Source organism: Mesorhizobium japonicum MAFF 303099, assembly GCF_000009625.1.
GTDB classification, from domain to species: domain Bacteria; phylum Pseudomonadota; class Alphaproteobacteria; order Rhizobiales; family Rhizobiaceae; genus Mesorhizobium; species Mesorhizobium japonicum.
Map to the genome: position 1 here is coordinate 5,875,935 of NC_002678.2, position 230,686 is coordinate 6,106,620.

Genomic DNA, 230,686 nt, shown 5'->3' on the forward strand with positions numbered 1-230,686 from the left:
TGGAAGGAGAAGCTCAGGCGCTGGATCTTCTCGTAGAAGGCGAGACGCAATTCATAGCCGGTTTGATGGCCGACGGCCTCGCCATAATAGTTCTGCGCCATGGTGAAGAGACCGCGCAGGATGCTGACGAAGAGCAGTGTCAGCGCCGTGTGCCACAGCGCCTGTTCCGCCACGGCACCGCCACTGGCGGCGATCACGCCTTGCGCCTGATCGATGGCGCGTCCCAGCAGGCGTGGGATGAAAAGCTGCAGCGTCGCGGCGATGAAGGTCGAGACGAGGGTGATGGCGACCTGCCAGGGATGGCGCAGCGTCATGCGCACGATGCGCAGCAAGGTGCTGAGGCCCTTGCCCCAGGAGGCTTCCGCCACATGGGCAAACGATTTGCCGCGCTTCGCCGCGCCGCTGGCTGCATCCGTAGGCAAGGAAAATATCCAATCCAATCCGGACATTAGCCCGGACGAATGAAGCAGACTCAGTTCTGATGGCGTGATGTTACGCGTGTCCGACTTGACCCTTCAAGAGGCCAATAGCGGCATCGCACTGTGCCTGACGACAGTGCCGACATCGGTCGTCGACAGGCGCTTGCGGCCTTGTCGCCCAAAGTTCCTGAAATGGGTGTCGAGGCGACTTTCGCTGGCATAAACAATTCATAGCATTGACGCGCAGATTCTCCAGCTCGACCTAGTCTTGACGGACTATCAGTTCTGCGTCGCCGACACGGACCAGCCAGGTCCGGCAGCGAGGGCCGACGCCGCCGTCAATAGCAAGAAGGGCAGTCTTCCTTGACAAGTTTTCCCTTTACCGAAGCCATGCCGATCCAGTTTCAAGCACCGTTGCCGAAGGCTTCGGAGGTTGTGGTCATCGGCGGCGGCGTCATCGGCGTGACCACGGCTTTGTTCCTGGCGCGGCGCAACATTTCGGTGACATTGCTGGAAAAGGGCCGCATCGCCGGTGAGCAATCGTCGCGGAACTGGGGCTGGATCCGCCAGCAGGGCCGTGATGCCGACGAACTCCCTGTTGTCATCGAAGCGCAGCGCCTCTGGCGTCAACTGGCCGAGGAATGCGGCGAGGACATCGGGCTGAGGCAGACAGGCGTCACCTATCTTGCGCGAACCGACAAAGAGATGGCCGGCTTCGCGAAGTTCCTGAAGATCGCCCAGATACACGGCGTCGACACGCGTCTCCTCGACCAGGGCGAGACGGCCAAGCTGATCCCGGCCATGTCGCGCTCTTTCAAGGGTGCGATGACCACCCCATCGGACATGCGCGCCGAGCCATGGGTCGCGGTTCCCGCGCTTGCCCGCCTGGCCGCCCGGGAGGGCGTCACCGTCATCGAGAATTGTGCAGCGCGCAAGCTCGACATATCGGCTGGACGCGTTAGCGGGGTCTGGACCGAACTGGGCCGTATCGCCACCTCGAGCGCGGTCGTCGCGAGCGGTGCGTGGACGTCGCTCTTCCTGCGCACCCACGGCGTCTCCATTCCGCAGCTCAGCGTCAGGGCGACCGTCGCCGCGACCGGACCCATGCCCGAAATCCATTCTGGTGCCGTGGCCGACGACCATATCGCATTCCGGCGTAGGCAGGATGGCGGCTACACGCTGGCATCGGGAGGCACCAGCCAGTTGTATGTCGGGCCTGACGCCTTTCGTCACGCGACCAAATTTGTTCCTGCCCTGGTGGCGAATCCTTTTGGCACCTCCTACCTGCCGGCGGCGCCGCGCGGCTATCCGGACGGCTGGTCAACCCCACGCCGATGGAACGCGGACGAGGAAAGCCCCTTCGAACGGATGCGCATCCTCAACCCCGCCCCCAAAGCCTCGGCGTTGCGCGATATCGAGCGCGAATTCACGGCACTTTTCCCACAGTTCAAGACGGTGCCGATCAAGGCGAGCTGGGCGGGCATGATCGATGCGATGCCGGATGTGGTGCCGGTCGTTGATCGCGCCGCCGAAATTCCGGGTCTCGTTGTTGCCACCGGGATGAGCGGTCACGGCTTCGGCATCGGACCCGGAATGGGCCGCGTCGTGTCCGACCTCGTCCAGGGAAACGAGATCGGGCATGATCTTCACAGGTTCCGTCAATCCCGCTTCAGCGACGGCAGCCCGATCAAGCTGGGACCCAGCCTTTAGATCGGGCGTCGGACGTCACGGGCCTCATCGGCGGCGCCGTCATCGGCAAGATCGTGTCGCAACTCGCCGCCGGTTTGCCGCCAGTGATCGATCTGACGCCTTTCCGGCTGAGTAGGTTCTGAGAGCGTGCTGCTGTATCGGCAGGCCTTTCCGTTCTTGCATGGGGGAAACGACGTGACCGCAAACACCAACACACAGGCCGTTGAGCCGATCGATCCGCAGGGGATGTACACCGTGCTGATCTGCGATTTGGTCGGCCTGCGCTTCGGACCTGACGGCAAGCCTGATCCCAGCGAAGTGCGCGCCTATATCGAAGCCAAGGGCGGCCGCTTCCACCTGTCCGCGCTTGGCGACAAAGCGGGCCTCGAGCGGGGCCGGGTGCATTTCTTCTACCAGCCGGATCTCAGCACCCGCGAGGAGCTGATCGAAGCCGCCGGCGACGGACGCTATGACGCCGTCATTGCCGCGGCGACCTTCCTGCCCCCCGAAACCGTCTTTGCGCTCGCCGGCGTGCGGATCGGCGCCGGCACCGGCAATATGGGCTCGCGCTCCTGGGGCGGCGGCAGCGGCGAGGGCGGCAGCGCGGTGCTGATGAACACGCCCGGCATCAACAGCCGCGCCACCGCACAGATGGTGATGAAGGCGATCCTGAAAGTCCTGCCGGATCTGCCGGTCGGCTTGCTTCACGACCGGGTGGCGCGCGCCGATTTCGACACCGGCAGGGAGCTGCGCGATTTCCCGACCGAAAAGCTCGAAGGCAAGACCATCGCGATCATCGGCTACGGCAATATCGGCCGTGAGGTCGCTAAGCTCGCTCGCGCCTTCGGCATGCGCGTGGTGATCCATGCACGGCCACGGCACCGCGACTGGATCGAAGCCGAGGGCTTTGCCTTCGCGGCGGATCTCGCCGATGCGGCTGAAGGCGCCGATGTGCTCAGCGTCCATGTCGGCCTCGGCAAGCAGGACGCGCAGACCGGCCGCTACGCCAATGCCGGGCTCATCGGCGCCGAGGTCTTGTCCCGCATGAACAAGGGCGCCGTGCTGGTCAATTACGATCGCGGCGAGCTTGTCGACGTCGCAGCGCTTGGCGACGCCCTCGATACAGGGCAGATGCGCCATGCCGCCATCGATGCGGACCTGTTCAGAGATGCCTCGACCGGGCGCCTTTCCGGCCCGATGCTGCCCTATCTCGACCTCGTCGAGAGGCATGGCGAAAAACTTGAACTTCTGCCGCATGCTGCAGCCGATACGGACCATCCGTCGCGCGTCGCCGGCGCCAAACAGGCCGTCGACCAGCTGTTTGATGTCATCTGTCGCAAATCGGTGACCAATGCCAAAGGCACCGTGCCGCCGGGTTATCTCTCGCTTGGGGCGACAACGCCCCCAGGCATTGGACCGGTGACGGCGGATCATTTTTTGAAATTGACTGCCAGCGACTGCTCAGAACTGGCGGATGTCTGTGATCGGCAAAGCCGGTTGTGGAAGGCTTTGTCGGATGCGCCGCTCACCAAGCGTGGGGCGATTGTCGGCGAACGAGGCGAAGAACTTGTCCGGCTGATCGACCGCTTCTGCCATCTGGCTGAGAAACTCAACCTCAGAGGTCCTTATCAATAACATCACGCTGTCGCCGCGGGTTGTCACGGCAGCAGGTCTGAGCGAGACACTCCGCCGCAATCTTCAATATTTAACCCACCGCAGGCTCGATCCGATATCGGTGTGGAACGCCTGTCGCTGCCCGGTTGCGGATTTTATCGGGCGCTTGACCTGCCAGCACCGCGACTTCATCGTCGCGCACCGGCGTGTAGAGCCGATAATATTGATGGCTATTCATGTTGAGTTCGGCTGGAACAACGGCGCTCACGTCCACCGCACTCACCTTGTCGCTGATGGTTGCCATGTTGTCGGGGCCTCCGGCGCCAAGCCGGGGGCCGTTGAATTCAATTGCAGCGCTCAAGAAGGTCAGCACCCAATCCTCATGGGTGTAGTAGACGGTAACCCCACGCCCGAGGTCGGGCAGCGCCTTCAGTTTGTCCTGCCGGTCGAACGCATCGGAATCCTCGTCGGCGGCGGCGAGAATGATTTGGTTGAAGATGGTCGGAAGATGCGTCGCCGGTACGGCCGGTTGGGCCTCGCCGGGTTTTGTATCTTGCGGTTGCGCCAGCAATGCCTGAACGCCAAAACGCAGCGCAAAGTTTCCCATGCTGTGACAGAGCAGGTGAACGGTCGGACGCGGCGCCGTCGGGGCAAGGCCGGCAAGCTCCGTCGCCAACCTGCGGATCACTCGGGCAAACGCGGGGCCACTCTGTCGTGATGTTGCCCGGTCATGCTGGTAGCCGATCAATGTGCCGGCAGAGGGCCAACTGAAGACGATGATCTCGGCATCTATTCCGTAGAAGCTCAGGATCGTCGCCGCACGTTCGACGCTGTCGGAAAAGGTGTTGAAGAAGCCATGCGCGAACAGGATGATCGTCTTTGCCGCACTGAATGCCGGATGAAGCGCGGCAAACATCTGGTCGCTTCCGCGAATTTGAGCCTTGCCCTTCTCGACAAGTATCTTCTCGTCATACACAAGCAGGGTGCCGGGCACGATCTTGCCCTGCTTGGGAGCTCCGGTGACCGTCACCTGGACCTCTCCATATCGAAGATCGACGCCTTGGGCCTGGCTGGGATTGGGGCCGAAACCGATGATCCGCCCCTGACTGTTCACGATCGGGTTTCGATTGCTGACGAAATGGACCTTGTAGGTGTTGGCCACAGGTTCCTCCGGACAGGATCAGGGGTGTCAGATCAGGCAAACGTTCGGCAATTCACTCCAGGGCGGCACAATCTTGTCTGCGAACCGCATACCCGGGCCCTGGCTCTCTCCGGATACTTTAGCAGTGCTTGCGGTGGCCAAGCGTAGTTCCGTTATTTCACGTCATGAAAGAACGTATTTGTTATTTCTAATATGTTCATGCCGTATCGGCAAGCAATTTTGCGACATCTCTTCTTTCACGTCTTGATGCTTTGCATGCGCCACACATGGCGCCGAACCTGAGTTTTTGCGGCGACCGATCACACCGATGGCCCTGGTAGCGGGCCGCGCGCGTTGGTGCTTGACGCCTAGGTTCGCGCCGGAAAATCCGGATACCGATCCTGGCGGATCGGCCCTCGGCTCAGCAGCGCGGACCCGCCACCATCCGCGCCACCCGCGTCATGTCGGTGCTCATCTCGCGGTCGTCGTCGAGCGGGCTGACGAGCGCGCGCACGGCGGCGAAGGTGCGCTGCGGCCCTTCACCCATGGTGTCGACGACACCGCGCAACTCCACACCCGTCGCCGCGAAGATCAGCTCCATCGCCACGAGATAGCGCATGCGCTCGACGATCTCAGCGGTTTTGGCCACCACCCTGGGCGCCATCGACGACTGATCCTCGATGCCGTCCGACACCGCGAGCGGGCTGAGTGACATCGGGTTGGCCAGATGCCGAATTTCGGCCTCCAGCGCGGACAAGGGTTTTTGCAGTTCCGCATAGCCCTGGCGGCTGCCGCCCCTGGCCGACAGGAAGCGCGGCAGTTCGGCTGTTGTCGGCGACATCAGCTTCATGCAGCGATTGGCGGTGCCGACGGCGCAATGCGCGAGCGCCTGGCCCAGTTGCTCCCAGGCCAGCGTCATCGCCGTCAGGTCGAAATTGCCGTTGGAAATCACCCGTTCGCCCTCGGCCAGGATCACGGGATTATCGCCGGAATGGGTCAGTTCGATCTCGGTCGCTAGCCTTGCCTGTTCGAACGCATTGAGCAGGCCACCCCAGACCTGCGGCACGCAGCGATAGCTGAGCGGATCCTGCAAGCGCCGTGCCGCCTTGTCCTGCCAAAGGCCGCTTCCGGCTAGTTCCGCGCGCAACCGCGCGCCGATCTCGCGCTGGCCGAAGGCCGGCCGCGCGGCAAGCGCCTGTTCGTCGATCGCGGTGAGGGACGAGCGGAACGCCTCGTAGTTGAGCGCCACGGCGGCCAGCGCCCAGTCGATGAGATGGGCGACGTCTTCAAGGTACAGGCACGCCGTTCCGGTCGACAGGCTGTTGGCGACGATGATGGCGTGGCCGTCCTTTTCGCGCAGGTCGAGCGGCTCGAGCCGGGCCAAGGCAAGCGCCTCGGCGGAGGGCATGATCCGGCCCTGGAACTCCGCCTCGCCATCGCCGCGCAGCGACCTCGCCATATGGCCGAGATGAGCAAGATCGGCCGCGCCGATCGAGCCCCAGGTCGGGATCACCGGATGCACGCCGGCATTGAGCGCGGCGACAAGGCCCATCACCACGCGTTCGGAGGTGCCGGTGCCACCGGCGGCCATACCTGAAATGCGCGCGGTCATCAGCGCCCGCACCGCCTCTGTCGGGAGCGCCGGTCCGATGCCCATGCTGTGGCTGAGCGGCACGCTGTGCTGGAAGGCGATCAGGTCGGCCTGCGCGAGCGGCGTGTCGACACAGGCGCCGAGGCCTGTGGTGACGCCGTACATCGGTTTGCCAAGCCCGGTCAGATGTTCGATGAGGGCGCGGCTCGCCCGGATTCGGCGCATCGCTTCTTCGCCCAGCATCAACCGGGCGTTGCGGCGTGCGATCTCGGCGACGTCAGCCACGCCGAGCGGCTTGGCGTCGAGCAGTACTATCCGGGCTGTCATGTCTTGCCTGTATCCTGTGACCAGATGCCCGGACCAGCATTACAACGGGCGTAGCCGTTTGTGACGGCTCGCAGACGCGACTGCAAGCCATTCCCATTGGGGCAGCGGCGAGAAGGTGGCCAGAGCGAGGATCAGGAAACTATGCCTGCCGCTCCGCGATGGCATCGGGGACGACCACCAGCTTGCCGACAAAATCCTTGGCGACGAAATCCGCCTGTGCGCGGTGGAAATCGGAGAGCCTGTAGACACCTCCGACCAGCGGCCGGATCTTTTTCGCCTCGATATAGCCGACGATACGGCGGAAATCCGCGCGCGTGCCCTGGCTCGAGCCATGCAGCTGCAATTGCTTGAGATACATGGTCCTGAGATCGAGCTGCACCACCGGCCCGGCGATTGCACCGGCGGTGGTGTAGCGGCCTTCGGGCCTGAGAATACGCAGCAGGTCGTTGAAGATCGCGCCGCCGACGAGATCGGCGACCACGTCGATCGGCTGGCCGCCGGTCACTTCAGCCACGGCCCGCGGCAGGTCAGCGACGCCGCGGGTGATGACGGCCTCGGCGCCGATGTCGAGCACCGCCTGTTCCTTGCCCTTGCCGACGACGGCATAGGGAATGGCGCCGCGCGCCCGCGCCAGCTGGACGATGCCGGAGCCGACGCCGCCCGAAGCGCCGGTGACCAGCACACGCTCACCGGCCTTCAAGCCGGCGCGTTCCAGCATCTGTTCGCCGGTCAGGTAGGCGCAGCAGAAGGTGGCGAGCTCGACATCGCTCATATCAGTATCGACGACATGGGCGTTCTCGGCAGGCACGGTCTGGTATTCGGCATAACCACCGTCGCGGCCATGACCCATATAGTCGATGTCGGCGAGTGAATCGTCATCGCGGTTGTAGATGGAGAAATCGACCATCACCCGCTCACCGATCCGCTCCGGCGAAACGCCTTCGCCAACGGAAACGATGGTGCCAACCGTGTCGGTGCCCTGGATGCGCGGGAAAACAAGCGTGTTGCCCTGACGCCGCCAGGTCGACACGGCGGCCGCGTCCTCTTCCGTGCCATAGGCGCCCTGGCGCACCCAGACGTCGGTGTTGTTCATCCCGCAGGCGCTGACCTCGACCAGCACTTCACCAGGGTCAGGCGAGGGCACTTTCACGTCGGTGCGGTAGACGAGTTTTTCCGGTCCGCCGTGCCCGGTGAGCAGCACGGCGGCCATGGTGGCAGGGACGGTTGTGGTCATGGCAGTCATCGTCGATCTCAGAGATTGGCAAACACACTCTTCACCGCATCCGCAGTCTTCGAGACGACGATGTCGGCTTGCTCGCGGGTCAGGCAGAGCGGCGGTGCGAAGCCCAGAATGTCGCCCTGCGGCATGGCGCGGCCGATGACGCCGCTGGCGGCCAGCGCTGTCGCCACTTGCGGCCCGATCTTCTGCGAAGCGTCGAAGAATACCCGGTCGTCCTTGTCGGCGACGAACTCGACCGCTGCCAGCATGCCGTCGCCGCGCACCTCGCCGACATTTTTATGGCCACCGACGGCCTTGGCGAGTTCGGCACGGAAATAGGCGCCGGTTTCGCCGGCATTCGTCACCAGATCCATCTCGTCGATCAGTTCGAGATTGGCGACTCCGGCGGCAACGCAGATCGGATGCGCCGAATAGGTCCAGCCATGGCCGAGCGAGCCGAGTTTGTCGGAACCCTGCACCAGCACCTGCCACACCCTGTCGGCGACGATGACGCCCGACAGCGGCGCATAGGCCGAGGTCAGGCCCTTGGCGATGGTGATCAGATCCGGCTTGATGCCGTAATGATCGGAGCCGAACATGGTGCCCAGCCGGCCGAAGCCGGTAACCACTTCGTCGGCGACCAGAAGCACGTCATATTTCTTCAGCACCGCCTGGATCTTTTCCCAGTAACCGGCAGGCGGCGGCACGATGCCACCGGTGCCGAGAATCGGCTCGCCAATGAAGGCGGCGATGGTTTCGGGACCTTCGGCCAAGATCATCTCCTCGAGCTTGTCGGCGCAGTGCTGCGAGAACTGTTCCTCGCTCATCGAGCGGTCGGTGCGGCGGAAATAGTACGGCGCCTCGGTGTGCAGCACCGGCGCGCGCGGGAGGTCGAAGGCGTTATGGAACAGGTCGAGCCCGGTCAGCGATCCGGTCATCACGCCCGAGCCGTGATAGCCGCGCCAACGCGAGATGATCTTCTTCTTCTCCGGCCGGCCCAGCACATTGTTGTAGTACCAGATCAGCTTGATGTTGGTTTCGTTGGCGTCCGAGCCGGAGAGGCCGAAATAGACCCTCGACATCCCCTTCGGCGCGCGGTCGATGATCATCTTGGCCAACGTGATCGAGGCCTCGGTGCCGTGTCCGACATAGGCATGATAGTAGGCGAGGTTCTTCGCCTGTGTGGCGATGGCATCAGCGATCTTCTGGCGGCCATAGCCGACATTGACGCAATAGAGGCCAGCGAAGGCGTCGATGCTCTTCCTGCCATTGTTATCCCAGACGGTGACGCCTTCACCACCGGCCATGATGCGGGTCGGGCTCTCACCGCGTGCGTGCGTGCCCATATGCGTCGAGGGATGGAAGAAGTGGTCGCGATCCCAGGCGTTGAGTTCGTTGGACTGGTTGAGCATTTTTGGTCTCCTTGAGATGTGGCCGGGCGGACTTATGCGACGTCCAGGCAGAGATACTTGAGATCGGTGAACGCTTCGAGCCCGTGGCGCGAGCCCTCGCGGCCGATGCCGGACTGCTTGACACCGCCGAACGGGATCGGAGCGCCGGTGATCTTCACCCGGTTGATGGCGACCATGCCGTAGTCGAGCGCGCGGCCCATGCGCTGCTGGCGGGCACCGTTATCCGTCACGACATAGGCAACCAGGCCATATTCCGTGGCATTGGCGCGCGCGATCACCTCGTCCTCGCTGTCGAAAGGCGTCACCGCGGCGACCGGCCCAAAAGTCTCTTCGCGCATGATCAGCGCCGCGTCGGAAACGTCGGCCAGCAGCGTCGGCTGGTAGAACAGCGGCCCGGCCTGGTGTCGCTTGCCGCCGGCAAGGCAGCGCGCGCCATGGGCGAGCGCATCGGCGACCTGCTCCTCGACTTTCTGGACGGCGCGCTCATGCAGCAGCGGCCCGATGTCGGTCATGTCGTCAAGGCCATTGCCGGTCCGCAGCGCCTCGATCCGCTTGGCGAAGGCAGCGCAGAAGCGATCGTGGATCGGCCGCTGGACGTAGATGCGGTTGGCGGCGAGGCAATCCTGGCCCGATGTGGCGAATTTGGCGTCGATGGCGATGCTCACCGCCTTGTCGAGATCCGCATCGGCAAACACGATGAGCGGAGCGTGGCCGCCAAGCTCCATCACCAGCCGCTTCATCGTCGGCGCGCTCTGCGCGGCAATCAGCCTGCCGATCTCGGTCGAGCCCGTAAAACTCATGGCGCGCACGCGTGTGTCTTCGCACATCCGCCCGACGATCGTCGCGGCCTTGCCGGTGACGATGTTGAAGACACCGGCCGGCAGTCCGGCGCGCTCGCCAAGCTCGGCCAATGCCAGCGCCGACAGCGGCGTTTCCGAGGACGGATGCGCGACAATGGTGCAGCCGGCGGCAAGGGCGGCGGCCGCCTTGCGGGTCAGCATGGCCGAGGGGAAATTCCACGGCGTGACGATGCCGACGACGCCGAGCGGCTCGCGCCGCACCATCATTTCTGCGTTCGCCAGATGGCTGGTGACGCTCTCGGCGTTGAGGCGCTTGGCTTCCTCCGCATACCACTCGACGAAAGAGGCGGCATAGTCGATTTCGCCGAGCGATTCCTGCAAGGGCTTGCCCTGTTCCAGGGTCATCAGCAACGCGAGGTCGTCTTTCGCGGTGATGATCAGCTCGAACCATTTTCGCAGGATTCTTGACCGCTCCTGCGGCAGCAGCGACCGCCAAGCCGGAAAAGCGAGCGCGGCGGCGTCGATTGCTTGTGTCGTTTGCCGTGCATCCAGCGCCGCGACGAAGGCGACCGTGCTTCCCGTCGCCGGATCCGTGACCTCAAAGCTTTCGGCGGCCTCGCTCGCCGTCCAGTGGCCGTCGACATAGGCGAGTTCGCGCAGCAGACGGCGGTCGGCGAGGCGGTCGAGCGCCTCATGGCGATGCGAGCGGGCGAAATGCGCGGACATGGTCGAAGCCTCCCGGTTCGGTCTGATCCTGGGAGACTATCCGTCGTGGGCGGACAGAGAGGCTGTTTGGGTGTCCTGAAGTAGAGAGATTCTCTCTATTGTGCCGCCTCTGCAGACGATTTCTCCAGCACTACGGCGACACCGGCAGCAACTCGGCGATGGGAAGTGCGATCTCTTCTTTCACCGTCTTGGTGACGATGTAGGTGAAGTAGCGGTCGATACCGATCTCGCGGTCGAGCAGGCCGTCGACCAGCCGCTGGTAGGCGTCGATGTCGCGCGCCATCACCTTCAGCACATAGTCGACGCCGCCGCCCACCGACCAGCAGGCGACGATCTCGGGGATATCGCGGATGACGCGCTCGAAGCGGTCGAAATCGGCCTGGCGGTGGCTGGCCAGCGTCACTTCCATCAGCACGGTGGCCACCGGCGCCACGACGCGCATGGCGATCCTCGCGTGATAGCCCGAGACGATGCCGGCCTTCTCCAGCTTACGCAGCCGCATCCAGCATGGGGTCGGAGACAGCCCCACCTGCTCGGCCAGTGCCAGCTTGGTGATGCGCCCGTCGCGCTGGATGGCGTCGAGGATTTTGAGGTCGATGGCGTCGAGTTTCGCGGCAGTCATCAGGGCTCACTTTTTCGTCCACAGTACCATGATGGCGCATTATTTCGATTGTCAATTGCACTGATTTCGATCTCTAATAAGTCATGACATTGTGGCAACCCGACCCCGCGCTCATAAGGCGGCCAGCCTATCAATCGCTTGCCGACCAGTTCGCGCGCGCCATCCATGACGGGCGCCTTGCCAATGGCGCACGCCTGCCGACGCATCGCCGGCTGGCCGACGATCTCAATTTGTCGGTGCAGACCGTCAGCCGCGCCTATGAGGAATTGATCCGGCGCGGCCTGATCTCGGGCGAGATCGGCCGCGGCAGCTTTGTCCAGACGCAGCGTCGCGAGCCGGAGCCGCCCTATCTGCCCGAGCGCCTGGGCGAGGTCATCGATCTCTCCATCCTGAAGCCGGTCTGCGAGCCCATGCATCTGGAGAGGTTGAAGCAGGCACTGGGCTGGCTTGCCGAAAACCTGCCGTCGAGTTCAGCGTTGTCCTTCCGGCCCAACATGGTGTTTCCGCGCCACCGTGCCGTGGCGGTCGAATGGCTGAAATTGTGCGGGCTCGACATTTCAGCCCAGAACATCAGCCTGACCAATGGCGCCACCGCCGGCATGACGGTGGCGCTGATGAGCGTGGCGCCGCCTGGCTCGACCGTTGCCACCGAGGCGATCGGCCACCACACGCTGGTGCCGCTGGCACGCTATCTCGGCTTCAACCTCCAAGGACTGCCGATCGATGATAACGGCCTGATCCCGGAGGCGCTGGACGAGGCCTGCCGTCTTTCCGACATCCGCGCGGTGTTCGTGCAGCCCTCGGTGATCAACCCGACGGCAACGCTCATGGATGCCCAGCGGCGCGAACAAATCGCCGCGGTTGCGCGCAAGCATGACATCGCCATCATCGAGAACGACGTGCTGGGCCCGCTGGTCGAGGATCGGCCGCCGCCGGTCGCCGCCTTTGCCCCGGAGCGCACGCTCTACGTCACCTCTTTCACCAAGATCACCGTGCCCGGCCTGCGCATCGGCTATCTTGCCGCGCCCGACCGCTATGTCGCCGCCGTCGCCAACCGGCATCTGGTGTCGAACTGGATGGCGACGCCGCTGGTTGCCGAGATCGCCACCAAATGGGTGACTGACGGCACGGCGATGGAGCTCGTCCTCTGGCAGCGCGCCGCATTGCGGCGGCGGCAGGATATCGCCGCCGAAGTGTTGGCCCGCATCGACTACCGCGCCCGCCGCGACGGGCTGCATATCTGGCTGCAACTGCCCGACGACCGCGCCGAGGAGGGCTTTGTCGCCCAGGCCCGGCTGCAGGGCGTGGCAATCGCGCCCGGCACATCCTTCCGCATTTCCGACGCGCCCTGGCATCCGGCGGTGCGCATCTCGCTGGGCTCGACCACCGAAGGGGAACTGCGCGCCGGCCTCGGCGTTGTCACCAAGCTGCTGCTTGGCGATCCGGAGCATTTGCTGCTCGCGATCTGAGCATGTCGCCCAAAGTGCGAAGCGGTTTCGGGACGATGGCATGCCCAAAAAACCAGCCACGATTGATCGGAAAATGTGCGCAATCAGAATAATTGTCATGATATTATTTTCCCAATTGACATGATTTGGCGCGTTCCGCATCGTTAAGGGCACAGGCTTCTCCAGCACGGGGAAATTCATTTGTCCGCACCCATCATCAAGGTCGATGCCATTTCGAAGAGCTTCGGTGCCTTCAAGGTGCTGGACGGCTTGTCGATGCAGGTCATGCCGCGCGAAAAGCTGGCGCTGATCGGCCCCTCGGCTCGGGCAAGACGACGATCCTGCGCATCCTGATGACGCTCGAGCGCATCGACGGCGGCCACATTCAGATCGAGGGCGAGCAGCTCTACCACATGGAGCGCAACGGCCAGCTGCTGCCCGCGGACGAGCGGCATCTGGCGCGGATGCGTCAGAAGATCGGCATGGTGTTCCAGCTGTTCAACCTGTTTCCACACAAGAGCGTCATCGACAATGTGACGCTGGCGCCGATGCTGACCAAGGGTATGCCGCGCGCCGCCGCCGAGAAGCGGGCGATGGAACTGCTCGACATGGTCGGCATGGCCGACAAGGCCAAGGCGATGCCGGCGCAACTGTCGGGTGGTCAGAAGCAGCGCGTGGCGATCGCCAGGGCGCTCGCTCTGCAGCCCAAGATCATGCTGTTCGACGAGGTGACGTCGGCGCTTGATCCGGAACTGGTCGAAGAGGTGCTCAACGTTCTGTGGCGGCTTTGCGCCGAGACCGACATGACCATGCTGCTGGTCACCCATGAAATGGGGTTTGCCCACGACTTTGCCGACCGGGTGCTGTTCTTCGATCGCGGCAAGATCGTCGAGGAGGGCAAACCCGACGAGATTTTCCGCAATCCCAAACAGGAGCGCACGCAAGGCTTCCTGAAGAAGATCATCGCGGCCGGACATCGCGTCTGACCGTCATGCCCGAGGCGACAACGCCGTCCTCCAGGGACGGAAAGCCGCCTCGAACAAACCAAGACAAGAAACAGGAGTTGGGAACAATGAAGAAACTTGGCATTCTGGCCGGCGTCGCCGGCTTGGCACTGGCGGCGGTTCTGGCCGCCTCGATCCCGGGCTCGGCCGACGACAGCAAGCTCGAGCAGCTGAAGGCACAGGGCTTCGCCCGTGTCGCCATCGCCAATGAGCCGCCCTACACGGCGGTGGCGGCCGACGGCAAGGTGTCGGGCGCGGCACCCGACGTGGCGCGTGAAATCTTCAAGCGGCTCGGCGTTGGCGACATCGTCGCCTCGATCTCCGAATATGGCGCCATGATCCCCGGCTTGAAGGCCGGCCGCTTCGATGTCGTAACCGCCGGCCTGTTCATGAAGCCGGAGCGTTGCGCCGCGGTCGCCTATTCCGAACCGGTGCTGTGCGACGCCGAGGCGATGCTGGTGAAGAAGGGCAATCCGAAAGGCTTCAAGAGCTACGAGGACGTCGCCAAGGACACATCCGCCACGATCGGCGCGCCCGGTGGCGGCACCGAGGAGAAGCTGGCACTCAACGCAGGCGTGCCGCGCGAACGCGTCATCGTCGTGCCGGATGGCCAGAGCGGCCTGAAAATGGTGCAGGACGGCCGCATCGACGCCTATTCGCTGCCGGTTCTGTCGATCAACGATCTGATGAAGAAGGCCAACGACCCGAACCTCGAAGTCATCGCCCCGGTGCAGGGCGCCCCGGTCTATTGCGACGGCGCCGCCTTCAAGAAGGGCGACGAGGCGCTGCGCGATGCCTATGACGTCGAGCTCGCCAAGATGAAGAAGTCGGGCGAGTTCGCCAAGATCATCGAGCCTTACGGTTTCTCGGCCGCCGCCGCGATGTCGACGACGCGCGACAAGCTCTGCTCGGCGAAGTAGGTGCCTCTTCTTCCTTCTCCCCGTTTACGGGGAGAAGGTGTCACGAAGTGACGGATGAGGGGCGGCGCCATACCTTTATAAGTTCGCGATGCCCCTCATCTGCCTGCCGGCTTTCGTAGCTCGAAAAGCCAAGCAATTGGGTTTTCGCCCGCTACGCGGACCGCTCCTCAACTCCCCGTGAACGGGGAGAAGGGGCTAAAATGAAATGTTGGAACCTAGATGACCCAGTGGTCCGGCTATCTCGGCCTGATATTGCAGGGGGCGCTTGTCACCATCGAGCTGACGCTGATGGGGTCGGTGCTTTCCCTGATCATGGCCTTTCTGGCCGGCATGGGGCGGCTGTCGCGGTTCTTCGCGCTGAGGGCGCTCGCCACCGCCTATATCGAATTCTTCCGCGGCACCTCGATCTTCGTGCAGCTGTTCTTCGCCTATTTCGTGCTGCCGCTGATTGGCCTCGAACTGACTCCACTGCAGGCCGGCGTGCTGGCCTTGGGCCTGAATGTCGGCGCCTATGCCGCCGAGGTGGTGCGCGGCGCCGTGCAGTCGATCGGCCGTGAACAGCATGAGGCCTGCATCGCGCTCAATCTCGGCCGCTGGCAAGGCCTGCGCCATGTCATCCTGCCGCAGGCCTTTCTGGTAATGCTGCCGACCTTCGGCAACAACGCCATCGAACTGCTCAAGGCCACCTCCGTGGTCTCGCTGATCTCGCTCGCCGACCTGACCTTCCAGGCGCAGGTGGTGCGCGCGCAGACCGGCAACACGATGGTGCCGTTCGCCACCATCCTGGTCATCTATTTCGTCCTGGCGCTGCTCATTTCTTGGGGTGTGCGCTCGCTGGAGCGCCGCATGGCGCGCGGCCTTGATGGGGTGCGCGTCTGATGGAGTGGGATTGGGATTTCGTATGGCAGATCATGCCGACGCTGATCCAGGGGGTGAAGATCACCATCCTGGCGACGCTGCTGGGCTCGGTGCTGGCGGCGATCGTCGGGCTGGGCATCGCGCTGGCGCGCCGCTCGCCCAACAAGGCGCTGTCGCGCACCGTCGGCTGGTCGGCCGAATTCATCCGAGGCACGCCGCTTCTGGTGCAGCTCTATTTCATCTTCTACGTGCTGCCCGACATCGGCATCCTGCTGCCGCCACTGGTTGCCGGTGTCATAGGGCTCGGGCTGCATTACGGCACCTACACGGCGGAGGTCTACCGCGCCGGCATCGACAATGTACCGCGTGGCCAATGGGAAGCCGCCAAGGCCTGCAATCTCAGCGCCAGGCAGACCTGGACGCACATCATCATCCCGCAGGCCATTCCGCCGATGATCCCGGCGCTGGCCAATTATTTCATCGCCATGTTCAAGGAGACGCCGTTGCTGTCGGCGATCACCGTGCTGGAACTGATGAACCAGGCCAGAAGCGTCGCCAACACCTACTATCGTTACATCGAGCCGATCACACTGGTCGGCGCCTTCTTCCTCGCCATCAGTCTTTGTTCGGTCGTGCTGCTGCGCTGGCTGGAACGCCGTTACGGCAAGATCGAGAGATAGCCGATGAAACCTTTGCCCGAGATCAAGGTCTATCCAAAACGGCCATCACTCGATGACCGCCCGCTCGACAAGCGCGTCGGCCTGATCATCCTGGCCACGGATCACACCAGTGAGCCGGACTTTCGCCGCATGGTGGCGAGCGAGCGCATCGGTGTCCATGTCGCGCGTATCCCCTATGCCAATCCGACGACGCCGGAAAATCTGCGCAAGATGCAGCCGGCGTTGACGGCGGGGGCTGCGCTGATCCTGCCCGATGAGAAGCTCGACGCCATCTGCTACTCCTGTACGTCGGCCTCGGTGGTGATCGGTGATGCCGAGATCGAGACGGCGATCCAGGCGGCCAAGCCCGGCGTTCCTGTGGTCACTCCGCCAATGGCTGGTGTGCGCGGGCTGAATGCCTTCGGCGTGCGCCGGATCAGCATTCTTACCCCCTACACGGTCGAAACCTCCAGGCCGATGGCGGCCTATTTCGCGGCGCGTGGTTTCGAGATAGCCAGCTTCACCTGTCTCGGTTTCGAGGACGACCGAGAGATGGCGCGCATCCCGCCGGCAGCCCTTGTCGATCTCGCGCGGCAAGTGACCGACCCGCAGGCCGACGCGCTGTTTGTGTCCTGCACGGCGCTGCGCGGCGCGCTTGCGGTCACCGGCATGGAACAGGCAATCGGCCGTCCTGTAGTGACCAGCAACCAAGCGACAGCCTGGAACTGCTTGCGGCTGTGTGGCGACGAGACGCCGCGCCCCGAATTTGGGCAGCTGATGACGCTTCCTCTGCCGCGCGATTGATGATCATGACGACCGTCTCCCTTAACGATATCCGCGCCGCGCGTGAGCGTATTGCCAGCAAGGTCGAGTACACGCCGACTGTTTTATCCTCGAGCCTTTCGGAACGTCTCGGTGTCCCCGTCCATCTCAAGCTCGAGCATCGCCAGACTACCGGCAGCTTCAAGCTCCGCGGCGCCACGAATGCCGTCTCTTCGCTGAGCGCGGAAGAAAAGGCAGGCGGTGTGGTCGCGGCCTCGACCGGCAACCATGGCCGGGCGCTGGCACATGCTGCGAAGCTCGAAGGCATGCGCGCGGTGATCTGCATGTCGCGGCTGGTGCCCCAGAACAAGCTCGACGAAATCCGCCGGCTCGGCGCCGAGGTCCACATCGTCGGCAACAGCCAGGACGATGCCCAGCAGGAGGTTGAGCGGCTGGTGGCGCAGCAGGGGCTGGTGATGCTGCCGCCTTTCGACAATCCCGCCATCATCGCCGGGCAAGGCACGCTCGGGCTGGAGATGATCGAGCAGGTCCCGGATGCCGCTCTGGTGCTTGTGCAACTCTCCGGCGGTGGCCTGGCTTCCGGCGTCGCCACAGCCGTCAAGGGCATCAGGCCCGGGACAGAAGTCATCGGCGTTTCGATGGCGCGGGGTGCTGCGATGAAGGCGAGCCTCGATGCCGGCCGGCCTGTCCTGGTGGAGGAACTGCCGACGTTGGCGGACTCGCTGGGTGGCGGCATCGGCCTCGACAACAGGCTGACCTTCGCCATGTGCCGCGACCTGCTCGACGAAATCATCTTGCTCAGCGAGGACGAGATCGCCGCAGGTATCTGCCATGCCTATGCGCAGGAGCGCGAGATCGTCGAGGGCGCCGGCGCGGTCGGCATCGCAGCGCTTCTCGCCGGCAAGGTCAAGGCGAAAGGGCCGATGGTCGTACTTCTCTCCGGCCGCAACATCGACATGAATGCGCACCGCCGGATCATCTGCGGCGAGGCAATCGGGGAGCGCGCCGCATGAGCCGTATGACGATTCTGACCGAAGCAGAACTGCGCAAGATCGTAACGCTCGATCTCGACGCCGTCGCCTGCGTCGAGAACGCTTTTCGCGCGCTCGCCACTCTGCCCGTGGCGATGCCGCCGATCCTGCGGCTCGACATTCCCGAGCATCGCGGCGAGGTCGACGTGAAGTCCGCTTATGTGCCCGGTATCGATGGCTTCGCCGTGAAGATCAGCTCCGGCTTCTTCGACAATCCAAAGCTCGGCCTGCCGAGCGGTGGCGGCATGATGGTGCTGCTTTCGGCAAGGACCGGTGTGGTAGAGGCGCTGCTGCTCGACAATGGCTACCTCACCGATGTCCGCACCGCTGCGGCTGGTGCGGTTGCGGCGAAGCATCTGTCGCGCGAAGACGCCACCGTGGCAGCAATCTTCGGCGCCGGTTTGCAGGCAGGTCTGCAACTGGAAGCGCTGCGCCTTGTCAGGCCGATCGCCGAAGCCCGCATCTGGGCGCGCGACGCCGCCAAGGCTGAAGCCACCGCTGCCCGCTTGCGCGAAAGACTGGGCATTACCGTGCACGCCGAGCCCGATGCAGCGGAGGCGGTTGCCGGCGCCGATATCATCGTCACCACCACACCGTCGACCGAGCCGCTGATCAAGGCAGGCTTCATTTCGGCCGGCCAGCACATCACCGCCATGGGCTCGGACGCCGAACACAAGAACGAGATCGCGCCGGCCATCCTGCGCATGGCCGATCTCTATGTCGCCGACAGTGCGCGCCAGACGCGGCGTCTGGGCGAACTGCATCATGCCATCGCGGCAGGGGTGATGGCCGCCGATGAAGACGTGACCGAACTCGGCCAGATCATCGCCGGCACCAAACATGGCCGGCGCGCGGCCAGCGATATCACCATCGCCGACCTGACCGGCACCGGCGTGCAGGACACGGCGATCGCCACGCTCGCCCGCAACCGCGCGCGGGCGGCCAATGCCGGAACCATTTTTGAAAGCTGATGCTGGCCGCAAAGCATGATCCGGAAAAGTGGGAACCGGTTTTCCGATCAGATCATGCTCAAGCAAAATTCCTGGAGCCGGGTTCACCGAAGTTGAAACGGACTCCAGGGCCCAACAAACGAGGAAGCAAAAGAATGCAACCAAATCTGAAATTCTCGCGCGGCGAATTTGCGGATCGCCTCGCCAAGACGCGGCGAGCCATGGAGGCCAGGGGCGTCGATCTCCTCATCGTCAGCGACCCCTCCAACATGGCCTGGCTGACCGGTTATGACGGCTGGTCCTTCTACGTGCACCAGGCGGTCATCGTGCCGCCCTCGGGCGAGCCGGTCTGGTACGGCCGCGGCCAGGACGCCAACGGCGCCAAGCGCACCGCCTATCTCGCGCAGAACAACATCGTCGGCTATGCCGATCACTATGTGCAGTCGACGGAACGCCACCCGATGGATTTCTTGTCCAGCGTGCTTTCCGATCGCGGTTGGGGCAAGCTCACCATCGGCGTCGAGATGGACAACTACTGGTTCTCGGCCGCCGCCTTCGCCTCGCTGCAGAAGCATCTGCCCAATGCCCGCTTCGTCGATGCCACCGCGCTGGTCAACTGGCAGCGCGCGGTGAAGAGCCCGACCGAGATCGACTATATGCGCAAGGCCGCCCGCATCGTCGAAGCCATGCACCAGCGCATTTTCGACAGAATAGAGATCGGCATGCGCAAATGCGATCTCGTCGCCGAGATCTACGATGCCGGTACGCGCGGCGTCGACGGTATTGGCGGCGACTATCCGGCGATCGTGCCGCTGCTGCCGTCTGGCGTGGACGCCTCGGCGCCGCATCTGACCTGGGACGACCAGCCGATGAAGCGGGGCGAGGGCACCTTTTTCGAGATCGCCGGCTGCTACAACAGGTACCACTGTCCGCTGTCGCGCACCGTGTTCCTCGGCAAGCCGACGCAGGAATTCCTCGATGCCGAGAAGGCGACACTGGAAGGCATGGAGGCGGGGCTTGCCGCCGCAAAGCCCGGCAACGCCTGCGAGGACATCGCCAATGCCTTCTTCGCCGTCTTGAAGAAATACGGCATCGTCAAGGACAACCGGACCGGCTACTCGATCGGTCTCTCCTATCCGCCGGATTGGGGCGAACGCACGATGAGCCTGCGTCCCGGCGACCACACCGAACTCAAGCCCGGCATGACCTTCCATTTCATGACCGGGCTCTGGCTGGAAACGATGGGGCTGGAGATCACCGAGTCCATCCTGATCACCGAAACCGGTGTAGAGTGCCTGGCCAATGTTCCGCGCAAACTGGTGGTGAAGAATTGAGCCCGATATCCAGCCTCCGCCCGTCGCCGATCGCGCCGACTGTCGATTTCGATCGTGATGGCGTCCAGCACGGTTTCCTGCGCCTGCCCTACAGCCGCGACGACTCGGCCTGGGGCTCGGTGATGATTCCGATCTGCGTCATCCGCAACGGCAAGGGACCGACGGCACTGCTGTCCGGCGGCAACCATGGCGACGAGTATGAAGGGCCGCTGGCGCTCTACGATCTCGCCCGCGCGCTCGATCCCAAGCAAGTCAGCGGCACGGTGATTATCGTGCCGGCGATGAACTATCCGGCCTTCCGCGCCGGCACGCGGACCTCGCCGATCGATAAGGGCAACATGAACCGCAGCTTCCCCGGCCGGCCGGATGGCACGGTGACCGAGAAGATCGCCGACTACTTCCAGCGCGAATTGCTGCCCCGCGCCGACATCGTCTTCGACTTCCACTCCGGGGGAAAGACGCTGGATTTCGTGCCGTTCTGTGCGGCCCATACTCTGCCCGACAAGGTGCTGGAGAAGAAAGCCTTCGATGCGGTGGCGGCATTCTCGGCGCCCTTCTCGATGCGCATGATCGAAATCGACTCGGTCGGCATGTACGACACGGCGGCCGAGGAGATGGGCAAGGTCTTCGTCAGCACCGAGCTTGGCGGCGGCGGCACCTCGCGCGCTCAAACGGTGCGGATTGCACGGCGTGGCATTCTCAATGTGCTGCGTCATGCGGGCATTGTTGCTGGGGCGGTCGAGAAGGGCAGAACGCAATGGTTGGACATGCCGTCGGGCGATTGCTTCTCCTTCGCCGAGGAGGACGGCATGATCGAAACCATGGTCGATCTCGGCGAGCCCGTCGAGAAGGACGCGGTGCTGGCACGAATCCATTCGGTTGGCCGCACCGGCATTGCCCCGCAGGAGATCCGGGCAAAAATGTCGGGCATGCTGGCGGCGCGGCATTTTCCCGGACTGGTCAAGGCTGGCGACTGCGCGGCGGTCGTAGCTGTGGAGGTCGATTGATCGGAGCGGCTGCGTCCCGGCACATGCCGCGCGGTTCCCGGCGGTTGCGGCTGGCCGCGCCGGCCATCAATTTTCTCCATCGAATGGAAGTGTAAATTAACGAGAGGCAGACAAACTAGGCATTGGCAAGCGGACCCTCGCTCTGCTGCCATCGTTGCGGGCATTGGACCGCGCGACATGGCGATGATCGTTGAACGCCCGGACGCCTGGTCTGAATCATGAGATCTTCGACTGGAGAACACTATCCGGCGCTGGACCATGTTCGTGGCCTTGCGGCTTTCCTGGTCTTCACCTGGCATTTCCTTCATCAGTCTCCCGAGGGGCCGGTGCCCTATGATTTCGTGCCCGCCGTGCCCATTTTCAGCCTGCTGGATGAGGGGTTCACCGGCGTTTCATTGTTCATGACGCTCTCCGGCTACCTGTTCGCCAAGCTTCTTGACGGGAAACAGGTCAGCTATCTGCCCTTCTTCGCCAACCGGGCGCTGCGGCTGCTTCCGCTCTTGCTGGCCGTGATAGCCATCGAGGCTTGCCGCGTATCTATGGCGGGCCAGCCCCTGGGCGGCTATTTCACCGACGTCGGTAAGGGGGTGATCTTTCCCACCCTCCCGAACGGCGGTTGGTCGATAACCGTGGAAGCCCACTTCTACATCCTGCTGCCGTTCCTGCTGATGGCGTCCAGACGCTTCCCGTTCGCGCCGTTGCTGTTCATCGCTGCAGCCATTCTGCTGAGGTGGGCGCTTTACGTGCAGCTCGGCGAGGTACAATCGGCGGCGGCCTGGACCATCATTGGCCATGCCGATCAGTTTCTGGCCGGCATCCTTGCCTTCCATCTCCGCGCCCATGTGAAGGACCGGCACTGGCTCGCGCTAGCCGTTCTGCTGGCCTTTTCGGGGTTCTTCTGGTGGTTCGATGCCGCCGGGGGATTTTACCAGCTAGGGCACTATCCCTCGCCGCATTGGATATGGATCATCCTGCCAACGGTGGAGGCGGCGGCCTATTCGTTTGGGATCGCCTACTATGACACCAGCTTTCCAAGGAAGCGAACAGGGCTGCCGTTCAGGATCCTGGAGAAGGCTGGCGCCTACAGCTATTCGATCTATCTCCTGCACCTGTTCTTCGTCATGCAGTTGGCGGCGTTCATAAACACGAACATCATGGGCATAAGCAATTTCTACGTTGCCTGCCTCTGGTCCTTGCTGTGCTTTCTGGCGACGATCCCGATCGGCTATCTCAGCTACACCTGCATCGAAGCGCCATTTCTGCGCCTGCGTAGACGATATGCGGGGCCGGCTGTTGCTGATCCGGTCCTGTTCAAGGATCGGCCGGCCACGGCAGCTTAGGCGCCGCGCCTTCGCTGGGCAGCGCCCTGCAGAAATATCTGACAGAGACCATCGGCTCGGGGCATCTCGCCGTCAACGCTGGCTAGCCTGCAGCGGGCCCGGTGCAGTTCGTACACGAGGATACTCATGTCCAGTTCGGCGGTTTTCCGCTACGCTGGAGTCCGCGTGACTGGGAGCATCGATTGCGTGAATTTGCGGAAGGCCTGATCGAGAGGCCGCAGACGGTTGCCGAGCAGGTCGCCAACGTGCTGCGCGAGGCCATTGCTAGCGGAACGCTGAAGGCCGGCACGGCGCTACGCCAGGACGACCTTGCCGAGCAGTTCGGCTTCAGCCGCATGCCTATTCGTGACGCGCTTCGCCAATTGGAGGCGGAGGGCATTGTCTCCATTCACCCCACCAAGGGCGCGCATGTCGCACGGATGGACGGCGCCGAGATCAGCGAAATCTACGCGGTGCGCGAATTGCTCGAATGCGAAGCGCTTCGCCTCTCCATTCCGGCTTTGTTGGACGGCAAGCTCGATGAGGCCGAACAGGTGCTCGACCAGATCGACGCGGAGCGCAATGTCGGCCGCTGGGGGGCGCTGAACCGGACCTTTCACCTGTCGCTCTACGCTGCCTGCGGCAACCAGCGTCTGCTCGGTCTGATCGAGGCGCACCACAACGCCGCCGATCGCTATGTCCGCATCCTCTTGTCGAACCTCGACTATCGCACCCGCTCACAGGCGGAACATCGCGACCTGCTGGCTGCCTGCCGCCAGCGCGACGGCAAGAAGGCCGTGAGCGTTCTGCGCCAGCACCTTCGCGAAGGCAGCGGCACGCTCGTCAATGCGATAGAGGGCGGCGGCCTGTCGCGAAAATCCTAGTCGCGATGGTCCTGCTGCTCGGGCTGGAGCGCATCACCGCGTGCGCCACCGGTTCGTAAGAACCGCACCGATTTTCAGCTCAGGCCGGCTTGCGTTCGACGATGTAGATGTGGTCGGCGGCGAGCACCACTTCGCCGCGCTGGTTGATCACCTCGCAGCGTTCGATTACCCGTCCTGAGCCCGGCCGCTTGGTATCGTCCTCCTTGGCCGTAATGGTGGTGCGCGTGCGGATCGTGTCGCCGATGAACACCGGCTTGATGAAGCGCAGCCTGTCATAGCCATAGGAGAAGGCGACGGGGTTGATAATGCTCGCCGTCAGCCCGATGCCGACCGAGAACACCAGCGTGCCGTGCGCGATGCGCTGGCCGAACGGCGTCGCCTTCATGTACTCGGCGTCCATGTGGTGCGGGAAGAAATCGCCGGTGTGGCCGGCATGGACGACGAAGTCGGTCTCGGTGATGGTGCGGCCGCTGGTCAGCCGCGAAGAGCCGATTTCATAGTCTTCGAAATAGGTGATCTGTTCCATCAGGGTCTTTCCGCGATCAGCGTCGCCGGCGCCGCGCTCGATTTATAGGCGGCTTCCACCAGCGCCATGGTGCTCCAGGCGTCCTCGACCGAGCTGACCAGTTCGTCGTCTTCTCCTGATGCAAAGCGCTGCACATTGGCCATGCGCCCGACGAATGCGTCGGGGAACCATTCGCCGGCAAGCGGCACCGCGATCCAGTCCGTCCCGCCCTTCGGATGGATTTCCAGAATGTCCGGCTCGCCCCGGGGATAGTCGAGGTTGAGGCCGAGCTTGAGATAGGCGGCGCCCTCGGTGCCGCAGATGCGAAATTCGCAGGCTTGGTGCCGGCGGCCGAATTTGTGGTCATGGTTGATCGACAGCGCGCAGCGCACGGTGTCGCCATAGTCGAGAATGGCGCTGGTGCGCGTCTGCGCCACCTTGTGGTTGGGATGGCCGAGCGTCTTGGCGTGGACGCCCTTGGGATCGCCGAGCAATTGCCGGATGAGGTCGAGATAATGGATCGAGTGCATGGCGATCTCGACGCGCGGCGCCTTGAGCAGGAACTCCCACAACTCCCACGGTGTCGCCAGCGCCAGCCAGGCATCGAAGTCGACGATCTCGCCGAGCCAGCCCTTGGCGATGGCGTCCTTGAGCGCCAGCATCATCGGCGCGAAGCGCAGCTGGAAGTTCACGGCCGCCTTGAGGTTCTTGGCGCGGCAGATTTCGAGGATTTCGGTTGCCTCGCCAAGATAATTGCCCATCGGCTTCTGGATCAACGCGACCGCACCGTCGGGCAGGTCTTTCAGGATCTCGGCATGCCGTCCCGGCGGGGTCGCCAGATCGAAGATCGCATCCTGGACGGCTGCGGCTTCGCCGACCGAACGGAACGCCGTCACGCCCCATTTGTCGGCCAGGGTTGTCGCCTTGGCCTGGTCCGGATCATAGAGGCCGGCAATCGGAAAGCCCGCTTTGCGATAGGCGGGAAAATGCGCGTCGCCGACGATCGATCCGGAACCGAAAGTGACGATCGGGCGAGGCTTCGAGGGTTTTGGCCAGGACTGGACGAGTAGGGCAGGGTCGAAACCACCCTCAGTCATAGTGGAAGGCCTCGTCCATACTGGCCCACCATTCGCCCTCCTTGCGGGTCGCGAGCGGCTCCTGGCATGGTATGCAGACCGCCCACCATTCCTGCGTCTTCGGGTCGGCTGCCATCTTGGCCATGTCGGCCGCATAGTCGGTGCCGTGATATTCGAAATAGGAAAACAGCAGGTTCTCCGGCCGCCTCAGATAGATCGAGTAATTCTTGATGTTGCAGGCCGAGATCATGGTCAGCACGTCGGGCCAGACGGCGGCATGCAGGCGGACATACTCCTCGACCTTTTCCGGCTTCAACCCCAGCACCATGCCCATTCGCTGCATATCCGACTCCTATTTCGTGATCGCCGTGGTGAATTCGGCGATGCTCATGGCCTTGACCGCGTCCCAATCCCAGTCGATGCCGATGCCGGGTTCGTCGGGCGCCAGCGCATGCCCATCCTCGATGCGCATATGCTTGCCGGTCAACTGGTCGAGTTGCGGAATGTACTCGACATACCTGCCGTTCTGAACCGCGCAGGTCAAGCTGACATGCAGCTCCATCAGGAAATGCGGGCAGACCGGAATGTCGAAGGCCTCCGCCGCATGGGCGATCTTGAGCCATGGCGTGATGCCGCCGATGCGGCCGACATCGACCTGCACGATCGAGCAGGCGCCTTTCTGCATGTATTCGCGAAAATGGCGGATCGAATAGAGCGATTCGCCAATGGCAATTGGCGTCGGCGTCGAGTTGGACAACCTGATATGGCCGTCAATGTCGTCGGCCGGCAGCGGCTCCTCGATCCAGGCGAGGTCGAGTTCGCGCAGCCGCGCCGCGCGCCGGATCGCCTCGTCGACCGAAAACCCCTGATTGGCGTCGGTCATGATCTCGTAGCCGTCGCCCACAGCCTTGCGCACCGCCGACAGGCGGGCGAGATCCTCCGACCCGTGCGGCCTGCCGATCTTCACTTTCGAGCCACGAAATCCCTTCGCCTTGGCAGCCAGTGCGTCGTCGACAAGTGCTGCGGTCTCGATGTGCAGCCAGCCGCCCTCGGTGGTGTATAGCGGGCAGCGGTCCTTGGCGCCGCCGGCGAGTTTCCACAGCGGCAGGTTCTGCTTCTTCGCCCTCAGATCCCAGAGCGCCGTATCGATCGCCGCAATGGCGATGGAGGTGATCGCACCGATGGTCGTCGCATGGGTGGCGAATTCGAGATCGTGCCAGATCGCCTCGATCATGTCGGGGTCGCGGCCGATCAGGCGTGGCGCCAGATGGTCGGACAAGAGCCGCATCACCGACGAACCGCCGGTGCCGATCGTGTAGCTGTAACCGGTGCCGATCGCGCCGTCGGAATCGGTGATCGTGACGATGGGTGTTTCCTGGCTGACGAAACTCTGGATGGCATCCGTGCGCCTGACCTTGGGCACAAGGTCCACCATCCGCAGTTCGACTTTCTCGATTCTAGCCATCGGTCAGCTCCGCAATGTCTTTCCGGTCTCGGCGGCAAACAGATGCGCCTGCGACAGGTCGAGGCTCATCGCCACCCGCTCGCCGGAGCGCAACGGGCGCGGGTTCAGCATGCGCGAAACCCAGTCCGTGCCGTTGAACTCGACGAACACAAGCGTCTCGTTGCCGAGCGGCTCGGTGACGGTGATCGGCAGGTCGATCTGATGGACATCGGCCGCCCCGCCGGAGCTGATGCCATGGCCGGTCGGATAGATGTCATCCGGCCGCAACCCGAACACAACCTTGTCGCCGGTCGCGACATTGGCCTTGAACTGGGCGGGCAGCGGCAGCTTTTCGCCGCTGGCGAAAACCAGCTGGCCGTCATCGACCGTCGCCTCGTGCAAATTCATCGGCGGCGAACCGATGAAGCCGGCGACGAAGCGTGTCGCCGGGCGGCGGAACACCTCGTCTGGCGTGCCGACCTGTTCGATATGGCCGTCGCGCATGATGACGATGCGATCGGCCAGCGTCATCGCCTCGACCTGGTCGTGGGTGACGTAGATCACTGTCGACTGCACCTTGGCATGCAGCTTCTTGATCTCGGTGCGCATCTGCGTGCGCAGCTTGGCGTCGAGATTGGAAAGCGGCTCGTCGAACAGGAACACGTCGGGGTCGCGCACGATGGCGCGGCCCATGGCGACGCGCTGGCGCTGGCCGCCGGAGAGCTGCGACGGGCGGCGGTCGAGCAGCGTATCGAGGCCGAGGATGGCCGAGGCCTCGGCGACGCGGCGATCCATGTCCTCTTTGGCCGCACCGGCGATCTTCAGGGAGAAGCCGAGATTCTCGCGCACCGTCATGTGCGGGTAGAGCGCGTAGGACTGGAACACCATCGAGATGTTGCGCGAGCGCGGCGGCAGATCGTTGACGATACGCCCGCCGATCTCGATCGTACCGGCGCTGATTTCTTCGAGCCCGGCAATCATACGTAAAGTCGTTGACTTGCCGCAGCCTGACGGGCCGACCAGCGCGATGAATTCGCGGTCGGCAATATCGAGATCGATGCCATGCACGATCCCGATATTGCCGTAGCGCTTGGTCAGTTTTTTGAGGGAAACCGTTGCCATGGGATCAGCCTTTCACCGCGCCGGAGGTCAGGCCGCCGACAAGGTGTTTCTGGACGATATAGGTGAGGGTGAGTGCGGGAATGATCATCACCACGGCCAGCGCGCACATGCCGCGCCAGTCGATGGTGAACTCGGCCGTGTAGTCGAGCAGGCCGACCGGCAACGTTTTGGCGCTGACCGAGCGGGTCAGTTGCGAAGCCAGCGCGAATTCGTTCCAGCAGGTCAAGAAGGCAAAGATGGCGGCAGACGCAATGCCCGGTCCGGCGAGCGGGAACTCCACCTGCCAGAAAGCCTGCCAGCGCGTGCAGCCATCGATCTGTGCGGCCTCGGCGAGGTCTTTCGGCACCTGGCGGAAGAAGCCGTCGATCAGCCAGATGGTGAACGGCACGTTAAGCGCGACATAGGCCAGGATCAGCCCGAAATGCGTGTCGATGATGCCGAGCCGCACGTAGAGGAAGAACAGCGGCAGCGACAGCGCGATGCCCGGCACGGTGCGCGTCAGCATCAGGCCGAGGAAGACGCTGGATTTGCCGCGGAAGCGGTAGCGCGCGAAGGCATAGCCGCCGGCCATGCCGATGGCGACCGCAATGATCGTCGAGGTCACCGAGATGATCAGCGAATTGCGGAAATATTCGATGACCGGGATGCCGCCTTTGCCGATGCCCGAGAACATTGCGATGTAAGCGTCGAACGAGATCTCCTGCGGGATCCACACCGGCGGCTTGGCCATGATCTCGACGGTTGGCCGCAGCGATGACAGCACGATCCAGAGGCCGGGCAGGCAGATGGTCAGCATCGCCAGGAACAGGCCGATGCGATAGACGATGCCCAGCAGCCGGCGCTTCAGGCGGGCGGAAGAATTCTCGTCCATCACCACTCCGCGCCGATCTGCGTGCGCGCCGCGGCGAGCTTGTTGAAGAAATAGACGGTGAAGGCGATCGACAGCAGGATCGAGAAATAAGCCATGGCGTTGGCCATCCCCATGCGCCCGTCGCTATAAGCGGTGCGCGCCACTAGCGTCCACAACAGCTCGGTGCGGCCCGCCGGTCCGCCATCGGTCATGATCTTGACGATGTCATAGGCGCGCGCCACGTCGAGCGAACGGATGGTCATGGCGATATAGGCGAATGGCATGACGAACGGCCATGTCACATAGCGGAAGGTCTGCCAGGGCGTGCAGCCGTCGACGCGCGCAGCCTCGATCGGCTCCTTGGGCATGGCGAGCAGGCCGGCAAGGATCAGGATGGCGAAGATCGCGGTCGACGACCAGATCTCGGCGATCGAGATCGCGATGAAGGCGAGATGGCCCTCGATCAGCCACGGAATGGCGTCCTGCGTAATGCCGAGCGACTGCAGGGCGTTGTTCACCAGGCCGATATTGTCGTTGAACATGAACTTGAACTGGAAGCCGACGAGGATCGGCGAGAACATCATCGGAAACATCATCAGCGTGCGCAGGATGCGCTGACCGCGCGTCGCCTTCTCGACCAGCATAGCGAGCCCGAGGCCCAGCAGCATTTCGAGATTGAGCGCGATGGTCAGCAGCAGCACTGTGCGCCCGAACGCCCACCAGAAATCGGTGTTGGCCAGGATCGAGAGATAGTTCCGGAAGCCGACGAAGACGAAGAATGTTTCGGGCTTGGTCAGGCGGAACGGTGTGAAGCTGGAATAGAGCGACAGAAGCAGCGGCACGACGACGACCGCGGCCAGCACGATGAAGGCTGGAAGCAGCAGCAGGAATGGCGCCGATGGCTTGAAGCCCTTCATCAGAATCCTGTTGGGTTTTGCATTGCGTGGGCGGGGCGCCGAAAGGTGGTGTGCATCGCGGAGCTTCCGGCGAGACGCGATCGCCTCCCCCATTCCTGATGGGGGAGGCGGCCTTGGAGACGGTTCTAGAGCTTGCCGGCATCCTGCAGGATTTGCGTCGCCTTGGCGGCGGCTTCGTCCAATGCCTGCTTGGCGGTCTTGTCGCCCAGGATCGCCGCCTGAAGTTCGGGATAGACGGCGTTCGAGATTTCGATCCACTCAGGCGTCTGCGGCACGGCGAAGGCGTGCTTGGCTTCTTCCTGGAAGGCGGAGAGAACCTCCTTCTTGTAGGGATCGTTTTCGGCCTGCTTCAGGTCCCAATCCCACACGGCCGTGCGTGTCGGCAGCGGGCCTGCTGCGGCCTCGAGCTTCTGGCTGTCCTCATTGGTCAGCCACCAGACGAGCGATGCGGCGGCGGCCTTGTTCGGGCAGTTCTCGGTCACCGAAAAACCGTGGAACCCGGACCATCCGGTGCGCTTGCCGGAAGACCCCTTCGGCGCGACCTTCACGCCGACATTGCCCGCCACCTTCGACGACTTCGGGTCGTTGAAGAAGCCGGCCCAGCCCGGCCAGTCCAGATTGATGGCGACGGTGCCGGAGGCAAAGCCCTGGCCTAGATCGTCCCAGAGATAGTTGGTGGTTCCGGCTGGCACGGCCTTGGCCTTGTAGAGATGGACGAACCAGTCGAGCGCCCGGATGCCGGCCTCCGAGTTGAAGACCGGCTTGCCGTCCTTGTCGAGATACTCGCCGCCTTCGGCGACCACCATCTCGTAGAAGCGGCCGTTGATAGCCTCTTCCTTGCCGGCAAATTGCGTGCCGTAGAAATTGGGCGGGTTGGCGAAGAATTCGGCCTGATCGGTGACTTCCTTCCAGCTGTCCGGCGGCACCAGGTCATAGCCGTATTTAGCCTTGAACTTAGTCTTGTTGTCGGCGTTCTCGTAGAGGCTCTTCTGGTAGTAGAGCGCCGAGACGTCGAATTGCGCGCGCGGCAGCATCTCCAGCTTGCCGTCGATGGTAGCCGCCTTGATCGTCGACGGCACGAAGGCGTCGATCTCTTCCTTGGGCAGCAATTTGCTGAGGTCAGTGTAGAGGCCGGTATATTGCGGCGCGAAGGACGAATGGTTCCAGCCGACGCACCAGTTGGTGCTGCCAGAGGCGATGTCGGACTTCAACTCCTTGTCGATGTCGAAGCCATTCTTCTTGGTCAGGATGTTGACCTTGGCGCCGGTGGCCTTCTCCCATTCGGGAATGCGCTCATAGAGCTTTTCATATTGCTGGCCGCCGATCAGTTTCACGTCGACGGTGACGCCTTCGAACTTGCCGGGCAGGTCGCCGGCAAGGGCCGTGCCTGCACCGAATGCAAGCACCAATGCGCCGGCGGAGACGCCGGAAAGCAGTCTGTTCATTGGTTTCCTCCCTGGGTGCGCCTTAGCGGCGACCGCAACTTGTCCGCGTGACAAGAAATGCTACATTCATATACAAACAAAACATTCATACATACGTCAAGGCGAAATTTTGTTTCCGCCGGCCGCATTCCTGCGTATATGAAGGGCAGAATTCACTGGAGAAATGCCTCATGGATGACAGCGAAGACGAGCGCTACCGCGCGCCGGCGCTCGACAAGGGGCTCGACATTCTTGAGCTGCTGGCCGGCGTCGACGGCGGCCTGACCCAGGCCGAAATCGCCAAGAAACTCGACCGCAGCCCGAACGAATTCTACCGCATGCTCGACCGGCTGGTGCGGCGCGGCTATGTCACAAGGCTGGATGGCGACCGCTATTCACTGACGTTGAAACTGTTCGGCTTGGCGCAATTGCACGCTCCGGTGCGGCGGCTGGTCTCCTACGCCACGCCGCTGATGCGCGAGCTAGCCGAGACTTCGCAGCAGGCCAACCAACTCGTTGTTTTTGATCGTGGTTCCGCCGTCGTTATTGCCCAACAGGAGGCGCCGAACTACTGGGGCATCTCGATCCGGGTGGGCTCCCACATCAGCCTGTTCGACACGGGTTCTGGCCATGTGCTGCTCGCATTCCGCTCGCAGGAAGAGCGGCAGATGATGATCTCCGAACATGTCCGCAGCACCGACAAGACGGCGCAGTCGGTCGAGTTCTTCACCCGGCTCGACCAGATCCGCGACCGTGGCTACGAGATGATGGCCTCGATGCAGACCGCCGGCGTCTTCAACCTGTCGGCGCCGGTGCGCAGTTCCGACGGCAAGGCCATCGCCGCCCTGTCGATCCCCTACATCACCGTCATCAACACGCCTTCCGCGCCCGACATCACCCGGACCATCGAGTTGTTGCTGGTCACGACCGAGAAGCTGTCGCATCTGGCCGGATCGGCTGTAGGGTCGGCAGCATAAATTCTTATTTGAATGAAGAATTCCTCCGTGAGATTATCTGACCAAAGCCAATTGGGAGGAGCTCCAGTGATCATCGACACCCATCTGCATCTCATCGATCGCTCGGCCTTGCGCTATCCCTGGCTTGCCGGCGTGCCGCAGCTCAACCGCGATTTCTCCTACGAGGACTATGCCACCGAGGCGCAGCGGGTCGGCGTCGAGCGCGTGCTGCACATGGAGGTCGATGTCGATCCCGCTGACATCGAAGTCGAGACTGCACGGGTGGAAGGTCTGTCGCGACAGGCCGGCAGCATGCTGGTCGGGGCGATCGCGTCCTGCCGGCCGGAAGACGCGGATTTTCCGGCCTATCTCGAAAGGCAGCGGACAAATCCTTTCGTCAAGGGTTTCCGCCGTGTGCTCCATGTCGTGCCCGACGATCTGTCGGAAGGCGCGGTGTTTCGCGACAACATCAAGCGGCTTGGCGGCATCGGCCTGACTTTCGATCTCGTCGTGCTGCCGCACCAGATTCCGAAGGCGATAGCGCTGGCCGACCTCGCACCCGACGTCCAGTTCGTTCTCGACCATTGCGGCGTCCCTGACATCAAGGGCGGAGCCGAGCATCCCTGGCGCGCGCATATGAGCGAGATCGCGCGGCGTCCGAACGTCATGGCCAAGATCTCCGGCGTGGTCGCCTATGCCGATCCCGTCAACTGGACGGTCGGGACGCTGCGGCCCTATGTCGAGCACACCATCGCTGCGTTCGGCTGGGACCGTATCGTCTGGGGCAGCGACTGGCCGGTCTGCACGCTTGGTGGCGGCCTGTCGACCTGGGTGGCAGCGACCCACGCGCTGCTTTCCGGTTGCAGCATCGCGGAGCGCGACAGGTTGCTGTCGGGCAATGCCCGCAAGCTCTGGCGGCTGGAATAGTTGGATTTGCCTCTCGCTGAGACGTGGCCCAGACGTTCTCCTCCGTTCGGCTTCGTTCAGGCTCCTCCGCCGGCAGCGCCGGACACCTGCGCCGGGGGACTCTCGCGAAACAGGCTGATGAGATCGGCAACCACCTGGGAGGCTTTGTGGCCGGAAGTCATGCCGGACAGGAGGCGGTCAGACGCTGCCTGCTGGAACGCCATGTAGCCGTCATGGCGCGGCCGCACCCATGCGCCCTCCAGCGTCGCGCGCGTGTCGTGATAGAAATTGCCGGTCGCGGCGTTGACCGTCTGGTCCTCCCAGGCGGCAGCATGGCCTGGTTGGCCACCGGCAGCGGCATAGGCGCTGCGTTGCACGTCGCCGCTGGCAACCCAATAGGCGAAGTCCGTCGCCGCATCCTTCGCCTTGGAAAAGCCTGACACCGCTATGCCCGTGCCGCCGAGCGCCGAACCGACAGGGCCGTTGGCGCCAACGACCGGGATGTCGGTGAAGGCCAGCCGGCGCGCGCGAAACCCTGCTATCGCATAGGAGACATAGCCATAGATCAGCGGAGCGCAGACGATCTTGGAATCCGCCTCCGCCATGCGTTCTGAAACCGCGATCGGATCCATCTCGAAACAGGCCGGTTCGACCAGTGCGGCGATCTCGCGCATCTTCTCGAAGACTTCGCTGCCGGTCTCGCTATCGATGAGATCGAGGGACGGATCAGTCGCGCAAGCGTGCCCGAGATTGCCGGCCAGTGTGTAGAACACCATCAGCACATGCGGCGGGCGCAGCGGCAAAAGCACGCGGCCTTGCCGGGCGAAATCGAGCACCTCGCTCCAGCGCGCCGGCGGCGCGTCGAGCGCATCCGGCCGCCAGGCCTGGACCTGGCTGGCGGCATCGATCGGGAAGGCCCATTGCCGCCCTCGCCAGTTGTAGCTCGGATAGGACTGGCCGACACTCCCCGATGCAAGGGCTGCGCGCTCGGCCTCGCGGCCGGCGACATCCAGCGGTGCGAGGCAGCATTCCGCGGTGATCTGGCCGACATGCGGGTGGTCGATGACGATCAGATCATAGGCGCGCGCCAGTTCCTCGACCGGGAAGGATTCGAAATCCTGCAGCGAGCGCTTGTCCCAGTGGATAGCGACGCCGGTCTTCTGCTGCCAAAGCGAAGAGCAGGCGACCATCGGATCGTAGCCGCGCGGATGGCTCCAGGTCATGCCCTTGAGCGTGGTCACAGGCCGAACTCCTCGCGGATCGCGGCACTGTGCTCGCCGATGCGTGGTGCCGCGCGATCGACCTTGGCCCTGATGCCGTCGACCCTGAGCGGCGAACTGGTGGTGAGGATCGAGACATCGTCCTCGCGCGTCACCGTCTGCAGCATGTCGAGCGACTGAAAACCTTCGCTGGCCAGCATCTCCGGCCAGGTCAGCACCTTGGCGCACCAGATGTCGGCCGGCTCGAGAATGGCGAGCCATTCGTCGATGGTTTTGCTGGCGACCCGCTGTGCGATGATCGCCTTGATGTCGTCGCGCGCGGTGAACCACGACGCCGGTTCGTCGCGATAGGGCGCCAGCTCGTCGAGCGACAGCAGGTCGGCGAGTTTCGGGATCGGCGTCATGGCAATAGCGAGATAGCCGTCCTTGGCCGGGTAGACGCCGTAGGGCGCCGAGAGATAGGCATGCGCGCTGCGGAAGCTGGAGCGCCTGGGCAAGCGGCGGCCGTCATTGAGGTGCGTGGTCAGCACCTCGAACTGGAAATCGACCAGCGCTTCCAGCAGGCTGGTTTCGATATGGCTGCCCTGGCCGGTAATGCCGCGCCGCACCAGCGCCGCCAGAATGCCTTGCGCGCAGGCCGCACCCGCCAGCATGTCACCGATGGCCAGCCCGAACGGCACCGGCCCCTGGTCCTCGTCGCCGTTCAGCCACATCACGCCGGAGCGCGATTGCGCCAGCAGATCCTGGCCCGGCCGCTTGACCCATGGGCCGTGCTCGCCATAGCCGCTGATCGAGGCGTAGACTAAACGCGGATTGATCTTGCGAACGGCCTCATAGTCGAAGCCGAGCCGCTCGATGACGCCGGGCCGGAAATTCTGGATCAGCACATCGGCCTTGGCCAGAAGCCCGCGCAGCGCCTTGAGATCGGCCTCGTTCTTGAGGTCGATGGCAAAGCTTTCCTTGGCGCGGTTGATGGCGTGGAAGATGGTGGAATCGCCGCCGATCTCGGTGTCGCTGAGATAGAGCCGGCGCGACAGGTCGCCGCCATCCGGGCGCTCGATCTTGATGACACGGGCACCGAGATCGAGCAGGCGCAGCGAGCAATAGGGGCCGGACAGGAACTGGCTCATGTCGACGACGGTGAGACCGGCAAGCGGCAATTCGGCGGTTGCCGGCATTCTCATTTCTCCGTCTTGCCGACGAAATCGGCCGGGTTGCGGTACTTCACCGTCTGCAAATGCTCGCAATAGAGGACGAGTTCGCCTTCGCCCTTGAACACTTCATAACTGGCACGGATCAGCCCCATCTCCTTGTAGCGCGGCGTCTTGTCGAGGTTGGAGCGGATCGAATAGATCGTGTCGCCAATGAAGACAGGCTTTATGAAGCGTAGTCTGTCATAGCCGTAGGAAAAGGCGTTGACGCAGTTGGTCGCGACCAGCCCCAGCCCCGCCGAAAAGACGAAGGCGCCGGCGATCAGCCGCTTGCCGAAAATGCCTTCGCTCTCGGCGAACATCTGGTCCTGCACATAGGGATGGATGTCGAGCACCAGCGTGTTGAAGAGGTGGCTGTCGCCTTCCGCCATCGTGCGCCGCAGCGACCGGATTTTCTGGCCGACCGGCCAGTCCTCGTAGAACCAGTTCTCGGCGTTCCATACAGGCAGCGCGGCGTGCTCCTGGGGCATGTTTTTGGGGTAGGTCGAGGCCACGCCGACGGTGGGAGCAAAGTTGTTCATACCTGGCTCCACAGGGCGCGGAGGAGGTCCCACGCAACCATTTCAACTCGCGTCAAGGCGCCAGATCGCATGACGTTTCCTCCCGTCAATCTTCTTTTGTAAATAGTATTTTCACATATGGGGTTACGTTGCAAGCGAGGATAGCGAAATTTTGCCCAATCCCGCGCGCTCAGGCGCAGGCAGGCAGCGGAGGAAATCACGAACAAGGATTGTCTGGTCTTTGTCGGCAGCCTGAACCGGGAGGCGCCTTATTTCAGCGCGCAGGCCTGCTGACGGACATCGGCGCGCCGTCAAGATCGGCGCCGCGCCGATGTGCCTAAGGATCGTGCGCTGAGGCGCCACCGACGCCCCCATACAATGGTCGGACTCAGGCCTGTTGAATTGCCGAGAGCTTCCAGTTCGAGCCATTCTGACGCGTGAATGTCCACAGCTCGGTCGTCTCTGTCGGATGGTCTTCGTCGCCCTCGACGACCTTGCCGCTGCCCCGTTCGCGCATCACGTCGCGGGACTCGTAGCGCAACGCGGCCGTGGCGTAGTCGCGGTCATTCTCGCGCCAGCTTTCGGCGATGTCGGCCTGCAGCAAGGTGATGTCGGAGACCTCGTTCCTGAGACCTTTCTGGGCATTGTCCGCCAGCTCTTCTGAGAGATAGGACACCATCTCAGGCGTTGTCGCCCGGCGCAGGGCGGCATGGTCTTCGCGCCCGAATGCTTCCTGGATGTCAGTCAGCAACTGCTGGAATGCATCGAGGTCAGTTTGTGCGAGCCGGATCTCTTCCGAATCGGCAGCCAGAGAGGCTCCGCCCGAACCATCACCAAAGCCGGGAATTGTGAATGAGCTTGCCGTCTGCTGCTGTGCCGCAGCGCGGTTTTCAAATCGCGACGCCTGGGCATTGCCGGCACCGGCGAGCGCCGGGGCAGGGCCCTGCGCCGACTGCGTGCGGAAGAAGCGGATGGCCAGCATGATGGCGCCGCCGATGAGCAGGGCCTGCAACAGGAAGCCGAACATGCCGGCCAGGCCGCCGAAGCCTTGGCCCAGGAGCAGGCCGATCAGGCCGCCGATCAGCAGGCCGCGCATCATCGTTCCACCGAAGCCGCTCATGAAGCCGGGCCTCTGCGGGCCGGCCTGCGGCTGCCGGGCGGCAGAGTTCACGCCGGTGTTGGGTGTCATCGAACGCTCGACCGGAGCGATCGGCGCTGGCGCGGTCCTGGTCGGCGGCGCCGACTGGAACGTGCGGGTGCCGCGACTGCCGAAACTGCCGCCGCGCCGAGCCTCGGCATGATCGATCGCGACCATGGAGAATGCGAGGAACAGTCCGGCAAACAGGGTTGCAAATCGGCTGGTGCGAGACATCATCGGAGGTGAACCTTTATCGATGTGGTTTTTGGAAGTTTCAGCAGGCGCCGGGCGTCAATCGAACAATTCCTCGAAGAAGGATTTCTTCCGCTTGGGATAGCGGTGGCCCTGCGAGCGCAAATAATCGTCATCGCGGCCGTGTTGCGGCTGGGAGAAGGCTGCCGGCTGCGGCGCGGGCGACGCCTCCCTGCCGGAACGCTCGATGATCTTGTCGAGTTCGCCTCGATCAAGCCAGACGCCACGGCACTGCGGACAATAGTCGATCTCGATACCCTGGCGTTCGCTCATCACGAGCGCGACGCGGCAGGAGGGGCAAACCAAACCAAGGAGGGAAGATGTCATACGGGGCTCCAAACCGAAAGGATTGAGCCCGCTTGACCGAAAAAGGTGGAAACGGGCCCGTTAAAGCGGTCCGACATCACAATCACCAGAAGCGATCGTCAGAGGGGCCCGGCCCGCACCAGACAGTTAGGAATGCGGAGCCGGGCCTTCAAGGGCGATATTGCCGGCAGGAATGATTTGTTCAGCCTTGCCCTTGCTCAGACCGTCACAACGATCTTGCCGAACTGCTCGTTCGATTCGAGGTACCGGTGCGCCTCGACGATCTGGTCGAGCGCAAAGGTCCTGTCGATGATCGGCCTCAGCGTTCCGGTTTCCAGGCCTTCGAGGATAAACGCCTTGGCGGCCTCCAGCTTCTCTGGGTTGCCGGTGATCTCGTGCACGAGATAACCACGCAGCGTCAGCGTCTTTCCCAAGACGGCAGCCAGAGGGAACGGCGTCGGCTCGACGCTCAACCCGCCATATTCGATGAGAATGCCGCCCTTTGACATTGCCGCCGTCAGCGGCTCGAAGATTGGGCCGCCGATTGCATCGAGCACGACGCGCACGGCTTGCGGTCCCGCGATCTCGCTCAGCCGTGCAGCGAGATCCTCCTCGGCCAGGACCACAACATGCGCCGCGCCGGCGTCGAGCAAGGCCTGTTTCTTTACCGACGTTCGCGTCACCGCGATCGCTGTCGCGCCAATTTTGTTGGCGATCTGGATCGCGGCAAGCCCGACGCTGCTTGAGGCCGCGGTGATGACGACAGCGTCTCCGCTGCTCAGTCTGGCGATGTCGATCAGGGCGCCATAGGCGGTGAGATATTGCATCCAGACAGCCGCCGCTGTCTGCCAGTCGAGCGACGATGGGTGCTTGACGATGAGCCCGGCGGGATAGGCGACCACCTCGCCGTAAGCCGGCCAGCACACCATCGATTGCGGCGGGATGACGCTGACAGCGTCGCCCGGGACGAAATCCTTCACGCCTTCGCCGACTGTTTCGACAACCCCCGCCGCCTCGAGACCAAGTCCGGAGGGCAGGGGCGGAGTCTCGATATAGCTGCCCGCGCGCAGCAGCGCCTCGGCGCGATTGAGGCCGAGCGCCTTGACGCGGATTTGAACCTCGCCTGGAGCCGGTGGAGGAAGGTCGATATCCTCGATGCCCAGGACTTCGGGACCGCCATGCTGGTGGAAGCGGACAATACGAGCCATTCGGGTTACTCCAAATTATCTGAACCGAATGAGCTATGCAGCCAAAGGCTTCATGGATAAATGGGCGTAGGGATAAAGCAGTAGAAACCAGAGGTTTCGAATATGGATAGGCTCGAGAGCATGGCCGTGTTCGTCAAGGCGGTCGACCTTGGCTCGTTCGCGGCTGCTGCGGTCGCGCTCGACCTGTCCGGGCCGATGGTTGGCAAGCATGTCCGCTTTCTCGAAGATCGGCTGGGGGTGCGCCTCATCAACCGCACCACGCGCCGCCAGAGCCTGACCGATTTCGGCCGCGCCTATTACGAACGCTGCCGGGTCGTGCTGGCCGAGGCGGAAGCGGCCGAGGCGCTCGCCGCCGACCAGTTCTCGGAACCGAGAGGCAGACTGCGCGTGACCATGCCGGCGCATTTCGGCCGCCACTGCGTCACCCCCGTGCTGCTGAAACTGGCGCGGCACTATCCGATGCTGGAACTCGACCTGTCACTCAGCGACCGCTTCGCCGATCTCGCCGAAGACGGCTTTGACCTCGCCATCCGCACCGGCGACCTGGAGGACAAGGCCGGCGTGATCGCGCGCCGCGTTGCGCGCCAGGGTATGGTCGTCTGCGCCGCGCCCGCCTATCTCAGACGTCACGGTGAGCCACGGCGGATCGAAGACCTCGCCGACCATCAGGCAATCGTCTACCGCCGGCTCGGCCAGGTCGTTCAACCCTGGCTGTTTGCGCGCGAAGGGCAGCCAGCGCAGGAGATCGTCCCCAGCGGTCGCCTGCGGCTCGACGATCTCGATGCCATCGCCGACGCAGCGGTCGACGGCATGGGGTTGGCGTGGCTACCTTATTGGCTGGTTCGCGAACGCATCCAGGCCGGCGCGCTGGTCGCACTGGTGCCGGGCCAGCCGCGCTATCCCTACGACTGCCACGCCCTTTGGCTGCAGACGCCACATTTGCCGCTCAAGGTGCGGCTCGCCGTCGATGCGCTGGCGGCCGCTTTGCCGAAACTGATGGGCTGATCGCAAACAGAGCAGGCTTGCGCTCTTTGCGGCGTCGCCTTCCCTGCCATATTAAGGTGGCTGACTGAATGTGCGCATTGCAGGAGAGGCGGTTCATGACCAAAGGTTCGGATCTGTTCGTCGCGGCCCTCGAGAATGAAGGGGTCGACCGGATCTTCGGCATTCCGGGCGAGGAGAATCTCGACATCGTCGAATCCATCCGTCGCTCGTCGATCCAGTTGATCTTGACCCGCCACGAGCAGGCGGCCGCCTTCATGGCCGCCACCTATGGCAGGCTCACCGGCAAGGCAGGCGTGTGCATCACCACGCTTGGCCCCGGCGCGCTCAATCTGACGACCGGCGCGGCCTATGCGCTGCTCGGCGCGATGCCGATGATCATGATCACCGGTCAGAAGGGCATATTGTCATCGCGGCAGGCGCGTTTCCAGATCGTCGACATCGTCGCGGCGATGAAGCCGCTGACCAAGCTGTCGCGCCAGATCGTCTCGCCGAAGATGATCCCCTCGCTGGTGCGCGAAGCCTTCCGCGTTGCCCAGGAAGAGCGGCCCGGCCCCGTCCATCTGGAACTGCCGGAGGACATTGCGGCGGCCGAATGCGAGCCGGTGGCGCTGGTGCCGACACACCCGGTCGAACTGCCGTTGGCCAGCCCGGGCGCGCTCGATCGCGCCGCCCGCATGATCATGGAGGCCAAACATCCGCTGCTGATGTTCGGCGCGGCGGCGTCGCGGCCGCGCGTGACCCCCGATGTCGCCCAGTTCGTGCTGCGCACGCAAATACCCTATTTCACCACGCAGATGGGCAAGGGCACGGTGCCTGGCGGCACCGAACTCTACATGGGAACAGCGGCGCTGTCGGAGCGCGACTATGTGCACGAGGCCATCGAACAGGCCGATCTGATCATAACGATCGGCCACGACACGGTGGAGAAACCGCCCTTCATCATGGGCGCCAATGGGCCGAAGGTCATCCATGTCGGCTACCACTCGGCCGATGTCGAGCAGGTCTATTTCCCGCAGGCCGAGATCGTCGGCGATCTCGGCCCGTCGCTGGCGCTGCTGGCGGACCGTATCGAAGGCAAGATCCCCAACGCGCAGGCCTTGCTGCCGCTCAGGGAAAACATTCTGAGCCGGATCGCCGCGCGCGCCACCGAAGACCGCTTTACGCCGCAGCGCATCGTGCATGACGTGCGCGCTGTGATGCCGGCGGACGGGATCCTTGCCCTCGACAACGGCATGTACAAGATCTGGTTCGCGCGCAACTACCGCACGCGCATGGCAAACACGCTGCTACTCGACAATGCGCTGGCCACGATGGGCGCCGGCCTGCCGTCGGCGATGATGGCGTCGCTGCTCTTTCCCACGCGCCGCGTGATGGCCATTTGCGGCGACGGTGGGTTCATGATGAACAGCCAGGAACTGGAGACCGCCGTCAGGCTGAAGCTCAACCTCGTCATCCTGCTGCTGGAAGACCATGCCTATGGCATGATCCGCTGGAAGCAGGCGGTCGACGAATTCCCGGATTTCGGCATGACCTTCGGCAATCCGGATTTCGTCAAATACGCCGAGGCTTATGGCGCCAAGGGAACCAGGGTTACGGAGATCGCCGATTTGCGGCCGGCGCTGGAACGGGCCTTCACCGGCGGCGGCGTACATCTCGTCGTCGTGCCCATCGACTATTCCGAAAACACCAGGGTGCTTGTCGACGAATTACGCGAGCGGCTGCCGGCGCCGCGTACGCCCTGACGGCAGCGGCAAAGCCACTGTCAGGACCTCTTGGTTTCATCTGGCGCCGGGCACCCATTCCGTTTGGATCAACGGGATTTGCGGGGCGGCGTTGCGCGGCAGGGTTCCCTTGATCCGGGGATCGTCGGTGATTTCGAAGCCCGCCGCATAGGGCTCAAACCCGCAAGCCCGGTAGAAACCGATGACGCTGTGATGGTCAATGCTGCTGGTGTGCAGCCAGATGCGGCGGGGGCCGAGGCGCCATGCCTTGTCCAGCGCACCGGCCATCAGCCGCCTGCCAAGGCCGCGGCCGGTCAAGGAAGGAAACAGGCCGAAATAGGTGATCTCGATCTCGTTGTCGTCGGCCATGCGGAATTCGACCATGCCGACATGGCCGCCGCCTTCATCATGGCCGTAATAGAGATGCTGGCGCGGGTCGGCGAAATGCGCTGATATTTCAGCATCCGACATTTCGGCGGCGCGGTCCCACAGCCAGGGAGCGCCGATCTTGAGGAAGATCGCGCGGTAGGCGGCGCTGTCGGGCCTGGAGATCCGGGTCATTGCCAGGGGCTGGGCGAGACCTGGTACCGGCGCCCGCGCTTCCATCCATGTCACCGCGTTGACGATCTTGCCGGCCGGCACGCGCCGGTAGCCGGCCGAGAGGTCGGTGACTTCGTCCGGCAATGCGCCTTCGGTGACCAGCATCTGTCCTCTATCTCTGCCAAGCATTTTCGCCGGCATGCAGTAAGCTGATGCCAACTCTGCGCTCGCCTGCCAAGAGCTTCCCGGGTTGGGCCATCGTTTTGGCCCGACCTGTCTCCTTGCCTTTCCACGAAATGGCATATGAGATATGATACACCATTAACGAGAAAGCGGAATATGATGCCTGAGCGAATTGCCGACGAAGCCATTTTGCGCGCAGTCGATGACGGGTTCGCGCGGCAAGTCGCGTTCCTGGCGGACCTCGTGCGCTTTCCTTCCCAGCGCGGCGAGGAACACGCCGCGCAATCCTTCATGGCGGCCGCTTATGAGGCCGATGGCTACGCGGTCGACATGTGGCGCGTCGATGTCGACGCGATCCGTAACCTGCCTGGGTTTTCACCGGTTGCGGTCTCCTATGACGATGCCTTCAATGTCGTTGCCACCCACACGCCGAGAAACGCCACCGGCCGTTCTCTGATCCTCAACGGCCATATCGATGTGGTGCCGACGGGGCCGCTCGACCGCTGGGTGCGCGACCCCTACGATCCGGCCATCGAAGACGGCTGGATGCATGGCCGCGGCGCCGGCGACATGAAGGCCGGCCTGTCGGCCTGTCTCTACGCGCTCGCCGCCTTGCGCCGCCTCGGCTATCAGCCGGCCGCGAATGTTTACCTCCAGTCGGTGGTCGAAGAGGAGTGCACCGGCAATGGCGCGCTGGCCTGCCTGCAACGCGGCTATCGCGCCGACGCCGCCTTCATTCCCGAGCCCTTGGAACCGCGCTTGATGCGGGCGCAGGTCGGGCCGATCTGGTTCAGGGTCGAGGTCGACGGCGATCCGCAGCACGCCTCCGGCGCTTTCTCGGCCGGGGCCAATGCCATCGAAAAGGCCTTTCTCATCATCCAGGCGCTGAAACAGCTCGAAATCGTCTGGAATGCACGCAAGGTCGACGACAAGCATTTCTGCGATCACCCGCACCCGATCCGCTTCAACCTCGGCAAGATCGAAGGCGGTGAATGGACATCGAGCGTTCCGGCGCGCTGTGTCTTCGAGATGCGGGTCGCCACCTATCCCGGGCAGAAGCTCGAGGATGCCAGGGCCGAGCTCGAAACCTGCATCGCCGATGCGGCCCGCGCCGACCCGTTCCTTGCCAATCGCCCGCCCAAGATGAGCTATATCGATTTCATGGCCGAGGGCTATGTTTTGGAGGGTGCCGACGAGATGGAAGCCGTGCTGCGCCGCGGCCATACCGCCGTGTGGGGCGAGCCGCTGACGGAGCATGTCACCTCGGCGACCACGGATGCGCGCTTCTTCGGCCTCTATGCCGACACACCGGCGATCGTCTATGGCCCGATCTGCCGCATGCCGCATGGCTATGACGAGGCCGTCGATCTGGACTCGGTGCGCAAGGTCACCCAGACCATAGCGCTGTTCATCGCCGACTGGTGTGGTCTCGAGCCGATCGATCCGGAGATGAGCTCATGAATGCGGCTGTGCCTGACGCTTTTGGCGAAACGCTGGCCCAGGATGCGCCTGACGTTTCGATCGCCGATGCGCTTGCCATCTTGCGCCGGCACTACGGCCTCACCGGCAGCGCGCGTCCGTTGCCGGGCGAACGCGACCACAATTTCCACATCCATACCGACGGCGAGGGCGAGTTCGTCCTCAAGGTTTCCCATCCGGCGGAGGAGGCCGGCTTCACCGATTTCCAGAACAAGGCGCTCGACCACATCCTTGCTGTCGACCCGACCTTGCCGGTTCCTTCGGTGCGCAAGAGCCTTGAGGGCGACGCGCAGTTCACGGTCAGCGTCGGCGGATCGGCGCCGCGCATCATCCGGCTGGTCACCTATCTGCCCGGCCAGTTGCTGTCGCGCTGCCCCACGTCGGCGGCGCAGGATCGCAATCTCGGCATTTTCCTTGCCCGGCTTGGCCGGGCGCTGCGCGGCTTCTTCCATCCGGCCGCCGGCAGCGACCTGCTCTGGGACATCCGCAAGGTCGCCAAGACGCGGCCGATGCTGGCTTATATCGCCGATTCCCGTCATCGGGCCATGGTCGAACGCGTCATCGAAGCCTTCGAGGCGCGTGCGGCGCCGGTCATTCCCAGCCTGCGCGCCCAGATCGTCCACAACGACATGAACTCCTACAATGTGGTGATGGACGCCGAGCGGCCGGAGGTGGTCAGCGGCATTCTCGATTTCGGCGACATGATCCATTCGCCGCTGATCTGCGACCTCGCCATCGGCGCCGTCTACCGCTGGCCGGCTGAAGGTCATCCGCTGGCGCCGGCCGCGCGCTTCGTCGCCGGCTATCAATCCGTGCAGCCGCTCGAGGCCGAAGAGATCGGCATCCTTTTCGATCTGATCCGTGCTCGTCTCGCGCTCATCGCCAACATCGCCAGCTGGCAGGCGGAACGGTTTCCAGCCAAGCGCGACTATGTGCTGCGCCTCATCGCCGAGGTCTGGACCTCGCTCGAACGGCTCAACGGGCTGTCATCCGATGAGGCCCGCCGTTATTTTCTCGATCATTCCAATCCGGAGTAGATGCACGTGTCCCAGTCTTCGCCATATCAAGCAAATGCCGACTCGACGGCATCCGAGCAGGCCCTGCTCGAACGCCGCGCAAGGCTGCTTGGGCCGACCTATCGCGCCTTCTACCGCAACCCGATCCATCTGGTGCGCGGCAGCGGCGTCTGGCTCTACGATGCGACAGGCCGCAAATTTCTCGACGCCTACAACAACGTCGCCTCGGTCGGGCACTGCCATCCGCGCGTCGTCGAGGCGCTGTCGGGACAGGCCGCTACTCTCAACACCCATACCCGCTATTTGAGCGAGATCATCCTCGATTATGCGGAAAAACTGCTCGGCACGGTTCCCTCCCATCTCGGCCATGCCATGTTCACCTGCACCGGCAGCGAGGCCAACGACCTCGCCATCCGCATCGCCCAGCACTCGAGCGGCGGTACCGGCGTCATCATCACCGATTTCGCCTATCACGGCGCCACGATCGCGACCGCGCAGCTGTCGCCAGCGGCGGTCGGCGCGAAGGGCGTGCCCGTGCACCACCGGACCGTGGCCGCGCCGGACACGTTCCGCGACCACGGTCGCGCCGCGAAGGACTTCGCCAAGAATGTCGCCGCCGCCATCGAGGACATGCGAGCGCAGAATATCCGCCCGGCGGCGCTGCTGCTCGACTCGGCCTTTTCCAGCGACGGCATTTTCTTCCCCGACGCGGCTGTCATGCGCGAGGCGGGGGATCACGTTAGGAAGGCCGGCGGCATCGTCATCGCCGATGAGGTCCAGTCCGGCTTCGGCCGCCTTGGCCAGGGCATGTGGGGTTTTGCCAACTATGGCCTCGAGCCCGACATCGTCACCATGGGCAAGCCGATCGGCGACGGCCATCCGATGGGTGCGGTACTGGTGCGGCCGCGGCTTGTCTCGTCCTTCGGCTCCAACACCGGTTATTTCAACACCTTCGGCGGCAATCCGGTCGCGGCCGCCGTCGGCATCGCGGTGCTGGACGTGATCGAAGGCGAGGGGCTGATCGAGAACGCGCGCAATGTAGGCGCCTATACGGCTGACCTGCTGCGCGCGCTGCAGGGCCGTCATGGCATGGTCGGTGACGTCAGGCACAACGGTCTCTATTTCGGCGTCGAACTGACAGCGGACGGCGGCGAAGCGCTGGCGGCCAGCAAGACGTCTTCCGTCGTCGAAGCGATGCGCGAGGACGGCGTGCTGATCTCGTCCTGCGGTCCGCGCGGCAATGTGTTGAAGATCAGGCCGCCTCTGCCCTTTGCCAGGGACAATGCCGAGCAACTGGCCGAGACGCTCGATCGTGCTTTGTCGAACTGGTGATCGGGACGCATGCTGAAGCTCGAACATCAAACCCTCAACGATCGCGCCTATGGCGCGCTCAAGCAGGAATTGATTTCAGGCGGTTTCAACCCAGGCCAGACCCTGGTCATCCGCAAGCTTGCCGAAACCTTCGGCATCTCGACGACGCCGATCCGTGAGGCGCTGCAAAGGCTGGTGGCAGAGCGGCTGCTCGAGATGCAGAACAATCGCTCGATCATTGTGCCGCTGCTGTCGGCGCCGGCCTTCGAGGAACTGACCCACATCCGCATCGCCGTCGAGGGGTTGGCGGGTGAGATGGCCGCCACGCGGATAAACGAAAGCGGGCTGGTCGAGATACAGGCGACGCTCGCCGGCATGCAGCGCGCCATCGAGGCCGGCGACGCCAGGGCCTATCATGCGCTGAACGAGGCCTTCCACTTCGCAATCTACCAGCACGCCGGTGCGCCGATCCTGCTCAACATGATCCGCGATCTCTGGGGCCGGGTCGGGCCCTATCTCAAGCTGCTGATGCAGGCCGACCGCTATATTCCGCAGTCGAACGACGCGCATCGCAGGATTGTCGCTGCGTTGGAGCAGCGCGATGGCTCTGCTGTCCGGGTCTCCCTCGAGCAGGACATCGCCGTGGCGGCCGCGGTTCTTTCAGAAAATCTTCGCACGACGACCTGATCGACGGCAGGCTGGGTCGGGGCCTATGCCGTCTCGTCCAACCGGTCGCGCAGCATGCTCCAGCCAAGCAGCATGTTGGGCGCGTGCCGCAACAAGGCATGGAACGGGACCGGAGCCGGCGGCGCGAACGGCAGCGGCAAATCTCGGGCTTCGGTTCCGGTGGCCCAGTCGGCCAGCACCTTGCCCATCGCGGTCGTCATGGCGATGCCGCGCCCGTTGCAGGCGCGGCCGGCGATCAGCCCCGGTCCAAGATCCAGGAGGTGCGGCAGGAAATCCGGTTCGACCGCGGCCATTCCTGACCAGCCATAGGCAGGCGGCGGCAGGTCCGGCAGGTCGAGATGCCTGGCCAGCCGCCGCCAGATCGTGTGCGGCACGCGTGTGTCGGCGCCGGCGCTCAGAATATGCATGCCGCCGCTGATCAGCCGATTGTCGGCATCGAAGCGGAAGGTGAAGAGATTGCGCCTGGTGTCGCCCACGCCTTGCCCGCCGGGAAGCAAACGCGTCCGCACGTCGCGCGGCAAAGGCTCTGTCGCGATCTGGAAAATCTTCAGCGGAAAATAGCTTCGTTGCAGCAGCGGATTGAGCGATCCGCCATAGGCGTTGGTGGCGATCAGCACCTTGCCGGCACGCACCGAGCCCGATGGCGTTTTCAGCGACCAGCCATCGACCACGCGATCGACCGAAGTGACCGGCGTGCGCTCGAAGATTTTGGCGCCAGCCTTCTGCGCCGCATCGGCCAGTCCGTTCGCGTAGGCGACCGGATTGAGTACGCCACCCGAGCGGTCCATCCACCCGCCGACATAGCCGCGTGCACCGGTCAGCGCCTCAACGCCTTGCCGATCCAATGTGACCGCAGGCCGGCCACGCCGTGCCCATTGCGCGGCGCGCGATTTGACCTTTTCGAGGGCGGCAGGCGAATGTGCCGGTTGGATCCATCCGTTCTGCACGGCGTCGCAGTCGATGCCGTGCCGTTTGATCAGGCCGAAGACCAGGTCTGCACTGCCGGCGGCAAAGTCGATCAGGCGTTCGCCGCGCTCGGGGCCGAGATGCGCAAGGATGCTGTCCGGGTCCATCTTGGCGAAGTTCGGCACGACGAAACCGGCATTCCGGCCGGTCGCGCCCCAGGCGATGATTTCGGCTTCGAGAACAGCCACGGAGATGCCTTTTTCAGCGGCGTGCAGCGCGGTCGACAGGCCGGCAAACCCGCCGCCGACGATGGCCAGATCGACATCCAGCCCGCCTTGCAGCGCAGGCCGTTCCCGGCGGTTGCGGCTGACGGCGTGCCAGAGCGAAGCGCCATGCGCTTCCTGCCCGATCGCAGCGGTCATGAGCCGGAACTGCTCTTGATCGCTGCCGCTTTTGCTCGTTTGCCGAAGCGTGGGCGACGCGGCCTGTCGCCGAACAGCCCGTTCGGCCGGATCAGCAGGATGACGCAGAGCATCACGCCGATGGCGACGATCTGCAGCGAGGCCGCACGCGCCTGCTGCTCGGGCGCGAAGAGCACGCTGGTCAATGTGCCCGACCCCGCCCAGATTCCCCAGACCAGGATGCTGCCGATGACGGCTCCGAAATTGCTGCCGGAGCCGCCGACGATCAGCATCACCCAGACCTGGAAGGTCAGGATCGGCAAATAATTATCCGGCGCGATGAAGCCGGTGAAATGCGCCTGCAGTGCGCCGGCGAGTGCCATGATCGCGCCGCCGACGGCAAAGGCCTGGACGCGGTAGAAGCGCGCGCTCTTGCCCAGCGAGATCGCCGCCCGCTCATCCTCGCGCAAGGCCTTCAGCACGCGTCCCCAGGGGCTGCGCGACAGATGCTCCAGAGCGAGATAGGCGATCAGCGTGACCGCGCAGACAACGGCGAGGTTGGACAGGTTGAACAGCAGGGGCGTCTCCGCAAGGCTGCCGAAGGGACGCGGAATGAAGCCGATGCCGAACGGCCCGCCGGTCAGCTTCTGCGCATTGAGCGCGACCAGTTGCACGACGACGGCGACGCCGAATGTGGTGATCGCCAGATAGTCGGATCTCAGCCGCAGTGTCGCCATGCCGGTCAGGGCAGCGGCAATACCGCCGACGACCATGGCGCCCAGCCAGCCGACAAGGATCGGCAGGCCGAAGCCGCCCAGCCGCGCGGCATCGTCCGGTGTCGTCAGCAAAGCCGATGTATAGGCGCCGATAGCGACGAAGCCGGCGAGGCCGACATTGAACAGGCCGGTCAGCCCCCACTGCAGATTGAGCCCCAGCGTGACCAGCGAAAAGATCAGCGCGGTGGTCAGGAAGAAGGCGCCGTAGCCGATGAGATCGATCATCTTTCCCGAACTCCGAAAAGGCCGATCGGCCGCACGAACAGCACCGCCATCAGGATGATGAAGGAGACGGCGGCGCGCCATTCGGCGCCGATCAGCTGCACCGCGCCGGCCTCGGCGAGCCCGATGATCAGCCCGCCGAGCACCGCACCCGGAATGCTGCCGATGCCGCCGAGGATGGCGGCGGCGAACATCGGCAGCAGCATGTCGAAGCCCATGAACGGACGGATCTGCACCAGGATGCCGATCATCACGCCGGCGACGCAGGCGAGCGCGCCGCCGATGATCCAGGTGACGCGCACGACGCTGGCGACGTCGATGCCGACGATGCGGGCCAGCGCCGCGTTCTGGCTGAGCGCCTGCATGGCGCGGCCGGTCTGCGTGCGCGTCATCAACAGATGCACGCCGAGCACCAGCACCGTGGTCAGCAGCAGAAGCGCGATCTGGTCGGGGGTGACGCGGATGCCGAAGCCGACCGGCATGGCAATCTGGATCGCCCGGCTGAAATAGGTCGGCCGCGAGCTGAAGGTGAATTCGAGCAGGCTCCTCAACGCCATCGAGGCACCGAAGCTCGCCATCACCACGATAATCGCCTGGCCCTGGGAGCGCAGCCGCGAGAACAGCACTCTGTCGAGCAGCAGGGCCAGCAAGGCGGTGAAGGCCATGCCGACGACCAGCGCAACCAGGAGCGGCCAGCCGAAGGACAGCGGCGCGATGGGTGCTACCTTGCCGAAGGTGGCACCAATGGCGCTGACGACGGCGAGCGTCGCATAGGTGCCCCAGGCCATGAAGTCGCCATGGGCAAAATTCGAGAAGCGCAGGATCGAATAGGTCAGCGTCACGCCAATGGCGCCAAGGCCGATCATCGAACCCGTCAGCAATCCATCGACGACAAATTGCAGGCTCATGCCGCGCCTCCCTTGCTGGCGCGGGAAGGGCGTTGGCCGAGATAGAGTTCGGCGACCACAGGATCGTTCCACAGTTCGGAAGCGACGCCCTCGTGCCGGTCCTTGCCCTCGACCAGCACATAGGCGCGGTCACCGATGGCCAGTGCTGCCTTGGCGTTCTGTTCGACCAGGAGGATGGTGACGCCGGACTTGCGGATGCCGGCCAGCATTTCGAACACCATCGACACGAATTTCGGCGACAGGCCGGCCGACGGTTCGTCGAGCACCAGCACCTTGGGATGCACGATCAGGGCGCGGGCGACCGCAAGCATTTGTCGCTGTCCGCCCGACAGATTGCCGGCGGCGGTGCGGCGCTGGCGCACGAGATCCGGGAATGCCGCATACATCTCGTCGATACGCGCAGGGATTTCACGCCGCTCGAGGATGCCGCAGGCGACTCTCAGATTGTCCTCGACCGACATCAGCGGAAAGATATTTTCGGTCTGCGGCACGAAGGCCAAGCCAAGCCGCACCATGGTGTGGGCCGGTGCTGCGGTTATGTCCTTGCCGTCCAGAAACACCGTGCCGCCGGTGATCGGGACGAGGCCGGCGATCGCTTTGATGAAGCTCGATTTGCCGGCGCCGTTGGGGCCGAGGACGACGACGATCTCGCCTTTGCCGACGGTGATCGAGGCGCCGCGCACGATCGGCACGCCAGGCTCGTAGCCGGCCTCGAGATCGCGCACATCGAGGACGGTCTCGCTCATGCCGTGCCTCCGAGATAGGCTTCGATGACACGCGGGTCGCGGGCGACCTCTTCCGCCGTGCCTTCGCTGAGCAATTGGCCGCTCGCCATGACCAGGACGCGGTGACAGAGCCGCGTCACCATGTCGATATTGTGCTCGATCAGCAGGAAGGTGATGCCGCGCGCATTGATGTCGCGGATGCGATCGATAATGACTTCGAGCAGCGTCGCGTTGACGCCGGCCGCCGGCTCGTCGAGCAGGATGATTGCCGGGTCGGCCATCATAACACGGGCGAGTTCGAGCAATTTGCGCTGGCCGCCGGATAGCACGCGCGCCGGCTCATGCGCGAGATGGGTGAGGGTCACCAGTTCCAGAAGGTCGAGCGCCTTTGCCCTGGCCGCTTTTTCCTGTGCCGCCACCCGCCAAGGCGTGACGAAGTTGGCGAGTAATGTCTCGCCGGCCTGACCCTGTGCCGCCAGCATGATGTTCTCGATCAGCGTCAGATTGGGCAGCGGGCGCGGGATCTGGAAGGTGCGGCCAAGGCCACGGCCGATGCGCAGATGCGCGGCTTCGCCAGAGACGGGCGCGCCGTTGATAAGGATGTCGCCGCTGGAAGGCAGAATACTGCCGGCCAGCAGGTCGAACATGGTCGTCTTGCCGGCGCCGTTCGGCCCGATCAGGCCGAGGATTTCGCCTGCTTTGACGTCAAACGAGACATCGTTGACGGCGACAAGGCCGCCGAACCGCCTGACGACATGTCTCGCCGTCAGAACCGGCGCACGGGTCTCCTTCCCCTGCCGTTCGGTTGCCTCGCTCATCAAACCCTCTGGCCGAAGACGATCATCGCCGTCTCCTGATTTTTGATTTGTGATCACACTTGCTTTGATCACGCTATTCGGCTTTAATTTCATCCGCAAGCCGAAAACGGGGCAAAAGCCGGGAATGCAGAAGGCTGCCATCGAGCGAACCAACGAAACAATCGCAGCCCAGCTTACGCCGGTCGGCCGCGAGACCGTGCAGGATCGCGTCTATTCCGAATTGCGCCGCGCCTTGATCGGCGGCCTGTTCGAGCCGAACCAGGTGCTGACCATCCGCGGCCTTGCCGATGCGCTGGTCACCTCGACCATGCCCGTGCGTGAAGCGCTCGGCCGGCTGATCACGGAAAAGGCGCTGGAGGCGCTGCCCAACCGCTCGGTGCGCGTGCCGCCGATCACGCTGGAACGTATCGACGATCTCTTGCGTGCCCGCTCACTCATCGAAGGCGAAGCGATCGCGCTTGCCGCCACGCGCATGAACCCGCGCCAGATCGCTTCGATTGAAGCTATGCTTGGCGAGTGGGATGAGATGCGGGCGCTGAAGCACAAGAAGGATATCGACCGCGAAGCGACGCTCAACCAGAGCTTCCATTTCGAGATCTACCGCTGCTGCGGTTCGGCCGTGCTGATCCCGATGATCGAAAGCCTGTGGCTGCAATCGGGTCCCTGCATCCGCGTCGCCATCTATGCCTTTTCCGATGCCGGCGAGGTCGACACCGCGCACTATCACCGTCGCATCGTCGCGGCGCTGGCCAAGCAGGATGCGCAAGCGGCGCGCGAGGCGCTGGTGGCCGATATCAGCCGGCCTTTTGCCTTCCTGCGCGACAAGCTTCAATCCGCCGCCGCGAAAGACCACACATGAACAAGCCGGCTATCAGGATCACCGAACCGAGCTCGAAGCTTTCCGTGACGGCGCTGCTGCTGCCCGAAAAGGCGCCGGAAAACGTGGCTTTCCTTTTGGCGTATCTCACCGCCCCACGCGTGGTCCCCGGCATCCATGCCATGTGGACGGGACCTGAGATTTCCTGCCCGGTTCCATCAGCTGATCTCGATGGCCAGTCCTATGCCAGGCCATTGCCGGCGGAGAACGCGACGCTGACGCCGCAGCCCGGCGACATTGTGCTGTCCTACGTGCCGCCGCGCATGTGGGGTGGCAACCCCAATGCCATTTTCGACATCGGCCTCTATTACGGGCAGGGCGCGCGGCTTCTGTTCCCGATCGGCTGGCTGGCCGGCAGCGTGGTGGCGCAGGTGCTGCCGCAGGAGCGTGAGCAGTTCGCTGCCGCCTGTGGCGTCATCCGCCGCAACGGCGCCTGCGACATCACCTTCAGCCTGGTGGAGGCCTGACATGGCCGACGACAGTTTCGAGCTCTTCGACCTTCGCGTCGAGGCGGTCATCCCCGAGGGCAAGCCGATCTATTGCGGCGCCAAGGCGGGTGATTATTTCGAGCTCAAGGGCGAGATGCTGTCGCTGCCGGCAGGGCAGGGCTTTTCGATCTATTCGCTCGCCGCCGTGCTGCCGTTGTTGGCGGCAAAGCAGCGCCCGACCGACGCCAATGACTGGATGACCTCTGACGCCGAGATCGCCTGTCCCGATCCCAATTGCGCCAGCCGGCTCAGGATCGTCAGGACCGGCAAACGGCGGTTCAGCCATGCGCAGACCACGGCCGTGCCGCTGCCGAAGGAGAATGACAAGGGATGACTGCCAAGACTTTCGAACTCGGCCCCGGCTACACCATTTCGCGCGTCATTCGCGGCGGCTGGCAGCTTGCCGGCGGCCATGGCGCCATCGACCGCAGCCAAGCGGTGACCGATCTGATCGCCACTTTCGATGCCGGCATCTGGACCTATGATTGCGCCGACATCTACACCGGCGTCGAGGAACTGATCGGCGCCGCGCGCCTGCGCCTGGCCAGCGAACGTGGCCTCGACGTTGCCGCGAAAATGAAAGTGCACACCAAGCTGGTACCCGACCTCGAACGGCTGGCCACGATCAGCCGCGACTATATCAGGGGCATCGTCGAGCAGTCGCTGCGCAGGCTGAAGACCGAGCGGCTCGATCTCGTGCAGTTCCACTGGTGGGACTATGACCAGCCTCGCTATGTCGAGGCGATGGGCTGGCTCGACGAGCTTCGGCGCGAGGGCAAGGTGCGCAATCTCGGCACCACCAATTTCGACACGCCGCGGCTGGCCGAAATCCTCGCCGCCGGCATTCCGCTGGTCAGCCAGCAACTGCAGTATTCAGTGCTCGATCAGCGGCCGGCACACAGCCTCGCCGAGCTTGCCGCGAAAAATGGCGTCAGCTTCCTCTGCTATGGTTCGGTGGCCGGCGGCTTCCTCAGCGACAAATGGCTTGGGGTCGCCGAACCCGCCACGCCGCTCGAAAACCGCTCGCTGGTCAAATACAAGCTGATCATCGATGATTTCGGCGGCTGGGACCTGTTCCAGCAGCTGCTCCAGGCATTGAAGGCCGTCGGCGACCGCCACGGCGTCGACATCGCCACCATCGCCAGCGCCTGGGTGCTGAAGCAGCCGCGTGTCGCTGCCGTCATCGTCGGCGCCCGCAACCAGGCGCATGCGCTCGCAAATGCTCGCATCATGGACGTCGCGCTCGACGCCGATGACCGGGCGAAGATAGCGGCTGTGATCGCGCAAAGCCAAGGTCCCCTTGGCGACGTCTACACGCTGGAGCGCGACCGTCACGGCCGCCACGGCTCGATCATGCATTACAATTTGAACGCAGGCCGCACATGAACGCCAGCAACCCGGCGCTGTTTTCGCAGGCCAGCGCCGAGGTTATCGGCCTGCATCGCTTCTTCGTCGACTGGTTCGTCGCCGCGCGAGCCGACACGGTGGACTTCACGCGCTTCGAAGGCGTCATGGGCGAAGGCTTGACCATGATCGCACCGAGCGGCCAGATCCTCGACCGTGACGCTGTGATCGATCATGTCCGCTCAAGCCGCGCCACATGCGACGACGGGTTTGCCATTTCGATCGAGGATATCAGGCCCGGTTGGCAAACCGAGGACACCATCGTCGTCCTTTACGTCGAGGCGCAGTTGCGCGCGGGCAAGCACAGCCGCCGTCAGTCGAGCGCCGTCTTCACCACCAGTTCATCGGCGCCCAACGGCGTCGAATGGCGACACCTGCATGAAACCTGGCTGCAGGTGCCGGAACGCTGAACAGGCTCCAGAGATCAATTTAGTGCGAGTAACGAAAGGGGAACAACAATGAGAAAGACGATACTCCAACTCACCACCGCGCTTGCTCTCGTCACGATGGCGGGCGCCGCGCAGGCCGCCGACTGCAAGATCACCGTCGGCCTCGTCATGGAACTGACCGGTCCGGCCGGCGAATATGGCCAGGCCGGCGCCAAGTCGGTCGAAATGGCTTTTCGCGACATCAACGAGGCCGGCGGCGTGCGCGGCTGCGATCTGGTGACCGATACGCGCGACAGCCAGAGCCAGGGCAACATCGCCGTCGACGCCGCGACCCAGCTGGTGCAGGTCAAGAAGGTGCCGGTCATCATCGGCGGCATCATCTCGTCGGTGTCGATCCCGATCCTGACCTCTGTCACAGCACCTGCCAAGATCGTCCAGGTCTCGCCGGCATCCTCTTCGCCGACGCTGACCGCGCTCGGCCGCGACGGCAAGACCAACGGCATCTTCTTCCGCACCATCACGTCCGATGCGCTGCAAGGTGTGGCCGCCGCCAAATACGCCATCGACAAGGGCTTCAAGAGGCTGTCGATCATCCACGTCAATAACGATTTCGGCGTCAACATGGTGGCCGAATTCTCGCGCGCCTACAAAGCGCTCGGCGGCACCATCGTCTCCGACACGCCTTACAACGAGAAGCAGTCGAGCTATGCCTCGGAAGTCACGGCGGCGATGGCCGGCGAGCCGGACGGCCTCTATCTCGTCAGCACCCCGGTCGACGGCGCGACCGTTGCCCGCACCTGGATTTCGCAAGGCGGCGTGCAGAAATTCCTGCTCAATGACGGCATGAACAGCCCTGACTTCATCGAGTCCGTCGGCGCCGACTATCTGAAGGACGCCTATGGCACGTCGTCGGGAACCAGCCCGACCGCATCGACCGAGTATTTCACCAAGAACTACAAGGCATTCTCCGGCATCGAACCCTCCAATCCGGCGGCCGACCGTTCCTATGATGCCGGCGCCATCGTCGGGCTGGCCATCGCCATCGCCGGCTCCGAGGATCCGGCCAAGATCAAGGACGCCATGTACAAGGCAGTCGACCCGGCCGGCACACCGATCTTCGCCGGCAAGGAGGAGTTCGCCAAGGCGCTTGGCCTGATCAAGGACGGCAAGCCGATCCGCTACGAAGGCGTCATCGGCCCGGTCGCCTTCGACAAATTCGGCGACATCACCGGTCCGTTCAGGCTGTGGAAGATCATCGACGGCAAGGTGACCACCGATGGCGAAATGACCACCGACGACGTCAACGCGCTGCAGGCCAAGCTTCAGTAAGCAGACACAGTGGCGCCGGCATCAATCGCGTCTTGCCGTGATTGACGCCGGTGTCGCTCACGGCAGGCGATATCGCTTGCGCGGCAGGCGATCCCGAATAGGATCGGCCGGCTGCAATTGAAGGATGGCGAGCGTGTCGGACGGAAATACTCATCGGCCCATCCGGTCGCGGGACGCGGACGACGCGCTTCGCCACGCAGGCGCCTGAGCCCGATGTCGCCTGAAACGCAACGGCTTCTCTCCGCCCTTGGCGATCGGCTGGGCGCGGGCGGCGTGCTTGCCGGTTCCGATGTCGACCAGCGCTATCGCGACGATCCCGACGGCAAGCTTGGCGTACTGCCCGAAGTGGTGCTGCGTCCGCGCGATGCCGTTGGTGTCGCGGCAGCGCTCGCCGGCTGCCACGCTGTCGGCCAGCCGGTCGTCGTCCAGGGCGGACGCACCGGGCTGGCCGGCGGCACGCGGGTCCAGCCCGGCGAGATCGTGCTGTCGCTGGAGCGTATGAGCGGCCTCGCCGCTCCGGACACCCAAGCCGCCAGTATTGTCGCCGAAGCGGGTGCGACGCTGCAGGCGGTGCAGGAGGCGGCCGACGACGCCGGGCTGATGTTCGGTGTCGATATCGGCGCGCGCGGCTCGGCTACGGTCGGGGGCAACATCGCCACCAATGCCGGCGGCATCCGCGTGCTGCGTTATGGCATGTACCGCGCACAGGTGCTTGGGCTGGAGGCCGTGCTGGCCGACGGCAGCGTGCTGTCCTCGCTGAAGGGCCTGCCCAAGGACAATTCCGGCTACGACCTCGGCCAACTCTTCATCGGCGCGGAAGGGACGCTCGGCGTCGTCACCCGCGCCGCGCTCCGGCTGCATCCGAAGCCGGCCTCCGAGGTGAACGCCTTCTGCGCGCTCGCTTCGCTCGACGCGGCGATCGCCTTGCTCGGACTGCTGCGGCAAAGGCTCGGTCCGTTATTGTCGGCCTATGAGGTGAATTTCGCACCGCTCTATGACGTGATGGCTGCCAGCATGGCCATGCCCGCGCCGTTGCCTGTGGGCTCACCCGTCTATGTGCTGGCCGAAATCCAGGGCAACGAGCCCGAGCGCGACGGCGAGCGCTTCGCCGAGGTTCTCATGCAGGCGGTCGAGGATGGCGTGGTCGACGATGTCGTCGTCTCGCAGTCGCCGCGTGAATTCCGGGCGCTCTGGGACGTGCGGGAGGACGCCAATCGCGTTCTGTTTTCGATCAAAGGCCTGATCGGCGTCGACATCAGCATCCCGCTGGCGCGCATGGGCGCGTTCCTGCAAGAAGCCGACGCCGCCATCCATGCCGTCGATCCCAGCGCCGACATCTATGTCTTCGGCCATCTCGGCGACGGCAATCTGCACTATCAGGTGCTGACGGCGGATCCGGCGGCCGCCTACGGCATCGTCTATCGCGGCGTGGCGGCGGCCGGAGGCGGCGTTTCGGCCGAGCATGGCATCGGCCTCGATAAGAAACAGTGGCTGCATCTGGTGCGCAGCGACGCCGAGATCGCCACGATGCGGCGGCTGAAGACGGCGCTCGACCCGAAGAACATCCTTAATCCGGGACGTGTCTTCGACCTCGATCCAGCTGCCGTCCCCCGATGACAAATGTCGTCCTGTAGGCCGGCAGTCAGCTCCGCTCCGTCGCCATCTGCCTGGGGATCAGAAAACGGGCGGCAAGCACGCAGAGCAGCACGGTGAACATAAGGATCAAGGCGACCAGCGCATTGATGTCGGGCGAGAAGCCAAGCCGCATCATCGCCCACAGCCGGACCGGCAGCGTGCTTTGCGTGCCGGTGACCAGGATGGTGATCATCGTCTCGTCGAACGACAGCGCGAAGGCCAGGACGGCGCCGCCGACCATGGCGCTCGACAGGTTCGGCAGGATGATGCGCCAGAAGGTCTGCCAGCCGGTCGCGCCGAGATCGTAGGACGCTTCGACCAGCGTGCGGCTCATCGACTGCAGCCGCATCAGCACGGTGCGATAGACGATCGCCAGCACGAAGACCGTATGGCCGATGACGACCGTTAGCAGCGAACGCTCGAGGCCGATCTCGCGGAAGAAGATCAGCAGAGCCAGGCCGCTGATGATCGGCGGCATCAGGAACGGTAGGAAGATGATGAACTGCAAGATCGAGCGTCCCGAGCGGCGGCCGTGATAGTAGAGCGCCAGCAGCGTGCCGCTGACCACCGAGAGCACGACGGTGCACAGGCCGACGATCAGCGTGGTGCGCAGGGCAGTCAGGATGTCGTGGTTTTCGGCCAGAGCCCAATAGGTCGAGAGGGTCGGTGACGACCAGTCGACATCGCCGTGCGAGATGGTGAAGAACGACGACACGATCGGCACGAAGAGCGGGCTGTAGAGCAGCACCGCGACCAGCGTTGTGATCGCGGCCAGGAAGATGGTGGAGGGGCGGGGCAGGTCGTTCATACCGACGTCCCCCGGCTGCGCCCGAACCGTTCGCCGATGAGGATGGCGCAGATCACCACGATCGCCAGCGCTACCGACAGTGCGGCGCCGAACGGCCAGTTGTAGGCCGTGCCGAACTGGCTATAGAGGATGCGGCCGAAGGTGAAGCCGCTGATTCCGCCGACCATCTGCGGCGTCAGGAAATCGCCGATCGCCAGCACGAAGACGAAGCTTGCCGCCGACGCGACGCCGGGCAGGCTGAGCGGCAAGGTGATGCGCAGGAACGTCTGCAAGCCGCTCGCGCCAAGATCGTCGGAGGCACGCAGCAAGGTCTGCGGTATCCGCTCCAGCGACAGGAAGATCGGCAGGATCGCGAAGGGGATCAAAAGCAGGCTAAGCGTCAACAGGATGGCGTTCATGTTGAACACGAAAAGCGTCGACGGCTGCTGCAGGATGCCGATTGCCACCAGCGCCTTGTTGAGGAAGCCGTTGAGGCCGAGGATGCTGCGGATCGCGTAGATCTTGATGACGTAGCTCATCAGCAGCGGCACCAGAAGCAGCATCAGCAAGGCGTAGCGCCACCGCCCTATCAGCGTCGTCAGGAAATAGGCAGCGGGATAGGCGAGCAGGATGCAGATGACGGCGACCGACACGCACAGCACGATGGTGTTCCAGAACACCGGCAGGAAGATCGGATCGGTGAAGAACCGGACATAGTTGCCGAGCGTCGGCGTGTAGACGATCGTGCCCTGGTCGACGCTGAAGAAACTGTAGACCAGGAAGATCGCCAGCGGCACCAGGACGAAGATCACCGGCAGGGCGAAAGCCAGCACGGTCACCAGCAGCGACAAACGCCTTTCCGCGGGCTGTGTCGTGACGCCCGCGCTCATGCCATCACCAGATGGCCTTCATGCGGCGCAAACGAAAGCGAAACCGTCTCGCCGGATCTCAGCGCGCCGCCGTCGATCCGGCTTGGGGTTCGCAGCCGCAGCCGCTGCGCGGCATTGTCCGCACCCGCCGTGATCGTGGCGACGGTCGACGAGCCGGCAAAGGCCAGATCGGCGATGGTGCCGGAAAAGCGGTTGTCGCCGTCCGTGGAGTCCGCGAGATGCAAGGCCTCGGGCCGGAACGCCGCGAAGGCGCTCGCGCCGTCTGGCGCGGCCTTCAAATGCGGCTGGTCGCTGATCGAACAGATCAGTCGCCCAAGTGCGGTCTCGATCGGCCGCTGCTCGCCCTGGACGGGGCCGAGCTTTCCGGCCACCAGATTGTTCTCGCCGAAGAAGCGCGCCACGAACTCGCAATTCGGCTTGTAGTAAAGCTCGTGCGGCGTGCCGAGCTGGCGGATATGACCGGCCTGCATGACGCAGATCCGGTCGGCCATGGCGATCGCTTCTTCCTGGTCATGGGTGACGAAAAGGAAGGTGGTCTTGATCTCGCGCTGGATGGATTTCAGGAACTCCTGCATCTGCCGGCGCAGTTCGAGGTCGAGCGCGGCGAGCGGCTCGTCGAGCAGGATCAGGCGCGGCTGGCAGATCAGCGCTCGGGCGAGCGCGACGCGCTGGCGCTGGCCGCCGGAAAGCTGTGCCGGAAAGCGGTCGGCGAAGGGCCCGAGTTGCACCAGCTCCAGCGCTTCCGAGACACGGCGCGCAATCTCCTTGCGCTGGACATGGCGCACCGACAGACCGTAGCCGACATTGCCGGAAACGGTCATATGCGGGAACAACGCATAGTCCTGGAACACGGTGTTGAACGGCCGCTTGTTGATCGGCATGCGGCTGATGTCCTGGCCGTCGAGGCGGATCTCGCCCGCGGTCAGCGGCTCCAGCCCGCCGATCAGCCGCAAGACCGTGGTCTTGCCCGAGCCCGACGGTCCAAGAACGGTCAGGAACTCACCGTCCCGGATAGACAGGTCGATGTCGTGCAGCACGGGAACCGTGCCGTAGGATTTCGAGACGGACCGCAGCGTCAGCAGGTCGGTGTTCTGGCTCATTAGCTATTCTCGCATACGCTGCGGCGGTCCGGAACGTCCGGACCGCCGGGTCCTTTTAGGTCGGGCTGCGGAAAGGATCAGGGCGTCGCCTTGATCTCGTTCCACATGTCGGACCGCTTCAGCGGGTCCTCGACATTGTTGAGCCAGACCAGCTTGTCGTTGCTGCCGGCGCTGCTTGACTCGACCACGGTGTTGCCGAAACCGGTACGCTCGGAAAGCTCGCCGCTGACCTTCTTCGTCAGCATGAAGTCGATCCATTTCTCGGCCGCCGCATTGTCGCGCACGCCCTTGGAGATCACCCAATTGTCGAGCCAGGCCAGAGCGCCTTCACTCGGATTGACGTAGGCGACATGGGCGCCGATCTTCTGCAGCGCCTTGACCTGCTGCTGGCCATAATTGGCCCAGATCAGGGCAACGTCATTGTTCTGGTAGATCTGCTGCGCCTCGTCGGCGGTGGTGTAGAAGCTCAGCACATTGCGCTTGAGTTCGACCAGCTTGGCCTTGACCGCCGCCATCTGCTCCGCGTCGAGATTGAACGGATCCTTGTAGCCAAGCGTCAGAGCGGTGAACGAGAAATTGTGCTCGCCATTGTCGTAGGCCAGGACCTTGCCTTTGTAGGCCGGATCCCACAGCACCGACATCGAGGTCGGCGCCGGCTTGACCTTGTCCGTGTCGTAGATCAGCCCGATGGAATCGAAGCAGAACGGAATGCCGTAGACCTTGCCGTCCTTGGTGTCGCCGCTGACCTGCGATAGATCGCGGAAGCGCGGCAGCACCTCCTTCTGGTTCGACAGCTTGGTGATGTCGATCGGCGACACCAGATCGGCCTTGATGTAGCGCTGCAGCTGGGCGGTGTTGACGGCGAAGACATCGAAATCCTGGCCTTCGCTGCCCTTGATCTTGGCCCAGATCTCGTCATCGCTGCCGATGAAGACGACATCGACGCCGATGCCGGTTGCCGCGGTGAAATCCTTCACCCAGTCCGGATCGGCATAGCCGTCCCACGCAAGCACCCGAAGGTTCGCGGCCAGCGCCGCCGATGTCATCAGGCCGATGCCGAGGCCGATTGTCGCTAGTCTTAGAAAGGCTTTCTTCAGTCCCATTTTTAATCTCCCATTGTCGTTCTGGTGGACCGTGATTTCGGACCTCTGCCGTCACAGCGGGGTGACGGTGACCAGTCCCTCGTCCGGCACCGACACCATCCGGTTGCGCAGTGGCTTGCCGAATGCCTGTGCCTGGATTTCATACTCGTCGCCGGAAGCCGTCTTGATGCCGGAGGCGTAACTCATCACCGCCGCGCCGAAGAAATAGGCGTGCAGGTCGCCCGCCCGGCGGTGCATCGGGTAGCGGAAATGGAAGTGCTCGAGATTGGCGATCGAGTGCGACATGTGCGCTTCGCCCGACAGGAACTCCTGTTCCCAGATAACGGTGCCGTCGCGCAGGATGCGGGAATGGCCCCGAACTTCTTCGGGCAGGTCGCCGATCAGCAGCTCGGGCCCGATCGAACAGGAGCGAAGCTTCGAATGCGCGAGGTAGAGGTAGTTCTCGCCCTCCGTCACATGGTCGGAATATTCGTTTCCGAGCGCATAGCCGATGCGATAGGGATGGCCGTCCGGCCCATTGAGATAAAGCCCGACGATCTCGGCTTCCTCGGCCCCGGCTTTCGCGAATGCCGGCATCGGCAGCGGCGCTCCGGGCGGCACAACGCAGGTGCCGACGCCCTTGAAGAACCACTCAGGCTGGATGCCGATCTTGCCGGCGCCAGGCTTGCCGCCCTCCAGCCCCATGCGGAAGATTTTTAGCGAATCCGATTCCTCGGCACCGTCGCCATGGGTCAGAACATGCATCTGGTTGCGCGCGGCGGCACTTCCGGTATGGGTCAGGCCGGTTCCGGTGACCAGGAAGCGCGCAGGCTCCGGATGGTCGACGGGGGCCAGAACGCGGCCATTGCGCAGCAACGCGTCATAGTCGATCGTTGCAGCGGCCGTGCGCTTCTCGACCAGCGACGCGATGGACATGTCCTCGGCGATCGCGGCTTCGGCGAGCTCCAGCACGCTGCCGGTCTTGTCGAGCGGGTGCAGATGATTGTCGTCGTCGGAGACGCGGCCGACCCGCCTGCTGCCATCCGGCATTCTGTACTGAACGAGACGCATGAAATACCCTTCTTCCCTTGGAGCCGTATGGGTCACACCCAGCCCGCATCGACGATGAACTGCTGGCTCGTGCACATGCGGCTGTCGTCGGCGGCGAGGAACAGCGCCATGCGCGCGATGTCGGCGGGCTGCAGCCGGTCGGGCAGGCACTGCCTTTCCGCGATCTGGCGTTCACCAGCCGGATTGAGCCACAGCCGCATCTGGCGCTCGGTCATCACCCAGCCCGGCACCATGCAGTTGACTCGGATGCGCTCGGGGCCAAGTTCGCGGGCCAGCGCCCGCGTCATGCCGTAGACAGCGGCCTTCGCGGTGACATAGGCCGGACAATCGGGATCGCCGACCATCCAGGTGATGGAGCCGAAATTGATGATCGAGCCACCACCCTGCGCGCTCATCTGCGGTCGCACCGCCTGCGCGGCGAAGAACTGGTGGCGCAGATTGACCGCCATGCGGTCGTCCCAGTAGGCGACCGTCACGTCCTTGGTTTGATGGCGGTCATCGTTGCCGGCATTGTTGCACAGCACCTGGATCGGGCCATTGTGCTGCATCGCTTGCGCGGTTGCCGCCTGCAACTGCTCGACATCGCGCAGATCGCACGGAATAAACAGCGGCGCTGGGTGTCCTTCGGCCGCGATCGCCTCGACCAGATGCCTGGAAGGCTCTTCCGACAGATCGACGAAGGCGACGCGGCTGCCTTGCGCGCAAAAATGGCGCACCAGGCTTTCGCCGATGCCGCTGCCGCCGCCGGTTATGAAGACGCTGCGGCCCTTGAGGCTTGGGTAGATGGCGTAGCCGATTTCATCCGTCATCGCGCGCCTCTCTAATGGGAATGCCGGGGGATGCCGGCATCGCGCCGGCCGACGAGAAAGTCGAAATCGCAGCCCTTGTCGGCCTGCAGCACGCGCTCGACATAGAGGCTCTGATATCCGCCTTCGGGCGGCGCCGGCGGCTTCCAGTCGCGGCGACGGATCGCCAGTTCCTCGTCCGACACCAAAAGCTCCAAGCGGCGGCCGGCGACGTCGAGCTCGATCAGATCCCCGTCGCGCACCAGGGCGAGCACGCCACCGGCCGCGGCCTCTGGCGCGATATGCAGCACCACCGTGCCGTAGGCCGTGCCGCTCATGCGTGCATCCGAGATGCGCACCATGTCGGAGACGCCCTGCTTGAGCAGCTTCGCCGGCAGCGGCATGTTGCCGACCTCGGCCATGCCGGGATAGCCGCGCGGCCCGCAATTTTTCAGCACCATCACCGAGGAGGCGTCGATATCCAGCTCTGGATCGTCGATGCGGGCGTAGTAGTGCTCGATGTCCTCGAACACGACGGCCTTGCCGCGATGCTGCATCAGTTCGGGCGTTGCCGCCGACGGCTTGATGACCGCGCCGTTGGGCGCCAGATTGCCGCGCAGGATCGAGATGCCGCCTTGGTCGGTCAAAGGTTCGCTCAGCGGCCGGATGACCTCGCGGTTGTAGTTGGGCGCTCCGTCGATCAACGCGCCGATCGTCTTGTCGCTGACGGTCATGACGTCGCGATGAAGAAGCCCCACTTCATCAAGCGACGCCATGACCGCAGCCAGCCCCCCGGCATAGTAGAAATCTTCCATCAGGAACCGGCCCGACGGCATCAGGTCGACAATGGTTGGAACGTCGCGGCCAAGGCGGTCCCAGTCTTCAAGGCTGAGGTCGACACCGACCCGGTTGGCGATGGCGATCAGATGCAGCACCGCATTGGTCGAGCCGCCGATCGCGCCATTGACGCGAATGGCGTTCTCGAAGGCTTGCCTTGTGAGGATGTCCGAAATTTTCACGTCCCGGCGGACCAGCTCGACGATCTGGCGTCCAGCCATCTGGGCGAGCACGCCACGGCGCGAATCCACGGCCGGGATCGCGGCGTTGTCCGGCATGCCGATGCCGAGCGCTTCCACCATGCTGGCCATGGTCGAGGCCGTGCCCATGGTCATGCAACTGCCGGCCGACCGGCTCTGGCCCTGTTCCGCGGCGAGGAAGTCGGCGACCGGCATGCGACCGGCCTTCACTTCCTCGGCGAATTTCCAGACATGGGTGCCCGAGCCGATATCATGCCCGCGGAACTTGCCGTTGAGCATCGGCCCGCCGGAAACGGTGATGGTCGGCAAATTGCACGAGGCGGCCCCCATCAAGAGCGCCGGCGTGGTCTTGTCGCAGCCCACCAGCAGGATGACGCCGTCGATGGGGTTACCGCGGATGGATTCCTCTACATCCATGCTGACCAGATTGCGAAACAGCATGGCTGTGGGGCGCATGTTGCTCTCACCGAGCGACATCACCGGAAATTCGAGCGGCAGGCCCCCGGCCTCGTAGACGCCGCGCTTGACGTGATCGGCCAGCGCCCGCAGATGCGCGTTGCACGGCGTCAGCTCCGACCATGTGTTGCAGATGCCGATCACCGGGCGGCCGTCGAAAGCATCGGCCGGGATGCCCTGGTTCTTCATCCAGCTGCGGTGCATGAAGGCGTTCTTGCCTTCACCGCCGAACCAGGCTTCGGACCGCAGTTTGCGTTTGGTGTCGGTCACGATTGCTGGCCCCGATCGGTGCGGCGTTTGTTGCGGTTCTCGACGCTGCGGCGCACGTCGTCCTCGGCATTGTCGATGAGCACCAAAAGTGCCTTTTGCGCGCCGGCGGCGTCGCCTGCGGCAATCTTCTCGGCCACCTCGCGATGCAGCGGCAAGGAATGGCGCTGGCCTTCCGGATTGTCGTTGGAGAGGCGAAAGCTCATTACCAGTGCGGTTTCGACCAGTGCCGCCAACGAGCCGATCAGCTCATTGCCGGTCATGCGCAGGATCGTCTGGTGGAACACCAGATCGGGCTTGGCGAAGCGGTCGCCATCGTCGCTCACCGCTTCCATTTCGGCCAGTGCCGCATGGATCTCGGCAATCTGTGCCGGCGTGGCGCGCTGGGCGGCAAGTGCTGCCGACATTGGCTCGATGGCGCGGCGCAGTTCGAACAGTGCCCGCACATCGTCGGCGCTGACACCGCCGGCGTAGCGCCACGACAGCACGTCCGGATCGAGGAAGTTCCAGTCGGAGCGTGGGCGCACGCGCGTGCCGGTCTTCGGCCGCGATTCGACCAGCCCCTTGCCGGCCAGCACCTTGATCGCCTCGCGCAGCACCGTGCGGCTGACCCCCAGCATTTCGCTGGAATCGTCGGCATTGGGCAGCGCTTCGCCGGGCAGGAAGTCGCCCTGCACGATGCGCAGGCCGATCTGCTCGACGACGGTTGCGTGCAGTGCGGTGGAGCCGCTGGAAACCGCCACGGCAACCCGCGACGTCCGTGCCGCGCTAAAGGATTTCTTATTCTTCATACTATTCATATGATATGTCTTATCGCCATGGCGATTGGAGTCAAGGGACGGGGGAGCACCGATGACAAAGAATTTCGCTGCGGTTGCCCCGCAGCACACGGAACTGGTCTCGATCAGCGACGGCATCGCGACGGTCGACATTGCTCCGGCCGCTGGCGGTGCGCTGGCGTCGTATCGATGGTGGCGCAATGGCGCCGCTCTGGATTGGTTACGCCCGGCCGATCCGGGGGCGATCCGCGGCCGCGATGCCGGCGCCATGGCCTGCTTCCCGCTCGTTCCCTATTCCAACCGCATAAGGGGCGGCCGGTTCGAGTTCGCGGGACGCACCATCCAGCTTCCGACGACTGCCGACGATCCACACCATGAGCATGGTCATGGCTGGCGTCGGCCTTGGGTGGTCGTCAGACACGAAGCCAGCACGATCGTCCTGCGCTATCGCCACGCCGCCGATTCCTGGCCATGGAGCTATGAAGCCGAGCAAGAGATAACACTGGCTGACGGCAGGCTTTGCGTGACCATCAAGGTACGCAACCTGTCGGACGCACCGATGCCGGTTGGCTTCGGCCTTCATCCCTATTTCCCGTCGACGCCGTGGGCGCATGTTCAGGCGCCGGTGTCGGGCATGTGGGAGACGGACACGGAGGTCCTGCCCGTCCGGCATGTCCTGCCGCCGGTAGGAGCCGACCCGTCCATCGGTTTCGACGTATCGGAAGTGGACTTCGACACGGTTTTCACCGGATGGGCGCGCCGCGCCCGGATATCCTGGCCCGAACACGGACGGCGACTGGACATCGAGGCCGAGGCGCCGCTCGATTTCCTTGTCCTCTACACGCCGCCCGGCGAGCCATTCTTTTGCGCCGAGCCGGTCAGCAACATCACCGATGCCTTCAACCGCACGGGCGGCCGCATCGACACTGGCTGCATCGTACTGGCGCCCGGTCTGACGCGATCCGCCAGCATTCGCTTCACGCCGTCCCTGGCCGTTTGATCTTCATTGCCAACCGCGAGACGAGGCCGGCTAGAACGGATAGTGCTGGCCGGGATCCTCGATCGTCACCCAGCGCAAATCGGTGAATTCGGCGATCGAGGCCTTGCCGCCGAAGCGGCCATAGCCCGAGCCCTTGACGCCGCCGAACGGCATCTGCGCCTCGTCGCCGACGGTCGGGCCGTTAATGTGGCAGATGCCGGCCTCGATGCGCGCGGCGACCGCCATGGCGCGTTTGATGTCGCGGCTGAACACCGCTGACGACAGGCCGTATTCCGTATCGTTGGCGACGCGCACGGCTTCGTCCTCATCCTTCACCCGGATCACCGGCTTGACCGGGCCGAAGGATTCTTCGGCATAGACGCGCATGGCCGGCGTCACATGGTCGAGCAGCGTTGCTTCCACCACGGTCCCCGTCCGCTTACCGCCAGCGACAAGCTTGGCGCCCTTGGCGACAGCGTCGGCGATGAGTTCCTCCATCTTGTCGGCCGCCTGGCTGCTGATCAGCGAGCCCAGCACGACATGGCCGCGCGGATCCCCGGCCGGCAGCTGCGAGGCACGGGCGGCCAGCTTGGAAACGAATTCGTCGGCAATCCTCTCGTCGACGATCAGCCGCTCGGTCGACATGCAGATCTGGCCCTGATGCATGAAGGCGCCGAAGGTCGCCGCATTGACCGCCGCGTCGATGGCGGCGTCGTCCAGAACCAGCAGCGGCGCCTTGCCGCCGAGTTCGAGGAGCGCTGGCTTCAGATGCCGGCCGGCGAGCTCGGCGATGATCCGGCCGACCTTGGTCGAGCCGGTGAAGTTGACGCGCTTGACCGAGGGATGCGCGACCAGCGCCTCGACGATTGCAGCGGCATCCTTGGGGTCGTTGGTGACGACATTGATGACGCCCTTGGGCAGGCCGGCTTCGACCAGCACCTGGCCGATCAGCCGATGCGTGCCCGGGCACATTTCCGAGGCCTTCAGCACCACCGTGTTGCCGCTGGCGATCGGCATGGCGATGGCACGGGTGCCGAGAATGACCGGCGCGTTCCACGGCGCGATGCCGAGACACACGCCGGCCGGCTGGCGGATCGCCATGGCGAGCGTGCCCGGCTTGTCGGAAGGAATGATCTCGCCCGAAATCTGCGTCGTCATTGCCGCTGCCTCGCGCAGCATGTTGGCCGCCAGCATGACGTTGAAGCCGGCCCAGGGAGCGGTGGCGCCGGTCTCTTCCATCATCAATTTGGTGAATTCGCCGACCTTGGAGGCCATCACGTCGGCCGCCCTGGAAAGCAAGGCGCGGCGCTCGCCAGGCCCGGTCTTCGACCAGGTCGCAAAGGCGGCGGCGGCGGCTTCCACGGCAGCGTTGGCGTCGGCAACGCTGGCGGCTGCGGCGCGCGTTGCCAGCTTGCCGGTGAACGGGTCCAGACGCTCGTAGGCGGCCGCGCCGGACGCATCCCTTTTGTCGCCGTCGATCAGAAGTCCGATATCCATGATTGTCTCCCTCGCTCCGGTGGAGCTTCGCAATTAGAAGCCGAGCCCTTCGGCGTTGATCGATGCTTCGAGGCCGCCGTCGACCGGCACGTTGGCGCCGTTGACCCAGCGCGCGCCGTCCGAGCATAGGAACAGCACGACAGGCGCTATATCGCCCGATGTGCCGGCTCGTCCGACCCTGGCAATGTCGCTGTCGACGCGCGCATCGCCAAGCACTGTGCGGAATTGTTTCAGGATAGGCGTCTCGACCGGTCCGGGACTCACCGCATTGACGCGGATGCCACGGCTCTTGAACAGATCCTGATGCGCCGCGCGGAAGGTCCACAGCAGGAGCAGTTCCTTCGAGACGGGATAGCCTTCCTCGTTCTTGACCGCGTGGTCGGCGACCACCTTGGCGACATCCGGGAAACCCTCGATGCCGACCATCGAGGCCGCACGGTTGAGATTGGCGCGCCAGCCATAGCCGGCGATCGACGCGACATTGACGATGGCACCGCCTTCGCGAAGTCTGGGAGCGAGGCTTTCCGAAAGCGCCCGCAGCCCGAAGAAGTTGACGGCCAGCGTCGCTGCCGCGCCGGTGTTGCCGGACAGGCCGGCGACATTGCACAGCGCATCGATGCGCTGCGGCAGGCGCGCGACCAACTCGTCGACGCCGGCCTTCGACGAAATATCGGCCTTGACGAAACTGCCCGCCGCTGCCGCCGGCTCACGGACATCCACGCCGATCACATCCGCGCCAAGCTGGCCGGCGAGTTCCGCCGTGCGCGCGCCGATGCCGGAAGCGACGCCGGTGATGAGGATCGTCTTGCCAAGAAGCATGGTCATGCCTTCTCCTGATCAAGAGTGGTTCGCTCCGGCGAAGGGTCGGTGCCTTTGTCGGCCCGAGCATTCCCCGGAAGCCTGACGCGGTAGCCGACCGGCAGCAGGCGCAGGCCAAAGCGCTCCTCGATCGTTCCCCACAGGCCGCGCGGCAGGAAAAGCGAGAACAGCACGGCGGTGGCGCCGAGGCCGACGAGGTACCAGACACCGGTGCCGCCGAACCAGGTTTCGATAAGGAAGAACACCAGCGCGCCGAGAATGGCGCCCTCGAACGTGCCGATGCCGCCGACCAGCAAAATGAAGATCATGTAGGCGGTCCACTGCACGTTGAAGTAGGTTTTCGGCTGGAAGGTGACGGAGGTCGCCAGCCACAAAGCGCCGGCAACTCCAATGCCGAAGGCGGCAAGCACGAACAAAAGCCGCTTGGTGCCGGTGACGCGCACGCCGACCGAGGCTGCGGCATCCTCATTGTCGCGGATGGCGCGGATAGCGGCCCCCGTGCTGCCGCGCAGCAGGCCGAACAGGATCGCCAGCAGGGCGGTCATTGAGCCCAGCGCCAACCAGTAGATCGCCACCCGCCTGGTGCCGGCATCATAGACGTTGAGCGAGATCAGCGACGTGCCGGTTTCTCCTTGCACCAGCCGGTCGAGATTGACCAGGAGATGCGTCAGCGCCGCGATCACCCACATGCCGATGGCGAACTCGCCGTTCCTCAGCCGCAGCATGAACAGCGACAGCGGCCAGGAGACAAGGCCGACAATGATCGCCGAAACGAAAAGCGAGGCGAAAGGGTTGAGGCCGGCATCGGCCAGTCGGATGGCGAAATAGGCGCCGAGCCCGAAGAACACCTGCTGGCCGACGGAAACCAGGCCGCCGAAGCCGGCCAGAGCGTTCCACATCGCCGCCAGGATCACATAGATGAACAATGCCGTCATGCGATCGACCGCGCCCGCCGACAGGAACTGCGGCGCGGCGGCCAGCAGCGCGATGATGATCGCAACCGCAATCGCCGCGATCCGCGACGCCGCCGTGCCGCGCTCGATGACCGGCGAGGACGAAACCGCACTCATGACGCGCTCCGGGAAGGAAGGCGCAACAGGCCGCGCAGGCCAAGGCCCGACGTGGACAGCCGCACGAAGAGCACGACGAGGAACACCGTGTGGCCGCCGATCAGAAAGCCTTGCGGATGCACTTGCGCGCCAAGTGTCTGCGCAAGCGCCAGCACGATGCCGCCGACCAGCGTGCCCCACAGCGAACCGGCGCCGCCGATCACTGCGGCTTCGAAAGCGAACAGCAGTTGCGGCGCGCCGGCATAGGGATCGAAGGTGGCGCGCATGCCCAGGAACGCGCCGGCAAGGCCGACCGTGACCATGGCGATGGAAGCGGCTATGGCATTGGCGCGACGCGCATCGACGCCGACCAGGCCGGCCGTGTCGGAATCTTCCGACGTTGCGCGGATCGAGCGGCCAAGCCGGGTGCGGGTGAGGAACAGCTGCAGCCCTCCCAGCAGGATCACGGCGGTGGCGAACATGATCACGGCCAGCTTGCCGACATAGATGCTGCCCGGCCACTCCCAGGAATCATAGGACAGGCTGCCGATATAGGGTGCCAGTGAGCGGGTGTCGGCGCCGAACTGCTCGAACAGCATGTTGTCGATGACGATGGCCAGCCCAAACGTGGTCAGGATCGGCAGCAGCGCACCGCCGCGCGCGCTGCGCTCGAGCAAGAAGCGCTGCAGCGCCCAGCCGATCGCCGCCATCAGCGGCAGCACGATGAGCAGGCCGACAAACGGCGAGACATGGAACCGCGAGGCCAGCCACCACAGCGCAAAGGCCGCGAACACGGCGAGGCTGCCATGGGCGAGGTTGATGATGCGCATCACCGAGAACATGAAGGACAGGCCGCAGGCGATCAGCGCATAGTAGCCGCCAAGCAGGATGCCCTGGATGATCTGGTTGCTCATGCCGGAACGCTCCCGGGGTTTTTCCGGTGCAGGCCGAAATAGGCTTTCGTCACATCATCGCGCGAAACCGCCTTGCTCGGCCCTTCAAGCGCCACGCGCCCTTCGAGCATGCAGATCACCCTGTCGGAGACAGCGAGTGCGCGGTTGAGATCCTGCTCGACCAGAATGATGGTCGTGCCGGAAGCGATCAGTCCTTGAAGGGCCGCGTAGACACGGTCGACAATCAGCGGCGACAGGCCGAGCGAAACCTCGTCGAGCAAAAGCACGTCCGGGTTGCTCATCAGCGCCCGGCCGATCGCCGTCGCCTGCTGCTCGCCGCCTGAGAGATGGCCCGTCTTGGCATGGCGGCGCGGCTTCAGGTTCGGAAACATCTCGAGCACATTGTCGACGCTCCAGTCGCCCGGCCGGCCGGCGGTCCTGCCGAGCAGAAGGTTCTCTTCGACCGTCATCTGTACGAACAGTCTTCGCCCTTCCGGCACCAGCGCGATGCCCATGCCGACGCGCCTGTGCGACGGCACGTTGGTGAGATCGGCGCTGTCCAGCAGCACGCGGCCGGCGGCCGGTTGATGCGCGCCGGCGATCGCCCTGAGCAGCGTCGTCTTGCCGGCGCCGTTGGCGCCGACCAGCGCCAGCGTTTCGCCGCGCTGGACAGTGAAGCTCACGCCGCGCACCGCCTGTAAGAGGCCGTGGCGGACAACCAGGTTCTCGACCGACAGCAGGTTCATTTCGGGCCTCCGCCGAGATAGGCGCGCACGACCTCCGGGTCGGCCATCACCGCCTGCGGCTCGCCATCGGCGATGATTTTTCCCGCATCCATGCAGATCAGCCTTTCGGCCACCTGCAGCAGGATGTGGACGATGTGCTCGATCCAGACGATGCCGATCTTGCGGCGGCGCAATTCCTTGATCGTGGCGACAAGCTCGCCGGCTTCGCCGTCGGTCAGGCCGCCGCCGATCTCGTCGAGCAGCAGCAGCGTCGGCCTTGCCGCCAGCGCGCGCGCCAGCTCCAGCCGCTTGCGGTCGAGCAGTCCGAGCGTCTCGGCGCGGCGGTTGGCAACACCCAGCATGCCGCACAGTTTCAGCGAACCGAGGGCTTCCTCATAGGCCTCGTCGCGGCCGAGGCCGGCGCCGTACGAGGCCGCGACGAAGACATTCTCGAAAGTGGTCATGCCGCTGAATGGTTTGGGCACCTGATGCGTGCGCACCAGACCGAGCCGGCAACGCTGCGTCGCCGGCAACGACGTCACGTCATCGCCCTTGAACCTGACCGTGCCCGCACTCGGCGGAAAGGCGCCGGAAAGCACGCTGAGCAGTGTCGTCTTGCCGGCGCCGTTCGGGCCGACAATGCCGACCGCCTCGTCGGCCGCCATGGCGAAATCGACCGCATCCAGCACCACAAGCGCGCCGAAGCGCTTGTGGATGCCGGCGGCAGCGAGAACAGCCTGTTGTTGCGGATGGGTCACCACCTCGTCAGCGGTCCATCAGCCGTTGTAAGGCTGGAGCTTGGCTTCGACCGGCACTTTCGGATCGGTGGCGTTCTCGGTCACGACATAGTCGAGCGGGAATTTGCTGCCTTCCTTGGCGGCCACCCATTGCGTGCCGATGATCGGGCCGGGCGAGACATTGGCAACAGGGCCGCTGGTGAAATCGACCTTACCGATCATCGTCTCGGTCTTGAGCGTGCTCAGCGCCTTGGCCACCGCCGCCTTGTCCTTGGCGTCGGTGCTGGCCTTCAGCGCTTCGAAGCCGGCGTCGAGCAGCGACATCGAGGCGCCGAGTTGCTGCGTCCACTGCTTGCCGCTCGCCGCCTCATAGCCGTCGGCGAGCTCGGTGCCCGAAACGCCAGTGAGCGGCGACTTATAGGGGAACGCCTTGTGCCAGTAGGCGGCGCTCGAAATCTTCACGCCGAGGTCGCCGAGCGCCTCGATGTCGGACGGGAACAGACCGGTCTTGGCGACCTGGGCGATCTTGATCTGCTTGATCAGCCCCTGCTGTGCCGCCTGGCGCCAGAAGGCGGCAAAGTCAGGCGGGATCGGGAAGGAGTTGAAGATCTCGACACCTTCCTGCTTGAACAGCGCGATCTGCGAGGAATAGTCGGTGGTGCCGGTCTCGTAGGCGCCGGGATCGACGATCGTAAAACCTTGCTTGGCCAGCAGCGGCGCCAGATTGGCGCGGATGGCGTTGCCGTCGGCGTCGTTGGGATACATGACGCCGACCTTCTTGTTGGTCTCGATCAGGTTCCATTGCGAGATGTAGGTTTTGAAGAACTCGCCGACGCCGAAGCCGAAATGATAGGTCCATTTGAACGGCGAGGGCGCGCCAGGCTTGGCGCCGCGGCCGAAATACCAGGCTTCCCATGGCATGACAGTCGACAGGCACGGCACCCCGGCTGCCTCGCAGGCATCGGCAACCGGGTTGATCACCTCGGGCGTCGACACCGCCAGCATCAGGTCGATCGCTTGGTTGTTGATCAGGTCCTTGGCGAGCTGGCCCGCGCGTGACGGGTCCGACTGCGTGTCCTGGTCGAGGATTTCGACGCTGTATTTCTTGCCGCCGATATCGATGCCGCCGGCCAGTGCCTTGCGGGCAAGGTCGAGCACATAGCCGTCGGTCTGGCCGAAGCCGGCCAGAGGCCCGGTGCGCGGGCTGACGAAGCCGACCTTGAGCGTTTCGCCTGCCTGGGCGAAAGCCTTGCTGCTGCCGAGCGCGAGCGCCGCGCCGCCGGCAATCGAGGTGGCAATGAACTGGCGTCGCGACACGCCACGAATACTGGATTTGCTACCGTTAGCGTAGGTCATGCATTCCTCCCTCTGTGCTCCTCCATAGGCACAGTGCACCAGCGTTTTGGTTCGGTAAAATGATATTTTGCGGTGTTTCATTAACCCTGGGGTTAGGGGACTCGAAGGAGACGGAGCCCGGTCCGAACAGTCTGACGCCTCACTTGCCCGGCCTTGCCGCCTCGCGAATGGTCTGCAGCAGGATGGTGAAGGCCGGCGATGGCGCCGTGTCGGTGCGCATCGTCAGGCCGACCGGACCCTTGGTTTCCTCGGTGTCGACCGGCAGCGCTACGAAGGCGCCGCTGGCGATCTCGTTGGCGACCACGCCGGCCGAAATGATCCACACCGCATTGCTTTGCCGCATGAAGGAGCGACCGAAGGAGTCCGAGACGGTTTCGATCTCGGTCGCCGGCGCCGTCATGCCGTTGGTGATGAACAGGCGATCGACAAAGGGGCGGATGACGGATTCCCGGGTCGGCATCAGCACCGGGAATTCATCGAGCCGCGCGAAGATATCCGCTCCCGGCTCGAGCAGCGGATGTCCAGCCCGCACCACGAATAGCACCTGTTCGGAATAGAGATGCTCGAAGAAGAAGCCGGTCATGTTTTCGGGCGCCGCAAGCCGACCGACGACAAGATCGAGCGCGCCGGTGCGCAATTGCTCGAGCAGCACGGCGTTCTCGCCGGTGACGATCTTGATCGCCGCGCCGGTATTTTCTCCGAGGAACAGGCTCATGGCCTTGGGCATGACCTTCGCCGACACGGTCGGCAGCGCGCCGATGCGGATCGGATGGCGGTTGATGGCGCCGTCCTGGCGAACGGAATCGACGCCGCGCTTCAACGCCGTGATCGCCGAACCAGCATGGCTGAGGAAGATCTCGCCAAGCCTTGTGACCCGGATACCGCGCCCGTCACGTTCGACAACGGCGACACCGAGCGCCTCTTCCAGCTCACGCAACGTCTTGGTCACTGCCGGTGCGCTGACATGCAGGAAGTCGGCGGCGCGGGCCACGCTGCCCTGCCGCGCGACTTCCAGGAATGCCTGCAGATGACGAAAGCGGATGCGGCTCTCGGCCATGGATTTGATAACCCCCGAGTTAATGAAATGGCGCAAAATATCATTTTACCGAACCAAATGCCTTGTGCAATGTGGAGATGGAGGATCGAAATCGTGTCATTCGTCACCATCGGCGGCATCACGCTGCACCATCGCCACCTCAAGGCGACCGGCAACGCGCGCGCGATCATATTCATCAATTCGCTGGGCACCGACTTCCGCATCTGGGACGATGTTGTCGCCGCACTTGATGGCGAAATGTCCTTGCTGGTCTATGACAAGCGCGGCCACGGGCTGTCCGACATCGGCGACATCAGCTCGATCGACGATCATGTCGACGATCTCTCGGGGCTCATCGATCATTTCGGCTGGGAGAAGATCGTGCTGTGCGGCCTGTCGGTCGGCGGCATGATCGCGCAAGGGCTCTATGCCAGGCGGCCGGAGATCGTCGAGGCCATGATCCTGTGCGACACGGCCCACAAGATCGGTACCAATGAGAGCTGGAACACCCGCATCGCGGTCGTCGAGCGCAAGGGCATCCAGGCCATTGCCGATGGCGTGCTCAAAGTGTGGTTCACTCCCGCCTTCCACACCGCGCGGGTGGCCGAACTGGACGGCTATTGGAACATGATGACCCGGCAGGCTGTCGCCGGTTACGTTGGGACTTGCACTGCCATCCGCAACGCCGATTTTACTGACGCAGCACGCCGCATCGCGGTGCCGACGCTCTGCATTGTCGGTGACCAGGACGGCTCGACGCCTCCCGCTCTCGTCCGCTCGCTGGCCGCTCTGATCGCCGGCTCGCGTTTCGAGATCATCCGCGACGCTGGACATATTCCTTGCGTTGAACAGCCTGAAGCGCTCACCGCGCTGATCCGCGATTTTGTCGCATCGCTTGCCCCTGGAGCAGAAAACCATGGATGAAGTCCCCGGCAACGCAGCCAGATATCGCACTGGCCTCGCCGTGCGGCGCGCGGTGCTCGGCGACCGGCATGTCGATCGGGCCGAGGTCGCCGCCACCGATTTCGACCAGCCGTTTCAAGCGCTGATCACCGAGGCCGCCTGGGGGACCGTGTGGGCCCGGCCGGGCCTCAGCAAGCGGGAGCGTTCGATCGTCACGCTGGCGCTGCTGGCCGCACTCGGCCATGATGAGGAGGTCGCCCTGCATGTGCGCGCCACCGCCAACACCGGTGCGACGCGCGACGATATCTGCGAGGCGTTCTTGCATGTCGCCATCTATGCCGGCGTGCCGGCCGCCAACCGTGCCTTCAGAATAGCCAAGGACGTGTTTTCGGAAATGGACGGAGCCGACAATGCCCTCTGAGTCCGGCTCGAACCGGAGACCCGAGACCGGCGCCTTCTTCCAGCGCGACCGGACATGGCATCCTCCGGCGCTGACGCCGGGCTATAAGAGTTCGGTGCTGCGCTCGCCGCAAAAGGCGCTTTTGTCCTTCGACAACTCGCTGTCGGAAATAGCCGGACCGGTCTTCGGCCACGCCATGCTCGGTGAACTTGATGCCGACCTGATCCACAATTTCGCCAGGCCTGGCGAGAGCGCCATCGGCGAGCGCATTATCGTCCATGGCCGCGTGCTCGACGAGCGTGGCGTTGGCGTTCCCGGCGTGCTCATCGAATTCTGGCAGGCCAATGCCGGGGGCCGCTACCGCCACAAAAAGGACGGCTATCTGGCGCCGCTCGACCCGAATTTCGGTGGCTGCGGCCGCACCATCACAGGCGAGGATGGCGGCTATGCCTTCCGCACCGTCAAGCCCGGTCCCTATCCCTGGCCGAATGGTCCCAATGACTGGCGCCCGGCGCACATCCATTTCTCGGTTTTCGGCCATGGCTTCGCGCAGCGGCTGATCACGCAGATGTATTTCGAAGGCGATCCGCTGATCTGGAAATGCCCGATCGTGCGCGGCATCGCCGACAAAGCGGCAATCGAGGCACTCACGGCCATCCTCGACACGCAGGCGACCATTCCGATGGATGCGCTCGCCTACAAGTTCGATATCGTGCTGCGCGGCCGCCGCTCGTCGCTGTTCGAAAACCGGCTGGAGGGCAATTGATGGCCCAGTTGCTCGACCGGCTGAAGGAGAGCCCCTCGCAGACCGCGGGACCATACGTCCATATCGGGCTGACGCCGAATTTCTGCGGCACCGGCGGCGTCTATGCGACCGACCTCGGCTCAACCATGGTCAACGACAAGACCAAAGGCGAGCGCATCGGTCTCAAAATCCGGGTGCTCGACGGCACCGGCACGCCGCTCACGGACGCGCTGATCGAGATCTGGCAGGCGGACGCCGACGGGCTCTACAATTCGCCGGCCGAATTACGCGGTGCCGCCGATCCGAACTTCTTCGGCTGGGGCCGTTGCCCGACCGACATGGAAACCGGCGTCTGTGCATTCGAGACGATCAAGCCCGGCCGTGTGCCGTTCCGGGATGGAAGGCTGATGGCGCCGCACATCACGCTGTGGATCGTCGCGCGCGGCATCAATGTCGGCCTCCACACGCGGCTCTATTTTTCCGATGAGGAAAAGGCCAATGCCGAAGATCCCATCCTGGCGCGCATCGAGCACCGCGTTCGCGTGCCGACGCTGATCGCCGAGCGCCAGGGCGACATTTACGCGTTCGACGTCCATCTCCAGGGGGAGAAGGAAACGGTCTTCTTCGACAGCTGATGGTCAGGACGAACAGGACATGACCGTATCGCCCTTCGACCATCCGCTGCTCTCCGCGCTCCTCGGTGACGAGGAAGCATCGCGGCATTTTTCCGTCGAGGCGGAAATCGAGGCGGCGTTGGCGTTCGAGGGCGCGCTGGCGGAAGCGGAGGCTGAGAACGGCATTATCACCAGAGACGCGGCAGCAGCGATCGTCGCGGCGCTCAACCCGTTCCGGCCGGACACCGCCCTGCTGCGAACCGCCGTCGCCAAGGACGGCGTCATGGTGCCGGAACTGGTGCGCCAGATCAGGGCGATGGTCGGCGAACCGCATGGCGACAAGGTGCATTTCGGAGCGACCAGCCAGGATGTCATCGACACGAGCCTGGTGCTACGGCTGAAAGCGATCGTCGAGCACCTCGGCCTGCTGCTGACCGAAACCGTTTTGCGCCTCACCTCGCTTGAGGAGCGCTTTGGCGGCAGGGCACTGGCCGGCATGACCCGCATGCAGCCGGCGATCCCTATCCAGGTGACGGATCGCATCACGGCATGGCGTGCGCCGTTGCAGCGGCAACAGAAAAGTCTGTCGGACCAGTCCGGACGTCTGCTGGTGGTGCAATTCGGCGGCGCTGCCGGTACGTTGGAAAAGCTCGGCGACAAGGGGCCGGCGGTGCGCGCCGCGCTTGCCGCAAAACTTGGTCTTGCCGATGCGCCGCAATGGCAGAGCCAGCGCGACGCGCTCGCCGACTTCGCCGGCTGGCTGGCGCTGCTGACCGGCAGCCTCGGCAAATTCGGTCAGGACATCGCGCTGATGGCGCAGGGCGGAACCGACATCATGCTTTCCGGAGGTGGCGGCTCGTCGGCCATGCCGCACAAGCAGAACCCGGTGAAGGCCGAGGCGCTGGTGGCGCTGGCCCGTTTCAACGCCACGCAGCTTTCCGGCATGCATCAGGCGCTGCTGCATGAACAGGAGCGCTCGGGCGCAGCCTGGACGCTGGAATGGCTGCTGCTGCCGCAGATGGCCGTCGCCACTGCCGCGTCGCTGCGCCTTGCCGCCGAACTGGCCGGACAGATCGAAGGCCTCGGTCACTGATGCGCACCCAGGTCGCCATTATCGGCTCCGGACCCTCCGGCCTGCTGCTTGGCCAGCTTCTGGCCGGCATCGGCGTCGAGACCATCATTCTGGAACGATCGAGCCGCGAGCATGTGCTTGGCCGCGTGCGGGCAGGGGTGCTCGAACAGGGCACGGTCGAGTTGCTGGAAGAGGCTGGTGTTGCCGCAAGGCTGCATGCGGAAGGCATGTCGCATACCGGCATTTCGCTGGCTTTCGACGGGCGCCTGCACCGCATCGATCTCGCGGCGCTCACCGGCGGCAAGCATGTCACCGTCTATGGCCAGACCGAGGTGACGCATGATCTGATGGACAAGCGCGAGGCGGCAGGCCTCGTCACTATCTATGAGGCCGCTGATGTCGCATTGCATGATTTCGACGGCGCCGCGCCTTTCGTCACCTACGCCAAGGACGGCATCAGCCATCGCGTCGATTGCGACTTCATCGCCGGCTGCGATGGCTATCACGGCGTCAGCCGCAAATCGGTGCCGAGTGCTGCGCTGAAAACCTTCGAGCGGCAGTATCCGTTCGGCTGGCTCGGCGTGCTGGCCGAAGTGCCGCCAGCCGATCACGAACTGGTCTATGCCAATCACGAGCGGGGCTTTGCATTGTGCTCGATGCGCTCGACGCATCGCAGCCGCTACTATGTGCAGTGTCCGCAGGACGACCATGTCGAAGCCTGGTCCGACGACCGCTTCTGGGACGAGTTGCGCCGCCGCTTGCCGGAACGGACGGCGGCGAGCGTCACCACTGGGCCGTCCTTCGAAAAGTCGATCGCGCCGTTGCGCTCCTTCGTTGCCGAGCCGATGCGTTTCGGCCGGCTGTTCCTGGTCGGCGATGCCGCCCATATCGTGCCGCCGACCGGCGCCAAGGGCCTAAACCTCGCCGCCAGCGATGTACGCTATCTCTTTACCGGTTTGCGCGAGTTCTACGTTGGAAAGTCCCAAGCTGGCATTGAAGCCTATTCGCAGAAGGCGCTGGCGCGGGTGTGGAAAGCGGTGCGCTTTTCCTGGTGGATGACGACCATGCTGCATCGCTTTCCCGACACAGGCGACTTCGGCCAGCGCATCCAGGAAGCCGAACTCGACTATCTCGTGCACTCGCAGGCGGCATCGACCGCGCTCGCCGAGAACTATGTCGGCCTGCCGTACTGAAGCAGCTATCCTTTGACGGCCGAGCCGACGATGGAATCGACGAAGAAGCGCTGCAGCAGGACGAACAGAATGAGCGGCGGCAGTACGGCCAGCGTCGCGCCGGCCATCACCAGCCCGGTGTTGACCGCGCCCCTGTTGTAGCTGAGCAGGCGGCTGAGGCTGATGACGATCGGATAGGCCTCGGCATTGCCTTGCAGCACGGTCAGCGGCCAGAGATAGCTGTTCCAATGGTAGACGAAAGCGAACAGCGCCAGCGCCGCGATGGCCGGTGCGACGCTTGGCGCCACGATCTTGAACAGGATCAAGAGTTCGGAGGCGCCGTCCATGCGCGCGGCGTCGATCAAATCGTCGGGCACGCCTGCAATGAACTGGCGCATCAGGAAGATGCCGAAGGCATTGGCGAGATTGGGCACGATGATGCCGGCCAGGCTGGCATTGAGGCCGGTCGAACCGACGAGGCGATAAAGCGGGATCAGCGTCACGATCGGCGGCAGGAACATGGTGGCGATCAGCAGCGAAAACAGCAGCGATTTGGCGGGGAAGTGGTATTTGGCGAAGGCATAGCCGGCCATCATGCTGGTGATCAGGATGCCGGCGGTGGTGATTGAGGCGATGACCAGGGAATTCCACATCGAGCGGCCGACATTGACCACGCCGGAAACTTTTTCATAGGCGTCGAGGCTCGGTGTGTGCGGTATCCACACCGGCGGCACCTGCATGCTCTCGGCCGGGGTTTTCAGGCTCGACAGCACCATCCACACCAGCGGGAAGGCCGAGGCGACGGCGACTGGGCGCCGGTCTGATAATGAAGCCCGGCCGATCAGCCGGTTGCGCTGGCGAAGATGTCGAGAACCTCTGTCACGCTGGCGATCAACAACTCCCCGGCTTTTGGCGCAACCGAACCGTTCGCCACCGCACCGTTCAGGCGGCCGAGATACTGGCTGATGAGGGGCAGGGGGATGTCGCGGTCGCCGAGCGCCTGCATCAGCGCGTCGGTGGCCTGCCGGGCTGCAGGCGCCGGCCAGTAGTAGCGGATGCGGTCGCTGTAGGAGAAATGGCGTTCGATGCGCTGTTCGGTCTCCGAGCCGTGATAGTAGTTCTTCCAATTGCCCGGTGCTGCCAGCATCACGCGCTCCATCGCCGCCGGCAGGCTTTCGCGCGCCGGATCGGGAGCCAGAATGTCGGCGATGTGGCTCAGGCCATAGAGCGCTTCACGCAGCGCGAAGGTCAGCCACGGCCCGACCTTGAGTATGGCGAAGCCGTCATCGACCAGCGCACTCAAAGCCGAGGCCGGCTGGTAATCGGTCGAATGCGCCTCGAAGACGAATTGCGGCAGATCCCGCAACGTGCCGGCCAATGCACGGGCGCGTTCCGGTTTATAGGTGATCACCTCGGCATTGCCAAATTCGACACCCGGCTGCACGACGACACCGAGCGCCCGCGAAAAGGCCTGGTCGAGGCCTCGCTGGCTGAAGGCATCGCGGTGGATGCGAACCGTCTCTCGTGGCGCCTCGGGCGTCGTCACCGCCAGATGGTCCATCGCTTCCAGGGCGCCGCCCGGCACCGGCACTTCGGTGCCGATGACATAGACAGGCTTTGTGCCGCCCATTCGTTCGGCGGCGGCCTCCGCCACCTCGGCCAGTTCGGCGGCGCGCGCGGCGATCGTCGCATCGGGCGGCGCGGCGCCTTCGCCGGCGCAACCCATGCTGGCGTCGAGATGAATCTTGGTGAAGCCGGCCTCGGCATAGGCGTCGACCATGCGCGAAGCCTTGGCCATGGCCTCGGGCGCCGGCAGATGCTTCCACGGATTGGGGCCGAGATGGTCGCCGCCGAGCATCAGCCTGTCGAGGGAAAAGCCGATCTTGCCGGCGATCGTCTCGACGAAGCCGCGGAAATCCCCTGGTGTCATGCCGGTGTAGCCGCCTTCATGGTTCACCTGGTTGCAGGTGGCCTCGATCAGCACGTCGGCATCGCGCGCCTTGCCATGGCGCAGCGCCGCTTCGATGACCAGCGGATGGGCCGAGCAGATCGAGGCGATGCCGCAGCGTTCGCCGGCCGCACGACGCGTCGCGATGGCCGCCAGCCTGTCCGTCGCCTGGCTCATGCCGGCGCTCCGGTTCTGGCGGTCGCGACGTAGGCCTCGACCGCGGCAAGCGAGGCGATGCCCTCCATCGGTCCCTTCCTGGTCACCGCCAGCGCGCCGCAGCCATTGGCGATGCGCAGCGCCTTTTCGGGTGCTGCCCCGCGCAGCCAGAAGGAGACGAAGGCCGCCGCAAAGCAGTCGCCGGCGCCGGTCGGATCGATTTCCTCGACGACGAAGCCAGGTGACGCGGTGCGTCCGGTCTTGTCGTAATGAACAGCGCCCTGCGCGCCTTTCTTGATGACCACGGCGGAGATGCCGCGGTCCAGCATTTCGCGCACCGCGCTCTCCTCGTCGGTCGCCCTGGCGAAGATGAACAGTTCCGGCCCGCTCGGCAGGAAAACGTCGGTCTTCGACAGCACGAAATGCAGTGCGTCGCGCAGGCCTGGAAGATCGAGCATCTCCTTGCGGATGTTGGGATCAAAGGACACCGTGCCGCCGCGCGCCTTGACCGTCTCGATCCCTTTGCGCGCGACCTCGATCACCTCTGGCGAGAACAGCGAAGTGCCCATGACGTGAAAATGGTCGGCCCCGGCGAGCAGCGCGCGCGCTTCGGCGCCGATCTCGATCAGGCCGGCGGCACTGTGTTTGATGTTGTAGACGAAATGCCGGCTGCCATCGGTCTCATAGGTCACGAAAGCTGTGCCCGTGGCGGCACCCCGGTGAACCTTGATGGCCGAGATGTCGGCCCCGTCGGCGCGCAGGCGCTCGATGTTCAAATGGCCGAAATCATCGTCACCGACGGCCGCGATCAGGCCAGCCGGCTGGCCGAGCCGTGCCGCCTGGTCGATGAAGATCGCCGGCGCGCCTGATGGAAAAGGGCCGACCAGCGGGCCGGGGGCAAGGAAACTCTGGCCGATCCGCTCGGCCATGATCTCGACCAGGATCTCGCCGGCACAAACCAGTTTCTTCATGTCCTCACCATTGCCGGATGATTGGCGGTCGGTTGCCGAGCGCCTTTCGTCATGTCCGTGCGGGTTCAAAACCTAAGTCGCAGCTTTTGGAGCGTCAATAAATAATTTGACGCGCGCAACTCTTTTGCGTTGTACTGGAAACGCAAAAATTTGACTGAACAAATTCGGTCAAGCAATGCTGCCTCGCGGCAACGGCCGCAAGACTGATTCTGGCCCGACCCGGAAGGTTGACGGGCGCGAGCAAGGGGCTGGACATATCGATGGCGGAGAAGACCCACCGCACGATGGATGATTTCGCCAGGGCGTCAGGCGTATCGCGACCGACCCTGTCGAAGTATTTCGATGATCCGGCCAGTGTTAAGCCGGCGACGCGGGCGCGCATCGAGGCGGCGCTGCGATCCTCGGACTATCAGCCGAACGTTTTCGCGCGCAATCTCAACCGCAAGCGCACCCGCAATGTCGGCATCGTCGTGCCGGCGCTCACCGATCCGTTCTATGCCGAAATGGTCAGCCGCATCGAACTGCGCTGCCGCGACGAAGGTTTCTGGCCGATCGTCATCTCCTCGCACGGGTCGCCGAAACTGGAGGCGGAATCGGTCAGGACGTTGATGTCGCTGAAGGTCGCCGGCGCCATCGTCGCTCCGCTGGGGTTGGTCTCCGAACCCGGCGTCTTCGAGCGAATGAGCGAGGACATTCCGATCGTCTATTTCGACACCTATATCGAAGGCGACACGCCTTTCGTCGGCAACGACAATCACCAGAGCACGTCGACCATCGTCGACTATCTCTGCCGGTCCGGCGAGCCGCCGGTCTACGTCGACATTCCGCACGTCAACCACAATTCCGGCGAGCGCCTGCAGAGCTATATCGACACGATGCGGGCTACCGGTCTGGAACCCGTCGTGCTCAAGGCGGCGGGCGACTACAGCTGGGATTTCGAGCGCATCGGCCATGAATGGATGGACAGGACGCTCGAGACGGGCGGCCTGCCGGCGCGCACGCTGCTGTGTGCCAATGACCGTCTCGCCTTCGGCGTTATGGCGGCGGCCTTTTCGCGTGGGCTGAAGATCGGCCGCCGGGCCGATTGCGATTTCCGGGTCGCTGCCCACGATGATCATCCGCTGAGCCGCTACACCTGTCCGGCGCTGACCACCATGGCGCAGGATTTCGCCGCCATGGCCGGCCGCAGCGTCGAGATCCTGCTGGCCTTGCTGGATGAGGCCGATCCACCCGGCCAGGGTCTGGTGCGCAACGTCAAGCTCGGCGCGACGCTGGTGATGCGTCAGTCTGCCTGAACACGCGTCTGCAATTGCAGCCAGGCCGCTGCCTCGCTCACCGCTTGCCGCGCCGCCAGTATATGGCGGCCCATCGAGACGAAGCCGTGGATTTGACCCGGCCAGGGCCGCAGGACCAGCGGCACGCCTGCGACCCGCAGACGCTCGGCATAGGCCGTGCCTTCGTCGGCAAGAATATCATGGCCGGCGATCACGACGAATGCAGGTGCCGCGCCAGCAAGACTTGATGCCAGCAGCGGCGAGACGCGCCAGTCCGTGATGTCGTTCGGCGTCCGCACATAGTGGTCGCGGAACCAGGCCATGGTGGCGGCGGTGAGCCCGAAGCCGTCGCCGAAACGCCGATAGCTGTCCGCCGTCTGGCGGGCATCGGTGTTGGGATAGATCAGGACCTGCGCGGCAAGCCGGGGTACCAGCCTGTCACGGGCGAGCAATGCGAGGACGGCGGCAAGGTTGCCGCCGGCGCTGTCGCCGGCGACGCTGATGCGGGCGGGGTCGATGCCCAGTTCGCCGGCATTCTCAGCCATGAAGCGGAGCGCTGCCGTGCAATCCTCGAGCCCGGCGGGAAATTTATGCTCCGGCGCCAGTCGATAATCGGGGTAGACCACGACGGCGTTGCTCAGATTGGCCAGCCATCGGCAGATCTCGTCATGCGAGGAGAGATTGCCGATGACCCAGCCGCCGCCATGCAGATAGAGCACGGCGCGCGCCCCGGCCCGCGGCGCGCCGATGCCGCGATGGACGCGGATTTTGACCGGGCCGTTCGGCCCATCGGTCTGGCGTTCTTGGCTCGCGGCGACGGGTTCATGTTCGCCCTGTTGTGTCGGGAAAGAGGCGTTGTAGGCGGCTCTCGCCGCCGCAACGCTCCCCTTTTCGAACGGCTCACCGCCGGCCACCCGGCCGATTACAAGGGCGCGCAAGGCATCAGGGTCGAGCGTCATCGCCATCTCCATCATGGCCGCACTTAGGCGAGTAAACTGTTTGCCTCGTCCTCGGTCAACAGCGCCGGCTGGACGACATCGCCGGCAATGGCGACGGCACTTTTGGTTTCGCCGGAATGCAGAATCGCCTCCATGATTTCCAGCACATGCAGCGCCAGATTGCCGGAGGCGCGGGGCACGGCACCTGTCTTCAGCGAGCGCACCAGATCGGCGACGCCGAGCATGCGGTAGTTGGCGCGGTCAGGTGCGGCGTAGGGCCAGTTGCGGGCGCCGTAGAGCTCGCCTTCGCCGGCGAAATCCTTCCAGTCCGCGCCGCGTTCGGACAGCGAGACAGTGCCGCCGAACGTGTCGGGATCGGGCAGGCGCAGCGAGCCCTCCGTGCCATGCAATTCGATCGGATGGTTGGAATGCTTGAAGACGTCCCATGAGGCGCCGAAAGTAACGGTGGCGCCAGAGCGGAATTCGAGCAGGGACAGCACATTGGTCGGCGTGCCGACCTTGAATGTCGTGTTCTTGAACGGCCCTTCGGCAGTGATCAGACGTTCCTCCTGGCCGCGTGTCGCCATCGCCATGACGCGCGCGACCGGGCCGAGCAGATTGACCAGCATAGTCAGGTAATAGGGACCCATGTCGAACACCGGGCCGCCGCCTGGCTGGTAGTAGAATTGCGGGTTGGGGTGCCAGTGCTCCATGCCACGGCCCATCATGAAGGCCGTGCCGGTGACCGGGCGGCCGATGGCGCCCTCATCCATCAGGCGGCGCGCCCGGCGCCCGGCGGCGCCGAGGAACGTGTCGGGCGCCGAGCCGAGCAGCACGCCGCGCTTGGCCGCCTCCGCCACCAGCCGTCGCCCGTCGCCGGCCGACGTTGCCAGCGGCTTTTCGGTGAAGACGTGTTTTCCGGCCGAAAGGGCTGACAACGAAATATCGAAATGCGCCGCCGGAATGGTCAGGTTGAGGACGAGATCGATCTCGGGGTCGGAAAGCAGCGCATCGACGCCAAGCGCCTGGATGCCATATTCCTTCGCCCGCAACGCCGCCATGTCGGCGGAGATATCGGCGCAGGCGCGCAGTTCGATACCACCGAAGAGGGCTGCATTGCGCAGGTAGGTCATTGAGATGTTGCCACACCCGATGACGCCAATTGCGAGCTTCGCCTCTGATTTTGCCTGCATTTCTGATCGGTCCTCCCAATAGGGTCATGCTCTGCTTGATCCGCCGCGCCGGCAACGGATCGTGGTGGAAGAGCGCTATACAACATTTTAAATCTTGACGCGCGTAAAATTTTTATAGACCATGCGACAATGCTGGCGCAATATCGGGAGGCTACCAGCCCTGGGAGGAGAAAATGACAGACATCAACGGCCGACCGCCGATGCGAATCCCGTGGGTCATGCGCGCATTGGATATTTCCGTCGCGGCCAGGAACCGCGACAGGGTCAGGCATAGATCACCTTGGCCCCGGTCCTATCGAGTTGGCTGCGTATCGGGCCGGATAGGCCATCGTCGGTGATCACAACATCGACGCTCGACAGCGAAAATGCCTTGGAGGTCCCGCTGACGCCCCATTTGCTCGAATCCGCAAGAAGGACAACGCGGCGGGCCATGCGCACGAGGTTTCGTTTCGTTCGCGCCATGTCTTCGTTCACGTCGACCACATCCAGTGACGAGTCAATCGCATGCGCTCCAACAAAGACCTGATGCGCTACCAAGCCGCCGAGAGCCGTGTCGGCATCGGTGATCAGCGTGCTCACCGTGTCCGGATAGACCCGGCCGCCGATCATGTGAACGTCGAGCCCGGGCCGATGCATCAGATGCTGAACGATATTCATCGCCGTGGCCGCTACCACGACATTGCTGAGCGGCGGTAACAGCATGGCAACCTGCATCAATGTCGAGCCGCCGTCGAAGATGACCGATTGGTTGTCCTCGAACAGTTCCACCGCTGCCCGGGCGATGCGTTTCTTTGCATCGAGGTTCGTTTGCATCCGCCGGGCGAAAGCGGCCGTGGTCGAATCCGTGGTCCGGGTCACCGCCCCTCCACGCGTCTTGGTCAGCAGTCCCTTGCGGTCCAGTATCTCGAGGTCGGATCGCACCGTGACTTCCGACACGCCAAAATTGTCTGACAGGTCCTTGATGCGAACCTGTCCGCTTCGTTGCACTTCACCCAGGATCGATTGGCGTCTCTGCTCTGACAACATTGCCCTGTCCTTGCCTCCATGCGCCAGGCGATCGCCCTGGCCTCGGGTCACTCTACCAAAAATATGCGAATTCGAAAGGTTTCGAAAGATTGCATTTAACCTTTCTTTCGAAAACACTATGTCCAGGATTTTGAAGTCAATCGATTGGAGAGTTTTGGACTCATGAGCCTCGGAACCAAGGTGCGCCTGGCGCGCCTCTTCTCACATCCATCGGGAAATCTGTTTGGCGGCGCGGTCGACCACTTTGTCGGCTATGGCGACGTGCGCAAAGGCGGTCTTGCCGACCTGCCGGGCGCGCTTGCACGCGTCATGGCCGGCAAACCCGACTATGTCAGCATCCAGCCTGGCACCGCGCGCCATCTGTGGCCGCAATATGCGGGCAAGGCTTCCCTGGTGATCCAGGCCGGCTGCTTCACCCCGGACGATCGCATCAGCGAACTGATTGCAACGCCCGAGGATGCGGTGCGCGCTGGCGCCGATGCGTTGGCGGTGGCCATTCCGGTGCGCGGCGCGACCGAGGGCAAATACATTCGCTGGCTGACCGATTCGGTGAATGCCGCGGCCCGCTACGGCATGCCGGTGGTGGCGCATATCTACCCTCGCGATTTTACCGACGGAGCAAAAATCGTCTTCACCCCCGACGAGATCGCCTATGCGGCGCGCATCGGCTACGAGTCCGGCGTCGATGTGATCAAGATCGGTTACACGGGCGATTTCGAGTCGTTCCGAGAGACCGTTCGGACCTGCCCGGTGCCGGTTGTGATCGCCGGTGGTCCGAAGACCGACACGCTGCTTGGCGCCCTTCAGCAGACGGCGGACGCCATCCGTGCCGGCGCGCGCGGCGCCGTGGTGGGCCGTAATCTCTGGGGGCATGGCGATCCTCAGAAGGCAGCGCTTGCCTTTCGGGGCGTCATCCACGACGGCCTTTCGGCGCAAGACGCCCTGGCGAAAGCGGGGGCCTGAGCGATGCCCGCCGTCCCCTCGATCCTCGGCTTCGGCGCTATTGCGATCGACGACATCGTCTATGTCGATCAGCCGTTGTCGGCAGGCAAGGGGAGGGTTCGGCAAAGTGCCCGGGCTTTCGGGGGAAATGTCGCGACGGCCCTTGCCGCCGTCGCGCGGCTCGGCGGAAGCGCCGGGTTCGTCGGATGGCTGGGCACTGCCGCGGACGACCCGGTGCTGTGCGATCTCATTGAGAGCGGTGTTGAAACCGCATTCGCGCCGCGCCACGCCGACGCGCGCCCGGTGCGCTCACGTATCACGGTCGGCTCGGACGGGGAGCGGTTCATCGCATATGACGACGACGCGATGCTGGGCACCACGCCGGATTTCTCAGACGACATCCTCAACAGAGCGGCCGTCCTGATCGTCGACAGTTACGCGATCCGGTCGATGGATGTCGTGACTCGGGCTCGCGATCTCGGCCTTGCGATCCTCGGCGATATCGAATGGAGCGGTGGCCCAGCCACGGAGAGGCTGATCGGGCTCTGCGACCACCTCATTCTTCCACTTGGTTTTGCGCGGACCGCTACGGGCTGCCGATTGCCCGCCGAGATGCTCGAAGCTTTGTGGTCGCCGTCGCGGTCCGCCGTGGTTCTGACCGATGGCGGCAGGGGCGTATATTATCGCGGGCGTGAAGAGACACGGCTCTGGCAACTTCCGCCGCACCGGGTTGCCGTCGTCGACTCGACCGGCGCCGGTGACTGCTTTCACGGCGCCTACGCACATGCATTGACGCGCGGCGCCGACACCGCAGGCCGGGTGGCATTCGCTGCCGCGGCGGCGGCCCTTTCGATAACGGGGCGTGGCGGGCGCGAGGCGCTTCCGACCGAAGACCAGGTAACGGAACTGCTGGCATCGGCGAACGCGCCGTCGGCGGTCGAACTGAAATATGCGCAACTCGATACCGGAACATAGCCTGCAACCATCCGAGGAAACATTTCACAGGCGAAAGGGCCAAGAAGAATAACAAAAAACCAGTGGCTTAGACTTGTGGAGGGAGGAATATGGCAGAAGTCGTTCTTGAGAATATATGCAAGACATACGGGAACAATTTTCGCGCAATCGACCAATTGAACCTGTCGGTCGAGGACGGCGAGTTTTTGATTCTCGTCGGGCCGTCGGGCTGTGGAAAATCCACCGCGTTGCGGATGATCGCGGGATTGGAGGACATCACCAGCGGTAGTCTTCGGATCGGCGGTACCGACGTCGTCGACATGCCGCCCAAGGACCGCGACATCGCGATGGTCTTCCAGAGCTACGCGCTTTACCCGCATATGACCGTGTCCGAAAACATCGCCTTTTCGATGCGGCTGGCAGGTAAGCCGAAGGCCGAACGCAAGAAGCGCGTCGACGAGATCGCCAAGACCCTTCAACTGACGTCCTTGCTGGACAGCAAACCCGCCAACCTTTCCGGCGGACAGCGTCAAAGGGTTGCCATGGGCCGCGCCATGGTGCGCGAGCCGGCCGCCTTTCTCATGGACGAACCCCTTTCGAATCTGGACGCGAAACTGCGCGTGCAAATGCGCGCCGAAATCACCCGCCTGCAAAAGCAGCTCGGTGTAACGACCATATACGTGACCCACGACCAGACCGAAGCGATGACGATGGGGGACCGGGTCGCCGTGCTGAAGGGCGGTGTGCTGCAGCAGGTCGACACGCCCAAGAGGCTCTACGAATCACCGGTGAACGCCTTCGTTGCCGGCTTTATCGGCTCTCCCTCGATGAACCTTTTCGAAGCGACCCTGACAGGCGGCGAACTGATGTCCGGGGCCTTTGCCATTCGGCTGCAGGATGCGGCCTTCGTGCGCAGGCCGGGTTTGAAGTCGTATGCGGGGCGCAAGGTCGTGTTCGGGATACGACCGGAGGATCTCTATGACAGCAGCCTCGAATCCGGCCGCAAGTATCAGACGATACCGGCAAGGGTGACCTCGATCGAAGAACTCGGGTCGGAACATATCGTCCATCTCAACATCGATGCGGTCCGGGTGGACTCCGGCGACCCCGACGCGGTGCAGGATTTCGGCCTGACGTCGAATGCGGTGGCGAGATTCGAACCGGACAGCACAGTCCGTTCCGGTTCGGACATCCGGTTGGCCCTGGATGATACCAAGCTCCATTTCTTCGATCCCGAGACGCATCTGGCGATCTGAAGAATTGTGGCAGAGCCCGCGGGCGAGGGCGAGGCGCCCGCGAAGTACGCGTAAGAAGACTTCTGAATGAAGCAGACGATCGGCTGCATTGTGCGGTCGATCCCAAAGAAGGAGGAGAAAAAATGACATTTCGGATAAAGCCCGCGATGCTGAAAATAGCCGCGGCAGCATGGTTGCTTGGCGCAACAGCGGCAATGGCGGACACCACGCTGGAATTCACCCAGTGGTGGGAGCCGGAACTGCCCGCAGGCTCTTTGCGGAAAATCATGGACGATTTCGAGGCCGCAAATCCCGGCATCAAGGTGACGCTGGTCAGCGGTCCCTACGCGACCACCCGAGACCAGATCTCGGTTGGCGCTGCAACCGGAACGCTCAGCGACGTCGTCGGTCTCGACGGCGCCTGGGTGAACAATCTGAACGCGCAGGGTGCGCTTGCTGACATGAACCCGATGATGGATGCGAGCAAGTTCGATAAAGCCCAAGTCGCGGACATCATCAAGGTGGACGGCAAGGCGGTGATGTTTCCCGTCGCTTCCTTCGTCTATCCGGTCTTCGTCAATCTGGACCTCGCCGCCCAGGCGGGCGTGACCAAGCTGCCGTCGACCCGTGCGGAGTTTCTCGAAGCCGCCAAGAAGATGACCCATGCCGACAAGAACCAGTATGGCTGGGTGCTGCCCCTGTCACTGCAGACGCCATCCGGCGTCCAGAACGACATGATGTCATGGGTTTGGGCTTCGGGTCAGTCGATGATGGCGAACGGCAAGCCAGCCCTTGAGGGCAAACCGGTGGTGGACATGCTCACCTTCGTCAAATCACTCAACGACGCCGGCACCATCTCGCCCGGCATCGCCACCAAGACCGAGCAGGAAAAGGTCGAGGAATTCGTCAACGACCGCGTCGGGATGATGATCGACTCGCTCGCCCATGTGAACCTCATCCGCAAGCGCAATCCCAAGCTGAACTTCGACCTCATCCCGGTCCCGGTCGTGGAAAACTATACCGGCAAGCGCGGCCTTCCCTATGCCTCCTGGGGCATCGGCATCTCTGCCGCCTCGAAACATCAAGAAGAGGCCTGGAAACTCGTCCAGTATCTGATGAGTGAAAAGGTGAACGCCAAGCTCGTGTCGCTTGCGAACGCCTTCCCGGGCAACGTCAACGCCAAGCCCGATTTCGTGACCTCGGACAAGGCTTTCGCCAAGGCTTTTGAGATATTCAAGACCGGTTATCTCGCCAATGAGTTCACGGGCCTGCCGGTGGCTGAAGACCTGATGACCCAGTTCGACGTGCAGGCCCAGAAGATGCTCGCCGGGGAGCAGTCTCCGGAGCAAGCCGCAACCGCCGCTCAGAAGGGCTGGATGGCGAAATTCTGATCGACCCGTTCCGGTTTGCTATCTTCTGCCGGGTGGCCTGACTTCGGGCCACCCGGCAACAACGGATCGGCAATTTGAGATGGCTCAGTTTCCGAAGTTTACCTTCTCTTGAAGGCGTATCCCAAGGTTGGCACATGACCCGGCAAAAGCGCTCCCACCACAAGCTGAAACGAGCGGTCGCACCCTACCTCTATCTGTCGCCCTCGCTGCTCATAATCGGGCTTCTGATGCTGCTGCCGATGGTGACGGTGATTGCCTACTCGTTCCAGAACAGCGCGGTGCTGCGTCGTGACCCAACCTTTGCCGGACTGAAACACTACCAGGCGATCTTCGACGATCCGGTGTTCTGGGCATCGCTGTGGCACACGCTCTACTTCACTTGCATGAGTGTCATTTTCCACATGACCATCGGCATGGTCTTCGCGCTCATGCTGAACAGCGACCGCATCAATCCGACGCTGCGCAATATTCTGCGCGTGCTCTACATACTGCCCTGGCTGTTCACCGCGGTGATCATCGCGGTGATCTGGCGCCTGCTGCTCGAGCCGAACGGCGTCGTGAACAGCATTCTCATGCAAATCGGCATTATCGGTTCCAAGATCGAATGGTTTTCCTCGCCTGAGACCGCGCTGCACGCCGTCACCTTCGCCAACATCTGGGCGGGTTATCCGCTCTTCATGGTCAGCCTGCTCGCGGGTTTGCAGGGCATTCCCAAGGATTTCTACGAGGCCGCCGACATCGACGGGGCGAAGGCCTACCAGAAGCTGATCTTCATCACCATCCCGCAGCTGATGCCGATCATCATCAGTATCTCGCTGCTCGACTTCATCTGGACCATGCAGGTCTTCCCGTTAATCTGGATAACGACGGGCGGTGGCCCGATTTACTCGACCGAGGTCCTCAGCACCTACACCTACAAGCTGGCGTTTTCGAGCTACAACCTGTCACAGGCCTCGGCGAGCGCTGTGGTCATCTTGTTGATCTCTCTCGGCCTGACGCTGTTCTATATTCGCTATCAAAAGGCTCGGTAGTAACCATGAGGAAAAGGCATACGTCGAAAGACAGGCTGATCACCGTCGCGCTCCATGTAGCGCTAGCAGCGGGACTCTTCTTCGCGGCATTCCCGATCTACTGGATGCTGAGCAGTTCGTTCAAATCGAATACCGAAATCTTTGCCCTGCCGCCAACCATCCTGCCAAAGGCCTTCACGCTGGAAGCGTATGCAGCCATCCTCGGCGACCCGGTAAAGCTGCGCTTCTTCTTCAACAGCTATTTCGTGGCGGGAACGGTAACCGTGCTGACGGTGCTGATCGCCTTGCTGGCGGCCTACGGGTTCAGCCGCTTCAACTTCCGCGGCAAGGGCAGCCTGAACACACTCATTATCAGCACGCAGACGATTCCGCCGATCACACTTTTGATCCCGTTCTTCGGGCTTGTCGTCTCATACGGTATCTTCGATACCTATGTCGCACTGATCCTGACTTACCTGGTGTTCACGTTGCCGTACGCGATCCTGCTGATGACGGGATATCTGAACACCTTGCCCCGCGATCTCGATGAAGCCGTGGCTGTCGATGGCGGCACCAGCTGGACAGCGCTTTGGCGGGTGATCGTCCCGATTTCGCTGCCTGGTATAGTGGCGACGTCGGTCTACACCTTCCTGTTGTGCTGGAACGAATTTCTCTTTGCGCTGACGCTGACGAAGTCAACGTCCATGCGCACCGTCCCGATCGGCATCCAGCTGTTGATGGGGCAGCACGCCTTCGAATGGAACCAGATGATGGCGATGAGCGTGCTCGGCTCGCTCCCGCTCTTGCTGATCTACCTCGTTGCCCAGCGGTACTTCCTCGCCGGGATGACCGCAGGCTCGGTCAAGTAGGATGTCATTCCCACGGCGACGCAGCGTGGCATCAAGTAATAAGCGGTATCAAGGATTGAAAGCATGAACGTGAAGGACCTTAAAGTCGGCTGCCAGACCTTTACCTGGGAAATGCTCGGCGACCGTTTTGCCGGCGGCCCCGACGATCTGTTGAAGGCGATTGCCGACGGCGGCTATTCCGGCATCGAGATCACCGACACCATGATCGGCCGCTACGCCGACCGGCCGTCGGAATTCGCCGCCGCGCTGAAGTCGTCCGGCCTGACGCTGGTCTCCTTTGCCTTCGGCTCGAACAGCGGCTTTACGCTGAAAGAGGAGATCGGCGCCGACCTCGAGGCGGCACAGCGCTGGATCGATTTCGCCGCCGCCTTTCCCGGCGCGCTGGTGTCCATGGGTTCGGCAACCGTGGTGTCCGACGGGCCGCGCGAAGGCAAGTTCGCCATCGCCGCCGAGGTCTACAACAGGGCCGGCGAACTCGGCCGCAAGGCCGGTGTCCAGGTGGCGGTGCATCCGAGTTCGCACCACAACACGCTGCTGTTCGACCGCGCCGACTACGACAGGATCTTCGCCTTGCTCGACCGCGATCTGATCGGCTGGGTGCCGGATACTGGCCATATTTTGCGCGGCCACAAGGACATGGCCGACACACTGCGCACCTATCGCGACCGAATCCGCTACATCCATCTGAAGGACGTCGACGCCAACGGCACCTGGGCGATGCTGGGCAAGGGGGTCTGCGATACCCATGCAGTTATCGAGATTGCCGGCACCGCGCCCCGCTTCAATGGCTGGCTGGTGCTGGAAGAGGAATCCGAAACGGCTGCCGCCGATCCCGCCGGCGCGGTCAAGACCAACCGCCAGACGATGCGCAGCTACGGCGCCTGAAGAAACGAGACGATGATCAAGAAACAAGACAGACGCCTCAGGGTGGGTGTGCTCGGCTGCGGCCCGATCGCGCAGTTCGCGCATCTGGAATCCTGCGTGAAGGCCGGCAATGCCGATCTCTACGCCATCTGCGATGCGGCTCCCGACCTGCTCGCCCGCATGGGCGCCACCTACGAGCCGCGAAAAATGTATGCCGACTATGACGCCATGCTCGCCGATCCTGAGTTGGAGGCGGTGATCGTCGCCACCTCGGACGCCTATCACGTGCCGATGTCGATCAAGGCGCTCGACGCCGGAAAGCACGTGCTGTGTGAAAAGCCGATCGGCACTTCGGTTGAGGAAGGCGAGGCGCTGGCGGCGGCGGTGAGGCGTTCGGGCAAGGTGCTGCAGGTCGGCCACATGAAGCGCTTCGACCCGGCGCTGGAGGCCGCGCGCGACTTCGTCCGTGACGAGATGGGCGAGGTGCTGGCGCTGAAGGCCTGGTATTGCGATTCCACCCATCGCTACACCAACACCGATGCCGTGCAGCCGCTGCCGGTCACCAGCAAGCTGGCGAGGAAACCTTCGGGCAATCCGAAGGCGGACCTCAGGCAATATTTCATGCTGGCGCATGGCTCGCATCTGGTCGACACCGCCCGCTTCCTGTGCGGCGAAATCACTGCCGTGCGCGCCCGTCTCAATGAACGCTTCGGCGCCTATTGCTGGTTCGTCGAAACCGAATTCGCCAGCGGTGCGCTCGGCCATCTCGACCTCACCGTCGCCGTGCGCATGGATTGGCACGAAGGCTTCCAGCTCTATGGCGAGAATGGTTCCGTCATCGCCAAAACCTTCAACCCCTGGTACTTCCGCGCCAGTGAAGTAGATATCTTCCATGAAAAGGATGCGACCTCGCGCAAGCCGCTCGGCGCCGATGGCCATTTCTTCCGCCGCCAGCTTGAGGGTCTTGCCGACACCGTGCTGAACGGCGCGCCGATGCGCGGCGCCAATGTCGAGGACGGCATCGCCTCGATCCGTGCCATGGTCGCCATTGCCCGCTCCGTCGAGACAGGCGAGCGGGTTGAACTCGCCTCGGTTTCGGGTGCGGTCTGATGCGTCTCGGCATCTTCGCCAAGACTTTTCCCGGCACCGACCCGGCCGCCGTGCTGGCTGCGGTGAAGCAGGCGGGATACGAGACGACGCAGTTCAATCTCGCCTGCGCCGGCCTGCCGTCAATGCCGGATGCGTTCCCGGCGGATGCCATCGCATCCATCCGTGCTGCCGCGCAATCATCAGGCGTCTCGCTTGCAGCCCTCTCGGGCACCTACAACATGGCGCATCCCGACAGGGCGGTGCGCGACGATGGTCTTCGCCGCCTTGGCGTCGTCATCAAGACGGCGGCCTCCCTCGGCATCCCGCTGGTCACGCTCTGCACCGGATCGCGCAATATCGCGGATCAATGGGCCTATCATCCCGAAAATGCCACGCCTTCCGCCTGGTGTGACATGGCTACTGAAATGGGCAAGGCCCTGGCGCTGGCCGAGGATGCTGGCATCGATCTCGGCATCGAGCCCGAGCAAGCCAACATCGTCACCTCAGCCGGGGACGCGACACGCCTGATCGCCGACATGCGTTCGAAGCGACTGAAGATCGTGCTCGATCCGGCCAATCTGTTCGAGTACGCCACGCCGGGCGAAGCGCGCGCCATCGTCGCCGCCGCGGTCGGCGAGGCTGCCGGCCACATCGCCATGGCGCATGCCAAGGACCGGCATGGTGATGCCCGCTTCGCCACGGCTGGACAAGGCATCGTCGACTTCCCGGATTTCGTCGCGCGGCTGAAGGCCGTGGGTTTTGGCGGCGCGCTCGTCACGCACGGGCTGTCCGCTGATGAGGCCCCTGAAGTCGCCGCCTTCCTGCGGGGGTTGCTCTGATGAGCGCCGCGCCGACGATCATGCTACGCGACGATGCCGCGCTCCGTGTCTTCGACACGGGGAAGGGCAGGCTATCCGTCGTCTTTCAGCATGGTCTCGGCGGCGACGCCGCCCAGGTGGCGCAGAACTTTCCTGACCAACCATCATACCGCCGTCTCACCGTCGAATGCCGCGCGCAGGGCGGCTCCAGCGCCGGCAGCAAGCGTCCGTTCTCGATCGCCATGTTGGCCGACGATGTGCTGGCCGCCGCTGATGCGGCCGGCCTCGACCGTTTCGTTGCCGGCGGCATTTCGATGGGCGCGGCCATCGCGCTGCGGCTTGCCGCCCGCCATCCGGACCGCGTGCTTGGCCTGGTGCTGGTGCGTCCTGCCTGGGCCTTCGATGCGGCACCGCAGAACATGCGCCCCTACACGGAGGTGGCGGAACTCATTCGCCGGCTTCCGCTGGCGGAGGCCCGCAATGCCTTCGAGTCCTCCGCGACATCGGCCCGCTTTTGCGCGGAAGCGCCGGACAATCTCGCCTCGCTACTCGGCTTCTTCCAGCGCGAAAACGCTGATGTCTTTGCCGAAGTAATGCAGGCGATCGCCAATGATGGTCCTGGCGTGACGCAGGCGGCGGCCGCTCGCCTCGCAATTCCCTCGCTGGTCATCGGCAGTGGCATCGATCTCGTCCATCCCCTGGCGACCGCCCGCGAACTCGCCGAGACCATCCCCAATGCCGCCTTCGTCGAGGTGACGCCGAAAGCGGCCGACAAGGATCGCCACTTCGCCGAAATCCGCGCCGCTATCGGCGGCTTTCTCGACAGACACTTCAACAATCAGGACCAATCATGACTTCAAAGCCCCTGTCAGGCCCGGCGGCAATAGCCGCATTGCCGCGCGATCGCTTGATCGCCGAATTCTCGCTTTGGTCGGCCAATCTCGCCAATTTCGAGAGCGACCTCAGGCGCATCGAACCCCATGTCGATCTGCATCACATCGATGTGGCGGACGGCCACTTCGCCCCGTCCTTCCTGTTCTTCCCCGATCTCGTCGCCCGCATCGCCGGACTGACGGCCAAACCCATCCATGTCCATTTGATGGTCGATGCCGCAATTGTCGAGGCGCAGACGCGCCAGTTCATCGAGGCCGGCGCCGACATGATCAGCGTCCATGCCGAGAACGGCGAGGCTGGATTGCGCGCCGTGCGGCTGGCGCGCGAACTCGGCGCCGAAGCGGGCGTCGTGTTGAGGCTTGAGACGCCGGTCGAGGCAGTGAAGCCTTTCGTCTCCGAGGTCGCCTTCGTCACCCTGCTGGGAACCGCGATCGGCGTGAAGGGCCAGAGCCTGTCGGACAAGGCATGCGACAGGCTGGGCGCTGCCCGTGCCATCTTGCGAGGAGCCGGCCGTGAGGCAGAAGTGGCGCTTGCCGCCGACGGCGGCATCCGCCACGAGACCGTGCCCTTGCTGCGTGCCGCCGGTGCGGAGACCGTCGTTCTCGGTTCGCTCGCCTTCGGCGACAAGGATCTCGCCGGCCGCATCGGCTGGCTGCATGGGCTGAAGGTCGCGGCATGAGCATCGAAGCCGCCCTCGCGATCGATCTTGGCGGCACCGAGCTTCGTGCCGCGCTGGTCGACCGTGACGGCAAGATCCTGGCCTTCGCCGCCGTGCCGACGCAGGCACAGGCCGGGCCCGACGTGGTGATCGGCCAGATCGAGGCGCTGGCCGCGACCGTGCATGCCGAGGCGCCGGGCCTCGCCATTGTCGGCGTCGGCGTCGGCGCGCCGGGGCCGCTCGACCCGCTGGCCGGCATCGCCGTCGGACCGCCGACACTCGCCGGCTGGCAGGATGTACCGCTGGCCGACATCCTCGAGCGCCGCCTCGGCCTGCCGGTGCGGCTGGAGAACGATGCCAATGCGGCCGCCCTCGGCGAATGGCGCTTCGGTGCCGGCCACGGCGCCCGCTCGCTGGTCTTCGTCACGGTTTCCACCGGCATCGGCGGCGGTGTCGTTGCCGACGGGCGCATCCTGCATGGCCGCCGTGGGCTGGCCGCCGAGATCGGCCATATGACCATCACCAACGAGGGCGAGCGCTGCGTGTGCGGCGTCGTCGGCTGCTTCGAGGCCATCGCCTCGGGCACCGCACTTGGCCGTCGCGCCAACGCCGCGACATCGGCCTTTGACGGCTCGACGTTGCGCCGCCTCTCGGCAAATGCCGAGGTCACCGGCCGCCACGTGGTCGAGGCGGCGCGGCTGCAGGACGACCTCGCTTTGGCCCTGCTCGAGGAAGAAGCACGATGGCTTGGCGTCGGTTTCACCAATTTGCTGCACCTCTATTCGCCCGACGTGCTGGTCGTCGGCGGCGGCATCGCCAATGGGCTCGACCTGATGCATCCGGTCATCGAGGCGACCATCCGGCAACGCGCCATGCGCGCCTATCGCGACGTGCCGGTGGTTCAGGCCCAGCTCGGCCGCCACGCCGGGCTGGTCGGCGCCGCCAGCCTTGTCCTGTTCGACGATGGCAGCCTGGCAGCCCGTATGCCTGTCGGTCCAAGCACGTTTCCTGAAGCGAGGAGGGACTTCAACGGCTGAGCTCATGCTCGACGGCCCGCGCATCAACCAGGTCGATCCGTCCGAGCGCGGCCTTGCCTTGGTGTTCCAGTCCTATGCGCTCTATCCGCATATGACGGTGGCGGAAAACATGGGCTTTGCGCCTGCTGGTGGCCGAGCGCGACGCCCGACACCACCCCACAGCTCCATCGCCATGCAGGTCGACCCGTGCCACTGCCATCTCTTCGCTGCCGATGGCAGAGCGCTGGCGCCGCTCGGCAAGATCCGCGCCGCCTGACATCGTCACCCACATGAAAATGGCCGGAGGCATCGCTGCCTCCGGCCATTCGTATCGCTAAACGACCGTGCGAATTACTCGGCGGGAACGATATCCGCCGGCAGGCTGTCGTCGGCCGTGCCGGCCAAAGCCCTGGCGAGCTTGGCCTCATCGAGCTCGCCTTCCCAGCGCGCGACGACCAGCGTGGCGACGGCATTGCCGATGAAGTTGGTCAGCGCCCGGCATTCCGACATGAAGCGGTCGACGCCGAGGATCAGCGCCATGCCGGCGACCGGCACCGAAGGCACCACCGAAAGCGTCGCGGCAAGGGTGATGAAGCCGGCTCCAGTGATGCCGGCGGCACCCTTGGACGAGAGCATCGCCACCAGCAGCAACAGGATCTGGTCGCCCATCGACAGATGGATGTTCGTCGCCTGCGCGATGAACAGCGCGGCAAGCGTCATGTAGATGTTGGTGCCGTCGAGGTTGAAGGAATAGCCGGTCGGGATGACCAGGCCGACCACCGAGCGCTTGGCGCCGGCCTTCTCCATCTTTTCCATCAGCGAGGGCAGGGCGGCTTCCGACGAGGAGGTGCCCAGCACCAAGAGCAGCTCTTCCTTGATGTAGCGCAGCAGCGACAGGATGGAAAAGCCGTTGTAGCGGCAGACTGCGCCCAGGACGACGAACACGAACAGCAGCGACGTCGCGTAGAAGGTGCCGACCAGCATGGCGAGGTTGATGACCGAGCCGATGCCGTATTTGCCGATGGTGAAGGCCATGGCGCCGAACGCACCGATGGGGGCGGCCTTCATCAAGACGCTGACCAGCTTGAACATCGGCGCCATCAGCGCCTGCAGGAAGTTGAGCACTGGTGCACCCTTGTCGCCGACCAGCGCCAGCGCGATGCCGAACAGCACCGAGAAGAACAGCACCTGCAAGATGTCGCCATCGGCGAAGGCGCCGACGATCGTGCCGGGGATGATGTTCATCAGGAATCCGGTGACCGATTGGTCATGCGCCTTGGCAGCATAGGTGTTGACGGTCGAGGCGTCGAGTGTTGCCGGGTCGATGTTGAAGCCGGCGCCGGGTTGTACGACATTGGCGACGACGAGGCCGATGATCAGCGCCAGCGTCGAGAAGGTGAGGAAGTAGAGCATCGCCTTGCCGGCGACGCGGCCGACCTTCTGCAGGTCGCTCATGCCGGCGATGCCGGTCGCCACCGTCAGGAAGATGACGGGGGCGATGATCATTTTGACCAGCTTGATGAAGGCGTCGCCGAGCGGCTTCATGCTCTCGCCGATCGATGGATAGTAGTGGCCGAGCAGGATGCCGACGGTGATCGCCACCAGCACCTGCACGTAGAGTTGGGCATAAAGGGGCTTGCGCTGCGCGGCAGCCGCGCCTGATTGGTCTGCGATGTGCATCGAACTCTCCCTGGCCGGATGGACGGAACCCGCCCTGCGTGACTTCTCCCATCGCGGCGTTCCGGTCGCCCGCCGCTGGCAAGGAGTTTGCAAGCGCTGTGCCAGATCGGGGAAAGCCCGGAATCCAGGGGTTCCAGGCGTCCTTCGGTGGAGGCGTGTGCGGATTTCCGCACAGGAGGCGTTTGCCTGGGCGGAATTTCGCATTAGAGTGACGGCAAGGCCGCGAGAAAAGAAGGAGAGGGCAGACGTCGCAAGCAAGCACCGATAGGCGCGCCGCGGCCGGTGGCGACTTGCTCCGCGAGGCTGTGGCCCGGCTGCGCGATGGCCGCTGGCTTGTTATCGTCATTGCTCTTGCGATCCTGGCGGGCGCGATCGCCATCGCTGGGCGCATCGCCACCGGCCAGGCGACCAATGACCTGCGCGATAGCGCCCTTGCCGCCCTGCCGCTGGCGGCGGGAACCCTGACCGGCGAAATCGAAAAGCAGCGCCTGGTTCCCTTGGTACTGGCCCGCGACGATGCGGTGCGCGGTGCGCTGCGCCGGGCCGGAAAGATGCAGGAAGCCGCCCTCAACGACAAGCTTAAGGCGATCGCCGGCGATGCCTCGGCATCCGCCATCTATGTCATCGATACTGCGGGCATCGCCATATCGGCCAGCAATGCCGGCGAGCCGACCAGCTTTGTCGGCATAGACTATAATTTCCGCCACTATTTCAACGAGGCGATGTCAAAAGGTTCGGCCAGCCAGTATGGCCTCGGCACGATCAGTGGCCGGCCGGGTCTCTACCTTGCCAGCCGCGTCGACGACAATGGCAAGCCGCTGGGCGTAGCGGTGCTGAAGGTCGAGCTTGACGGCGTCGAGGCTAATTGGCGCTCCAGCGGTTTTCTTGTTTTCGTCACCGACGAACGCGGCGTCGTGCTGGCAACCAGCCAGCCCGAATGGCGGTTTCATGCGCTGGCGCCGCTCTCCGCGGAAGACGCCGCAACTGCCCATGAGCAGCTGCAACTGCCGGACGCCGCCTTCGAACCTCTGCCGATACGACGCGGTGCCGGTGATGGCCTGGCGACCATCGACGGCCCCGGCAAGCCGCGCCAGTTTGTCGAGGTGGTGCAGGATCTGTCCGGTGCGGTTCCCGGCTGGCGCCTTTGGCTGCTGACGCCGGCGGATCCCGCTCTCTCGTCCGCCGCCAACACGGCGCGGCTGACGACGCTGCTCGGGCTGCTGCTGACCGGCCTGCTTGCCTACGTATTCACAAGGCGCCGCCGCACACGCCGTCTGCGGCAGGAGGCGCTGGCGCGCATGAATGCCGAGCTGGAAAGCCGGGTTAGCACACGGACAGCCGAACTGACCCGCTCCAACATCGCGCTCGCCGGCGAGATCGCCGAGCGTGAAAATGCCGAAGCCAAGGTCCGCCGGCTGCGCGACGATCTTGCCCAGGCCAACAGGCTCTCCATCCTCGGCCAGATCGCTGCCGGCGTGGCGCATGAGATCAACCAGCCGGTCGCTGCGATCCGCACCTATGCCGAGAATGCCGGCCGCTTCCTCGAAACCGGCAAGACCGAACCGGCGAGCGGCAATCTGACCTCGATCGTCTCGATGACCGAACGCATCGGCGCCATCACCAACACGCTGCGCACCTTCGCGCGCCGGCCCGGTGTCGCCGCGTCGCCACTGCCGGTGCGCGAGGCGATCGACGGCGCGCTATCGCTACTCTCCGGCCGCATTCGCGATTCCGGTGTCACCATCGTCAAGCCGCTCGGTACCGCCTCGCCGATGGTGATGGCAAGCCGCATCCGGCTGGAGCAGATCCTCGTCAACCTGTTGCAGAACGCGCTCGACGCCATGAAGGACCAGCCCGATCCCCGCATCGAGATCGACCTCGCCCAGCGCGACGACCGGGTGTTGATTTCGGTGCGCGACAACGGTCCCGGTCTTGGGCCGGAAGCGGCTGGCAATCTGTTCATGCCGTTCCAGACCACCAAGGAGAAGGGGCTCGGCCTCGGGCTGGTGATCTCGCAGGAGATCGCCCAGGAATTGGGCGGCACGCTCCGGCTCGATCCCGACAGCACCAGAGGCGCGTCCTTCACCATCGATTTGAGGCGAATCGAATGAACGAGGGATCACGGAGGGTGGCGCTCGTCGAGGACGATGCCGACCTGCTGCACGCCACCACGCAATTGCTCGAGCTCGCCGGTTTCACCGTGGTTGCGCGCGAGGCCGCCGAGGCCGCATTTGCCGTCGTCGACAGAGACTTCGACGGCGTGGTTGTCACCGACATCCGCATGCCGGGCATGAACGGCTTGCAGCTGTTCGATCGCATTAAGGCGATCGACCCGGACATACCGGTGATCCTGGTCACCGGGCATGGCGATGTCGATCTGGCTGTCGCCGCGCTCAAGGACGGTGTCTACGACTTCATCCCAAAACCCTATGCCGGAGACCGCCTTGTCGAGGCGCTGAAACGGGCATCGGAGAAGCGGCGGCTGGTGATGGAGAACCGGCGGCTGCGCGAAGCCGCCGCACTAGCTGCCGACGGCCTGCCGCTGATCGGCGAGGCGCCGGCCATCCGGCGGCTGCGCGAAACCTTGCGCCAGATCGCCGACATGGATGTCGACGTGCTGGTGGAAGGCGAGACGGGAACCGGCAAGGAAGTGGTGGCCGACCTCCTGCACCGTTGGGGCCGGCGGCATTCCAAACCCTTCGTGGCGCTGAATTGCGGTGCCTTGCCGGAAACCGTCATTGAAAGCGAGCTGTTCGGCCACGAGGCCGGCGCGTTTACCGGCGCGCAGCGGCGGCGGATCGGCCGCGTCGAACATTCCAGCGGCGGCACGCTGTTCCTCGACGAGATCGAATCCATGCCGCCGGCCCTGCAGGTCAAGCTGCTGCGGGTGCTGGAGACGCGCAGCCTCACGCCGCTTGGCTCGAACGAGATCCGGCGCCTCGATCTGAGGGTCGTGGCGGCGACTAAGGTCGATCTCGGCCGGCCCGATCAGCGCGGCGATTTCCGTGAGGACCTCTATTTCCGCCTCAACGTGGTGACGCTACGGATTCCGCCCCTGCGCGAGCGGCGCGGCGACATTCCGATGCTGTTCGGCCATTTCCTCGGTAAGGCCGCCGAGCGGTTCGGCCGGCCTGTCGCCAAGGTGAATGCCGCGGTGAGCGATCATCTCCAGTCGCATGCCTGGCCGGGCAATGTCCGCGAGCTCGCCCATTTCGCCGATCGCGTCACGCTCGGTCTTGGGCCTGACGACGAGACGAAAGCGGTTCCCCCGCAATCGGAGCCTCCCGCCTCGCTGCCGGAACGCGTGGGCCATTACGAGGCGCAGCTCATTCGTGAGGCGCTGCGCGACCATGGCGGCGATGTGCGCAGCGCCATCGACGCGCTCGGCGTGCCGCGCAAGACTTTTTACGACAAGCTCAAGCGCTACGGCATTGCCGCATCCGAATTCCGCAACGGCGGCGATCCGCACCCTGTTCGAGAGCAGACATAGAAATTGCGCCAAAGGTGTTGCGCTTCGCAACGCTTCAATCCTACCCAGCCAAGCATTCCAGAAAGAGCCATGAACACGACACTCGAAACGACGGCAAACCCCTTGCCGGAAGACCTTGCCTTTCTCGCCGAACGACTGACGGCGTTCAACGACGGCGATGTCGGCGCGTCCGAAAGAAAAGCACTCGCTGTGTTCGTGCGCGACGGGAATGGCGCGGTCGTCGCCGGCATTTCGGGATACACCGCCTGGGGTTGGCTTTACGTGCAATGGCTGTGGGTCGATGAAAGGCTGCGCGGCCAGCAAATGGCCGGCAGAATGCTGGACGCGGCCGAGCAGGAAGCCGTGGCGCGCGGCTGCAACAACGCCTGGATCGACACCTTCAATCCCAACGCCGCCAAGGTCTACCAGCGCCAGGGCTATCAGCCCTTCGGCACGCTGGCCGATTTCCCCGTCGGCCGCAGCCGCATCTTCCTGCAGAAGAAACTGGTTTAACCTGCCAGCTTTCCGCCGCGCATCGGCTGCGGCGCGCCGGTGGTGCTTGGAAAACTGATCGGCATGCCGCGCAGCACGCGCACCGCGAGGAAGGCAAAGCACTCTGCCTCCACCGCGTCGCCGCTCCAGCCGAGGCTTTCCGCCTGCACCACTTCGACTCCGGCACGGCTGGCGAGCATCGCCATCATCGTCGGGTTGTGGCGGCCGCCGCCGCTGACCACCAATTTCTTCGGCCGAGTGGGCAAGAGGTCGAGCGCCTTGCCAACGGCGCCGGCCGTGAAGGCGGTGAGCAGGGCCGCGCCATCCTCGGCATTGAGGCCATCCGCCATGGCGGCGCCGAAATCGAAACGGTCCAGCGATTTGGGATAGGGCTTGGTCAGATAAGGGTGCTGCAGCAGCTTGGCGAGCCGGGCCTCGTCGACTGTTCCCGCACGGCCAAGCGCGCCGTCACGATCCATGTCGCCGAGGCCCTTCGATTTGATGAAATCGTTGAGCGGCGCGTTGGCGGGGCCGGTGTCGAAGGCGACGACATTGTCGGCGCCGTCCCACCAGGTGATGTTGGCGACGCCGCCGAGATTGAGCACGGCCACCTCGCCACTGGCGCCGGCGCTGCGCATCAACGCGGTGTGATAGGCTGCGGCCAGAGGCGCGCCTTGCCCGCCGGCGCGCATGTCGGCCGAGCGGAAATCATAGGCGACCTTCGTGCTCAACAGGGAATGCATCAGCTCGCCGTCACCCAGCTGTCTGGTCTGGCCGAGCCGCCCCACCTGCGGCGCGCGATGCAGCACCGTCTGGCCGTGAAAGCCGACGACGCCGATATCGGCCATCGTCATGCCATAGCCCTCGACCAATTCCTTCACCGCCGCCGACTGGGCACGCGTCAGCGCCTCCTCGGCCTTGCGGAAGATCGCCGGCTCCGGCCCGACAAAATTCCAGGCCCGCGCCGCCGTCAGCGTCTCTTCCAGCAGCGAGCGGATCGATTGGGGATAGGGCATCAGCCGGTAGGTGCCGAAATCGTCGATGCGCTCGCCATCGGTCTTGATCAGCGCGACGTCGATATTGCCGTCAAGCACGGTGCCGGTCATCAGGCCGACGGCCCAGATTGGTTCCATTATTGAACTCCATTCATCAGATCGCCGACCGTCTGCCGCAGCGAGATGATTCCGCTGTCGAAATGACGTGTCGGATGGATCCGGTTGGTGAGCAAGGTCCACACCTTGCCGCTGTCGAAATCGATCCACAGTCCGGTGCCGGTGAAGCCGGTATGGCCGATGGTTCCCGGGCTGCACAAGGCCCCGCCGGACCAGCCGTCGTAAGGGCACTCCCAGCCATGAGTGCGGGTGGCGGACAAGGGCGCGCGCATCAGCGCGATCGAACGTTCGCTCGCACCTGTGCCGGTCAGCAGATTCTGCGCGAAATCCAGCACCGAAGCCGCAGTGCCGAACAGGCCGGCATGACCGGCGCCTTGCAGCGCCGAGCAATTGTCGTCGTGTACCTCGCCGGACAGCACGCGATGACGCCACGTGCAGTCCTCGGTCGCCGCGGCGATATCCGGCGCGGTGGACCAGGCAAAGCCGGCGCCGGGATCCATGTCGCGGATGGTCTTGCCCGACAGCCGCTCGAGGGCAAAGCCGAGCAGGATGAAATTGATGTCGGAATAGACGGGTTCACGGGCCCGCCATTCGCGCTGCAGGATGAAGGCACGCAACAATTCGGGATCGCGTCCGTAAGTGTAGATCGGCTCGACGGCCGGAAACGGCGTCTGATGGGCGAGGCACTGGCGAAACGTCACCTTCCGCTCCCACGCCCATTGATCATACTGGCGAAGGTCGGGCAGAACCGAGATCAGTGGCGCGTCGAGATCGATGACGCCGTCTTCCGCCAGCGCCAGGATGCGCGGCGTGGTGAAGATGACTTTGGTCAGGGACGCCAGGTCGAACCAGGTTTCGACGGTCATTGGCCGCTGCTTCGGCACGAGTTGCGCCGAGCCGATTGCCCTGACGATGCGGTGGCCGTTCTTGTCGGCAATGCCGAGCACGCCGCCGGGAATGCGCTTGTTGGAAACGGCTGTTGCGAGTGGTTGGAAAGCGCTGTCGAAGAGCTGGGCAAGGTCGCTCAATGCCGACCTCCATTGGAGAGGCCGAGATCCTTAGCGCCCCCCTCTGTCCTACCGGACATCTCGCCCACGAGGGGGGAGATCAGCAGCGTTGATGTTCCGCCAACTTTCCAACGTTGGAGATTGGCGAAAGCCGCGACGACATCCGATCTCCCCCTATGTGAGGGAGATGCCCGGCAGGGCAGAGGGGGGCGCTGTCCCGCCAACCTCAGATATCCCAGGGCCATCATGCCTCAACCCTCGCCATATGATCGCTGCCGAACTGCTCCCATTGCGCCGGCGCTGGCTCGAAACCCTGCGGGCGCACAAGCGACGGCACCTGGCGTGTGTCCAGTTCGAAATGCTCGCGCCGTCGCTCGATGGTCGGAACCGCTGCGATCAGTTTCTTCGTATAGGAATGCTTCGGCTCCGACAGCACCGAGGCCGCATCGCCGATCTCGACGATCTGGCCGGCAAAGATGACGGCGATGCGGTGCGCGATCCGCTCGACCACCGCCATGTCGTGCGAGATGAAGAGATAGGCCAGTCCGAACTCGCGTTGCAGCTCGACCAGCAGCTCCAGCACCTTGGCCTGCACCGAGACATCGAGCGCCGACACTGCTTCATCGAGAACTACCACGGACGGGTTGAGCATCAGCGCGCGGGCAATGCACAGCCTCTGCCGTTGGCCGCCGGAGAATTCATGCGGATAGCGCTCCAGGCTATTCCTGGGCAGGCCGACGCGCTCCAGCAGGCCCGCCATCCTGGCGCGTGTTTCTGCATTCACCCGGCCGCCGTTGGCGATCACCGGCTCGGCCAGGATGCTTTCGATGGTCAGCCTTGGATTGAGCGAGGCATAGGGATTCTGGAACACCATCTGCACGGGCTTGGCGCTGCGCTCCGCGGAAGCCGCTCGTGCGCCGACCGAGAAGCTGCCGCGCGTCGAGCGCACCAGCCCGAGGACCGCCTTAGCGGTGGTCGATTTGCCCGAACCGCTTTCGCCGACGATGGCCAGCGTCTCACCCGGCATCAGGTCGAAGTCGACGCCATCGACGGCATGCACGGCGCCGGTGGCGCGGCTGAAGAAATTGCTCTTGAGAGGGAACCGCACCACCAGGCCCTCAACCTTCAAGGCGGGTTCCATGCGCTCGTCCTTGTCGCGTTGTCCGTCCGCGCGCGTCGCGCTTCCCCTGGCGAAATGCGGCACGTCCTGCAGCAGGTGCTGCGTGTAGGGGTGCCGCGGTCTGTCGAGGATATGGTTCAGCTCGCCCTGTTCGACAGCTTGCCCATTCTGCATCACCAGCACCTTGTCGGCGATGCCGGCAACCAGGCCGATATCGTGGGTGATGAAGATGACAGACATGCCTGTTTCGCGCTTCAACTCGGCCAGCAGCGCCATGATCTGTGCCTGCACGGTGACGTCGAGCGCGGTGGTCGGCTCGTCGGCGATCAGCAGGCGCGGATTGCAGGCGAGCGCAATGGCGATCATCACCCTTTGCAGCATGCCGCCCGACAGCTGGTTTGGCGTGTATTTCAGCCGCCGCGCGGCATCGGGAATGCGCACGCGATCGAGCGCATCCTTAGCTGCGGCCGTGGCTTGCCGGCCGGTCAGTCCGCGATGCAGCCGAAACGATTCCTCGATCTGCGTGCCGATGGTCAGCACCGGGTTCAGCGAGGTCATCGGCTCCTGGAAGATCATGCCGATCTCGGCGCCGCGAATACCGGTCAGCTGCGGTTCGGTCGCACTTATCAGGTCGAAGAGGCTGCCGTCGGCCCGCTTCAGCTTCATCGCTCCGCCAGTGATGCGGCCGCCACCGAAATCGATGAGCCGGTTGATCGACAGCGCGGTGACGGATTTGCCTGAACCACTCTCACCAACAATGGCCAGCGTTTCGCCATCGGCAAGGTCGAAACTGACGCCGCGCACCACCTCATTGGCGTGCGGATCGCGGCCGAAGCCGACGCACAGATCGCGAACGGACAGCAACGTCATGCCGGCGCCCTCCGCATCCTGGGGTCGAGAATATCGCGCAAGGCATCACCCAGCAGGTTGAAGCCGAGGATACTGATCATGATGGTCAGGCCCGGAAAAATCATCAGCCAGGGCGCGGTCTCCATCAGATTGCGGCTGTCGCTCAGCATCAGGCCGAGCGAGGCGGCGGGCGGCTGCGTGCCCAGCCCGAGGAAGCTCAAGCCGGCTTCCGTCAGCAGCGCCCAGGCCAGCGCCAGCGTCACCTGCACGGTCAGCGGCGCCACCAGATTGAGCAGCAGATGGCGGGTGACGATATAGCTCGAGCTGCTGCCGAAGGTGCGCGCGGCGTCGACAAATTCGCGGGCCTTCAGCGACAGGGCAGGGCCGCGCACCACGCGCGTGAAGATCGGCGTGTAGACGATGCCGATGGCGACGACACTGGTCCATGTGCCCGGCCCGGCGACGGTGACGATGAGCAATGCCAGAAGGATCGCCGGAAAAGCCAGCAGCACGTCCATGATGCGCATCACCAAGCCGTCCCAGCGGCGTCCGAGCCAGGCGGCCGCCAGCCCGAGCACGGTGCCGGCGAGGGTCGCGAAGGCCACCGAGAAGAAGGCGACCGTGAAGGATTGGCCGATGCCGGCCATCAGCCGGCTGGCCACGTCGCGCCCGAACAGGTCAGTGCCCATCCAGTAGGCGCCATTGGGTGCGTGCAGCCGGTCGACGCGGAACTGCATGATCGGATTGTGCGGCGTCAGCCCGAACAGGCCGAGGATGGCGACCAGCAAATAGACGCCGACGATGACGCCGCCGACGCGGCCGCTGCCATGGCCGAAGATGGCGCGCAGGATGCGCATCACTGCTCTCCCAGCCGGATACGCGGATCGAGCGCGACATAGGCGAGGTCGACCAAGAGATTGACGATCATGAAATTGAAGGCGACGAACAGCACGGCTCCCTGCACCAGCGCGTAGTCGCGCTGCAGGATGGCGTCCAGCACCATGCGACCAAGGCCGGGCAAGGCATAGATCTGCTCGACGATGACGGCGCCGCCCAGGAGATAGCCGAATTCGATGCCGCTCAGTGTTACGACCGGGATCAGCGCATTGGGGAGTGCATGCCGCCAGATGACGCTGCGCGCCGACGCGCCCTTGCTGCGCGCGGTGCGTACGTAATCGTCGCTCAAAACGTCGAGCATCGCCGAACGCGATATGCGCGTGACCGACGCGGCGAAGGCAAAGCCCAGCGTGATGGCGGGCAGGATCAACTGGCTGAGATTGCGCAAGGGATCCTGCCAGAGCGGCGCGAATTCGCCCATCGCCGGCAGCACGCCGAAGCCGGCCGACAGCGTGTAGATGATCAGCAGGCCAAGCACGAAGCTTGGCGTCGACTGGCCGATCATGGCGGCGATGCGCACGCCGAGATCCGATAGTTTCTCATTGTGCGTGGCGGCAAAAATCCCCGCCGGCATGCCGACGGCAAGCGCAATGATCATCGACAGCAGAGCCAATTCCAGCGTCAGCGGGAAGCGTTCGAGGATGACGTCGAGCACCGGCCGGCCATAGGTGACGGAAACGCCGAAATTGCCGTGCAGGATGCCGCCGATCCAGCGCCAGTACTGGACGAACCAGGGCTGGTCGATGCCGAAGTAGGCGGCGAGCGAATCCCGTTGTGCCGGCGTCAGCAGGCCGGCTTCGGTGCCCAGCATCGCCGTGATCGAATCGCCCGGCACCATCCGGATCGCCACGAAGACCAGGATGGACACGCCAAGCAGGACGAGAGGAAACGTCGCCAGTCGTCGCATCAGATAGTTCACGCGAAGAAGTCCTCTTGTCCAATACCTGTGGCGGCTACTGCTGGATGGTAACCTTGCTCAGGCTGAACAGCGTGCCGGTCGGCGTCGGCACGAAGCCGGCGATGTTTTTCTGCTGCGCCGTGTAGCTATAGGAGGTGTAGAGCCAGATCCACGGCGACATCTCGGCGAGGTGCTTCTCGAATTCGGCGAAGATCGCCTTGCGTTTGGCCGGATCGGTCTCGGCGCGGCCCTGCTGCATCTGGCTGTCCAGCGTGTCGTCGATGTAGTTGGCCACCTTCTGCAGATTGCCCGCCTTGGTCCAGTAGCGGTTGTACATGGTGTAGGGGTCGGCGCGGCCGCCATTGAGCGCGATCGCCATGTCGAAATCGCCTTTCAGCCAGGCGTCGACATAGACATTGAGCTCCATCATCTTGATGTCGAGCTTGACGCCGATTTCAGCCAGCTGCGACTGGATGACCTGCGCCTCCGCCGCCGCGGTCGGCGGCTCGCCGGTGGCACCGATCACGGTTGCCGAAAAGCCGTCGGCAAAGCCAGCTTCGGCCATCAGCTTCTTGGCCTTTTCGACATCGCGCTTGTAGCAGAAGAGCTGGGTCGGATCGGTGGCGAGCGCCGGGATGGTCAGCGGTCCGGTGACCTTGCCTTCGCCGAGCGAAGCGGTGTCCAGCACCTCCTGTCGGTCGATGGCGCAAGAGATCGCCTGGCGCACCTTGAGCTCGGTCATCGGCTTGCGCGATGGGTTGAGCTGCAGCACGTGATAGGCAAGCACCGGCACGCGGTTCAATTGCAGGCTAGCCTCCTTCGGCACCAGCGTGGCGACCAGCGGGTCGTTGAGTAGCGCGAAATCGATCTGCTTGGTGCGCATGGCGGCCAGGATCGCCGCCTCGTCGGGCAGCACGCTGATCTCGATGCCGTCGACGCCGGTCGCGCCGCTGGCCCAATCCTTGTTGGCGCTGAGCACCTCCTTGGCGTTAGGGTCCCATTTGTCGAGCTTGAAGGGGCCGGAGCCGACCGCCTTGGTGCCGATCGAGCCGGCCTTGATTTCACTGGCTGGGACGATCGCCGCGTTGACGTCGCTCATCGCCGTCAGGATCGGCACGTCGGGCTGCGACAGGTGGAACACGACGGTTGCCGCATCAGGCGTGTCGATGCTGGCGATCGAGAGGAAGTTGGCGCGGGCGGCGGCACCCGTTTTCTCGTCGAGGATCCGTTCGAACGAGGCCTTGACGTCGGCGGAAGTGACGGCCGTGCCGTCCTGGAATTTCGCCTTGGGATCGAGCTTGAAAGTCAGCTCCTTGCCGTCTTTCGAAAACGCCCACGAGGTGGCGATGGCGGGGATGATCTGCAGGCTGGCATCGACCCGCACCAGCGGCTCGTAGATCAGTTCCAGGAGCCGCAGCGACGAAAAAGCTGTCTGCTTGTGCGGGTCAAGACCGGTGGCGTCCTGTGACCAGGCCATGTGCAGCGTTGCCGCCTGAGCCGAAACCACAGCCACGCCGAGCATCGCGGCAACCGTGATGCCCGACAGGAGTGTTCTTGTGAGATGCCTTGCCATTTTCGTCTCCCATTATGATTTGAACTTGATGCCTTGCAGTTTCTGCGGACCGCTTCCAAGACACACATGCTTTGGAGTATCGGCCCAGTCTATGCGGCTTCGCGCCGTCTTGTCTAAAGCGGCTTCTTGCCGTCTTGTCCCAGGCGGTTTCATGCCGTCGGGTCACTGATCGCCTTTCGCAGGAAGCCTCCGGCCTTGCCGAGGGCAGCCCGCGCCGCCTCGACATCGAGGCCGGTGATCGTCACCAGGATCGCCAGCTTCACATCGTTGCTTGTTTGGTGGAGCGCCTGTTTGGCCTGCTGCGCCGTGCAGCCCGTCGTCTGCATGACCATCCTGGTTGCCCTCGCCACCAGTTTCTTGTTGGACGGGTTGAGGTCGACCATCAGATTCTGAAAACTCTTGCCGATGCGGATCATCGAGGCCGTGGTCAGCATGTTGAGCACCAGCTTCTGCGCGGTTCCCGACTTCAGCCGGGTCGAGCCGGTCAGCACTTCGGGGCCGACGACCGGCGAGATGGCAATGTCGGCGATGCCGGCAATGGTCGATGCCGGATTGCAGGACAAGGCAACCGTGGTCGCGCCGACCTGCTTGGCGTAGTTCAGCCCGCCGATGACGTAAGGCGTGCGCCCGCTGACCGCGATGCCCATCACGACGTCGTCCGGTGTGAGCCCGATCTCCTGCAACGCCTGCGCGCCCATTTTCGGGTCATCCTCAGCACCTTCCGTCGACCGCACCAGAGCGTCCGGACCGCCGGCGATCAGGCCGATCACCATGTCTTCGGGCACGCCGAAAGTGGGCGGGCATTCCGAAGCGTCGAGAACGCCGAGCCGGCCGCTGGTGCCGGCGCCGACATAGATCAGCCGCGCGCCCTTCTGGAAGGCAAGCACGATCCGGTCGACCGCGGCGGCGATTTCCGGCAGCACCTTTTCGACAGCCACAGGCACAAGCCTGTCTTCGTCATTGATCTTGCGCAGCACATCGATGGTCGGCAGCAGGTCGATATCCATCGTCCGCGGGTTGCGGCCTTCGGAAACCAACAGGTCCAGCTCAGACATCAACCCGTGCTCGGTCATTCCAGTGCCTTCAAAAATTCTGCTGCCGGCGTCCGGTATGGCTCAACGAACGCCAGGGCACACGGACCTCGGGTCCGTCATCGCAGTTTTTCTTTGTTAACTTTTTAGAATTCTATATTCACATCGTCAACAGCAATATGGAATATTTTATTCCTACCTTCGCTAAGCCTGCAATACGCAGAGCGACCGTTTGGCAAGGATGATCGCGCCGGACACGGCGTCGCCGTCGGCGGGCTTGAGGCGGCGCCGGACATCGGGCGAAAGCCAGGGTTCGAGCGGGCTGGCAAGGCCGCCCAGCAAGGTCACGCGCGGCGCGCCTTTTTCGAACAGCACCCGCACCAGCGTGTCGATCTGCCCGGCGGCACTTTGCACGATGCGCCGCCCGGCTGGATCGCCCTGGTCGGCATGGCGCATGACCATCGGCGCCAGGGCGGCGTAATCCGTGGCGCTGGCGCGGTCCATCCAGGCGACCGCTGCCATCGGGTCACCCTCGAAGCGCTGCATCACCTCCGCCAGCAGCGCCGTCCGCTCGTGCCGCCCGTCATGGGCGCGCAGCGCCAGTTGCACGACCTTCAGGCCAAGATCGGCGCCGCTGCCTTCGTCGGAGATCGGAAAGCCGTAGCCGCCGACGCGCAGGTCGCGCCCCTCGACAAAGCCGAGGCCGATCGAACCGGTGCCGGCAATGACGATGGCGCCGTCCTCACCGGAGTGCGCACCCAGGCAAGCGCCGACGCCGTCACTGACGAAATCGATGCTGGCAAAGGGGTGCGCGATCGCCCGCAACGCCTCCAGCGCGCCCTTGCGGCCGATACCGGCAAGGCCGATGCCGGCACGAATCCGGGCGATTTCGGTCGGTCCAAAGCCAGCCTCCTCGATCGCGGCGCCAAAGGCTTTGGCGATGGAAGCCCAGGCCGCGTCGATGCCGAGCCGCGTCGACGCCGGGCCGGACAGGCCTTGTCCCATCAAGTTGCCTTGCGCATCCTCGATGCGGGCTCGGCAGCCGGTACCGCCGCCATCGACGCCGAGAAAATAGTCCGGGCCGCTCATGCGCTCAGCCGCTCGATGTCGGCGCCGCAAAGGCGCAGCTTGCGGTCCAACTGCTCATAGCCTCGATCGAGATGATAGACGCGGTTAATGATCGTCTCGCCTTCGCTGACCAATGCCGCCAGCACCAGTGACACCGAAGCGCGCAGGTCGGTGGCCATCACCTGCGCGCCATGCAGCTTCTCGCCCCCGCGCACCAGCGCCATGGTGCCCTGCAGCTTGATGTTGGCGCCGAGCCGCATCAGCTCCGGCACATGCATGAAGCGGTTCTCGAAGATGGTCTCGCGCAACAGCGATGCACCCTCGGCGCAGCACATCAGCGCCATGAACTGCGCCTGCAGGTCGGTCGGAAACCCCGGATAGGGTTCCGTCGTGAGATCGGCGGCCTTGAGCGGCCGCTCGCGCGAGACGATCAGCCCACGGTCGCCGGGCCAGACGCTGACGCCGGTGGCCTCCAGCAATTGCACCACCGAGGCCATATGCTCGAGCCGAGCGTGGGTGAGCTCAAGCTGGCCGCCGGTGATCGCCGCGGCGATGGCATAGGTGCCGGCCTCGATGCGGTCCGGAATGATGTCGTGCCTGGCCGCGTGCCAGCCGGTGTCGCCGGCGATCAAGATCCGGTGCGTGCCGGCGCCTTCGATGCGCGCCCCCATGGCGTTGAGGCAAGCGGCGAGATCGGCCACTTCCGGCTCGCGCGCTGCGTTGAGGATTTCGGTTTCGCCCTTGGCCGTGGTCGCCGCCATCATGGCGGTTTCCGTTGCCCCGACGGACGGCGAGCTGAGCACGATGCGCGTCCCGGTCAGCCCGTTCGGCGCCGAGGCGACGATCAAACCATTCTCGATGGCGATCTTGGCGCCGAGTGCGGCGAGGGCGGCGACATGCATGTCCACCGGCCGCGCGCCGATCGCGCAGCCGCCGGGCAGCGAAACGCGGGCGTGGCCGAACCGGGCGAGCAGAGGCGCGAGCACGAGAACCGTCGCGCGCATTTTGCGCACCGTGTCATAAGACGTTTCTTTCGAAACGGCGGCACTGGTGTCGATCGTCGCGGCATGGGCCGACCGCGTCACCTCGGCGCCATGAAGCCGCACGACGCCGAGCATATTCTCGACATCGGTGACATCTGGCAGGTTGGTCAGTTCGAGCGGGTAGGGGCTGAGTAGGGCGGCCGCGATCTGCGGCAAGGCGGCGTTCTTGGCGCCGGAAATGGTGACCGCGCCTTCCAGTCTTCGTCCGCCAACGATCCGCAATCTGTCCATGGCTGAACCCTTTCGTGGCGATAGCCCGGGCGGCGGTCGGCCTCTCCGGGAGAGCCATTCGATTCTCGAACCCGGCCGATCCGAGAATTAATTCTGCGTTCTTGGCTGTCAATCGAAATTGGAATATTTTATTCCTCCGAGCATCGAAGCGTTCCAGAGGGTTCATGTCCGTTCTAAAAAAGATCAATGCGAAGCTCGACGGCATGGCGCCCGGCGATCGCGAGATCGGCCAGTACATCGTCGACAATCCCGACGAGATGCTGCGCCTGTCGACGGCAGCGCTTGCCGCCCAGATCGGGCGCAGTCAGTCAAGTGTCGTCAAGTTTAGCCAGAAGCTCGGCTATGCAAGCTATCAGGAACTCAAGCTCGCCGTCAGCGAGGCCAAGGCGCAGGACTGGCAGGTGCCGGCCGGCGTCATCCATGGTTCGATCGAGGTGGGCGACACCTATCCGGTCATCCTCAAGAAGCTAATCGGCAGCAAGCTGCTGTCGATGCAGCAGACCGTCGCCGCCAACAGCGAGCGCATCATTTCCCGGACGCTGGAACTGCTCGATGGCGCGCGCCGCATCCATCTGGTCGGCGTCGGCGCCTCCTCGCTGGTGGCGCGCGATTTCTCCTACAAGCTGATGAAGCTCGGCCGCAACGTGTTGCACGACAGCGACAGCCACATCCAGATGGCCAATGCCGCGACGCTGGGGCCAGGCGACGTGCTGTTCGCGCTGTCCTATTCCGGCGCCAGCATCGAAACCTTGCGCATCGCCGAGCTCGCCGCCAAGCGCGGCACGACGGTGATCGCCGTCACCGGCCTGCACGACAATCCGCTGAGCCGTGTCGCCGACATCCGCCTCTACACCATCGCCGATGAGGAGCGCGCGCGCTCGTCATCCATCACTGCGCGTGACGCGCAGCTGACGCTGACCGATCTGTTGTTCATCCTTTTGCTGCAGAAGCAGCCGGACGCCAACGACTATGTCCACAACAGCGAGGCGGCGGTCTCGGTGCTGAAGGCCGAGCGGTCCTCGTAAGGTCTCAGACGCTTTCGAGATAGGTCTCGATCTCGAAATCGCTGACATTGAGCGCGAAGGTGTTCAACTCCTGGCGTTTGCAGGCGACGAAGGAGTCGCGCAGGATCGCTGGGAAAATCTCCGCCACATGCGTGCCGCTTTCGAAGGTGGCGATCGCGGATGCCCAGTCCGGCGGCAGCTTGGCTGGTACTGCACCTTGCCCGTCGCTCCCGGTCGGCTCGCCCGGCGACATCTGCCTTTCGATGCCGATCAGCGCGGCGCCCAAAATGGCGGCAAGCACCAGATAGGGATTGGCGTCAGCGCCCGACACGCGATGCTCGATCCGGCGCGCCCCGGCCGGACCGCCGGGAATGCGGATCGCCACCATGCGGTTCTCGTAGCCCCAGGCGACCGCGGTCGGCGCATAGGAGCGCGGGCGAAGCCTGCGGTAGGAATTGAAGTGCGGCGCAAACACCAGCGTGCTCTCGGCCATCGCCGCCAGCAGCCCGCCGACCGCGTGGCGCATGGTTTGCGAGCCCTGATCGGTACCATCGTCGAACACGTTGCGGCCTTCGGCGTCGACCAGACTGAAATGGACGTGAAAACCGTTGCCGGCCCGGTCGCCATAGGGTTTGGCCATGAAGCAGGCGGCAAAGCCGTGCTTGCGGGCAATGCCCTTCACCGTGCGCTTGAACAGCACCGCGTCGTCGGCCGCCCGCAGGGCGTCGGCGACATGGTTCAGATTGATCTCGAACTGGCCGACGCCGTTTTCGGCAATCGCCGTGTCGACGGGAATGCCTTGCGCCCGACAGGCTTCATAGACGTCGTGGATGAAGGCCTCGAAATCGTCGATCTCGTCGATCGACAGCGCCGCGTCGGAATCGAGACGCCGCCCGGTGACCGGTGACACCGGCCCGACCGGCCGCTGCGATTGCGGATCGACCAGATAGAATTCGAGTTCCGTCGCCGCGACCGGGGTCAGGCCGAGCGCCTTGTAGCGGTCGAGGATGCGGGCCAGCGCCCGCCGGGGGTCGCCGAGATAGGGCGCGCCGCTTTCGTCGGCGAGCCAGAGCGGAACGAGTGCCGTCGGATGCGCCGTCCAGTCCACCGGCAGGATGCCGCGTCCCGTCCATTGGCAGAGCCCATCGGCATCGCCGGTCGAGAAAACCAGGCTGTTGCCTTCGATGTCCTCGCCCCAGATGTCGAGCCCGATCAGCGAATAGGGCATGCGCAGCTTGCCTTCCAGCGCCTTGCGGGCCTGCTCCACGGGTATGCGTTTTCCCCGCATGACGCCGTTGAGGTCGCACACCGCCGCCCTCAGACTCTGTATGTCGCTTCTGCTTTCAAGCCAGCTCAGAACGTCCGCAATTGCATCGCTCAATTTTAAAACCTCTGGTTTTCGAAGGTGCCAAAGCCCTGCCGGCTGCGCTATCCCTGATAAAAATTCTTGTGAGTTTTCGGAAAGCCTATCCGGCTGCTGCCGGACATTTTTCCTTATTTTTTCAAGTCACTAGCTGGGATATCGGGAGGCATTTCAAAACCAATTGCGCGATCTGCGATCGCAACATAGAGGCAAGAAGGCGGAAAGCCAAGGGGCATTCGGCATGCACGATCGGCCTTGGGTCGAGCGGCTATCACCCTCCAACCCTAGCCTCTGGCTCCCGGAAATCTGGCCTGCCGCAGGATGTGCGCCGCGCCTTCGTCTATGTCGCGAACGATGGCTGCACGAGCACGCGCCGCGTCCTGCGCCTCGATCGCGGCGACGACTTCCTCGTGATAGTCGATGTCGAGGATGGAGGCGAGATCGTCCTCGAACCCCATGGCGAGGTTCCTGAGGAAGGGGCCGACCTGCATCCACACGGTCTCGATCAGGAAGATCATCTGCTCGTTGCCGCAATGGCGATAGATCGAGAATTTGAAGGCGTAGTTCTTCCTGAGATAGTCGTCGATATCGCCCTCGCGCGCCGCCAGGGTCAATTCGCTGCTGTGGCGTCGGATCGTCCGCAGATTGTTGCCGTTGACGAGTTTTGTGGCGAGCTCGGTCGCCGAGCCTTCCAGGATCGTGCGCACGGCGGTCAATTGCGAAAACCGTTCGGCTGAAATGACAGGCACCTCGACACTGCCGTTCGGCATCGGGCTCAGCGCCCGCAATGCCTGCAGCCGCATGAATGCGCTGCGCACCGGCATGTCGCTGGTGCCGAGTTCCTTGGCGAGCTTGCGCGACGTCAGCTTCTGGCCCGGCGTGAACTGGCCCGACATCAGCGCCCGCACAAGCTCCAGATAGACCTTCTCATGCAGGGGCACGCTGTCGATGGCGCTCAACCCGAATTGTGTCCTGTCGGCCATTGGCGGGGGCGCTACTTCGTTCTGAAATCTGGCCTGACGACGGCAGCCGCAGATGATCCTGATTGGGCCGAGCACGGCGGACGCCGAAGTCAGCGATATATCGGCGCATGATAGACACCTCAATCGTTACGCCGCAAGCCGTCAGCGATGCCGCCAGGGGCAGGTCGCGCGGCACGAAGGTGGCGCACGCGGTAGTCGCGTAGCAGTTTGCAATATCGCGATCACAAATCTTGACCTTGCGCGCACTTGCACGTCCGGCCGCTCTCTGGCTTTTTGGGGCACCCATCCGAACGGACTGATTCGCGTCATGCCGCTCGATTGCAATGTCCTAGAGGCAGTCTGCGGATGGGTCGTGAAGCGCGCGCAATTGGCGAAGGAGAAGCAGGCATGGCCGAGTTCAAGAAGCCGGAAATCTCCGAGATGAGGCCCAAGATCACTGTTATCGGTGTCGGCGGCGGTGGCGGCAACGCCATCAACAATATGATCGCGGAGCAGCTTCAGGGAACCGAATTCATTGCCGCCAACACCGATGCCCAGGCGCTGACCATGTCGAAGGCGACGCGGCTGATCCAGCTCGGCGCGCATGTCACGGAAGGGCTGGGCGCCGGCTCGCTGCCCGAGATTGGCCGCGCGGCGGCCGAGGAATCGCTCGACGAGATCATGGATCATCTGGCGGGCACGCATATGTGTTTCGTCACCGCCGGCATGGGCGGGGGCACCGGCACCGGCGCTGCCCCGGTCATCGCGCAGGCGGCGCGCAAGGCCGGCATCCTGACGGTGGGCGTCGTCACCAAGCCCTTCACCTTCGAGGGCCGGCGCCGGATGCAGATGGCCGAGGAGGGCATCGAGCGGCTGCGCGAAGCCGCTGACACGGTGATCGTCATCCCGAACCAGAACCTGTTTAGGATCGCCGATGCCAAGACCACCTTCGCCGATGCGTTCGTGATCGCCGACCGGGTGCTTTATTCCGGCGTCAGCTGCATCACCGATCTCATCGTCAAGGAAGGCCTGATCAATCTCGACTTCGCCGACGTTAAATCGGTCATGCGCGGCATGGGCCGCGCCATGATGGGAACCGGCGAGGCGTCGGGCGAAAGCCGGGCGATGAAGGCGGCCGAAGCCGCGATCGCCAACCCGCTGCTCGACGAAGTGTCAATGAAAGGCGCCAAGGGCGTGCTGGTGTCGATATCGGGCGGCCGCGACATGACCCTGTTCGAGGTCGACGAGGCCGCTACGCGCATCCGCGAGGAGGTCTACGAGGATGCCGATATCATCGTCGGCGCTATCTTCGACAAGAGCATGGAAGGCCGTTTCAGGGTCTCGGTGGTGGCGACCGGTCTCGATAGGGCGATCGGCGATGCAGATGCCGGCATCGCGCATGACCATTCCATGCCGTCCGCCGCGCGGATCTTGCAGTAGGCTTTTTCTCTTCGGATTGACGGAGCCTCGGACATCTCTCGACGCGCTGGCGGCACTGGTTCAGGGCGCCATCACGGCAAACCTGTCGGAGGCGTCGACCGCCGGTCTCGTGGCGCTGGAGGAACGCGCGGCGCGCAGCAGCGAATGCCTGGAAATCCTGGCATCGGTGCCGCCGCTCGCCGTCATCATCCGCTACGGCGAGGCCCGCAAGACGGAAACCGCTCGCCTGTCAGGCCTGCTGGAGCGGCTGATTATCGAGGGCGGCATCGCGCTCGCCTACGCCGCGCGCGACCTCGACGCTCAGGCTTCGGCGGCGCTGGTTGGCGCCATGCGCAAGGCCGATGAGGCGATCAAGCTCGTCGAACCGGAACAGGACGTCCTAGACGCCTGGCGCAACGGACTGGCAGCGGTGCTCGACGGATCGCGGTCGACGGCGCTGGTGGCCGGCTGCGCCGCGCACCTGCTCTACGAAGCTGGCCATCTGTCCGCCGAAGCCGCAGCTGGCCTGATCGAGCGGCGCCTCTCTCCGGGCACGCCGGTCACCGAGGCCGCGGGCTTCTTCGAGGGCTTCTTCAGCACTGCCGGTCAAAGGCTGATCTATGATGAAAGCCTGCGTGGCGCGGTTGATGCCTGGCTCAAATCCCTCGACGAAGACGCCTTCATCGCGCACCTGCCGCTGCTGCGCCGGGTGTTTTCGCATCTGGATTCGATGGAGCGGCGGCGATTGATCGAAGCGGTGCTTGGCCGTGTCCGGCGCTTGCCGGTAGGGCTGACGTCGACACCAAACGGCGATGAGGCCTGGCGCCGGCATCTCGAACGGCTTGGACCTTTGCTGATGAGTGGGAACGGCAATGGATGACCAAGTCGACATCGGCGAAACGGAGCCCGCCGGCGACAGCCGGGAGCGTCGCTGGCGGCTGGCGATCGGTGCCGACGACCAGTCCTCCCCAGCGCTGTCAGACACCGACAAGCGGCTGTCGGCGGCGCTCGATGCGCTCTATGGCGATGGTGCCGGCGATACGACCGCCGATCCGCGCAAGCGGCGCGGCGGGCTCGGCCGCTCGGCGCCCCGGGTGGCGCAATGGATGGGCGATATCAGGTCGTTCTTTCCTGCGCAGGTCGTGCAGATCGTCCAGAAGGATGCGTTCGAGCGGCTCAATCTGAAGCAGATGCTGATGGAGCCGGAATTCCTCAAGGCGATCGAGGCTGACGTCAATCTCGTCGCCGACCTGATCTCGCTGCGTTCGGTCATGCCGGCCAAGACCAAGGATATAGCGCGCACCATCATCGCCGATATCGTCGCCAAGCTGATGCAGCGGTTGGAACAGAAGACCGCCGAGGCGATCCGCGGCGCGCTCGACCGGTCGCAACGCACCAACCGTCCACGCCAGCGCGACATCGACTGGCCGCGCACCATCTCGGCCAACCTTCGCCATTACCAGGCCGAGCACAAGACCATCGTGCCGGAGAGGCTGGTCGGCTTCATGCGCAAGCAGCGTAGACTGGTCGACCTGGACGAGGTGGTGCTGTGCGTCGACCAGTCCGGCTCGATGGCAAGTTCGGTGATCTACGCCTCGATATTCGCCGCCGTGATGGCTTCCTTGCCTGTGGTGCGGACCAAGCTCGTCTGCTTCGATACGGCGATCGTCGACCTGACCGAGGAACTCAGCGATCCCGTCGAGGTCCTGTTCGGCGTGCAGCTTGGCGGCGGCACCGACATCAACCAGGCCGTCGCCTATTGCGCCGACCGTATCGAGCGGCCGACCAAGTCGCATATGGTGCTGATCACCGACCTTTATGAGGGCGGCAACGGCCAGGAATTGCTGCAGCGGCTGGCGTCACTCGTTCGCTCCGGCGTCAATGTCGTGGTGCTTCTGGCGCTAACCGATCAGGGCAGGCCGGGCTATGACCCGAAGATGGCAGGCTCCGTGGCAGCGCTCGGCATCCCGGTCTTCACCTGCACGCCGGATCTGTTTCCCGACATGATGGCAGCGGCCTTGCGACGGGAAGATGTCAGCGCATGGGCGGCAGGCGCCGACATCAAGCTGGTTCGCGCCGAGGACGACAGTCCGGCGGCCAACCCGTAACCACGCGCTCAACCTGGCGCAATCAAAAAACGGCAATCCAGAACCTGGCTTGAACAGCCGGCCGTACAGACCTGCACGTCGGCTGGGGCTCCCTCGTATCGCCACTCACGGACATCCGCCAGACGGACGGCCGAAGCCCGCTTCGGTCGCCATGTCGCGATTTGCACAAGGGGTCGCTTGACACCGATCGTCCATTGTGAAAAATTTTGCAGCAACTGATAAAAATATCATAGGGCGGAAATGGTAGGGTTCGGCAACGGCCTCCTGCGCGACGATGAAACCAGCATGGCGACGCGTGCCGCGTGGCTTCACTATGCCGGCGGCCTGACCCAGTCCGAGGTCGCCAAGCGGCTGGGGCTGACCAGCCTCAAGGCCCATCGCCTCATCACCAAGGCCAACCAGGAAGGGCTGGTGAAGGTCTATATCGACGGTGAAGTGTCGGAATGCGTCGAGCTCGAGGACGAACTCTCCCGCCGCTACGGCCTCGATTATTGCGAGGTGGTTCCTGACTTCGATTCCGAGGATCTGCCGCTCAAGGCGCTCGGCATTGCCGGCGCGCAGTTCCTCAAGCGCGAGATCGAGCGCGGCGAGGAAGCGCTGATCGGCGTCGGCCATGGCCGCACGCTTGCCGCTTGCGTGGAATATCTGCCGCGCACCTCGACCGACAAGATCCGCTTCGTCTCGCTGCTGGGCGGCCTGACGCGCAAATTCTCGGCCAACCCGCATGACGTTATTCACCGCCTGGCCGAACGGACGGGCGCCGAAGCCTATGTCATGCCAGTGCCGATGTTCGCCAACACCGCCGAGGACCGCACCGTCCTGCTCGGCCAGAAGGGCATCAGCGAGGTCTTCGATCTCGCGCGATCCGCTGACCTTCTGTTCGCCGGCATCGGCACCGCCGAGCGCGAGGCGTCGCTGGTCGCCACCGGCATGATCGAAAAGGGCGAGATGGAGGAGATCCGCCGCAATGGCGGCGTCGGCGAATTGCTCGGCCATTTCTTCGACGAGGCCGGCAAGGCGGTGGCGACGACCGTTTCCGACCGGGCGCTGGCGCTGACGCGTGAGGATATCAGCAGCCGCCGGATCGTCGCCGTCGCCGGCGGCAAGATCAAGGTTCGCGCCATCAAGTCGGTGCTCGAAGGCCGCTATCTCAAGGGCCTGATAACAGACGAGCGGACGGCGCGATCGCTCGTGGAAGAGACGCCGGTCGGGTAGCCGGTATCGGTTTCAATTGAAACTACCCTGTGGAGGAGAAGACAAAATGCATGAGAAAGAGAAAGACCTCATTGATGCCTTCCTGCGCGGACAAGTCGACCGTCGCGGGCTGATCAAGGGCCTCGGTGCCATGGGCCTTGCCGCCGGCACCGCCGGCACGCTGCTCAATCTGGGGCAGACCCGAGCGCTTGCCGCCGACTTCGACTGGCAGGCGCATAAGGGCAAGACCATCAAGCTCCTGCTCAACAAGCACCCCTATGCCGATGCGATGATCGCCGATCTCGAGAACTTCAAGAAGCTGACCGGCATGAACGTCGTCTATGATGTGTTCCCGGAAGACGTCTATTTCGACAAGGTCACGGCAGCCCTTTCGGCAAGCTCGCCCGAATACGATGCCTTCATGACCGGCGCATACATGACCTGGACCTATGGCCCCGCCGGCTGGATCACCGACCTCAACGAATGGATCAAGGATCCGGCCAAGACCAACCCGAACTATGCCTGGGACGACTTCCTGCCTGGCGTCAAGAATTCTTGTGCCTGGAATGGCAAGCCGGGCGGCGCGCTGGGTTCGGATGATGCCAAGCAGTGGTGCATTCCGTGGGGCTTCGAACAGAACAACATCACCTACAACAAGGCGATGTTCGACAAGGCCGGCGTCACCATTCCCGGCAACATGGACGAGATGGTTGCCGCGGCGGCCAAGCTCACCAAGGATGTCGGTGGCGGCGTCTACGGCATCGGCGTGCGTGGCTCCCGCTCCTGGGCGACAATCCATCCGGGCTTCCTGTCGGCCTACGCCAATTTTGACCAGAAGGACCTCAACGTTTCGGCAGACGGCAAATTGTCGGCCGCGATGAACACCGCCCAGTCCAAGGCTTTCCACAAGCAGTGGGTTCAGATGATCCAGGAGAGCGGCCCCAAGGACTGGTCGACCTACACCTGGTATCAGGTCGGCACCGATCTCGGCGCCGGCGCCTCGGCGATGATCTTCGACGCCGATATCCTCGGTTACTTCATGAATGGCGGCGACAACAAGATGGCCGGCAAGCTCGCCTTCGCAAGCTTCAAGGCCAACCCGGCAGCCAAGGCGGCGACACCCAACATCTGGATCTGGTCGCTGGCGATGTCCAATTTCTCGAAGGACAAGGACGCCACATGGTATTTCATGCAATGGGCCTCCGGGCCGGAGCATGGGCTGTTCGGCGCGACCAAGATGGACTTCGTCAATCCGGTCCGCCAGTCGGTCTGGAAGGACGAGATGTTCCGCGAGAAACTGAACAAGAGCTATCCCGGCTATGTCGAGATGTTCGACGCCTCGGCGCCCGGCGCCTCGATCAAGTTCACGGCGCAGCCGCTGTTCTTCGATCTCACCACCGAATGGGCGGCGACGCTGCAGAAGATGGTAGCCAAGGAGGTGCCGATCGACGAAGGCCTCGACAAGCTCGCCGAAAGCATCAACGGCCAGCTCAAGGAAGCCGGACTCGGCTAAGTCGCAACGAGTGCCGGCCTGCCTGGCGGGCCGGCCCTCGTCACACCTTTTCACGTTTGCGATGCGGTGCCGGAAGGTGACCGCTATTTCGCCCGACCGGTCGCCTTGCTCCCTTGGGCGGCCGGCAGGGCGAAGCGACAGCGATAACGGAGCAACTCGATGACTGCGGTGGTATCGCAAAGGCCCAAGCCATCCGGCTTCAGGATCAGCAAGAAGGTGCTGCCCTATGTGCTCAGCCTGCCGGCCTTGCTCGTCTGCATCGGCATCCTGATCCCGTTCTTGACCTCGGTCGTCTATTCCTTCCAGCGCTACCGGCTAAGCCAGCCCTGGGCGCGGCAGTTCAACTGGGGCGACAACTACATCTCCTTCTTCACCGATCCGAAATTCTGGAACACGCTCAAGGTGTCGCTGCTCTATGCCGGCACCACCGTCGTGCTGGAACTACTTCTCGGCCTCGCCATCGCCATGCTGCTGCAGAAGCGCTCCACACTGAACAATTTCATCTCGATCATGCTGTTGATGCCGCTAATGACGGCGCCGGCGCTCGCCGCCCTGATGTGGAAGCTGATGACCAATCCCGGCTTTGGCGTCTTGAGCTATCTCGCCAGCCTGATCGGATTGCAGGATTTCCGCTGGGCCTCGTCGCCGTCGACGGCGCTGTTCACCGTCGTGCTCGTCGACATCTGGGTCTACACGCCCTTCATCATGATCCTGCTGCTCGCCGGCCTGCGCAGCCTGCCGACGCAGCCCTTCGAAGCGGCCGCGCTCGATGGCGTGCCGCGAAGCTTCGTCTTCTTCCGCATCACACTGCCGATGCTGACGCCCTACATCCTGACGGCGACTTTGTTCCGGCTGCTCGATTCCATCCAGCAGTTCGATATCATCTATGCGATGACCCAAGGCGGGCCGGGCGACACGCTGACCGTCTTCCAGGTCGAGGCCTATCTCAACTTCTTCCAGTCGACCAATGTCGGCCGCTCGGCGGCTCTGATGATCATCCTGTGGGCGATCACCTATTTCCTCTCCAACATCTTCATCAAGAACTGGCTGCGGCTGCGCGAACGCGCCCGTGGCCAGGCATAGGAGGCCGGGATGGAACACACCTCGTTTCTCGAGCGCATCCTGCGCGGTGTTGCACTGACGCTGGTGGTGATCTTCTTCATGTTCCCGATCGTCTGGATCTTCATGATGTCGTTCCAGACCAACGAGACCATCCTGCGCATCCCGCCGCAGCTGATCTTCGAGCCGACGCTCGCCAACTACACCGCGCTGATCACCGGCAAGCTGATGACGGCAGCCGGCACGCTCGACATCGCCTTCATGCGCAACCTCTGGAATTCGGTGTTCCTGTCGGTGACCTCGGTGGCGGTCTCGCTGCTGCTCGGCGTGCCGGCCGCCTACGCCTTCGCGCGGCACAAGTTCCGCGGCTCGGAGGACATCGCCTTCACGCTGCTGTCGTTCAAATTCGCGCCGGCGCTCTTGGTGCTGCTGCCGCTCACCCTCTATTTCCAGAAGCTCGGTCTCGCCAACACCTATGTCGGGCTGATCTGGGTCTACCAGCTGATCTGCCTGCCGCTGATCCTGTGGATCGTGCGCGGCTATTTCGAGGATATTCCGGCCGACATCGAATATGCCTACCGCATTGGCGGCCATTCCTGGTTCGCCACCTTCCGCAAGATCGCGCTGCCGCTCGCCGGCCCTGGTATCGCCGCCGCCGGCCTGCTCGCCTTCATCTTCGCCTGGAACAATTTCGTCTTCGCCCTGGTGCTGGCCTCGGCCGACAAGCAGCCGGTGACGGTCGGGGCGCTCGCCTTCATCACTTCCTCGGGCATCCAGTACGGCCAGATCTCAGCGGCCATCGTGCTCTCGATCACGCCGACGCTGGCGCTCGCCCTCTATGCGCAGCGCTATCTCGTCGAAGGCCTCTCGCTTGGCGCGGTGAAAGGATAGACATGGCCAGCCTCGAACTCAAAAACATCGTCAAGCGCTACAAGAGCCAGACCGTCCTCGACAATCTGTCGCTGACGGTTGCCGACGGCGAAACCCTTGTCCTGTTCGGCCCGTCCGGCGCCGGCAAGACGGTGCTGCTGCGCCTGGTCGCCGGCGTCATCGATCCGGATGAGGGCAAGATCTTCATCGGCGGCGACGACATGACCGATGTCGACGCGGAATACCGTGGCGTCGGCATGGCGTTCCAGAATTTCGCGCTGTTTCCGCATATGAGTGCGTTCGACAACATCGCGACGCCCTTGGAGGCCAAGCGGTCCTCGCCGGGCGCCATCAAGGCCGGCGTCGAGAGCGTCGCCAAGCTGTTGAAGATCGCCCATGTGCTCTCGCACAAGCCGCGCGCGCTCTCCAACGGCCAGAAGCAGCGCACCGCGCTGGCCCGCGCGCTGGTCGGCTCGCCGCCGCTGCTGCTGCTCGACGATCCCTTGCGCAATGTCGACGCCAAGCTGCGCTTCGAGATGCGGCTCGAACTGCCGCGTTTGCTTGCCGATCGCGGCGCCACCGTCGTCTATGTCACCCAGGACTACAAGGAAGCCATGGCGCTCGGCGACCGCATCGCCGTGATGTCGCAAGGCGTCATCCGGCAGCTCGGCACACCCGAGCAGATCTATCGCGAACCGGCCAATATCGAGATCGCGCGGCTGTTCGGCGACCCCACCATCAACCTGCTCGACGTCAAGCCCGCGCGGGATACAAGGGGGATTTATGTCGGCCTGTCCAACGTCCAGGTCCATCTGGCCGGCGCTTACGACGCGGCGGTCGGCCGCGATTGCGTGATCGGTCTGCGGCCGGAAGCGCTGAGCTTCGTCGAGGAGGGCATCCCCGGCGCCATTCCGGTGACGGTCGAGGCCGAGACGCCGCTCAACGAAAAGATCGTCACCCTGGTGCGCACGGTACGCGGCCGCGAGGTCCTGGTCTCGCGCCCGGCCGGAACGCCGGGCCGCAGCGAGGGCAAGGCCCATATCGCCGTCGACGGCAAGAGCGCCTTGCTGTTCGATCACGCCAGCGGCGACCGCATCGGTTCCAAGAACGTCGTCGCCTTGCGCAACGGAGAAGCCGCATGAGCCAGAGCGCGCTCACCATATTAGGTGTCGACAAATTTTACGGCCCGATCGATCGCGGTGTGCATGCGGTCAAGAACCTGACGATAGAAATCGGCAAAGGCGAGATCGTCGCCCTGCTTGGCTCGTCCGGCTGCGGTAAGACGTCGACGCTGCGCATGATTGCCGGTTTCGAGGAGGTGTCGCGCGGCGCCATCTCGGTCGGTGGCCGTCAGGTGCACACCTTGCCACCGGTCAAACGCAATGTGGCGATGGCCTTCGAAGGCTATTCGCTCTATCCGCCGCTGACCGTGCACGAGAACATGGCCTTCGCGCTCAAGGCGGCGAGGCTGCCGAAGAGCGAGGTCGACGCCAAGGTCGCCAGCATCGCCAAGCTGCTCGAGATCGAGGACATATTGGAGCGCTACCCGAGTTCGATTTCCGGCGGCCAGCAGCAGCGCGCCAGCCTTGGCCGGGCACTGATCCGCGAGGCCGACCTGCATCTGTTGGACGAGCCGATGGGGCAGCTCGAACCGCAGCTTCGCGCCGTGCTGCGCGGCCGCATCAAGCACTTCATCAAGGAGCGCGGTCTGACGGCGATCCTGGTTACCCACGACCAGACCGAGGCCAATGCGCTTGCCGACCGCATCGCGGTGATGGAAGGCGGCGTGCTGCAGCAGTTCGACACGCCTGACCGGATTAAGGAGCGCCCGGCGAACCTGTTCACCGGCACCTTTGTCGGTGAGCCACCGATGAATGTCTTCGAGGCCTATGTCGCAACCGCCGCCGGCCGCATCAATCTCAAGCTGCCCGACGGCCTGTCGCTCGACTACGACAAGGACGCCTTCAGCGCTGCGGTTCGCGATCAATTACTCAGTCGCGAGCGGGTGGTGATCGGCATCAGGCCTTACGCGGTCCGGCGCTCGAAGGAAGGTGTTCCCGCCAGGGTTTCGGCCAACCAATGGCTCGGCGACCAGACGCATATCGCCGCCGACTTCGCCGGTGGTTCGCTGGTCCTGGTCGAGCATGACCGCACCCGCCTCGATCTGGGTGCGCCGATCAATGTCAGCATCGATCCGAAAAACCTGCATGTCTTCGACCAGGTGAGCGGCAAGGCGATTTCGCACGGCATGGAGCTTGCCTGATGCGCGACATACTGATCGGCATCGACGCCGGCACCTCCGTCATCAAATCCATCGCCTTCGACACGTTGGGCCGGCAGATTGCCGCCGCCGCCTTGCCCAACCACTATGAAACGCTGCCGGGCGGCGGCGCCGAACAGGATCTGGCGCGCACATGGAGCGATGCCGCCACGACCTTGCGCCAGCTAGCCGACAAAGTGCCCAATCTCGCCAACCGGACGGTGGCGATCGCGGTGACCGGGCAAGGCGACGGCACCTGGCTGATCGACGCCAAGGGCGAGCCGGTGGCCAAGGGCTGGCTCTGGCTCGATGCACGTGCCGCGGCCGTCGTCGAGGAAATCCGCGCGCGGCCCGAGGATCGGCTCCGCTTCGAGAAGACCGGCAGCGGGCTCGCCGCCTGCCAGCAGGGTTCGCAATTCGTCTTCATGAAGCGCACCATGCCCGCAATGCTCGGCAAGGCGGCAACGGCATTCCACTGCAAGGACTGGCTCTATTTCAAGCTGACCGGCGAGCGCGCCACCGATCCGTCGGAGGGCACCTTCACCTTCGGCGATTTCCACACCCGCGACTACAGCGACGAGGTGCTCGACGTGCTCGGCGTCGCCGATCTCAGGCATCTGCTGCCGCCGATCGTCGACGGCACAAGGCACAGCACCGCTCTGTCGCAGGCAGCGGCCGACGCCACCGGGATGCTGGCCGGCACGCCGGTCGTGCTCGGCTATGTCGACGTCGTCTGCACCGCGCTCGGCGCCGGGCTGCTGGATCGCCAGCGCAAGCCCGGCTGCTCGATCATCGGCTCCACCGGCATGCATATGCGGCTGGCCGAGACACCGGATGACGTGCAGCTGAACGACGCGGCGACCGGCTATACGATGGCGATGCCGGCGCCCGGCGTGTTCGCGCAGATGCAGTCCAACATGGCGGCGACGCTCAACATCGATTGGGTGCTTGGGCTCGCCTCGGGCATTCTCGCCTCGCAAGGCATTTCGCGCAGCAATGGCGAGATGATCGCGCTGGTCGATGCCTGGATCGCGGCCGCGCAGCCGGCCTCGCTGCTCTATCAGCCCTATGTGTCGGAAGCCGGTGAGCGGGGGCCGTTCGTCGACGCCAACGCCCGAGCGGGGTTCGTCGGCATTTCCTCGCGGCACGGTTATGCTGACCTCGTCCGCGCCGTCTTCGAAGGGTTGGCCTTCGCGGCACGCGACTGCTACACCGCCATGGGGCCGCTGCCGCGCGAAGTCCGCCTCACCGGCGGCGCGGCCAGAAGCCCGGCGCTGCGCAAGATCCTGGGTGCGGCGCTGGGTGCCGACATCCGCACCAGCGCGCGCGAGGAGGCGGGCGCGGCGGGCGCGGCGATGATCGCCGCGGTCTGCGTGGGTCTCTACCCGTCCATGGATGCGTGCGTCGGCGAATGGGTGACGCCGCTGCTTGGTGAAGCCGAGCCGAGCGACCGGAACCTCGCCGCGATCTACGACAAGATGACCCCGTCCTACACGTTGGCGCACCAGGCGTTGCGGCCGGTCTGGCGCGCGATGGCTTCAGTGCAGGCAAATTGAGAAGTCGAGTATGCGTAAGAGAATAGCGATCATTGGCGACAACTTCATGCTTCCGCAGGTGTTTCGCGCCAAAATCGAGAAGGTCGCTACTGGTGACCTCGATATCAGGACATTGCAGACGGCGTGGCCCGACGAGCCGATGGAGTTCGGCAATCCGGCGCTCGGCCTCGACAAGGTCAAGGAATATTTCGGCCACCCCGACGAGGTCGTCGATTTCATCGGCGATGCCGAGATCCTCGTCACCCAGCTGGCGCCCCTGTCGGAGGCCATGATGCGGCGCTTGCCGGCGCTCAAGCTGGTTGCCGTTTCGCGCGGCGGCCCGATCAACATCGACATGGCGGCCGCCAGGGCGCACGGCATCACCGTGGTCAACGTGCCGGGCCGCAACGCGACGGCCGTGGCCGAGTTCACCCTCGGCGCCATCCTGGCCGAGACGCGGCTGATCCGGGTCGGCCACGAGGCCTTGCGCAAGGGAGAATGGCGCGGCGATCTCTACCGCGCCGACCGCACCGGCCGCGAACTCAGCGAAATGACCGTCGGCGTCATCGGCTATGGCAATATCGGCACCAAGGTCGTGCGCCTGCTGCGCGCCTTCGGCTGCCACGTCCTGGTCAGTGACCCCTATGTGCAGTTGAGCGCCGAAGACCGCAATGCCGGTGTCGAACTCGTCGCGCTGGACAATCTGCTCGCCCGCTCCGACGTGGTCACGCTGCATCCCCGGGTGACCGAGGAGACGCGCGGCCTCATCGGCAAAGACGCCATCGCGCTGATGAAACCGGGCGTGATTCTCATCAACACCGCGCGCGGGCCGCTGGTCGACTATGACGCGCTCTACGAGGCGCTGGTTTCAGGGCAGATAGCCAGCGCCATGCTGGAGACCTTCGCGGTCGAGCCGGTGCCGTCGGACTGGCCCTTGCTGCAACTGCCCAACGTGACGCTGACGCCGCATATCGCCGGCGCCTCGGTGCGCACCGTCACCTATGCCGCCGAACAGGCCGCCGAAGAGGTGCGCCGCTACCTAACCGGCCTGCCTCCGGTCAATCCGTGCTGAGGCAGTGGCCATGACTTTTCAAACCGGCATCGAGGCCATGGCGACATGAACGGCGGTCCTGAAATCGTCGACCTCTTCGTCATCGGTGGCGGCGTCAATGGCGCCGGCATTGCGCGCGACGCCGCCGGCCGCGGACTTTCCGTCATCCTGTGCGAAAAGGACGACCTCGCCGAAGGCACCAGCTCGCGCTCGGGCAAGCTCGTCCATGGCGGCCTGCGCTACCTCGAATATTACGAGTTCCGCCTGGTGCGCGAGGCGCTGATCGAGCGCGAGGTGCTGCTAGAATCGGCGCCGCACATCATCTGGCCGATGCGCTTCGTGCTACCGCACAGCCCGGACGACCGACCGGCCTGGCTGGTGCGGCTCGGCCTGTTCCTCTACGACCATCTCGGCGGCCGCAAGCGGCTGCCGGCGACTCGAACGCTGAACCTGCGCACGGCGCCCGAGGGCGCGCCGATCAAGGATGCCTTCAGGCGCGGCTTCGAATATTCCGACTGCTGGGTCGACGATGCCCGCCTCGTCGTCATCAATGCGCTCGACGCGGCCGAGCGCGGCGCCAGGGTTTTCACCCGCACCGCCTGCACCGCCGCCCGCCGTGAGAGCGGCCTTTGGGTTGTCGAGATGCGGGATGGCAGGACGGGCATCAGGACGGTGGTTCGCGCCCGCGCGCTGATCAATGCCGGCGGCCCCTGGGTCAACGACATCGTCAACCGCGTTGCCGGCCAGAACTCCACGCGCAATGTGCGCCTGGTCAAGGGCAGCCACATCGTCGTGCCGAAATTCTGGGAAGGGCGGCAGGCCTATCTCATCCAGAACAGCGACAAGCGTGTGATCTTCATCAACCCTTATCAGAACGATCTCGCCCTGATCGGCACCACCGACATCCCCTATGACGGCCGGCCCGAGGACGTGGCGGCGGATGAGAGCGAGATCGATTACCTGATCGCGGTGGTCAACCGCTATTTCAAGCGCGGCCTTGCGCGCGGCGATGTCGTCTATTCCTTCTCCGGCGTCAGGCCGCTCTATGACGACAATGCCGACAACCCAAGTGCGGTGACCCGCGACTATATTTTCGAGCTCGACGCGCCGGACGCGCAGGCGCCGCTGCTTTCCGTCTTCGGCGGCAAGATCACCACGTTCCGAAAACTGGCCGAGCATGCGCTGGACAGGATCGCGCCGTTCTTTCCCCATATGGGCAAGCCCTGGACCGCGAAGGCGCATCTGCCCGGCGGCGACATCGCCAATGCCGATTTCGAACAGTTTCTCGGCGACCTCGGAGGCGAATATCCCTGGATGCCGGCATCGCTACTGAAGCACTACGGCAGGCTCTACGGCACCAGGACGCGGGCCTTGGTTGGCCCGGCGCGTTCGCTCGATGAACTCGGGCGCTGCTTCGGCAAGGATTTCTTCGAGCGCGAGGCCAATTATCTCTTCGACCGGGAATGGGCGGCGACATCAGCCGATATTCTCGAGCGGCGCACCAAGCACGGCCTGCATCTGTCCGCCGAGGAGAGGGCGGCCTTCGAGCATTGGTGCGCGAACCGGCTGGCGAGGGCAGGCTGATGGCGCATTCGGGCGACAACCACTCCAGCGAATTCTGCATGCTGCGCTCCTTGTCCGCCAGCATTGGCGCCGACCCGTTGCTGGTCCAGGGCGCCGGCGGCAACACCTCCATCAAGCAGGCCGGCGTGCTGTGGATTAAGGCATCGGGCACCTGGCTGAAGAATGCGCGCGACGATGAGATCATGGTGCCGGTCGCGCTGGCGCCGTTGCTCGATGCCGTGTCGCATCGCAGTCCAGCGGCGGAGGCCGCGGGGCAGTTCACGCTGGCGGATCTCAACCCTCGCCAGCTGCGGCCCTCCATCGAGACGACGGTGCACGCGCTGCTGCCGCAGAAGATCGTCGTCCACGTCCATTGCGTCGAGACGATCTCGATCGCCGTGCAGGCCAATGCCGAAGCCTTGCTGGAGGGGCGCCTGCGCGGCCTCGACTGGGCCTTCGTGCCCTATCGCCGACCCGGCCTGCCGCTGGCGCAGGCAATCGCCGAGCGGCTGAAGCCCGCGACCAACGTGCTCGTGCTTGGCAATCACGGCCTGGTGGTCGCCGCCGATACGGTCGCCGAAGCAGCCTTGCTGCTGCAAAGGGTGACCGGGCTGCTCGCACGGCAGCCGCGCCCGGCTCCGCCGCCCGATCTCGATGCGCTTCTGAGGCTCGCCGCCGGCAGCGACTACCGGCTGCCGGCCTCGACCGCCGCGCATGCCGTTGCGACCGACCTCGCCAGTTGCCGCATCGCCGCCTCCGGCAGCCTCTACCCGGATCATGTGATCTTCCTTGGTGTCGGTTCGGTGATCGCCGGCCCCGGCGAGAACGCGGCAGCGGTCGTCGCCCGCACTGCAGCCGCGCCGACATCCATCCTCTTTCCCGGCAAGGGCGTGCTGATGCGCCGGGAGGCCAATGCCGGCGCCGAAGCGATGGCGCGCTGCCTGGCCGACGTCGTCGCGCGCGTCGATGGCGCTGCGCGTGTCAATTATCTCAGCCCAAAGGAGAATGCCGAACTGCTGAACTGGGACGCCGAGAAATATCGCCAGCAACTCAACCGCGAAGGGGCGACGCTGCAATGACGGCATTCCGCTCCAATGCCTTGCTTGGCGTCGGGGAGGGATAGCGACCTTGGCCTTCACGCTCTCCCTCAACACCAATCCGCTGGTCAATCGCTTCGCCGATCCGGACGACCTGATCGACACCATCGCCTATGACATCGGCATAAGGGCCGTGCAGCTCACGCATGAATTCATCAATCCCGGCTGGCCCGCTGCGACGATCGTCAAATTCGTCCGCCTGTTTCGCGGCGCGCTCGGCCGCACCGGCGTGCGTGTCACGTCCGGCATGACCGGTCCTTACGGCAGGCTCAATCATTTCGGTCACCCCGACGCCGATGTGCGCCGCTACTATGTCGACTGGTTCAAGACCTTTGCCGACATCTCGGCCGAGCTTGGCGCCAGCGGCATGGGCACGCAATTCGCCATCTTCACCCATCGCGACTTTGACGACCCCGAGCGTCGCGCGCGGTTGTTCGACATCGCGCTGGACTGCTGGAGCGAGGTCGCCGAGCACGCCAAGGCGGCCGGCCTGACCTACCTGTTCTGGGAGCCGATGTCGGTTGGCCGCGAGTTCGGCCACACCATCGAGAACTGCCGGCAACTGCAAGGCGCGATCGACGTCGCTGGTATGGCGATCCCGCTCGAGATGATGGTCGACATCGACCATGGCGATGTCACATCAAGCAATCCCGCCGACATCGATCCCTATGCCTGGGCCGAGGCCTTTCCCACGAAATCGCCGATCATCCACATCAAGCAATCGTCGATGAACAAGGGCGGCCATTGGCCGTTCACGTCAACCTACAATAAGGATGGCCGCATCACGCCTGAAAAGCTGCTGGACACGGTGCGGCGCGGCGGCGGCACCGACAACGAGATCTGCCTCGAACTGTCGTTCCGTGAGCGTGAACCGGTCGACCATCAGGTGGTCGCCATGATCCGCGAGTCCGTCGACTACTGGGCGCCGTTCATCGAGACAGGCAGGTCCGATCTTCTGCTAAAGGCCGAATGAAAAAACGGGCAGGGGCCGATGCGGCTCCTGCCCGTTGAACTCTTGATGTGAAGTCGCCGGAACTCAGCCGAATTTCGGGTCGAGGCTGCCCGACTTGTAGCGCTTGGCCATTTCCGAGACCGGCAGCGGCTTGATCTTCGGTGCGTTGCCGGCGGTGCCGAATTGCTCGAAGCGCTCCTTGCAGAGCTTGCGCATCGCAGCCATTGCCGGCGTCAGATATTTGCGCGGGTCGAACTCGCTCGGGTTCTCGGTCAGCACTTTGCGGATCGCGCCGGTCAGCGCCATGCGGTTGTCGGTGTCGATGTTGATCTTGCGCACGCCATGCTTGATGCCGCGCTGGATCTCCTCCACCGGCACGCCCCAGGTCGGCTTCATCTGGCCACCATATTTGTTGATGATCTCCTGCAGATCCTCCGGCACCGAGGACGAGCCGTGCATGACCAGATGCATGTTGGGCAGGCGCCTGTGGATCTCCTCGATGACGTTCATCGCCAGCACCGCGCCGTCCGGCTTGCGCGAGAATTTGTAGGCGCCATGGCTGGTGCCCATGGCCACGGCCAACGCATCGACATGCGTGTCCTTGACGAACTCCACCGCCTGTTCCGGATCGGTCAAGAGCTGGTCGTGGCTGATCGCGCCTTCGACGCCGTGACCGTCTTCCTGCTCGCCGCCGCCGCTCTCCAGCGATCCCAGCACACCGATCTCGCCTTCGACAGACACGCCGCCCCAATGCGCCATGTCGACGACGCGCTTGGTGATGCCCGAATTGTAGGCGTAGTCGGCCGGCGACTTGCCGTCTTCCTTGAGCGAGCCGTCCATCATCACCGAGGTGAAGCCGTACTGGATCGCGGTGACGCAGGTGGCTTCGTTGTTGCCATGGTCGAGATGCATGCAGACCGGGATGTCGGGGTGGATTTCGACCAGCGCGTCGATCAGCTTGGCCAGCACCACGTCATTGGCATAGGCACGCGCACCGCGGCTTGCCTGCAGGATGACAGGCGATTTGGTCTCTTCCGCCGCCTCCATGATGGCGAGGCCTTGTTCCATGTTGTTCATGTTGAAGGCCGGCACGCCATAGCCGTATTCGGCGGCGTGATCGAGCAATTGTCTCAGTGTGATGCGAGCCAACGAATAGTCTCCCGTATCTGGTTTCAAACCTGGTTGCGGACTGTCCGCGTATCGTCCAGCCCACCGATGCTTCTGGCCGGATTTCCGCGCAACCGCAACCGTCACAGCCCGTCGCGGCAGCAATTCTTGTTACAGCGCCGCGATCAGAGCAAGCGGAATATCCCACGAATTTATCCCATTATCACAAAATATTTGATACTTTTGCGACGGAAGCTGTTATATCTGGCGCTCGATCAAGGAGCCGCGCTTTGGCGTTGGCGGTCAGTGGCGATGAAAAGCGACGTCAGACGGCAAGGCATTATGGAGTTTCTGATGGACACCGGTCAGGCCGGCGTCGACGATCTCGCCTTGCGCTTTGGCGTCTCGAAGATGACCGTGCACCGCGACCTCGACGAGCTCGAGGAAAGCGGTTTCCTGCGCAAGGTGCGCGGCGGCGCCTCGATCCAGCCGAGCAGCCTGTTCGAAAGCGACTTCCGCTACCGGCAGAAGCAGGCGACCGAGGAAAAGCAGCGTCTGGCCGCGGCCGCCGTGGCCATGATCGAACCCGGCCAGACGGTGATCATCGATGACGGCTCGACAGCGGGCGGCATTGCGCGCCATCTCGCCGACCTGCGACCGCTGACGGTGATCTCCAACAATCTTGCCGTGATCCAGGAACTGGCCGGCGCGGGAGGCATCAACCTGATCGCGCTCGGCGGCCAGTACAGCAAGAAGTTTCACGGATTCTTCGGCCTGCTGGCCGAGGCCTCGCTCAAATCACTGCGCGCCGACGTCGCCTTCCTGTCGTCTTCGGCCATCCATGGCGCTTCCGCCTTCCACCAGGATCAGGAGGTGGTGCAGGCCAAGCGGCTGATGATGGCGGCGGCGACCCGCAAATATCTGCTGGTCGATCACGGCAAGTTTGGCCGCACGGCGCTGCACTTCCTGACCGATCTCAGCGCATTCGACGCGGTCTTCACCGGCCGTGCGCCAGAGCCGGGCGTACGCGCGGCGCTGGAGGCCGCCGGCGTTTCGCTGACGGTGATGGACAAGGGATCATGACCCCTGAAATCGGCAGATCGTGATCAACAAAGTCAAGGAGCAGTGCGCGTGGTCTACTGGGTCGGTACAAGCTGGAAGATGAACAAGACGCTCGCCGAGGCACTGGATTTCGCGGAGCGCCTGGCAGGCTTCATTCCCGGTTTCGATGACCGCATCCAGCCCTTCGTCATCCCACCTTTCACGGCGGTGCGCGAGGTCAAGCGGGCGCTGTCGTCGACGCGCATCAAGGTCGGTGCGCAGAACATGCATTGGGCCGATGCCGGCGCCTGGACCGGCGAGATTTCGCCACCGATGCTGAGGGATTGCGGGCTCGATCTGGTCGAACTCGGCCACAGCGAACGGCGCGAGCATTTTGGCGAGACCGATCGCACCGTCGGCCTGAAAACGGCTGCCGCCGTGAAGCACGGGATGATACCGCTGATCTGTGTCGGCGAGACGCTGGCCGAGCGCGAAAGTGGGCAGGCCGATGCCGTGCTGAGCGCCCAGGTCGAGGGCGCGCTGCAGTTCCTCGAAGGCGAGGCGAAGACCGCGAAAATCCTGTTCGCCTACGAGCCGGTCTGGGCGATCGGCGACAAGGGCATTCCGGCCAGCGCCGACTATGCCGACAAGCAGCAGGCATTGATCAAGACAGTGGCCGGCGCCCTGCTGCCGTCGGTGCCGCCGGTGCTTTATGGCGGCAGCGTCAATCCCGGCAATGCCGCCGAGCTGGTCGGCCAGCCCAATATAGACGGCCTCTTCATCGGCCGTTCCGCCTGGCAGGCGGACGGCTACATCGACATTCTCGGCCGCGCCTCGGCGGCGATCTGAAACCATCCGGACACGAAAAGGGAAAAACATGAAAATAGCCATTGGAGCCGACAGCGCCGGCAAGCCGCTGCTCGATGTCATCGCCGCGCACCTTGCCACCAAATCCGGCCTGACGGTCAGCGATCTCAGCCAGGCGGGCTATTATGCCGACCTGTCGCAAAAACTCGCCCAGACCATCATCGACGGCGAGAACGATCGCGGCATCCTGTTCTGCGGTACCGGCATCGGCGTCTCGATCTCGGCCAACAAGGTGCCGGGAATCCGCGCCGCGCTCACCCACGACACCTATTCGGCCGAGCGCGCGGCGAAATCCAACAACGCGCAGATCATCACCATGGGCGCCCGCGTCATCGGCCCGGAACTGGCCAAGGCGATCGTCGATACGTGGCTCGCCTCCGAGTTCGATGAACAAGGTCCCTCGGCCGGCAATGTCCAGGCGATCAACAGGCTCGACGCGGCGGCGAAACGTTAGCTCAGGCTCTTGCGTATCGCGCCGATCACGGTGACGGCCGATGCAGCGCCGGGGTCGATATGCCCGAGCGATCGCTCGCCGAGCCGCGAGGAGCGGCCCTTGGCGGCGATCATCTCCTTGGTCGCTTCAGCACCAGACTCGGCGGCGGCGAGGGCTGCCCCGAGGCTCTCAGCCAGGGTCTTGCCGGCTACATTGGCCGCGGCGGCCGCTTCGGCCGCCGGTTGCCAGGCATCGACCATCGTCTTTTCGCCAGGTTCTGCCTTGCCGCGATCCTTGATGCCTTGCGCCATGGCCTGGAACAGGGCGATGAAGTCCGTGTCCGCCAGCGCCGCCTTGCCCTTGACGGCGGCACCGGCGCGCATGAAGGCTGTCGCATAGAGTGGGCCTGAGGACGCCCCGACGGCATTGAGGAATGATTTCGCCGCCGTGTTGAGCAGCGCCGTCGGCTCGGTCGCCGCGAGGCCGAGGGAGGCCAGCGCATCGCGCACGGCATTGAAGCCGAGCGCCATGGCGATGCCGTGATCGGCGTCGCCAATGACGCCGTCGAGCTGGCAGAGCCGGTCCTTGTCGGCCTCGATCGCCACCGCGATCGTATCGAACATTCTTTTCAGGTCAGCGGTATCGATGGTCACGGGAACGCTCTTTCGTCAGCCGGCACGGAACATGGCGCAGTCGCAGGGATGGTCGAGCATGGTCTGCAATTCCTCGTCGAGATGAAACAGCGTCACCGAGGCGCCGGCCATTTCCAACGACGTGCAGTAATTGCCGACCCAGGTCGCGTGGATGGTGACGCCGATGTCGTCGAGCCGCTGCTTGACCCGCCGGTTCATGATGTAGAGCTCCATCAGCGGCGTCGAGCCGAGCGAGTTGACCAGCACCGCGACCTTGTCGCCGCGCGTCGGCGCCATCTCGGCGAGGATCTTGTCCAGCATCTCGTCGGTGATCGCGTCGGCGCTCCCGAGCTTGCCGCGGGCGATGCCGGGTTCGCCATGGATGCCCATGCCGATCTCCATCTCGCCCGCGCCGATCTCGAAATTCGGCCGCCTTGTCTGCGGCAGCGAGCAGGGCGACAGCGCCACGCCCATGGTGAAGGTGTGGTCGTTGGCCTTCCGGGCGATGCGCTCGACCTCGTCCAGCGAGAGCATCCGGTCGCAGGCGGCACCGGCCGCCTTGAAGATGAAGAAATTGCCGGCGACGCCGCGGCGCTTCTGCCGCTGGTCGCGCAGCGCCGAGGCGACGTCGTCGGTGGTCAGGACGGTGCGCACCTCGATGTCGTCCATCGCTGCCATCTCGGCCGCCATGTCGAAATTCATCACGTCGCCGGCATAGTTGCCGTACATGAACAAGACGCCGGCGCCGCCGCTGACTGCCTTGGCGCATTCGAGGATCGGATCGGGCGGCGGCGAGGCGAAGACGTTGCCGATGGCCGCCGCATCCGCCAGTCCCTTGCCGACAAAGCCGAGGAAGGTCGGCTCATGACCTGAGCCGCCGCCGATCACCAGCCCGACCTTGCCGGGCCGCGGCCCGTCACGGGCGATGATCGAGCGCGGGCTGCCGTCCGCGCTCCTGAGGTGGCGAGGATGCGCGGCGAGGATCCCTTCGAGCATTTCGTCGACGGCGCGGTTGCCGTCATTGATGATCTTCTTGGTCTGCACCGGCATCCTCCCGAGTTTTCGCAAATACTACCGGGTGTTATCGCGATTTCCACCCGGCCGGGAAGATTTCATGCCGCGATCTTTTCCCGCGCGGCGAGAATTTCCACGCAGGCCCTGGCCGCTTCCTTGCCCTTGACGGTGAAGTGCTCGAAGAAGAAGCGATGGTGCTCGGCGCTGTCGTGATAATTGTGCGGCGTGAGCACCGCCGAAAGCACCGGAACGCCGGTTGACAGCTGCACGTTCATCATGCCGTCGATGACGGCGCTGGCGACGAATTCATGCCGGTAGATGCCGCCATTGACGACGAAAGCCGTGCCGAGGACCGCGCCATAGCGGCCGGTCTCAGCCAAGGTCCTGGCATGCAGCGGGATTTCGTAGGCGCCGGGCACGTCGAAGACATCGACGGCGAAACGGTCGCCTCCGATGTCGGCCATCTCCGCCTCGAAAGCGCTGACGCATTGGTCGACGATATCCGCATGCCAGCGCGCGCGGACGACGGCGATGCGAACAGTTTCATAGTCTTTGTGGGAATGCTGATTCATGGGTCCATCCTTCCGTTTCGAACCAGAATCAGGACGCACGACACGCAATCCGGCCCGCCGGAGCGGTCCGTTTTCCGTTTCGTCCTCTTTCATCCGGACTCTAACCGTCGGCTCCGGAATCACACCGGATCTGCTGACCTTTCCAATTGTCTTGGAAAGCGCTCGCGGGCTTGGGTTTGAGGCCCTTACCGCCGGTGGGGACTTTCACCCCGCCCTGAGAACTTTAACGTCGTTTGTATGAAAGGGCAGGGCGGCGCTGTCAACCGCGTGAAAGTCCTGGCCCATCACGTTCCGTCGACTAAGGTGTGTTGAGATTCAGGTTAGGCCGAGTCGAAAACGGTGCTTTCCGAGAACCGGAGCGGAGCGTACTTTTCGTACGTGAGCACCGGAAGCGCAGGAAGCCGCCGTTTGCAGGCCGGCATCACCTGAATATCAATGCACCTTAGCGCCATGCCGCCGCCGACGCGGCAACCAGCATCAGCAGCGCCGCAACCATCGCGCAGACGGCAAAGCCGAAGCTGGAATAGAGCGGCCCGAAGCCGGTGGTGCCGATAAAGACCGCCAGATAGGTCACCGCGCTGTTCAGGCCCATGATCGTGCCGCGCCGTGAGGGATCGAGTGCCGAGAGGCGCATCACGAGGACGTTCAGCCCGAAATGATTGGCAAGCCCCCACACCGCCACCATGGCCAGCGTCAGGCCGAAACTGTTGCTCGTCGCGGCAATGGCGACATAGACGGCGGCGACAAGAAGATAGGCGAACGGCATGACGCGGCGGGCGCCCAGGCGATCGATCACGCCGTCGAGGAGGGCAGCCGTGCCGAAGCCGATGCCGTAGGCGAGCGCGGCCCAGCCATTGGCGCTCACCGACTTGCCCAGTCCGCTGTGCAGGTGGTCGCCGAGATAGCCATAGACACCGTAAAAGGCGGTCATGAAGGCCGCGCAGGCGATGAGAAGCGGCACAATGCCGGGAATGCTGAGTGCCGCCAGCGGTGTTGGCGCCGGGCCGCTCTTCCTGATGTCGCTTAGTGACGTCATGGTGAGGCTGGCCAACGCCAGCATTGCAAGCACCGCGACGGCGGCGAAGACGGCGCGCCAATGAACGAGATCGGCAAGCACGGCCGAGAGCGAAACGCCGGCCACCATGCTGAGCGTCCATCCGGTCAGCACGACGCCGATGGTGCCGCTTTCGCGGCCGGGCGGCGCGATCGCCGCCGAACTCGCATAGATCGCCGGCATGGCGACGCCGGCGGCGATACCGGCGACGAGCTGGGCCACGACCAGCATGATCAGTATCGGTGCGGCCGCGCTGGCGACGAGAGCAATGGCCAGCAACAGCAATGCCCCTTGCAGCATCCGGCGAGCGCCAAGCCGGTCTATGTAGCGGGCGAGGAACAGGGCGCTTGCCGAGGTGCCGAGGCCAAAGGCGGCCGCCGCGACCATGACGGCCGGGACGCTGGTTGCGAAGGACGACGCCACCGCCGGGGCTATCGGCCCTAGCACCAGCGAATTCGAGCCGATCACGGCGATGCAGCCGGTCAACAGATAGGCGAGGGCCGGGATCGGCGGCCTGGCGTCGGCTGCCAGGGCTGTGGCTTGATTGCTGTTCGACATATCAGCATAATGGCCGTATTAAATTCCGTGGCAATCAGGATTGTCGACATGGATGAAGAAACAGATGGCATTCTGCAGAACAGGCCGGCGCCCCGCGATATCGATACGATTGACCGAAAAATATTAGGCGTTCTCGTCGACGACGCGACGGTCAGCTACGCGGAACTCGGCGATCGGGTCGGGCTTTCGCCGCCCGCCGCGCATGAACGGGTCAAGCGCCTTCGGCGCAGCGGCGCCATTCGCGGCACGGCAGCGATCATCGACCCAAAGGCTGTGAAGAAGCCGCTGCTCGCCTTCGTGCATATCGACACCAGGGGCTGGGGCAAGACCCCGGAGCTGATGGCGGTTTCGCAATATCCGGAAGTCGAGGAGATCCATACCGTCGCCGGCGATACCTGCATGCTGCTGAAGGTCCGCACCGAAGATACGCGGGCGCTGGAAGGCCTGCTTGCTCGCCTCTACGAAACGCCCGGCGTCACCTCGACGCGCAGTTATGTGGTGCTGTCGACCTATCTCGAGCGTCCGGTGCAGCCCGGCGTCACCGACAAGTGGCCAACGCCGGGCCACATGAGCAAGCCGCTGTACTAGCTAGCCGGCTTCGGCGCTATGCCCGTTCGGGGAACATCGCCTTCAGGCCCTCGCGCGAGGCCTTGGCGACACCGCGTTCGGTGATCAGGCCGGTCACCAGTCGCGCCGGGGTCACGTCGAAGGCCGGATTCGCCGCCGGCGTTGCCTCGGGCGATATGCGCACCTGGGCGATCTCGCCGCTGACGGTCTTGCCCCAGACAAGCGAGACCTCGTCGGCCGAACGCTGCTCGATAGGGATCTCCTCGAGCCCGTCATGCACCGTCCAGTCGATGGTCGGCGAGGGCAGCGCGACATAGAACGGCACGTCATTGTCGGCGGCGGCGAGCGCCTTCAAATAAGTGCCGATCTTGTTGCAGACATCGCCGTCGGCAGTGGTGCGGTCGGTGCCGACGATGACCATGTCGATCGCGCCACGCTGCATCAGATGGCCGCCGGCATTGTCGACGATCAGCGTGTGCGGCACGCCGTGGCCGGCCATCTCCCAGGCGGTGAGCTGGGCGCCCTGGTTGCGCGGCCGCGTTTCGTCGACATAGACATGGACCGGGATGCCCGCTTCCGTTGCCAGATAGATCGGCGCGGTGGCGGTGCCGTAATCGACGGTCGCCAGCCAGCCGGCATTGCAATGGGTGAGGATATTGACCGTCTCACCCGGCTGCTTGCGCGCCGCGATCGCCTTGATGATGGCAAGACCGTTCTCGCCGATGGCGCGGTTCAGCCCAACATCCTCGTCGGCGATCTCACCGGCGCGCCGGTAGGCGGCCGCGGCGCGTTGTTCTGAAGGCAGCGGCTTGAGGAAGCGCCGCATCTCATCCAGCGCCCAGCGCAGATTGATCGCCGTCGGGCGCGTCTCGTGCAGTGTCTCCCACACGCCATCGAGCGCTGCGTCGGACGGATCATCCGCCATCTGCATGGCGACGCCGTAGGCCGCGGTGACGCCGATCAGCGGCGCGCCGCGCACCCACATGTCGCGGATGGCGGTCGCAATTCCGGCAACCGTGCCGATCGTCTCGATGCGGAAATCATGCGGCAGCCAGCGCTGGTCGATGATCTCGACCGAACGCCCGTCGTCGCTCAGCCAGATGGTGCGGTAGTGGCGGTCGCCGACGTTCAAATGCTGCTCTCCTGTTCGATCAGCGCGGCCAGGGTATTGACCTCGTCGATGCTGTGTATCTGGCGCCGGTTGACGGCGATGTGGCGGCCGAACTTCAACGCCTTTGCCTCACAACTGGCGCGAAGCGCTTCATCGGCAATGGTCTCGAAATCGGCATTGTGGGCGAGGCCAAGGATGCGCCTGTGCACCTCGATGCCGGCAAAGCCGAGCAGATCGGTCCAGATTTGGTGCAGCACATGGTCGAGCGCCTGTTCCGCGCCCAGCCTGTCGCCCTGATCCTCAAACAGACTTTTTTGGTAGAGCATGCCGGCGCGCTCGGTGCGCCACAGATGCGAGAATTCGGCGCGGAACACCGACCACGTCTCTTTGGTGACCCCGAGCAAATAAGCGCGCATGGCATCGCGCTTGCCCTTCTGCTCATGTCCGCGCTGCGAGAAGAAGGACATCCAGAAATTGGCGAGCAGCATGCCGATATCGAAGGCCATCGGTCCGTAGAAGGCGAACTCCGGGTCGATCATCCGGGTCTCCGTGTCGGTGACCATGATCGAGCCGGAATGCAGATCGCCATGCAGCAGCGTCTCTGCATTGGCGGCGAAAATGTGCTTCAGCCGTTGCGCCTCGACCTTGAGGTCGCGGTCGGCACGCAGTTCGGCAACGACGCTGTCGAGCTGCGGCGTATGCCGGTTCATCTTGGCGTCGAAATAGGGATCGGAGAACACCAGGTTCTCTGTGATGTCGCAGAGCTCCACATTGTCGGCGAACAGCGCCAGATCGGCCTTGCGATCCTTGGTCACCATCGACAGGTCGGAACCGCGAAACAGCGTGCGGGCCATGAACAGGCCGATATCCCTGGCGATGTTGGGCAACTGGCGCCCGTCGATCAAAGCGCGCCTGAGAATGACGTGTGGCGGCGCCAGATACTCCATGATGATCAGCGCCTGGCCTTCATCGAAATGATAGATCGCCGGGACTGAGCCCGGCGCGCGCGCCTCTTGCCTTGTCAGCGCGTGATACTCGAAGAAGGAGCGCTTCAACGGCAACGGCCAGCTGTCGCCGACCAGGCGGACATAGGGCAGGGCCTGCTTGACCACCGCGGCACCGCCGGCGCCCTCGACGATGAAGACGAGGTTCAGATTGCCGTCGCCGACCTCTCGGACCTTCCAGTGTGTCGTGTGCCTGCCGATCTTGGCGCACAGCGCCTCATTCGTGCCGAGGCGCGTTGCAAGCGTCTCCACCGACAGTGCTTCGAACGGCAATTTCCCGGTCATTCGTGTCCCTCCCGCCTGTGCGCTCCGATCATAAGGGAGCCTTGACGGCGGGGCCAAGCTAGGAAGCGATCTGGCAATTGTCAATCGTGTTGACAATTGCCGATGTAGCCCATAGCGTCACGGTCAGGGAGGAACGCATGGTCGGCAATGCCGTGTTCCGTGTAGAGGGACTGAGGAAATCCTTTGGCCGTAACGAGGTGCTTGGCGGCATCTCGCTCGAGCTGCATTCCGGCGAAGTCACCGTGCTGATGGGCGCCAATGGCGCCGGCAAATCCACCCTCGTCAAGATCGTCAGCGGCCTCTACGAACGCGGCGGCGGTAGCATGATCCTCGCCGACCAGGCTTTTGCCCCGAACACGCCGGCGGAGGCGATCCGCGCCGGCGTCGTCACCGTGCACCAGAATATCAATGACGGTGTCGTCGCCGACCTCGATGTCGCCACCAATTTGACGCTCGACAGGCTGAGCGGCAAGGGCGTGCCGACCCTGTTCAATCCGGCCCGAGTGCGCCGCGAGGCCAAGGCGGTCGCCGACCGCATGGGTCTGGCCATCGATCTCAAGGCCCGTGTCAACGACCTTTCGCTAGCCGATCGCCAGATGGTGGCGATCGCGCGCGCCTTGGCGCATCAGCCGAAAGTGCTGATCCTCGACGAGCCGACCTCTTCGCTCTCCAGCGCCGAGGCCGACCGGCTGTTCGCTCTGGTCGAGCGGCTGCGTGAGCAGGGCGTGGCGATCCTCTACATCTCGCACCGCATGTCCGACATCAGGCGGCTTGCCGATCGCATCGTCTCGATGCGTGACGGCGTCATTTCGGGCGTCTTCGACACCAAGCCGCTCGACTACGAAGGCGCGGTCAATGCCATGCTCGGCCGCAAGATCCATCTAGACCAGATCGTGGCCAGGAGTTCGGCCAAACCGGTCCTGACGATCGAAGGCTTGCGCATCGGGCAGGGCGCCAGGCCGATTTCGCTGACGCTTGGCGATGGCGAGGTCGTTGCCATCACCGGCCTCGTCGGCGTCGGCAAGACCGCGCTTGCCGAGACGCTGTTCGGCGTGCGCAAGCCGCTTGCCGGCACCATGACGATGAGCGGCAAGCCCTATGCGCCGCGATCGGCGGGCGATGCGATCGCCGCCGGCGTGTTCCTCGTCGCCAAGGACCGCGCCAGCAGCGGCATTGTCGGCGGCTTCAACATCGAGCGCAATGTCAGCCTGCCGTTCCTCAAGCGTATGTCGAATCTTGGTGTGCTCAAGCGCCGCCTCGAGCGCGCCACCGCGCGCCGGCAGATCGAGGAACTCAGCATCGTCTGCCGTTCCGAGAAGGACGAGATGTCGGCATTGTCCGGCGGCAACCAGCAGAAGGTGATGGTCGCCCGCTGGATGGCGCAGAATGCCGCGCTGTTCATTCTCGACGAGCCGTTTCAGGGCGTCGACATCTCGGCCAGGCGCGACATCGCCGCCAAGCTGAGAGCAAGCGCCAATGGCCGCGCGACGCTGTTGTTCGTCACCGAACTCGACGAGGCGCTGGAGACGGCCGACCGCATCCTGGTGATGTCGGAACACACAATCGTCGGTGAACACCGCAATGCCGAAGTCGATCTCGATCGCCTGCTGGCCGAGGTCGCCGGCGGGCCGCTGCACAGCGCCGCCTGAGCGTGGCGGCCGGTAGAATTGGAATGGAGAGACCATGGGTCCGAGTTGGATAGGAATGGCTGCGTCGCGCGGGTGCGCTGAATGACGCTGCGCGACCACACCATACGCTATGGGTTCATCGTCCTGCTGTTCGGGCTCGTCGCCTATTTCGCGATCGCCGCCGATGGGTTCGTCTCGCCGCAAAGTGCCGTCTTCATCTTCCAGTCGGTCGCCATCACCGGCGTGCTGGCGCTCGGCGTCACCGCCACGCTGGTCGTCGGCGGCTTCGACCTGTCGATCGGCTCGGTCGCCACGTCGGCCATGATGGCGGCTGCCTATGTGATGGTGGTGCTGGAGCAGAACGCCGTCGTGGCGGTCGTTGTCTGCCTGCTCATCGGCGCCATTGTCGGCCTGATCAATGGCTGGCTGATCGTCTATATGCGCGTGCCCGATCTCTTGGCGACGCTCGGCATGATGTTCCTGCTGGTCGGCCTGCAGCGCATCCCGACCGAAGGCCGCTCGATCGCCACCGGCATGACCATGCCCGACGGTTCGGTCGCCAATGGCAAGTTCGGCGGCGCCTTCCTGGCGCTCGGCCGCCACCGTTTCGACTTCTTCATCCCGAACCTCATTCCGGTGTCGGTCGTCGTGCTGCTGGTGCTGGCCGTGCTGATCTGGTTCTTCCTCGAATACACCCGCTTCGGCCGTATGATGTATGCGGTCGGCTCCAATGAGCGCGCCGCCGAACTCGCCGGTGCGCCTGTCAAGGCATACAAGATCTGGGCCTACGTTATTTCAGGAGTTTTTGCCTCGATCGGCGGCATTTTGCTCGCCGCCCGGCTTGGACGCGGCGACATCGCCTCGGGTAATAATCTGCTGCTCGATGCAGTTGCCGCGGCGCTGATCGGCTACGCGGTGTTGGGTGCCGCCAAGCCGAACGCCTTCGGCACCGCAGTCGGCGCGCTGTTCGTCGGCATCTTGCTGCAAGGCCTGACGATGATGAACGCGCCTTACTACACGCAGGATTTCGTCAAGGGCGTGGTTCTGGTCGTCGCCCTTGTCTTCACCTTTGCCCTTTCGGGCAGGGGCAGGGGGTAGTCTCGACCGGACAGGATTTTGGGTTCAACAAGAGTGGAGGAAAACAAGGTGAACATCACGAGAAGACTTCTGGGGAAGGTGGCGCTCGGGCTGGCCGGCGCAACCATGCTGATGCAGGTCCCGGCTTTCGCCGCGGACAAGCCGGCCCCGTTCGATAAGCCCGGCGTCAAGATCGCGCTGGTGCGCTATCTCTCGACCGGCGACTTCTTCCAGGCCTACCTCTCGGGCGTCGAGGCGCAGTCCAAGGCGCTTGGCATCGACCTGCGCGTGCTCGACAGCCGCCAGGATGCCGCCCTTCAGTCCGATATGGTCGACCAGGCCATCGCGCTCGGCGTGCAGGGCATCATCATCCAGCACGGCCTGACGGAATCGATGAAGGATGCGGCCCAGCGCGCGGTCGACGCCGGCATCAAGGTTGTGGCCTTCGACGTCAATGTCGAAAACCCCAAGATCCCGCAGATCGAGCAGTCGGACAAGGACCTTGCCCGCCTCGCGCTCGAGCAGGCGGTGAAGGACAATGGTGACAGCTGGAATGCCGGCTATGTCTACGTCGCCGGAATCGCGCCGCTCGACCGCCGCAACGAGACCTGGGTCGACGTGAAGAAGAAATATGCGGGCATCAAGGAAGTCGCGATGTTCGGCACGCTCGACAACCCGATCGCCAACTCCGTCGCCAACCAGGCGCGTTCGGTGCTGTCGGCCCATCCCGACATCAAGGTGATGTTCGCCCCCTATGACGAATTCGCCAAGGGCGTGAAGATCGCCGTCGACGAGGCCGGCCTGAACAAGGGCATCAAGATCTATTCGGCCGACATCTCGACATCGGACATATCGGCGATGCGCGAGCCCGACAGCGCCTGGGCCGCGACCGCGGCGACCAACCCGGCCGTCGTCGGCCAGGTCTCGGTGCGCGCTCTGGCGCAACTGCTCGCCGGTGAAGACCCCGGCCACAACGTCATCGTGCCGCCGACGCTGATCACCCAGAAGGAGCTGATCGACAAGGACATCAAGAACATGGAAGACCTGTCGGCCAAGCTGCCGCAGTTCGCCCATGCAAATGTCGCCATGCCGGCCTGGATGCCGAACCCGAACGCGAAGTAAGGTTCATCATCGCGCAAACGAAAAGGGCGGCCTTGAGCCGCCCTTTTTGTTGTCTTCTGGAAAGCCTACCGCAGCGCCGCCGCGATGTTGCCGCCGTCGACCGTCGTCACGTCGGCGGTGGTACGTTCGGCCAGCGCGTGATGCAGGAAGGCCTGCGCCACATCCTGTGCCGTCACTTCCTGGCCGAGCAGGTTGCCGGACATGTATTCCTTCTCGGACACGCCGCGCGCGCCGGAGCGACTGGCGATCATGGCGTCGGTCAAAAGGCCGGAGCGGATACGGTCGGCGTTGACGGCGTTCGAGCGGATGCCATGGGCGCCGTAGTCGAGCGCATATTGCCTGGACAGGAACAAAGTCGCCGCCTTCGGCACGCCATAGGCGCCGAATTTCGGGCCCGGATTGACCGCCTGCTTGGAAGTGTTGAACAACAGCACGCCGCCAGTGCCCTGTTCCAGCATGATGCGCACGGCGTTCTGCGCCACCGACTGATGGGCGAAGAAATTGAGCTCGAAGCTCTTGCGCAGCAGCGCATCGTCGAGCTCGCCGATCCGGCCTTCCCAAGCCGCACCCGCATTGGAGACCAGGATATCGACGCCGCCGAAGACGGCGACCGCTTTGTCGAAGGCGGCACGCACCTGGGCTGGGTCGGTGATGTCGGCGGCGACACCGATCGAATTGTTGCCGGCTTTCTTGGCGGTATCGGCGGCTTTGTCGCCATCGAGATCGACGACGACGGCATGGGCGCCATTGTCGGCGAACAGCTTTGCCGTTGCAGCCCCGATTGCGCCGGCGCCGCCGGTGATCAGCACCACCTGGCCGGTCAGCGGCTTCGGCTTGTTCGAGGCAAGCTTGGCCTGTTCGAGCGACCAGTATTCGAGCGGGAACAAATCGGCCTTGGACAGCGGATGGAAACGGCCGACGGCTTCGGCGCCACGCACCGCCTCGATCCACATCTCGCCGACATCGGAGGCGATCCTGGCATCCTTCAGCGTGCGGCCATGGCCGAACATGCCGAGTCCCGGCACCAGCGTCAGCCGCGGCATCGGGTCGAGCATGGTGCGCTTGACGTCGTCGAGCGCGTCATTGGTCTCGAAATAGGCGCGATAGTCCTTGGCGAAAGCGTCGACATGGCTCTTGATGACGGCCTTGTAGTCGCCAACCTTGTCGGCGTCGGGCGCCGGCACCGCCATCGGTCCGGTCTTGATGCGGATCGACAGATCCGGCGTCGACACGCCGCGCCCGGCATAGTCGGCGATCGCGGCCGAGTTGATGAAATCGACGATTGCATCCGAGGTGCGGAAATCAGAGATCATGCGGTCGAAGCGGCCTTCGCCACGCGCCACCGCAACGGCGCCGCGCAGCATCGGCGCGATGGACGCCGGCGTCGCGAGCCTTGCCGGCAACGCCGCCTTGGCAGCCTTCGGCTTGGCATTCTCAGCGACGTACTCCTCGGCGACGTTCACATAGTGGATCATCCGGTCGTAGGCCTGTTTGGCATCGTCACCGAAGGTGAAGATGCCGTGCTTGTCGAGGATCAGTCCTTCGACAGTCGGGTCGGCATCGAAGACGTCGGCCGCCGCCTTGGCGAGGTCGAAGCCCGGCATGATGTAGGGCACATAACCCATCTTGCTGCCGAACACTGTCTTCACCAGCGGCTTCGAATCTTCCTGGTCGACGATGGCCAGGATAGCGGTCGAATGGGTGTGGTCGACGAATTTATGCGGCAGGAAGGCATGCAGCAGCGTCTCGACCGAGGGGTTGGGCGAGGACGGGTCGATGAGGTTCGCCCGCTGCAGCGCCACCATGTCCTCGTCCGCGAGCTTGTCCAGCGCGCGCGCCTTGAGCAGGGCGCCCATCTTGACCGCCGGCAGGCCCTGCGGCTCGATGACGGCCATGTCCCAGCCGCTGCCCTTGACGCACAGCACATCCCATTCATCGCCGACGAGATCGGTCGCCTTGATCTTGCAGGACGTGTTGCCGCCGCCATGCAGGACCAGCTGTGGCACGCCGCCCAGCAGCCGCGTCGTGTAGACGCGCAGCGCGAGGTCGCGGCCGACACCCTTCTTCGCATAGTCGGCGACGAGTTTCTCGGCCGTTTCGTCGTTCCACAAATTCTTCATGTTCGCTTCGTCCAGTTGCTGTCTTGGGTGGTGAAACAGGAATGCCGCGACGCCTTGATGACAATGCGCCGGCGAAGGGTTGCTTTTTCAGGATGCTTTCTGTGGCATCGCTCCGGCATGATCGAGCAGCCGTTGCGCCATATGCGCGCCGACCACAAGATGCGTGCAAAGCCCGCCCGCGAGCGCCGCGAGCAATGGCTCGAACTTGCTGTCCTCCTGCACCACCATCAAGCGTTTTTCGATGGCACGCAGCGAACCGAGTTCAGCCGAAATGACCCGGCGGTTGTAGCTGCAGTCGAGCGCCTCGCCCCTGGCGTCGATGATCTGTCCGGCAATCACCCCGGCTGCGCCGATGCCGCGCAGCGCGGCCATTTCGTCCGGGTTGAGCGCGCCGCATTTGACGACATGGCTGTCTGCATCGACGGTGCCGACGGAGAAAAGCGCGAGATTGCAATCGCTGATGCCGGCCAGCTGTTCGCGGATCACCGGCTCGGCGCGCAACGCACGCGCGAGATCTTCCGTCGACAGCACCAGCGGCGCATAGAAATTAAGCCCCTTGGCGTTCAGCCGGCGCGCAATTTCCATGGTGCACTGGTCGGGCCGATAGGAGTAGGGCGCGCCGAGATTGCCGCAGAGCTGCACCACCGTGACATCCTGCAGGTCGGCATAGGACATGATGTCGGCGATCGTATAGACGGTGCGGCCCCAGGCGACGCCGATGCGGTCGCCCTTCTTGACCAGTTCGAGAAAGACGCTCGCCGCCAGCACGGCGATATCAGTCGAAGGGTCCGGGATATAGCCGTTCTCCGGCGCGATCCAGACCGCGTCGAGCTTCAAGGCGTCCTCGAGCCTGCGCGCCATCACGTCGTCGGTGAACAGCTGCGTCGAGGTCGAGATGTTGACGATGCCGGTCTCGCGCGCCTTGCGCAGATACATGGCCACCGAAGCACGCGAAATGTTAAGCTGGCTTGCAACCTGGTCCTGCCGCAGGCCATGCGCATAGTAGAGCCAGGCGGCTTTGTGAATGAGTTGTTCTGCCGGTCGGATCGCCATGCCGTCTCCTCGGCTGACATTAGTCACGGCTCTCGACAAAAGTCAAATTGGCATGCGTGAGTGCGATCGCCTCTAAATAAAACGTATCCGGGATGGTCGTTCTACAAAGCCTGGACAGCATAGCATCTTCGGCCATTCAGGGGGATGGCCTGACGAGAGCCCTAAGGTTAGAAATCTCGAAAAGGACTTTGGGGAGGATGGGATGGCCAATTCTTACGAACAGGATCTCGACAGGAACGCGGCCAACCACCAGCCGCTGACGCCGCTCACCTATCTGGAGCGCGCGGCAAAGACCTATCCCGACCACATCGCCATCATCCACGGCCGCCAGCGCATCAGCTACCGCGATTTCTGGCGCCGCTCGCTGAAGGTCGCATCGGCACTGCAAAAGCGCGGCATCGGCAAGGGCGACACGGTCACCGTGATGCTGTCCAACACGCCGCCGATGCTGGAGGCGCATTTCGGTGTGCCGATGACCAAGGCGGTGCTGCATTCGCTCAACACCCGCCTCGACGCCGCGGTCATCGCCTTCCAGCTCGACCATGCCGAGACCAAGGTGCTCATCGTCGACCGCGAATTCTCCGGCGTCGTCCGGCAGGCGCTCGATCTGGCCAAGGTCACGCCGCTGGTCATCGACTATGACGATCCCGACTACGCCGCCGACGCCCCCTATCCGAAGGGGGAACGGATTGGCGCGCTCGACTATGAGGACTTTGTCGCCGGTGGCGACGAGGATTTCGCCTGGTCGATGCCCGACGATGAATGGGACGCCATCTCGCTCAACTACACCTCGGGCACGACGGGCAATCCGAAGGGCGTGGTCTACCACCATCGCGGTGCCGCCCTGATGGCCTACACCAACACCATCCATGCCGGCATGGCCAAGCACGCCGTCTATCTCTGGACGCTTCCGATGTTCCACTGCAATGGCTGGTGCTTTCCGTGGACGCTGGCCGTCCAGGCCGGCACCCATGTCTGCCTGCGCTGGGTGCGGCCGAAGCCGATCTATGACGCCATCGCCGATCATGGCGTCACACATCTCTGCGGCGCGCCGGTCGTCATGTCGGTGCTGATCAACGCCCGGGATGAGGACAAGCGCACGTTCGCGCAGACGGTGACCTTCAACACCGCGGCCGCGCCGCCGCCGGAAGCCGTGCTGTCGGGGATGGCCGATGCCGGCTTTGCCGTCACCCATCTCTATGGCCTGACCGAGACCTATGGCCCGGCCGTGGTCAACGAATGGCATGGCGAATGGGACGATCTCGCAAAGGGCGAGCGCAGCGCCAAGAAGGCAAGGCAGGGCGTGCGCTATGCCGCGCTCGAAGGCCTGACCGTCATGGACCCCGAGACGATGCAGGCGACGCCGGCCGACGGCGAGACCATCGGCGAGGTCATGTTCCGCGGCAACATCGTCATGAAGGGCTACCTCAAGAACCGCAAGGCCAGCGACGAAGCGTTCGCCGGCGGCTGGTTCCATTCCGGTGATCTCGGCGTCATGCATCCCGATGGCTACATCCAGCTCAAGGACCGTTCCAAGGACATCATCATTTCGGGCGGCGAGAACATTTCCTCGATCGAGGTCGAGGATGCGCTCTACAAGCACCCGTCCGTCGCCTCCTGCGGCGTTGTGGCGCGCCATGACGACAAATGGGGGGAGGTGCCGGTTGCCTATGTCGAGCTGAAGCCCGGCAAGACGGCGAGCGAGGCCGAGATCATCGAGCACTGCCGTGCGCTGCTTGCCCGCTTCAAAGTGCCGAAAGCGGTGATTTTTGCCGAGATCCCGAAGACCTCGACCGGCAAGATCCAGAAATTCCGACTCCGCGAAATGGCCAAACTCGCCTGAAGCGCCGGCGGCCTCTTTAAAAAATATTTTGAGTTGCCCGCATCCTTGGGCCGCTTGGTTACGTCTGTTGGATGTCACCATCTGTCACTATCTTGTACGCGTACGTCGATTTCGCGTTGACATCCCGCCTTCTTCAATTTACGACTGACGAAAATTGAAATTCGTCACTTGTCAAACGAAAGAGCCATGTCCGAAGCCGCCAACATCGTTGTCGATGCCGCCAGGCAGGAGAATGTGACGCGCATTCTCGACTGTGCCGAGCGCCTGTTCCGGCACTATGGCTACGGCAAGACCAATGTTGCCGACATCGCCCGTGAGCTCGGCATGTCGCCGGCCAACATCTACCGTTTCTTCGCCTCCAAGGTCGAAATCCACCAGGCGGTGTGTGGCCGGATGCTCGGCGCCAGCTACAAGATGGCCTACGAGATCATGCACCTGCCGATCGGTGCCGAGGAGCGGCTTCGTCGCTACATCCATGCGCAATACAAGATGACGCTGGAGACCATGCTCGATGAGCAGAAGGTGCATGAGATGGTCATCGTCGCGCTCGAGCGGGACTGGGGCGTCATCGACAAGCACGTCGACAGCATCCACGATCTCTTCGCGGAGGTCATCCGTGACGGCATCGAGGCCGGCGAGTTCGCCGAGCAGGACCCGGTGATCGCGTCGCGCTGCTTCGGCGCCGCTACAATCATCCTTTGCCATCCGCAGATGGTGGCGCAGTGTCTTGCCAAGACCAACCGGGCGATGCCCGACGACCTGATCGACTATGCGATCAAGGCCTTGAAGAAATAGCCGGCGCCCGCCGGGCGCAGGTCGACAGTTTATCTCCAGTTCGGGAGTGCCAAGGTGTCTTTGTCCCATTCCATCATCCGCCGGTTGCCGGTCGCGGGCCTTGTGGTCGCGGCGCTCGCGCTTGCCGGCTGCAGCCAGGAGAAGGCCGAGGTCAAGGAGATAATCCGCCCGGTCAAGGTCGTCGAAATCGCTCAGGCGCATGACACCCGCATGCTTTCCTATTCGGGATCCGTGCGGGCTCGCACCGAAAGCGCCCTGGCTTTCCGCGTCAACGGCAAGATCACCGAGCGTCTGGTCGACATCGGTCAGCATGTGGTGCCGGGCGATGTGCTCGCCCGCATCGATCCCACCGACTACGACCTGTCGGTCAAAAGCGCGCAGGCAGCCCTTGATGCCGCCGAACGGCAGGTCGAGACGACGGAGCTTACGCGAAAGCGCGCCGAGCAGCTTTTCACCAGGAACTTCGCGCCGAAATCGCAGCTCGAACAGGCGACGCTGGCCCATGACCAGGCGGTCGCCACGCGCGACTCCGCCCGTTCGTCGCTCGACCAAGCCAAGAACCAGGTCGGCTATACCGACCTCAAGGCCGACAGGGACGGCATCGTCACGGCCGTGAACGCCGATGTCGGCCAGGTGGTTGGCTCCGGCACGCCCGTGGTCTCAGTCGCCGTCGATGGCGAAAAGGAAGTGCTGATCGCGGTGCCGGAGATGGAAATCGCCGAGTTCAAGCCGGGCAAGTCAGTCAAGGCGGGCTTCTGGTCCGACAGCACGCTGGCGCTCGACGGCAAGGTCCGCGAGGTTGCCGGCAGCGCCGATCCGCAATCGCGCACCTTCGCCGTCCGTGTCAGCCTGCCCAATGATCCGCGTGTGCTTCTCGGCATGACCGCCAATATCGAGGCCTCGGCCGCCAACGAAAAGCAGCTGGTTTCGATCCCCTTGAGCGCGTTGGCTGAAAAAGACAGCCAGTCGATCGTCTGGACCGTGGATCGTGGCGCCGATACCGTTCATGCCCGTCCGGTGAAGGTTGCCAAGTTCGCCGCCGATGGCGTGCGAGTCGCAGAAGGATTGAAGCCCGGCGATATCGTGGTCGCCGCCGGCACCCAGTTCATGACCGAGAATCTCAGGGTCAAGCTCGCCGGCGGCCTGGCGCAGCAATCAGCCTCAGCCGAGGGCGACGACGCCAGCCGGCTGCGCTGAGGACAGACAGGTCGGCCGCGCGTTCCCGCGGCCGCAGGTTTCCGGGCGGCGTGCGCCCGAAGGTTGAGACGTCACGGCCGATGTACCCCCGCATCGACCTAGCGTCCCACCGCGATGAGTGTCTCTCCGCTCGGAAAGCCTCGCCGCCCGGAAGCCAGATCGAATGCAGATGATTTCGTTTCGCGCGCCGCGCTTCTTTGAAGCGCCGGGCGCCGGCAAACAAGCAAAGTGGACGAGTACCGATGACTAATTCCACTGAAGAAAAGCGGCCTTTCAACCTGTCGCGCTGGGCCATCGGCCATCCCTCGATCGCGCGATTTCTGTTCGGGCTGATCATCATCGCCGGTGCGCTCGGCCTGATGCGCATGGGCCAGAAGGAAGACCCGGATTTCACCTTCCGGGTGATGGTCGTGCAGGCGATCTGGCCGGGCTCCTCGATCCAGGAAATGGAAGACCAGGTCGTCAACAAGATCGAGCGCAAGCTGCAGGAAACGCCGCATCTCGACTTTGTGCGCTCCTTCACCCGCGCCGGCAGCGCCATCATCACCGTGCAGATCAAGGGCGACACCAACGCCGCCGAGGTGGCGGACGCCTTCTATCAGGTGCGCAAGAAGGTCGGCGACATCTCCGGCGACCTGCCGCAAGGCCTGCTCGGCCCCTATTTCAACGACGAGTTCGGCGACACCTTCATCACCCTGCATTCGATCAGCGGCGATGGCTTCTCCTATCCAGAGCTGAAGAAGTTCGCCATCCAGGCGCGCGACATGCTGTTGACGACGCCCGGCGTCGAGAAGGCCGTCATCATCGGCGACCAGCCGGAAAAGCTCTACATCGACGTTTCGTCCAAGGCGCTCGCCGAGCGTGGTTTGACGCTGCCCGACCTGCAGAACGCGATCAAGGGCCAGAACAACGTCGATCCGGCCGGCGCCGTCGACACCGGCGTCAATTCGGTGCGCATCTCCGTCGAAGGCGACGTCACCAAGGCCGCCGATATCAGGGAATTGCGCCTGCGTGCCGGCGGGCAGGTCACCCGTCTCGGCGACATCGCCACCGTGACCTCCGGACTCGAAGATCCGTTCCAGCGCAAATACCGTTTCAACGGTCATGACAGCGTGCAGCTTGGCGTGGTCATGGCCAAGGGTTTCAAGGTCACCGACGTCGGCAAGGATGTCGAGGCAACCTACAAGCGCTTCGAGGAGGCGCTGCCCTATGGCGTATCGGTCGACCAGATTTCCGATCAGCCAGGCGTCGTCACGGATGCGGTGGCCGAGTTCATGCATGCGCTCGGCGAGGCGCTGCTGATCGTGCTTGTCGTCTCGTTCCTGTCGATCGGCTGGCGTTCGGGGCTGGTCATCGCCATCGCCATCCCGCTGGTTCTGGCCGCCACCTTCGCCATCATGTACGAGCTCGGCATCGACCTACAGCGCATTTCGCTGGGCGCCCTGATCATCGCGCTCGGCCTGCTTGTCGACGACGCCATGATCGTCGTCGAGATGATGGAGCGCAAGCTGGAGGAGGGGCTGGTCAAGATCGAGGCGGCGAGCTTCGCCTATACGTCGACAGCCTTTCCGATGCTGAGCGGCACGCTCATCACCACCGCGGGCTTCATCCCGGTCGGCTTCGCCGCCTCCACGGCCGGCGAATATGTGCGCACCCTGTTCTATGTCGTCGGCATCGCGCTGATCGTGTCGTGGTTCGTCGCGGTCTATTTCACGCCGTGGCTCGGCAACATGATCCTCAAGCAGCGCAAGCATGCCGGCACCCATCATGACGTCTTCGACACGCGTTTCTACCGTCGGCTGCGTGCTACTGTCGGCTGGGCGGTGCGCCATCGCATCATCGTGCTCGTCATGACACTGGTGACTTTCGGCACCAGCCTGTGGGCGTTCCAGTTCATCCCGCAGAACTTCTTCCCGCAGTCGTCGCGGCCGGAAATCCTGGTCGATCTCTGGCTGCCCGAGGGCACCAGCATCAAGGAGGTCGAAACGCAGGCCAAGGCGCTGGAAGCCAAGATGATGGACGACAAGGACAAGCGCTTCATCGCCACCTATATCGGCGAAGGCGCGCCGCGCTTCTTCCTGCCGCTCGACCAGCAGCTGCGCAACCCGAACTTCGCCCAGATGCTGGTGATGGCCAATGACGAGCCGGCGCGCGAGCGGCTGATCGTCAAGCTGCGCACGGTTCTGGCCGAGGATTTCCCCTCGATCCGCGCCAAGGTCGATCGCCTGTTCCTCGGACCGCCGACTGGCTGGCCGGTGCAGATGCGCGTCATGGGTCCCGACCGCCAGGAGGTACGCCGCATCGCCGACCAGGTGAAGGCGAAATTCCGCGAGGATCCGCTGCTGGGCGCCGTGCATGACGATTGGCTCGAGCCGGTGCCAGCGATGAAGCTGGTCATCGACCAGGATCGCGCCCGGGCGCTCGGCGTCACCTCGCAGCGCATCCGTCAGATGCTGCAGGCGACCATGGCCGGTGCGCCGCTCGACGACTTCCGCGATGGCGAGGAGACGGTCTCCATCGTCGCTCGCGAGCCGGATGCCAGCCGCAGCCTGCTGTCCTCGGTCGACTCGGTCTACGTCCCGACCGATTTTGGTGGCTTCGTGCCGCTGTCGCAGGTGGCCAAGGTGGTACCTGTGCTGGAGCAGGGCATCGAATGGCGCCGCGACCGCCTGCCGACCATCAGCGTGCGCGCAACGCTGCCCGATGGCGTGCAGTCCAACGACGTCGTCACCAAGATGTACAAGGACATGCAGGGCCTGCGCGACGGCCTGGCGCCCGGTTACAAGATCGAGATCCAGGGCGGTGCCGAGGATTCGGCCGAAAGCCAGGCGTCGATCGCCGCCAAGGCGCCGATCATGCTGGCCATCATCGTCGTGCTCTTGATGATCCAGCTGCAGAACTTCGGCAAGGCGATGCTGGTGCTGGCCACCGGTCCGCTCGGCATTATTGGCGCGGCCGCCGCGCTTTTGATCAGCGGCGCGCCGTTCGGCTTCGTCGCCATCCTCGGCGTCATCGCGCTGCTCGGCATCATCATGCGCAACTCGATCATCCTGGTCGACCAGATCGACCAGGACATCGCCAGAGGCATGGAGCGCTCGGAGGCCATTATCGGCTCGGCCGTGCGCCGCTTCCGGCCAATCGTGCTGACGGCGATGACGGCGGTGCTGGCGCTGATCCCGATTTCGCGCGCCGTGTTCTGGGGTCCGCTCGCCTATGCCATGATGGGCGGCATCGTGGTTGCCACCGTGCTGACCATCCTGGTGCTGCCGGCCGGCTACGCCCTGTTCTTCGGCCGCGAGCCGAAGAAGGTGGTGAACAGCGAGCAGGCGCCCGAGCCAGAGTTGGCGACCGAGCGGCCGCAACTGGCCCTGGCCGCGGAATAGAGCGGTTCCATCGTATCATCCGCCATCGGCGATGGCGGATGATACCGCGTGACGGCCAGCCGTCGATGAAAATGCTCCCCACTGCCGGTTCTGCAAAATAGAATTCCTTCCCAGGGGCGCAAAGCGGTTCCATGCTGAGCGACACCGGAGCGGCAACGCTCGTCCTCATCAAGGTTTCTTTGCATGACAGAAAATCGGCAATTGCGGCTTGGCGCCTTCATGCGCCCAGTCAGCCTGCACACCGGCGCCTGGCGCTATCCCGGCGCCTATCCCGACGCCAACTTCAACTTCGCGCATCTGAAGCGCTTCGCGCAGACGCTGGAGGCGGCGAAGTTCGACGCGTTCTTCATGGCCGACCATCTGGCCGTGCTCAACATGCCGATCGAGGCGCTGCGGCGCAGCCACACGGTGACCTCGTTCGAGCCGTTCACGCTCTTGTCGGCGCTTGCCGCCGTCACCGACCATATCGGGCTGGTCGCCACCGCGTCGACGACCTTCGACGCGCCCTATCACATTGCGCGTCGCTTCGCGTCGCTCGACCATATCAGCGGCGGACGCGCCGGCTGGAACATCGTCACCACGTCGAACCCCGATGCGGCGCTCAACTTCGGGCTGGACGAACATGTCGAACATGACGAGCGCTATCACCGGGCGCGGGAATTCTACGATGTCGTGACCGGCCTGTGGGACAGTTTTGCTGACGACGCCTTCATCCGCGACGCCGAAAGTGGGCTCTATTTCGATCCGGCCAAACTGCATGTGCTGGACCATAAGGGCGAGCATCTCTCCGTGCGCGGGCCGCTCAATATAGCCCGGCCGGTACAGGGCTGGCCGGTCATCGTCCAGGCCGGTGCCTCGGAAGCCGGGCGGCAGCTGGCGGCCGAGACGGCCGAGGTGATTTTCGCCGCCCATGCCGATCTTGCCGCCGGGCAGCACTTCTTTGCCGACGTCAAGGGCAGGGCACAAAAACTCGGGCGCTCCCGCGACGACATCAAGATCCTGCCTGGTGCTTTCGTCGTCGTCGGCGACAGTGTCGAGGACGCGCGGGCCAAGCGGGCGAAGCTCGACAGCCTGGTCTATTACGAGAGCGGCATTGCCTCGCTATCGATCGCGCTTGGGCATAACGCGTCGGCCTTTGATCCTGACGCCGCTTTGCCTGAAATACCGGAAACCAATGCCTCGAAGAGCAGCCGCGAGCGCGTCATTGAGCTCGCCCGGAACGAAAACCTGACCGTTCGCCAGCTTGCCCAGCGGCTGGGCGGTTATTCCGGTCTCGCCTTCGTCGGCACGCCGCAAATCATCGCCGACGAGATGGAGAAATGGCTGGTCACCGAAGGATCGGACGGCTTCAACATCATGTTTCCCTATCTGCCCGCCGGGCTCGACGATTTCGTCGAGAAGGTGGTACCCGAGCTGCAGCGGCGCGGCATCTTCAGGCGGCAGTACGAGGGATCGACGCTCCGCGAGAATCTCGGCCTGAAGCGGCCGCCCAACCGGTTCTTCGAAGACGCGAAATCGGCAGTTCGCAAGGCTGGCTGATGCGAGGCTCCGGTCGGAGGCCGAAAAGAATCGGGCGCGCCGTAGCGCGCCCGATGTCTGTTAAGTCGGCCTGTCAGATGACGAATATCCAGTTGGCGATCAGCATTACCGCCACACCGGCGACCAGCGTCAGATAGGGCAGCATGCCCGCTTTCTTCACCGCGAGGTCCGCTCCTGTCATGCCGAGATCGGCCAGCATGTGGTCGGGGAACTTGCCCTTGTCCTGGATGTAGTGGCGAAAGCAGAACACTGGGATAATCAGCGCCGCGGTGATCAGTCCGGCCCACAATGCCATCGGGTTCCACACCTTGGCGCCGGCGCCCATGAAGATGGCGTTGACATAGGCGAAGATCGCTCCGATCCCGAGAAGCCAGGTCGGCGCTTTCCACGGCCGCGCGATATGGCCGTTGTCGATGCGATGGATCCAGCCGGCATTGAGGTTGAGGAAGTTGAAGATGATGTAACCGCAGTTCGACACGGCGAGGATGAAGAAGAAGCTTGTCGCGTCGGCCGAGGCAATGGCCAGCACGATCAGGTTGAAGCAGAGGTCGGTCCACATGGCCCGTGTCGGCGCGCCATGTTCGTTGACGTGGCTGAGATAGCGCGGCAGCCAGCCATCGACCGAGCCTTGGTAGAGCGTGCGCGAGGAGCCGGCCATCGCTGTCATGATGCACAGCACGAGCGCCAGGATCATCAGCATCACCAGCAGGCTGTGGATGATCTTGCCGCCGCCGACCATGCCGGCCAGTGCGTCCGCCACGCCGGAGCCGTCGACGATCGGCGTCGCCAGCATGCCGTTCAAGCCCAGCACGCCCTGGAAGGTGAAGGGCACCAGAATGAACAGAAGCATGCAGAGCAGGCCGGAATAGAAGATGGCCTTGAACGTGTCGGTACCGGGGTTCTTGAACTCGGAGGTGTAGCAGACGGCGGTCTCGAAGCCGTAGGTCGACCAGGCGGCGATGAACATGCCGCCGAGCACCAGCGTCCAGCCGGCGATGTTCCAGGCGCCCGGGTCCGGCGCATAGGCGGTGGCCAGCGGCACCAGCGGCGAGAAGTTGGCCCAGTTGATCTGCCCGGTGAAGATCGGCACGACGCCGACGATCAGCATCGGGATGATGACCAGCAGGCCGATATATTTCTGCACATTGGCCGTGCCGAGGATGCCGCGATGCTGGATCGAGAAGATGATCAACATCAGCACCGCGCCGATGAAGAAGGTGGCGTTGAGCGTGAAGGAGACCGGTCCCAGCGTGTGGCTGTACAGCGTCCAGCTGCGGATCGCCGGTGTCGCGGCCGCGGTCACCGCCGTGATGGCGTCGGCGGGCGCCGTTCCGGCATGCGCCGCGATATAGGCGACGACTTCCGCAGAGGTCTCGGTGAAGATCGGCACTGGCGCCAGCGCATTGAGGATATAGGCGGCGGCGATGGAACAGCCGAGCGACAGCACCGGCGACCAGGCGAACCAGTTGCACCACACCGATAGCGGCGCGATGAACTTGGAATAGCGCAGCCAGGCGGTAGCGCCGTAGATCGAGGCGCCACCCGACTTGTTCGGGAACAGGCCGGCGATCTCGGCATAGGTGAAGGATTGCAGGAAGCCCATGATCATGGACACCGTCCAGATCAGGAAGGCCAGCGTCCCGGTCGTGCCGGCAATGCCGCCGATCGAAAACAGGACCAGCGCCGGAACGCCGCTCGCCACCCAGAAGGCGCCGCGCCAGTCGATATGCCTGAGCAGCTTGCTTTCGGTAGGCTGCTCCAGGGCCGTGCTTATGGTGCTCATGTCAGTGACTTCCCCTTTTTTAAGTGTTCCCCGCCAGCGATGCCTCGGCTTTGCGAAGCTTGCTCCCCGGCACATGACCTTACGACTCCGGTGTTTCCACTCAGTCGTATTTTTTTCTTAACAGTGAAGATTGATCCGGCGCGCTTTCACGTCAAGCGTTTTGTGACGCCGTGCACATCACGCTTGCGCGCGCACGTAACAATACGCCTCGCGGCGCTGCCGGCGCGAGGCTCTGCCTGTCCGGACGGCTGCAGTCAGGAGCGCGGTCGGGTCTTCTGCGGATCGTAATGGGCGAAGGCGACGACGCGCGCTGGCAGCCGTTTGGCGTGGCCGTCGAGCTTGCCGATCTCGACCTCCGTGCCGATGGCCGCATGGGTGACGTCGAGCCTTGCCAGCGCGATGTTCTTGCCAAGCACCGGCGAACGCATGCCCGAGGTGACCACGCCGATCTGGGCGCGGCCGACATGGACGCAGTCGCCATGGCCGACCGCGACATTGCTGTCGATGTCGAGGCCCACCAGTTTCGTCTGCGGGTGTTCCTTGCGGCGGATCAGCGCCTCGCGGCCGATGAAGTCGTCGGTCTTGCTTTTCAGCGGCACGGTGAAGCCGATACCGGCCTCGAACGGATCGGTCTGGTCGGAGAACTCGTAGCCCGCGAAGATCAGCCCGGCCTCGATGCGCACCATGTCGAGCGCCTGCAGGCCCATCGGCTTCAGCCCATGCGGCTGGCCGGCTTCCCAGATGGCGTCGAACACTTTTTCGGCGTCGCGCGGATGGCACCAAATCTCATAGCCGAGCTCGCCGGTATAGCCGGTGCGCGAGACGACGACCGGAATGCCGTTGCCACCCCCGATGCGGGCAACCGCGAAGCGGAACCATTCGAGCTCATCGATCGACGGCTGCAGTGGCGAGGTCCAGACCACTTCTCTCAGGATGTCGCGGCTCTTCGGCCCCTGTACCGCGACATTGTGCATCTGGTCGGTCGACGAGCGCACCAGCACATTGAGCCCAAGCTTCTTGGCGGTCTCGCGCAGCCATTCGCCGGAAAGATCGTCGCCGCCGACCCAGCGGAAATTATCCTTGCCGAGCCGCAGCAGCGTGCCGTCGTCGATCATGCCGCCATGCTCATAGCACATGGCGGAGTAGACGACCTGGCCGACGCCGAGTTTTTTCACGTCGCGGGTCAGCGTGTATTGCAGCAGCGCTTCGGAATCCGGTCCGGTGACCTCGAATTTTCTGAGCGGCGACAGGTCCATGATCACGGCGTCCTGCCGGCAAGCCCAGTATTCGGCGAGGGGGCCTTCCTTGGCGAAGGAATTGGCCAGCCAGTAGCCCCTGTATTCGGAGAAATTTCGGGTGTGCTTGGCAAAGCTCGAATGAAAGGATGTCTCGCGGGTCATTTTCGGTTCCGAATCGGGCGTCATGCGTCTGGCGATCGCTCGCGAGAATTTGTGCTGGCCGGAATAGGTCCGCACATGGATGTCTGTCAGGTCCCAGCCATTGGCCGGCGTGGTGTCGTCGGGGCAGGCGGAGGAGACGCAGACGATGTCGGTCAGCGCCCTGAGCAGCACATAGTCGCCGGGGCGCGACCACGGCTCGTCGGACACCATCACGCCATGCGCGTCGATGGCGGTGTTGAAGAAGAAGTTGATCGCGATCCAGCCCGCGCGGGGTTTGACGCCCTTGCCGGCCAGCGCGCCGTTGAAATTCTCCGAGCAGTTGGTGTGGCCGGGATAGCCGATGTCGTCGTAATATTTCGCAGCGCAAGCCAGCGCGAAGGCATCATGCCGGCCGCATGTGTCCTGCACCACCTCGACCAGCGGCTCCATGTCCTGGTCGTAATATTTTGAATGCAGGCCAGGCATCGGATAGCTCGACCCCATCAGCGTGCGCGTCGTCGTCACGTCGAGCGGATGGTCGAGGCCCTTGTCCAACTTGCGCGCCGAAAAGCACTGGAAGTCGGTGCATTGCCGGCCGTCGACATCGATGATCTGAAGATAGTCGCCGGCCTTGACGAAGTAGGATTCCGCCGTTGCCGAATGGACGCGCAGGTCGAGCACCGGATCGGCGAGGGGATCGGCCAACTGCGACTTTGTTTTCAGGCGGATCGTGGCGCGGCGCACAATGACGGCAAGCGGCGTTGCCGTGTCATGGCTGTCGACCAGCATCGGTCCGCCGGGCGCGGCGATGACCATCGAGCCGTCGCGCGTGACTGTGAAAGCCTGTTCGGTCCCGGCCGGCGTTGTGGCGCCGAACACGCGTAGGGCCTTTGCCTGATCGAGCACCACCTGCCGGCGCGCCAGCCCGCGGCGCAAGGATGCGAGACTGTCATCGCCCTCGGCGAGGAGCGCCTTGATGCCGGCGGCATTGCTGTTGGACTTTTCGCCGAAGATGCCGGGATCGGTGGTGCCTGTGGTGTCCCAGGCCAGAAGTTCGCAGGCCTGGCCGCCTTCGACATTGCGGACGGTGATGATATCGCCGGCCTCGACCTCAATCAGCAAAGCCCCGTTGCCCTGGATCGTGTAGCGCTCCATGCCCGGCGGCAGCGCGATCTGGCCGGGCCTCAGGATGAGACTCGGGCGCGGCGGTCCGGCTGTGACTGTTGGGTAGGGCGACCGGCTCATCTCAGCCTTGCGGTTCGAGAAACAAGTTTGCCTGTGTGTGAAATTATTTTAGCAGCAAGAATAGCAGCGCGGTTGCGTTTGGCAAGGCGAAGGTGGCACAAGCTCCCCTTCTCCCCTTGTGGGAGAAGGGAAGAGCGCGCGCTAGGCTACGCCAAGTCCTCGGAATGCCCGATAACCACACCATACTCCGCGGCCGAGTCCAGCATCGTGTGCCACAGGCTCTCGGCGAAGGTCGCAAACACTAGAACGTTGAACACGGCCGATCCATCTCGGTCAGCGCCACGCCAGAGCGTGACGCTGGTGTGGTCCATCGAAGTCGCAGCAGCCGCGCCAATCGCGAACGCATCCGCATGCAGATCGATCGACGACAGCTTGGCCAACATCGCCCGCGCCTTAGCGCCTGAGATGCTGATCAGCACCCGCGCATGCGATTGGTCGGAGAGTGAAGCCGAACCGGCAAAGGAAGAAGCGAGCGCGGCCATCGCGTGCTTGCCACCCTGTGACAGGACAAAAAACTGATCAGGTCCCGACCAGATCAATGTTGCGTCCTGCGTGCCGACTGCCTTTGGCGTTTCCGGAGCCGCAACACTAAACCTGCCCTTGGCAGCCTTGGCCATCTCCGCCGCCTTGCCGCGCCGCGCCATCACCTGGACGAGGTCGAAATTGCGGATCTCGGTCAGCGTCACGCCGGCATCGCCATGCGCACCATACCGCCCCACCGCGAGCGCGCGATCGAGGGGGCTGCGGACATCCCAGGAAAACTCAGCCACGCTGGCGCCCTCCATCCGGATCGTAGAAGACGGGATTGCAGAGTTCGACGTCATAGTCCTCGCCGCGTATCGGGTCATGCGCATGGACGATCTCGCCGATGCGTTCGCGGCCGCGTTCGACAAGGGCCAGCCCGATCCACTGGCCTGACGTCGGCGAGAAGCAGACCGAGGTGACATAGCCCTGGTCGTTGCCGGGTCCGGGCGTCTGCCCTTTCGGGATAATGTGCGCGCCCGAGCGCAGCCGGCGCGCTCTGTCCGTCGGCTTGACGCCGACGACGACCTGCCGGTCCGGCGCGACCAGCGCCTCGCGGCCGGCCATGACGCGGCCGATAAAATCCTTCTTGGTCGACATCATCTTGCCGAGGCCAAGATCGGCGGCCGTCGTCGTGCCGCTCAGTTCCGGTCCGGCTATGTGGCCCTTTTCAATGCGCATCACGCCAAGCGCCTCGGTGCCGTAAGGCGTGACGCCGAACGGTTTGCCGGCCAGCATAAGATTGCCTGCCATGGCCTCGCCATAGCGTGCCGGCACCGAAATCTCGAACGCCATCTCGCCGGAGAAGGAGATGCGGAACAGCCGCGCCTTGATGCCGCCGCGCAAGGCGACTTCCCGCGCGCCCATGAACGGAAAACCTTCGTTGGACAGGTCCTCCGCCGGGTCGACGATCTCCTTCAGCAGATCGCGGGTTTTGGGGCCGGCGATCGAGAATTGTGCCCACTGGTCGGAGACGGAGGTCAGTTGCACGTCGAGTTCGGGAAACAGCACCTGCCGGCAGAATTCGAGATGCTGCATCACCAGTCCGGCCTTGGCCGTGGTGGTGGTGAGGAAATAATGATCCTCGGCTAGGCGCGACGTCGTGCCGTCATCGTAGACGATGCCGTCCTCGCGCAGCATCAGCCCGTAGCGCGCCTTGCCGACGGCGAGGTTGGAGAAGGTGTTGATGTATACGCGGTCGAGGAAGGCGCCGGCATCCGGGCCGTGCACGTCGATCTTGCCGAGCGTCGAGACATCGCAGAAGCCGACGCCGCTTCGCACGGACTTGACCTCGCGCGTCACCGATTCCAGCCAGTCCTTCTCGCCCGCGCGGGGGTACCACTGCGCCCGCTTCCAGAGTCCTGTGTCGACGAAAACAGCGCCCTGTTCTTTCGCCCAGTGATGCGATGGCGTCAGCCGCGTCGCATGGAAAGTCTCGTCGCGATGGTGGCCGGCAAAGGCGCCGATGGCGACCGGCACGTAAGGCGGCCGGTAGATGGTGGTGCCGGTCTCTGGAATGGACTTGCCGGTGACCGCCGCCATGATGGCGAGGCCGGCGACGTTGGACGTCTTGCCCTGGTCGGTCGCCATGCCGAGCGTCGTGTAGCGCTTCAGATGCTCGACCGATTCAAAACCCTCGCGCTGCGCCAGTTCGATGTCGGAGGCGGTGACATCGTGCTGGTGGTCGACGAAAGCCTTGCCCTTGCCGGCAACATGCCAGAGCGGGCTGAGCGAGAAAGCCTTGTCATTGGCGGATGGCGCTGAGCCGACCGTGCCGTTGCGCCCGACATCCCGCGCGGCTGTCGCACCGGCGTCAAACCCCTCAGCCAGGCAGGCGCCAAGGCCGAAGGCACCGTTGGCGGCGCCCGCTGCGACCATGCCGGGAGGCGCGCCGTCGGGCACGAACGCTGCGATGTCGTCACGCCATTTCGGCCGGCCGCGATGATAGGAGGTGAGCCCGACCGCCGGGTTCCAGCCGCCGGAAACCGCAAGCCCGTCGGCCTCGACCTCGGCGCGCGCGCCGCCGGTGAGCGACACCGCGATTTTCCTGACGCCATCCTTGCCGCCGTTGACGCCGCTGACGGCGCCATGCAGCACCGTGAAACCATTCTTGGCCGCCAGTGAGCGATGTGCCGGCGAAACGTCTGGCCGCGCGTCGATCACCGCTGCGACCTGCAGTCCGGCACCGAGTGCGGTCTCGACCGTGCGCCAGCCATCCTCGTTGTTGGTGAACAGCGCGATGCGCTTCGCAGGGGCGGCGGCATAGCGCCCGACATAGGTTCGCATCGCCGACGCCATCATCACGCCAGGCGTGTCGTTGCCGGCGAAAACGATCGGCCGCTCAAGGGCGCCGGCCGCGACCACGCAACGCTTGGCCACGATGCGCCACATCCGCTGGCGCACCTGATGTTCGGGCGGCGAGGGCAGGTGGTCGTTGACCCGCTCCAGCGCGCCATAGGTGCCGCCGTCATAGACGCCGAACAGCGTCGTGCGGGCCATGATGCGGACATCGGGCATTGCCGTCAGCTCAGCCAGCGTCCGCGACAACCATTCGGTGGCCGGCAGGCCATCGATCGTGCCGCCATCCGACAGCAGGCGGCCGCCGAACGCAAAATCCTCTTCGCACAGGACGACGCGGGCGCCGCCGCGGCCGGCGGCCAATGCTGCCGCCAGACCGGCTGGGCCGGAGCCGGCGATCAGCACATCGCAATGCGCCCAGGCCTTGTCGTAATGATCGGGATCGGCGACGCCTGAAGCGCGGCCGAGACCGGCGGCGCGGCGGATCGCCGGTTCGTAGATCGCTTCCCAGAATTTCGCCGGCCACATGAAGGTCTTGTAGTAGAAGCCGGCAACGAAGATCGGCGCGAACAGCTGGTTCACCGACATCACATCGTAGCGCAGCGACGGCCAGCGGTTCTGGCTGGCGGCCTCGAGCCCTTCATAAAGCTCGGCCGTCGTCGCCTTGGTGTTCGGCTCGCGCCGGGCGCCGGTGCGCAGTTCGACCAGCGCGTTCGGTTCTTCCGAGCCTGCTGTCAGGATGCCGCGCGGACGATGATATTTGAACGAGCGCCCGACCAGCTTGACGCCATTGGCAACCAGCGCCGACGCCAGCGTGTCACCCTCGAAGCCGGAAAAGCTCTTGCCGTCGAAGCGGAAATTCAGCGGCGCCGAGCGGTCGACGAGGCCGCCCTTGTCGAGCCGGTTTGTCTGCGCGCCGGCCATCACGCGCCAACCTTCGCCGCACCGGCGCCCGCAGCCGGTTCGATCGCCGAAATCTCATGCGTCAGCGTGTTGCGGGTGACCTTCAGCCACGCCCGGCAGCCGCCGCCGTGATACCAGTTCTCGCTCATCACGCCGGCGACATTGTCGCGCAGATAGACATAGTCGTAGACGGCTTCTTCGCCGGCATCCGCGGCGGGTCGCACCGGTTTGGCGTCGCCGAGATAGGTGAACTCGCCAAGTTCGCGTTCGCCGCAGAAGGGACAGACAATGCGCATGATTTTCTGGCCGTCCTCAGTGCAGGTTCGGTTGGGCGCCCTGGCCCTTTTCGTCGATCATGGCGCCAGTCCGGAAGCGGTCGAGGCGGAACCGTGCAGCCTCCTCATGCGGCGTGTCGCGCGCCAGAAGATGTGCAAAGACGAAGCCTGAGCCAGGCGTCGCCTTGAAGCCGCCATAGCACCAGCCGGCGTTGAGATAGAGGCCGTCGACCGGCGTCTTGTCGATGATCGGCGAGCCGTCCATGGACATGTCCATGATGCCGCCCCACTGGCGCAATAGACGCACGCGGCCGATCATCGGCATCAGCGCCATGCCGCCCTCGCAGACATCCTCCATCACAGGCAGATTGCCGCGCTGAGCGTAGGAATTGTAGCCATCAATATCGCCGCCGAAGACAAGGCCGCCCTTGTCCGACTGGCTGACATAGAAATGGCCGGCGCCGAAGGTCATCACATTGGGAATCAACGGCTTGATCGCCTCGGAGACGAAGGCCTGCAGCACATGGCTTTCGATCGGCAGGCGCAGGCCCGCCATATCAGCGACGCGCGACGAGGAGCCGGCGACCGCCATGCCGACCTTGCCGGCGCCGATCCTGCCGCGCGAGGTTTCGACGCCGGTCACCTTGCCGTTGGCGTCCCTGACAAAGCCGGTCACCTCGCAATTCTGGATGATGTCGACGCCGAGCTCGCTCGCAGCATGCGCATAGCCCCAGACGACGGCATCGTGCCGCGCCGTGCCGCCGCGCCGCTGCAACAGCCCGCCTTGCACGGGAAAGCGCGCATTGTCGAAATTCAGGAACGGCATCATCTTCTTCACCGCCGCGAGGTCGAGCAACTCGGCATCGATGCCGTTGATGCGCATGGTGTTGCCGCGCCGCGCATAGGCGTCGCGCTGCGCGTCGGAATGGTAGAGGTTGATGACGCCGCGCTGGCTGACCATCGCATTGTAGTTGAGGTCCTGCTCCATCCGCTCCCACAGCTTCATCGACAATTCGTAGAAGCCGGTATTGCCGGGCAGGCCGTAATTGGAGCGGATGATGGTGGTGTTGCGGCCGGCATTGCCGGAGCCGATCCAGCCCTTTTCCAGCACGGCGACGTTCCTGATGCCGTATTCGCTGGCGAGGAACCAGGCGGTGGCCAGGCCATGGCCGCCGCCGCCGATGATCACCACGTCGTAGCGGTCCTTCGGCGTGGCGTCGCGCCAGGTGCGCTGCCAGTTCTTGTGGCCGGAAAGGGCGGCGCGGGCGAGCGAGAAGATCGAGTATTTCATCAGTTCATTCCGAGGTCGCTCGCACCGGCAGGACGGTTATATGTCCAGCGTGTGGTCGCGCTCCCATTGCGTGAAGTGCGAAGCATAGGAATTCCATTCCTGGTGCTTCAGCTTTAGGTAGGCCGACGAGAATTCCTCACCCAGCGCCGCCTTGAGCGATTTGTCCTTGTCGAACTCGCGCAGTGCGTCGAGCAGGTTGAGCGGCAGTTTCGGCGCGCCCTTCACCGTGTGTCCGTGCTGGTACATGTCGATGTCGTAGCGCTTGCCGGGATCGGCCTTCGAGCGGATGCCGTCGAGGCCGGCGGCAATGATCACCGCCTGCAAGAGGTAGGGGTTTGCAGCACCGTCGGGCAGGCGCAGCTCGAAGCGGCCGGGGCCGGGCACGCGCACCATGTGAGTGCGGTTGTTGCCGGTCCAGGTCACCGTGTTCGGCGCCCAGGTCGCGCCTGAAATCGTGCGCGGCGCGTTGATGCGCTTGTAGGAATTGACCGTCGGGTTGGTGATCGCGGCTAGCGCGGAGGCATGCTTCATGATGCCACCGAGGAAGTTCTTGCCCTTGGCCGACAGGCCGAGCTCCATCGAATTGTCGGCGAAGACATTGGTCTTGCCCGTCTCGTCCCACACCGAGATGTGGGCATGGCAGCCATTGCCGGTCAGGCCCTGGAAGGGTTTCGGCATGAAGGTGGCGCGCAGGCCGTGCTTCTCGGCCACCGACTTGACCATGAACTTGAAGAAGGAGTGCTTGTCGGCGGTGGCGAGCACGTCGTCGAAGGCCCAGTTCATCTCGAACTGGCCGTTGGCGTCTTCATGGTCATTCTGATAGGGCCCCCAGCCGAGCGCCAGCATGTGGTCGCAGATCTCGGCGATGACGTCGTAGCGGCGCATCACCGCCTGCTGGTCGTAACAGGGCTTTGAGGCCGTGTCGTATTGGTCAGAGATGACGCTGCCGTCCGGCGAGATCAGGAAGAACTCGGCCTCGACGCCGGTCTTGACATGCATGCCGTCGCCGGCGGCTTCGGCGATCAGCCGCCTCAGCGTGTTGCGCGGCGTCTGGTCGACCTCCTTGTCGTCCATGATGCAGTTGGCGGCGACCCAGGCCACCTCCTTTTTCCATGGCAGCTGGATGACCGAGTCCGGATCGGGCACCGCCAGCATGTCGGGATGCGCCGGCGTGAGATCAAGCCAGGTGGCGAAGCCGGCAAAGCCGGCGCCATCCTTCTGCATGTCGGCGATTGCCTGTGCCGGCACCAGCTTGGCGCGTTGCCCACCGAACAGGTCGGTGTAGGAAATCATGAAATATTTGACGCCGTTCTTTTTGGCGAAAGCGGCGAGATCGTTCCCCATTATAGTTCCTCGCTTATGGTATTTTGGATGCTGTTTTAGAAGCCGTTCTTCCCCGGTATCCAGTTGGTGCCGGCGAGCGGCACGCCGGCCATGGCGGCGGCTTCGATGGTGAGCGCGACGAGATCCTCGGGTTCGAGATTGTGCAGGCTGTTCTTGCCGCAGGCGCGTGCGATTGTCTGCGCCTCGAGCGTCATCACCTTCAGATAGTTGGCCAGTCGCCGTCCAGCAGCCACCGGATCGACCCGCTTCATCAGCTCCGGGTCCTGCGTGGTGATGCCGGCAGGGTCGCGTCCCTCGTGCCAGTCATCATAGGCGCCGGCAGTGGTGCCGAGCTCGTTATACTCCGCCTCCCAGCGGGGATCGTTGTCGCCGAGCGCGACGAGCGCCGCCGTGCCGATGGAGACCGCGTCGACGCCGAGCGCCAGCGCCTTGGCGACATCGGCGCCATTGCGGATGCCGCCCGAGACGATCAGCTGCACCTTGCGGTGCATGCCGAGATCCTGCAGCGCTTGTACCGCCGGCCTGATGCAGGCGAGCGTCGGCTGACCGACATTCTCGATGAACACTTCCTGCGTTGCCGCCGTGCCGCCCTGCATGCCGTCGACGACGACGACATCGGCCCCGGCCTTCACCGCAAGGGCGGTGTCGTAATAGGGGCGGGCGCCGCCGACCTTGACGTAGATCGGCTTCTCCCAGTCGGTGATCTCGCGCAGCTCGAGGATCTTGATCTCGAGATCGTCCGGGCCGGTCCAGTCGGGATGGCGCGAGGCGGAGCGCTGGTCGATGCCTTTCGGCAGGGTACGCATCTCGGCAACGCGGTCGGAAATCTTCTGGCCAAGCAGCATGCCGCCGCCGCCCGGCTTGGCGCCCTGGCCGACGACCACTTCGATCGCATCGGCGCGGCGCAGGTCGCGCAAATTCATGCCGTAGCGCGAGGGCAGATATTGGTAGACCAGCTGCTTGGAATGGCCGCGCTCTTCCTCGGTCATGCCGCCATCGCCGGTCGTGGTCGAGGTGCCCGACAGCGTCGCGCCACGGCCGAGCGCTTCCTTGGCCGGGCCGGACAGCGAACCAAAGCTCATGCCGGCAATGGTGATCGGGATCTTCAATTCGATCGGCTTCTTGGCGTGGCGCGAGCCGAGCACCACCGATGTGTCGCAGCGCTCGCGATAGCCTTCGAGCGGATAGCGCGAGATCGAGGCGCCGAGGAATAGCAGGTCGTCGAAATGCGGCAGCTTGCGCTTGGCGCCGGCGCCCCGGATATCGTAGATGCCGGTCGCCGCGGCGCGGCGGATTTCGGAAAGCGTGTAGTCGTCGAAGGTCGCGGATTTGCGCGGCGTCGTCGGCGGGTTGCGATAGGTCATGCTGCCTCAATACGCGTCGGCGTTGTCGATATTGAAATTGTAGAGGGTGCGCGCCGAGCCGTAGCGCTTGAACTCCGACGGCTTGACGCCGGTGACACCGGCGCGGTCGAGCAGGCCCTGCAGCAGTTCCAGGTGTTCGGCCCGCATCTCCTTGGCGATGCAGTCGGCACCCAGGCTGTCGACATTGCCGCGCACGAACAGCCGCGCCTCGTAGATGGAATCGCCGAGCGCATCGCCGGCATCGCCTAGCACCACCAGATTGCCGGACTGCGCCATGAAGGCCGACATGTGGCCGATATTGCCATGCACGACGATATCGATGCCTTTCATCGAAATGCCGCAGCGCGACGAGGCATTTCCCTCGATGACCAGCAGGCCGCCCTTGCCGGTGGCTCCGGCATACTGGCTGGCGTCGCCTTTCACGATGATAGAACCCGACATCATGTTCTCGCCGACGCCGGGTCCGGCCGAACCGTGCACGGTGATTGTGCTGCCGGAATTCATGCCGCCGCAGTAATAGCCGACGCTGCCGCGCACATCGATGCTGACGGGCTGGTCGACGCCGACGGCGACCGAATGGCTGCCCTTCGGGTGCAGCACTTCCCATGCCGTTTCGTTGGAACCGGGCGTCAGATTGTGCAGCGCCTGGTTGAGCTCGCGCAGCGACGACACATCGAGATCGAAGATTCGCGAGGCCTGGTCGTGCGTCGCCGCCTTTGAAAGTTTGGTTGCCGGCATGAACTCAATGCTCCCAGAAATAGACGGTTGCGGGTTCCGGTTCCCAGACCCTCGCATTGTCTATGCCGGGCAGTTTGGTCAGAGCGCGATATTCCGAGCCGAAGGCGACATACTGGTCGGTTTCGGCCATGACGGCGGGCTTGCAGGCGATCGGGTCGCGGACGACGCCAAAGCCGTTCTTGGTGCCGACGACGAAGGTGAAGAAGCCGTCGAGGTCCGAAAGCGTGCCTTCCAGCGCCTCGCCGAGGTTCTTGCCATGCGCCATCTGGGACGAGAGATAGGCGGCGGCGACCTCGGTATCGTTCTCGGTCTCGAATTTCATGCCCTCGCGGATCAGCTCGCGGCGGACATTGTTGTGGTTGGAGAGTGAGCCATTGTGCACCAGGCATTGATCGGCGCCGGTCGAGAACGGATGCGCGCCCATCGTCGTCACCGCCGATTCCGTTGCCATGCGGGTGTGGCCGATGCCATGCGTGCCGGTCATCTTGCGGACGTCGAAGCGATCGACAACCGCCTCCGGCAGTCCGACTTCCTTGTAGATCTCGACCACGTCGCCGGCGCCCATGATGCGGATGTCGGGGCGCAGCGTCTGCATCGCCTCGCGGGCTTCGTCGATCTTGGCCGGCGCAGTCCTGACGACGGCATGGGTCGACTTCACCGCAATGCTCACAGGCGCGCCGATGGCCTTGGCGAGCTCGATATCGAGGTCGCGAAAATCGCTCGCGGGCTTCGCCGACTGGATGGTGATCTTGGCTTCATTCCTGGAAGGCGCGCCATAGATGGCGATGCCTGCGCTGTCGGGGCCGCGATCGCTGAGCGAGACAAGCATTTCCGACAACATTGCGCCGAGCTTGGGCTCCAGCGACTTGTCCTTTAAAAACAGTCCGACAATTCCACACATGTCAGCCTCCCGGCGTTTTGCAGCTAAGAGATGATGTACCGAATGCGGCGTTCGAATTCAATCATATGAAAAAAATTTTCCTGTAGTTACGTATGCGGCGTGATGCCGCTTTGCGAATTATCACTGCCCTGCGCGGCATTGTGAACCCATTGGGCATGGCGGATGCGGGCGAGCTTGTAGGCGTCGAGGATCGACAGCGCATAGATCAGGAAGCCTCCGGCATGACGGCCGATGAAGCTGGCGTCGGGCGGTGCGATCTTGGCGGTTACCCAAGCCAGGATCACCATGAAGAAAAGAAACTGCAGCCCACGCACCGGCACGCCCAGGATGACATGGCCGCTTGCCGGCAGCACGATTGCCGAGCCCAGGACGAGATAAGGGCTTACCGGCGCCGGCTGCGTGTTCGAACTGGTCATGCGGCCTGCCGTTCGCTTTTGTTGATGGCGTCGCGCAGCGCCGAGAGGGAGGCGAGCAGCCGCTCGATCAACGCAGGATCGATCTGCGCCTCGGCGAACGCGGCCTGCCGGAAAACGCCGTAGCGCGCCCGTTCGGCCTCGGCCAGCAGCCACACGATGCGCGCGCCGTTTGGCGTGATCAGCAGTTCCTTGGCGCGCCCTTCCGAAAAGGGTTCCAGATGTTCGGCGATGATACCTTGCGGGAAACGTGTGCCGCGGCGGTCGGTCCGCAGCACCGCCTCAGCCGGAAATCCCGGAGCCTTCGGCAGCGTATGCTGGAGGTGATCGAAATTGGAGAAGGTCGTCGGCGAGCCCGGCCGCATCATCATGTCGAACGTCGCTGGCACGGCCACCTTTTCGGTGATCGTAACGCTGAGCCAGCGCGCCGGGAGTTTTCGTGTCGCCAGCGTATCGACGATGGTGCGCAACTGAACGCGCTGGCCGTTCCACGAGCCTTCCCAGGTGATGACGCCGGCGGTGCCGTCCGAAACATCGGCGGCGTCGGCGACGACGGTGCGGATGCTGGCCTCGTCGGCGGCGAGCGCAGCCAATGCCCTGTTGCGGCTGCGGTGCGCAAGCCACGCAAGATGGAGGACGAGAGCCAGGACAATCGCCCCGGCGAGCAGCGCTGATGTCACTTCGGACATTTTGTCATGTCCGGCCCGCCTGGGATCGGGGCGGGCCGTCTCCCATCAATAGCCCTGCGGTTTCGGCCACGGCATGGTGAACTGGTCGCCGCGCCGCACGAATTTGTAGCGGTAGAAATGGAACCACAGCGAGATCAGGAAATAGAAGATGGTCATTGCGATCAGCTGCGAGCCGAAACCGAGGAAGATGGCGAAGAAGGTCACCACGCATAGGCAGAACAGCACGATCGCCGGCAGCGGATGGAACGGGTGCGTGTAGCCGCGGCGGATCGTGTCGAGCGGCCACTTCTTGCGGAACATCATGATGTTGATGCTCATGAAGGTGTATTGCAGCACGCCCGACAGGATCGAGAAGGTGATTGCCTGGTTGAGGTCGGCGATGAAGGCGAAGGCGAGCGCAATCGGCAGCAGGAACAGGATCGAGCGGTAAGGCGTGCGGTATTTCGGATGCACCGCCGAGAACCAGCTCGGCAGATAACGGTCGCGGCCGAGCGAGAACCATGCGCGCGCCGCGTCGTTGATGCAGCCATTGGCCGATGCCAATGCCGCCAGCAGCGTCGCGATGAACAAGAGGTTCTCGAGCAGCGGGCTGCCGGTCAGCTTGCCGGCGTCCCACAGCGGATAATAGGTGATACCGAGATATTCCCAGGGCATCAGCGAGGCACAGACATACCAGGTCATGGCGGCGGCGATCAGCAGCGTGATCATGCCGGCCATGGTTCCGTAGGGCAGGGAGCGGGCCGGCGAGCGCACTTCCTCGGCCGCCTGCGTGGTGCCCTCGATGCCGAGATAGTACCAGATGCCGAACTGGAAGGCGGCAATGACGCCGATCCAGCCATAGGGCAGGGCGTTTTCGGGGGTGACCAGCTCGTTGAGCTTCAGCACGGCGCCCTGCGTCCACGGGCTGACCGAGAAGAACAGGATGACGATCGAGACATAGGCGATTGCGGTGATGACGAAGTTGACGTTCAGCGTCATCAGCACGCCGCGATAGTTGAGCCAGGCCAGCACGACGATGGTGGCGGCGATGAAGGAATTGTGGGTGAGCCCTTCGACGCCCGCCTTTGAGACGATGGTGTCGCCAAGCAGGATGGCGTCGGACACTTCAAGCATCGTGTAGGCAAACACCAGGAACAACGCGACATTGAATGCCATCAGCGGCCCGACAATGTGCTTTGCCTGCGCATACTGGCCGCCGGCGGCGGCGACCGTCGATGTCACTTCGGAATCGATCATCGCGACCGAGGTGTAGAGCAATCCGACCACCCAGCAGACGATCAGCGCGGCAAGCGCGCCGCCCTTGTCGGCGGCGAAATTCCAGCCGGTGAATTCGCCGACCAGCACGATGCCGACGCCGAGCGCCCAGACATGGGCCGGGCCGAGCACCCGCAGCAGCGAGACCCTGTCGCCGTGGATTGTCGTCGTTTGTGCCGTTTCAACCGCAGCCGTCATGTCAGTCCCCACTCAGATCCGGTGTTTTTCGGAAACTGCTTCAAGCTCGCCTTCGCGCGACGAGGTCAGAACGTCCTCGGAATAGGTCGTGTCGACCTTGAACCAGTCGTAGAGCATCCACAAAGCGAGCACGATCGAGATGCTCCAGCATGCGTAAGAGAGTGAAATCCACATCGTGCGTCCCCCGATTGCTTGTCTTCGGAACTCTTACTTGTCGTCGAACTTTTCGTTGATGACGTCGCGATATTCGCGGTCGGATGCGCGGAACAGGAAGACGAAATAGCCGATCAGCACCGCCGCCATAATGATCAGCGTCGGCCAGTCGATGACATAGTGGAAGCGGTTCTGGATGATGTCGTGCGCGGTCTCGGGTGTGTAGCCGAGCCTTTCCCAGATCGAGGCCATGGTCGGGTTCTGGCCAAGCGCTTCCCAGGTCTTGGCGTCGAGCGCGTCGATGGATTTGGCAGCTCCGGCAAGGCCAAGCTTCAGCGGCAGCCACAGCGCCACGAAGATGGCGACAACGACGACGACGATATCGAAAACCTGGCCGGCCTTGCTCTGCTCCGGCGGCGTATAGCGGGACATTTCTTGTACCCCTCAGGACTGGCGGTTGCGGGATGCGTCGGCGTTCTTGATGTCGAGGCCGTAGATGAAGTCCTTGTCTTCCTTGTAGTGTTTGACCATCGCCAGGATCGCGGCCGTGTTGAAGATCAGCACGGCGGCAGCGGCAATCGCGACGACGGCCCTGATGCCGGCGTGCGGGATGTGGGGCCATGTCATGAAGAGGACGAAGAGGATCGTCGCCCACAAGCAGATGATCAGCAGCGCGGATCCGCGCAAATCGGAACGGTACAGCGCCTCGATGCGCTGCTGCAGGTCTGACATCGGTTGTCCCCTTTTTTCGACGCTCGGTTCCGAATCCACCGCGCGTCGCTCTCTTTCAAGAGAGTGAAATTTTTTTCATAAATTCAGGCCGTTTCCGGCAATTGTCAAGACGAATTTACGTTGAGTTAACCGTTTGCTTGAGACGGTGAATTTTGCCTGACAATGAAATTATTTGCTTTCAGGGGATTGCGGCCCTCTCGCGTTTGCGGTCAATATTCGCCTCAAAGCTCCGGCCACCGCGTCAAGGAGCAGGGAACAGTGGATTTTTGAACGGAGGACGAGCGGATGACGGCATCCTGGAGATTTTCGACCCTGGCGGATCGCCATCGCGCGCTGGGTTCGAAGCTCGAAGACTGGAGCGGCATGGGCACCGCCTGGACCTACGACAAGGATGCCGACGAAGAATACATCGCCATCCGCACCAAGGCCGGGCTAATGGATGTGTCGGGCCTAAAGAAGGTTCACATTACAGGGCCGCACGCCTCGCATCTCATCGACCTCGCCACGACGCGCGATGTCGAAAAGATCTACCCCGGCAAATCGGCCTATGCCTGCATGCTGAACGAGGCGGGAAAATTCACCGACGACTGCATCCTCTACCGCACCGGCCCGAACAGCTGGATGGTCGTGCATGGCTCCGGCACCGGCCATGAGGAATTGCAGCGGGCCGCGATCGGCCGCGATGTCTCGCTACGCTTCGATGACAATCTGCACGATCTGTCGCTGCAGGGACCAACCGCGGTCGACTATCTGGCCAAACATGTGCCGGGGATTCGCGATCTCAACTATTTCCATCACATGCAGACGCAGCTCTTCGGTTTCCCGGTCATGATCTCGCGCACCGGCTACACCGGCGAGCGCGGCTACGAAATCTTCTGCCGCGGCCAGGATACCGGCACGATCTGGGACAGGATCCTCGACGAGGGCAAGAGCGCCGGCATCATTCCCTGCCGCTTCACCACACTCGATATGCTGCGTGTCGAAAGCTACCTGCTGTTCTACCCCTACGACAATTCGCAAAAATATCCCTTCGAGAACGAAGGCCCCGGCGACACGTTGTGGGAACTCGGCCTCGACTTCACCGTCAGCCCCGGCAAGACCGGCTTCCGTGGCGCGGAGGAGCACTATCGCCTGAAGGGCAAGGAGCGCTTCAAGATTTTTGGCGTTCTGCTCGACGGCAAGGAGCCGGCCGATGAGGGCGCGCCGGTCTATCGCGACGGCAAAAAGGTCGGCGTGGTGACCTGCGCCATGTATTCGCAGCTGGTCAAGAAATCGATGGGCATCGCCCGTCTCGATGTCGACTGTGCGGTCAAGGACACCAAGCTCGAAATCCGCAACAAGAGCGGTTCGATCAAGGCGACGGCGCAGCCACTACCGTTCGATGATCCGAAAAAGACCAAGCGCACCGCCAAGGGTTAAGGCATCATCAGCAGCGAGGGATTTAAGGCACAGAGAGAGAATGGCAGCCAAGACGATCATCAGCCGGCCTATTTATGGAGCCCTGTCTCCGCAGCCCGGCAAGCATCATCTGTTCATCGCCGATGCGGAAGGCGCGCTGGCGATCGTTGATATGGCAAAGATGGCTCCGCCCGGTTTCTTCGGCGGCGCGGAAATCGTCTTCATCCCAGGCCGCGAAGGCAAGCATGTCGCCGCCCTCGAAGCGCTGAAGCCGGCGCAGTTCCATCAGGCGCCGTCCTTCTCCAGCCTGCTGCCACGCCTCAAGCAGACGCTGGGCAATGCGCATATGGGCCTGCGCCTCTACCTCGCTGGCACCGAGGGCCTGATCGGCCAGGCCATGCAGGTGGCGCTCGAAGCCGGCATCGACCACACCTCCATGCAGACAGAGCATCGCGGCTCGCTGGCGCGGCGCATGCAGTGTGTGCACTGCAAGGGCATCACCGAGAACGTGACGACGCAGCCCGCCACCTGTTCGCATTGCGGCCTGCTGCTTCTTGTGCGCGATCACTATTCCAGGCGGCTGGCGGCTTTCCAGGGCGTCTGCATCAACGCCGAGGATCGCTCGGAGATTCCTCCAATGGAGGAGGCCTTCCCATGAGCACCGGCACCACAAAACTCGATGTCGTCGTCAGCGATGTCGTCCCGGTCAACGAACTGGTCACCCGCTTCCATTTCCGCCGGCGCGACGGCGAGCTGTTGCCGACCTTTTCCGGCGGTGCCCATGTCGTGGTCGAGATGCGCGACGGCGACCGCACCCGGCTCAATCCCTATTCGCTGATGGGTTCCCCGCTCGACACACGCGAATACACCATCTCGGTGCGCCGTGACGATGTCGGGCGTGGCGGCTCGCTGTTCATGCACAGGTCCGTCAAGCCGGGCCTGGAGATGGTGATCAGCTATCCCGTCAATCTGTTCTCGCTCGACCTGCGTGCCAAAAAACATCTGATGCTGGCCGGCGGCATCGGCATCACGCCCTTCATGGCGCAGACAGCGCAACTGGCGGGCGAGGGCGGCAATTTCGAACTGCACTATACCTGCCGCACCGCCTCGCTCGGCACCTATGCCGACGTGCTGCGGGAGCGCTACGACAGGCGCATCAGGCTCTACCATGACGATCGTGACGAGCGCATCGATCTTGATCGATTGCTGTCGACGCAGCCGCTCGGCACGCATCTCTATGTCTGCGGCCCGGCCGGCATGATCAATTGGGTGCGCGACCGCGCGGCCGCCTTGGGCTGGCCATCGGAGGCCGTGCATTTCGAGCATTTCGCGGCCCCCCAGCCCGGCCTGCCCTTCGACGTGACGCTCGCGGTCAGCGGCAAGACCATCCGCGTCGATGAACAGCAGAGCCTGCTCGAAGCCATCGAGGCGGCCGGCGTCGATCCGCCCTATCTCTGCCGCGGCGGCGTCTGTGGCCAGTGCGAGACCAACGTCATCTCTTACGACGGCAAGTTCATCCACAACGACCACTGGCTGAGCGAGGAAGACCATCGCTCCGGCTGCAAGATCATGCCGTGCGTGTCGCGCTTCGAGGGCCGGTCGCTGGTGCTGGAGCGGTGAAGCATTTTGCAGCCAAGTGGATACACTTGGCGTCGCAGAAATGCGGCTGAAACAAATAGATAAAGCGGGCATCCCGCTCTAGGAGGAAATCATGGGCATCACCTTTCGCAAGGAAACCTTCCGCGACGATTTCACCTTCAGGAACAGCCCCGAGCACATCAGGCGGTTTCCGTTCCCGTTCCACGAAGATGCCTACATGTATGCGGTCAACATCGAGCCGCATGTCGTCGGGCCGAAGGGCAGCGTGCTGGAGAACCTGATCGACGTCGACGAGCACTATGTCGCCGAGATGCAGGACCGCGCTTTGGTGCTCGCCGAGGACCCGCTGCGCTGCCAGTCGCTGCCGCACATGACGCTCGCCGGCTGGGATCTGCTCGAACTGCTCATGGAACAGCAGGCCCTTGGCTATCCCGAGCATTTCACGCTGACGCGTGACGGCGACCGCTGGCGCTGGATCAACCGGCCGCTTGGCATCGATGACACCTTCACCTTCGGCGACACCTCGACCCTGCCTTATGGTCCGATGGAATACATCACCCGCCAGAGCCAGGGCGATTTCTGCATCCTCGACCAGCGCGACGGCAATCTGTGGATGGATGCCGGCATGGTCACCACCCAGGCCGACTGGTCGCTCGATTTCGACATCGGCATGAATTTTTTCGAGTGGCACGCGCCGGTGCCGCTGGCGCATGAGAAGGGCATTTTCACGCGGGCGCTGAAATTCCTCACCAACATCCAGCAGGGCAAGCCGGCGCGGCGCCTCAACTGGACGATGACCATCAATCCGCGCCTCGATACCAGCCCGGAAAATTACCACAAATGGGGACCGGACCGCGCGACGGTGACCCCGGAGAATGTCGGCGACAAGGTGCATCTGCGCGTCGAGCTGCAAAGCTTCTGGCGCCTGCCGCGCTCCAACGGCATCGTCTTCCCGATCCGCTGCTACCTGATCAAGATGGACGAGCTGGTGACGCAGCCGAAATGGGCGCGCCGCCTGCACCGCGTCATCCGCGATCTGCCCGAGGAACTCGCCACCTACAAGGGCCTCACGCGCTATCGGCCGACGCTGGTGGAATGGCTGTCGAAGTTGGACGATGGGAGCGCGACGAGCCCGGGGTTTGGGCCTGATTAACCCGCGCTGTTCTGCGGATAGCAGATGATCGACAGATACCGCATCGGCAGCTTCGTCAACTGCTCCGGCCCATGCGGCGCATCGGCGTCGAAGAACAGGCTGTCGCCGGGCTTCATCGGATAAAGGTTGCTGCCGTGCCGGTAAACGACCTCGCCTTCAAGCATGTAGAGGAACTCCATGCCCTCATGCTGGAAGGTCGGGAACACGTCCGAATCTTCGGTCAGCGTGATCAGGTAGGGTTCGACGACGACACCGCTGGTGTTCGACCCGATATGGCCGAGCAGATTGTACTGGTGGCCGGCGCGCGTGCCGCGGCGCTCGACATCCAGCCCTTCGCCGGCCTTGACGAAGACAGCACTGCGCTCCTCCTCGAAGCGACGGAAGAAGGCGGTGACAGGAACGCCGAGCGCCCGCGACAGCGCCTGCAGCGTGGTCAGCGACGGAGAGGTTATGCCGTTCTCGATCTTCGACAGCATGCCCAGCGAAATGTCGGTGGCGACGGCGAGATCGGCGACGGTGATGCCGAGCTTCTTGCGGAACGCCCGCACCTCGCGGCCGATGGCCACCTCCAACACCTTCTCGCGTGTATCACGGATGGCGTGCGGGTTCTGCGTCAGCGGTGCGCGGATGGTCTTGCCGTCGGCCGAGACCTTTGGCTGGGGCTTCGGCTTGGCGCTGGCAAGCCCGGCCTTGGAACTGTCTTTAGCCATATCGCCCCCGGACTTCGCGGATTTATTTCACTCAAGGTGAACATCAGAGGTGGCGATACAGCAGCGCGGCGGTGTCGGCAAGCCGTCTTAAGTCCCATCTGATGATCCTATGAATTCTGTCCGCGAAGGTTTTTCGCCAGGAATCCCTTACGGGCAAACGCCGTTCCCACAGATGTCTGTTGACAGCACCGAAGGGCCAATTAGTGTCACTGTCAGTGAAATTTGTTTCGCTGGGGAAATCAAAAATGAGGAGGCCCTGCAAATGAAAACGCGCGTTGCCGTCATCGGCGCCGGACCGTCCGGCCTGGCACAGCTCAGGGCCTTCAAGTCGGCCGCCGACAAGGGTGCCGACATTCCCGAGATCGTCTGCTTCGAAAAGCAGTCGGACTGGGGCGGCCTGTGGAACTACACCTGGCGCACCGGCCTCGACGAGCATGGCGATCCCGTGCATGGCTCGATGTACCGCTACCTCTGGTCGAACGGACCGAAGGAATGCCTGGAATTCGCCGACTACACTTTCGAGGAGCATTTCGGGCGGCCGATCGGCTCCTATCCGCCGCGTGCCGTTCTTTGGGACTATATCAAGGGCCGCGTCGAAAAATCGGGCCTGCGCAAATGGGTGCGCTTCAACAGCCCGGTGCGCATGGTGACCTTCTCGGACGAAACCAAGAAATTCACCGTCACCGCGCATGACCGCACCAACGACGTCACCTATTCGGAAGAGTTCGACAACGTCGTCGTCGCCTCCGGGCATTTCTCGGTGCCCAACGTTCCCTATTTCGAGGGTTTCGCCACCTTCAACGGCCGCATCCTGCACAGCCATGACTTCCGCGACGCGATGGAATTCAAGGGCAAGGACATATTGATCATCGGCCGCTCCTATTCGGCCGAGGACATCGGTTCGCAATGCTACAAATACGGCGCCAAATCGATCACCTCCAGCTACCGTTCGAAGCCGATGGGCTTCAAATGGCCTGACAATTGGAAGGAAGTGCCGCTCCTGCAGAAGGTCGTCGGCAAGACCGCCCACTTCAAGGACGGCACGTCAAAGGATGTCGACGCCATCATCCTGTGCACCGGTTATCTCCATTCCTTTCCGTTCCTCACCGACGACCTCAAGCTCAAGACCGCCAACCGCATGTGGCCGCTCGACCTCTATGAAGGCGTCGTCTGGGAGAAGAACCCGAAACTTTCCTACATCGGCATGCAGGACCAATTCTACACCTTCAACATGTTCGACGCGCAGGCCTGGTTTGCCCGCGATGTCATCATGGGCCGCATCAAGCTGCCCTCCGCCAAGGCGATGGCCGAGCACAGTGCCAAGTGGCGCGCCCGCGAGGAAACGCTGGAAGACGCCGAGCAGATGATCTGGTTCCAGGGTGACTACACCAAGGAACTGATGGACCAGACCGACTATCCCGGCTTCGACGTCGAGGCGGTCAACCAGACCTTCATGGAGTGGGAGCACCACAAGGCGGAAGACATTATGGGCTTCCGCGACCACGCCTACCGCTCGCTGATGACCGGCACCATGGCGCCGCTGCACCATACGCCCTGGCTGCAGGCGCTGGACGATTCCATGGAGAGCTATCTCGAAGTGAAGGGCGTCGCGGCGGAATAGCCGCGACGCATCGTCCTGCCTATCCCAGCCTTGCCCGCGCCTTCGCCGTCCAGGCGTTGAACAGCCGGTCGGCGACGATGCCGATGAAGGCGATTGCCAGGCCCGCGACAATGCCGCGGCCGGAATCGGCTTTGGACAGTGCAATGAACACTTCCTGGCCGAGATCGCGCGTGCCGACCATGGCGCAGATGATGATCATCGCTAGCGCCATCAGGATGGTCTGGTTGACGCCGAGCATGATCTCCGGCAGCGCCAGCGGCAATTGCACGCGAAAGAAGGTCTGGCGCGGCGTGCAGCCCGACACCTTGGCCGCCTCGATCAGCGCCGGCGGCACCTGTCTTATGCCGTGATTGGTGTAGCGGATCGCCGGCACCACGGCGAAGGCTATCGTTGCGATCATGGCGGTCACATCGCCGACGCGGAACAGCATCACCACCGGAATGATGAAGCAGAAGGATGGAAGCACCTGCAGCGTGTCGATGATGGGTGTGACGATCTTCTCGAAACGGTCGCTGCGCGCCGCCATCAGCCCGATCGGGATGCCGATCAGGCAGGCGATGAAGGCCGAGATGCCGCAGAGATAGACGGTGGCCATGGTCTTTTCCCACAGGCCGGTGACGGCGCAGAAGACGGTCAGCGCGGCGACCAGGGCCGCCAAGCGCAGGCCCGAGAGCTGATAGCCGGCAAGGCCGAGCAGGAACACCGCGCCCAGCCACGGAAAGCCTTCGCAGAAGGCACGCACCGGATTGAGCACATTGAGGATCAGCGCCACGCGAAAGGCTTCGATCGCATCGAAGAAGTTGATCGTCACCCAGTTCACCGCCGCCTTCCACAGCGGCGCTGTGGTGAAGGTGATCGCCTTCGGCACCGCCGCGAAAGCCGGCACGAGCAGGCCGAGCAGCGTGGTGACGGAAAGGATGGCGATCGCCAGCGTCAGATTGGGGTAGCGCCGCCAGAAGCTCGGGTCCACCGCCTGATGAACATGGCCCTTCGCCTGCTTGTGGGCTATGGCCTGACTCAGCCGGTCGAGCGCGATTGCCAGCGCCACGATGGCGAGACCCGCCTCCATCGCCTCGCCGACCTTCAGCGCGCGCAGCGCCAGGAGCACGTCATAGCCGAGGCCGCCGGCGCCGATCATCGAGGCGATGATCACCATGTTGAGCGCCAGCATGATAACCTGGTTGACGCCGACCATCAGCGTCGGCCGTGCGGAGGGCAGCAGCACCCGCCACAGTTTCTGCCGCGCCGTGCAGCCGGCCATGTCGCTGAATTCGCCGATCTCCAGGGGCACGCGCGTCAGGCCGAGCATCGTCGCCCGAACCATCGGCGGCGTGGCGAAAATAGCTGTGGCGATCATCGCCGACACCGGGCTGTTGCCGAACAGGAGCAGCATCGGGATGAGATAGGCGAAGGTCGGGATCGTCTGCATCAGGTCGAGGGCAGGAGAGACGATGAGCCTTTCCGCCCATGGCTTGCGCCAGGCCCAGATGCCGGCGAACAGGCCAGTGACAATGCAAAACGGCACGGCGATCGAGATCAGCGCCAGCGTCAGCATGGCGCTGGTCCATTGGCCGAACAGCGCGATGTAGAGGAAGCAACCGCCGACCAGCAGGCTGAGTTTACGGCCGCCCACGGCATGGCCGGCGATGAAGGCGACAGCGCAGACGCCAACCCAGGAGAGGCGCGGCAGGACATAGGCGTCCGCGCCATGGCCGATCTTGAAATTCTTGGCCAGGAGATTGAGCGCGAAATCGAGCGGCACGCCGAGCACCGCGGTGATCGAGCGGGTCAGCCATGACAGGTTCGATTTGATCCAGCCCATCAGCGCGCTGACCCAGTCGGCGAAGGGCACGACGGCGCTGGCCGGATAGTCGACTGCCCAAGGGACGCTGTCCTGCAGCAGGAACACCACGAGCACGGCGGCGAGGGCGAGCGCCCAGACAAGCAGCCACCGCTGAAGCGGCGGCCTCGGCTCGCTGGTGCTTGCCGTCACCGTCATGCGCCGGCCCTCGCGTGCTCGATGCCGGCCAGCAGGTCGATGACCGCTTGCGGCGTCACTTCGCCGATCGGCTTGCCGGTGCCGTTGACCACGGCGAACGGCTTGCCGGCGGAGACGATGCTGGCCGAGAAACTGGCGATCTTGGCATCCGGGGCTACCGTGCCCCCATGCTCAGCGCCGTCGCAAGCGCGCATCAGGCTGCGCGCCGAAATCACCTTGGCGCGGTCGACGTTGCGGGTGAACTCGGCGACATAATCGGTCGCCGGGTTGACCACCAGTTCCTCCGGCGTACCGATCTGGATGACCTCGCCGTCCTTCATGATGGCGATGCGGTCGGCAAGCCTGATCGCCTCGTCGAAATCATGGGTGATGAAGACGATGGTCTTGTGCAGCATGGTCTGGAGCCGCATCAATTCGTCCTGCATCTCGCGGCGGATCAGCGGATCGAGCGCGGAGAACGGCTCGTCGAGGAACCAGATCTCCGGTTTGGTCGCCAGGCTGCGCGCGATGCCGACGCGCTGCTGCTGGCCGCCGGACAATTCGCGTGGGTAGAAATGCTCGCGGCCGTGCAAGCCGACCAGTTCGATGACCTCGCGGGCGCGTGCCTCGCGTGTTGCCCGGTCCTGCCCCTGGATGCTGAGCGGAAAGGCGATGTTGTCGAGCACATTGAGATGCGGCAGCAGCGCGAAATTCTGGAACACCATGCCCATGCGGTGGCGGCGCAATTCGATGAGCGCCGCATCGGAAATCTTGAGCAGGTCCTTGCCTTCGAATTCGACCTTGCCGTGGCTCGGTTCGACCAGCCGCGACATGCAGCGCACCAATGTCGATTTCCCGGAGCCCGACAGGCCCATGATGATGAAGATCTCGCCCTGCCGGATTTCGAGATCGACCGCGCGCACGGCGCCGACCAGTCCGGCAGAAGTGACATCGGCCATGCTGGCCTTGCCGTCGCGCTCGCGGATGAAACTGGCTGCGTTCGTCCCGAACAGCTTCCACACATTGCGGCAGGCAAGTTTTACCGGGCGGTCGTTGGTGCCCTTTTGCGTCGATCCCCGTTCAGTCCCGTCCGTCATCCAATCGTCCTTCTGGAACATCAAGATTTGAGGCCCGGCCATTCAACGGCCGGGTCTCGCTTTTCCAGTCGGAACGATCACTGCGCCCAGGCTTTCCAGTCGGCCTCGTGCGCGGCGATCCAGGCGGCGGCGACCTCTTCCGGCGTCTTGCCGTTGAGGTCGATATCGCCGCTCATCTTGTTGAGTTCGTCGGTGTCGATCGTGAACGCCTTGGCCACCTTGTAGGCGACCGGCCATTTGTCCTTCATGCCGTTCCAGGCATATTTCCAGATCTCGCCATGCGGCTTGCCGCAATCATATTTGGCGTCGGGGTTCACCCCCCATTTCGGATCGTTGTAGCACTCGGGCGTGTACTCGGGGAATTGCACCCATTCGCCCTTGTACTTGGCCGGCGCCCAGTGCGGCGAATAGATCCACAGCATGATCGGCGCCTTGCGCTGATAGGCGGAATCGAGTTCGGCGAACATCGCCGCATCGGTGCCCGCGTGGATGACGGTGAAGGGCAGTTTCAGCGCCGCGACGCGCTCGTCGTCAAAGCCTTCCCATGTCACCGGGCCGCCGAGATAGCGACCCTTCGGTGAAGTCTCCGCCGTCGAGAACGACGCCGCGCATGTCGGGTCGAGCAAGGCATGCCAGTCCGGCAGTGTCGGGCACTTCTCCTTCATATATTCGGGAAACCACCACTCTTCCTTGGCCTTCGGTCCAAGCTTGCCCAGCCGCTCGGTCTGGCCGGTCGCATCGGAGGCTTTCATGGCTTCGCCGGCGGTGGTGTCCCAGAATTCCAGCCCGACATCGAGGTCGCCATTGGTGAGGCCGGTGGTCAGGCTGGAGAGGTAGTCGGCGGTCGGGTATTCGACGGTATAGCCGAGCTTTTCCAGGATCCCGCCGAGGATCTTGGCGTTCAGATTGACGCTGGTCCAGTCGAACAGGGCGATCTTGATCGGGTCATTGGATTCCGGTGCGGCGGCCTGGGCGGAAGGTGTCAGCAGGCCTAATGTCGCGAGCGCGACGGCGCCCATTGATAGTTTCGAAACTCGACTGCGAAATGACATGCTTGTTCTCCTTCAAGCTGTGACGGTTATCGGTCGTTCCCTTCTTGCGGCTTTTCTTGATTGTGTTGGAAAGGCGGTTCGCTGCGCAAGGCCGTCGGCGCCAAAATTGTCGCCCTGGCTAGGCCAGCGCGGGCAAGATGGTGCTCAATTCTCGTGATGATGGAATAGGCTGTCGGCGTCATGGCTGCCGATGGATCGCTGCGGCAGCGATCACCCGCGGATCAATTGCCAGTCTTGCGGCGCCCTGCAAGGTGCAAGCCATCAAGGTCCCATGATCTCGGCTGCCGGCATGGCAAGCCCCGTCTCGCCAAACCGTTTCATAGGATGAAATTATATATACCAACATTCATCTCGCGCAACGACTAACGCTTCGCGGATGCACAAATTCAGACCGCAAGCGAAGTTCTGCGAGATGCGGTCCTACCAGCAGACGTAGCCGCCATCGACGATCAGGTCGAGGCCGGTGACGAAGCTCGACGCACGGCTGGCCAGGAACACCGTCGGCCCGACCATTTCCTCAGGCGCTGCCATGCGTCCCATAGGCGTGTCGCGCTTGAAGATCTTGATCTCCTCCGCCACCTCCGGCCGCTTGTTCATCGGCGTCAGCGTGTAGCCGGGGCTGACGACATTGACGCGCAGTCCGCGATCGGCCCATTCCATGGCGAGGCTCTTCGACATGTGGATGACGGCGGCCTTCGAGGAGTTGTAGTGCGCCTGCGTCAATCCGCGATTGACGATGGTGCCGGACATCGAGGCGATGTTGATGATCGAGCCCTTGCGGCGCGCCAGCATCTTGCGGGCTTCGGCCTGGCAGGACAGGAACACGCCGGCGACGTTGACCTCGTGCACCTTCTGCCATTTCTCGAGCGACAAGGTCTCGGCCGGTTCGGAACCGGCGATGCCGGCATTGTTGACGGCGACGGTCAATGCACCGAGTTCGGCCTCGACGCGATCGATTGCCGCCGCCAGATCGCTCTGCGAGGTGACCGTGCCGGTCAGCACCAAAGCCTTGCGCCCGAGTGTCGTGACTTGCTGCGCGGTTTCTTCCAGCCCACCTTTCGATGCATGACCGAAACACGCGACGTCGGCTCCTGCCTCAGCCAATCCGATTGCGATTGCCTGGCCAATGCCGCTGCCGGCACCGGTGACCAGCGCGACATCGCCGTCCAGCTTGAAAAGATCCATCGATAGCCCTCCCCGTTTCAGGGAAGGTATGCGCTGCGCCATGTTTCGATCAAGCGCTCAATGCGCAAGCCGGCAGGGGGCAGCGATGCCTAGAAATAGCCGTCCGATGCCGCCGTGGCTTCTTTCGGGATCTCGACGCCGTCGACCAGGATCTTGTCGACCAGTTCGTGGTGGAAGCAGACCAGCCCCTTGATGCGCTCGGCCTCATGCACCGGCTCGGGATAGTACCAGACGAGATTCTCGTGGAGATGCCCTTGTAGGGGCAACGCGAAATGTAGCGGCTGGGCGCGAACATATCGAGCCGCGTGCGGATTGTGCCTTACGGAGGGACTTCACCGCCATCGATGACAAGGCCGACAGCGGGTCGCGCGCTACCGACTTTAATCCGGCGCCTCGGCTTCAATTTCAAAGCATGTTTCTCGACCAAGTGCCACGAACCCACCCCCGCGGCGATAGACAATACAAGCGAGCTGACGATCATCTCGCTGGCAGAAATTCTGCCATCCAGCAGGTACCAGAGTGTTTGCTGGATCGGGAACGCATACAGGTAAATGCCGTAGGAAAAGTCACCCGGTCTGTCCCATCTGTTGAGAATCGGGAACGACGCGAACCCGAAGGACAGGGCGAAGTAGCTCAGCACCAACCAATTCAGTGTCAGCCTGACATAAGGCGATCCTCCCGGGAAAAGGAAATAGCCGACGAGCAGGGCGGCCGCGACGTACACGTTGAGCGGGATGCGAAACAGTCTGATCATCGCGCCCACCATGAAGAACATCATTACAGAAGCGGCCTGAAAGGCGTCAGTTGCGTAAAACACGATCTGCGGTCCGGTGTAACTCGGGTAATAAAAGCACGCAGCAGCAAGACCGATGAACAGTGCAAAGAATGCATACCCGCGCAGATAGGGGCTGCTCAGCCCGACCGCTGCGACAATGGTATAGCACAGGAATTCGGGCGCAAGGCTCCAGAGTGACCCGTTGACAGCGTTTGGAATTGGGTTGTGTTCAAAAACACCCGGCAGGAAGTAGGTGGTGTAGAGCCACAAATTTCGAAGAAAATAGAGAAGATTAGGGTTGCTGAAATAATCACCGACCGAAAGCGACGTGACGGTCGGACCGAGCACGAAAGCAGTCAGTATCGTGACAACCGCTAGCGCTGGCAAGATGCGCAGACAACGGTTGGCAAAGAAAATCCCAACGGAAGGGTTCCGCTCCCAGCTATCAGTTATGAGATAGCCGCTTATTGCGAAGAAAACCATCACCCCAACCACGGCAACTGATCCGCCGAAAATTTGCGTTTGAATGTGTCCGACAATGGCCTGAGCGTGGCCTATAACGACAATGCATGCCGCGACAAACCGAACGAAGGTCAGGTTGTTTCGTCTCGCGTTCAAGGTTCGCTCTCTTGGTTGGGATGCCTCCACATACCGCCTTGGCCGCCCCTTCTCGATTCCCACAAATCGTCTCCAAGCGCACTAGACCCTGCCTTCGCCTGCACCGCAACTGCCGCCGGGCGCATCAGGCGCCTGGCCAGATTTGACGCCAAACGCGTGGCCGGCGCATCGACGTACCGCTCGAAACATGTGGCTGCCACAAGGACGAACGCCAACGTCGAGGCCAGTACAATTAAGGCGGCTGTCTGGTGATCGAGGCCAAGCTGCAGTTTGAGGACGTAAAGCATCCCGAAACTGAAAGAACAGATGATCGGCCAATGGATCAGGTAGCTGGAATACGACACTCTGCCGAGAAAAACGGGGGCTTTCGACGCAGAGCGCGCCGCGAATGCTGGATTGGCCAGTGTGCCGGCAACCAGAAGCACGGCGCCGAGTGTGTTCATGACCAGCTTTTCCTCGCCGCCCATTACAGGTACCCAGGCATAGAATTCAGAATAGTCAAAGCCACCGCCGATCAACCCGGCCGCGATCAGATACCAGGATATCTTGGACAGATTGTGAGGGCGGTTTAAGAGGCTGCCTCCAAAGATCGCGATGAAATGGACGATGCTTATGTTCGCCCAATTGGTCAGTAGGACCATGGGGAGGTAAGCAAGAAAAGCAACGATGGGCCTCTTCGCTCCAACAATGGCATAGGCTGCAAACAGGAACAGAGATCCAAGCAGCTCAATGCGAATTGTCCACAACGGGGTATTAAGCACCGTTTCTCCAAGAAGTGGTGCCCCGACAAATGCCATGCGAACGGCTTCGACGAAGGATACTGGCTCGTGATACTGCCCATATGGCCACCCTGCGCTCCCAAGGGCGGGGATAAGGTCGTTGTTCATTGCACCCGCCGATAGAAGCGTCCATGCAAAAAACACAGAAACCGCCGCCGGGATAATCAGCCTTGGATAACGCTTGACCGCACCGCTGTAGAGAACGCGAGTGTCGCCAGTCTCATAGAACTTCTTGGTTAGGACATACCCGCTAAGAACGAAGAAGATTGAGACCGCAAAGCTGCCATTGTAGAAGATACTGAAAAATGGCTGGATAGCGATGCTTTCCCACCCGAAAGCTTGGGGGATATTGCTGCTGGGAACCATGTTGTTCGCCAAATACGGGAACAGCGAGAACAGCAGATGACTGAACACGACGCCAAGCGCCGCGATGCCGCGAAGTCCCTCCAGCGCGTCGTTTTTCAATAGTTCTGCCTCTAGATAACTGGGAACAAACGACAACTCCAACCACTGCCGCGATCGTTTCTCAATCCCTGCACACGTGACGGCTAACTCGACGCCTCACAAGACCTTGAACTCATAACTCACATTCGATTCAGGCTCCAAAATTCAACGCCGCCGCATCCAGAAAGCGCCACCGACCGCCATAGCGTTCCTAATTGAAGCCCCTTTGGTGATTGGATCTAATATCGTCAGCAATCCGGCTTGCTGTCTGATATGTGCCATCGGGAGGATTATCTCGTCTCCGCTAGCGCCACCAAGAAGATACATCTGCAACAAATACTGTTCATTGTAGAAGCGTCCCAGCCATTCCTCTGGATAATCAAGCGGAAGGAAGATGTCGTGGATGCCGTAGTAGCAGCCAGAACTCAACGCGGGCAATATCTCAGTAAAAAAGACTGTGACATCAGAGTTTTGAAAGCTGCGATGCGAGTTATCTATGAATACGATATCGCCGGCGCCTAGATCGGAGAACAGTGATAGGTCCGTGTCCTGCAGGCCGGACCTGATCACCCGATCACAGATCCCATCGATCTCCGCGCGTGGAAAAGGATCAACCGATATGATCTTCGTTCTAAGATTGTTGTCGCGAATGGCGCGTCTTGCAAACTTCGTAGAGTTGCCAGATCCAACTTCAACGTAAAAACGCGGATTTAGCTTTGTGAGTAACCCATAGATGCTGATGCCATCAAGCGGCGGCAACCAGTCATTGGACCAGTAAGGTTGTTCTGAGTCTGGTGGTTCATCCGCCGAAATGGCCAAGAGCCGGTCCCGGTAAGTTAAAAATCCCCTCAAAACGTCGCTATAAGCTGCGTCTCTCGCGCTAATAATTGAACGAATTGGACTGCCAGCCGCAAGATCGTCCCATTGCCGGACTCTTGGCCGGTACGGATAATCCATTTCGATGATGAACCCTTGGGCAAGTCTCTGCTCGTTATAAGACCAATAAGCCCTCAGTCGGGTTAGCTCGTCGTGCTCAGCCAAAGGGGTCCTCTTGATTTTGCCATCGACCGTGCTGGCGGATGGCCTTCAACACAACGCATGGGACTTTTGTCAGCGGAGCCTGCGCCTTGTTGAAATCTTCGCTTCAACCTCGCGACTTTTGTGCTCTTAAGCGCCACCGAGTTGTCAACGCGGTTCGGATAGCTCCGCTAACAGATTTGCCAGGCGAGGGCCACAATGTGTTCTGAAATTCAACAAATTTATTGGTCCAAGGCTCGCCCTTGAAGATCGCGGCGCTCGGCAATCGAGGCGATCTTCTGCTTCGTACGGCATGATAAAAATAAGCGAACAGCTTATCATCAGCGGTTGAAATTGGCCACTTGCTGCCCTATCCACGGTTGCTTCATGGCGTTTGCTGGTGCGAGTTCTTCGATCATTCAGACACTGATCGTCGCCCTGCGCCTCGATTGCCGCACGATGGAACGTATTAGCCAGAAATTCCAAAGAGGTCGAATCCGATATGCCGATATCCATACAACAGCAGTCGGTAATTTACAGAACTGACATACATGCAATCGAACGCTCTCTGGAGAGCATCGCCAGAGCCGCGGAGCTTGCTGTACCCTTCGGCGTCAGCGAATTTTGTGTTGTCTATGGAGATTCGTCTCCTGATCCCTGCTTGACCGACGATCAGATATCAGTTCTGAGAAACAGGTTCTCCAATATCACGATAAAATATGATTTCTTCAATGAAAATTTGGGATCGGCAGGTGGTCACAATCGTCTGGCTGCGGCAGCGACCGCTGACTTTATCCTGATCCAAAATCCCGATGTTGTCCCGGCTCCGCGCCTCTTGGAGAATTTGATCGCCCCTTTTTCCGAAAAAGGGATTGGGATGGTGGAGGCGAAGCAGATTCCGATAGAGCATCCAAAGGAGTACGACACGCAAACTGGCGATACGTCTTGGGCTAGCACTGCGTGCGCGATTGTTAGAAGAGATACGTACGAGCGGATCGAAGGGTTCGACGCGAAGACCTTCTTCCTGTACTGCGATGACGTTGATTTTTCGTGGCGGGTACGCGAGTTGGGATTGCGAGTTGTCTTCCAGCCCGCTGCTGTTGCATTCCATGACAAGCGGCTATCAACGCAAGGTGGATGGCAGCCCTCTTCATCCGAGAGGTTTTACTCTGCGGAGGCTGCGCTTCTTCTTACCTACAAATGGTCTCGCGAAGATTTGACCGAGAAAATACTTGATGACTTTATCCAGTTTGGAGATGAGTTTCAGAAGAGAGCTGTTGTCGAGTTTAATAAGAGGAAAGAGAGTGGCTTGTTGCCAAAGCAGAGGGACCAAAATCGAGCAGTAGCTCAGTTTGTCGATGGAAACTATGCAAAGCATAGGTATGCAATATGATTACTAATGCCTTCAACGAATATAAAAATGAATACGCGTTTGACAATGTTTACGGTCATTTAATAGAAATATTGAAGCGCAATTTGGATATTTCAACGGAGTCGGGCGTCGTTCACCTTGATATCGGCTGCGGTTATGGTGCTATCGCTGAACATATTACCGGAGAAGTTGGAAGGGTTTATGTCGGGATCGATGCGAACAAAAGCGGCTTGAAATCGCTGAAAGATCGGGGATTTGAAACCCATGAGCATTTCCTGGAAAGCCAAGAAGACGCGCTTTCCTTTTTTGAACGTGTCATTGGCGATCGTAAACTGGGTTCGATCTCCATGTTAGACACTCTTGAGCATCTTCCTAACGGCCTTTCGATTCTGAAGGCTATAGCTACGCTCGCGAGCAAGCACAGCGCCATGGTGGCAATTAGTGTTCCGAATATTCAACATCGTGACATCGGTTTCAAACTCGCATTGGGGTCGATAGCCTACACGGATGCCGGACTTCTGGACCACACGCATGTGATGATGTACGACTACGATCACCTGGATCGTGTTCTTCGCCATGCTGGACTTCGTATCTGCGATCAGAATCATGTCAGAGTTAATCACAGCGATCAGTTCTTTCCGCGAGACCACCCTGTTCTTCAGAATGCTACCACAATTCGGACTTTCCTGAAATACGTCAGGGCGAACGTTAACGATCAGGACCAAATAAACCAGTTCGTGGTGGCGGCGCTACCCTGTGAGCCAATTACCGGGCCCACCTTTGAAGCTGTCCGCGACGTCGACCGACCATTTCTGTCCATTGTCACCAGGACCCAAGGCAAGCGTATTCATACCTTGGTCGAGTACTTCACGTGTCTTGCCGGGCAGGTGTGTCGCGACTTCGAGGTTTTTGTCGTAGGCCATCGCCTGTCGTTGGAAAGGCAGATAGCAATAGAGCAAGTCATTGAAGATTTGCCTCTATGGCTCAGGGATAAGACAAAGTTGATCAGGGTTGATCACGGAAATAGAACCCATCCGTTGAATGTAGGCTTTGCGCAGGCGAACGGTCGATATATTGCGATCCACGATGATGATGACATTCCAATGGGCCACTGGGTTGACAGTTTTCGGAAGCTCGCTATTGAAAATGATGGTGCATTGTTAAGATGCGTATCTTCGCTGCAGCATGTGGAGACGGTTTCCCTCAGAGGGCGAGATGGAGTTAGATCGATTGGGAAAACAGGACCATTTCCTTCGGAATTTGATTTTATTCAGCACCTGAGTGGTAATTACTCGCCCAACAATACACTCGCCTTTCCGAGGGGGGTTTTCCATCATTTGAACATGAGATTTGACGAAAACCTTACCACGACAGAGGATTGGGACTACATCATGCGTGTAGCCAGCGTGGTTGGCGTTGCATCAAGCCCAGAGATTACCGGGACCTATCAATGGTGGGAGAAGGGTAACTCGTTGGCTATGCATACAGACAACGAATGGGCGCTGAACAAGGCTTGGATACAAGAAAAACTGGACGCACGGCCCATCCTCATTCCGGCTGGAACCGTCAGAAAGATTCTCAGTCTGTGGGAGCATGCAAATAATGTGGCAACGCAGTTGGATGCAGTTTCTCATAGGAATGCTATTATCGAAGGGCAATTGGGTGCGATGTCTCAATATGACATCGATGTCCAAGCGCAGATGAAAGCAATTTCTGATCATGTGAATTTCTTGAAGAGCGAAATTGACAGAAACCGAAATGAGGCTGTCGATCAGCAGTACTTGTTGCGTGAAATTGGTGATATTATCGACTCGACCTCTTGGAAACTGTCGGCACCCATGCGTTGGCCGAAGAGAATATTGGGTGCCCGTAGCTCAAGATTGACGGATCACCTTGGTTCGTCTGTGCAGCAGTTACAAGAAACGAAGAGAAGGCTTTTGTCATCCAGATCATGGCGCGCTACTAGACCCATGCGCGCCGTAGCAAGGTTATTTAAAGTGCATCCCATTTGAAAGGGTTGGGGTGTCGTGGCTCAGAAATAGCCGTCCGATGCCGCCGTGGCTTCCTTCGAGATATCGACGCCGTCGACCAGGATTTTGTCGACCAGTTCGTGATGGAAGCAGACCAGTCCCTTGATGCGCTCGGCCTCATGCACCGGCTCGGGATAGTACCAGACGAGATTCTCGTGCCGCTTCTGGGGCGTCGTCACGTGATAGTAGTTGGAGATGCCCTTGTAGGGGCAGCGTGAAATGTAGCGGCTGGGCGCGAACATATCGAGCCGCGTGTCCGAGATCGGCAGATAGTGACGCACCGGATGGCCGGTCTCGAACAGGAACACGCCACGGCGTGAATCGGCGACCTGCTCGCCGTCGAGGATGACCTGCACCCGCCGCGAGGAGGGTAGGCAATCGACCCGGCGGAACGGGTCGCGGGCGTGGACGAAGATCTCTTCGTCTTCCTCGTACCAGTGCGTCATCTTGGGCCAATAGAAGGACATGTAGCCCGACAGGTCAGGCGATCCCTTGACCGGATCGAGATAGCGCCAGGCGGCGTCCTCGACCAGCGTGATGCCGGTGTTCAGCGAATAATGCGTGGCGACGCCCTTGAACGGACTCTCTGTCGTCGTCCTGCTCGGCAACAGGAACTCCTCGCGCACGTCACTCATCGGAAAATAGTAAACCGGCAGATGATCGGATTCGTAGAGCACCAGCGCCTTGGTCGTATCGGCGACGATCATCGATCCCACCTGAACGCGCAGCCGTTTCTGCATCGGCATGGTGAAGGCGACATAGCCCGGCTCGAACTCATACTGCATGATGGTGTCGAGCAAGGGGAAATGCGGTCCGCGACCGCGCAAATGAGGCTTGCGAATGGTAGTCTCCCGTTTCTTGTCTTTTGTCATCGAGCGTTGGCGCACAGCGAGATGAACCTGGATTGAACTGTTGCCGGAGAGGGTTTCCGGGCGGCGGGCTTCCCTTGCATCGAGCCCCTCGAACGATGGCCCCCCATCGCTCTTCGCAGCCTGCCAGCGGATAGCCTCGCCGCCCGAAAGCGGAATTGTCCAATCCAGCCTCTATCCCAGCGACACGCGATCGAGCAGCAGACCGGCGGCGATCGGCGGCAGGCCGCTGACATTCTTGCGCACCGGCACCAGCAGATCCGGGAAATAGCTGAAAATGACCGGCGTTTCGTCGAGCAGCAGTTTCTGGATGTCGGAGGCCGCCGCGCGCTGCGCGCCGATGTCGAGCGCCTTGAGATAGGAAGTGACCATGCCGTCATAGGCGGGGTCTTTGAAATGCGCCGCATTCCACGGGCCGTCGCTGACCAGCGGGCTCTTGAGAAAGACGTTCGGCACGCTGCGGTGGGCGTAGTCGGTGATCCCCAACGGGCTGTCCAGCCAGTCCGACTGGCCGAACACCGCCTTGCCGTAATATTTGTCCTGATCCTCGATGTTGAGCGCGATGCGGGCGCCGATCTCCTTGGCGAAATTCTGGAACAGCTGCGCGTAGCCTGGAATGTCGGAATAGCGCAGCGTCGTCAGCGTGATGTCGAAGCCGCTGGCGAGGCCGGCCGCCTCCATGAGCTGCTTGGCCTTGGCGATGTCCTGAACGCGCTGCGGCGCCGTCTTGTCGGTGGCGGGAAAGGCCGGCGCGAACGGGCTGTCATTGCCGGTCGCCGCCATGCCGCGGCACAGGCCATCGACCAGCTTGGAGCGGTCGATGCTGAGCGCCAGCGCCTGGCGCACGCGCTTGTCGGTGAAGGGACCGGTGTCGCAGCGCATGTGCAACTGGCGGTGCGCGGTCGAGGCGACCCGCAGCACCGTGATGTCGGGGCTGTTCAGCACCACCTGGCTGACGTCGAGCGGTACGGCATCGAGGACGTCGACCTCGCCGGCCTGCAGCGCCAGGATGCGCGGCTGCACGTCGCCGTAGAATTTGAACTCGAGCCGGTCGGGCAGCGCCTTCTCGCCCCAATAGTCCTCGTTGCGCACGAAGGTCGCGCCGACCTTCGGCGTGTAGCTCTCGAGCCGGAACGGCCCGGTGCCCTCAAAGGTCTTCTCGTAATCGCCCTTGTAGCTCGCCGGCAGGATGACGGCGTTGTAATTGTCGATCGATACCGAATAGGGAAAGCTGCCGTTCGGCGCATCGAGATGGAAGGCGACGGTATGGTCGTCGACTTTCTGCGTGCCGCCTTTCGACAGCAGGCCCTTGAACACCGAAAGCGCGTTCGAGGCGCCGTTGGGGTCGGCCAGTCGATCGAAGGTCGCCACCACATCGTCGGCCTTGAAATCCTCGCCATTGTGGAATTTCACGCCCTTGCGCAGCTTGAAGGTCCAGACACTGCCGTCCGCGTTCGGCGACCAGCTTTCCGCCAGCACCGGCTTCAAGGTGAGATCCGGCTACGTAATGCAGAGGAATTCGGCGGTCTGGAAAACCAGCTGGTAGCTGCCGCTGTCATAATAGGTGACGGGATCGATGGCGCCGCCTGGCGTGGCAACGCCGGCGCGCACCGTGCCGCCCGGCTTGCCTTCGGCGCGGGCCTTCTGCGTGCCGAGGCCGGCGGCCGCGACAAGGCTGCCCAGGAACGGCAGCGAAAGGCCGAGCACGCTGCCATGGCGCAGGAAATCGCGGCGGCAGAGCCTGCCGGCCAGCAAGTCGTCGACAGCGGAATTTTCGATTGCCGTCAGGTTTTTGCGAGCGGCGTCGATCGTCATGAAATGCCTTGGCATGGCTGCATACCTCGCTTGCTCTCCGGGGATCGGCCATTTAGGTCATTGTTGACCGCGACCGGAAAGCGATATTTTTTGATAGGGTCCATCGAAATTTTCGATGCAAGGTGCAAGCCATGGATACCGAGAACCTGCGCAGTTTCCTCGAGGTCGCCGAACATGGCAGCTTCACCCTTGCGGCCGGCCGGCTCAACCTTGCGCAATCCACCGTCAGCGCGCGGATCAGGGGGCTGGAGGAGCAGTTGGGGCGCCGGCTTTTCGTGCGCGACCGCGACGGCGTCACGCTCACGCCGGCTGGCCGGCAGTTCCTGCCGCACGCCTCCTCCATCACCCGCACCTGGGAGCAATCCAGGCAGGACATCGCCGTTCCCGACGGCTATGACAGCCTGCTGCGGCTGACCGCTCCCGCCTATCTGTGGGACCGTATCACCTCGCCATGGGTCGAGTGGATGCGCGCCAGGCGGCCGAACGTGGCGCTGCGGCTGGAAGGCAGTTTTCCGGATCTGGCCATCGACCAACTGGCGGAAGGCCTGCTCGACATTTGCATCCTCTATCTGCCGCGCCCGCACCCCGGCATCGTCTATGAGACACTGGCCGTCGATCAGGTCGTGCTGGTCCAGCATGCGGCGCAGACCAAGCCGTGGGCCGAAAACTACATATTGATGGACTGGGGGCTGGAATTCCGCATCGAGCACGACCGCGCCTTTGCCGGCATGGTCAAGCCGGCGATTTCCGCGGGGCTGGTCTTCATCGGGCTGCAGCATGTGCTGTCACGGCAGGCCGCCGCCTATCTGCCGCTCAGCGCCGTCAGCGGCCATATCGAGCGCGGCGAGATGCGGCGCATCGACAACACGCCGGTGTTCCAGCGGCCAATCTATCTCGCCTATCCCTCGAATCCCGTCTCGTCGGATGTCCTGGATGTCGCGCTGACGGGCTTGCGCTCGCTGGCCCGGAACTGGACCAGTGATCAGGGTTTTTCGGAAGGCGACCGTTCCCTGGGCGTGGCCGGCCTGAGGTAGCCGGCCGGCGATATCTTGCTATGCCGGTTCGGTCGCGGCTGCTTTCTGCAGCCTTGCCAGCTCCGCATAGGGGATATGGCAGCGAATCGAATGGCCGGGCTGTGCCTCGGCGAGCGGCGGCTCCTGCTGCTCGCAGATCGGGCCGATCTTGCGCGGGCAGCGCGTGTTGAAGACGCAGCCCGGGGGCGGGTTGGTGGCGCTGGGGATTTCGCCGTCGAGCCGGATGCGCGCCGTCTCGGTCTGGTCGAGCTTCGGCACGGCCGACAGCAGCGCCTCGGTATAGGGATGATGCGGGCCGGAAAAGACGTCTTCCGACGGTCCGAGTTCCATGATGCGGCCGAGATAGAGCACGGCGATCTTGTCGGAGAGGTAACGCACAACGCCAAGATCGTGCGAGATGAAGATGTAGCTGACATCCTCCTTCGATTGCAGGTCGGCGAGCAGGTTGAGGATCGCCGCCTGGACGGAGACGTCGAGTGCCGAGGTCGGCTCGTCGCAGACGACAATGCGCGGATCGCCGGCGAAGGCGCGCGCAATGGCGACGCGCTGCTTCAGGCCGCCCGAGAGCTGGCGCGGCTTGACGGCCAGATGGCGGTCGGTGAGGCGCACCGAGCGGACGAGATCGTCGAGGCGCGCCTCCTGCGCCGTGCCGGAGAGGCCGGCCAGCCGCTTCAAGGCGCGGCCGAGAATGTGGCGGATCGAATGCGAGCGGTTAAGCGCGGAGTCCGGGTTCTGGAAGACGATCTGCATCGCCTTGACCTGGTCGTCGCCGCGGTTCTCCAGCTTCGGCGCCAGCGCCTTGCCCTCGAGTTCGATGGTGCCGCCATCATCGGGCGGCACCAGACCGAGCAGCAGCCTGGCGAAAGTGGTCTTGCCGCTGCCGGATTCGCCGACCAGCCCCAGCGTCTCGCCGGGCCGCAGATCAAGCGAGACATCCTTGACGGCGCGCAAGGGATGGCCGTGGCTGGCATAGGTCTTGTTCAGCCCGGCGACGCGCAGCACCGGCGCGGTTGTCGGCTTGGGCGCTGTCGCAACATCGCTCGGTGTGGCGCGCGGCAGAGCCTGCGCCTTGTCGTGGTGGAAGCAGCGCGACAGGCGCTTGCCGCGCTCGTCGCTCAGATCATAGAGCGGTGGCAATTCGGTGCGGCAGCGATTGTCGGCGAGCGCACAGCGGTCGGCAAAGGCACAGCCCTTGATGTCAGCGCCTATGCCGGGCAGGAAGCCCGGAATGGTGTCGAGCCGGCCCTGGTCCTTGCGCTGGCCGCCGCGTGGCAGGCAGCGCAGCAGCGCGACCGTATAGGGATGGCGCGGATCATTGAAGACGACATCCGTCGGCCCTTCCTCGACCAGCATGCCGGCATAGAGCACGCCGACACGGTCGCACATGTTGGAGACGACGGCGAGGTTGTGGCTGATGAACAGGATCGAGGCCGAGAGCTCTTGCCTGAGCTGTGCGATGAGGTCGAGCACCTCGGCCTCGACCGTTGCATCGAGGCCGGTGGTCGGCTCGTCGAGGATCAGCATCGAGGGATCGTTGGCCAGCGCCATGGCGATCGCCACGCGCTGCTGCATGCCGCCGGAGAGCTGGTGCGGATAGCGCTGCATGACGCTTGGCGGATCGGAGATGCGCACGCGGTTGAGCATGGCGATGGCGCGATCGGTCGCCGCCTGTCCCGTGATACCGCCAAGCTCGAAGATCTCGGTCAGTTGCCGGCCGATGCGGATCGACGGGTTCAGCGCCTTGCCGGGATCCTGATAGACCATTGAGACGCTTTCGGCGCGCGCCCGCCGCAAGGCCTCGGCATCGAGCTTCATGACGTCCTGGCCGTCGAGCGAGATCGCGCCGCCCGATATCGAGCCATTTCGTGGCAAATAGCGCACGACGGTGAGCGCCACGGTGGATTTGCCGCAGCCGGATTCGCCGACCAGCCCATAGGCCTCGCCCTGCCTGATGTTGAGGCTGAGATTGCGCAGCACGGCGCGGTTGCGCCCGGCCACCCGGTAGGCGACCGACAGATCGTGCAGTTCGAGGGCGTTTTCAGCCTTTGCGGAACTAGTCATTGAGCGCTCCATGCACGCCGTCGGCCACAAGGTTGACACCGATCACCAGCGAGGCGATGGCGAGCGCGTCGAACAGCACCGTCCACCAGAAGCCGCCGCCGATCATGCCGTAATTCGAGGAGATCGACAGCCCCCAGTCGGGCGAGGGCGGCTGGATGCCAAAACCCATGAAGGAGAGCGTGGCGACCGCGAAGATGGCGTAGCCAAGCCGCACGGTGGTCTCGACCAGGATCGGCGGGATGACATTGGGCAGGATCTCGACGAACATCGTGTGGAAGGCGCTCTCATGCCTCAGCTGCGCGGCGGCGACATAATCGAGTTCGCGCTCGGCCAGCACCGCCGAGCGCACGGTGCGCGCAATGATCGGCGCGAAGCTCAAGCCGATGACGACGATGACGGTGGCCTTGGACGTACCGAGCGCGACGATGGCGAGCAGCGCGACGATGACCACGGGGATCGCCATGAAGGCTTCGAGAATGCGGCTGACGACATCGTCGACGATGCCGCGGAAATAGCCGGTGAGCAGGCCGAGTGCCGTGCCGGCAATTGTCGCCAGCAAGGTCGCCAGCGGGGCGACGGTGAGGATGTCGCGCGAGCCGACGATGACGCGCGAGAAGACGTCGCGGCCGATCTGGTCGGTGCCGAACCAGTGTTCGGACGACGGCGGCGCCAGCGCGTTGATGATGTCGTCGGCAAGCGGGTCATAGGGCGCGAAGTGCTCGCCGAACAGCGCGCAGGCGACCCAGAACAGCACGATGGCAAGACCGACAAGGAAGGTTCGCGAACGCATGAGCGAGGAAGAGACTTCCGCCATGGGGCTGCGCCGGCGCGTGTCGTCTTGCGGGGGAGAGGTGGTCTGGACGGCGCTCATTGGTCTGACCCCAGCCGGATGCGCGGATTGAGCACGGAATAGAGGAAGTCGGCGATCAATGTCGCCACGGCATAGACGATGCCGATGGTGAGGATGCCCGATTCCAGCATCGGGAAATCCTTGCCGCGCGCGGCGGTGAAGATCAGCGAACCGATACCCTGGTAGCGGAACAGCGTCTCGATCACCACCAGGCCGCCGATGAGATAGCCGGTCTGGGTGGCGATGACGGTGATGGTCGGCAGCAGCGCATTGCGCAGCACATGGCGCCAGATCACCGTGCGCCAGGGCAGGCCCTTGAGTACCGCCGTTCTTGTATAGTCGGAATCGAGCGCCTCGATCATGCCGGAACGCGCCATGCGGGCGATATAGCCGAACAGCACCAGGAACAGCGGCACCGACGGCAGGATCAAATAATACAGCTGGGTAAAGAAGCCGGCGTTCTTGGGCCATGCCGCCGAGATCGGCAGCCAGCGCAGCCACACACCGAAGATCAGGATCAGGATGATGCCGGTGACGAACTCCGGCAGCACCGTCACCGACAGGCCGCCAAGGCTGATGATGCGGTCGAGCGGCCGGTTGAGATTGAGCGCCGCGATGACCCCGCCGAGGATGCCGATCGGCACCACCAGCACGAAGGCGACCGCGGCCAGCTTCATCGAATTGCCCAAGGCGTCGATGACGAACGGCGCCACTGGCGAGCGGAAGATGTAGGACGTGCCCATGTCGCCGCGGATGAAATTCCAGATCCAGGTCGCATATTGGGTGAGCAGCGGGCGATCGACGCCCAGCGTATGATTGAGCGCGTCGACCGCGCGCTGGTCGGCAAACGGCCCCAGGATCGCGCGCCCGACATTGCCGGGCAGCACCTGGCCGCCCAGGAACACCATGATGCTGAGCAGGAACAATGTAACCAGCGACAGCGACACACGCCGTGCAAAGAAGGAGAGAATGGCTAAGACTCCTTGTGGAGCCAGCCCCCACGCGGGAGCTGGCTGTTAGAGGATTGGCTTTCCCTTTCGTTTTAGGCCTTCGATGCCTTTTCGAGGAACAGCTGCGACATGGCGGTCGGCTGCACGCCGGCCACGCCCTTCGCCGTCGCCGTCAGGTAGTCGTAAAAGTAGCCGAAAATGACAGGCGTTTCCTCGAGCAGCAGCTTCTGGATCTTGCCGGCGTCGGCCTTCTGCGCCTCGAGGTCGAGCGCGGCGATGTAGCTGTTGGCCAGCGTGTCGTAGTCCTTGTTCTTGAAGTGCGCCGCGTTCCAGGTGCCGTCGCTCTTCAGCGGGGCGGCGAGATAGACATTCGGCACGCCGCGGTGGCCGTAGTCGGTGATGCCCATCACCGAGTCCAGCCAGTTCGACTTGCCGAACACGGCGTCGCCGTAATACGCGCCCTGGTCGAGGATGTTGAGCTCGAGCTCGATGCCGATCTCCTTGACCCAGTTCTGGATGAGCTGGGCGTATTCGGGAATTTCCAGGTAGCGCTCGGTGGTCAGCGTCACCTTGAAACCCTTGCCGGCGCCGGCCGCTTCCATCAACTGCTTGGCCTGCGCGATGTCCTGCTTGCGCTGCGGCACGCTGGTATCGGTCGAAGGATAGGCAGGCGCGAACGGGCTGTCATTGCCGGCCGAAGCGCGGCCCTTCATCAGGCCGGCGACCAGCTTGTCGCGATCGATGCTGAGCGCGATGGCGCGGCGCACGCGCGGGTCCTTGAACGGATCGGAATCGCAGCGCAGATGCAATTGCTGGTGCGCAACCGACTTCAGGCTGATGATGTCGACGCTCGGATCATTGAGCAAGGCGACGCCCGCGAGCACCGGCATCTGGTTGATGATATCGATCTGTCCGCCCTGCAGCGCCAGGATCTGCGGCTGCATGTCGGCGAAGAAGGTGAATTCGGTGCGCTCCGGCAGTGCCTTTTCGCCCCAATAGTCCTCGTTGCGGACGAAGGAGGCGCCGACCTTGGCCGTGTATTTTTCGATCTTGAACGGGCCGGTGCCGTCGAAGCTTTTCTCGTAGTCGCCCTTGTAGCTCGCCGGGATGATGACGGCGTTGTAGTTGTCCGACGACACCATGTAGGGGAAGTTGCCGTTCGGCGCGTCGAGGTGGAACTCCACCGTGTAGTCGTCGACCTTCTTGGTGGCGCCCTTCTGCAGGATGCCGGTGAACACCGACAGCGCGTTGGACGAGTTTGCCGGGTCGGCGAGGCGGTCGATGCTGGCCACGACATCGTCGGCCTTCATCTCGCCGCCGGAGTGGAATTTCACGCCCTTGCGCAGCTTGAAGGTCCACACCGTGCCGTTGTCGTTCGGCTTCCAGCTTTCGGCCAGCGCCGGCTTGAGCACCAGGTCGGGGCCGTCGACGCAGAGGAATTCGGCAACCTGCTGCAGGATCAGCAGGCCGCCGGCATCGGCGATGGTGACCGGGTCGATGGTTGCCGCCGGCACGCTGCTGCCGACACGGATGGTCGCGCCGGGCGCGCCCTGGGCGCGGGCGAGCGACGGCATGCCACCGAGGCCGGCGGCCGTGGTGATGCCGCCCAGAAGCGGCAGCGACAGGCCGAGCAGGCTGCCGTGGCGAATGAAGTCGCGGCGGCTGATACGGCCGTCGACGAGACCGTCGATGAGATGGTTTTCGAGCGGCGAGCGATTGCGCCGGATCAGGTCGAGAATGCGGTAATTCTTGCTCATGGGTTTAACCCTTTCCCCTTGTTTCTTATGGCTGAAGAATGCACTTCCGGTTGACGAAATTCCGTGGAGTTCTCCTGTCCCGGTCATCAACGAAGTCGGTCGACCGGGACTGTAGCATGCTGTCTTTGCTGGTCCATCCGCTCCTTGCGGCGCGGGGGTCAGATTTTCTTGAGGCCATGCTTTCACCCGTCAGGCCCTGCCATGGCGATCCAGATCGCTGCGGCGGACACTTGTGTTGGCTAGTCTCCTTTCCTTCTCGTTCTCCTAGTTCAGCGGCAGGCGGCGATATGTTCCGGGCTTTGCCGGGTCATGATATTTGTTGCACGGGCCGTTCTCGGCGAAATCGCGATGGCAGGCGGCGAGGTTTTTCCGCGACAAGGTGACGCCGAGACCGGGACCTTCCGGCACGCGCACGACATTGTTCCTCGGCGAAAACGGCCCTTCCTCGGTGATGTCCATGGGCTGCATGCGAAACAGCGACTGGTTCGGCTCCCGGATCCAGCCGAGCGCCGCGCACAGATGCAGATAGGCCGCGCTGCCGATGCCGCTGTCGCCGCTGTAGCACCAGAAATCGACGCCGGCGTGCTCGCAGGCGCCGACGAAACGCAGCAGGCGGCCGATGCCGCCATGCGCGGTCGGATTGCCGACGAAGGCATCGGGGACCTTGAGGTCCATGGCGCGCGCAATGTCGATATTGTGGGTCGAGAACGGGATCGAGCAATGCTGCCGCAACTGGCGCATCTCCTCGATGGTCGCCACCGGATCCTCCCAGTTGCGCACGCCGAGCTCTTCGAGCGGCCGCGCCAGCCGTCGCGCCGTCGCCAGCGAATAGGCCTGGTTGGAATCGATGCGGATCATCGCCTCGTCGCCGAGCTTTGCGCGGATCAGCTCGACCATTCTGAGCGAGACTTTCGGGTCCTCGGTCGAGAACTTGCCTTCGAAGAAGGTCGTTCCATGCGTCTCGTGCAGCTCGACGCAATAGTCGGCGACTTCTTCCGGCGTCGTCTCGCCTTTCACCTTCGGCCCGTCGCCGCGCAGCGAAAAATAGTCGGTGAACGGGATGTCCTTGCGCACGGCGCCGCCGAGCAGCTGGTAGAGCGGCTGGTTCCACGCCTTGCCGCGCAGGTCCCACAACGCCATCTCGATCGCACCGAAAGCCATGATGCGGGTGCGGTCGTTGATCGACTGCACACCGGTCCAGTAGGGCAGGCAGACATGCTCGGCGCCGGCGATGTCGAAGGCATCGCGCCCGACCAGGCGCTCGGCCAGAACATCATTGATGATCGCGGCCGCCGCCGGCGTCGGCGCTTCGCCGAGGCCGATCAGCCCATCCTCGGTCTCGACCTCGACAATGGTCTGCGAAAACCCGTCGAGCTCGCCGAACACCCAGCCATAGGGCGCTTCGAGACGAAGATTGATCGGCGTGGCCGTGATGCTGCGGATCTTCATCTCAGCCGATCTCGAAGAAGGGCTTGCCGAGCAGGCTCGGATCCACGTCGATGCCGAGGCCGGGTCCGTCTGGAATGCCCATATGGCTGCCGGTGACGGGCGGGGCGTTGAAGGCCGTGCGCACCGTCACCCATTCATGGAAGGCAATGGCATGCAATCGCCGCTCTTGTGGCGTCGACAGCGATAGATGTGCCATCGCCGCCGTGTCGATCTCGGCGCCGCCCGTGTCCTCGACGGTGATCATGAAGCCAAGATCGACGGCAACGTCGCGGATCTGCCGGGTCCTGGTCACGCCGCCCAGGCGCGAGATCTTCAGCGTCAACCCGTCGGCCGCGCCCAGGCGGTGGATCTCCAGCATCTCTTCCAGCGAGGTGACGGATTCGTCGAGCACCATCGGCTTGTCGAGCATGCGGCGCACCGACATGTTCTCCTCGATCGTGGTGCAGGGCTGCTCGAACGTGTAGTCGATGCCGCGCGTGGCATCGGCGAACTGCCGCGCTTGGTAGGGTGTCCAGCCGGCATTGGCGTCGCAGAAAATCACGGTGCCTTTCGGCACGGCCGAGGCGACTGTCGTTACCCGCTCGATGTCATCGTGCACATTGCCGCCGACCTTGACCTGCAGACGGCGACAGCCCTCCGCAATGATCCTTTTTGCCAGTGCCGCCATCTGATCGAGCGTGCCGTGGGTGACGACCCGGTAGGTCTCCGCCATATCGCTCTCGCGGCCGCCGAGCATGGTGACGAGGGGCACGCCGGCGGCGCGCGCGGCGAGATCCCAGCAGGCCATGTCGAGCGCCGACTTGATGTAGGGATGGCCCTTGAACACCGTGTCCATCAGCCGGCCGATGCTGGCCAGCCCGCGCGGATCGTGGCCGATGAGATGCGGCGCGATTTCCGGCACGCCCGCACGGGCGCCGGCCGGAAACGCGGCCGAGTAGAAATTGCCGAGCGGCGCCATCTCGCCCCAGCCGGTCAGGCCGCTGTCGGCGGTGATGGCAACGATCACCGCGTCGAAGGCGTCGGCCTGGCGTCCCTTGGACATGCGGTAGGGGCCGTCCACGAAGGGCTGCACGACATGGTAGGCTTTGATGGATTTGATCTGCACTCTGTCTGTCCGCTGGCTACATATCTGGGGAATTGGTCAGGCGCCCTTGGACGGGCGCTGTTCGAGGCCGCGCGCATAGGAGAGCAACTGCTCGAAGTCGAGATTGATATGTTCGCGTGCATGACGCTGGGCCGCGCGCATATCGGTGCCCTTCATCAGTTGCACGTAAGTCTCATGGACGTCTTCGGCCGGCACCGGCTCGTTGCGCGCATGCTGGTGCAGCGCGAAATACATTTGCAGCCGGCTGGTCAGCCGCTGCCAGGTTTCAAGAAGCACTGAATTGTCGGCCCATTCATAGATCAGTCCGTGCAGCTGCAGCGCGGTTTCGATCTGACGCGTGGTGTCGAGAGCCCGCGTCGCCTGCTTCACCGCTTCGTGGCGCCGGTCAAGTTCATCGAAGAACCGTTGGTCGCGATGCGGCCATGTCCGTTCGATGGCGAACTCGTCCAGCACCTGGTTGAGCGAATAGGCATCGTCTATGTCCTTGGCGGTGACATCGATGACGAAGGTGCCGGCATAGGGAATGCTGGTCAGGATACCTTCCTGCACCAGCTCGCGCATGGCCTCGCGCAATGGCGCGCGGCTGACCCGCATCTGTTCGGAGATTCTGAGCTCGTTAAGCTTCTGGCCTGGCTGCAGTTGCCCGGTCAGGATGGCGCGGCGCAGCAGCGCGACGATTTCGGCGCGACGCGTCGTATCGGCAATCGGGCTGAAATCCGTCGTCACCATCCGGCCCACTCCAGCGAGTACAGTAGGCAAGACAATCAGATTGTCGACAATCTAACAAGACGGGATTTTCGGATTCTTCATCGCCACCCGCAATCCGATCAAGATGCGGTTTGGACGGCTCAGCGGCGCGGCCGCAGAAGCCGCCCCGCTCCTCGGCGCTGAACATCACATCTGGTTTCGCGGCATGCGGCGGCAGCCGCGCGCCAGACCCGTCGCATGGGCGGCGCGTCGGCCTGTCCAGCCTGGCGATCGCCTCGGCGAGGCTGGGTCTGGGCATTGCGCTCGGCCAGCGTGTAATGGCGCAGGCCGATCTGGAGGCCGGCCGCCTGATCGCGCTGTCAGCGGTCTCGGTGCGCCTCGGTCATCCCTATTGCGCCTTCATGCCACCGGCCAAGGCCGACCGCGCCGATGTCGCCGCTCTTGTCGGCCTGCTTGTAAATGCGGCGCCCACGACCCGTGGGTAGGTCGAGGGCGCCGCGCGGAAACCGGGCCTGCGGGGGTGTCAGGTAGCCGGTTTCTGTGGCAGTGGCGAGATCGGCATTCCGGGCCCGATCTTCTGCAGATTGCCTGTGATCACCTGGTCGCCTTCCGAGATGCCGCTCATGATGGCCACAAGGTCGCCGCTGGTCGGGCCGAGCGAGACCAGCCGCTGGTCGACCGTATTACCCTTGCCGACGACGTAGAGATATTTGCCTAGCTGGCTCGAGCCCAGCGCCGTCTGCGGCACCATCAGCGCGTCAGGCTGCTGCCTGATATGCAGCCGCACGCGCACGTACTGGCCGGGCATGAGCATGAACTTCGCATTGCCGATGGTGGCGCGCGCGGTGATGGTGCCGGTCGAGTGGTCGACCGTGTTGTCGATGAAGGTGAGTTCGCCCTTCTGGCTGGTCTCGGTCTGACCCGGCAGCAGGACTTCGACATCGACCGGGCCGGCCGCGCGAGCCTGCTCGATCTCGGCCAGATCCGTCTCGCTCGGATTGAAGGTGACATAGATCGGGTCGAGCTGCACCAGCGTGTTGAGCACCGTGCCGGCGACGCTGACCAGCGTTCCGACCGAGGCCTGGTTGCGGCCCAGGCGCCCGGGGAATGGAGCATGGATCTCGGCGTAGCTCAGATTGAGCTCCGCCGTGCGCACGGCCGCCTGGTTGAGTGCCAGCGACGCCTGCGCTTCGCGCAAGGTGCTGGTGCGCTGGTCGAAGCTGTCCTTGTCGAGGTAACCGCTCTTGGCGAGCTCGGTGCCGCGGCCGAGATTGGACCGCGCATAGTCGAGCGTCGCCGTGTCGCGCTGGACCTGGGCTTTCGCCTGGTCGAGCGCGGCCTGGAAGTCGTCAGGCGAGATCCTGTACAGAAGGTCGCCCTGCCGCACATCCGCGCCGTCTTGCGCCGTCTGTTCCTGCAAATAGCCGGGCACGCGCGCCTGCAGCGTGATGCTGCGGATAGGCTCGATGCGGGCGGCATAGTCGAGATAGATCGGGATCGTCTTCTTGACCACGTTCGCCACCGGCACCGGCATGACGAATGCCGCCGGAGCGGGCGTCGCCGCACCGGCCGTGCCGCTGCTCAGCCTGAGATTGCCCATGTCGAGCAGGTGGACGCTGGCCACCGAGATCGCGGCTAGCGCGACAGCCGTTCCCAAAGCGATTTTCCATTTACGCATAATATTTCTCCAATCTTATTCGGCCGCTTCCGCCAGGGGAGGGAAGGCGGGTTCGGCAGTTGGTTCAGTATGCTTGGAGGCGGGTTCGCCGCTTCCGCGGCGCTCCCGCAGCTGTTCGATGACCGCGTAGAAGACCGGCACGAACACCAGCGACAGAATGGTCGCGGCGACCATGCCGCCAAACACCGTGGTGCCGATCGACTGGCGGCTTGCGGCACCGGCGCCGGTGGCGAACATCAGCGGCAGCACGCCGAGGATGAAGGCGAAGGCCGTCATCAGGATCGGCCGCAGCCTGAGGCGCGCGGCTTCCATGGCCGCCTCGACAATGCTCAAGCCTTCCTCGCGCCGCCGCCTGGCGAACTCGACGATCAGGATCGCGTTCTTCGCTGCCAGGCCGATCAGCATGACGAAGCCGATCTGCGAGTAGACGTCGATCTGCATGCCGCGCACCGACAGGGCCGCGAACGCGCCAAACAGAGCGAGCGGCACCGCCAGCAGCACCATGAACGGCATCGCCCAGCTCTCATACTGCGCCGCCAGGATCAGGAAGACGAAGACGATGGCGAGGCCGAAGACGACGGACGCGATCGATCCTGCCTTGAGCTCCTGGAAGGTGATGCCGGTCCATTCGAAACCGAAATCCCTGGGGAGCGCGGTGGCCGCCGCCCGTTCCATGGCGGCGACCGCCTGGCCCGAAGAGAAGCCCGGTGCGGCGCCGCCATTGATCGAGGCCGAGGCGTTGTTGTTGTAGTGCGGCACGGTTTCCGGCCCGACGAACGGCACGAGCTTGCCCAGCGTCGAGAGCGGCACCATGCCGCCCGACGCGTTGCGCACATAGAGCCTGGAAATGTCGGCGGCGCCCGCACGTGCATCCTTGTCGGCCTGGATGGTCACCCGGAAGGTGCGGCCGAACAGGTTGAAGTCGTTCACATAGAGCGAGCCGAGATAGATCTGCAGTGTGTTGAAGACGTCGGGCAGGTTGAGGCCGAGAAGCTTGGCCTTGCTGCGGTCGAGGTCGTAGTTGAACTGCGGCGTCGAGGTCGAGAACGGCGAGAACAGCTGCTGCGGATTGATTTCCGGCTGCTTGCGCGCCTCGGCGATCACGGCTTGCGTCGCGTCATTGAGGGCCGTGCTGCCGCGGCCGGTGAGGTCCTCGACGACGAATTCGAAGCCGCCGGTCGTGCCGATACCCGGGATCGAAGGCGGATCGAAGGAGAGCGCGAAAGCTTCCGGAATCTGCATCAGCTTGCCGCGCACGTCGGCGACGAGTTTCGACGCGCTCTGGTCGGGGCCACGTTCTTCCCAGGGCTTCAGGATGGCGAACTCGACCGCCGAGTTCGACTGCGCCGCACTGGTCAGGAAGTTCAGGCCGCTGATCGAGCCGACAATGTCGACGCCCGGCGTCGCCTGCAGGATATCGCGCGCCTTCTGGGCCACCGCGTCGGTGCGCTCGAGCGAGGCGCCGTCGGGCAACTGGATGACGACGAAGAAATAGCCCTGGTCCTCGACCGGAAGGAAGGTCGAGGGCAGCTTCTGCCAGACGAAATAGGTGGCGACCAACCCGGCCGCGAAAAGGCCGAGCATGATCCAGCGCAGGCGAATGAGGAAGCGCACACCATGAGCGTAGGCGTGGGATATCTTGTCGAAGCCGGTGTTGAACCAACGGAACAGGAAGAACTGCGGCCCATGCCGATGACGCAGGAAAGCGGCACTGAGCGCAGGGCTCAGCGTCAGCGAATTGAAGGCCGAGATGCCGACCGAAATCGCCACCGTCAGCGCGAACTGGTTGTAGAGCCGCCCCGAGACGCCCGGAATGAAGGCGACCGGCACGAACACGGCCATCAGCACCGCGGTGGTGGCGATGATCGGACCGGTGACTTCGGCCATGGCGGCCTTGGTCGCCGCGAGTGGCTTCAACCCGGCCTCTAATTGTCGTTCGACATTCTCGACCACCACGATGGCGTCGTCGACGACAAGGCCGATCGCCAGCACCATGCCGAGCAGGGAGAGCATGTTGAGCGAGAAGCCCAGCATCTCCATGACGACCAGCGTCGCCACCAGCGACACCGGAATGGCGATGGTCGGGATGATGGTCGTGCGCCAGCTCTGCAGGAAGATGAACACCACGGCGACGACCAGAACCAGCGCTTCGCCGAGCGTGATCAGCACATCATGCATCGATGCCGAGACGAAGCGCGTGGTGTCGTAGTGCATGGCATAGGATACGCCCTTGGGGAACCGCGCCGACAACTCCTGCATCTTGTCCTTGACGCGCTGCTGAAGGTCGAGCGCGTTGGAACCGGGCATCTGGTAGACCGCGAGAACGACGGTCGGGTCCTTGCCGAAGAAGGCCGACGACGAATATTGCAGCGCGCCGAGCTCGATACGCGCAACGTCGCGCAGCCGCACCAGCGAGCCCGTGTCGGTGTTGGCGCGCACCACGATGTCGCCGAACTCCTTCGGGTCGCTCAGGCGGCCGACGGCGTTGACCTGCATCTCGAAGGCGGTGCCGGCGGGCGCCGGCGACTGGCCGATCTTGCCGGCCGCCACCTGGACATTCTGCTCGGCGATGGCATTCTGCACGTCGACGGCGGTGATGCCGAGATTGGCAAGCTTGTCCGGATCGAGCCAGATGCGCATCGAATAGCGCCGCTCGCCGAAGATCTGCACGTCGCCGACGCCTTGCAGCCGCTTCAGCGGATCGACGACCTGCAGGTAGGCGAGGTTCGACAGCGCCACCGGATCGACCGACTTGTCGGGCGAGGTGAGGTTGACGATGAGCACGAAGTTCGGGTTCTGCTTCTTGATCGTCACGCCGCCCTGGTTGACGATCGCCGGCAGCGACGAGGCCGCCTGCGAGACGCGGTTCTGGACGTCGACGGCGGCGGTGCTCAGGGAGTAGCCGACATCGAAGGTGATGGTGATGGTCGAGGAGCCGTCATTGGAGCTCGTCGACGACATGTAGGTCATGCCCTGCACGCCGTTGATCTGCTGCTCCAGCGGCGTCGTCACCGTGTCGGCCACGACTTGCGCGCTGGCGCCGGGATAATGGGCGCTGACCACGACCTGGGGCGGCGTGATGTCGGGAAACTGCGAGACCGGCAGCAGGAAATAACAAATCGTCCCGGCGAGCACCATGATGATGGCGATCGCCGAGGCGAAGATCGGACGGTGAATGAAGAAGTTTACCACGACACACATGCCTCGCCGGCTGCTGTTGCCCGCCCGAAGGCGCTGGCAACTCTGGACAACTGGCCGTGCCCGTCACGGGAGGCTTCCCGTGAACGCAGCAACGGCACCTCACGACGCTGCCCATCGGCAAGCGAGCGAAGCATCTTCTCGAAGGCGCGGGGGTCGACCCCATCTGCCCTCATGACCAGCCGGATCATCGGATCCCGGACGGCCTCATCTATGGTAAGATCACGGCGCTGTGTCATTGGCCGGCTCCTTGTCTGTCGGTACCGCAGCCCATGCTCGCGAACCGTTTTTCATTTCCTCACCGGCCGGAGCCGCATGATTGGCAGTTTCTCGTCCGTCTCATCTGGCAGGACCAGTTCACGGCCTTGTTATTGACGACGGGCGACATAGGTGTTACCAGTAAGTAACATGCTGGAAGTTACAGACCGGTAACACCCTAGTCAAGAGGTGGCCGAGGGTTTTTTGGAAACGAAAGGAGATCATGATGACAGACGGCGTCGTGGAGCGCTCTCGTCCCCGGGATCGAATCCTGGAGACGGCACGCGACATGTTCCACAAGCACGGCATCAAGGGCGTCGGCGTCGACGCCATCACCGAAGCTGCCGGCACGAACAAGATGACGCTCTATCGTCATTTCGAATCCAAGGACGAACTGATCGTCGAGTGTCTGCGCGCAAATGCGGCCAAGGCCGGCGCCATGTGGGACGCCTTCGAGGCCGAGTTTCCCGGCGACAAGCTCGCGCAACTGCATGCCTGGGTTCGCAAGGCGGCTGCCATGCTCAATGCTGACGGCCGTGGTTGCGACATGGCCAACGCCGCCGCTGAACTGACCGAGCCGGACCATCCGGCGAGGCTGGTGATCAAGGAACTCAAGGAAGCCCAGCGCGAACGCCTTGTGACGCTGTGCCGGGGTGCGGGCATCGGTCAGGCCGAACTGCTTGCCGATACGCTGTCGCTGCTGTTCGAGGGCGCCCGTGTCAGTGTACAGACTGTGGGCGCCGAAGGTCCGAGCACGCAGTTCGTGCGTATGGCCGAAGGCTTGATCGTTTCCTTCCGAGGCACTGCAGCCGGTTGAAGTCCGCCGCGACTGTTGGCGATTTGCCGGTCGTATGAGCGAGGCGATGCTTGGCGCCCTTTGGCGCGGGCGGCACAGGAATTTCCGACGGCTGAACGAAAAAAGCCCGCTGCCGGGAGGAGGTGGCAGCGGGCTCGATTTCGAATGTGGCGCGGGAGGAGGTGCACCCCATTCAGCGTCGGCATCGCATCTGGGAGGAGTAGATGGCCGACAACCAGAAGCTACGAGTTGCCCAATGATTCGGCAACAATGAATTGTGCATAGCAGCTGTGCAGATTTGCCGTGTCAATTATCAGACAAATCCAGGAAACCGGCTTTTCCGAGGCTCCTCGCCTTATTGCACCGGCACGTTTTCTCGGAAAATCAGGCGCGGCTCGATGAATTTGCGGGTGAGATAGGGCGCCGATGAGGCGATGGAGCCGAGGAGGCGGATAACCGACTGTTCGGCGATCAGCCTGGCGTTCTGGTCGATGACGACGTCGGCGAGGTCATCGACGAGATAGCCGCGCGTCTCCTTCGTCAGGTCATGGCAGATGAACACCGGTTTGCGATTGGGCCTGGCTTCCCGGATGGCTTTCGCAACGCCAGAGCGTCCGGCCCCGACGCAATAGATGCCGAGCAGCTCCGGTTCGTTGTGCAGCGCCTTCATCGTTTCGGCGTAGCTGGCATCCGGTTCGTCATTGATTTCGACGGCGCTGGTCACGGTGAGGTTGGGAAACTCCTCGCCGAGCACGGAGCGGAAACCCATTTCGCGCTCCTCATGGCCGCGATAGGAGCGCGAACCGACGACCATCGCCAGATGGCCCTCGCGGCCGCCGAGGAAACGGCCCATCAGAAGCGCCGCCGTCCGGCCTGCTACCCGGTTGTCGATGCCGACATAGGCCGAGCGGGGAGCGGCCGGAATATCGGACACCAGCGTCACCAGGCGGATGCCGGCCTCGACTATGTCGCGCAGGATGTTGCGGGTTCGCGGATGGTCGATGGCGATGACTCCGACGCCATTGGCCTTTAGCGACAGGTTTTCCACGGCGCTCTGCAGCGCGTTCGGCGAGATGCCGGCGAGGTTGTGGATCCGGCACGAAGCGACCAGCGGCAGGCGTGATGCATAGTCCTCGATGTGCCTTGCCAGATCCTGCATGAAGGCGTTGCTGCCGATCGGCAGGAAGAATTCGAGGTTTGCTGGTCTGGAGGGAAGCGTCACCTGGTCGGCGACCGGCAGGTAGCCGAGCTGCTTGGCGGCTTCCATGACGCGTTGCCGGTTGGCGGCGCTGGCGCCCGGCCTGTTGTTGAGCACCCTGTCGACCGTCGCGGTCGAGAGCCCGCAATTCCTGGCGATGTCGGAGACGGTGGCCTTCATGCCGCAACCCTACGCGCCGACGCGATGACGCGCCAGACAAGCGATTTCGCAGCCGATGCGATCCGAGGGACGGGTGATCGACATCCATCACCGCGATGCGCGTTTGGCTGGTTCGACAACGCGGCTTCCGCCCTCAGTGCGCCGGCTTGCCGTCGGCGATGGCTTCGCGGATTTCCTTGTCCGACATGCCTGTTATGATCCGTTCGACTTCCGTCACGGTTGTCTTCTTGGGGTCGATGTCGTCGGCGACCACCTTGCCCCGGCGCATGACGACGATGCGGTCGACCACCTGGAAGACATGATGGATGTTGTGCGCGATGAAGATGCAGGAATGGCCGGAATCGCGGGCGCTGCGCACGAAGCTCAGCACGCCTTGTGTCTCGGCGACGCCAAGATTGTTGGTCGGCTCGTCGAGGATGATGAGGTCGCTGTCGAAATGCATGGCGCGTGCGATCGCCACCGCCTGGCGCTCGCCGCCGGAGAGCGAGCCGATCGGTGTCGTCGGCGGAATGTTCTTCGAAATGCCGACCTGTTTGAGCAGGTCGCGGGCGACAGTGTTCATCGCCTCCTGGTCCATGCGGTTGAGGAAACGCGGCGGCTTGATCGGCTCGCGACCGAGGAACAAATTGCGGGCGATCGACAGTTGCGTGACCAGCGCGGAATCCTGGTAGATCGTCTCGATGCCCTGCGCGATGGCGTCGCTGGTGCTGCGCAAGGTGACCTTCTTGCCGCGGATGAAGATGTCGCCGCTGGTCAGCGGCACCGCGCCCGACAGCACCTTGATCAGTGTCGACTTGCCGGCGCCATTGTCGCCGAGCAGGCCGACGATCTCGCGCTCGTTGACATGGAAATTGGCGTCCTCGAGCGCCTGCACGCGGCCGTAGGACTTGCGGATGTTCTGCATGCGGATCAATGGCTCGGCCATGGTTCAAGTCCCTGCCTGGTGCCGGCGTTCCAGCCATGAGTGGAGCGCCATCATGCCAAGGATGATCGCGCCGATGAAGATGTTGTAGGCAAGACCGGGCACGCCGATCAGCACGATGCCGTTGCGCATCACGCGCAGGATCAGGATGCCGAGCACGGTGCCGATGATGGTCCCGCGTCCGCCGGTCAGCGCCGTGCCGCCGATCACCACCATGGCGATGACTTCGAGCTCGTAGCCGGTGCCGCTGTTGGGATTGGCGGCCGACGTGCGCAACGAAGAGATGACGCCGGCCAGCGAGGCCATGAGCGACGACAGCACGAACAGGCCAATCTTGACGCGGTTGACATTCACGCCGCGGGCGCGCGCCGCGTTGGGATTGCCGCCCGCCGCCTGGATCCAGTTGCCGGTCCGGCTTTGCGTCAGCACAAAGCCGAGCGCGATCGCCGCGGCGATGAACCAGAACAGCGACATGTAGATGCGGAACGGCCCGATGAAGAAGTCGCCGACCAGCGCCTCCGCCAGCCAGCTGCCCTCGGCGCTCCAGGTGCGCTGCGGAAAACCGTCGGTGATGAAAAGGGCACTGCCGCGCACTACGAGCAGCATGCCGAGGGTCACCAGGAAGGACGGGATCTTGAGCTGCGTGACGAACCAGCCATTGACCAGGCCGATCAAGGCAGCAACCACCAGCGCGATGACGAAGCCCATCTCCAGCGAGGTGACGCCGCCGTTGAACAGCGTCCACATCAGCACGGGCGAGAAGCCGAACAGGGATCCGACGGACAGGTCGAATTCGCCCGATGTCATCAGCAAGGTCATCGCCAGCGCGATCAGGCCGAGCTCGACGGTGAAGGCCAGCGTGTTGGAGATGTTCTGCGGCGACAGGAAGTCGTGGTTGAAGCCCCAGAAAACGCCGATCTCGACGACGAGCAGCACGAAGGGACCGAATTCAGGCCGCGCAATCAGGCGTTGGACAAGCGAATGATTTTCCACAGGGAACCCGCGACATGGTTTTGAACGGGCCGCGATCTCCACCCGCCTTGGATGGATGATCGCGGCGCAAGAAAGATGTCTGGCGCCGCGTATCAGACGAGCGCGGCGCCAGGGATCGCGGTTTATTTGCCGGACAGGATCTTGTCGTAGACGCCGGCGGTGTCCTTCTCGTAGAGCGCGCCGGTGATGACGTTGAAGCCCGGAGGAATGCCTGACGCCGCCATGTTGGCGAGCGACAGCGCGACATAGCTGGTCGCCTGCGGGTCCTGCCACTGGCCGGCATTGACGTAGCCGTTCAGCACTTCCTGGGTGGTATCGAGCGAGTTGCCCCAGCCGACAACAGGGATTTCGCCCGGCTTGACGCCGACCTGGTCGAACACCCGCTTGATCGAGCCGGTGACGAGGTCGCCCAGTCCGATGATGGCCTTGACCTTGCCCTTGTGGGCGGTGAGGTAGTCGACCATGCGGTTGATCACCTCGGCCTGGTCGAGCGTCGCCTCGGTCACTTCATAGGTGATGCCGAGCGGTCCGAAGACGCTCTTGATGCCTTCCTCTTCCTGGACGCCATAGGTGGCGCCGGGGACCTCGACGGGCATCCAGACGAAGTCGCCCTTTTTCACCAGGCCCTTGTCGACCAGATATTGCGCCCAATGCTTGCCGAAGGTGACGTTGTCGCCGCCGACATAGGCATTGAAATTGGCTTTTGGATCGGGCGTGTTGAAGTTGATGATCGGGATGTTGGCCGCGCGGGCTTCCTTGACGATCTCGACGAGGCTGCCCGGATCAGGGCTGGTGGTTACGATGCCGTCGGCCTTGGCCGAGAGGGCAGCGCGAACCGCTTCCTGCTGGGAGGCGACGTCGCCATTGTGGAACGAGGTGTTGACGGTGTTGCCGGTGTCCTTGGCCCATTGCTTGGCACCGGCCAGGAAGTAGGTCCAGACCGGATCGGCCGGGCCGCCATGCGAAATCCAGTAGAAGGTCTTGGCCTGCGCGGCTGCCGGAATGAGCGTCAGCGCGACCAGCAGGCCGTAAAGCACAAGTCTCAGTCTTGTCAGCATTTGATTTCCTCCCGGTTGAAGATGATCCGTCTCTTGTTCCGGCTTCAGCCGGATCGCGTCTTTTGCCAGCGCCGCACGGATGCCTCAGAGCATTCCCTTTTTCGACGGATGGCAAGCCTCCATCTGCAGATGTAGTTGGCGCCTGACGCGGCGCCATCAGCAGTCCCATCAGATTGCATCAGTCGGGTGATTTTTTCAGGGCGGCCGGATGATTGGCGGCGAGGCTCAGCCGAGCGGGTTGTCCCCGCTGTGTCCGGCGTGCCAGTGGCGCCACAGCCGGATGAGCCGGTCGATCGCCAAGGCAAGCAGGACCAGAGCACCGGTGGTGAAGGCGACCCGGATGGCATCCACACCAAGCAAGGTCATGGCGTTTTGGACAGGTTTCTTAGATCAGATCGGCCTTTGCCAGGTCGCGCATGAGATGGCTGGCGCCGTAGGTCCAGTGCGGGCAGTCGGGCGACAGCCGCACCCGGTTGACCAGCGCGCCGAATTTTTCCGACGAGATGGTGACGATGTCGCCGACCTTGTGGGTAAACCCCTTGCCCTTTTCGCCGCGGTCCTTCGACGGCACGAACATGGTGCCGAGATAGAGCGCCAGCCCGTCCGGATACTGGTGGTGCGGGCCTATGGCCGCGGCAACCAGCTCTTCCGGCGAACGGCTGATCTCGGCCATCGAGCTCGCGCCCTCCAGCGAGAAGCCATCCTCGCCCTCGACCTTGAGGCGCACCACGGCGCGCTTCACGTCGTCGATCGAGAAGGTGTCGTCGAACAGTCGGATGAAGGGTCCAAGTGACGCCGAAGCATTGTTGTCCTTGGCCTTGCCGAGCAGCAGGGCGGAGCGCCCTTCGACATCGCGCAGATTGACGTCGTTGCCGATGGTGGCGCCGACGATCCTACCGCTCGACGCGGCGATCATGGCAATCTCCGGCTCCGGATTGTTCCAGGTCGACACCGGGTGCAGGCCGACATCGGCGCCGAAGCCGACCGAGGCCATCGGCTGGCACTTGGTGAAGATCTCGGCGTCGGGGCCGATGCCGACTTCCAGATATTGCGACCAGGCGCCGCGCGCGATCAGCTTGGCCTTGATCTCCATGGCTTCCGGCGAACCGGGCTTGAGCTTCGACAAATCATGGCCGATCAGCCCGGCAATGTCGGCGCGGATGGCGTCGGCCTTTTCCGCCGAGCCGCGCGCCTGCTCCTCGATCACCCGCTCGAGCAGGCTCACGACGAAGGTGACGCCCGATGCCTTGACCGCCTGCAGGTCGACCGGGGAGAGGAGATAGGGCTTTGCCGGATCGCGGCTGGTCTGAAAACTGTTGGCCGCGATGTCGTCGAGCGAGCCGATCGGCTTGCCCTTGGCCGAGCGCACATGCCCTGCCGGATCGGCCATCTCGCAGATGTCCCGCACGGTCGGTGCCGCGCTCGACGTGATGTCGAAGACGGTGCCGTCACGCACCGTGACGATCAGGGGATGGGGCACATCAGGCGATCGAGCGCGGCCGAGAAAGACGCCATCGTCAGGCAGAAACGTCATGTTTGTCATTGCACTCTCGTCATTACGCAGGATGGTTCACTGTTATGTGGTGCGCATGGTCTCTTCAAGTCGACACGCCCTGAAGCAGCATGTGCCAAGCGACAGACGGTCAACGGAAAAGGCCTTTGCCACCATGTCGCTGCACCGATTCGCGACGTCCGATTTGGCGCTACAGCTCACCCCAGCGTAACCGCAAATGCGCGCTTGTCGATTCGCCTTTTTCCAGCGTGGTCAGGCCGCTGCCGTGATGGGCGTCCACCACATGTGAAACGGGTTCGAAGCAGAAGAAATCAGCGTCTCGTGCCGGCGAATAGAGGACGAAGACATTCAGCGAGGGCGATGCCTCGACCGTGACGGCGATAGCGTCATCCGGCTGGATGATCGAGGCGTGCCCGTTCCAGCCTTCGAAGGCATTGTTGACCCAGGCGTCGGGAAGCGGCGCGGCTTGCGAAAAATCCCAGTCCGGCCGCGAGGCTAGCGGCACCACACCCGTCGGCAGGTGTCGTTCGTCCTCCAACCAGACACTGTGCGCCGATGCTAGGAGCAAAGTGCGCGGGCGGCGCGGGAACCAGGGGTGGAAACCGAGCCCGTAGGGCAGCCGGATGGCGGCTCGGTTCTCGACAGCCAGCACGGCGGACAGCGCGCCTTCGTCCAATGCATAGCGGACGCTCGCATGGTAGCGGTAGGGTCCGATCGCCCCATCCTCCAGAACCAGCTCCATTTCAGTGCCGGTTCGCCTCGTCAACCGCCACGGCCTTTGAAATGCGTCGCCGTGGAGTGGGAACGGCTCGCCTTCGACATTGGGCTCTATCGCATGGAAGCACCCGTCAAACTCGAAGCCTCCACCGGAAATGCGGTTTGACCAGGGGATCAGCAGTTGGGACCCGAACTTCAGCAGCCCCCTCGATGGCTCAAGCACAGGGGTGGGTGCTCGGCCGGGGCGGAGCGCGTCGTAGCGCAGGATGGCGGCGCCCTCGCGGGGACGCACCACAAGGCTTGCACGCCCATCGGCAAGTTCGATCTCATCGCCGTTGGTCATTGAAAAGCAGCCATGGCTACCATCCGCCATCAATGTTGATGTTCTGACCGCTGATCATGTCCGAGGCCGGGGAGACGAGGAACAGCACGAGATTGGCGATATGCTGCGGCTCGATGCGTCTCTTCAGGCATTGGTTGGCGAGGATCCAGTCATTGTATTCCTCGAGTCGTTCTCCGAAGACGCGCTCCTCTGCCTCGGAAACGACGGCGCCGGGCGACACTGCATTCACAGTGATGCCGTGTGATCCCAATTCCCGCGCCAGCGACTTGGTGAGTCCCAGCATGGCTCCCTTCGAAGCCACATAGGGCACGTAGCCGTCCCAGCGGCCGTTCAGCGTCACAGAGCAGAAATTGACGATCCTGCCCTGGCCCTTCTTCTTCATGCCTGGGGCGCAGGCGCGCGCCAGCGCGAAGGCGGCTGACGAATTCACACGGATCTGGTCCTCGTACTCGCCAAGTGAGAATTCCTCGAACGGACGATTGATGATGAGCGCCGCGTTGTTGATCAGGATGTCGATCGTGCCTTCTTTGTCGGCGAGCGCCTTGACCGCTGCCTCGGCTTCGGCCAGCTGGTTCAAGTCGCAACCGACATAGACGATCGTACCCTTGTTTGCCGCGGCCAATTCCGCTGCGATTCCGGGCCCTTCCGCATTCTCCGGTCGGTCAAGCAGAAGCACGCGCGCTCCAGCCCGGGCAAGCGCGGCAGCCTGGGCGCGGCCGAGCGAACCCAGACCGCCCGTCAGGAGCACAACTTTGCCGGAAAGGTTCGTCATCACCGTTCCCGCTCCTCAAAGCACGTTGTGAACTTCATCGATGGAGGTCTCTTCGATGCGCTTGTCGAGCACGACCTCGCCGCGCGCCATCGCGACCACGCGATCACAGCAATCAAAAACGTGATGCATGTTGTGGCTGATGAAAACGCCGGTCACCCCTTGCGCCTTCAATCCACGTACAAAGCCGATGACCTTGCTGGTCTCCTTGACCGAAAGGTGATTGGTCGGCTCGTCGAGGATCATCACCTTCGACTTGAAATGCATGGCCCGCGCGATGGCGACGCCCTGCCGCTGGCCGCCTGACAGTTCACCGACCAGTGCGTCGGGCGAGCGCAGATGCAGGTCGACATTGGCGATCGCCTTTATGCTTTCGCTGCCCATCTTCTTTTGATCCAGGATGCCGACGCCGAATACGGAAAACAGCGTCGGTTCGCGGCCGATAAACAGGTTCCTGGCGATCGACATGGTGGGGACCATCGAATTGTACTGGTAGATGGTCTCGATGCCGAGGTTCATCGCGTCGCGCGGCCTGGCGATCCTAACCGGTCTGCCTTCGACCAGGATCTCGCCTTCGTCGGCGGTATGGACTCCTGACAGAATGTTGATGAGCGTCGATTTTCCGGCACCGTTGTCGCCGACCAGCCCAAGAGCCTCGCCGCGCTTCAGGTCGAGGCTCACGCCCTTCAACGCATGGACACCGGAATACCATTTGTGAAGATTGCGGACAGAGATGATTGCATCTTCCATGGCTCAGCCCTCCATCTTGATCGCCTTGGCGCGCTTGCGCATCCAGGCATTGGCGACGACGGCGAAAATGGTCAGGAAGCCGATCGCGAATTTAAACCAGTTCGCGTCGACATTGGAGAGCACTAGCCCGTTGTCGATGATGCGGATGAGGATTGTACCGATAATGCCGCCAGCGACCGTACCGATGCCGCCTGCGAGCGAAGCGCCGCCGATGACCGCCGAGGCCACCGCCTGGAGTTCCAGACCTTCGCCAATGGAAGGCAAAGGAGAACCCAGCCTCAGCACTTGCAGGATGCCGGCGAAACCCGACAGCATCGAGCAAAGCACGAAGCATGCGAGTTTTACCCTCGCGGTCGGGATGCCCATCGAGGCGGCAGCGGGGTGGAAGCCGCCGGTGGCCTTTATCCAATTGCCGAAATTGGTTCGGGAAAGCATCAGTGACGTCAGCAGGGCAATTCCCGCAAACCACAGGAACGACATGCGGAACATGTTGCCGGGGCCGACGAACGAGGTGAACAGCCAGTTCGGCAGATCGGCCGGAAGCAAGGGTGGAAACCCGCCCGAGACGACGATCGTCAGTGACCGGGCGATGAAAAGCATGCCGAGCGTGGTGATGAAGCTCGGGATCTCGAACCAGATCGTCACATAGCCGTTGATAAATCCGATCACCGCGCAAACGACAAGCCCGGCCAGCAAGGCAAGAGGGAAAGGCACCCCTTCGACCATGAGGACCGCCATGCACATCGGCATCAGCGCGAACACCGATCCAACCGACAGGTCGAACTCGCCGCTGATCATCAGGATCGTGACGCCGATGGCGACGAGGCCCGTTTCCGGCAGAATGCCGAGTATGCCACGCAGGTTGTCCTGATTGAGGAACACGCCATCCGAGCGGATCTCGAAAATCACCACCAGAAGCACCAGCAGGATCAGTCCCGCCAGTTCCGGCTTTTCCAGATAGGTCTTGAAGAGGCGTTTCAAGGCAGGCTCCAGGAATTCGAGGCAAGGGACCACCCGGCAGTGCGAACACCGCCGGGTGAATACATGGCGGGCGTGGGCTTAACGCAGACCTTGCGATGAAAGCGTCATGATCGCGTCGGCCTGATCCGGGCGCACGATGCCTTGACCCGTATCTATGTCGGAGGGGGCCAGACCTACCTTCTTGTTCAGGTAGGCTTCCATGACGGGCATGAAGCCCTGCATGTATGGCTGTTGGTCCACTAAAGCCTGTACGTAGCCCTTCTGCATCTGCTGCAGAACTTCCGGCACCAGATCGAAACCGCCAAGGAGGACCTTGCCCGGCGCGACGCCGCGGTCCTGCAGCGACCGGGCGACGCCCGCGCACCAGAAGCCGGTGTCGAAATAGGCTGTGGTGTCGGGATGCGCATTGAGATAGGCGCCGACACGATCGGATGTGATCGCAAGGTCCGTTCCGCTGTCGATCCGCTCCCATGAGACCTGACGGTCGGGGTGAGCCGCCTTGTATTCTTCCAGGAACTGCATCACGCCTGCGCCGCGGCTTTCGGACCAGTTCTGGCCGGGTGCGGAAATGCCGACCAGAACCTTGATTGGCCCCTCTTTCGGGAAGCTCTCGGAAATCGCCTTGCCGAGCGAGTAGCCCGCCGGTTTGAAACCTTGCCCGACGAAGGCCTGCCGCGCATTGCCCTTGGCGCCTTCGGTGTCATCGACATTGACGGCAATCACCAAGACACCGGCGTCTCGCGCCTCCTTGATGACGTCGTCGAACGCCTTGTTGTCGACAATCGAGGTCAGCAAGGCATCCGGCTTGGCGGCAAGTGCGGCGCGCATATTGGCGAGTTGCTGCTCGACCGAGCCTTCGGTCTGGGTGAAAATCATGTTGCACTTGGCCTCGACCTTGCCGCAGGCATCGTCAAAGCCCTTCTTCACCGCCTGCCAGAAGGTGTTCGAGGCCGACGAATGGTGCGTAAAGACGATGTTGAGCCCGTCGGCGCTGGCGACGGAAGGCCCGGCAAGCAGCGTCGTGGCGAGCAAAAGCGTTGCAGTCAGTCGTTTCATTTCTATTCCTCCCGTTGAGTGTGCTTCAGATGTCCGTCTTGTCGGAGACGCGGCGATGGACGGTGTAGGCCCGACCGAGGTCGGGATTGAGTTGCAGCCCGAGGCCTGGGCCGGGCGGCACGGTGATCATGCCGTCCCTGACTTCCGGTAGCGCGGTCACCAGGTCGCGGTACCAGGTCCTGTAAAATGCCCGCACACTCTCCTGGACGAGTGCGTTGGGCGCGTTGAGCGACAAATGCGTGGACGCCGCCAGGACCACCGGCCCGGTGCAGTCGTGCGGCGCGACCGGCAAATGCCAGGCCTCCGCCATCGCGGCGATCTTGCGTGCTTCGGAAAGCCCGCCGCACCAGGAAATGTCCAGCATGACGATGCCCGCGGCGCCGGTCTCCAGAAGGTCGCGGAATGCCCAGCGGCTGCCCAAGGTTTCCGACGCCGAGATCGGTGCCGGGCTCGCGGCCTCATAGCGCTTGAGATCGGCGAGACTGTCCATGCGGATGGGATCCTCATGCCAGTACGTGCCATAAGGCCCGAGCGCCTTGGCGATCTTGATCGCGGGCAAGAGCTGCCACATGGAGTGGAACTCGACCATGATGTCGATCTTGTCGCCGACAGCTTTGCGGATCTTTTCGAAGGGTTGCAGCGCGGCTTTGAGGTCGCCGGCGGTGATGTCTTGCCCCCGGCTTTTCTCGGCGGCATGGTCGAAAGGCCAGATCTTCATGGCCGTGATGCCGTCCTCGAGCAGCTCCGCCGCCAATTCGTCGGCGCGGTGGAGAAACCCGTTCAGGTCATCGTAGCCTTGCCTTGTGCCGAGACCATAATTCGCGGTGGTCTGTCCCTTGCCGTCCTTGATGTATTCGGTGCCCGCGCATGTGTTGTAGGTACGGATGGACTGCCGCGAAAAGCCTCCCAGGAGCTGCGCGATCGGCTGGTTCATGGCCTTGCCGAAAATATCCCAGAGCGCGATGTCGAAAGCCGAATTGCCGCGGACTTCGACCCCGCTTGAGCGGAAACCGAGATAGCCGACCAGATCCGCGGAAAGCAGATCGATCTGCAGTGGATCGCGGCCGATCACGCGTGGCGCGACATATTCATGGACATATTCCTCGACCGTTCGGGCCAAGAAAAAGGTTTCGCCAAGGCCGGTGATGCCCTCGTCGGTATGCACCTCGATCCAGAGCAGATTGGGCCGCTCTTCGATACGAATGGTCTCAAGCGAGTGGATTTTCATGCGATCCCCGCGTCGATCAATGCCTTGACGCTTTTATCGAAATGCGCCGCCATATGTTCGGCGGCAAGTTGCGGGTTCCCCGCGATGATCGCCCGAGCAATATCTGCGTGCCCCTCGATCATCTTGATCTGCTCTTCCTCGGTTGCACGCGTACGCCAGCCGATCACCCAGGTGCGTCGCGTGACACCGCTGAAGGCCTTGATGATCAACGAAAACACCGGGTTGTGAGAGGCCCGCGCGATCGCTTCATGGAATGCGATGTCGTGTTCCATGACGATCTCGGGCGCACGGTAATTCTCGCGCATCAGCTGCGCGCATTTCTGTATTTCAGCCGCCTCCGCGTCGGTCCGGCGTAGTGCTGCGAGCGCCACCGTGCGCATTTCGATGGTGCGGCGCACATCATAAACCTGTTGGACGCTGATCTGTTCGGTCGTGACGCCGTGCTCGATCACCATCGACATGGCGCCAATGTCGAGCTTGGCCACGCTCGCGCGCCGCCCGGCGCTCATGTCGATGAGACGCATCGCCGACAGCGATCGAAACGCCTCCCGCACCACCGTCCGCGAGACACTGAGCTTGCGGGTCATGTCGGCTTCACTGGGCAAGAGGTCGCCAGGGCCAAGGCCTTCAACACGGATGTGTTGGGTGATCGCCTGAATGGCGGCGCTCACCAGCCCGGGATTTGTCTCGTCAGGCCCTATGCCGCGATCGCTTACCATTTTTCCCAAACCTGTATGACATGTTTTATTGAAATGCCTATAGCTTTGTGAAATCTTGTCTGTCAATAGCGGTTGACCGCACGACATTTTGGAGGGGAGCGGGAGTGGACAGAGGAGAAAGACAGCCAGGCTTCGTGTTTGATGCCCAGGATATCGTCGGTGAAAGCCTGATTTGGGATGAGAACAGGAAGGCACTGGTCTGGGTGGACATCATCGGGCAACGCATCCACCAGCTCGATCCGGTTACTCGCGATCATCAGAGTTGGTCGACACCGGACCTCGCAACCTCAATTGGCCTGCGCAGGGACGGTGGCGCGATCGTCGGGTTGCGAAAGGATGTGGTTCTGTGGGATTTCGCAGAAGCCTTCAGGACGATCGCGACGATCGAACCGGACAGCCCTGACACACGGTTGAATGAGGGCGTGGTCGCCCCGGACGGCTCATTCTGGGTCGGCACCATGGAAAACAACATCGGCCCCGACGATCGCCCACGCGATATTTCGCGAGATGCGGGGCGGATCTATCGCGTCGACACAGCCGGCATTGTCGAGGCGCTCGGTGCCGATCGCTTCGGCATCACCAACACGATGGTCTGGACGGCGGATGATACCTTCATCACGGCGGACACGATGAAGAACCAGATCTTTCGCTATCACTGGGACAGGGTGCGATCGCGAATAACCGACAGGCGCCCTTTCTTCTCGGACTTTTCACGCGGCCTGCCGGACGGGTCGTGCATGGATGCGGAGGGCTATGTCTGGAACTGTCGCGTTGCGGGGGGCGGCTGCCTGGTGCGCATTTCACCTGACGGAGTTCTGGACAAAGTGGTGGAGCTGCCCTGCAGCTGGCCCACGAGCTGTACCTTCGGCGGCGAGAATTTCGATATCCTCTTCGTCACCTCGGCGCGGTTTACCATGAGCGAGAGACATTTGCGGGCAAACCCGCGGGAGGGCGGGTTGTTCGCGGTGCGCGCAGGCGTTGGAGGCACACCGACCAAACGGTTCGGATGAGATTACCTGACTGACGCGGCCGAGAACGGCAGGCTTCCCAGGTCGGCTGCGGCTTTTTCGACCATTCGGGGCAAAGCCCCAATCGTTCCGGCAGTCGGTGGGGCGTTGATGGGCGACCAATTCAGAAAAGCCGGATTTTGCTTGACAGTTTCATGAATATGAAAAACTGTTAGCGAATTTCAAATTCGATGGGCAGGTCGATGTCGACCTTAGTTGCGGCACAAGCACCAGAGGCCAGGTCTTCATCAGGCTTCCGGCTCGCCATGCTGCTGCCGGGGGGGCTGGTCACCTTCCTGTTGATCCTGTTCGCGCTTGGCCTGGTGCTGTTCCTCGCCTTTCGCGGCAATGACGGCTCGCTGCTCGGCGTCGGGCTGACCGTCGATAATTTCGTCACCGTGGCCACCGATCCGCTCTACTGGACGGTGACGCTGCGCTCGCTGGTTATCGCCGGTCTGGTGACGCTGGCCACCGTCGTCACCGCCTATCCCGTCGCCTACTACCTTGCCTTCCACGCAGGGCGGCGGCGCGGCCTGCTCTTGTTCCTGGTGACGCTGCCGTTCTGGACCAGCTATCTCCTGCGCGTCTTCGCCTGGAAGATCGTACTGGCCTATAATGGCGTCCTGAACTCGGCGCTGATCGAAAGCGGCATCTGGTCGGAGCCGACACTGGCCTTTCTCAACACGCCGGCCGCTGTGGTCGTCACGCTGGCGCACGCCTATGCGCCCTTCGCCATCCTGCCGATCTATGTGGCGTTGGACACGATCCCGAAATCGCTGCTCGAGGCTGCCTCCGACCTCGGCGCGCGGCCGTTCACCGCGTTTCGCCGCGTCGTGCTGCCGAATTCGATGCCGGGCGTGCTGGCGGCCGCGCTCGTCGTCTT

General features: G+C 63.4%; 209 protein-coding genes, 2 pseudogenes and 1 riboswitch (2 of these 212 only partly in view). Of the genes and pseudogenes, 92 read left to right on the plus strand and 119 right to left on the minus strand.

What is annotated here, in order from left to right:
• Positions 1-449, minus strand: partial view of an ABC transporter ATP-binding protein gene (locus tag MAFF_RS29055; protein WP_010914592.1) — the 5' end (the start) only. It extends 1,435 nt beyond the left edge of the window; 449 of the gene's 1,884 nt are visible here — the first part of the coding sequence; its start codon is at positions 447-449; the stop codon falls past the left edge of the window.
• 333 nt (positions 450-782) lie between these two features.
• Here MAFF_RS29055 and MAFF_RS29060 point away from each other — a divergent pair, with 333 nt between their 5' ends.
• Both MAFF_RS29060 and MAFF_RS29065 read left to right on the plus strand, forming a co-directional pair.
• The gene (locus MAFF_RS29060) at positions 783-2,129 is read left to right on the plus strand and encodes an NAD(P)/FAD-dependent oxidoreductase (RefSeq protein WP_044549568.1); all 1,347 of its coding nucleotides are present in this window, start codon (positions 783-785) and stop codon (positions 2,127-2,129) included.
• Between the two features lie 174 nt (positions 2,130-2,303).
• Complete coding sequence (locus MAFF_RS29065) at positions 2,304-3,743, plus strand: NAD(P)-dependent oxidoreductase (RefSeq protein ID WP_044551497.1); 1,440 nt, start codon at positions 2,304-2,306, stop codon at positions 3,741-3,743.
• Between the two features lie 70 nt (positions 3,744-3,813).
• Here the strand turns inward: MAFF_RS29065 and MAFF_RS29070 are convergent, their stop codons facing one another.
• The 6 genes from MAFF_RS29070 to MAFF_RS29095 form a co-directional block, all read right to left on the minus strand.
• The gene (locus MAFF_RS29070; RefSeq protein WP_010914595.1) at positions 3,814-4,884 is read right to left on the minus strand and encodes an alpha/beta hydrolase; all 1,071 of its coding nucleotides are present in this window, start codon (positions 4,882-4,884) and stop codon (positions 3,814-3,816) included.
• Positions 4,885-5,284: 400 nt separating this feature from the next.
• Positions 5,285-6,781 (minus strand): HAL/PAL/TAL family ammonia-lyase, encoded by a 1,497-nt coding sequence (locus MAFF_RS29075; protein WP_010914596.1) that lies wholly within the window; start codon positions 6,779-6,781, stop codon positions 5,285-5,287.
• Positions 6,782-6,920: 139 nt separating this feature from the next.
• Positions 6,921-8,024, minus strand: coding sequence for an alcohol dehydrogenase family protein (locus MAFF_RS29080; protein ID WP_044549571.1), 1,104 nt, complete (start codon positions 8,022-8,024; stop codon positions 6,921-6,923).
• 8 nt (positions 8,025-8,032) lie between these two features.
• The gene (locus MAFF_RS29085) at positions 8,033-9,412 is read right to left on the minus strand and encodes an aspartate aminotransferase family protein (protein WP_010914598.1); all 1,380 of its coding nucleotides are present in this window, start codon (positions 9,410-9,412) and stop codon (positions 8,033-8,035) included.
• A 32-nt stretch (positions 9,413-9,444) separates the two neighbouring features.
• Positions 9,445-10,938: an NAD-dependent succinate-semialdehyde dehydrogenase gene (locus MAFF_RS29090; RefSeq protein ID WP_010914599.1), complete on the minus strand. Its 1,494-nt coding sequence runs from the start codon at positions 10,936-10,938 to the stop codon at positions 9,445-9,447.
• A 130-nt stretch (positions 10,939-11,068) separates the two neighbouring features.
• Positions 11,069-11,560 (minus strand): Lrp/AsnC family transcriptional regulator, encoded by a 492-nt coding sequence (locus MAFF_RS29095; protein WP_010914600.1) that lies wholly within the window; start codon positions 11,558-11,560, stop codon positions 11,069-11,071.
• Between the two features lie 83 nt (positions 11,561-11,643).
• Between MAFF_RS29095 and MAFF_RS29100 the strand changes: the two genes are divergently transcribed.
• The 12 genes from MAFF_RS29100 to MAFF_RS29155 all read left to right on the plus strand — a co-directional run bounded on the left by MAFF_RS29100 (position 11,644) and on the right by MAFF_RS29155 (position 23,757).
• Positions 11,644-13,029 (plus strand): PLP-dependent aminotransferase family protein, encoded by a 1,386-nt coding sequence (locus tag MAFF_RS29100; RefSeq protein WP_010914601.1) that lies wholly within the window; start codon positions 11,644-11,646, stop codon positions 13,027-13,029.
• Positions 13,030-13,154: 125 nt separating this feature from the next.
• A complete protein-coding gene (gene ehuA / locus MAFF_RS29105; protein ID WP_010914602.1) occupies positions 13,155-13,994 on the plus strand; it encodes an ectoine/hydroxyectoine ABC transporter ATP-binding protein EhuA in 840 nt (279 codons plus the stop codon).
• Positions 13,995-14,080: 86 nt separating this feature from the next.
• Positions 14,081-14,932 (plus strand): ectoine/hydroxyectoine ABC transporter substrate-binding protein EhuB, encoded by an 852-nt coding sequence (gene ehuB, locus MAFF_RS29110; protein ID WP_044549575.1) that lies wholly within the window; start codon positions 14,081-14,083, stop codon positions 14,930-14,932.
• A gap of 219 nt (positions 14,933-15,151) precedes the next feature.
• Entirely contained in the window at positions 15,152-15,811 is a 660-nt protein-coding gene (gene ehuC, locus MAFF_RS29115) for an ectoine/hydroxyectoine ABC transporter permease subunit EhuC (protein WP_010914604.1), read from the plus strand.
• Entirely contained in the window at positions 15,811-16,470 is a 660-nt protein-coding gene (gene ehuD, locus MAFF_RS29120; protein ID WP_010914605.1) for an ectoine/hydroxyectoine ABC transporter permease subunit EhuD, read from the plus strand. The genes ehuC and ehuD overlap by 1 nt, the downstream gene beginning before the upstream one ends.
• Before the next feature lie 3 nt (positions 16,471-16,473).
• Positions 16,474-17,253 (plus strand): ectoine utilization protein EutA, encoded by a 780-nt coding sequence (eutA, locus tag MAFF_RS29125; protein ID WP_010914606.1) that lies wholly within the window; start codon positions 16,474-16,476, stop codon positions 17,251-17,253.
• Positions 17,254-17,258: 5 nt separating this feature from the next.
• Positions 17,259-18,245 carry a hydroxyectoine utilization dehydratase EutB gene (eutB, locus tag MAFF_RS29130; RefSeq protein WP_044551499.1) on the plus strand — a complete coding sequence of 329 codons (987 nt, stop codon included), beginning with the start codon at positions 17,259-17,261 and terminating at the stop codon, positions 18,243-18,245.
• The gene (locus MAFF_RS29135; RefSeq protein ID WP_010914608.1) at positions 18,242-19,234 is read left to right on the plus strand and encodes a cyclodeaminase; all 993 of its coding nucleotides are present in this window, start codon (positions 18,242-18,244) and stop codon (positions 19,232-19,234) included. The genes eutB and MAFF_RS29135 overlap by 4 nt, the downstream gene beginning before the upstream one ends.
• A 134-nt stretch (positions 19,235-19,368) precedes the next feature.
• Complete coding sequence (gene doeA, locus MAFF_RS29140; RefSeq protein ID WP_044549579.1) at positions 19,369-20,547, plus strand: ectoine hydrolase DoeA; 1,179 nt, start codon at positions 19,369-19,371, stop codon at positions 20,545-20,547.
• A 5-nt stretch (positions 20,548-20,552) separates the two neighbouring features.
• A complete protein-coding gene (gene doeB, locus MAFF_RS29145) occupies positions 20,553-21,554 on the plus strand; it encodes a N(2)-acetyl-L-2,4-diaminobutanoate deacetylase DoeB (RefSeq protein WP_080512117.1) in 1,002 nt (333 codons plus the stop codon).
• A 218-nt stretch (positions 21,555-21,772) separates the two neighbouring features.
• Complete coding sequence (locus tag MAFF_RS29150; RefSeq protein WP_010914611.1) at positions 21,773-22,894, plus strand: acyltransferase family protein; 1,122 nt, start codon at positions 21,773-21,775, stop codon at positions 22,892-22,894.
• A gap of 182 nt (positions 22,895-23,076) precedes the next feature.
• Complete coding sequence (locus MAFF_RS29155; RefSeq protein WP_044549583.1) at positions 23,077-23,757, plus strand: GntR family transcriptional regulator; 681 nt, start codon at positions 23,077-23,079, stop codon at positions 23,755-23,757.
• Positions 23,758-23,836: 79 nt separating this feature from the next.
• On the opposite strand, the gene MAFF_RS29160 is transcribed toward MAFF_RS29155, so the two are convergent.
• The 8 genes from MAFF_RS29160 to MAFF_RS29195 form a co-directional block, all read right to left on the minus strand.
• Positions 23,837-24,286, minus strand: a complete 450-nt coding sequence (locus tag MAFF_RS29160) for a MaoC/PaaZ C-terminal domain-containing protein (protein ID WP_032933144.1) — start codon at positions 24,284-24,286, stop codon at positions 23,837-23,839.
• Positions 24,283-25,359 (minus strand): Gfo/Idh/MocA family protein, encoded by a 1,077-nt coding sequence (locus tag MAFF_RS29165; protein ID WP_010914614.1) that lies wholly within the window; start codon positions 25,357-25,359, stop codon positions 24,283-24,285. The genes MAFF_RS29160 and MAFF_RS29165 overlap by 4 nt, the downstream gene beginning before the upstream one ends.
• Positions 25,352-25,681 (minus strand): L-rhamnose mutarotase, encoded by a 330-nt coding sequence (locus MAFF_RS29170; protein ID WP_010914615.1) that lies wholly within the window; start codon positions 25,679-25,681, stop codon positions 25,352-25,354. The genes MAFF_RS29165 and MAFF_RS29170 overlap by 8 nt, the downstream gene beginning before the upstream one ends.
• Before the next feature lie 9 nt (positions 25,682-25,690).
• Positions 25,691-26,803, minus strand: coding sequence for a mandelate racemase/muconate lactonizing enzyme family protein (locus tag MAFF_RS29175; protein ID WP_010914616.1), 1,113 nt, complete (start codon positions 26,801-26,803; stop codon positions 25,691-25,693).
• A gap of 3 nt (positions 26,804-26,806) precedes the next feature.
• Positions 26,807-27,904, minus strand: a complete 1,098-nt coding sequence (locus MAFF_RS29180) for an ABC transporter ATP-binding protein (RefSeq protein WP_010914617.1) — start codon at positions 27,902-27,904, stop codon at positions 26,807-26,809.
• 4 nt (positions 27,905-27,908) lie between these two features.
• Positions 27,909-28,775 (minus strand): carbohydrate ABC transporter permease, encoded by an 867-nt coding sequence (locus tag MAFF_RS29185; protein ID WP_044549588.1) that lies wholly within the window; start codon positions 28,773-28,775, stop codon positions 27,909-27,911.
• A complete protein-coding gene (locus tag MAFF_RS29190; RefSeq protein ID WP_027046570.1) occupies positions 28,775-29,671 on the minus strand; it encodes a carbohydrate ABC transporter permease in 897 nt (298 codons plus the stop codon). The genes MAFF_RS29185 and MAFF_RS29190 overlap by 1 nt, the downstream gene beginning before the upstream one ends.
• 125 nt (positions 29,672-29,796) lie before the next feature.
• Positions 29,797-31,116, minus strand: a complete 1,320-nt coding sequence (locus tag MAFF_RS29195) for an ABC transporter substrate-binding protein (RefSeq protein ID WP_010914620.1) — start codon at positions 31,114-31,116, stop codon at positions 29,797-29,799.
• Positions 31,117-31,286: 170 nt separating this feature from the next.
• Between MAFF_RS29195 and MAFF_RS29200 the strand changes: the two genes are divergently transcribed.
• Positions 31,287-32,072 carry an IclR family transcriptional regulator gene (locus MAFF_RS29200; protein WP_010914621.1) on the plus strand — a complete coding sequence of 262 codons (786 nt, stop codon included), beginning with the start codon at positions 31,287-31,289 and terminating at the stop codon, positions 32,070-32,072.
• 66 nt (positions 32,073-32,138) lie between these two features.
• Positions 32,139-32,978, plus strand: coding sequence for an amidohydrolase family protein (locus tag MAFF_RS29205; RefSeq protein ID WP_032929190.1), 840 nt, complete (start codon positions 32,139-32,141; stop codon positions 32,976-32,978).
• A 56-nt stretch (positions 32,979-33,034) separates the two neighbouring features.
• Here MAFF_RS29205 and MAFF_RS29210 read toward each other — a convergent pair whose 3' ends face one another.
• The 6 genes from MAFF_RS29210 to MAFF_RS29235 all read right to left on the minus strand — a co-directional run bounded on the left by MAFF_RS29210 (position 33,035) and on the right by MAFF_RS29235 (position 38,792).
• Complete coding sequence (locus tag MAFF_RS29210) at positions 33,035-34,180, minus strand: extracellular solute-binding protein (protein WP_010914623.1); 1,146 nt, start codon at positions 34,178-34,180, stop codon at positions 33,035-33,037.
• A gap of 14 nt (positions 34,181-34,194) precedes the next feature.
• Positions 34,195-35,355, minus strand: coding sequence for a CaiB/BaiF CoA transferase family protein (locus MAFF_RS29215; protein WP_044549593.1), 1,161 nt, complete (start codon positions 35,353-35,355; stop codon positions 34,195-34,197).
• A 2-nt stretch (positions 35,356-35,357) separates the two neighbouring features.
• Positions 35,358-35,909, minus strand: a complete 552-nt coding sequence (locus MAFF_RS29220; RefSeq protein ID WP_044549596.1) for a MaoC family dehydratase — start codon at positions 35,907-35,909, stop codon at positions 35,358-35,360.
• Between the two features lie 367 nt (positions 35,910-36,276).
• Entirely contained in the window at positions 36,277-37,263 is a 987-nt protein-coding gene (locus tag MAFF_RS29225; RefSeq protein WP_010914626.1) for a Tim44 domain-containing protein, read from the minus strand.
• 54 nt (positions 37,264-37,317) lie between these two features.
• On the minus strand, positions 37,318-37,605 hold the full coding sequence (locus MAFF_RS29230) for a zf-TFIIB domain-containing protein (RefSeq protein WP_010914627.1): 288 nt from the start codon (positions 37,603-37,605) through the stop codon (positions 37,318-37,320).
• 197 nt (positions 37,606-37,802) lie between these two features.
• Positions 37,803-38,792: a zinc-dependent alcohol dehydrogenase family protein gene (locus MAFF_RS29235; protein ID WP_010914628.1), complete on the minus strand. Its 990-nt coding sequence runs from the start codon at positions 38,790-38,792 to the stop codon at positions 37,803-37,805.
• A gap of 102 nt (positions 38,793-38,894) precedes the next feature.
• On the opposite strand from MAFF_RS29235, the gene MAFF_RS29240 reads away from it, so the two are divergent.
• Together MAFF_RS29240 and MAFF_RS29245 are read left to right on the plus strand one after the other, a co-directional pair.
• On the plus strand, positions 38,895-39,797 hold the full coding sequence (locus tag MAFF_RS29240; RefSeq protein ID WP_010914629.1) for a LysR family transcriptional regulator: 903 nt from the start codon (positions 38,895-38,897) through the stop codon (positions 39,795-39,797).
• A gap of 95 nt (positions 39,798-39,892) precedes the next feature.
• Positions 39,893-41,539, plus strand: a complete 1,647-nt coding sequence (locus MAFF_RS29245; RefSeq protein ID WP_010914630.1) for an acetolactate synthase large subunit — start codon at positions 39,893-39,895, stop codon at positions 41,537-41,539.
• Between the two features lie 36 nt (positions 41,540-41,575).
• On the opposite strand, the gene MAFF_RS29250 is transcribed toward MAFF_RS29245, so the two are convergent.
• Positions 41,576-42,223 (minus strand): GNAT family N-acetyltransferase, encoded by a 648-nt coding sequence (locus MAFF_RS29250; RefSeq protein ID WP_167316199.1) that lies wholly within the window; start codon positions 42,221-42,223, stop codon positions 41,576-41,578.
• A 177-nt stretch (positions 42,224-42,400) separates the two neighbouring features.
• Here MAFF_RS29250 and MAFF_RS29255 point away from each other — a divergent pair, with 177 nt between their 5' ends.
• The 4 genes from MAFF_RS29255 to MAFF_RS29270 are packed head-to-tail and all read left to right on the plus strand — an operon-like array spanning position 42,401 to position 46,734.
• The gene (locus MAFF_RS29255) at positions 42,401-43,702 is read left to right on the plus strand and encodes an ArgE/DapE family deacylase (protein ID WP_010914632.1); all 1,302 of its coding nucleotides are present in this window, start codon (positions 42,401-42,403) and stop codon (positions 43,700-43,702) included.
• Positions 43,699-44,757: a phosphotransferase gene (locus MAFF_RS29260; protein ID WP_044549604.1), complete on the plus strand. Its 1,059-nt coding sequence runs from the start codon at positions 43,699-43,701 to the stop codon at positions 44,755-44,757. The genes MAFF_RS29255 and MAFF_RS29260 overlap by 4 nt, the downstream gene beginning before the upstream one ends.
• A complete protein-coding gene (locus MAFF_RS29265) occupies positions 44,758-46,068 on the plus strand; it encodes an aspartate aminotransferase family protein (protein ID WP_010914634.1) in 1,311 nt (436 codons plus the stop codon).
• Between the two features lie 9 nt (positions 46,069-46,077).
• Positions 46,078-46,734, plus strand: a complete 657-nt coding sequence (locus tag MAFF_RS29270; RefSeq protein WP_010914635.1) for a GntR family transcriptional regulator — start codon at positions 46,078-46,080, stop codon at positions 46,732-46,734.
• A 23-nt stretch (positions 46,735-46,757) separates the two neighbouring features.
• On the opposite strand, the gene MAFF_RS29275 is transcribed toward MAFF_RS29270, so the two are convergent.
• The 5 genes from MAFF_RS29275 to MAFF_RS29295 are packed head-to-tail and all read right to left on the minus strand — an operon-like array spanning position 46,758 to position 51,490.
• Complete coding sequence (locus MAFF_RS29275; RefSeq protein WP_010914636.1) at positions 46,758-48,062, minus strand: NAD(P)/FAD-dependent oxidoreductase; 1,305 nt, start codon at positions 48,060-48,062, stop codon at positions 46,758-46,760.
• A complete protein-coding gene (locus MAFF_RS29280) occupies positions 48,059-49,042 on the minus strand; it encodes a branched-chain amino acid ABC transporter permease (protein WP_010914637.1) in 984 nt (327 codons plus the stop codon). Before MAFF_RS29280 ends, MAFF_RS29275 begins: the two co-directional genes overlap by 4 nt.
• Complete coding sequence (locus tag MAFF_RS29285) at positions 49,039-49,947, minus strand: branched-chain amino acid ABC transporter permease (protein WP_010914638.1); 909 nt, start codon at positions 49,945-49,947, stop codon at positions 49,039-49,041. Before MAFF_RS29285 ends, MAFF_RS29280 begins: the two co-directional genes overlap by 4 nt.
• On the minus strand, positions 49,944-50,693 hold the full coding sequence (locus MAFF_RS29290) for a branched-chain amino acid ABC transporter ATP-binding protein (RefSeq protein ID WP_010914639.1): 750 nt from the start codon (positions 50,691-50,693) through the stop codon (positions 49,944-49,946). Before MAFF_RS29290 ends, MAFF_RS29285 begins: the two co-directional genes overlap by 4 nt.
• Positions 50,690-51,490 (minus strand): ABC transporter ATP-binding protein, encoded by an 801-nt coding sequence (locus tag MAFF_RS29295; protein WP_010914640.1) that lies wholly within the window; start codon positions 51,488-51,490, stop codon positions 50,690-50,692. Before MAFF_RS29295 ends, MAFF_RS29290 begins: the two co-directional genes overlap by 4 nt.
• 124 nt (positions 51,491-51,614) lie before the next feature.
• Here MAFF_RS29295 and MAFF_RS29300 point away from each other — a divergent pair, with 124 nt between their 5' ends.
• From MAFF_RS29300 to MAFF_RS29330, 7 genes are all read left to right on the plus strand, one after another.
• Positions 51,615-52,349: a GntR family transcriptional regulator gene (locus MAFF_RS29300; RefSeq protein WP_080512122.1), complete on the plus strand. Its 735-nt coding sequence runs from the start codon at positions 51,615-51,617 to the stop codon at positions 52,347-52,349.
• The gene (locus tag MAFF_RS29305; protein ID WP_010914642.1) at positions 52,346-52,834 is read left to right on the plus strand and encodes a DUF3830 family protein; all 489 of its coding nucleotides are present in this window, start codon (positions 52,346-52,348) and stop codon (positions 52,832-52,834) included. The genes MAFF_RS29300 and MAFF_RS29305 overlap by 4 nt, the downstream gene beginning before the upstream one ends.
• Before the next feature lies 1 nt (position 52,835).
• The gene (locus MAFF_RS29310) at positions 52,836-53,189 is read left to right on the plus strand and encodes a TIGR04076 family protein (RefSeq protein ID WP_010914643.1); all 354 of its coding nucleotides are present in this window, start codon (positions 52,836-52,838) and stop codon (positions 53,187-53,189) included.
• Entirely contained in the window at positions 53,186-54,241 is a 1,056-nt protein-coding gene (locus MAFF_RS29315) for an aldo/keto reductase (protein WP_010914644.1), read from the plus strand. The genes MAFF_RS29310 and MAFF_RS29315 overlap by 4 nt, the downstream gene beginning before the upstream one ends.
• Positions 54,238-54,669, plus strand: coding sequence for a hypothetical protein (locus MAFF_RS29320; RefSeq protein ID WP_010914645.1), 432 nt, complete (start codon positions 54,238-54,240; stop codon positions 54,667-54,669). The genes MAFF_RS29315 and MAFF_RS29320 overlap by 4 nt, the downstream gene beginning before the upstream one ends.
• Before the next feature lie 48 nt (positions 54,670-54,717).
• The gene (locus MAFF_RS29325; RefSeq protein WP_010914646.1) at positions 54,718-55,977 is read left to right on the plus strand and encodes an ABC transporter substrate-binding protein; all 1,260 of its coding nucleotides are present in this window, start codon (positions 54,718-54,720) and stop codon (positions 55,975-55,977) included.
• Between the two features lie 213 nt (positions 55,978-56,190).
• Positions 56,191-57,594 (plus strand): FAD-binding oxidoreductase, encoded by a 1,404-nt coding sequence (locus tag MAFF_RS29330; protein WP_010914648.1) that lies wholly within the window; start codon positions 56,191-56,193, stop codon positions 57,592-57,594.
• Positions 57,595-57,619: 25 nt separating this feature from the next.
• Here the strand turns inward: MAFF_RS29330 and MAFF_RS29335 are convergent, their stop codons facing one another.
• From MAFF_RS29335 to MAFF_RS29370, 8 genes are all read right to left on the minus strand, one after another.
• Complete coding sequence (locus tag MAFF_RS29335) at positions 57,620-58,420, minus strand: ABC transporter permease (RefSeq protein WP_010914649.1); 801 nt, start codon at positions 58,418-58,420, stop codon at positions 57,620-57,622.
• Positions 58,417-59,289 carry an ABC transporter permease gene (locus MAFF_RS29340; RefSeq protein WP_010914650.1) on the minus strand — a complete coding sequence of 291 codons (873 nt, stop codon included), beginning with the start codon at positions 59,287-59,289 and terminating at the stop codon, positions 58,417-58,419. Before MAFF_RS29340 ends, MAFF_RS29335 begins: the two co-directional genes overlap by 4 nt.
• Positions 59,286-60,389 (minus strand): ABC transporter ATP-binding protein, encoded by a 1,104-nt coding sequence (locus tag MAFF_RS29345; protein WP_010914651.1) that lies wholly within the window; start codon positions 60,387-60,389, stop codon positions 59,286-59,288. Before MAFF_RS29345 ends, MAFF_RS29340 begins: the two co-directional genes overlap by 4 nt.
• Positions 60,390-60,466: 77 nt before the next feature.
• Complete coding sequence (locus MAFF_RS29350) at positions 60,467-61,492, minus strand: ABC transporter substrate-binding protein (protein ID WP_010914652.1); 1,026 nt, start codon at positions 61,490-61,492, stop codon at positions 60,467-60,469.
• A 51-nt stretch (positions 61,493-61,543) separates the two neighbouring features.
• The gene (gene araD1, locus MAFF_RS29355) at positions 61,544-62,542 is read right to left on the minus strand and encodes an AraD1 family protein (protein WP_010914653.1); all 999 of its coding nucleotides are present in this window, start codon (positions 62,540-62,542) and stop codon (positions 61,544-61,546) included.
• A 32-nt stretch (positions 62,543-62,574) separates the two neighbouring features.
• Complete coding sequence (locus MAFF_RS29360; RefSeq protein ID WP_010914654.1) at positions 62,575-63,351, minus strand: SDR family NAD(P)-dependent oxidoreductase; 777 nt, start codon at positions 63,349-63,351, stop codon at positions 62,575-62,577.
• An 11-nt stretch (positions 63,352-63,362) separates the two neighbouring features.
• Positions 63,363-65,090: an IlvD/Edd family dehydratase gene (locus MAFF_RS29365; RefSeq protein WP_010914655.1), complete on the minus strand. Its 1,728-nt coding sequence runs from the start codon at positions 65,088-65,090 to the stop codon at positions 63,363-63,365.
• Positions 65,087-65,878 (minus strand): FadR/GntR family transcriptional regulator, encoded by a 792-nt coding sequence (locus MAFF_RS29370; protein WP_010914656.1) that lies wholly within the window; start codon positions 65,876-65,878, stop codon positions 65,087-65,089. Before MAFF_RS29370 ends, MAFF_RS29365 begins: the two co-directional genes overlap by 4 nt.
• A gap of 61 nt (positions 65,879-65,939) precedes the next feature.
• Here MAFF_RS29370 and MAFF_RS29375 point away from each other — a divergent pair, with 61 nt between their 5' ends.
• The gene (locus MAFF_RS29375) at positions 65,940-66,866 is read left to right on the plus strand and encodes an aldose 1-epimerase (protein ID WP_010914657.1); all 927 of its coding nucleotides are present in this window, start codon (positions 65,940-65,942) and stop codon (positions 66,864-66,866) included.
• 30 nt (positions 66,867-66,896) lie between these two features.
• On the opposite strand, the gene MAFF_RS29380 is transcribed toward MAFF_RS29375, so the two are convergent.
• The 8 genes from MAFF_RS29380 to pcaQ form a co-directional block, all read right to left on the minus strand.
• The gene (locus MAFF_RS29380; protein WP_010914658.1) at positions 66,897-68,342 is read right to left on the minus strand and encodes an aldehyde dehydrogenase; all 1,446 of its coding nucleotides are present in this window, start codon (positions 68,340-68,342) and stop codon (positions 66,897-66,899) included.
• Positions 68,343-68,375: 33 nt separating this feature from the next.
• Entirely contained in the window at positions 68,376-69,161 is a 786-nt protein-coding gene (locus MAFF_RS29385; RefSeq protein WP_044551503.1) for a coniferyl-alcohol dehydrogenase, read from the minus strand.
• 2 nt (positions 69,162-69,163) lie between these two features.
• A complete protein-coding gene (locus MAFF_RS29390; RefSeq protein WP_010914660.1) occupies positions 69,164-70,231 on the minus strand; it encodes a branched-chain amino acid ABC transporter permease in 1,068 nt (355 codons plus the stop codon).
• A complete protein-coding gene (locus tag MAFF_RS29395; protein ID WP_010914661.1) occupies positions 70,228-71,124 on the minus strand; it encodes a branched-chain amino acid ABC transporter permease in 897 nt (298 codons plus the stop codon). The genes MAFF_RS29390 and MAFF_RS29395 overlap by 4 nt, the downstream gene beginning before the upstream one ends.
• Positions 71,121-71,849 carry an ABC transporter ATP-binding protein gene (locus tag MAFF_RS29400; RefSeq protein WP_010914662.1) on the minus strand — a complete coding sequence of 243 codons (729 nt, stop codon included), beginning with the start codon at positions 71,847-71,849 and terminating at the stop codon, positions 71,121-71,123. The genes MAFF_RS29395 and MAFF_RS29400 overlap by 4 nt, the downstream gene beginning before the upstream one ends.
• A complete protein-coding gene (locus MAFF_RS29405; protein ID WP_010914663.1) occupies positions 71,846-72,589 on the minus strand; it encodes an ABC transporter ATP-binding protein in 744 nt (247 codons plus the stop codon). Before MAFF_RS29405 ends, MAFF_RS29400 begins: the two co-directional genes overlap by 4 nt.
• 15 nt (positions 72,590-72,604) lie before the next feature.
• On the minus strand, positions 72,605-73,921 hold the full coding sequence (locus MAFF_RS29410) for an ABC transporter substrate-binding protein (RefSeq protein ID WP_044549615.1): 1,317 nt from the start codon (positions 73,919-73,921) through the stop codon (positions 72,605-72,607).
• A 139-nt stretch (positions 73,922-74,060) separates the two neighbouring features.
• Positions 74,061-74,978 (minus strand): pca operon transcription factor PcaQ, encoded by a 918-nt coding sequence (gene pcaQ, locus MAFF_RS29415; RefSeq protein ID WP_010914665.1) that lies wholly within the window; start codon positions 74,976-74,978, stop codon positions 74,061-74,063.
• Between the two features lie 93 nt (positions 74,979-75,071).
• On the opposite strand from pcaQ, the gene pcaD reads away from it, so the two are divergent.
• From pcaD to pobA, 6 genes are read left to right on the plus strand one after another with little or no spacing between them, the layout of a single operon-like run.
• Positions 75,072-75,881, plus strand: coding sequence for a 3-oxoadipate enol-lactonase (gene pcaD / locus MAFF_RS29420; protein WP_032933155.1), 810 nt, complete (start codon positions 75,072-75,074; stop codon positions 75,879-75,881).
• The gene (gene pcaC, locus MAFF_RS29425; protein WP_010914667.1) at positions 75,874-76,281 is read left to right on the plus strand and encodes a 4-carboxymuconolactone decarboxylase; all 408 of its coding nucleotides are present in this window, start codon (positions 75,874-75,876) and stop codon (positions 76,279-76,281) included. The genes pcaD and pcaC overlap by 8 nt, the downstream gene beginning before the upstream one ends.
• Entirely contained in the window at positions 76,271-77,026 is a 756-nt protein-coding gene (gene pcaH / locus MAFF_RS29430; RefSeq protein ID WP_010914668.1) for a protocatechuate 3,4-dioxygenase subunit beta, read from the plus strand. The genes pcaC and pcaH overlap by 11 nt, the downstream gene beginning before the upstream one ends.
• Positions 77,026-77,640 carry a protocatechuate 3,4-dioxygenase subunit alpha gene (pcaG, locus tag MAFF_RS29435; protein ID WP_010914669.1) on the plus strand — a complete coding sequence of 205 codons (615 nt, stop codon included), beginning with the start codon at positions 77,026-77,028 and terminating at the stop codon, positions 77,638-77,640. Before pcaH ends, pcaG begins: the two co-directional genes overlap by 1 nt.
• A 19-nt stretch (positions 77,641-77,659) precedes the next feature.
• The gene (locus tag MAFF_RS29440) at positions 77,660-78,712 is read left to right on the plus strand and encodes a 3-carboxy-cis,cis-muconate cycloisomerase (RefSeq protein ID WP_010914670.1); all 1,053 of its coding nucleotides are present in this window, start codon (positions 77,660-77,662) and stop codon (positions 78,710-78,712) included.
• Positions 78,712-79,884: a 4-hydroxybenzoate 3-monooxygenase gene (pobA, locus tag MAFF_RS29445; protein WP_010914671.1), complete on the plus strand. Its 1,173-nt coding sequence runs from the start codon at positions 78,712-78,714 to the stop codon at positions 79,882-79,884. The genes MAFF_RS29440 and pobA overlap by 1 nt, the downstream gene beginning before the upstream one ends.
• Positions 79,885-79,889: 5 nt before the next feature.
• Here pobA and MAFF_RS29450 read toward each other — a convergent pair whose 3' ends face one another.
• The 3 genes from MAFF_RS29450 to MAFF_RS29460 all read right to left on the minus strand — a co-directional run bounded on the left by MAFF_RS29450 (position 79,890) and on the right by MAFF_RS29460 (position 82,938).
• Positions 79,890-80,639: a carbohydrate ABC transporter permease gene (locus tag MAFF_RS29450; protein ID WP_244420649.1), complete on the minus strand. Its 750-nt coding sequence runs from the start codon at positions 80,637-80,639 to the stop codon at positions 79,890-79,892.
• 65 nt (positions 80,640-80,704) lie between these two features.
• Positions 80,705-81,988: a D-tagatose-bisphosphate aldolase, class II, non-catalytic subunit gene (locus MAFF_RS29455; RefSeq protein WP_010914673.1), complete on the minus strand. Its 1,284-nt coding sequence runs from the start codon at positions 81,986-81,988 to the stop codon at positions 80,705-80,707.
• Positions 81,985-82,938 (minus strand): tagatose kinase, encoded by a 954-nt coding sequence (locus MAFF_RS29460; protein WP_010914674.1) that lies wholly within the window; start codon positions 82,936-82,938, stop codon positions 81,985-81,987. The genes MAFF_RS29455 and MAFF_RS29460 overlap by 4 nt, the downstream gene beginning before the upstream one ends.
• Positions 82,939-83,198: 260 nt before the next feature.
• Between MAFF_RS29460 and MAFF_RS29465 the strand changes: the two genes are divergently transcribed.
• Positions 83,199-84,233, plus strand: a complete 1,035-nt coding sequence (locus MAFF_RS29465; protein ID WP_010914675.1) for a LacI family DNA-binding transcriptional regulator — start codon at positions 83,199-83,201, stop codon at positions 84,231-84,233.
• Here MAFF_RS29465 and MAFF_RS29470 read toward each other — a convergent pair.
• From MAFF_RS29470 to MAFF_RS29480, 3 genes are all read right to left on the minus strand, one after another.
• Positions 84,221-85,171 (minus strand): alpha/beta hydrolase, encoded by a 951-nt coding sequence (locus MAFF_RS29470; RefSeq protein ID WP_080512123.1) that lies wholly within the window; start codon positions 85,169-85,171, stop codon positions 84,221-84,223. The two genes, MAFF_RS29465 and MAFF_RS29470, sit on opposite strands and share 13 nt — an antisense overlap.
• 23 nt (positions 85,172-85,194) lie before the next feature.
• Positions 85,195-86,343, minus strand: a complete 1,149-nt coding sequence (locus MAFF_RS29475) for a Gfo/Idh/MocA family protein (RefSeq protein ID WP_010914677.1) — start codon at positions 86,341-86,343, stop codon at positions 85,195-85,197.
• Positions 86,344-86,607: 264 nt separating this feature from the next.
• Positions 86,608-87,369 (minus strand): DeoR/GlpR family DNA-binding transcription regulator, encoded by a 762-nt coding sequence (locus MAFF_RS29480; protein WP_010914678.1) that lies wholly within the window; start codon positions 87,367-87,369, stop codon positions 86,608-86,610.
• 162 nt (positions 87,370-87,531) lie between these two features.
• Between MAFF_RS29480 and MAFF_RS29485 the strand changes: the two genes are divergently transcribed.
• The 13 genes from MAFF_RS29485 (at position 87,532) to MAFF_RS41525 (ending at position 99,386) form a co-directional block, all read left to right on the plus strand.
• On the plus strand, positions 87,532-88,332 hold the full coding sequence (locus tag MAFF_RS29485) for a class I fructose-bisphosphate aldolase (protein WP_010914679.1): 801 nt from the start codon (positions 87,532-87,534) through the stop codon (positions 88,330-88,332).
• A gap of 3 nt (positions 88,333-88,335) precedes the next feature.
• Positions 88,336-89,286: a PfkB family carbohydrate kinase gene (locus tag MAFF_RS29490; RefSeq protein WP_010914680.1), complete on the plus strand. Its 951-nt coding sequence runs from the start codon at positions 88,336-88,338 to the stop codon at positions 89,284-89,286.
• Between the two features lie 89 nt (positions 89,287-89,375).
• Entirely contained in the window at positions 89,376-90,521 is a 1,146-nt protein-coding gene (locus MAFF_RS29495) for an ABC transporter ATP-binding protein (RefSeq protein WP_010914681.1), read from the plus strand.
• Between the two features lie 122 nt (positions 90,522-90,643).
• The gene (locus tag MAFF_RS29500) at positions 90,644-91,891 is read left to right on the plus strand and encodes an ABC transporter substrate-binding protein (RefSeq protein WP_010914682.1); all 1,248 of its coding nucleotides are present in this window, start codon (positions 90,644-90,646) and stop codon (positions 91,889-91,891) included.
• Positions 91,892-92,025: 134 nt separating this feature from the next.
• Positions 92,026-92,922, plus strand: a complete 897-nt coding sequence (locus MAFF_RS29505; protein ID WP_010914683.1) for a carbohydrate ABC transporter permease — start codon at positions 92,026-92,028, stop codon at positions 92,920-92,922.
• 5 nt (positions 92,923-92,927) lie between these two features.
• Positions 92,928-93,770 (plus strand): carbohydrate ABC transporter permease, encoded by an 843-nt coding sequence (locus tag MAFF_RS29510; protein WP_010914684.1) that lies wholly within the window; start codon positions 92,928-92,930, stop codon positions 93,768-93,770.
• 63 nt (positions 93,771-93,833) lie between these two features.
• A complete protein-coding gene (locus MAFF_RS29515; protein ID WP_010914685.1) occupies positions 93,834-94,655 on the plus strand; it encodes a sugar phosphate isomerase/epimerase family protein in 822 nt (273 codons plus the stop codon).
• Between the two features lie 12 nt (positions 94,656-94,667).
• Positions 94,668-95,744, plus strand: a complete 1,077-nt coding sequence (locus MAFF_RS29520) for a Gfo/Idh/MocA family protein (protein WP_010914686.1) — start codon at positions 94,668-94,670, stop codon at positions 95,742-95,744.
• Positions 95,744-96,562: a sugar phosphate isomerase/epimerase family protein gene (locus MAFF_RS29525; RefSeq protein WP_010914687.1), complete on the plus strand. Its 819-nt coding sequence runs from the start codon at positions 95,744-95,746 to the stop codon at positions 96,560-96,562. Before MAFF_RS29520 ends, MAFF_RS29525 begins: the two co-directional genes overlap by 1 nt.
• A complete protein-coding gene (locus MAFF_RS29530) occupies positions 96,562-97,395 on the plus strand; it encodes an alpha/beta fold hydrolase (RefSeq protein WP_010914688.1) in 834 nt (277 codons plus the stop codon). The genes MAFF_RS29525 and MAFF_RS29530 overlap by 1 nt, the downstream gene beginning before the upstream one ends.
• Positions 97,392-98,114 carry a ribulose-phosphate 3-epimerase gene (locus MAFF_RS29535; protein WP_010914689.1) on the plus strand — a complete coding sequence of 241 codons (723 nt, stop codon included), beginning with the start codon at positions 97,392-97,394 and terminating at the stop codon, positions 98,112-98,114. The genes MAFF_RS29530 and MAFF_RS29535 overlap by 4 nt, the downstream gene beginning before the upstream one ends.
• A complete protein-coding gene (locus tag MAFF_RS29540; protein WP_010914690.1) occupies positions 98,111-99,130 on the plus strand; it encodes an ROK family protein in 1,020 nt (339 codons plus the stop codon). Before MAFF_RS29535 ends, MAFF_RS29540 begins: the two co-directional genes overlap by 4 nt.
• Positions 99,131-99,134: 4 nt before the next feature.
• Positions 99,135-99,386, plus strand: a complete 252-nt coding sequence (locus MAFF_RS41525; protein WP_044549623.1) for a hypothetical protein — start codon at positions 99,135-99,137, stop codon at positions 99,384-99,386.
• Positions 99,387-99,460: 74 nt separating this feature from the next.
• Here MAFF_RS41525 and MAFF_RS29550 read toward each other — a convergent pair whose 3' ends face one another.
• Positions 99,461-100,789, minus strand: coding sequence for a dicarboxylate/amino acid:cation symporter (locus MAFF_RS29550; protein WP_010914692.1), 1,329 nt, complete (start codon positions 100,787-100,789; stop codon positions 99,461-99,463).
• A gap of 290 nt (positions 100,790-101,079) precedes the next feature.
• Between MAFF_RS29550 and MAFF_RS29555 the strand changes: the two genes are divergently transcribed.
• The 3 genes from MAFF_RS29555 (at position 101,080) to MAFF_RS29565 (ending at position 104,771) form a co-directional block, all read left to right on the plus strand.
• A complete protein-coding gene (locus MAFF_RS29555) occupies positions 101,080-102,900 on the plus strand; it encodes a sensor histidine kinase (RefSeq protein ID WP_044549625.1) in 1,821 nt (606 codons plus the stop codon).
• On the plus strand, positions 102,897-104,279 hold the full coding sequence (locus MAFF_RS29560) for a sigma-54-dependent transcriptional regulator (protein ID WP_010914694.1): 1,383 nt from the start codon (positions 102,897-102,899) through the stop codon (positions 104,277-104,279). Before MAFF_RS29555 ends, MAFF_RS29560 begins: the two co-directional genes overlap by 4 nt.
• 69 nt (positions 104,280-104,348) lie before the next feature.
• Entirely contained in the window at positions 104,349-104,771 is a 423-nt protein-coding gene (locus MAFF_RS29565; protein WP_010914695.1) for a GNAT family N-acetyltransferase, read from the plus strand.
• Here the strand turns inward: MAFF_RS29565 and MAFF_RS29570 are convergent.
• From MAFF_RS29570 to murA, 9 genes are all read right to left on the minus strand, one after another.
• On the minus strand, positions 104,768-105,883 hold the full coding sequence (locus MAFF_RS29570; RefSeq protein ID WP_010914696.1) for an anhydro-N-acetylmuramic acid kinase: 1,116 nt from the start codon (positions 105,881-105,883) through the stop codon (positions 104,768-104,770). The genes MAFF_RS29565 and MAFF_RS29570 overlap by 4 nt on opposite strands.
• Positions 105,883-106,890: a serine hydrolase domain-containing protein gene (locus MAFF_RS29575; RefSeq protein WP_044549630.1), complete on the minus strand. Its 1,008-nt coding sequence runs from the start codon at positions 106,888-106,890 to the stop codon at positions 105,883-105,885. The genes MAFF_RS29570 and MAFF_RS29575 overlap by 1 nt, the downstream gene beginning before the upstream one ends.
• Positions 106,891-107,113: 223 nt before the next feature.
• Entirely contained in the window at positions 107,114-108,859 is a 1,746-nt protein-coding gene (locus tag MAFF_RS29580) for an ABC transporter ATP-binding protein (RefSeq protein ID WP_010914698.1), read from the minus strand.
• Positions 108,856-109,695, minus strand: coding sequence for an ABC transporter permease (locus tag MAFF_RS29585; RefSeq protein ID WP_044549632.1), 840 nt, complete (start codon positions 109,693-109,695; stop codon positions 108,856-108,858). Before MAFF_RS29585 ends, MAFF_RS29580 begins: the two co-directional genes overlap by 4 nt.
• Complete coding sequence (locus MAFF_RS29590; protein WP_010914700.1) at positions 109,695-110,654, minus strand: ABC transporter permease; 960 nt, start codon at positions 110,652-110,654, stop codon at positions 109,695-109,697. Before MAFF_RS29590 ends, MAFF_RS29585 begins: the two co-directional genes overlap by 1 nt.
• Before the next feature lie 34 nt (positions 110,655-110,688).
• On the minus strand, positions 110,689-112,206 hold the full coding sequence (locus MAFF_RS29595) for an ABC transporter substrate-binding protein (protein ID WP_010914701.1): 1,518 nt from the start codon (positions 112,204-112,206) through the stop codon (positions 110,689-110,691).
• A gap of 149 nt (positions 112,207-112,355) precedes the next feature.
• Entirely contained in the window at positions 112,356-113,279 is a 924-nt protein-coding gene (gene murQ, locus MAFF_RS29600) for an N-acetylmuramic acid 6-phosphate etherase (RefSeq protein ID WP_010914702.1), read from the minus strand.
• 162 nt (positions 113,280-113,441) lie between these two features.
• Complete coding sequence (locus MAFF_RS29605) at positions 113,442-114,326, minus strand: N-acetylglucosamine kinase (protein ID WP_010914703.1); 885 nt, start codon at positions 114,324-114,326, stop codon at positions 113,442-113,444.
• Complete coding sequence (murA, locus tag MAFF_RS29610) at positions 114,323-115,579, minus strand: UDP-N-acetylglucosamine 1-carboxyvinyltransferase (protein WP_010914704.1); 1,257 nt, start codon at positions 115,577-115,579, stop codon at positions 114,323-114,325. Before murA ends, MAFF_RS29605 begins: the two co-directional genes overlap by 4 nt.
• Before the next feature lie 164 nt (positions 115,580-115,743).
• On the opposite strand from murA, the gene MAFF_RS29615 reads away from it, so the two are divergent.
• Positions 115,744-116,604: a MurR/RpiR family transcriptional regulator gene (locus MAFF_RS29615; RefSeq protein ID WP_010914705.1), complete on the plus strand. Its 861-nt coding sequence runs from the start codon at positions 115,744-115,746 to the stop codon at positions 116,602-116,604.
• 4 nt (positions 116,605-116,608) lie between these two features.
• Here the strand turns inward: MAFF_RS29615 and MAFF_RS29620 are convergent, their stop codons facing one another.
• Both MAFF_RS29620 and MAFF_RS29625 read right to left on the minus strand, forming a co-directional pair.
• Positions 116,609-117,964: a glutamine synthetase family protein gene (locus tag MAFF_RS29620; RefSeq protein WP_010914706.1), complete on the minus strand. Its 1,356-nt coding sequence runs from the start codon at positions 117,962-117,964 to the stop codon at positions 116,609-116,611.
• A gap of 266 nt (positions 117,965-118,230) precedes the next feature.
• Entirely contained in the window at positions 118,231-118,905 is a 675-nt protein-coding gene (locus tag MAFF_RS29625) for a GntR family transcriptional regulator (RefSeq protein ID WP_244420650.1), read from the minus strand.
• A 411-nt stretch (positions 118,906-119,316) separates the two neighbouring features.
• On the opposite strand from MAFF_RS29625, the gene ftsZ reads away from it, so the two are divergent.
• The 14 genes from ftsZ (at position 119,317) to MAFF_RS29695 (ending at position 135,550) form a co-directional block, all read left to right on the plus strand.
• On the plus strand, positions 119,317-120,348 hold the full coding sequence (gene ftsZ, locus MAFF_RS29630; RefSeq protein ID WP_010914708.1) for a cell division protein FtsZ: 1,032 nt from the start codon (positions 119,317-119,319) through the stop codon (positions 120,346-120,348).
• 16 nt (positions 120,349-120,364) lie between these two features.
• On the plus strand, positions 120,365-121,207 hold the full coding sequence (locus MAFF_RS29635; protein WP_244420651.1) for a DUF5682 family protein: 843 nt from the start codon (positions 120,365-120,367) through the stop codon (positions 121,205-121,207).
• Positions 121,200-122,435, plus strand: coding sequence for a VWA domain-containing protein (locus MAFF_RS29640; RefSeq protein WP_044549640.1), 1,236 nt, complete (start codon positions 121,200-121,202; stop codon positions 122,433-122,435). Before MAFF_RS29635 ends, MAFF_RS29640 begins: the two co-directional genes overlap by 8 nt.
• 240 nt (positions 122,436-122,675) lie before the next feature.
• A complete protein-coding gene (locus MAFF_RS29645) occupies positions 122,676-123,650 on the plus strand; it encodes a sugar-binding transcriptional regulator (RefSeq protein WP_010914711.1) in 975 nt (324 codons plus the stop codon).
• Between the two features lie 46 nt (positions 123,651-123,696).
• Positions 123,697-125,142 carry an ABC transporter substrate-binding protein gene (locus MAFF_RS29650; RefSeq protein ID WP_010914712.1) on the plus strand — a complete coding sequence of 482 codons (1,446 nt, stop codon included), beginning with the start codon at positions 123,697-123,699 and terminating at the stop codon, positions 125,140-125,142.
• Between the two features lie 159 nt (positions 125,143-125,301).
• Positions 125,302-126,225: a carbohydrate ABC transporter permease gene (locus tag MAFF_RS29655; RefSeq protein ID WP_010914713.1), complete on the plus strand. Its 924-nt coding sequence runs from the start codon at positions 125,302-125,304 to the stop codon at positions 126,223-126,225.
• A gap of 9 nt (positions 126,226-126,234) precedes the next feature.
• Complete coding sequence (locus tag MAFF_RS29660; RefSeq protein ID WP_010914714.1) at positions 126,235-127,092, plus strand: carbohydrate ABC transporter permease; 858 nt, start codon at positions 126,235-126,237, stop codon at positions 127,090-127,092.
• A 2-nt stretch (positions 127,093-127,094) separates the two neighbouring features.
• Complete coding sequence (locus tag MAFF_RS29665; protein ID WP_010914715.1) at positions 127,095-128,213, plus strand: ABC transporter ATP-binding protein; 1,119 nt, start codon at positions 127,095-127,097, stop codon at positions 128,211-128,213.
• Complete coding sequence (locus tag MAFF_RS29670) at positions 128,210-129,334, plus strand: ABC transporter ATP-binding protein (protein WP_010914716.1); 1,125 nt, start codon at positions 128,210-128,212, stop codon at positions 129,332-129,334. Before MAFF_RS29665 ends, MAFF_RS29670 begins: the two co-directional genes overlap by 4 nt.
• Complete coding sequence (locus MAFF_RS29675) at positions 129,334-130,887, plus strand: FGGY-family carbohydrate kinase (RefSeq protein WP_010914717.1); 1,554 nt, start codon at positions 129,334-129,336, stop codon at positions 130,885-130,887. Before MAFF_RS29670 ends, MAFF_RS29675 begins: the two co-directional genes overlap by 1 nt.
• 10 nt (positions 130,888-130,897) lie before the next feature.
• Positions 130,898-131,938, plus strand: a complete 1,041-nt coding sequence (locus MAFF_RS29680; RefSeq protein ID WP_044549643.1) for a 2-hydroxyacid dehydrogenase — start codon at positions 130,898-130,900, stop codon at positions 131,936-131,938.
• Positions 131,939-131,983: 45 nt separating this feature from the next.
• Positions 131,984-133,501 carry a glycerol-3-phosphate dehydrogenase gene (locus MAFF_RS29685; RefSeq protein ID WP_010914719.1) on the plus strand — a complete coding sequence of 506 codons (1,518 nt, stop codon included), beginning with the start codon at positions 131,984-131,986 and terminating at the stop codon, positions 133,499-133,501.
• Entirely contained in the window at positions 133,501-134,559 is a 1,059-nt protein-coding gene (locus MAFF_RS29690) for a class II aldolase (protein ID WP_032933161.1), read from the plus strand. Before MAFF_RS29685 ends, MAFF_RS29690 begins: the two co-directional genes overlap by 1 nt.
• A gap of 49 nt (positions 134,560-134,608) precedes the next feature.
• Positions 134,609-135,550, plus strand: coding sequence for a sugar phosphate isomerase/epimerase family protein (locus tag MAFF_RS29695; protein ID WP_032929275.1), 942 nt, complete (start codon positions 134,609-134,611; stop codon positions 135,548-135,550).
• Positions 135,551-135,613: 63 nt separating this feature from the next.
• Here the strand turns inward: MAFF_RS29695 and fba are convergent, their stop codons facing one another.
• Positions 135,614-136,678, minus strand: coding sequence for a class II fructose-bisphosphate aldolase (gene fba / locus MAFF_RS29700; protein ID WP_010914722.1), 1,065 nt, complete (start codon positions 136,676-136,678; stop codon positions 135,614-135,616).
• Positions 136,679-136,948: 270 nt separating this feature from the next.
• Between fba and MAFF_RS29705 the strand changes: the two genes are divergently transcribed.
• From MAFF_RS29705 to MAFF_RS29715, 3 genes are read left to right on the plus strand one after another with little or no spacing between them, the layout of a single operon-like run.
• Positions 136,949-137,719 carry a DeoR/GlpR family DNA-binding transcription regulator gene (locus MAFF_RS29705; protein WP_044549650.1) on the plus strand — a complete coding sequence of 257 codons (771 nt, stop codon included), beginning with the start codon at positions 136,949-136,951 and terminating at the stop codon, positions 137,717-137,719.
• A gap of 48 nt (positions 137,720-137,767) precedes the next feature.
• Entirely contained in the window at positions 137,768-138,526 is a 759-nt protein-coding gene (locus MAFF_RS29710) for a triose-phosphate isomerase (RefSeq protein ID WP_044551507.1), read from the plus strand.
• Between the two features lie 28 nt (positions 138,527-138,554).
• On the plus strand, positions 138,555-138,998 hold the full coding sequence (locus MAFF_RS29715; RefSeq protein ID WP_019856833.1) for an RpiB/LacA/LacB family sugar-phosphate isomerase: 444 nt from the start codon (positions 138,555-138,557) through the stop codon (positions 138,996-138,998).
• On the opposite strand, the gene dhaL is transcribed toward MAFF_RS29715, so the two are convergent.
• The 4 genes from dhaL to MAFF_RS29735 all read right to left on the minus strand — a co-directional run bounded on the left by dhaL (position 138,995) and on the right by MAFF_RS29735 (position 142,807).
• Positions 138,995-139,630: a dihydroxyacetone kinase subunit DhaL gene (dhaL, locus tag MAFF_RS29720; RefSeq protein WP_010914726.1), complete on the minus strand. Its 636-nt coding sequence runs from the start codon at positions 139,628-139,630 to the stop codon at positions 138,995-138,997. The genes MAFF_RS29715 and dhaL overlap by 4 nt on opposite strands.
• A gap of 15 nt (positions 139,631-139,645) precedes the next feature.
• Positions 139,646-140,653, minus strand: coding sequence for a dihydroxyacetone kinase subunit DhaK (locus tag MAFF_RS29725; RefSeq protein ID WP_044551508.1), 1,008 nt, complete (start codon positions 140,651-140,653; stop codon positions 139,646-139,648).
• Between the two features lie 68 nt (positions 140,654-140,721).
• Positions 140,722-141,195: a 6,7-dimethyl-8-ribityllumazine synthase gene (locus tag MAFF_RS29730; RefSeq protein ID WP_010914728.1), complete on the minus strand. Its 474-nt coding sequence runs from the start codon at positions 141,193-141,195 to the stop codon at positions 140,722-140,724.
• A gap of 77 nt (positions 141,196-141,272) precedes the next feature.
• Positions 141,273-141,421, minus strand: a riboswitch (FMN riboswitch).
• 216 nt (positions 141,422-141,637) lie between these two features.
• Positions 141,638-142,807, minus strand: coding sequence for an MFS transporter (locus MAFF_RS29735; RefSeq protein WP_010914729.1), 1,170 nt, complete (start codon positions 142,805-142,807; stop codon positions 141,638-141,640).
• A 48-nt stretch (positions 142,808-142,855) separates the two neighbouring features.
• Here MAFF_RS29735 and MAFF_RS29740 point away from each other — a divergent pair, with 48 nt between their 5' ends.
• Entirely contained in the window at positions 142,856-143,395 is a 540-nt protein-coding gene (locus MAFF_RS29740; RefSeq protein ID WP_044549659.1) for an Lrp/AsnC family transcriptional regulator, read from the plus strand.
• 16 nt (positions 143,396-143,411) lie between these two features.
• Here the strand turns inward: MAFF_RS29740 and mtnA are convergent, their stop codons facing one another.
• Together mtnA and mtnK are read right to left on the minus strand one after the other, a co-directional pair.
• Positions 143,412-144,506 (minus strand): S-methyl-5-thioribose-1-phosphate isomerase, encoded by a 1,095-nt coding sequence (gene mtnA, locus MAFF_RS29745; protein ID WP_010914731.1) that lies wholly within the window; start codon positions 144,504-144,506, stop codon positions 143,412-143,414.
• On the minus strand, positions 144,503-145,774 hold the full coding sequence (mtnK, locus tag MAFF_RS29750; RefSeq protein WP_010914732.1) for an S-methyl-5-thioribose kinase: 1,272 nt from the start codon (positions 145,772-145,774) through the stop codon (positions 144,503-144,505). Before mtnK ends, mtnA begins: the two co-directional genes overlap by 4 nt.
• A gap of 137 nt (positions 145,775-145,911) precedes the next feature.
• On the opposite strand from mtnK, the gene MAFF_RS29755 reads away from it, so the two are divergent.
• The 3 genes from MAFF_RS29755 (at position 145,912) to MAFF_RS29765 (ending at position 149,601) form a co-directional block, all read left to right on the plus strand.
• On the plus strand, positions 145,912-147,423 hold the full coding sequence (locus tag MAFF_RS29755; RefSeq protein ID WP_010914733.1) for a sugar ABC transporter ATP-binding protein: 1,512 nt from the start codon (positions 145,912-145,914) through the stop codon (positions 147,421-147,423).
• Between the two features lie 81 nt (positions 147,424-147,504).
• On the plus strand, positions 147,505-148,500 hold the full coding sequence (locus tag MAFF_RS29760; protein ID WP_010914734.1) for an ABC transporter permease: 996 nt from the start codon (positions 147,505-147,507) through the stop codon (positions 148,498-148,500).
• Between the two features lie 48 nt (positions 148,501-148,548).
• Positions 148,549-149,601, plus strand: a complete 1,053-nt coding sequence (locus MAFF_RS29765; RefSeq protein WP_032933168.1) for a substrate-binding domain-containing protein — start codon at positions 148,549-148,551, stop codon at positions 149,599-149,601.
• Between the two features lie 65 nt (positions 149,602-149,666).
• Here the strand turns inward: MAFF_RS29765 and MAFF_RS29770 are convergent, their stop codons facing one another.
• Both MAFF_RS29770 and MAFF_RS29775 read right to left on the minus strand, forming a co-directional pair.
• Positions 149,667-151,721, minus strand: a complete 2,055-nt coding sequence (locus MAFF_RS29770; protein ID WP_010914736.1) for a bifunctional aldolase/short-chain dehydrogenase — start codon at positions 151,719-151,721, stop codon at positions 149,667-149,669.
• Positions 151,722-151,808: 87 nt separating this feature from the next.
• Positions 151,809-152,774, minus strand: a complete 966-nt coding sequence (locus tag MAFF_RS29775; protein WP_010914737.1) for a sugar-binding transcriptional regulator — start codon at positions 152,772-152,774, stop codon at positions 151,809-151,811.
• A 202-nt stretch (positions 152,775-152,976) separates the two neighbouring features.
• On the opposite strand from MAFF_RS29775, the gene MAFF_RS29780 reads away from it, so the two are divergent.
• The 5 genes from MAFF_RS29780 to MAFF_RS29800 all read left to right on the plus strand — a co-directional run bounded on the left by MAFF_RS29780 (position 152,977) and on the right by MAFF_RS29800 (position 161,531).
• Positions 152,977-154,617 (plus strand): acyl-CoA synthetase, encoded by a 1,641-nt coding sequence (locus MAFF_RS29780; RefSeq protein ID WP_010914738.1) that lies wholly within the window; start codon positions 152,977-152,979, stop codon positions 154,615-154,617.
• 186 nt (positions 154,618-154,803) lie between these two features.
• Positions 154,804-155,412: a TetR family transcriptional regulator gene (locus tag MAFF_RS29785; RefSeq protein ID WP_032929285.1), complete on the plus strand. Its 609-nt coding sequence runs from the start codon at positions 154,804-154,806 to the stop codon at positions 155,410-155,412.
• 54 nt (positions 155,413-155,466) lie between these two features.
• Positions 155,467-156,609 carry an efflux RND transporter periplasmic adaptor subunit gene (locus MAFF_RS29790; RefSeq protein WP_010914740.1) on the plus strand — a complete coding sequence of 381 codons (1,143 nt, stop codon included), beginning with the start codon at positions 155,467-155,469 and terminating at the stop codon, positions 156,607-156,609.
• Positions 156,610-156,851: 242 nt separating this feature from the next.
• Positions 156,852-159,992, plus strand: coding sequence for an efflux RND transporter permease subunit (locus tag MAFF_RS29795; protein ID WP_010914741.1), 3,141 nt, complete (start codon positions 156,852-156,854; stop codon positions 159,990-159,992).
• 183 nt (positions 159,993-160,175) lie between these two features.
• Entirely contained in the window at positions 160,176-161,531 is a 1,356-nt protein-coding gene (locus tag MAFF_RS29800) for an LLM class flavin-dependent oxidoreductase (RefSeq protein ID WP_010914742.1), read from the plus strand.
• 73 nt (positions 161,532-161,604) lie between these two features.
• Here the strand turns inward: MAFF_RS29800 and MAFF_RS29805 are convergent, their stop codons facing one another.
• The 16 genes from MAFF_RS29805 to MAFF_RS29880 form a co-directional block, all read right to left on the minus strand.
• Positions 161,605-163,314: an APC family permease gene (locus MAFF_RS29805; RefSeq protein ID WP_044549666.1), complete on the minus strand. Its 1,710-nt coding sequence runs from the start codon at positions 163,312-163,314 to the stop codon at positions 161,605-161,607.
• 254 nt (positions 163,315-163,568) lie between these two features.
• On the minus strand, positions 163,569-165,938 hold the full coding sequence (locus MAFF_RS29810) for a DUF1989 domain-containing protein (protein WP_044549668.1): 2,370 nt from the start codon (positions 165,936-165,938) through the stop codon (positions 163,569-163,571).
• Positions 165,939-166,084: 146 nt separating this feature from the next.
• Positions 166,085-166,723 carry a sarcosine oxidase subunit gamma gene (locus MAFF_RS29815; RefSeq protein WP_162034366.1) on the minus strand — a complete coding sequence of 213 codons (639 nt, stop codon included), beginning with the start codon at positions 166,721-166,723 and terminating at the stop codon, positions 166,085-166,087.
• A complete protein-coding gene (locus tag MAFF_RS29820; RefSeq protein ID WP_010914746.1) occupies positions 166,701-169,682 on the minus strand; it encodes a sarcosine oxidase subunit alpha in 2,982 nt (993 codons plus the stop codon). The genes MAFF_RS29815 and MAFF_RS29820 overlap by 23 nt, the downstream gene beginning before the upstream one ends.
• Positions 169,682-169,957: a sarcosine oxidase subunit delta gene (locus tag MAFF_RS29825; RefSeq protein ID WP_010914747.1), complete on the minus strand. Its 276-nt coding sequence runs from the start codon at positions 169,955-169,957 to the stop codon at positions 169,682-169,684. Before MAFF_RS29825 ends, MAFF_RS29820 begins: the two co-directional genes overlap by 1 nt.
• A 16-nt stretch (positions 169,958-169,973) precedes the next feature.
• Positions 169,974-171,227, minus strand: coding sequence for a sarcosine oxidase subunit beta family protein (locus MAFF_RS29830; protein ID WP_010914748.1), 1,254 nt, complete (start codon positions 171,225-171,227; stop codon positions 169,974-169,976).
• 36 nt (positions 171,228-171,263) lie between these two features.
• Positions 171,264-172,571 carry a type III glutamate--ammonia ligase gene (gene glnT, locus MAFF_RS29835; protein ID WP_010914749.1) on the minus strand — a complete coding sequence of 436 codons (1,308 nt, stop codon included), beginning with the start codon at positions 172,569-172,571 and terminating at the stop codon, positions 171,264-171,266.
• A 35-nt stretch (positions 172,572-172,606) separates the two neighbouring features.
• The gene (locus MAFF_RS29840) at positions 172,607-173,935 is read right to left on the minus strand and encodes an FMN-binding glutamate synthase family protein (protein WP_010914750.1); all 1,329 of its coding nucleotides are present in this window, start codon (positions 173,933-173,935) and stop codon (positions 172,607-172,609) included.
• Between the two features lie 6 nt (positions 173,936-173,941).
• The gene (locus MAFF_RS29845; RefSeq protein WP_044549673.1) at positions 173,942-174,673 is read right to left on the minus strand and encodes a GXGXG domain-containing protein; all 732 of its coding nucleotides are present in this window, start codon (positions 174,671-174,673) and stop codon (positions 173,942-173,944) included.
• 4 nt (positions 174,674-174,677) lie between these two features.
• Positions 174,678-175,574, minus strand: coding sequence for a class II glutamine amidotransferase (locus MAFF_RS29850; protein WP_010914752.1), 897 nt, complete (start codon positions 175,572-175,574; stop codon positions 174,678-174,680).
• An 86-nt stretch (positions 175,575-175,660) separates the two neighbouring features.
• Positions 175,661-175,990, minus strand: coding sequence for a hypothetical protein (locus tag MAFF_RS29855; RefSeq protein WP_010914753.1), 330 nt, complete (start codon positions 175,988-175,990; stop codon positions 175,661-175,663).
• A complete protein-coding gene (locus MAFF_RS29860) occupies positions 175,987-176,676 on the minus strand; it encodes a hypothetical protein (protein ID WP_010914754.1) in 690 nt (229 codons plus the stop codon). The genes MAFF_RS29855 and MAFF_RS29860 overlap by 4 nt, the downstream gene beginning before the upstream one ends.
• Before the next feature lie 45 nt (positions 176,677-176,721).
• Positions 176,722-178,128, minus strand: coding sequence for an APC family permease (locus MAFF_RS29865; protein WP_032929297.1), 1,407 nt, complete (start codon positions 178,126-178,128; stop codon positions 176,722-176,724).
• A gap of 12 nt (positions 178,129-178,140) precedes the next feature.
• On the minus strand, positions 178,141-178,302 hold the full coding sequence (locus MAFF_RS40150; RefSeq protein ID WP_010914756.1) for a hypothetical protein: 162 nt from the start codon (positions 178,300-178,302) through the stop codon (positions 178,141-178,143).
• Positions 178,303-178,335: 33 nt separating this feature from the next.
• A complete protein-coding gene (locus tag MAFF_RS29875; protein WP_010914757.1) occupies positions 178,336-178,713 on the minus strand; it encodes a hypothetical protein in 378 nt (125 codons plus the stop codon).
• A 12-nt stretch (positions 178,714-178,725) separates the two neighbouring features.
• Positions 178,726-179,013: a hypothetical protein gene (locus MAFF_RS29880; RefSeq protein ID WP_032929298.1), complete on the minus strand. Its 288-nt coding sequence runs from the start codon at positions 179,011-179,013 to the stop codon at positions 178,726-178,728.
• Positions 179,014-179,298: 285 nt separating this feature from the next.
• On the opposite strand from MAFF_RS29880, the gene MAFF_RS29885 reads away from it, so the two are divergent.
• From MAFF_RS29885 to MAFF_RS29900, 4 genes are all read left to right on the plus strand, one after another.
• Positions 179,299-180,432 carry an aminomethyltransferase family protein gene (locus MAFF_RS29885; RefSeq protein WP_010914759.1) on the plus strand — a complete coding sequence of 378 codons (1,134 nt, stop codon included), beginning with the start codon at positions 179,299-179,301 and terminating at the stop codon, positions 180,430-180,432.
• Between the two features lie 40 nt (positions 180,433-180,472).
• Positions 180,473-181,069, plus strand: a complete 597-nt coding sequence (locus tag MAFF_RS29890; protein WP_044549678.1) for a dimethylamine monooxygenase subunit DmmA family protein — start codon at positions 180,473-180,475, stop codon at positions 181,067-181,069.
• On the plus strand, positions 181,066-182,031 hold the full coding sequence (locus tag MAFF_RS29895) for a PDR/VanB family oxidoreductase (RefSeq protein ID WP_010914761.1): 966 nt from the start codon (positions 181,066-181,068) through the stop codon (positions 182,029-182,031). The genes MAFF_RS29890 and MAFF_RS29895 overlap by 4 nt, the downstream gene beginning before the upstream one ends.
• Before the next feature lie 91 nt (positions 182,032-182,122).
• Positions 182,123-183,163 (plus strand): heme-dependent oxidative N-demethylase family protein, encoded by a 1,041-nt coding sequence (locus tag MAFF_RS29900; protein WP_010914762.1) that lies wholly within the window; start codon positions 182,123-182,125, stop codon positions 183,161-183,163.
• Here the strand turns inward: MAFF_RS29900 and MAFF_RS29905 are convergent.
• Complete coding sequence (locus MAFF_RS29905; RefSeq protein ID WP_032929302.1) at positions 183,160-183,873, minus strand: helix-turn-helix domain-containing protein; 714 nt, start codon at positions 183,871-183,873, stop codon at positions 183,160-183,162. The two genes, MAFF_RS29900 and MAFF_RS29905, sit on opposite strands and share 4 nt — an antisense overlap.
• Before the next feature lie 262 nt (positions 183,874-184,135).
• On the opposite strand from MAFF_RS29905, the gene MAFF_RS29910 reads away from it, so the two are divergent.
• A complete protein-coding gene (locus MAFF_RS29910) occupies positions 184,136-185,494 on the plus strand; it encodes an NAD(P)-binding domain-containing protein (protein ID WP_010914764.1) in 1,359 nt (452 codons plus the stop codon).
• Between the two features lie 19 nt (positions 185,495-185,513).
• Here the strand turns inward: MAFF_RS29910 and MAFF_RS29915 are convergent, their stop codons facing one another.
• The 8 genes and pseudogenes from MAFF_RS29915 to MAFF_RS29945 all read right to left on the minus strand — a co-directional run bounded on the left by MAFF_RS29915 (position 185,514) and on the right by MAFF_RS29945 (position 194,463).
• The gene (locus MAFF_RS29915) at positions 185,514-187,493 is read right to left on the minus strand and encodes an ABC transporter permease (RefSeq protein ID WP_010914765.1); all 1,980 of its coding nucleotides are present in this window, start codon (positions 187,491-187,493) and stop codon (positions 185,514-185,516) included.
• Positions 187,490-188,569 (minus strand): quaternary amine ABC transporter ATP-binding protein, encoded by a 1,080-nt coding sequence (locus MAFF_RS29920; RefSeq protein ID WP_010914766.1) that lies wholly within the window; start codon positions 188,567-188,569, stop codon positions 187,490-187,492. The genes MAFF_RS29915 and MAFF_RS29920 overlap by 4 nt, the downstream gene beginning before the upstream one ends.
• A gap of 77 nt (positions 188,570-188,646) precedes the next feature.
• Positions 188,647-189,621: an ABC transporter substrate-binding protein gene (locus MAFF_RS29925; protein WP_010914767.1), complete on the minus strand. Its 975-nt coding sequence runs from the start codon at positions 189,619-189,621 to the stop codon at positions 188,647-188,649.
• A 420-nt stretch (positions 189,622-190,041) separates the two neighbouring features.
• Positions 190,042-190,806, minus strand: coding sequence for an SDR family oxidoreductase (locus MAFF_RS29930; RefSeq protein ID WP_044549682.1), 765 nt, complete (start codon positions 190,804-190,806; stop codon positions 190,042-190,044).
• Positions 190,807-190,895: 89 nt separating this feature from the next.
• Positions 190,896-191,113 (minus strand): annotated as a pseudogene (locus MAFF_RS38450) (DUF427 domain-containing protein); the annotation flags it as partial.
• A gap of 12 nt (positions 191,114-191,125) precedes the next feature.
• On the minus strand, positions 191,126-192,199 hold the full coding sequence (locus MAFF_RS29935; RefSeq protein WP_010914771.1) for an acyltransferase family protein: 1,074 nt from the start codon (positions 192,197-192,199) through the stop codon (positions 191,126-191,128).
• Positions 192,196-193,443, minus strand: coding sequence for an acyltransferase family protein (locus MAFF_RS29940; protein WP_157866104.1), 1,248 nt, complete (start codon positions 193,441-193,443; stop codon positions 192,196-192,198). Before MAFF_RS29940 ends, MAFF_RS29935 begins: the two co-directional genes overlap by 4 nt.
• A 144-nt stretch (positions 193,444-193,587) precedes the next feature.
• Positions 193,588-194,463 (minus strand): class I SAM-dependent methyltransferase, encoded by an 876-nt coding sequence (locus MAFF_RS29945; RefSeq protein ID WP_157866105.1) that lies wholly within the window; start codon positions 194,461-194,463, stop codon positions 193,588-193,590.
• A 478-nt stretch (positions 194,464-194,941) separates the two neighbouring features.
• Between MAFF_RS29945 and MAFF_RS29950 the strand changes: the two genes are divergently transcribed.
• Complete coding sequence (locus MAFF_RS29950; protein WP_010914774.1) at positions 194,942-195,832, plus strand: glycosyltransferase family 2 protein; 891 nt, start codon at positions 194,942-194,944, stop codon at positions 195,830-195,832.
• Positions 195,829-197,823, plus strand: a complete 1,995-nt coding sequence (locus MAFF_RS29955; protein WP_010914775.1) for a methyltransferase domain-containing protein — start codon at positions 195,829-195,831, stop codon at positions 197,821-197,823. Before MAFF_RS29950 ends, MAFF_RS29955 begins: the two co-directional genes overlap by 4 nt.
• Before the next feature lie 20 nt (positions 197,824-197,843).
• Here the strand turns inward: MAFF_RS29955 and MAFF_RS29960 are convergent, their stop codons facing one another.
• Both MAFF_RS29960 and MAFF_RS29965 read right to left on the minus strand, forming a co-directional pair.
• On the minus strand, positions 197,844-198,641 hold the full coding sequence (locus MAFF_RS29960) for a DUF427 domain-containing protein (protein WP_244420652.1): 798 nt from the start codon (positions 198,639-198,641) through the stop codon (positions 197,844-197,846).
• 243 nt (positions 198,642-198,884) lie between these two features.
• A pseudogene (locus MAFF_RS29965) lies at positions 198,885-200,540 on the minus strand (ABC transporter substrate-binding protein).
• A gap of 116 nt (positions 200,541-200,656) precedes the next feature.
• Between MAFF_RS29965 and MAFF_RS29970 the strand changes: the two are divergent.
• Positions 200,657-201,559: a LysR family transcriptional regulator gene (locus tag MAFF_RS29970; RefSeq protein ID WP_010914779.1), complete on the plus strand. Its 903-nt coding sequence runs from the start codon at positions 200,657-200,659 to the stop codon at positions 201,557-201,559.
• Between the two features lie 18 nt (positions 201,560-201,577).
• Here the strand turns inward: MAFF_RS29970 and MAFF_RS29975 are convergent, their stop codons facing one another.
• The 7 genes from MAFF_RS29975 to MAFF_RS30005 form a co-directional block, all read right to left on the minus strand.
• Positions 201,578-203,620: a dipeptide ABC transporter ATP-binding protein gene (locus tag MAFF_RS29975; RefSeq protein WP_010914780.1), complete on the minus strand. Its 2,043-nt coding sequence runs from the start codon at positions 203,618-203,620 to the stop codon at positions 201,578-201,580.
• Positions 203,613-204,491: an ABC transporter permease gene (locus MAFF_RS29980; RefSeq protein WP_010914781.1), complete on the minus strand. Its 879-nt coding sequence runs from the start codon at positions 204,489-204,491 to the stop codon at positions 203,613-203,615. Before MAFF_RS29980 ends, MAFF_RS29975 begins: the two co-directional genes overlap by 8 nt.
• A complete protein-coding gene (locus MAFF_RS29985; RefSeq protein ID WP_080511973.1) occupies positions 204,488-205,441 on the minus strand; it encodes an ABC transporter permease in 954 nt (317 codons plus the stop codon). Before MAFF_RS29985 ends, MAFF_RS29980 begins: the two co-directional genes overlap by 4 nt.
• 71 nt (positions 205,442-205,512) lie before the next feature.
• Complete coding sequence (locus MAFF_RS29990; RefSeq protein ID WP_010914783.1) at positions 205,513-207,177, minus strand: ABC transporter substrate-binding protein; 1,665 nt, start codon at positions 207,175-207,177, stop codon at positions 205,513-205,515.
• 264 nt (positions 207,178-207,441) lie between these two features.
• Positions 207,442-208,626 carry a mandelate racemase/muconate lactonizing enzyme family protein gene (locus MAFF_RS29995; protein ID WP_010914784.1) on the minus strand — a complete coding sequence of 395 codons (1,185 nt, stop codon included), beginning with the start codon at positions 208,624-208,626 and terminating at the stop codon, positions 207,442-207,444.
• 1 nt (position 208,627) lies between these two features.
• Entirely contained in the window at positions 208,628-209,731 is a 1,104-nt protein-coding gene (locus MAFF_RS30000; protein WP_010914785.1) for a mandelate racemase/muconate lactonizing enzyme family protein, read from the minus strand.
• A 36-nt stretch (positions 209,732-209,767) separates the two neighbouring features.
• Positions 209,768-210,460 carry a GntR family transcriptional regulator gene (locus MAFF_RS30005; protein WP_010914786.1) on the minus strand — a complete coding sequence of 231 codons (693 nt, stop codon included), beginning with the start codon at positions 210,458-210,460 and terminating at the stop codon, positions 209,768-209,770.
• A gap of 110 nt (positions 210,461-210,570) precedes the next feature.
• On the opposite strand from MAFF_RS30005, the gene MAFF_RS30010 reads away from it, so the two are divergent.
• On the plus strand, positions 210,571-210,924 hold the full coding sequence (locus MAFF_RS30010; protein WP_044549690.1) for a LysR substrate-binding domain-containing protein: 354 nt from the start codon (positions 210,571-210,573) through the stop codon (positions 210,922-210,924).
• A 38-nt stretch (positions 210,925-210,962) separates the two neighbouring features.
• On the opposite strand, the gene MAFF_RS30015 is transcribed toward MAFF_RS30010, so the two are convergent.
• Both MAFF_RS30015 and MAFF_RS30020 read right to left on the minus strand, forming a co-directional pair.
• Entirely contained in the window at positions 210,963-212,117 is a 1,155-nt protein-coding gene (locus MAFF_RS30015; protein ID WP_010914788.1) for an efflux RND transporter periplasmic adaptor subunit, read from the minus strand.
• A gap of 15 nt (positions 212,118-212,132) precedes the next feature.
• A complete protein-coding gene (locus MAFF_RS30020; protein WP_010914789.1) occupies positions 212,133-215,318 on the minus strand; it encodes an efflux RND transporter permease subunit in 3,186 nt (1,061 codons plus the stop codon).
• 481 nt (positions 215,319-215,799) lie between these two features.
• Between MAFF_RS30020 and MAFF_RS30030 the strand changes: the two genes are divergently transcribed.
• Positions 215,800-216,390 (plus strand): TetR/AcrR family transcriptional regulator, encoded by a 591-nt coding sequence (locus MAFF_RS30030; RefSeq protein WP_044551510.1) that lies wholly within the window; start codon positions 215,800-215,802, stop codon positions 216,388-216,390.
• Positions 216,391-216,724: 334 nt separating this feature from the next.
• Here the strand turns inward: MAFF_RS30030 and MAFF_RS30035 are convergent, their stop codons facing one another.
• The 13 genes from MAFF_RS30035 to MAFF_RS30090 form a co-directional block, all read right to left on the minus strand.
• Positions 216,725-217,747 carry a LacI family DNA-binding transcriptional regulator gene (locus MAFF_RS30035; RefSeq protein WP_010914791.1) on the minus strand — a complete coding sequence of 341 codons (1,023 nt, stop codon included), beginning with the start codon at positions 217,745-217,747 and terminating at the stop codon, positions 216,725-216,727.
• A 133-nt stretch (positions 217,748-217,880) separates the two neighbouring features.
• The gene (locus tag MAFF_RS30040; RefSeq protein ID WP_010914792.1) at positions 217,881-218,672 is read right to left on the minus strand and encodes an ATP-binding cassette domain-containing protein; all 792 of its coding nucleotides are present in this window, start codon (positions 218,670-218,672) and stop codon (positions 217,881-217,883) included.
• A gap of 3 nt (positions 218,673-218,675) precedes the next feature.
• A complete protein-coding gene (locus MAFF_RS30045; protein ID WP_044549694.1) occupies positions 218,676-219,662 on the minus strand; it encodes an ABC transporter permease in 987 nt (328 codons plus the stop codon).
• A gap of 122 nt (positions 219,663-219,784) precedes the next feature.
• A complete protein-coding gene (locus MAFF_RS30050; protein WP_010914794.1) occupies positions 219,785-220,720 on the minus strand; it encodes a sugar ABC transporter substrate-binding protein in 936 nt (311 codons plus the stop codon).
• A 225-nt stretch (positions 220,721-220,945) separates the two neighbouring features.
• Positions 220,946-221,086 carry a hypothetical protein gene (locus MAFF_RS39480; protein WP_157866106.1) on the minus strand — a complete coding sequence of 47 codons (141 nt, stop codon included), beginning with the start codon at positions 221,084-221,086 and terminating at the stop codon, positions 220,946-220,948.
• 19 nt (positions 221,087-221,105) lie between these two features.
• Positions 221,106-222,263: a fumarylacetoacetate hydrolase family protein gene (locus tag MAFF_RS30055; protein WP_010914796.1), complete on the minus strand. Its 1,158-nt coding sequence runs from the start codon at positions 222,261-222,263 to the stop codon at positions 221,106-221,108.
• A 160-nt stretch (positions 222,264-222,423) separates the two neighbouring features.
• Positions 222,424-223,293, minus strand: a complete 870-nt coding sequence (locus MAFF_RS30060) for an aldose 1-epimerase (protein ID WP_044549697.1) — start codon at positions 223,291-223,293, stop codon at positions 222,424-222,426.
• A gap of 16 nt (positions 223,294-223,309) precedes the next feature.
• Positions 223,310-224,065, minus strand: a complete 756-nt coding sequence (locus tag MAFF_RS30065) for an SDR family oxidoreductase (RefSeq protein WP_044549700.1) — start codon at positions 224,063-224,065, stop codon at positions 223,310-223,312.
• A gap of 15 nt (positions 224,066-224,080) precedes the next feature.
• Positions 224,081-224,812 (minus strand): ATP-binding cassette domain-containing protein, encoded by a 732-nt coding sequence (locus tag MAFF_RS30070; protein ID WP_010914799.1) that lies wholly within the window; start codon positions 224,810-224,812, stop codon positions 224,081-224,083.
• 3 nt (positions 224,813-224,815) lie between these two features.
• Positions 224,816-225,793: an ABC transporter permease gene (locus tag MAFF_RS30075; protein ID WP_044549702.1), complete on the minus strand. Its 978-nt coding sequence runs from the start codon at positions 225,791-225,793 to the stop codon at positions 224,816-224,818.
• Positions 225,794-225,871: 78 nt separating this feature from the next.
• On the minus strand, positions 225,872-226,849 hold the full coding sequence (locus tag MAFF_RS30080) for a sugar ABC transporter substrate-binding protein (RefSeq protein WP_010914801.1): 978 nt from the start codon (positions 226,847-226,849) through the stop codon (positions 225,872-225,874).
• A gap of 25 nt (positions 226,850-226,874) precedes the next feature.
• Entirely contained in the window at positions 226,875-228,077 is a 1,203-nt protein-coding gene (locus MAFF_RS30085; protein WP_010914802.1) for a mandelate racemase/muconate lactonizing enzyme family protein, read from the minus strand.
• A complete protein-coding gene (locus MAFF_RS30090) occupies positions 228,074-228,796 on the minus strand; it encodes a FadR/GntR family transcriptional regulator (protein ID WP_044549704.1) in 723 nt (240 codons plus the stop codon). Before MAFF_RS30090 ends, MAFF_RS30085 begins: the two co-directional genes overlap by 4 nt.
• A 104-nt stretch (positions 228,797-228,900) precedes the next feature.
• Here MAFF_RS30090 and MAFF_RS30095 point away from each other — a divergent pair, with 104 nt between their 5' ends.
• Positions 228,901-229,806: an SMP-30/gluconolactonase/LRE family protein gene (locus tag MAFF_RS30095; RefSeq protein WP_010914804.1), complete on the plus strand. Its 906-nt coding sequence runs from the start codon at positions 228,901-228,903 to the stop codon at positions 229,804-229,806.
• 200 nt (positions 229,807-230,006) lie between these two features.
• On the plus strand, positions 230,007-230,686 hold the 5' portion of the coding sequence (locus MAFF_RS30100) for an ABC transporter permease (protein WP_080512125.1). 205 nt of this gene lie beyond the right edge of the window; the window shows 680 of its 885 coding nt (coding positions 1-680); it begins with the start codon at positions 230,007-230,009; its stop codon lies off the right edge, out of view.

Bases quoted from the DNA above. Each gene is read 5' to 3' on its own strand.
- MAFF_RS29075 (WP_010914596.1), bottom strand. From the start codon at position 6,781: ATGACAGCCCGGATAGTACTGCTCGACGCCAAGCCGCTCGGCGTGGCT.
- MAFF_RS29080 (WP_044549571.1), bottom strand. From the start codon at position 8,024: ATGACTGCCATGACCACAACCGTCCCTGCCACCATGGCCGCCGTGCTG.
- MAFF_RS29085 (WP_010914598.1), bottom strand. From the start codon at position 9,412: ATGCTCAACCAGTCCAACGAACTCAACGCCTGGGATCGCGACCACTTC.
- MAFF_RS29090 (WP_010914599.1), bottom strand. From the start codon at position 10,938: ATGTCCGCGCATTTCGCCCGCTCGCATCGCCATGAGGCGCTCGACCGC.
- MAFF_RS29095 (WP_010914600.1), bottom strand. From the start codon at position 11,560: ATGACTGCCGCGAAACTCGACGCCATCGACCTCAAAATCCTCGACGCC.
- MAFF_RS29100 (WP_010914601.1), top strand. From the start codon at position 11,644: ATGACATTGTGGCAACCCGACCCCGCGCTCATAAGGCGGCCAGCCTAT.
- ehuB (WP_044549575.1), top strand. From the start codon at position 14,081: ATGAAGAAACTTGGCATTCTGGCCGGCGTCGCCGGCTTGGCACTGGCG.
- ehuC (WP_010914604.1), top strand. From the start codon at position 15,152: ATGACCCAGTGGTCCGGCTATCTCGGCCTGATATTGCAGGGGGCGCTT.
- ehuD (WP_010914605.1), top strand. From the start codon at position 15,811: ATGGAGTGGGATTGGGATTTCGTATGGCAGATCATGCCGACGCTGATC.
- eutA (WP_010914606.1), top strand. From the start codon at position 16,474: ATGAAACCTTTGCCCGAGATCAAGGTCTATCCAAAACGGCCATCACTC.
- eutB (WP_044551499.1), top strand. From the start codon at position 17,259: ATGACGACCGTCTCCCTTAACGATATCCGCGCCGCGCGTGAGCGTATT.
- MAFF_RS29135 (WP_010914608.1), top strand. From the start codon at position 18,242: ATGAGCCGTATGACGATTCTGACCGAAGCAGAACTGCGCAAGATCGTA.
- doeA (WP_044549579.1), top strand. From the start codon at position 19,369: ATGCAACCAAATCTGAAATTCTCGCGCGGCGAATTTGCGGATCGCCTC.
- MAFF_RS29150 (WP_010914611.1), top strand. From the start codon at position 21,773: ATGAGATCTTCGACTGGAGAACACTATCCGGCGCTGGACCATGTTCGT.
- MAFF_RS29165 (WP_010914614.1), bottom strand. From the start codon at position 25,359: ATGACTGAGGGTGGTTTCGACCCTGCCCTACTCGTCCAGTCCTGGCCA.
- MAFF_RS29170 (WP_010914615.1), bottom strand. From the start codon at position 25,681: ATGCAGCGAATGGGCATGGTGCTGGGGTTGAAGCCGGAAAAGGTCGAG.
- MAFF_RS29175 (WP_010914616.1), bottom strand. From the start codon at position 26,803: ATGGCTAGAATCGAGAAAGTCGAACTGCGGATGGTGGACCTTGTGCCC.
- MAFF_RS29180 (WP_010914617.1), bottom strand. From the start codon at position 27,904: ATGGCAACGGTTTCCCTCAAAAAACTGACCAAGCGCTACGGCAATATC.
- MAFF_RS29185 (WP_044549588.1), bottom strand. From the start codon at position 28,775: ATGGACGAGAATTCTTCCGCCCGCCTGAAGCGCCGGCTGCTGGGCATC.
- MAFF_RS29190 (WP_027046570.1), bottom strand. From the start codon at position 29,671: ATGAAGGGCTTCAAGCCATCGGCGCCATTCCTGCTGCTGCTTCCAGCC.
- MAFF_RS29195 (WP_010914620.1), bottom strand. From the start codon at position 31,116: ATGAACAGACTGCTTTCCGGCGTCTCCGCCGGCGCATTGGTGCTTGCA.
- MAFF_RS29200 (WP_010914621.1), top strand. From the start codon at position 31,287: ATGGATGACAGCGAAGACGAGCGCTACCGCGCGCCGGCGCTCGACAAG.
- MAFF_RS29210 (WP_010914623.1), bottom strand. From the start codon at position 34,180: ATGACCTGGAGCCATCCGCGCGGCTACGATCCGATGGTCGCCTGCTCT.
- MAFF_RS29215 (WP_044549593.1), bottom strand. From the start codon at position 35,355: ATGCCGGCAACCGCCGAATTGCCGCTTGCCGGTCTCACCGTCGTCGAC.
- MAFF_RS29220 (WP_044549596.1), bottom strand. From the start codon at position 35,909: ATGAACAACTTTGCTCCCACCGTCGGCGTGGCCTCGACCTACCCCAAA.
- MAFF_RS29225 (WP_010914626.1), bottom strand. From the start codon at position 37,263: ATGATGTCTCGCACCAGCCGATTTGCAACCCTGTTTGCCGGACTGTTC.
- MAFF_RS29230 (WP_010914627.1), bottom strand. From the start codon at position 37,605: ATGACATCTTCCCTCCTTGGTTTGGTTTGCCCCTCCTGCCGCGTCGCG.
- MAFF_RS29235 (WP_010914628.1), bottom strand. From the start codon at position 38,792: ATGGCTCGTATTGTCCGCTTCCACCAGCATGGCGGTCCCGAAGTCCTG.
- MAFF_RS29240 (WP_010914629.1), top strand. From the start codon at position 38,895: ATGGATAGGCTCGAGAGCATGGCCGTGTTCGTCAAGGCGGTCGACCTT.
- MAFF_RS29245 (WP_010914630.1), top strand. From the start codon at position 39,893: ATGACCAAAGGTTCGGATCTGTTCGTCGCGGCCCTCGAGAATGAAGGG.
- MAFF_RS29250 (WP_167316199.1), bottom strand. From the start codon at position 42,223: ATGCTGGTCACCGAAGGCGCATTGCCGGACGAAGTCACCGACCTCTCG.
- MAFF_RS29255 (WP_010914632.1), top strand. From the start codon at position 42,401: ATGCCTGAGCGAATTGCCGACGAAGCCATTTTGCGCGCAGTCGATGAC.
- MAFF_RS29260 (WP_044549604.1), top strand. From the start codon at position 43,699: ATGAATGCGGCTGTGCCTGACGCTTTTGGCGAAACGCTGGCCCAGGAT.
- MAFF_RS29265 (WP_010914634.1), top strand. From the start codon at position 44,758: ATGCACGTGTCCCAGTCTTCGCCATATCAAGCAAATGCCGACTCGACG.
- MAFF_RS29270 (WP_010914635.1), top strand. From the start codon at position 46,078: ATGCTGAAGCTCGAACATCAAACCCTCAACGATCGCGCCTATGGCGCG.
- MAFF_RS29275 (WP_010914636.1), bottom strand. From the start codon at position 48,062: ATGACCGCTGCGATCGGGCAGGAAGCGCATGGCGCTTCGCTCTGGCAC.
- MAFF_RS29280 (WP_010914637.1), bottom strand. From the start codon at position 49,042: ATGATCGATCTCATCGGCTACGGCGCCTTCTTCCTGACCACCGCGCTG.
- MAFF_RS29285 (WP_010914638.1), bottom strand. From the start codon at position 49,947: ATGAGCCTGCAATTTGTCGTCGATGGATTGCTGACGGGTTCGATGATC.
- MAFF_RS29290 (WP_010914639.1), bottom strand. From the start codon at position 50,693: ATGAGCGAGACCGTCCTCGATGTGCGCGATCTCGAGGCCGGCTACGAG.
- MAFF_RS29295 (WP_010914640.1), bottom strand. From the start codon at position 51,490: ATGAGCGAGGCAACCGAACGGCAGGGGAAGGAGACCCGTGCGCCGGTT.
- MAFF_RS29300 (WP_080512122.1), top strand. From the start codon at position 51,615: ATGCAGAAGGCTGCCATCGAGCGAACCAACGAAACAATCGCAGCCCAG.
- MAFF_RS29305 (WP_010914642.1), top strand. From the start codon at position 52,346: ATGAACAAGCCGGCTATCAGGATCACCGAACCGAGCTCGAAGCTTTCC.
- MAFF_RS29310 (WP_010914643.1), top strand. From the start codon at position 52,836: ATGGCCGACGACAGTTTCGAGCTCTTCGACCTTCGCGTCGAGGCGGTC.
- MAFF_RS29315 (WP_010914644.1), top strand. From the start codon at position 53,186: ATGACTGCCAAGACTTTCGAACTCGGCCCCGGCTACACCATTTCGCGC.
- MAFF_RS29320 (WP_010914645.1), top strand. From the start codon at position 54,238: ATGAACGCCAGCAACCCGGCGCTGTTTTCGCAGGCCAGCGCCGAGGTT.
- MAFF_RS29325 (WP_010914646.1), top strand. From the start codon at position 54,718: ATGAGAAAGACGATACTCCAACTCACCACCGCGCTTGCTCTCGTCACG.
- MAFF_RS29330 (WP_010914648.1), top strand. From the start codon at position 56,191: ATGTCGCCTGAAACGCAACGGCTTCTCTCCGCCCTTGGCGATCGGCTG.
- MAFF_RS29335 (WP_010914649.1), bottom strand. From the start codon at position 58,420: ATGAACGACCTGCCCCGCCCCTCCACCATCTTCCTGGCCGCGATCACA.
- MAFF_RS29340 (WP_010914650.1), bottom strand. From the start codon at position 59,289: ATGAGCGCGGGCGTCACGACACAGCCCGCGGAAAGGCGTTTGTCGCTG.
- MAFF_RS29345 (WP_010914651.1), bottom strand. From the start codon at position 60,389: ATGAGCCAGAACACCGACCTGCTGACGCTGCGGTCCGTCTCGAAATCC.
- MAFF_RS29350 (WP_010914652.1), bottom strand. From the start codon at position 61,492: ATGGGACTGAAGAAAGCCTTTCTAAGACTAGCGACAATCGGCCTCGGC.
- araD1 (WP_010914653.1), bottom strand. From the start codon at position 62,542: ATGCGTCTCGTTCAGTACAGAATGCCGGATGGCAGCAGGCGGGTCGGC.
- MAFF_RS29360 (WP_010914654.1), bottom strand. From the start codon at position 63,351: ATGACGGATGAAATCGGCTACGCCATCTACCCAAGCCTCAAGGGCCGC.
- MAFF_RS29370 (WP_010914656.1), bottom strand. From the start codon at position 65,878: ATGAAGAATAAGAAATCCTTTAGCGCGGCACGGACGTCGCGGGTTGCC.
- MAFF_RS29375 (WP_010914657.1), top strand. From the start codon at position 65,940: ATGACAAAGAATTTCGCTGCGGTTGCCCCGCAGCACACGGAACTGGTC.
- MAFF_RS29380 (WP_010914658.1), bottom strand. From the start codon at position 68,342: ATGGATATCGGACTTCTGATCGACGGCGACAAAAGGGATGCGTCCGGC.
- MAFF_RS29385 (WP_044551503.1), bottom strand. From the start codon at position 69,161: ATGCTTCTTGGCAAGACGATCCTCATCACCGGCGTCGCTTCCGGCATC.
- MAFF_RS29390 (WP_010914660.1), bottom strand. From the start codon at position 70,231: ATGAGTGCGGTTTCGTCCTCGCCGGTCATCGAGCGCGGCACGGCGGCG.
- MAFF_RS29395 (WP_010914661.1), bottom strand. From the start codon at position 71,124: ATGAGCAACCAGATCATCCAGGGCATCCTGCTTGGCGGCTACTATGCG.
- MAFF_RS29400 (WP_010914662.1), bottom strand. From the start codon at position 71,849: ATGAACCTGCTGTCGGTCGAGAACCTGGTTGTCCGCCACGGCCTCTTA.
- MAFF_RS29410 (WP_044549615.1), bottom strand. From the start codon at position 73,921: ATGACCTACGCTAACGGTAGCAAATCCAGTATTCGTGGCGTGTCGCGA.
- pcaQ (WP_010914665.1), bottom strand. From the start codon at position 74,978: ATGGCCGAGAGCCGCATCCGCTTTCGTCATCTGCAGGCATTCCTGGAA.
- pcaC (WP_010914667.1), top strand. From the start codon at position 75,874: ATGGATGAAGTCCCCGGCAACGCAGCCAGATATCGCACTGGCCTCGCC.
- pcaH (WP_010914668.1), top strand. From the start codon at position 76,271: ATGCCCTCTGAGTCCGGCTCGAACCGGAGACCCGAGACCGGCGCCTTC.
- pcaG (WP_010914669.1), top strand. From the start codon at position 77,026: ATGGCCCAGTTGCTCGACCGGCTGAAGGAGAGCCCCTCGCAGACCGCG.
- MAFF_RS29440 (WP_010914670.1), top strand. From the start codon at position 77,660: ATGACCGTATCGCCCTTCGACCATCCGCTGCTCTCCGCGCTCCTCGGT.
- pobA (WP_010914671.1), top strand. From the start codon at position 78,712: ATGCGCACCCAGGTCGCCATTATCGGCTCCGGACCCTCCGGCCTGCTG.
- MAFF_RS29450 (WP_244420649.1), bottom strand. From the start codon at position 80,639: ATGGTGCTGTCGAGCCTGAAAACCCCGGCCGAGAGCATGCAGGTGCCG.
- MAFF_RS29455 (WP_010914673.1), bottom strand. From the start codon at position 81,988: ATGAGCCAGGCGACGGACAGGCTGGCGGCCATCGCGACGCGTCGTGCG.
- MAFF_RS29460 (WP_010914674.1), bottom strand. From the start codon at position 82,938: ATGAAGAAACTGGTTTGTGCCGGCGAGATCCTGGTCGAGATCATGGCC.
- MAFF_RS29465 (WP_010914675.1), top strand. From the start codon at position 83,199: ATGGCGGAGAAGACCCACCGCACGATGGATGATTTCGCCAGGGCGTCA.
- MAFF_RS29470 (WP_080512123.1), bottom strand. From the start codon at position 85,171: ATGACGCTCGACCCTGATGCCTTGCGCGCCCTTGTAATCGGCCGGGTG.
- MAFF_RS29475 (WP_010914677.1), bottom strand. From the start codon at position 86,343: ATGCAGGCAAAATCAGAGGCGAAGCTCGCAATTGGCGTCATCGGGTGT.
- MAFF_RS29480 (WP_010914678.1), bottom strand. From the start codon at position 87,369: ATGTTGTCAGAGCAGAGACGCCAATCGATCCTGGGTGAAGTGCAACGA.
- MAFF_RS29485 (WP_010914679.1), top strand. From the start codon at position 87,532: ATGAGCCTCGGAACCAAGGTGCGCCTGGCGCGCCTCTTCTCACATCCA.
- MAFF_RS29490 (WP_010914680.1), top strand. From the start codon at position 88,336: ATGCCCGCCGTCCCCTCGATCCTCGGCTTCGGCGCTATTGCGATCGAC.
- MAFF_RS29495 (WP_010914681.1), top strand. From the start codon at position 89,376: ATGGCAGAAGTCGTTCTTGAGAATATATGCAAGACATACGGGAACAAT.
- MAFF_RS29500 (WP_010914682.1), top strand. From the start codon at position 90,644: ATGACATTTCGGATAAAGCCCGCGATGCTGAAAATAGCCGCGGCAGCA.
- MAFF_RS29505 (WP_010914683.1), top strand. From the start codon at position 92,026: ATGACCCGGCAAAAGCGCTCCCACCACAAGCTGAAACGAGCGGTCGCA.
- MAFF_RS29510 (WP_010914684.1), top strand. From the start codon at position 92,928: ATGAGGAAAAGGCATACGTCGAAAGACAGGCTGATCACCGTCGCGCTC.
- MAFF_RS29515 (WP_010914685.1), top strand. From the start codon at position 93,834: ATGAACGTGAAGGACCTTAAAGTCGGCTGCCAGACCTTTACCTGGGAA.
- MAFF_RS29520 (WP_010914686.1), top strand. From the start codon at position 94,668: ATGATCAAGAAACAAGACAGACGCCTCAGGGTGGGTGTGCTCGGCTGC.
- MAFF_RS29525 (WP_010914687.1), top strand. From the start codon at position 95,744: ATGCGTCTCGGCATCTTCGCCAAGACTTTTCCCGGCACCGACCCGGCC.
- MAFF_RS29530 (WP_010914688.1), top strand. From the start codon at position 96,562: ATGAGCGCCGCGCCGACGATCATGCTACGCGACGATGCCGCGCTCCGT.
- MAFF_RS29535 (WP_010914689.1), top strand. From the start codon at position 97,392: ATGACTTCAAAGCCCCTGTCAGGCCCGGCGGCAATAGCCGCATTGCCG.
- MAFF_RS29540 (WP_010914690.1), top strand. From the start codon at position 98,111: ATGAGCATCGAAGCCGCCCTCGCGATCGATCTTGGCGGCACCGAGCTT.
- MAFF_RS41525 (WP_044549623.1), top strand. From the start codon at position 99,135: ATGCTCGACGGCCCGCGCATCAACCAGGTCGATCCGTCCGAGCGCGGC.
- MAFF_RS29550 (WP_010914692.1), bottom strand. From the start codon at position 100,789: ATGCACATCGCAGACCAATCAGGCGCGGCTGCCGCGCAGCGCAAGCCC.
- MAFF_RS29560 (WP_010914694.1), top strand. From the start codon at position 102,897: ATGAACGAGGGATCACGGAGGGTGGCGCTCGTCGAGGACGATGCCGAC.
- MAFF_RS29565 (WP_010914695.1), top strand. From the start codon at position 104,349: ATGAACACGACACTCGAAACGACGGCAAACCCCTTGCCGGAAGACCTT.
- MAFF_RS29570 (WP_010914696.1), bottom strand. From the start codon at position 105,883: ATGGAACCAATCTGGGCCGTCGGCCTGATGACCGGCACCGTGCTTGAC.
- MAFF_RS29580 (WP_010914698.1), bottom strand. From the start codon at position 108,859: ATGACGTTGCTGTCCGTTCGCGATCTGTGCGTCGGCTTCGGCCGCGAT.
- MAFF_RS29585 (WP_044549632.1), bottom strand. From the start codon at position 109,695: ATGCGCATCCTGCGCGCCATCTTCGGCCATGGCAGCGGCCGCGTCGGC.
- MAFF_RS29595 (WP_010914701.1), bottom strand. From the start codon at position 112,206: ATGGCAAGGCATCTCACAAGAACACTCCTGTCGGGCATCACGGTTGCC.
- murQ (WP_010914702.1), bottom strand. From the start codon at position 113,279: ATGACCGAGCACGGGTTGATGTCTGAGCTGGACCTGTTGGTTTCCGAA.
- MAFF_RS29605 (WP_010914703.1), bottom strand. From the start codon at position 114,326: ATGAGCGGCCCGGACTATTTTCTCGGCGTCGATGGCGGCGGTACCGGC.
- murA (WP_010914704.1), bottom strand. From the start codon at position 115,579: ATGGACAGATTGCGGATCGTTGGCGGACGAAGACTGGAAGGCGCGGTC.
- MAFF_RS29615 (WP_010914705.1), top strand. From the start codon at position 115,744: ATGTCCGTTCTAAAAAAGATCAATGCGAAGCTCGACGGCATGGCGCCC.
- ftsZ (WP_010914708.1), top strand. From the start codon at position 119,317: ATGGCCGAGTTCAAGAAGCCGGAAATCTCCGAGATGAGGCCCAAGATC.
- MAFF_RS29640 (WP_044549640.1), top strand. From the start codon at position 121,200: ATGGATGACCAAGTCGACATCGGCGAAACGGAGCCCGCCGGCGACAGC.
- MAFF_RS29645 (WP_010914711.1), top strand. From the start codon at position 122,676: ATGGTAGGGTTCGGCAACGGCCTCCTGCGCGACGATGAAACCAGCATG.
- MAFF_RS29650 (WP_010914712.1), top strand. From the start codon at position 123,697: ATGCATGAGAAAGAGAAAGACCTCATTGATGCCTTCCTGCGCGGACAA.
- MAFF_RS29655 (WP_010914713.1), top strand. From the start codon at position 125,302: ATGACTGCGGTGGTATCGCAAAGGCCCAAGCCATCCGGCTTCAGGATC.
- MAFF_RS29660 (WP_010914714.1), top strand. From the start codon at position 126,235: ATGGAACACACCTCGTTTCTCGAGCGCATCCTGCGCGGTGTTGCACTG.
- MAFF_RS29665 (WP_010914715.1), top strand. From the start codon at position 127,095: ATGGCCAGCCTCGAACTCAAAAACATCGTCAAGCGCTACAAGAGCCAG.
- MAFF_RS29670 (WP_010914716.1), top strand. From the start codon at position 128,210: ATGAGCCAGAGCGCGCTCACCATATTAGGTGTCGACAAATTTTACGGC.
- MAFF_RS29675 (WP_010914717.1), top strand. From the start codon at position 129,334: ATGCGCGACATACTGATCGGCATCGACGCCGGCACCTCCGTCATCAAA.
- MAFF_RS29680 (WP_044549643.1), top strand. From the start codon at position 130,898: ATGCGTAAGAGAATAGCGATCATTGGCGACAACTTCATGCTTCCGCAG.
- MAFF_RS29685 (WP_010914719.1), top strand. From the start codon at position 131,984: ATGAACGGCGGTCCTGAAATCGTCGACCTCTTCGTCATCGGTGGCGGC.
- MAFF_RS29690 (WP_032933161.1), top strand. From the start codon at position 133,501: ATGGCGCATTCGGGCGACAACCACTCCAGCGAATTCTGCATGCTGCGC.
- MAFF_RS29705 (WP_044549650.1), top strand. From the start codon at position 136,949: ATGAAAAGCGACGTCAGACGGCAAGGCATTATGGAGTTTCTGATGGAC.
- MAFF_RS29715 (WP_019856833.1), top strand. From the start codon at position 138,555: ATGAAAATAGCCATTGGAGCCGACAGCGCCGGCAAGCCGCTGCTCGAT.
- MAFF_RS29730 (WP_010914728.1), bottom strand. From the start codon at position 141,195: ATGAATCAGCATTCCCACAAAGACTATGAAACTGTTCGCATCGCCGTC.
- MAFF_RS29735 (WP_010914729.1), bottom strand. From the start codon at position 142,807: ATGTCGAACAGCAATCAAGCCACAGCCCTGGCAGCCGACGCCAGGCCG.
- MAFF_RS29740 (WP_044549659.1), top strand. From the start codon at position 142,856: ATGGATGAAGAAACAGATGGCATTCTGCAGAACAGGCCGGCGCCCCGC.
- mtnK (WP_010914732.1), bottom strand. From the start codon at position 145,774: ATGACCGGGAAATTGCCGTTCGAAGCACTGTCGGTGGAGACGCTTGCA.
- MAFF_RS29755 (WP_010914733.1), top strand. From the start codon at position 145,912: ATGGTCGGCAATGCCGTGTTCCGTGTAGAGGGACTGAGGAAATCCTTT.
- MAFF_RS29760 (WP_010914734.1), top strand. From the start codon at position 147,505: ATGACGCTGCGCGACCACACCATACGCTATGGGTTCATCGTCCTGCTG.
- MAFF_RS29770 (WP_010914736.1), bottom strand. From the start codon at position 151,721: ATGAAGAATTTGTGGAACGACGAAACGGCCGAGAAACTCGTCGCCGAC.
- MAFF_RS29775 (WP_010914737.1), bottom strand. From the start codon at position 152,774: ATGGCGATCCGACCGGCAGAACAACTCATTCACAAAGCCGCCTGGCTC.
- MAFF_RS29780 (WP_010914738.1), top strand. From the start codon at position 152,977: ATGGCCAATTCTTACGAACAGGATCTCGACAGGAACGCGGCCAACCAC.
- MAFF_RS29785 (WP_032929285.1), top strand. From the start codon at position 154,804: ATGTCCGAAGCCGCCAACATCGTTGTCGATGCCGCCAGGCAGGAGAAT.
- MAFF_RS29795 (WP_010914741.1), top strand. From the start codon at position 156,852: ATGACTAATTCCACTGAAGAAAAGCGGCCTTTCAACCTGTCGCGCTGG.
- MAFF_RS29800 (WP_010914742.1), top strand. From the start codon at position 160,176: ATGACAGAAAATCGGCAATTGCGGCTTGGCGCCTTCATGCGCCCAGTC.
- MAFF_RS29805 (WP_044549666.1), bottom strand. From the start codon at position 163,314: ATGAGCACCATAAGCACGGCCCTGGAGCAGCCTACCGAAAGCAAGCTG.
- MAFF_RS29810 (WP_044549668.1), bottom strand. From the start codon at position 165,938: ATGAGCCGGTCGCCCTACCCAACAGTCACAGCCGGACCGCCGCGCCCG.
- MAFF_RS29815 (WP_162034366.1), bottom strand. From the start codon at position 166,723: ATGGAGGGCGCCAGCGTGGCTGAGTTTTCCTGGGATGTCCGCAGCCCC.
- MAFF_RS29820 (WP_010914746.1), bottom strand. From the start codon at position 169,682: ATGGCCGGCGCGCAGACAAACCGGCTCGACAAGGGCGGCCTCGTCGAC.
- MAFF_RS29825 (WP_010914747.1), bottom strand. From the start codon at position 169,957: ATGCGCATTGTCTGTCCCTTCTGCGGCGAACGCGAACTTGGCGAGTTC.
- MAFF_RS29830 (WP_010914748.1), bottom strand. From the start codon at position 171,227: ATGAAATACTCGATCTTCTCGCTCGCCCGCGCCGCCCTTTCCGGCCAC.
- glnT (WP_010914749.1), bottom strand. From the start codon at position 172,571: ATGGGGAACGATCTCGCCGCTTTCGCCAAAAAGAACGGCGTCAAATAT.
- MAFF_RS29840 (WP_010914750.1), bottom strand. From the start codon at position 173,935: ATGACCTATCGCAACCCGCCGACGACGCCGCGCAAATCCGCGACCTTC.
- MAFF_RS29845 (WP_044549673.1), bottom strand. From the start codon at position 174,673: ATGCCGGCAACCAAACTTTCAAAGGCGGCGACGCACGACCAGGCCTCG.
- MAFF_RS29850 (WP_010914752.1), bottom strand. From the start codon at position 175,574: ATGTGTGGAATTGTCGGACTGTTTTTAAAGGACAAGTCGCTGGAGCCC.
- MAFF_RS29855 (WP_010914753.1), bottom strand. From the start codon at position 175,990: ATGACCAGTTCGAACACGCAGCCGGCGCCGGTAAGCCCTTATCTCGTC.
- MAFF_RS29860 (WP_010914754.1), bottom strand. From the start codon at position 176,676: ATGTCCGAAGTGACATCAGCGCTGCTCGCCGGGGCGATTGTCCTGGCT.
- MAFF_RS29865 (WP_032929297.1), bottom strand. From the start codon at position 178,128: ATGACGGCTGCGGTTGAAACGGCACAAACGACGACAATCCACGGCGAC.
- MAFF_RS40150 (WP_010914756.1), bottom strand. From the start codon at position 178,302: ATGTGGATTTCACTCTCTTACGCATGCTGGAGCATCTCGATCGTGCTC.
- MAFF_RS29875 (WP_010914757.1), bottom strand. From the start codon at position 178,713: ATGTCCCGCTATACGCCGCCGGAGCAGAGCAAGGCCGGCCAGGTTTTC.
- MAFF_RS29880 (WP_032929298.1), bottom strand. From the start codon at position 179,013: ATGTCAGACCTGCAGCAGCGCATCGAGGCGCTGTACCGTTCCGATTTG.
- MAFF_RS29885 (WP_010914759.1), top strand. From the start codon at position 179,299: ATGACGGCATCCTGGAGATTTTCGACCCTGGCGGATCGCCATCGCGCG.
- MAFF_RS29890 (WP_044549678.1), top strand. From the start codon at position 180,473: ATGGCAGCCAAGACGATCATCAGCCGGCCTATTTATGGAGCCCTGTCT.
- MAFF_RS29895 (WP_010914761.1), top strand. From the start codon at position 181,066: ATGAGCACCGGCACCACAAAACTCGATGTCGTCGTCAGCGATGTCGTC.
- MAFF_RS29900 (WP_010914762.1), top strand. From the start codon at position 182,123: ATGGGCATCACCTTTCGCAAGGAAACCTTCCGCGACGATTTCACCTTC.
- MAFF_RS29905 (WP_032929302.1), bottom strand. From the start codon at position 183,873: ATGGCTAAAGACAGTTCCAAGGCCGGGCTTGCCAGCGCCAAGCCGAAG.
- MAFF_RS29910 (WP_010914764.1), top strand. From the start codon at position 184,136: ATGAAAACGCGCGTTGCCGTCATCGGCGCCGGACCGTCCGGCCTGGCA.
- MAFF_RS29915 (WP_010914765.1), bottom strand. From the start codon at position 187,493: ATGACGGTGACGGCAAGCACCAGCGAGCCGAGGCCGCCGCTTCAGCGG.
- MAFF_RS29920 (WP_010914766.1), bottom strand. From the start codon at position 188,569: ATGACGGACGGGACTGAACGGGGATCGACGCAAAAGGGCACCAACGAC.
- MAFF_RS29925 (WP_010914767.1), bottom strand. From the start codon at position 189,621: ATGTCATTTCGCAGTCGAGTTTCGAAACTATCAATGGGCGCCGTCGCG.
- MAFF_RS29930 (WP_044549682.1), bottom strand. From the start codon at position 190,806: ATGGATCTTTTCAAGCTGGACGGCGATGTCGCGCTGGTCACCGGTGCC.
- MAFF_RS29950 (WP_010914774.1), top strand. From the start codon at position 194,942: ATGCCGATATCCATACAACAGCAGTCGGTAATTTACAGAACTGACATA.
- MAFF_RS29955 (WP_010914775.1), top strand. From the start codon at position 195,829: ATGATTACTAATGCCTTCAACGAATATAAAAATGAATACGCGTTTGAC.
- MAFF_RS29970 (WP_010914779.1), top strand. From the start codon at position 200,657: ATGGATACCGAGAACCTGCGCAGTTTCCTCGAGGTCGCCGAACATGGC.
- MAFF_RS29975 (WP_010914780.1), bottom strand. From the start codon at position 203,620: ATGACTAGTTCCGCAAAGGCTGAAAACGCCCTCGAACTGCACGATCTG.
- MAFF_RS29980 (WP_010914781.1), bottom strand. From the start codon at position 204,491: ATGAGCGCCGTCCAGACCACCTCTCCCCCGCAAGACGACACGCGCCGG.
- MAFF_RS29990 (WP_010914783.1), bottom strand. From the start codon at position 207,177: ATGAGCAAGAATTACCGCATTCTCGACCTGATCCGGCGCAATCGCTCG.
- MAFF_RS29995 (WP_010914784.1), bottom strand. From the start codon at position 208,626: ATGAAGATCCGCAGCATCACGGCCACGCCGATCAATCTTCGTCTCGAA.
- MAFF_RS30005 (WP_010914786.1), bottom strand. From the start codon at position 210,460: ATGGTGACGACGGATTTCAGCCCGATTGCCGATACGACGCGTCGCGCC.
- MAFF_RS30015 (WP_010914788.1), bottom strand. From the start codon at position 212,117: ATGCGTAAATGGAAAATCGCTTTGGGAACGGCTGTCGCGCTAGCCGCG.
- MAFF_RS30020 (WP_010914789.1), bottom strand. From the start codon at position 215,318: ATGTGTGTCGTGGTAAACTTCTTCATTCACCGTCCGATCTTCGCCTCG.
- MAFF_RS30030 (WP_044551510.1), top strand. From the start codon at position 215,800: ATGACAGACGGCGTCGTGGAGCGCTCTCGTCCCCGGGATCGAATCCTG.
- MAFF_RS30035 (WP_010914791.1), bottom strand. From the start codon at position 217,747: ATGAAGGCCACCGTCTCCGACATCGCCAGGAATTGCGGGCTCTCGACC.
- MAFF_RS30040 (WP_010914792.1), bottom strand. From the start codon at position 218,672: ATGGCCGAGCCATTGATCCGCATGCAGAACATCCGCAAGTCCTACGGC.
- MAFF_RS30050 (WP_010914794.1), bottom strand. From the start codon at position 220,720: ATGCTGACAAGACTGAGACTTGTGCTTTACGGCCTGCTGGTCGCGCTG.
- MAFF_RS39480 (WP_157866106.1), bottom strand. From the start codon at position 221,086: ATGACCTTGCTTGGTGTGGATGCCATCCGGGTCGCCTTCACCACCGGT.
- MAFF_RS30055 (WP_010914796.1), bottom strand. From the start codon at position 222,263: ATGACAAACATGACGTTTCTGCCTGACGATGGCGTCTTTCTCGGCCGC.
- MAFF_RS30060 (WP_044549697.1), bottom strand. From the start codon at position 223,293: ATGACCAACGGCGATGAGATCGAACTTGCCGATGGGCGTGCAAGCCTT.
- MAFF_RS30065 (WP_044549700.1), bottom strand. From the start codon at position 224,065: ATGACGAACCTTTCCGGCAAAGTTGTGCTCCTGACGGGCGGTCTGGGT.
- MAFF_RS30070 (WP_010914799.1), bottom strand. From the start codon at position 224,812: ATGGAAGATGCAATCATCTCTGTCCGCAATCTTCACAAATGGTATTCC.
- MAFF_RS30080 (WP_010914801.1), bottom strand. From the start codon at position 226,849: ATGAAACGACTGACTGCAACGCTTTTGCTCGCCACGACGCTGCTTGCC.
- MAFF_RS30085 (WP_010914802.1), bottom strand. From the start codon at position 228,077: ATGAAAATCCACTCGCTTGAGACCATTCGTATCGAAGAGCGGCCCAAT.
- MAFF_RS30090 (WP_044549704.1), bottom strand. From the start codon at position 228,796: ATGGTAAGCGATCGCGGCATAGGGCCTGACGAGACAAATCCCGGGCTG.